The organism is Neobacillus sp. plas4 (assembly GCF_057221695.1).
Genome location: NZ_CM170152.1, coordinates 2,769,162 through 2,999,847, shown reverse-complemented (window position 1 = coordinate 2,999,847; position 230,686 = coordinate 2,769,162). Strand labels below are relative to the sequence as shown.

Sequence of the window (230,686 nt, the reverse complement as noted above, 5' to 3'; positions counted from 1 at the left end):
TACTGTAAAGGAGTTTGTCCGCCCACAGATTTGCGAAGAATATAGCAAATTCGATTCCAGTCAATGTAATAAAAAACATCTGTAATAAAGGAATCAGTACCGGAAATTTACGATATAACCAGCCCAGCCTTGGGTATTTGTAGGATAGGAATAAAAGAATTCCCAGTAAACTTATCACTGATAATGTCATACCTGCTCTAGGCGAGCCGAGCTGATAGATTTCCATAAGAACGGGAAATTCCATAATGGGCCCAAATAAGATTAAGATTAAAAGAAACGGATAGCAAAGGTAAAAGGCGATTGCCCCGATGATAGCAAATAGTTTACCCAATTTGTTCACCCACTTCCGGAATATCCTGCGGTAGTATCGTTACCAATTGTTCTACACCAGGATTATGAATTTGACTAACACGCAAGGCGTGATTTCGGATGGCTAACTCACACAAGTTTCTTGCCATTCTCCCATTACCCGCATTTTCAACTTGCTTATTTTTATAAAACGTTTTAAGTAAAGCTGCTTCTGAATCGGAAGAAACTTCAAAACCCTTACCTTTAAAAATAAGGCGACTTATTTGTAACAGTTCATTTGGCGTATAATCTGGGAAATCTATGATAGTAGGAAAGCGGGATCGTAAGCCTGCATTCGAGTCCAGGAACCTCTCCATATCCTCATCATATCCAGCTAAGATCACAACAATATTTTCACGATGATCATCCATAAATTTTACGATGGTATCGATTGCCTCTTGACCAAAATCATTGCCATTCCCTAATAGCGCATACGCTTCATCAATAAATAAAACTCCACCCAATGCCTTCTCAAGTACGCTTCTCGTTTTAAGAGCGGTTTGACCAACGTACCCTGCAACGAGACCTGAACGATCTGTTTCAACTAGTTTGTCCTGTTTAATAACCCCTAACTCCTTCAAGCGTTTGGCTAAAATCCGCGCAAGCATCGTTTTACCCGTACCAGGATTCCCTTTAAACACCATATGAAGAGTTTGTGAGCCAGCCTTTGGCAGCCCTAATTCTTCCCGTTTTTTTGCAATTTCAATTTGGGCGGATAATGACCTGACGAATTCCTTGATTTTCTCCAAACCAATCACTTGTTCTAATTCCTTCAATGCTGTTTCATTCTTTTCAACAGCTGTTAACTGAAAATCCTCCAAGGTTAAGCGATTCAGTTCTTCAACAGCTAAATCAGCCTGCTCGACAATTCGAATCGATTGATTTCGAATGGCTTTTTCTACTGTATTGCGAACAAGACGTCCATTACCGCTATCATTTTTACCTGGTATTTGCTTCTTTTCATAAAAACTTATAAGTGCCGTTGTTACATCCTCCGAAACAACAAAGCCCTTGGATTTTGCGATGATATCGGTCATTTGGGCTAATTGTTCAGCACTATAATCTGGAAACGTGATTTTTAACGGGAACCGTGAGGATAGTCCAGGGTTAGACTCCAGAAACTTCTCCATTTCCTTGGTATAGCCTGCAAGGATGACAACTAGGTTTTCACGGTGATTTTCGATAAGGCGAACCAAAGTATCAATCGCTTCTTTCCCAAATCCTCCACCTGCACCCCCTTCTTCCACAAGAGAATACGCTTCGTCAATAAATAAGACGCCTCCCAATGCACTTTCCACTACCTTTGTTGTTTTTACGGCCGTTTGTCCTACATACTCTGCAACAAGGTGGGAGCGATCTACCTCTACTAGGTGCCCTCGCTTACTAACACCCATTGATTTCAGCATGGACGTAAACAAACGGGCGATCGTCGTTTTCCCTGTTCCAGGATTTCCCGAGAAAATAATATTCAAGGTTTGATCATTCTTGGTTTCGATGCCCGCTTCCTTACGACGTTTATTGGCGAGTATTTGCTTTTCTAGTGAGCGAATAAAATTCTTTACGTTATCCAAGCCGATAATATTTTTTAAAGCATCGTCTAAGTCAAACTCTTCCTTGAGACCGATTCCAAAATCACGACTTATCAGTGTGTTTAATGCTGTTTGATTTTCCTTATTACGATTCTCACTGAAACGGACAGATTGCTTGCGGATACCTTCTTCCATTAGGTTACGAACGAGCCGGCCATTGCCGCTATCATTTCTACCAGGGATTTGTTTTTTTGCAAATAATTCGATCAACCCTTCATGTGCAGCAGGATCAATCACATAATCACGCTGCTTTGCTTGGATGAGTAAAATATCCAACATCTCTTTTGGCGTATAGTCAGGGAATTCCACAATAAACGGAAATCTTGAACGAAGGCCTGGATTTGATTTTAGAAAGGTTTCCATTTCATCGGTGTATCCAGCTAGAATAACAACCAATTGATCACGATGGTCTTCCATACCTTTCACTAATGTATCAATAGCCTCTAATCCAAAGCTGTCATGTTTGTTCCGTGCAAGGGTGTAGGCCTCATCTACAAACAAAACACCACCTAGAGCACTCTGAATCTTTTCTTCCGTTTTAGGTGCGGTCGAACCAACATATTCTCCAACAATGTCCTGCCTTGCCACTTCAACGAGCTGGCCTTGTGACAGGAGGCCCATTGCTTTTAATATTCTTGAAATCAACCTTGCAACAGATGTTTTTCCTGTTCCAGGATTTCCTGTATAGACCATATGTAAGGTCATAGGTGTTATTTTCCCACCAAGATTTTCTCGTTGTTTTTGTAATCGTACCGTTTGCAGCAGTTCGTGGACAAAGGTTTTAACGGAGTCCAAACCAACTAAACTATTTAGCTCTGCTAGTATATCTTCTAGCGTTTCTTCTTTAATGATCGAAATCGTTTTAAGTAAAATTCTCTCCTTACCTGTATCGGCAATAAATCGGTCATCCTCCATTTTCACAAGGATAACTTGACTGTTAAGAACTCGTCCTCTTGCACGAGCGTCTAAAAGGACAGATAAAAAGTGGTTTTCTACCAGCTCCTGGATGGCCTCTCCATATTTTTTGGTGGCTAGAATTCTTCGGGCCAGATCAGTAAAAACATTTGGATCAAACTGGATGGTTACCTGTGCTTGTGCCTGTAATTTTGCACCCGCTTGTTGAAGCTGTGTATGTAAAATGCTGCGTAGAGAATCCAATACTAATGGTTCTGTAAATGCAAAGGATTGAATTTCCCGTAACAATCCAGGAGGTACTCGTTTGGCAATAGACAAAGGAATTTGTTGACCTGCATCCTTTTCCTTTACTTCACCATCCATATAAAGAATCAAAAAATAATCGGAAGCACTGACAACGATTCCTTCTGGTGTTCGAAAATAACCGTCTTTAAACAGCTTTGTCACATAATGAAGAACATCTGAATGGGCTTTTTCAAATCCCGTGAAACACACAGTCCCGATTCCATAGCTAAATAATGCGGAACAATCCACAATAAAGTTGGTATGGATATCCCTTTCACCATATTGGCTTAAGTCAATCGTAGAATAACTTTTATATGGAGTAAGTTTCTTCTTATAAAGTTCATTGATTAAAATGTTCAGGCTAAGGCTTTTCCCAGTTCCGGCAGGTCCACTCAGTAAAATGGTATTTTGAACACTCCCTTTATTTCTCGCTAAGAATGCCTTCTTATAGGAAACCAGCAAATCATCTATGTATCTTGCTTGTCCGAGTACATGGGTATTGAGGATAGACTTCATTTCTTGGAAGAGCTTGTCAAGTTCTTCATTGGAGGTGTTCAAGGTAAGATTCTTAATCCCAAGTCTAGCATCCCGGGCTACTTCCTTCATTGCACCACCACTTTGAGGAATACTTGGATGATTGGTGCTTGGAATGGTTGAGCTAGGTGGAACAGATCCTCCCGCTACACTCGTTTGTGTACGCAACACATTTCTTTGTTTCTTCCCTCTAAACCCCTCTTTTTGGATAAAATCAATTAACTGAACCTCAGGTAACACAATCCTTAACCATTTTTGAAAGCTCATCTATTTCCACCCTTTTGATTTCATACTATATAATGGCTTATTTTTCCCAGTTTTTTAATTTGTACCCGAATGGGATATATCTTCTAATGTCCATCTACAATACTATGTGCAGATATCTTAGATTCAAATACTTAGACAAATTTTGTAGGTGATTTCAAACCTTTTATAAAGCGGCACCATAGTTCTTTTAAATCGTCGTCGGTGACAGGCACCAAATTTTTATATTCAGCTAATAAGAAATTTCAGAATATTTATTGTCTTTGGGTTTTATTTGTGATAAGGTTATAAACATTAAAAATGAAGTCTAGACTTCATTGGATTACCAATAAAAGGAGAGGCTTCTTTTGGTTGAGACATCTACCATCAAGGATAGGATTGAAATGCGTTTTCATGAACTATCAAAGGGACAGCAAAAAGTGGCAAACTTTGTGTTAAGTAATCCGACATTTATCGGGGTCCATTCTGCGGCTGAAGTTGGAGAGAAAGCTGGGACAAGTGAAACCACGGTGATTCGGTTCTGCTATGCACTCGGACTTGAAGGATACGCCCAGCTGCAAAAAGAAATTACCCTATTGGTTTTTAACCATACAACCAATAGTACGCTTGATACATATGTTTCATCAAAAAAAGAGCTTTTCAATGATCAGAGTCTCATTGAAAAAGCAATGGGCCAAGACAGCTCTAAAATAGTCAGAATTGCTAAACAAATTGAAAAACAAGTGTTTGATGAAGCGACGCGAAAATTACATGAAGCGAAAAATATCTATATTGTTGGTGCAGGTGCCTCACAGTTTGCAGCACAGTGGCTCCATTTTACGATGAATATTCTTCGACCGAATGTGAAGCTCATTCAAACTGAAACAGCAGAACTCATTCGTACGCTGCAAGAAATCGATGAACATTCCGTGGTCGTCGTGATTTCCCAGCACCGTTACTATAAAGAACCGATTCATATCGCTGCAGCACTTCATGGACGGGGTATACCCGTGCTGGCCATTACGGATTCGAGGCTGGCCCCTATACACAAGCATTGTACCTATGCCTTTATACTAGAACAACCGGAGCTGTCGACCATTGATCTTATGCCAGCACTGATTTCCTTTCTAAATTTATTAGTTACAGGAATGATGACATACGATCCACCATACTACAACACGCAACGGGTTAAGTACGATGATTTTCAAAATAGTTTTATAGCAGATCGATGGAGTTGAAAAAGATGACAGATCCACAATTAGCAGAAAGATTACAACCAATTTTCGAGCATTTGCATGAGAATCCCGAGGTCAGCTGGAAGGAGGTTGAAACAACATCTTATATCGCAAACCTCCTCAGGCAAGAAGGGTTTGAACCCCAAACATTTGAACAAATGACGGGGTTATATGTAGACATTGGGAAAGGTACTCCTAAAGTGGGCTTCCGAACGGATATAGATGCTTTATGGCAGGAAGTAGATGGACAGTTCCGCGCCAATCATTCATGTGGACATGACGGACATATGACAATGGCACTCGGCACCATCTTTTTACTAAAAGAACTGGCACCCACTTTGCCTGGAGCAGTCCGAATTATTTTCCAACCCGCAGAGGAAAAGGCGCAAGGTGCGAAGGTGCTTGTTGATGAAGGTGTGGTCGATTCCCTGCAATTTTTATTCGGTACGCATGTCCGCCCTCTTATTGAATTGCAGGACGGGACATACGCGCCGGCATTGCATCACGGGGCAGCGAAGCTTTTTACGGGAACAATTCATGGGTTGGAAGCTCACGGGGCCCGGCCTGAGCAAGGAGTGAACGCGATCGAAGTGGCGGCAGCATTAATCGACGGGCTCAAACGTCTTTGGATTAGCCCTTCACAGTCTGCCTCAATTAAAATGACACAGCTTCAAGCGGGCGGCACGTCAACCAATATTATTCCTGGTACTGCAACCTTTAGTATTGATGCACGTGCTCAAAACAATGAAACGATGGAAGCCTTAACGATTGGATTAGAAAAAGTAGTGGCGGCAGTGAGTACGATGTACGGCGCGTCGATTGATTACCGGGTGGATGCTCATATTGCAGCAGCTCAAGTAGATGACACAGCAAAATCGATTATGAAGCAAGCAATCATCGATGTGGCAGGGAAAGAAAATTGCGCTAAAGAAGTGGTCACACCTGGCGGCGAAGATTTCCACTTTTATGCTTATTCAAAACCACAGCTGCAAACAACGATGCTTGGACTTGGCTGCGGTGTCACACCAGGCCTTCATCATCCACAAATGACATTTAACACAAATCGCCTACCAACTGGTGCTCAAATTATTACAAGAGCATTGGTGCTAGCGCTACAACAAGTAGAAAGAAGCGAAAAGAAATGATTGAAATTCGAGAATTAAAAACAATTGCTGAAATGGAACAAGTTCAAGAGCTTGAATGGAAAGTTTGGGGAATTGAATCGATCCCGACACACCAAACGTTAACCGCTGTAAAAAACGGAGGTATTATGGTCGGTGCCTATGACGGCAAGCAATTAATCGGATTCAGCTACGGATTTGCGGGCTTCCGTGATGGCAAATCCTATTTATGTTCCCATATGCTTGGGATTGACGAAAACTATCGATCACAAGGTATTGGTGAACAATTGAAACGTACCCAGCGTGAAATTGCCATTGCAAAAGGCTATGACAGGATGCACTGGACGTACGACCCGCTTGAAACACGGAACGGATATTTAAACTTAACAAAACTGAATGGTATTTGTGATACCTATGTAGAAAATTGCTATGGTGAAATGCAGGACGGCTTCAATCAAGGATTGCCATCTGACCGCTTTGAACTGCACTGGCATTTAACCAGTCACTATGTGGTTGAAAACCATTTACCAACAATCGTAGGCGCTCTTGCCTTAAATACACTTACATTTAATGAAGAAAACTTACCTGTTTTTATAGCAGGCAAGGAGCAAGAACTTACGCAACCTGCTTATTCCATGGCAGTACCAAAGGATTTCCAATCCTTAAAAGCAGCAAGCCAAGAACTTGCAATGGAGTGGCGTTTGCAGTCACGTGCCCTATTCCAACGATTATTTAATGCAGGATACGCGGCGGTTCGTTTACTGCTATCAGAAACCTATAATGAATACATTTTTGTAAAAAAAGAAACGTTAGCACTTGGAGGACAACCACAATGAAAATTACCGACATTACCATTCGTCATTTACAAATGAAATTAAAAGCACCATTTACAACAAGCTTTGGTACATTTACCGATAAAGACTTTTTATTACTAGAAGCAAAAGATCAACACGGCACAATTGGCTGGGGTGAATCTGTAGCATTCCACTCCCCTTGGTATAACGAAGAAACATTAAAAACAAACTGGCATATGCTGGAGGATTTTTTAATCCCATTAATTTTAAACAAAGAAATTAACCATCCCGATGAAGTAAGTGAATTATTTGCCCCTATTCGGAAAAATAACATGGCAAAATCAACGATTGAAGGTGCCATTTGGGATATTTACGCACAGCAAACCAATCAATCCCTTGCTTCGGCACTTGGCGGGAAAAAGGACAAAATTGAAGTCGGCATCTCTATTGGTATTCAAAAATCCATTGAAGACTTAGTCTCATTAGTGGATGAGTATGTGAAGGAAGGTTACAAACGGATTAAAGTAAAAATAAAGCCAGGCTGGGACGTAGATGTAATGCGTACATTACGAGAAAACTTCCCGAACACAGCGATCATGGCTGACGCAAACTCCGCCTATCGCTTAGAGGATACGGAGCTTTTAAAACAGCTGGATGAATTTGATTTAACGATGATTGAACAACCATTAGCATCAGATGATATTATCGATCATTCCCATTTGCAAAAAGTGGTAAAAACCCCTATTTGCTTAGATGAAAGTATTCACTCTTTAGAGGACGCGCGTAAAGCGGTCGAGCTTGGAAGTACAAAAATTATTAATATTAAAATTGGCCGTGTCGGCGGATTAACAGAAGCGAAGAAAATCCATGATTACTGCGAAGCAAATGACATTCCAGTATGGTGCGGCGGCATGCTCGAATCAGGTATTGGCCGAGCTCACAATGTTGCATTAACAACATTATCAAACTTTATTTTGCCTGGAGACACAGCCAGCTCCAATCGATATTGGGAAAAAGATATTATCCTTCCTGAAGTTACAGCCGTAAACGGTTATATCGAAGTACCTAAAACAGCAGGGATTGGCTATGAGGTTGACCGTGAAGCAGTGGAATCATTTACAGTAGCAAAGAAAAATTACAAATAATAGAGGTGGCTTCGATGAAGAAAAGTTTACAAATCGGTGGAGCTTTCGTCGGTCTAATCGTTGGGGCCGGCTTTGCTTCAGGACAAGAAATTATGCAGTACTTTACAAGCTTTGGCATTTGGGGAACGATTGGCGGCGTGCTGGCTACCCTATTCTTCATGTTTTTAGGTTATACTCTTGCACAGCTAGGGGCTGACTTACAGACAGCATCACATAAAGGTGTTATTTATTATTTAGGTGGCAAATATATCGGATTTATTTTTGACGTACTGATAACATTCTTCTTATTTGGTGTTGCGGTGGTCATGTTCGCAGGCTCTGGTTCAACATTTGAGCAAATGTTCGGAATCGACCCAATGATTGGCAGCATCATAATGGTAGCAGCCACCATCCTTACATTATTATTAAATGTAAAAAATATTATCAATTTAATTGCCATGGTAACACCGTATTTAATGGCTATCATTTTTGTCATTTTAATTTATTCAATTTTCAACATGGACATCTCTTTTGCTGAAGCAGATGCCTTAGCCAAAGAACAAGCTTCAGGAGCATCCAACTGGTTTGTAGGTGCCCTACTCTATGTTTCTTATAATATCGCAGCGGGCTCAGCATTGTTGATTGTGATGGGTGGAACCATTAAAGACCTTAAAGTCGCAGGTATGGGTGGTATCCTTGGCGGTATCATGCTAGGTGCCTTAATAATCTTGATTCATATTGCTATGTTCGTGAAAATAGATGTTGTAAGTGGTGTCGCTATGCCTACACTCGAGCTCGCTAACCAGATTCACCCGGCAGTCGGCATACTGATGGCGATTGCCCTACTTGGTATGATGTACAACACAGCGGTTGGAATGTTCTATGCCTTTACCGTTCGGTTCATTAAACCAGAAAGTAAATCCTTTAAGCCAGCAGTCGTTGTTACCGGTTTAGTCGGTTTCGGTGCAAGTTTTGCAGGATTTACAACACTTGTGGGCAAAGTTTATTCCACCATGGGCTACTTAGGATTTGCTCTCATCATCGCGATTATCATCGCATGGGCTCGGAAAGGAAAAAAACAAAAAGCAGCTATTGCAGCTTAAACACTACAAATGCTTGGTTCTCTTTTACTGGAAACCAAGCATTTTTTCGTGAACCGATTCAAAAAAACCATGGGGACGGTTCTAATGGCTTTAAAAGTAATCATCAACTGTTAATGGGACTGGGACATTAACCCATAATCGAACCATGAGAACCGTCCCTGCGGCATACAAAACGGGTATTTGGGCTCTAAGGTTCTATTCGTCAGCTTCGGCTTCTTCTTCGCCAGGCAGGTTATATTGATTAGGCAGCGTATCCCAGAAGCTTGTGTCCGCCTCTTCAATGGAACCATCCGCAATCGCTCTTACTGTGGAATCCAAAGTAAGGATCGTTTGTTTGATCAGATAGCCATTACTCTTCTGTCCAAGTGCATAAGATTCGATGTAATGGTCGGACATGCCACGCATTTCAAACAGAAGCGTCGAAATGTCATAGCGGACAGCGGCGCCATTTCGTCCGATGTTTTCCCCGCTTCCGCCAACATATTTGCCAATATGTCCCCAGCCAGTGGATTGAAGAGTGTTATATACAATCGCACCCAATTTCTTGGATCCTTCAAGGACTTCTGAATCCACATTAGGGTTGGTCGGATAAAGGATGGATCCGGAAACCAGCTTGTCATCGACCGCACTGCGTGTGCCCTGGTGGTGAAGGTCGATCATATAGTCGATGTGGTACTTTTTGAATACATTTTCATGCAGGTATCTTACTTCAGGTTGCATGGCGCTTACCGCCTTGTCATGCTCGCGGTTTAAGTCGACATTGTTCGCATTATAGCGTGTCAAATGGCGGTCGCCACTGGCCAGGTAATTATCAAGCGAGAAGTTCACATCTCCCATTGCCCCATCGGCATTCAGCATCGGAATGACAAGAATGTTGACATTTTCCAGAACTCCCTTAGTCTTCCCTGTACCGAGATGCTTGATAAATTCAAGCGCGCCTTCGGTTGTCAGCTGCTCGTTCCCGTGCTGCTGGGTAAGGAAAAGGATGGTTGGATTCTCAGGGTTTGAGATATATTTCGCCATGTAAATATCGCGGCCTTTTACCGTTTGGCCAATTACTTCAAGATCCATAGCTTCCTGCTTAGCTTCCTGGACTTTAAGATAATCTACCATGCTGTTATATGTACGGAGAATCGATGTTTGAATGGCGCCATTTCCCGTATTTGGCCCGTTGCCCACCGCACCGGCCGGTAGAGCTACAGTAGTTACTCCTCCCAAAGCCAACAAACTTGACAAAGAGATTGTAAGCACCTTCTTTTTCATATTCATAAACATAACCCTCCTCTGTTTTTTGGTTCATCTATTATTTTAGTTAAGTTCCACCTATATTTTAATAGAGTAGTGTACCTATCATTTAGACAAATTTCGATATACGAAATAGGTTCTTCAGAACTAGTAAGACTCTGAAAAACAGCTGTTAAAGCTCTTTTGTATGTTCTTAATAAGAATCAAAACTATAGTTTTGTTCCATTATCGTAGGTTTCAAGAAGAATGAAATCAACCTCTCCTTGATTTGTATGTCCCTTAAACATGAAACCTGCTTCATTTTAAAAACCATGGGACGGTACTGATGGCTTTAAAAGTAATCATCAACTGTTAATGGGACTGGGACATTAACCCATAATCGAACCATGAGAACCGTCCCTGCGGTATACCTTAATTATCTTGATTCATATTGCCATGTTCGTGAAAATAGATGTTGTAAGTGGTGTCGCTATGCCTACACTTGAACTTGCTAACCAGATTCACCCGGCAGTCGGTGTGCTAATGGCAATTGCCCTACTTGGTATGATGTACAACACAGCAGTTGGAATGTTCTACGCCTTTACCGTTCGGTTCATTAAACCAGAAAGTAAATCATTTAAGCCAGCAGTCGTTGTTACCGGTTTAGTCGGTTTTGGTGCAAGTTTTGCAGGATTTACGACACTTGTCGGGAAGGTTTACTCCACCATGGGCTACTTAGGATTTGCTTTAATCATCGCGATCGTCATCGCATGGGCTCGGAAAGGAAAAAAACAAAAAGCAGCTATTGCAGCTTAAACACTACAAATGCTTGGTTCTCTTTTACTTGAAACCAAGCATTTTTTCGTGAACCGATTCAAACAGCGGTTGTGAAGGCAGCAATGGTTACTGACTGGGCTTAGGTATGATACCGGTTTAAATGCTATATTTGAAAAACTTCAGAGGTACTTTTATTTTCATTCATCTCGGTTATAATAAAAAAAATTAGACATGGTCGAAACATGTCCAATCAAGCAATAGTCGATCCCTCAAAGGGGTCGGCTATTTCGGGGAGATAATTCACCTGAGCCGCTAACTCAAGGGTGGATTATTTTTTTGGGTTAAATGACAGTATGGCTACGATTAAACTAGCAAATGCAATCGTAATCATGAAACTTTCAAAAACTGTCGGCATCACCACTTTCTGTTTGGAGGTGTGCCGACCACCCTTAGAAATACTCTTTAAAAAAACGGGCACATCCCAATATTTAATGAAATGTCCCCGTTTATTAGCTAGATTGTTTTGAACCACAATCCCTATTTCTTGATATTCATCAACGCCCGATAGGCATTAGCTTCCCCTGATCCAAATAAGGCATCTTGGCCAGGTTTTCCGTAGTCAATAGCAGTTTGTTTAATGATGGCTGATACTTGTGATGGCTTTAATTCAGGGTTTGCTGCTTTAATGACACCAGCAATCCCAGCAACTTGAGGAGCCGCCATCGATGTACCTGCGTTATAAGAATAATCCGACCCTAAGTAAGTTGGCCACGTACTAAGGATTAAGTTAGTAAAATCAGCCGTATCTGGATCAAAGGTTTCGGCATATTTTGCACCAAAGTCTCCTCCAGGTGCTGCTACATCAATCGCGCTATTCCCGTAATTAGAGAAAAAGGCAAGTTCCTGTTGAGACCATTTGTTCGAAGCAGATACATTGATCACACCAGGCAATTGTGCCGGTACAACTGTTGTCGGTCCTTGGAGTGAAATTCCGAATGGTTCATAAAGAGTGTTTAAGTAATCCGTAACTTCATTCTTATTATCCAAGTTTAAGCTTTCATTCCCACTTCCCCCTACTACGGTAACGTTGTTCTTTAAGGCGTATTGGATCGCGCGCTTCCACAATAACGTATCTGCCGTTGTTTTATAGGTTTCTCCTTCGATGATTGTTTTCGAAGTATGATAGAGTCTTAGAGACATATTAATGACGTCTACCTCATCATTTGCAGCTGCAATAATGCCATCAATGATAAAGGATGGCAGAGTGAGAGCTAGCTCGGAATAGAATACACGATAGGTACGGATCCCTAGGTCTGGTCCTACCCCTTTGACATTTCCATCTGCCGCAATGATTCCTGACACATGTGTTCCATGCCCATTTCGGTCCACGATGTCATTTGGGTCTCCGGTTTCCGTTTCATCCATTCCTGCAGGGACCAAATTCCGTCCACCAAGAAGATTCTTTTGCAAATCTGGATGAGTTGGGTCAATCCCTGTATCAATAACCCCTACCACCGCTTTATGTACAGTTTCTCCCTCGTCATTTTCATATCCGCCGGTTTCAATTTCATACGATTTCCCATTATTCGTTACTCTTTGCATGTCCCATTGCGCATCCCATAGACTTCCTTGGTTATGGATGTCAGCTGTTTGTGCTAGGTTCGCAATATTTGCCGGTTGGTTTAATGTAAGTGGCAATTCTTTACTGGCAACCTCAATGGATGGCACTTTCTTAAGATTTCGTAGAAATGCAGGGTCATCAGACTGGGCTTGGATTCCTCCCACTTCTGGGAGTACTTTCACCACTTGGCCTCCTGCTTTCCCTATTACTTCTTCATAATCCTTTGGCAGCTCGTTTTTAAATGCAATCACGTACAGATTTTCCCCTGCTGTTTTCGTTCCTTGAATTTCAGCAGCTAAGCTTGATGTCGCACTCCCTGCCACAAATCCGAAACCTAATGTCACAGAAAGCAAGGTTTTTACTAAAACTTTCTTCATGGTCATCCTCCTTTAATTATGGAAATTATCACCATTTTAATTTTAATATAAACTACATTTTTATACCATTTTTGTAAACCAACTTTACAAAAGTTTAATAATTCAATAGAGAGATACATTAATAGAAAATAGGAATTTAAGTTTTCTTTAGAGTGTCCGCTCATTCAACTTTTTCAGTCTATAACAAAAAGAGCTCAAACGAATGAGCTCCTTACCGTAAATTTTTGTAAACTCCAGAAACATGACTTTTTCCACGCTTAATCGTCGTTATAGGGACTGCTCATATATCTTTAATCTCATTATTTAAATCAGTTCATTGAGTTCATTTCTTTTAGCATGAGACTGGAATAAGTTTTACAAAATTGCATGACTGTTCCCACGATCACATCTGAAGCATACTCCATAAAGTTGATCATAAATTCCTTGTTATTCGGATGCAGGAAAGTTCCAATAAACTCAATTACCATGTCGTTAACTAGCTTACTATCACAATAAACCGATTCAGCATGGGTTACTTGCTCTTCTATAGTTGCCCCTTTGTAAACAAGGTCCTTAAATCGAGGCATATTTTGAACAAGGAAATTAGACTCTTTGACTAATTTAGGAACCTCTAACATGGCTTGATGAAAGTTTTCTTGGGTCATGAACTTTTCTTCCTCAATACACAGCCTTAATAAAGAAACCGCACGATTTGTGTTTTCAAATAGAAAGGTAACGTTTCTTAGGAGTGACTCTAGGTATACCTCCTGTGATCCTGCATTTTGTCTCATTTCATCTAATACTTGATTAAGTCTGTTAGAAAGCTCATCCTTTTTCCAATGGGGCTGTTTAATTACAACACTCAAAACCCCTGTGGTATATTTGTTTAACATTTCTTTTGACAAATTTCTTCTCTCCTAAAAAAATCAAAATGATGTAAAAACTTCACTTTCATCATACACCACTTTCTTTTCCTGTTACCATTTATTATTTCAAAATGCCCTATATTTTTCCTTTTACACTGAAGAATTACAATCCTAAATGAATACAGTACAATCCCCAATTGATTAAATAATATTTCAGTAGAAACCAAGCATTTTTATCGTGATTGTATTTGAGAGGAAAGTACTTTTATTTTCATTCATTTGGGTTATTTATTAAAATAAGTATTGAATAATATAAAAAAAGATTGGACATGTGGAAAAATGTCCAATCAAGCAATAGACGATCCCTCAAAGGGGTCGGCAATTTGGTGAGGATAATCCACCTGAGCCGTTAACTCAAGGGTGGATTATATTTTTTGGTTAAATGACATTAATATATAAAATCAATATCGTTAGACATGTTCAAATTTTAGTTGGCCTTGTCTACCGATTTTGTTTACCTAAATACTGTTTTTCCCCCTTTTGCCGGCCTCGTTTATTACTTAAGTTCCAATTCTGGCTCTAATTCAGCCTCAAAGATTCTTGGCCATGGCAGGTTAACATGTACACTTTCTAAAGATGAAATGGTTTTGAAGAAATCCTTATTTCCTCTTGAACCAATGTAAACTTCCTTACCATCAAAATATTGATACCACTTTTCTGTTTCTGCTGTTAGACTTTCTTTAACAAAATTGTTAATTAGGTCGTAATTCACACCTAAATCCCATTCACTTGCACCAATTTGCTGGATATATTTTCTGGCAGCTGGATGAACAACATTTTTATATCCTTGATCTTTTGCAAATCGATGGAGTAAAAATTCAAAGTGGTTTTCAGCAGCTTGCTCATATAAAAGCACACCGAAACCTGACTTTTGCTCTAAAAATGCAGTTCTTGCTGCAGCATGTCCCACTGTTATTCCTAAAGCATTTCCAGCAGTGTTCCACCCACTATAGGATAGGATTTTCGTTAAGTCGACTTTTGCGGCAAGCTCAGTCACGAATGCCTCATCCGCTTTATTGACGATTAAGACATCACCAATGGCTACTTGTTTTCCATTCGATATTAATTCATATGCTCGCATGACAAGTTGAGTAATATCATCTGACCTTTCTGTTGCACCTGCAGATGGAGTATTTAATAATAGGTGGATGTCAGCCTCTTCTTCATTGTCAACAACCCTTCCTCCGGCCGATACGATATGTTTTTGCACATTATAATGGAAGGTTGTATCTTCAAATGGAGCAATCCAATCTTTCCCATGAATACCTCCATATTCAATAAAAAAGGCTGGGGCCGTATGAAACAATTGATTTACAAAGCGGGATACTAAGACAACCCCCACTTCATCTGCTCCAGGGAAGACTGCTACTTGATCCTCTACATTGAGCTGATTGACCTTTTCAAGTAAAAGTTCCCTTTCGGCACGGTGAAGTCCATAAGGTGCCGCATCATCTTGTGCCAATATTAAATGGTCGATATATCCTTCATTAACCCAATCAATCATTAGGTTATTAACCGTGTGATTTCTTGCCCTAGCATTTTTGTAATCTTGTAATACAGTCTCAGGGATAATAGATTCTAATTGATCAAGTCTCGCTCTTCCCTCCATCCCTAAATTAACAACCTTGTCATATAAGATGGCCCATTCACTAATCTGTGAATAATATTTTAAATATTCATCACTGATTGCAGTGACAGCTAATCTTTGAATCGTATCAAAAACATATACAGGTTTTTCAGGGTACAATTGTTTCAATTGTTTTATCACCTGAATATCTTCAATTGCTTCTTCAATAGATTTGACACCCGTCCGGGATGCTACTAAGCCACCGTATGCAAGCATACTTGTTGAAATAACAAATCCATCAGCTTGATCACCATTCTCTAACAGCCATTTACCAATCTCCTCACCATTTCCTGGCTGAGTGAACAATCCTATCATTTCTTTCGGAGGTGTAATCACCTCTACACCTGCAGCTGCTCCAACCTCTGTAGGAAAATATACATTTGCTGGTCTGTCATCTAATGGAACTAGTAGAATTGTAGCTAAATCTTTCTTTTTTCCCTCTGCATTAACCATCCCTATAGTGCTGAATATAAGGAGCACAGTAAGACAAACGGTAAAGATTTTTCTCAATTGATTCATGATTTTCCTCCTTTAAAGTATCCTTAAATTACTACCCCGTTCTCTACCAAAATGGCCTGAAGTTTTTTGATATCCAAATCCTTTGGTGCAACATCATTGGTAATCGAAAGTGCTGCGGCGGTTCCAGCTGCCTGCCCAGTTGCCATTGCACTCGGAGTGAGCCGTGTTGTAGCCAATGCCTCATGGGTAGTAGATATACAGCGACCTGCGACTAATAGGTTATCAATAAGTTTAGGAATGAGACATCGATAAGGGATACCATAGCTTCCATCTCCCTCAATATCATTTGCTTGAACACCTTTACCAGTTGGGTCATGAATATCAATCGGGTAACCACTGAGAGCAATCGTATCATCGAATTTCTTTCCAGCGACCACATCCTCGATTGTAAGTACATATTGCCCATCAATCCGCCTTGTTTCACGTATCCCAATTTGAGAGCCCACCGCTGAGACTGAGGCCTTTTCGAAGCCCGGAATCTTCTGCTGTAAAAACTCAGCCATCATTAACACTTGCTTCCTGCCTTCTTTTTCAGCTTTTGATAAATCAAATACATCTGTTCCATCTAGGCCTTGAACACGGGTGCAATTAACGAGAACCTCATCTTCTTCAGGACCAGCAAAAAAGAGAACTTGATCCCGGTTGATGGGTACACTGGATTCGTTCCATTCTTTATAAAATCCCTGTACTCCTGTGAGGGGTATATCATCCAATTCAGCAATGAGGGTTTTTTTGTAGAAATTACTTGGATTCGTCTTCATCGCTTCTTTTACCTTTGAAAGGTCAACGCCCCTCATCCGAAATTTCATCGTCATCGGCTGAGTGTTATGATCGCCGTCCCTCCCTTTTAAACAAGGAGCTCCCGCTAAAAAAGCTATATCTGCATCACCAGTAGTATCAACAAATCGTTTTGCCGAAACTCGTATCGGCCCGGATTTCGTTGTTAGATTAATAGATGTAATCTGATTCCCCACCACCTCCACCTTATCTACAAAGCTATGAACAAGGACTTCGACGCCTGCTTCTTCTAGCATTTCTACTGCTAACAGCTTATATTTTTCTGGATGATAGGGGGTCAGCGTGTTGGTAAACCCTACGGTATCGCGTAAATGGCCCGGTGAACCCCCCTGGTCCATTAATCTTTCAACGATTTCCTGTGCAATCCCTTTTATAACTTGTTTTCCTGATTCTGTATGGAAGGTCATCCAAGGATAAACAAGTGCGATTGTGGACATCCCTCCTAAAAATCCATATCTTTCAATCAGAAGTGTTTTTGCTCCTGTTCTACCTGAAGCAATGGCTGCATTTATCCCGGCAGGACCGCCTCCTGCAACTACGACATCAAATTCTAGTTCTCTCTTCAAAATAGACACATCCTTTTTTATTTGTTACTTTCCACCCGTCATGGCTACACCTTCAATAAATTGCTTTTGTGCAAAGAAGAAGATGATTAATAATGGAACGGTTGCCATAACCGACGCACTCATCAGCAGCTCCCATTTCGTCCCTACCTCGTCAGTGAATAAGGCCAATGCGAGCGGCAGAGTCATAAGTTCCTTTGAATTAATGTAAATAAGCGGTTCATAAAATTCATTCCAGCTTGTTAAAAAGGTAAAGATTGTGAGTGTGGCAACGGCTGGTTTTGCTAACGGAAGCATGATATTCCAATAAATCCTGAAATACGAACAACCATCTAATTTCGCAGCCTCTTCCAGTTCTGTTGGTACTAATAAGAAAAATTGCCGCATAACGAAAACACCAAACACACCGGCCGGACCTAAAATCGGGATTGCGATTAACGGAACATGTGTATTGATTAAACCTAAATCTCTCATAAATAAGAAAAGAGGGATAGTGATAACCTCAACCGGGATCATCATAGTGCTTAACAAGCATAGAAATAGGATGGAACTACCCTTGAATTTTAGCTTCGCAAAGGCATAGCCTGCTAATGAACCAAGAAAAATGGTTCCAGCTGTTACTAAAATAGCAATATATAAGCTATTAAAATAGAAAAGGTGAAAAGGTGTTGATTCTAACACCTGTAGATAGTTTTCCCACTTAAACGGATTAGGGATGAATTGAAAAACAAAGATTTTCGTTGAATCCTTGAATGACGTATTTATCATCCATAAAAACGGGACAATCATCACGATAGAAATGAATGACAGCACACCGTAAAATAATACCTTCGTAAAAACTCCATTTTTCTTTTTATTCTTCATGGAAAACCCACCTTTTTCTAGCAGTCCATTGAACGACAGTAAAAACTAAGATAATCACAAATAAAACTAGTGCAATTGCTGAGGCATAGCCAAAGTCGAATAGTTTAAATGCATTTTCCCAAATATAGTAAACTAATACCTTCGTATGATTTCCTGGACCACCGTTGGTCATGACATAGATTTGACCAAACACCTTCATGGAACCAATAATGGTTAAGATTAAGGTTAAAAATACAGTAGGTGTAATCATTGGAAGGGTCACATGCCAAAATTGTCTAAGCTTATTTGCACCATCTAGATAGGAGGCTTCATAAAGATTCTTGTCTACCTGCTGAAGGGCCGCTAGGAACAGAACCATATTTAACCCAACATTTTTCAAAGCACTGACGACAATAACTGCCCCCATAGCTAAATCTGGATCATAAAGCCAGGCAGGTCCGTCAATCCCAATGGCAGCAAGTACTTGATTAATAAAGCCTTCCTCGGTTCCAAACATATATTTCCAAATAATCGACCAAACAACAATAGATGTCATAACTGGAATAAAGATCGCTGTTCGAAATAATCCAATACCAGGTAAATTTCTCTGAAGTAATAGGGCCAATAAAAGGGCAAGAACGATATTGATCGGCACTAATCCAGCTGCAAAAATAAGAGTATTTTTCAATACAACCCAAAAATCAGGATCATTTACTAATCGCTGATAGTTTTCTGTCCCAATAAAATTGGGATCACCGAGCAGCTGCCAATCTGTCAAACTCATATAAATCGAATAGATAAGTGGAAAAAGCATTACCACCAGAAAGCCCATCACCATGGGGCTGACAAATAAGTAGCCGTAAAAGGCTTCACTGCCAATAAATTTTTTTTGCTTTTTAGCACCCTTTAAGGGCGGACGTTTCGCTGCTTCAATCTTTGCTTCCACCTTCCAACCCCCTTTACAATAAATCGATTGCTTGTCGAAATGAAGTGATTTCCGATTGAATACTATCCTCGGTGTGTCCAATTACAATAGCACCAAGCATGACTGCTTTCACTCCTGCCTTCGCTAATAATGGAATATCAGATGGTACTAGCTTTCGTTGTGAAGGAACGAGAACAGGCACATCTACATGGTGGACAAGCGAGTTATAGGCAAGTACATCCTTTAAGGTCAGGGGCGTCCCGTATTGCTCTCCTGGAATGATTGATGCTTCTAATGCTGAAACACCTAGGTGTCCTACATTACCTATGGAATTAATATTATAGTCACTTGTAATCGCGAACGTTTTCTCAATCTTATTCAGACTGAGCATCCAGCTTGGGTGATGATGGGCATAGATGGAATAGAAATTGAAGCCAAGGCCAATTAATTTCTCCATTTCCCCTTGTTTTATATCTTCAAAAGACCCACCTGGGACGATGCCTAGTGGTCCAGAAAATTCATCTCTAATCTTGCGAAATATATCAAAATAGGATTCAACGTAGGTAAAATGATTACCGGATGCTCGGTGCTCTACATTCACATGTAACTTAATAGCGTCCACTCCTGCATGGATTGCCGCCTTTGCCAGTTCTACTCGGTTTTCTGGTAAACTCACGATTAATGTCATTTTGTTTTCTTTGAGCTTTTGTACAATTGATGTGGTCACAGTCTTTCACCCCTGTAAAAGGTATGCGGTTAAGCCTATTCAGGTTTAACCGCATCTTCTTGATTATTTTAATATAGGATTTATTTTCTCTTCCATGCCTTTTAAGATATCTTCAGGCTTTTTCAATTGACCAAATAATTCATCGAAACCAAATTGAATGGCCGTATCAATTTTTTGCCACTCTATATGCCCAGCTTGCAAACGGGCATTATCCATTTCATCAATCACTGCACGTTTAATACTTTCTGCCGGCGGGTTATTAGGCTGATTTACAAACGCCTCAGAGCTTAGTACAGATTCCCGTGGCGGTACGAAGAATGTTGAAGTAGCTGTAATTCCCTCTTGACTTGTAAAGAATTTAAGAAGTTCTTTTGCTTCTTCCGGATGTTTTGAATCCTTAAATAATCCATATCCTGCTTGACCAAGCATTGGATATCTGCCTTTAGAACCTTCTGGAAGTGGTGCAATATCCCACTTAAAATCCTTTACATTTCGAGCAGCTGACACATAACTATATACATCAAAAAACATCCCAATTTTTCCTGAGTCGAAGCTCACTTGCTCACCTGCTTTTGGATGCGAAGAATCCTTAAACATCATGCGATCAAGCATATTTAATGTTTCTACACCTTCTGGGCTGTTCCAAGTAAATTTACTTTGATCTTTATTTAATAAATCCCCGCCATTGCTCCAGGTATGTGAAAGTAAAGATATCCAAGTATTCCAATCACGGAAGAAGTTTGCACCATAGACACCCTCAGCTGAAATCGCCTTAGCTGATTTTTCAAACTGCTCCCAATTCCATGTTCCGGCTGCTACGTGTTCATTAGGAGTTTTTTCACCCGCTTTTTTAAATAGATCTTCGTTATAGAACATAACCATTGGCGGCGTGGAGAATGGAATTCCATATAATTTACTATCCTTCTCGAATAAATCTAGTGTTGATGGAAAAAAGTCATCCATGTTATAGTCTTTATCCTCTTTAAAGGATGAAACATCTTCTAAAAGTCCATTTTCCATAAATTGAGGTACCATCCGCTCCGCAACCCAACCAACATCAGGCAGTTCCCTGCCAGCTGCTAAAACCGTAATTTTTTGTTGATAATCTGGAAATGGTACACTTTCCATCGTCACCTTTATATTCGGGTGAGTTTCATTAAATTTTGCGATTAAATTGTTGTATACTTCCTGATGCGCTTCATTTCCCCACATCAAAAAGGTCAACTCTACTTCTTCATCTTTTGATTCCTTATCCTTTGGTTCCGTGCCAGCGTCATTGCTGCAAGCAGCTGTAAACGCTAACAAAATAAGTATTAAAAAAATTAGTCTAATCTTTTTCTTCATGTATAACCCTCCTTTGACTTTCATTTTAGGGCAGTTGCGTAGGTAAAAATATCCCTTCAAAAAGAGAAATAGTTCGTTATTCATAGATTCTTTCAAATGTTACGAATATTTTCGGTAGTGTATAGGAGTCATTCCGGTCTCCTGCTTAAAAACCATCATAAAGTGCTTGGGGCTTTTATATCCTGAAAGCTGTGCCACCTCGTATACCTTTAAATTCGTCCTTGTTAATAATTGCTTCGCCCGCTTTAATCGTTCCTCGGTAATATACTCCGTAAAAGTTTTGTTAAGCTCTGACTTAAATAATTGCCCCACATATTGAGGATTCAGATATACGTAATCTGCTATATGTTTTAAGGTAATTTCATTACTTAACTTGTCATCTATGTACTGAAGGATTTTCTGAAATTGTTTGGATGTATCTATTTTTTCTTCCGAATCAGCCTTAAATAATCTTGATATCGCCTCAGATAACTCAACGCGATTAATCGGTTTTAAGAGATAGTCAGTGACCCCGTATCGCATCGCAGTCCGTGCGTATTCAAAGTCACTATGACCGCTTAGGATAATGATGGGTACATCTTTGGAAACCTGTTTTACTTTTGATACAAAAGTAAGCCCATCCATTCCTCCCATGCGAATATCTGTAATAATTAAATGCGGTATTCTTTGGTGAAAAAGGGATACCCCTTCCTCACCGCTTTTTGCTTCGATAACCTGATATCCGCCAATGACCTGCTCTAGTAATACCTTAAGACCTTGTCTGATTATCGCTTCATCCTCAACCACTAATATTTCTTTCACGATCAGCTTCCTCCTTCGTTTGAATGGGTAATGTTAACGTAACAGAAAATCCATTTTGTTCTTGACTATCTATCTTAATTCCATATTGTTTTCCATATAATAGCTGAAGCCGCTCATGCGCATTTGATAAAGCAATCCCATTATGTTTATCGGAGGAGGTAGTATTGTGGTTTTTTATAAGATTCTTCAGCTTTGCTAATTGCTGTGCGGTAACACCTTTTCCGTTATCACAAATGGTAATATTAAGAAGCGGTCCTACTCTATGAGCATTGATAGAAATGGTTCCGCCTTGCTGAAAACCCCCATGGAGAATAGCATTCTCAACGAATGGCTGCAAGATAAGTTTTGGCAGGTATACATGAAGGACGGCTGGTTCAAAGTCCTCATGATACTGAAGATTTTCCCCCATCCTTACCCTTTGAATCGCCACATAGGAGCGAATAAAAGATAACTCAGCCTCTAATGTAACAATTTTTGATGAATTATCAATGGTATATCGAAGCAGCTTGCCGAGTGATGAAACCATATCAGAAACATCAAAATTCCCCTTTGTGATTGCCAGCATATTAATTGATTCTAAGGTGTTATAAAGAAAGTGCGGGTTCATTTGACTTTGCAGTGCTCTGACTTCAGCCTCTTTTTCTCGCAAACTAGTTTTGTAAACCTCCGAAACGAGACGATCAATTTCATTAATCATATGATTAAAGCCTTTACCAAGTTCTCCGATTTCGTCATTGGAAGTAATCGAAACTCGCTGTCCTAGATTCCCTTTTTCAACATTTTTCATCGCTCGCCTTAGTTTGTGAATCGATTCCACCAGCGGCTTCGAGAGCAAAAATCCTAATAAAAACGAGATTAGAATTCCCATGAAAACAACTAAAATCATCACTTTCCGTAAATGATTTACTTCACTAAATACACTCGAACGGGGAGTCAGCATGATGGTTTTGACTCCGGAATAGTTCGATTGATTATAGACCATCATATATTCCGTGCCATCAATGGGGATATTGGTATAATTGTTCACCTTGATATTTTCCAGGTCTTCCAGAAAGGACGATTCAATAATTTTATCTTCCTTATTTGGGTAAATGAATTGGTTATCCTTATCTAAGATAAAAATATGACTCTTCTCATTTGAATTACTCACAATCTCTTGGATTAATTCTTGCTTTAAATCGATTTTGATAATCCCTAGCGGTCCAAAGGAGGAGGGATCACGAATGAGCCTGGAAACAGAAAACACAGAGGTATCTTTATTTAAATAATAAAATGGTTTATGTAGTGGAAGTAATACCCAGTCCCCATCTGCCTCCTTAATCTCATTGATCCAATCATTTTCGGTTTCAAATACTTTCAGCATCACTGTATTCGAATCTAAATTACTAAAGATTGTTCCATCATTGGCCATAATATGTATTCCTTTAATTTCATTTCTCATATGTATCAAACTAGAAATATATCTCCACATTGGGACTCTTTCGGCTGCAGGAGGAAAAGTAGTCCCCTCTCCCTGTTCTTGATGAGATTTTAAAATATCTAATACCTCCTGGTCATACAAAGGTGACAATGACATAATTTGCATTTCTCGTAAATATCGATTTAAATTCTGATTAATTTGATCAGCCAATTGAATCTGGTATTCCTCTGTTCGATCCCGACTAGATTTAGAAAATTGATAGTACGTAATACTTCCGAGAATCGTAGCAGTAAGTAAAATAAGCAGGGAAAAAACAAGTATTAACTTGGCCCTGTAAGGGAGGGAAAATAAGTATTTTTTGATAATTTGATTGTTTCTCCTTCTATTCATCGACTTCTCCTATTTATGTAATAACTATAGCTTACTACTTTTTTTATCAGATTCTTTAATTAATTTTTTAAAAATTCTATTTGACATACCATAGTTATTTTTTCCAACATAGCTTTAGATACTTATTGGAAGATAAGCATGTCTGAAGGGCCAGGACCCTTAATAGTAAGATTTGAATAAATGAAAAAAGACCCAACATACATCCATATGTCCGGTCCAGTACTAGTCGATTCTGATCGTTCACCTATATCTTTTTAATTAGCATAACATTATTCTTCTATAATATAACAAATAACCAGACGCATAAATGATGCCTTTGGCGTCTCTGTATTATATCCATATTTAAAACCTTGGAATTATACAATTGGTATACGAGAATAATGCAAATAACGCAAAAAAAACTGGGTAGAATAAGGAATCTTCCTTTTCACCCAGTTTTATTTTATTGCAATTCCATTTTTAAGTCAGCTGCTTTTGTCCAGCCAATTACTTTTAAACCATGATAGATAGCCAGAGTAATGATAATTGGCAGGATGATCCCCACAGCGATGTAAATTGATAATACAATAGGACCCTGTTCAGCTAAAATATTGATCGGTGCGATTAATGAATTAAGACCAAGGCCTGCTAATTTATATGGAACTTGAAAATCAAAAATCAATGTTGCAATTGGAGCACATATGACCGCAGCGATAAACGGTGGAATGGCAAGCCGTGGATTTTTGATTAAGTTCGGAAATTGTACTTTAGGTGTAATTAAAGATTGTGCAATGTTCGCCCCCGCGTCATTTTGTCTAAATGACATGGCAGTGAATCCAGCAAATTGAACGGTACAACCAATTAAAGCTGCTGCACTTGACACAGGATCGAGCTGTAAGGCAATCGCAATGGCAGCAGAAGATGCTGGCGACATTAGAAAAATACTCCAAACAAGAGCGATGACCATAGGTCCAATAATAGGAGAACCAGCAACAGATGTAGCGATTTGTGCGCTTAGCCATTCTAGCAACGGAGTGGTAATCATGGATAAAAATACTCCCGAGATACCTCCTACAAAAATAGCCGCAAAAGGTATGGCCATCATATCAAGTTTCGTTTTTCCTGCAACACGCTTCCCTACCCACGTAGCAATAACGGCAGCCATAACTGCACTTAAAGGTTGTCCTGTTACTAATGTAGCACCATGTTCAGTCATCTGAACAGCGCTTGCTCCTACGGTAGAACTGGCCATTGCACTGAAAATGACTAGTGTATTACCTCCAAGCTGATACGCAATGCCTGCTCCAAGAGCTGGAGCTAACATGAGCTGTGCCGAAACTCCAATTATCGTAAAGCCATCCCAACCTGTAAATGTTCCTAGTGATTCCATAAGGAGACCAATTCCAAGTGTAACTAAAACGGCATTCGCAAGTCCTTGTGAAGCTTTATACATTCGGTCAATCAAATATTTCTTCGTTGCTTTTTTCATTGTGTAATCCTCCTGATGTGATAATTCCTAAATTTTCAATTAATTTATAGTAAAGAAACTTTCTTCAGCAAATGAGTTTTAGTCATCGTACGATTACTGGTTATTGTATTTGATTTGCTATGAATCTTTGTATCATTACTAGTTTATTGAATCTAGAATTTTCCTTCTCGATTAATTGTTATAATAGTATAATTATTTTCAGATAGTGTCAACAATTACATCTATTCTGAAATTTTAAAAACGCTTTCATTTAAGGAATCTAAAGAATAAGTAAAGTCATCCTTATTTAGGGAAGAACAGATGGTATATTATTTAATTATAATTTTTCTTTTTTATCATGGTAGGTAATTAATAGTCTGATTACAGCCATAAGAATGTACCACTTCTGCCTTGTTTTTCACCAGCGATTGTCACAAGGTTTACCACTTGTTTCCAATGCGTTTTCTAATGGAGTAAGTTCAAGAAAAATTAAACTACAACGTGAAGAATTTTTAGAGATAATAAAAGTCTAATTCCTCCACATTTTAAAAAAAGGCAAGATAAATATAAAATGAGAAGAGACCAGCAAATCTTTATTTGCTGGTCCTCCTCTCACACTTTTTCCCTAATAATTTCCAATTGTTAGAATTCATATTAAGAAATATATCCCCTTTATGAAAGTTTAAAAATGATATAGAATACACAAAACGCCGTTAGTAGGAAGACGGAAATTAAATAAATGACTATGCTCTTTCTAAATGTAGAAAGTGAAATGCCAGAAGCTTGCGCATAATGGGACGCTGTTAAGCCGGACAAAATGCCCATGATAACAAACCATGGCTCATAAAATAAAAGACTCCATAACGCCAAGCTTTGTTCATCAAGTGAAATCCAGCCAGTGAAATGAATTGTAATGACATCTACTAGAAAAAGGGCTTTTGTAATGATCCCGCTGATTCCATGTGCAATCAAGTAGGCAGTACAGGTAAGGGTAGGGATTAATATGATGAGACGGTGGACGTTTCTTCCTCCAATTAATGGCACCCATGTCGGTATGACTCTTCCCCACGGCTTGACAAGAATAATTAAGATGAATCCACAGGTTAAGATTAATACTCCGGCAATGTAGCTTCCCATGTAGATCAATTTAGGATCTTCAAACTGGCCAGGAAGGCCTAAAGTTCCACCTGCGGCTTGATAAAATCGGACGAAAATGGCATACATTACTGCCCAAAAGCAACCGAGGTAAGCTGGCCAGACCGCTTTCTTCGTCAATCGTTCAAATTCATTCAACCTTTCCGGTTGAGCCTCCACAATTTTTGTTTTTTCATTCATGTTTACAATTCCCCCTTATTTTAACCTTTTCCACAACAGGAACATTGACCACGCCGACGATAATAGTAGGAGATCACCGCCAGCCCAAGAGCCGCTCCCCATGGTCCCCAAAAAATCATTGGTCCCACAATCCCCCAGTCCTGACTGATTAAGAGATTGTCGACTGGCATAAGGTGAAGTGTTTCAGCGATGAAACTGAAAGTAAAGACAAGACCTGCTGCGGTTACAGCGATGGCAACAATAGAAGCAGGTATGACTGCAAGCATGATGGGTACTCTTTTGCCGCCAATGAACGGGACCCACTTCGGGAAGACTTCACCCCATTTTTGAATCATACCGAGTGTAAGGAGTCCCCCGCCGATACAAAGAGATCCAAAAACCCATTCCGTTATATGTGCCATCGGATTAGAATTCGAAAAATCTCTAAAGAGTTGCGGGTCTATTCCTAAAGGAATATCAAGTGCCCACGCGAAACGAACAATGGCGTAGGGAACGGGCGCTAGGGCCGCGATAACGGTTAATAAACGCCCCCACCGAACCAAGAAAAAGGGTTCTTCGTTTTTATTACGCCCGCAATATTCACATGCATGTCGAGTTTTTCTTTGGTAGACAATAACGGTCATCATCCATAGAAGCGCGCCAATAATACAAATGATTTGGTTCAATATTTGCCAGCTGAAGGCGAATTTAAATAAAAATACGTAAGCCATAGCAGCAATTAACTTGGTATCTGGAATAAAAAGGAGCAGAGTAACAGAGAACCCCCATGAATAGGCAATAACAAACCACCGAGAAAAAGACTCAGGTTTTGATTTTTGCATGACAAGACCTACTCCAATGCCAATGAGACATAGAGTAACAAAAACAATACAGCCCACTTTTGCTGGAAGGAAGGTAACCATAGCGGCTCCTATACCGTCATTTTTAAAAGGATATCCAGCTCCACCAAATAACCAATAAAGGTGTAATGCTCCATACAGCGCTGACCAAACAATCGAAGCGTATCCAATCCATGAGGGCCAACGGTTAAATTGTGTTTTAGTATCTTTATTCAGTAGAGGCGATGTGCTATTCAAAGTAATCATCCTTTCTTTTTTTATCAAATTAAAATCCCCACTTTCATCCTAATCAGCAAAGGTTAAAATGAAGGTGGGGTTTCGTTTAAATTTTGTTTAATTCGGGATTTTCTTTTTCTATTTATTATTTTTCGTACAGATATATTTGCACACCCTTTGTTGTAGTGACACGATGGAGAGGCCGATGCCGGCGCCCTTTTTGTCTGTTATTACTTCCAAGCCAGGGCCTCTGTCTTCAATCAGAATGGCTGCTTTCCCTTCATAATCCACGATTCGGACACCGACATACCGCCCGGAATTAGCGTGCCTTATCACGTTTTGTAATAGATTATCTACGATGCGCATGAACCAATGGGGATCGATATTCCAGATCAAAGTCTTTTCGGGCAGATAAACATCCACTTTAAAGCCCTCTTTCTCAAATACGGGATACCATCCTGCCATTGATTCACGAATGAACCGTATAATATCAGTTTCTTTTATTTGCAATGTGTATTTTCCGGCTGATAATAACGTGTAGGAAAGGAGATTTTCAAGAAGGTGACTTAAGAGATCTACCTTGTTTTCAATTAAATGAAGTGAATCTTTCCCTTTGGACGATAAAGATTCTTTTTGTAATGAAAAGGTATGCCCACGAATGGCTGTGAGAGGTGTTCGTAAATCATGGGATATACTGGCAATCAGCTGTTTGCGCAGTGTTTCTTCTTCTCGTTCGTGCTGCCTGCTTTTTATCAGTTCATCGATCATATGATTAAACGCTTTGCCCAATTCACTGATTTCGTCTTTTTTGTTGATAACGATCTTTTCGGGAATCCCGTTTTCCTTCGTTTCCGTCATGGCGGTTTGGAGATGAACGAGCCGTTTCCGTATCTTGAAGAAAAATAACCAAGAGACAAATAGAAAGAGGCCTAATACGAGAAAAGTATATACCGCCAGCAACTTGTCATCGATAATAGAAAGGGTCGGAAGTTTTGTAACGGAGGGCGGTATTTGGAAAACCATAAACCCGCTGCTCTGTTTTCCGCCAATAAAAGACACAAAGGTAATGGGAACTTCATCGCTTTGATTCATAAACTCAATACTGTTCTCTAAGGTCCATTGAGCCGGAATATTCTTTTGTTCGGAAAGTACCAGTTTGGTTTTGCCGGCCCCGTCCACCCAGAACATCGAAGCGAGCGGATATTGTTCCTTTACTGTTTGTAGATTCTGATTTACCTGCTCTGGAGTGGCTCCATCCAGCTTTGCCGCTTCATGATGCCACATTTTCTTTAATTTGTTCGTATCCATATACTGAGCTTTTTGTGGAAAATCCTTGTCCAGAAGATAGGAAGGTATGAAATAGGCAGGTAAAACAAACGGCCATATGATAAGTGCTACCATAATGATTAGTAAATATCTAGCCAACAGAGAATGTCGAAATTTCATTGCTTCACCCGATATCCGATTCCCCGGATGGTTTCAATAATTTGCGGGTGGCTCGGATTTTCCTCTATTTTTTCGCGTAAATGGCGAATATGGACCATTAACGTTTTATCTCCGGCTATATAGGGATTTTCCCATACCGCTTCGTAGATTTGTTCTTTTGTCAGAATTTGATTCGGATGACGAAGCAAATAAGTGAAAATTTGAAATTGCTTTGCCGTTAGGGCGATTTCATTATTCGTTCTTGTATCGACAATGCGGTTTTGATCTAAATAAATGCTAAGATGTGAAAGTTGAATGAGCGATGGTGACATCTTTCCAAACCGTCTTAACAGCACTTCCACACGTGCAGCCAATTCATCAGGATGAAATGGTTTCGTCACATAATCGTCGGCAAAATGAAGACCTTGCAATTTATCGTCAATAGAGGTTCTAGCAGAAAGCATAAGAATCGGTGTCACTGGATATTCTTTTTTTAAACGCTGGCCTATGGAGAATCCATCCAAACCAGGAAGCATAATGTCAAGGATTACTAGGTCGATCCCCTCCATACGATCGCGCACGCCATCCCCAGAAGTAAGCCAGATCACATGATAGCCCCGTCCAGTTAAATCTTCGCTGACCCAAGCGCCGATTTCCTTATCGTCTTCAATGTACAAAAGTTTATTTTTCATTTTCCCCCACCCAATGGATTTTTCAATTCATTTTGCTTTATTAGTGGATAATACGATTAAACAAATTGCTTCTTCATGACGCATTACGAGCTGTATTTTCTGGTTTAATGGATGATTTTCCACCTGGTTCTTTGTTTTCAGTAACATATGAAATGGTATGTTGTCTTGATTATTATGATTCAATAATAATCCATTCCACGCTTAAGTTGGATTTTCCTTCTTCGACTACTAATGCTACCTTTAATGATGTAAAAATGCTGTTTCGATTGCTACTAAATTAGAATGAAGGTCAGTCTTTTACCAGTATGGAAAAAATGCTACTCAAAGTTTGTATCCTGCGGTTAATCAAACTTTTCTACGAATCCAACGCATGACCTAATAAAATTAGTATAAAGAGAAATTTCGAGGAAACTTTCGAGAAATTATAACAGATGTATTTAAGTCTCGTTTTATTACTAAATAGATGATCTCTTAATGAGTCCTCTTTAGATTAGGGCCAAAACTCTCTTATATTAAATAAAAACGGCAACCTTATTTGAACTATAACCCGATTAATGGACACTAAATAAAAAATGCCCTTTAATCGGGTTATAGTTCAAATATATAAGCTCTTTTTTTTGCTTAATACCTTTTCCGAACACGTGTATCCTATTTTCTTCACGTTACCCATTTTTTAACATATATAACTTAATTACCCAAACGAATGTTATTCAACAATCTGGCCCTTTAATGAAAATAAGCGCTGTTCCTTTTTACAGAAAAGCGCCCGATTGTTGAAGATCATTTATGTTTCTTTATTGATTATAAGCACCCGTTAATAAGGAGGTTTTATTTTTTCAAGTTGCCCATTTAATTCGACTAACTTGTTTTTAATAAGAGGTTCGATTTCTTCAGGCAATTGATTTAATCTAAAAAATCTGGCTTCTATTCCTTTATTGCAATTAGGAGTAATTTCTCCTTCGTACTCGGTACATAAATAACCAATTGCCACAGGATGATATTCAGCGCCACTTTCCTCGACCCGATTTATTAATTCCTTGCCTGAATATACACCAAATAATTTCACCTTTATTATCTTTATGCCTATAACTTCTAAGACAATTCTTGTAATACACTCTTCAACTGACTCATTTAACTGTAAAGCTCCACCTGGAATAGTCCAAGTTCCTTCTACGTTTCGACTCAGTAAAATTTTTTCCTTTATTATTAATGATTGCCACGCTTGGTCGAACAAATATTAGTGGAGAATGCCCAATCATTTCTCTTATATCTTCACAACAACCCATCCTATCAATACTCCTCACAATGATAACGGTCTTAAAGTAAATACTGCCTCTTAATTGGAAAATAAGTATTAAAGGAGTAACCTACTCCTTTTTAGATGGCATTTGTCAGCCACCTTCTATGCAAGTTGCGGTGGAGCTTCCTACTACTTTATTTAATTCAGTTAATAATACTTGAAGAATCTTGTCGTTTACTAATACTTGTAATGTCTTTTCTGTAATTTGAACATTGTATTTTTGAAAAACCTCAAGTGTTTCTTCCCATACTTCGCTTATAGCCTTTGAAGTCATATTTGATTGGATTACCATAAAAACAAACCTCCCTCTATGGATATTTCTCCAACCTTATTCAATTAACCAGCCATTTAACTGATTTAAGCCCAAGAAAAATGGACTGCTGAAACAGTCCATCGTTGTTCAATTCTTGCGCCCTTTTGTGGAGGAAAATGTGTTATCTCTAATTTCATTTAGTCGAACTGAATGGAGATTATCCAATGCTTCTTTTTGGTTTTTTTACAATATTTTTTCTTAACTATTCCCATTATTATAGTGTTGAATGAGGAGTTCCTGAAAGGTCCGTGCAGCCAATGATAAGTATCTCTTTTCCGACCAAGATAGATAATAGATCCGTTGACTTTCAGATTCCTCTATGTGCAAATAATGAAATGGAATATCTTTTTCCAACAAGGATTCTAACCAAAAAGCAATTCCCAGATTTGATTTCAATAATTCCTTTATTGTATTTGCATCGTCTGCTTCACACACAACATTCATTGTAAATCCCGCTTTTTGGCATATTTCATCTGTTGCATCCCGAAAGGAATGTCCCTTTTTAAAGTGGATGAAATCTTCATTTGAAATTTCACTTAATTTAACGCTCTTCCGATTAGCAAGGAGATGTTTAAAGGGAACGGCAATCAACATTTCTTCAGTCTGAATTGGAATATTTGAAATTCCATTTTTGTTAATCGGTTTGCAAGAAATAGAAAAATCAATCACGCCGCTTTCTAGGAGCTGCTCTTTCTTTTCAATTGTTGTAGTCTGGGAAATAGTAAATTGAACGTCCGGATAGAAACTTCGAAAAGAATTGATGACATCAGAAAAATGAGGCAAAAAAGTGGTGTCGATAGAAACTGTTCCCCGATCCAGTCCTGCCATATCAGCTATTTCTCGTTTTCCTTCTTCTAATGCATTAAGTGCTATCTCAACTTTTTTCAAAAATACCCTTCCATACTCATTTAGATTAATTTGTCTCCCTGTACGGTTAAATAATGGTACTCCAATATCTTTTTCCAGCCTTGCGATGGTTTGGCTAAGAGCAGGTTGTTTGATATAGAGCTCGTTTGCAGCCTGTGTCAAATGTTTTAATTGAGCAACCTTTTGAAAATACTTTAGCTGAAGCAAATCCATTTCATTTTTACTCCTTTCATAAGCTTAACATTATCATTATATAAACAAATATATATTTTCCATTATATGTATTCAAAAATATACTGTTAATGTGGTGACAATCCTTATAAGGAGGTCTGAAACCATGAAGCTTTCAGTCCTGCAGGAAAATCGTGTCATTCGTTTGCTTTGTTTCATGGTCCCATTTGCGATAATAAACAGCTTTATGTTGAACGTGGCTTTACCTGATATTTCTGAACAGTTTACAATATCTCCTTCTATTGCCAGTTGGGTGGTCACTATTTCGGGAATCATTTCAGCAATGGGTGCCCTAGTATACGGAAAATTATCAGATCACTTTGGAATGAAGAGTCTTGCTGTTTTTGGGGTTCTTTTATTTTCCGCTGGATCCATCTTTTGTTTAATTGCTCCAGATTTCTCTCTGTTAATTGTTTGCCGTGTGATCCAGGGAATTGGTGTATCATCTATTCCCTCTTTTGCGATGATAGCCCCTGTTCGCTATGTTGATGAAGAACGCCGTGGAAAAGCACTTGGGATTCTAGCCTCTGTCATGGCATTTTCAGGAGTAATTGGCCCAATATTGGGCGGGATTTTTACTGGAATCTTGCATTGGCGTTTTTTATTTCTTTTTTCCACGTTCATTATTCTAACTCTTCCTTTTATTCTCAAATGGTTCCCGAATGATGTACAAAAAAAAGCTGGAAAAGTGAATCTACTAGGTGCAGGATTACTAACCGCCTTCATTATTTGTCTAATGGAAACTATTACCCTGCTGAATATTTGGCTTTTTATTGGATCTATATGTTTATTAATCTTATTCCTTATTCAGCAAAGGAAATCTATTAATCCTTTTATTCCAATACACCTCTTTCAAAATGCTGCCTATCGTTATGGAATCATAATGGGTGCAGTGAATAGCTCTGCCAATTTTGGTGTATTTCTGATCACTCCATTGCTTTTCAGTCAATTTTACGGATTAAATGGGTTTTGGATTGGATTACTATTGGCACCTTCAGCTATTACTTCAGGCTTGTTAGGATCATATGGCGGGGCATTGTCTGATCGAAAAGGAAGCAGATATGTAATAAGGCTATCTCTCCTCCTTCTAAGTATTGGTTTTCTTTTACTCTCAACTCTTTCGGGATATACGTATTGGGTCCTGTCTTTATGTCTTATTCTCACGGAAATTGGATATGTTTTTATGCAGCCATCTCTAACCAATTGGATATCCAGAAAACTATCTGTAGAGCAATCAGGCATTGGTCTAGGTGTATACAGTTTGTCAAACTTTATTTCCATTGCCGTATGTGGAGCCATTACTACCAAACTAATCGAGCTAAACTATTTCCCTCTCATAAACCCCGCTGCCTTCGATAGCAAAACAGCAATATACAGTAATATATACTTTGGATTTTTCATACTGGCAATGTTAAATTGGCTATTTGTCACATTTTATGTAAAAGACGAAAATGGCCGACTATTACAAAAAAATACCGAAAGGATATGATTCATTATGATGAAAGCCATTCGAGTTTACCAATACGGTGGACCGGAACAATTAAAACTCGAAAGAATTCCTATTCCGCAGCCCAGCTCTGATGATGTGTTAATTCGGGTTCATACCGTTGGGGTACTTCCGTATGATTGGAAATACCGTGAAGGTTACTTTAAGGATAGCCGGCCCGCAATCTTTCCTTATACCCCTGGGACAACCTTTGCAGGAACTGTGGAGAAAATTGGCCGCAATGTACATGATTATTACATCGGACAGGAAGTCTTTGGACGAAGCAAAAATGGAACTTACGCTGAGTTTACCATAGCATCAAGAGAAGAACTTTTACCTAAACCTTCAACAATCACATTTGAAGAGGCAGCAGCAATCCCTGGGAGTGCTATTTTAGCGTGGCTTACTTTATTTAGGGACGGAGAATTAAGGGAAGGTGAAAAAGTGCTGATTCATGGAGCAGCAGGAGGATTTGGTTCTATTGCAGTCCAATTGGCTAAATGGAAGGGAGCACATGTTATAGGAACCAGTTCAGGGAGAAATTTAGACTTCCTTTCCTTATTAGGAGTAGACACTGTCATTGATTATACTTCCACCTCTTTTGAGAATATAGTCCAAGATGTAGACCTGGTTGTCGATACGGTGGGTGGAGAAACGTTAGAAAGATCCTGGTCCGTTGTAAAAAAAGGAGGAAAACTTCTATCTTTAGTTGAACAGCCATCAGCTGATAAAATACGTATGTATGGACTAAAAACAGTAAAACCGTTTACTACGTATCCTCCTGAGGAAACGAAAATTATTTCTCAGACAATTACCCAAATGATTGCAGATCGAAAGTTAAGGATCGTCATTTCAAAACTTGTTTCATTAGAAACGGTGCATGAAGCACATAAAATATCTCAACAAGGTCATGGGCGCGGTCGCATTATTTTAAAAGTATATGATGGCGCTCAAGGTGATAATGATTAACAACCCATATTGCGAAATATGGGTACCTGTAAGTCCGTTATAGTTTGATTAGCCTTTTTACTTGTTTAATATTTTTTCATTAACAAAAATAAAAAATAGAATGTAGAAGAACAAGTGGCTTATCAGTCCCGATAATTTCTTGTTCTTCTTTCATTAATAGCTCCTATAACAAATTAATGACACAGTCTATCTTTGTATAATTCTTACGCCCTTTTATTTAATAAGAATTAGGGTAACCGTGAAATCGTTCGAATACCAATTATTTTAATTTAAGAGTAACTTGCTCTGTAGTTGATACTACCAATCAACTTCTCCATTTTTCCCTTCAATAAAACCATCTAACGTAACTGCTAAATCTACAATTACTCTTCTTCGCTTTACCGCTGTAGACATAGTTCTGCCTCCTTAAAGTTTCAGCTTTAAACCTTCATGTGTTGCTTTAAAACCTAACCGTTCATAAAATCTTAACGCATCTGGTCTTTTTTTATCAGTTGTTAGTTGTACTAAATGACAACTACGTTCTTCTGCACGTTGAATTGCCCATTTTATAAGTTCAGTACCCACGCCTTTACCTCTTACAGAAGCTGATGTTCTCACTCCTTCGATAGTAGCTCTCCATCCACCTTGATGTGTTATGAATGGTGTAAAAGTAATTTGTTGCACCCCAATTACTTTATTGCCGTCACATGCCACTACTAACTCGTTATTAGGGTCGGATGTAATAGCCTCGAATGCTTTTATGTAACTAATTGGAAGTGGATGCTCATAACGTTCACGCTTACTTCCTAAAACATCTTCAGCAAGCATTGCAACAATACTATCTAAATCTTTTTCAGTAGCTATTCTAAACCTTATTTCTGCCTCCAATAAACCCCCTCCTCTTTTTAGTAAACCTTAAGTTACATTCTATGCTAACAGCTTTATACCATAAGGGTAATTATAATTTTTTAATGACGTTTCATAAGATTTCATTTATATGAGGGAGGTTATATAACCATCTGCGAATCATTTAAACTGGAGACGAATCGTTTTTAAACGTTTCAACGTTTTTTGCTAATCCTGCTGCGGCATATGAAACAACTTCATTAAACAAATCATCTTTGGTTTTATTATGAGTGTACAAGAGTCTAGTACTGATTCCTACAGTGGATGCAATATCCTGAACACTAGTTGCAGCAACACCTTTTTTTGCAAATAGTTTTATTGAAGCAGAATGAATTTTGTTTTTAGTTGCCGTTCTCAGTGCTTCATATTGTTTTTTTATTCTAGGCAAGAAATCTCCCTCCTTTTCGCTCTATCATCTAGAGGAAAATCATCCTTATTTTTTCACATATTTCAAAGACAAAAAATTATTGATTCCAATTTTATTCGCTACCTTTTGCGAAAAAGCCTTCCGTTTATACTCCTCAAAACCCAATTTTTTATATAAATTCATTGCCGGAGTATTCGTATCAGCAACTTCTTCAATAACGTAATTGGTGTACGTTGTATTTTCGAAAATATGCTGGATGATTTGAGATGCTACGCCCTGTCCTCTGAATTCAGGAGCTGTTCCAACAAATTCAATCGAGCCTGTATTGGGAGGGGGATTTTCAAAAGGGGCTTCAAATTCCTTTTTTAAAAAGATCCCGGCCATGCTTCCCTTGAAGAAGCCTAAGTGCTTTCTCAGCTCTTTTTTATTTAATCTTACCGATGATGTTTTCCCGTCCGTACATGCCGTCACTCCTGCAACTTTATCAATTGCTATAGCTATATAAAATTGATCTAATAAAAACATGTGGGCAAAAGCCTTTGCAATGATGTTTTTATCTTTGGAAAAAAACACAAGCCATTGAGTGAAGCCTTCCGCAAAAATTTCAGACATTTGCGTCCTTACATCTAAATCAACTTCATCGGCTTTTACAATTAGAAACTTATTAACTCGAGATTTCATATAGCATTTTCCTTTCATTTTTATGAATGAATATATTTTCAATATAAATTCATACGACACATCGTCAAATTATATTCAACAATCTGGCCCTTTAATGGTATAAGGAATTATTCTTTGTTCCCCTCCGACGGCTTTCTGTATCATGAGCCCTCGACACATTATAATCTCAGAAACTTGAATAACAGTCATACTTCCCTCTTTATAGAGCTGCACTGCAAAATTCATTCCTGCGTGATTTCTATGATATTTCTTTAACCGGCGGCCACTTTAGGAGGTGATTTGTGCTTATTTTAAGAGCTATTTATCACATCTAACTTTTGTAGCTTTGGAGCACTGATCGATCAAATTAATACTAATCTTGATAAACAAACAAAAAAAAGAGTGTGTTTTAAAAAAAGATTGATCAAAACACACTCTTAATATATTAAATTGAATTATTCTACGATAAAAGTATACTCATAAAGTTGTTTTATTTAGAATGACCAGAGATTCCTTGCTATATAGCTTTGAGCGATTCTGAAGAGTTGGAAGACAATTCGGACATCTCTGCTCATGTAGCTGCTAACCATTGGACTGTTTTTTCTTCATTGTTGCGCCCAGTATGATCAAGGCGACATAGATTACGATGGCAATCGAATCTATAAACGTATTCGTAAGGGCAGAAACGTCAAACATAGCCGTTACACCAAGAATCACAATCAGTCGGACAATCAGGATTGCTACAATCATCCATAAGGCAAACCGGGTCTTCCATCGCTCACTTTGGAATGACATGAAAATAAATGCGATGCCGAAGACCAGATTTTCCGCCGTTATAATGTGCCAAACATACGTGAATACCATCCGGGAATCCGTGGATATCGCCCTAATGTCCAGCGTCGGCAATACAGCAGATTGCCCGTTCCATGCATGCGTGACGGCAAACAGTATCGCAAGAACTCCTGCAATCAGATAATAGAAATTCCTAATCTTGATGATGATCACAACCCTCCTCGAAAATTTCCAAGTCATCCTCTCGGATATCCTTGTAAAGCTCACGGGCGAATTCTGCCAATCGTTGGTCGCTTTCGTTATTAAAGTCCCTTAACGTGTCTGCTGCTATGTTGAGCAGTTGACAGACCTTTTCCAGATGGGTAATCTTTTTGCGCGTTTCTGCGTACTTAGCATCGAGGAACGTAGCAACCTCTTCGCAGTATGCGGAGTCGATATTTTCCATCTTGTGGAAACCAAATTTCCCTTTGATTTCGTCAAGAGAAAAGTCCGCATACCGCATGATCTGAATATTCATCAAGTCTATGAGGTCGTCTCTCGAATACTTGCGGTACCGATTGTGTTCCCGTGACGGCGAGACGATCCCAATCCGGTCATAATACCGAAGTGTATCCTTGGACATCCCCAGTATCTGCGCAACCTCTTGTATAGAATAAAGTTTTTCCATGAATTCAGAATATCATGTGAGTTGACACCAATGTCAAGTTGCTCTTTGACTTTTTTATCGATATGTGTACTCATAACGTGTGGATGATGTAAAAAAAGTGGTTTTATTCATTTCATGTTGAAATAAAGTTTATAGAAAGGCAGGGTTCCTGCCTTTCTATAAATTAATAATATTCTTATCTCTAGTCTTCCTATCTTTCTACCTTATCCAAATTTGGTATTTCTCTTACGACAATTCTGGCCCCTTCTGCCCTCATCACTCTTACTTTGGATCCTTTGCCAATAAAGCCACCTTCACTTACAGCATCCAGCCTTTCGTCTTCAATGATGATGGTACCAGATGGACGCAGCACTGTTGCCGCATACCCAACCAGTCCAATTAATTCTAAACGGCTTTTATTCGCGATATAACCGCTTTCTATATTGGTGGAATCGGTTAAAATGAGTTTTTTAAACAGTCGTATTTTTTTACCAAAAACCTTAATCACTAAAATAGTGATCAAGATGGAAACGACCATGGCGATAAGCAGGGATATTCCCATGTGAACTACATTATCTGCTGCCAAAAAGAAACTTGCAATAATTGCCACAAAACCGAGAATCCCTGCAATACCACCTGATATAAAAAACTCTAATAATATAAGACCGATCCCAATAATAAATAGAATAAGGGTTTCATATCCCGTAAGCCCCGCGACGAGATGTCCATAAAAAAACAGCAGCAATGCTGACACTCCGATAAACCCGGAAACACCGAAACCTGGTGAGAATAATTCCAATACGAGACCAAGGATGCCAATCGTTAGTAACATCGAATAAACAATTGGATTTGTGATAAAGCGGGCCATTTTTTCTGCCATGCTTACTTCAAGAGGTCGTACATCCGCTTCGGTATATCCAAGTAATTCAAGCAGTTCATCAAGATTGTTCACAATTCCTTCAGAGTATTTAACCTCTAAAGCCTGTTCCGAGGTTAATGTTAATAGTTTTCCTTTTTCGGCTCCGTACTCTGGTAAATCAACATTTTCATCAGCCATTGCCAGAGCATAAATTGGATCCCTGTCAGCATGCAAAGCCGCGTTTTTCATTTCGGCAAACCAATAGGATTCCGCTTTCTTTCCAGCTGTATTACCGTTCTGGTCAATGATAGCAGCCGCTCCCATCGTCCCTCCTTTCACCATATAGATTTCATCCATATTTAATGAAATATAGGCACCGGCGGATAACGCTCTGTTATTAATAAAAGCAACTGTCTTGATATCCGTGGAAGTAAGCAGCTTGCCAATTTCCACAGCAGCATCAACTGCTCCTCCAGGGGTATTAATCTCAAAAATAATAACGTCCGCATTTTCATTCTCAGCTGTTTCAACGGCTCTTTTCAAAAAGGCGTACAATCCCTTTTCAACTGTTTCTTCAATCGGTACAACATAGACTACTTCCCCTTTTGCTGAGCTGTCCACTGGGAGAAGCATAAGCATAAAGCCAATTATCAATAAAAAACAAGCAACTACTCGTATTCGATTCACTCTTTTCACTCCTTTCATATTAAGTAGTAACCATAGTATAAACGGTACTCCAAAAAACTACTTTTCAAACCATATAGGACAAGCCCTGCTACACCGAAGCAAATAGCAGGGCATTACCATTTATTGATATTCCTAGTTTAAATGATTAATCTATATATCCCATCAACAAACGTGCATAGGGAGAGTCGGATGGAAGGACGATAACCGTTTCATCATTAATTGTCTTTTTGTACGATTCTAAGGTACGGAACATGGAATAAAAGGTCGGATCTTTTGAGAACGCTTGATTATAGATTTTTGCCGCTTCAGCTTCACCATCAGCACGAATCGATTCTGCTTCAGCTTTAGCTTTTGCTAGCAATTCCTGCACTTCGCGATCTGTATCAGCCTCAATTCTATTCTTTTCTGCGTCACCCATTGACAAATATTCCTGTGCTTTAGATTCCCGTTCAGAAATCATTCTTGTGAAGACGGATTGTTCATTCTCTGCAGGAAGATCAGTACGCTTCATCCTTACGTCGGTAACCACAATCCCATAATTGTCTTTCCCAAGAAGATCATTCACCTTTTCAGTTATCCGATCATTTAAAGAACCACGTGAAGATTTTTCATCATTAATGATTTCGTCATAGTTTAACTGCCCCAGCTCTGAACGAACGACGGAGTAAATAAATTCCTCCATTCGTGATTCCGCCTTTTCAACGGTTCTAGCATTGGAGATCATCTTTTTAGGATCTTCAATTCTCCAAATTGCATAGTTATCGATGAGCATCCGTTTCTTATCCTTGGTGTTAATCTCAGCTTCGGTAACATCATACGTCATTTGATATTTTGGTAGAGTCGTGACACTTTGAATGAACGGAACTTTATAGGTTAGACCTGGGGTTTTCACAATCCTAACCACTTCACCAAACTGTCGAATCACTTTATATTGCCCTTCTTTCACAACAATGAGGTTTGTAAGGAAAACTACTAAGAGAACAAGTACGATTACTAAAAAGATGCCTATTTTTGTGTATTTTCGCCAGTTTCCTCCACGACTTTCAAAATTAACTACATTATCTTGACTCATTTTTTTCACTTCCTTCCCCATTTGTCTTTGTCTGTTGGTTTTCCAAAGGTCGGATTGGGAAATATTTTAATGTATTTCCATCATCGTTCATAATATAGATTTCAGCATTGGGAAGAACCTGTTCAAGCGTTTCCAAAATTAGCCGCTCACGAGTAATGTCTTGATTCGTACGATATTCTTCATACAGCTTATTGAATACGGCAACATCCCCTCTTGCCGTTTCAATCCTTGCTACATTATCACCTTGGGCTTTTGACATGAGAGCAGCCTGTTCCCCCTTGGCTTCATTGGTCCGTTTGTTTCGATATTTCCCTGCTTCATTAATTTTTGTATTCATCGTTTCACGGGCGTCTGTTACATTTGTAAATGCCTTTCTTACCTCGTCATTGGGCAGTTCCACATCCTGAAGTTTGACAGCGAGGATCGAAATCCCGATATCGTATTTCTCCACCAATGTGGATAACAAATCCCGTACCTCCGCCTCGATTTCAGCCTTCCCAGAGGTTAAAGCGTCATCAATTTTCGAACTGCCGATAATACTTCTTAAAGATGCAGAGGTAGCATTATACAATATTTCTTCAGGCTTCTCAGCATTAAACAAATATTTGGCTGGCTCGGTTATTTTCCATTGGACTACTAAGTCCGCTAAAACGATATTTTCATCACCAGTAATCATTTTCGTTTCATTTGGAAACTCTTTTATTTCCCCATCTTTCTCTTCATAACCGAATTGTAGACTAAAGGTTTCCTTTGATAGTGTTTCCACGGATTGAATTGGCCATGGCATCTTAAAATGTAACCCTGGTTCGGTTACCCCTTCTTCAACCTTTCCAAAGGTAATAATAACAGCTTGCTCGCTTTCATCAACGGTATACCAAGTGGTAAAACCAACAATCACAAGGATTGCTACTAAAAAAATAAGCCCAACAGTTTTATATATCTTCTTTAAATTATCCATTCGGTCTCCCCCTTCTTTCTATAAGCCTATAGTTCTATTACGGCTATATTACAAAAAAGTTTCAATATTTAAAAAATGAATTCCAGATGCCAGAGGGATGCCAGAGGTGCCAGAGGGACGGTTCTGACGGCTTTTATTAATTATTTTGGAATTATTTGCAAAAGGCTGAAACATGACGTTTTATTGAACAAAAAAATGCCAGACATCATCTGTTTTTTTGGATGATGTCTGGCACTTTTTTGATTTGAACTCCAAAGCCCTCCGTGTTTTTCTTTAGGTCGTGGAGGTTCTATATGCTGCGGACGTTCCTGAGGGCTTCCTCCGCAACGAAAATATGTATAACACCGAACACCCATCAAAGGGGTTTCTAGTTTTTGTTGATTAGGTTGTGACATAGGAGTAAGCTCAACGATTTGGAGCTGATCCACTTCTAGCATTTGTAATACTTTTTGAAAGTTTTCATTTATACTTCCTTTTCATATCTATCTAGATTTGTCGTGGGCATATCATGTTTAAAAGAGAAAGTTCTTTCATTTTATGCAAAAGATTTTAAGGATTTTATCATAACTTACTATAAAAACATTAATTTAGAAAAATAGATTGAATTCGTTTTTATTAACAATCGTGCGCGATTGTGGAAGATCATAAGCTTAATCCCTCGCTAAAAATACGGAGAGATTAGGCTTTTTTACATTTAGGGAATTCGAATTTTTTTCCTTTTTTAATTACAGAATATAGAGCTTGCTGCTGGACATACTATCACAACGAACTGTCGGATTTTTTATAAGGGAGTAATAGCGATGTCAGGATCTGTTGAAATCATCTTTCGAACCTTTACTGCTTTTATTTTATTATGGGTATTTGTCCAGTTGCTCGGTAAACAGACGATTTCCCAGAGGACCTATCATCTTTATATCGCTTCCATTACAATGGGAACAATTGCAGGAAATCTAGCATTCAATATCAAAGTTAAATTCCTGTATTTTATTATTTCAATTATGATTATGGGTACCGTCGTTTTTATACTGAATCTTGCTGCGGTTCGAAATCCGCGCTTCGGGAAATGGATTGCTGGAGAACCTGCTACCTTAATTCAAGAAGGACAAATTCTCGAAGAGACAATGAAGCAAATGGGGTACTCACTAGAATCTCTTAAACAAGCTTTGCGGGGCAAAGATATCTTCAATATAGAAGAAGTCGAGTGCGCTATTTTAGAAATAAACGGCTCCCTCTCTGTGTTAAAAAAAACCCAATACCAAAATACCACCAAACAAGATTTACCTATACTACCCTCAGCAGGAACCGTACCGATAGAACTTGTCTATGATGGGAAGATCTTATACGAAAACTTATCCAAACACACCTACACTGAAGAATGGTTAATGGCTGAACTAAAAAAAAGAAACCTTGCTGTTCTTGACATCTCGTATGCTGTCCTTGGGACAAAAGGAAATTTGTATATTGATTTATTCATGGATCAATTAAGTGAATAATTATTGGAATATCAACATTACATTTAATCTATAAAGGGTTTTAAAGAAAATGTTACCCATCGAAGAATAGATCTAATCGTTTTCCTTAGAAAAAAGTAAATGATGTTGTTTTTCAAAAATCAACATTATAAAACGTAAGTACAAGCCTACCTCTTATTTACAAAACTAGCGTTTTGTTGTCCCATGGATACTTAAATCACCTTTCAAAGCTTCTCCCCTAGATTGAAAACACGCCTGTGTTATAATGAATAAAACTTTTAGCTAACTAAAGGAGGATGGTCATGCTCACACAAGTTCAAAAAGGTGCGAGAGTGGGTATCACCAAAAACCAAGTAAATATAACAAAAATAATCGTTGAGGTTGGTTGGGAAACAACGGCACAACTTGACATTGATTCTTCCATTTTTATGATTGGTTCAGACGGCAAATGTCTATACGATGAATCGATTATTTTTTATGGCAATTCCAGCTCTGCCGATGGTTCTATTCATCATTCCGTTCTTACCCATCCCACAAAACATAGAGAACAGTTTCAAATTGAAATAAAAAAGGTATCCCCTATAACCGATAAACTTGTCTTAACTTTGACCATTTATGAGGGTGAAAAAAGTGGAGAAAATTTTTCCAAAATGGTTAATGCTTATGTAAAAATAATGGATGCGGATTCTCAACAGGAGATATTGCTGTATCACTTAGATCAATATCACATTGAAAACACGCTTGTCCTTGCCGAGATTTATAGGAAAAATGGAGAGTGGAAATTTTCCACTAATACTGGTGGTTTTGCTGGCGGGCTTGCTGCTCTTTGTCATCATTTCGGGCTTGAAATCGAGAATGGCTCAGAATCTGATGAGCAAATTGAGACCCCTAACCAGTCGTTACCTCCAGTTGAAGAAAGTATTATACATAAGAATCCTGAACCAACACCAGAAGCTGCGATTTCATTAGAAAAGGTCATCCTAAAAAAACCAGGTGATTTCATCTCGTTACGAAAGGCAAGTAAAATTGAAAATATTCATGTGAAATTAAATTGGACAAAGGGTGTCGATTTGGACCTTTATGCCTTTTATATCACAAAAAATGGAACATTTGGACACATCTTTTTTGGGAATAAAGGAAAATTAACCACCTCCCCCTATATCGCACTCGATAAGGATTCCGGAGTCGGGAATTCTGCGGGAAACAATGAAGAAAATATGACGATCAAAACGCTCGAAGATGTTGATAAAATCATTATTGCTACGAACATTTTTAGATTTTTGGGGTTTCTCAAAAAGGATGATAATTTTGCAAAATATGATGGCAGGGTGTTAATAAAAACAAACAACGGTGATGACATTGAAGTTCCACTCACCTCCACCATTGCTGGTCGATGGTGTATCATAACAAAAATTGATAATACCAATCCTACAGACCCGAAAGTAATTAATATCAATCATGTACAATCTTCCGAACCGACAGTGAATGACCTATAAGAAAATAAAAGTGTCAGGCACCTCCCTTATATTTGGATGGTGACTGACACTTTTTTATCTGGAACTCGGGCCATTTTATGCGTGTGGGATGTAAGCTTAAGGTTATACAGCCCAAAATGTTGGTTAGCGAACTCTTTGCATTTCACTGAATCAATGGTCTCTTTAGATTGAATTCTCTAGTAATATATCCAATGATTATTCCAAGAAAGACTAACATTATTGGGAACCAAGCAGGACCCACTACTATAGCCTTGTTACTGTTCCTACACCTCTTTTGAAATTTCTGTTCTATTAGGAGCAAGTGGTGGTTGTTCTAACCATTTATTTTGTACCATAAGGTTAAACCATTTCTTTGTTACCATAATATTTTTTAGTATAGTACCCTCATAAGCGGTCACGAGGTCAGTTCGCATGGAAGAAGCTAGACCTGCACCATGGTAATTTTGCGCAGCCTGAAACAGAAAACCAATATGATACAACATTAACTTATCAGAGAAAGGAGAGTCCGTTGAAGTTGTCACTTCTGTCTCCCAAGATTTTGGAACTGGCAAATTATCCGCTTGCATTATTTTTGTCAATGTTTTTATTTGTCCATCAGCCGTTTTCTCTGAATCCGTTAAAAACTTCCTTACTTCTTTTGTTTGTGCAACTTGACCGAATGCGATAGAAAGGGTTTTAGCCATAATGCTTTTTTTTAGGTTGAAAGATATACTAATGATTTCTGTCGCTGCTAATTTTCTTCCTTTACCAAAAAAACCATCAGTGAAATCTTGGCTGGATATAAACTCAGGGTTTTTAGCTGGATAAAATAAAGGGTCTCTCTGAAAGCTTCCTTTTTCAAGCAATAACTCAATTGTTTGGTGATACATCCTTTTCCCATCATTATCACAGGAGTCGTAAAAATACCGTAAGTCTTTTCTTACAGAAACGCCTAATGAAGTTGAGTGTCCTAGCAAACCATGTAATGTAATGATATGTAAATAATTTAGGCAAAATATATCGGTGAACAATCTTTGTTTCCCTTGAAAGAGATCAGATTCAGTAAATCCAATAGGAACGGGAAACCCTTCATTTTTTATAAAAGTAACGATTTGTTGTTTTTGCTTTTCGAATGTGTTGATAGCATCCTCAAAAATAGCTTTAATTTGCCCATCCTCAATAATAGAAACCATATATTTATTTATAATATCAACAGCTGTTCCATTTACATACTCTGCCCACAAACTTCCTATTTCCGAAGATGTGAGTTTTAACTGTTCCTGTTCCATCTTGTCACCCTTTCTACTCTGCTATACATTGGTTATTATTAACCAATTCAGCAAGAGATATGATTTTCTTATTGGGTTTAAAGAAAACCATAGGGTCAGTCAATAAAGGTATCGTTCTTTGTGTATAAAGGAAGTACCGTCTTAGATACCATATGCATTTTAGAAAGGAGACACATAAAAAGATTGAGTTGGGTTAAATACCGAACTCAATCCTTCGTAACTACATAAGTGTTTAATTGCTTTGATAAGTGCACGTTATCCTTTTTTATCTTATTATTATGAATAGAACTCCGCTGGAATTTCTCCAAATTGTCTTCGATGGTATAACATCGGATTACGTTCTTTATTCACTTGAATATTTTGAACTGCACGAATTAAAATTGTGTGATCACCAGCTTCGATTGTTTCATACATTTCACATTCTAATACTGCAAAAGCTCCCTCTATTATAGGTAAATCTAATTGGGAAAGTGACCATTGGCAGCTAGCAAAACGATCAACATTTTTACTAACAAAAATTTTACATAATTCTGTTTGGTTACCAGCCAAAATATGAACTGCAAATTTACCACTTGGTAAATGAAGTGATGAAAATTACTACTAAAAGCTATTAAAAAATTAACCATCAAAACGCTCGATAACCAGGAGATTATTGAGCGTTTTCTTTATAAATCGTATAAATCAAATGTGATTTAAAGTTTTTTACAATAAAATATTTTCAATACAAAATGACAGGTATGAACTATTTTGTTAGATTCATACCTGTTTTTTTAATCGGAAGGGAATTCTCCTTTAATTCCAGTACCATAAATACTTCATTAGGCACCTCAAATGGAGCTTTGATCCCCACAAACTGGCTTACTTAAAGTCAAACTTCGGATAATAGTCTTTACAATAAATGATTTAGTAAAATTTAATCACGTAATAACGCATTTCCTCTAGGTTACACACATTAAGCACCCACAAAGGGGTGCCTTTATTCTAAGGTTGAAAAGGTTCAATTTTTCTGGTTACTTTGTTATCTACACTAGCAAATTCCGTTCCGTATTTGCCTGATGATCCAGCTTGGTTGCGAGACGCTTCAGCTTGATTTGCTCGTATTTCAGCATCTGTTGAACGACTTTGCTTATTGTTATTCGCCATTGATAATCACCGCCAGATTACTAATGTAACCAACAATTGCAAGTTTATCTTATTTTTAAAAGCCGGAATAGGAAGGGCATAAGTATTCTTTGGCCCTAGTTAAAATAAACAATGTAATCATCCGGTAAAAATGTCTTAAGCGTTCGGCAATTGTTCTACTCGCTGGGCGTACAATGAAACGTCCCAAGTGGTTTGAGTACTTGGGACGTTTTCGTTTAATCATAACAGAACCTTAAACCAATGGGCATGCTATTCCGTACGATGGAATTAAGCTTAACCTTCTCCTTCAATTGCTTCAAAGGGTTCTAGTACTTGGTCGATTGTTACTATAATCTCCGTGAAAGAGTCGAAATCATCTTTTTGATTCCCTCAACCATTTTATTCTACAAAAACGCCCCAACCGTCAGAATAACCACCATGTGGTTTGCTTAAATTATTTAATTTATTCTGTATTTGAATTAATTCATTATAATTTAATAACATTCTTTTAGAGCAACAACATGCCCACTCTTCAGTTTCGTCGTCTTGCTCTAGGAAACAATTGAATCCTTCTTCTTTTAGCACTTGCGATAATTTTTCACCTGTTGCTTTATCAGGAACGGCAACAAAAAAGTCCACTGATTGTTGTTTTTTAAAATCTAATCCATCTTTATATAGACTATGTAAAGCATCTCCATCAGCATCATTGGGAAATTTCATTCGTTTTTCCTCCATATTCTATTACATTCATTTTTTTCATTATAATTCACTTATTTCTATTCGACTAACCATAAATTATTATTATTGAAAAAGATATAAAGCCACAATAAATCTAGGAACAATTCTTTGAATCTCTTTCAGACCCACCCCAAACAAACTCGAATTTAATATTTTTTTAAGGTGTACCATCTTTTTTATTGAAAACAACTCTAATTATTTTTTAAAAATAAGGGAAGGATAAATTTGTCATGATTTAAAAAGCAATCTTCACGTATAAATCATCACTATTTTTAGAAATAGCCTTGGAAGGTGGTCTTATACACTTGGGTAAAATAAAAGTTAAACTATGGACAAACCAATATGTAATTATTATTACATTGTCTTTAGTAATGTTCGCTTCTTTTTATATGATTACAGCAGGTTTCCCAATTTTCGTATCAACCATAAGTAATAATCCTGCAATTGCAGGAACCATGACCACAACCTTAATGTTAGCATCATTAATTACGCGCTTCTTTGCAAGTGTCATTATCCAAAAAGTTAATATGAAAATGCTTCTCATCATTTCCCTCGTTTATTTTTTGGGCACGATCGGTCTTACTTTTGTAAATGACTCCATCGGATTTTTAATAGTTATTAGAGCATTACAAGGTATTGGATTTAGTATGCTTACGATTTTAGTTTTTACGATATCAAGTAATATTGTTCCTAAATCTCGGTTAGGTGAGGGCATTGTTTTTTTCGCAATGTCTACAAGCGTTGGGACGACAATGGGGCCGCTAATTGCAATTTCTTATCTTGCACATTATTCATTCAAGTCCATGATGATGGTAACTCTCGGGCTTATGACTTTTTCATTAGTGTGCAGTTTTTTTACAAAAAATACGGTTAAAAAAGAAAAGGAAAGTCCACAGGCGACAAATAAAGAACCTTTCTATAAGTACATGTTCGAGAAGCGTGTCCTTCTTCCATGTATTTTGGTATCGTTTAATTATATGGCAATTGCAGGAACCGTCAATTTTATAGGGGCGTTTGGTAAAGAAATCAATGTTGGTGGAAGGATTTCGCAGTTTTTTATCGCACAAGGAATTGCAATGGTATTAGTTCGTGCCTTCTCTGGTAAAATCTTCGATAGATTCGGTCATAGAATCCTTATTATTCCAGGCGCCATTTCAGGGGCTACTGGTTTGATTCTTTTAGGCTTTTCTACTAGTATGATGATGGTTTTGGTTTCAGGGGCATTATTCGGAATCGCTTATGCCATAATTCATCCAATTATCCAAGCTTGGGCATTAACTCTTGTTCCACCTGAGAAAAAAGCTACAGCCAATTCTATGCTTCTTATTTTTATCGATTTTGGTTTGGCCATTGGATCAATAGGACTTGGCTTCTTAGCAAAAAGTGTTGGGTACGGCATGACTTTTAGCTATTCTGCAGCCTTTATGATTGTTATTTTGTTATTGTATCTAATTGGGAGCAAGAAATTGGGAACATAAGGACCAGGGGTAAGGACCAGGGAAGGACCAGGGGGACGGTTCTGATGGCTTTTTTTGCGTAGATAATAATAAAAATCCAAGATTTATCCATAATGCCTTAAGGTAATTTTTGAGCTTTATAGGAAATTTTGAAGTAGAATCATTTCTTCTTCTAATTTGTAATTTTGTTTTTAGGAACATCAAACAATTCTGCTAAATCATTAACTGTTACTAATTCTTCTCCTTCTAAATATTTTAATTCATCACGGCTGAAATCTTCTAATGGTTTTAGCTTTTATTCTTTTTTTAACTTAAATAACTTTTCTAATTCAGTTTCATACACTCTAAATCGCTCCTTTTGCTTTAATAAATTTGTTAAACAATTCATCCAAGGTTAGAATACTGAATTGGTATTACTTTTTTTAACGTTGTTACTACCTTCTCTTATCTATCTTCATTCTAATGGGTTTCCAATTGTTATAGGATTTGGCCGATTCACTTTCACAACCTTATTTATAAAAAATCTAGCTATTCTATGATGGTTTGGGTAATGCAACAAAATAAATCCGGACTTGGTTTTTATGATCCTATGGCCCGGAAAAGAATATATTCATATTCGATGGTGCCTGACACTTTCTTTAATGGATTCAGAGAATTGTGCAAGTTCATTTAAAATCCTCAGACTATCTTTTAGTTCTTGGCCACACCTTGGAGGATAATCGATTAAATTTCTCACCATTTAACAGTTATTTATTTAAATTTGTAAAAAAATACGTACTGCATTAACGGTTTAAATTAGTTGAACAAGGAAATAAATGTTTAACCTGAAAAAGTTAGGTTATTTATAAAGTATTGTAACTAAAATTTTGAGGAGGTTATTTATTTTATGTCACACGAACAATATCAATCAGTTATTGAGGCACTGCATGAATGTATGGTTGCATGTAATCACTGTTACGACGCCTGCCTAAAAGAAGATCATATAAATATGATGGCTGAATGTATTCGCTTAGACAGAGAATGTGCGGATATTTGTGCATATTTAGAACAGGCGATTGGCAGAGGAACGCCATTTATTTCTGAATTAACACAAGTGTGTGCAACAATTTGCGAAGCATGTGGAAGCGAGTGTAAAAAACATCAGCATGAACATTGTCAAAAGTGTGCAGAGGCTTGTTTAAAATGTGCAGAAGCTTGTAGAAAGTTAACTGTGTAATTCTATAGGTATCTGCACTACTACCGAAGAAAGGTTCTTTCCTTATATGGAAGGCACTTCAAAGCAACCATATTATCAAGGTATGAACTCAATTTTTCTACCTTTTCGGTTGAAGTGAATTGCTTTCTATAATGTTTTCTACTTCTTCATAACCCTCTAGAAAGGCAAGGTTATATCTAGCTGGAAGCGCGAAAACAAACTCATTGTTTTCTCCCAGTATTTTGGGACCTACAGGTGCAGCACCAATATGAAACTCCCCTTCTTCAAGGGATGACCATTGTTCACGAGTAAAAATCATAATGGGAATATCTTGTCTCGGTTTTTCCTCTGTCCATTGAGGATGTCTAAGTAAAAGGATTGGTCCATTATCAATTATTTCTTGGTTCGTAGAAATTCCATTCCAAGAATCAGATACAATTTGGTAATGCTCCCAGCTAATTGGCAATGTAAAAGTAAATCCATATTGTATATTTTCATAGAGTACAGTATCTGAAGTGTTCGTTTCGTTCTGATTATTAGGGTCTGGAGTAGTAACCCCTTTATTTTCATCGATCGAAGGCAGTTCTTCACTTTGTTGACCTGCGTGTTTTGAATCGGAGCTTGGCGGACCTTCATCTTTGATCGGAATAGTAAGAATGGCGAATAGCAAGAAGGCAGTAACGGTTGCCAAACCTACTGCAATCTTTTTCATGTTTAGACCTCTCCTTTTTTTGTTTTCATAGGACCTTGCAAATTGTAATAAATTTTTAAGAATTTTTTCTTGATTATCTTTTGTATACTTTTTTTCATAACCAGGTTCTGGTAATGAACGAATTTTTTTCTCCAAATCAAGAAATTTCTCATTCCCATTCTCTTTCATCATGATCATCCTCCTATCGTTTTTTGTAGTGTCTTTAACGCACGATGATAGGTAATTCGAACCTTATTTTCATTCCAATTTAGAATAGAAGCTGTTTCAGCTACACTGAATTCTTTAATTCCTTTAAGGATGATTACATCTCGATAATTTGCTTTTAGTGATTGGATGGCTTGATAAAGCAACCTATTATTTTCATTCAGTTCAAGAATATTTTCCGGTGTATCCTTATCCGTTTTCTCTTCCCAGAACGCAATCATTTGCTTCATCCTTTGACGTTTCCTTTTTCTAATTTCGTCAATCCCCACATTGCGGGCAATCGGAAAAAGCCAGGTTTTAGGGCTTGATTTATTCTGGAAAGTATCAAACCCTTTAATTGCTCGAATAAAAACTTCTTGCACCAGATCTTCTGCATCACTTGACCCGATAAAATAAACCAAGAAATGGTATATATCTTTGTTATACATGCAAAACCACTCTGAAATATCATCGCTACTCATTTGCTGGTCAACTCCATCCTGCCTCCGATTTCTTCCTCATAAATTAGTCGATATAGTACAATCGTTGTTTCAGTTTTCAAGGAAATAGTAAAAACTTTTTCTTGAATACAACTAAAACGAGCAACTTTTTAGCAAGGTTTTATGAAAATTAATGAAAAGATGTATTTTTATAGAAAAAGATAAAATGGGAAAACCCCATTCTTATATAAGAGTGGGGCCATATTAATCCTCTTTTATTCTGAAAATGCATTTGAATACTGAACGACACCTTGAACATGTTCAAGAGCATTCTCCGTTAATTCCAGTGCCATAAATACTTCATTAGACACATCAAATGGAGCTTTGATCCCCCACAAACTGGCTTGCTTAAAGCCAAATTTGGGATAATAGTCTTTATGCCCTAAAACAATCACCGAGTGAAAACCGATCTTTTTTGCTTTTTTTAAAGCTGCATTAATTAATTAATTGACTGCCAATGCCCTTTTTCTGATGTTCTGGTACAACGGAAACAGGGGCAAGAGCTAAGGTATCAACAGCGTTATTACCATTCACAATTTTAATTTTTGATATTAGGATATGCCCCACCAAATCCTTATCTTGATTCAGTGCCACCAATGAAAGTTCAGGAATAAATGCTTCAGATTTTCTAATCCGATTTACTAAAAGATGTTCGGTCTTATCGCTATTTTCTTCATTTTGAAATGCCCGTTTTACCAAACTTTCTGTCGTTTTATAGTCATCCGGTACTTCTTGTCTGATAAAGATTTCCATAACTAGTCCCCTTCCTAAAGTAAATATTATATCTAATGGGCGTGTTTCCTCATCATTTTGGAATATAGTAAGAGAGGTTGGAAATTAATCTTCAAACCTCTCCATTTTTTTTCATGAAACCCAGTAGAGTTGGAAACACCTGTTGTCCAATTGGAACCCGATAATCTTTGCTTAAAGAGATTACAACTGCATGGATATTTCAATTGCTGATGGTATCCATTGTTACTTAATATCTTTAACAAAAAGTTATTAATCCTTTTGGGATTAAAACTACCCATAAAGGAGATTAACCTTTAGACTCCATTTTAACTCTATAACAAAAAGAGCTCATACGAATGAGCTCTTACCTGTAATTTTTAGTTTAATTCTTGAAACTTGTCTTTTTCTACGCTTCCAACTTGTATTTGGCACACATGTGGTGCTGGTATGCTCACTCTACATGACAGCCCTATGGTTGGTATGTTCTTGAGAATTACTAACCGGCTTCCCTTCTGTGCCTTCAAATTGGCGGCCCCACCCTGTTATGATGGAGAACAATAAAACCAAGAACAGCATCATACAATAAATCATCCCGCTGCTGACTTGTGTTAATGATAACGGCGCTATAAAATCATACCCTTCCGACAATAAAGCACCGAGGAATACAAAAACACTTAAGAACGGGATGACTAGCACGATGGCATTCGCAAAACCATCAAGTAGATTGGCACGGCGGTATGGATGGAGACCCACACGTTTGCCAATCTCATTCTGAACTTTTCCAAATGTGGTCATCGATGCACTGGTGACACCCCCGAAAATCAAAGTCGTAAACGAAATGCCTAGCATCATAGCAAACTCAGCACCGCGAACTGTTTTGCCCATTTTGCTGTTAAGGATGCCATTTGTTACTTTTTCAAGCACACCCGCACCGTTAAGTACACCCATGATACCGTAAACCGAAATGACCAGCGTGACCGTTGCCATCATGCTGCTGATACCGCCCGTTAGGAAACCTGCAGGTGCACCATCTTTAACGGAAATGACATGGTCAAATGTTAAGAGGTTAAATGCTAGACCTGTAATGGTTCCTAAAATGATTCCTACAGTAATAGCTTTATAGATATTGCGTGTTTTAATAGCCACTATTAACATGACGGCTACTGGAACCAGCATGACCAATGTCGTTGGATTCATGTTCTTCTCGAGGATATCCGCAGCACCCGTTCCTGCCGTGCCGCCACCACCAAAGATCCAGAAAAGAACAAACGATATCACACCTGCGACCAAGGAATACTTTAGTCGGGTGGCAACACAGCCGCCGATGTCAGCAAAGCCTTGTTTTTTTGTATATTCTTGCGTACCCGCAGAGATGATGGTGGTATCGGATATCGGTGCCAAGTTATCGCCAAAAATAGAAGCACTAACGATAGCGCCTGCAAGAACACCAGGATCACATCCTAACAATACTCCTGCTGGATAGAAAATAGGGAAGCAGGTAAACATGGTTCCGATCGATGATCCTGTAGCAGTAGAAATGACACAAACGGCTAGGAAAGTAAACGCAGTGAATAATCCTCCATCCACGCCAAGCAAATCGGCAAGCCATACGAAACCTGCAGAAATGTTCGTCTCTTTTATCAATGTCGAGAACATCCCAATAACAAACAGCAGTATGGTAATAGGTACAGCTTCCTTTACACCTTCATAGACTGAATCCCAGAAACGATCGTAGTTTCCCTTTTTCACAAAAACGGACCCTACCATCAGTGCGACGAAAGCCCCCATGGCGAGTGCATACATTTCAAACGCTTTAAATACGATAAAATACAATATACAGAAAAACAGAAAAATAACGACTGGAATAAACGCAGTACCCCAGCCACCTCTAAATTCAAGTCTTTTATTCATACTAGAACTCTCCTCTTCTATACTAAACTTTCTATTCTAAGCTAAACATCCACTTCCATTTATTCTTCATTTAAATTCATCTTCATAATATTGCGATATTTCGAATCAACAGTACGCTCTAACTCAAACGGTTCACCGTCTACTATTGGATAACTGTCTAAAAATTGTTTTATTTCTTCGATATCGGTACGATCAAGTTCGAAAGCAAATATTTGCGTATTTGATTCAACATGCCTGCTATTTCTAACTCCAATAATAGATGCTCCGACACCTTCTTGATTTAATATATATTTTGTAGCAATCTGAGAAACCTTGACAGAATGCTTTTTAGCGATTCTTTGCAGCAATACCAACAATTCTTGATAGCCATCCCAGCCCAAAGTATCTTCAATCACCTGAAAATATTTAACATGAGAGCGCGTTTCGGGTTGGATCGAAGTTTGGCCAATCCATTTTTCCGCTAACAATCCGCCAGATAATGTTCCGTAGCAGAGCAAGGAAATTCCATTGCTTTTACAATAATCGATTAATTCTTTTTCTGGGCGTCGATCAAAAACCGAGTATTGATTTTGACAAGACACAATAGGGATACCGGCATCAACGATTTCGCGCAAATGCTTCGTATCAAAGTTTGTAACAGCAATATTACGGATTTTTCCTTTTTCTTTAAGTCTCAACAGATCTCCCGCTGTCTCGACAAATCCAGGCACACTGTAATCCCACCAATGAAACTGAACAAGATCCAATACATCTCTTTTTTGACGTTTGAGGCTTCTGTCAATAATCTTTTCTGTGTACGTGTAATCGACCTCACTAAGCAAATTGATATCCGGTACATATTTAGTATGAATTTGAATATCATGCGGTGAAAGGGTGCTCCCTTCCTTTAGTTCCGTTAAAAATTCACCGAGGAGTTCTTCCGTACCCGTATAAATATCTGCACAATCAAATGTCGTAAATCCTCTCTCGGCCAGCATATGGAAGGCCTTCTTGACATCTTGCATATCCAACTTTGCTTGTAAACTATGACCTTCCGATAACTGCCAACACCCGTTGATCACTCTGCTAATACTATAATCTTTTGCTAATTGTAATCGTTCTGCCATTATTATTTATCCCCTTTATGTAGTGGTTCTATTGTGCATTCAGCATGACTAAATTCTTGCGTTTCGATACGTGTGATGTTAAATCTTGCCCCACAGTTTGGATCGGGGCAGGCAATCAAACTATCAGACAACATCCAGTCATTGTCGTGTAATGGCCGCTGCTTTGCAGGCAGTAATGGCAAAATAGCACTTAAGGCATACATGGAAAACGAATTCGTTTCCGGGAAGATCAGGTTTTCCCCTACAACTAAGAAGTAGTCACCTTCCTTATGACTGCATACCATTGGTTTATCTGTCCCTACCACCTCTACCTTTAAGTTATAAAGCGTAAATTTATCATTCATAGCACCTTTTCCTTTCCACATTTGCTATTAATATTTAAGAGTGAATTTCGCTGTAGCGTTGTTAATTCATAGGCGGAGAATTTCCGGCTAATGTATATAATGGAAGCTTTTGAAGCAGATATAAGCGGAGAATTTCCGGTTAACTGCTCTAAATACGACTGATTCAAAGGATTTCGATTAAATAACCGGAAAACCTTCCCTTATTTTTGAAGAAATATGGATTTTTTTCGATTTAGTCGGAAATTTTCCGTCTATTTCCAAACACAGTGAAATCAACAATCAGTTATGAAAATGAAAAAAAACACCTGCCCTTAAATAAAAATTCAAGGACAAGTGTTAACCTGCGGTACCACCTTGTTTGATATGTATCAACATACCCACTCATTAGAGTGCTTACACACTCTTAGCCCTTTAACGCTGGCTTTGCGTCTAAGCTACTAAATCAACGATCTTTCACTTCGCCCTCTGAGGCCCATTTACTGTTACGTCATCTGTCCGGCTTACACCATCCCGGATTCGCTGAGAGATCGTTTAACAGTTTTACTCCCTCGTCTTTGGTTTAGAGAAATGATAACATCCTAGTTTTCTAGTGTCAAGAATAATTCTAATATTAAAATAACTTAACTAAATTCTTGCATACGTTAATCCGGATAATATCAATCTAACAAATCCGACCTCCTAGGAATGTTAAATTATTGGTGGATAATTCAAATCTTGATAAACAAACAAAAAGAAAGAGTGTGTTTTTAAAAAAGATTGGATCAAAACACCCTCTTACGATATTCAATTGAATGATTCTACGATAAAAGTATGATCATAAAGTTGTCTTATTAAGAATGACCAGAGATTGCTTGTTATCTAGCTTAAAAGGGTTCTGAAGAGTTGGAAGACAATTCGGGCATCTCTAGTAATATAGCTTCTAACCACTAGACTGTTTTTTCTTCATCGTTGCGCCCAGTATGATCAAGGCGACATAGATTACGATGGCAATCGAATCTATAAACGTATTCCTAAGGGCAGAAACGTCAAACATAGCCGTTACACCAAGAATCACTATCAGTCGGACAATCAGGATTGCAACAATCATCCATGAGGCCAACCGGGTCTTCCATCGCTCACTTTGGAATGACATGAAAATAAATGCGATGCCGAAGACCAGATTTTCGCCGTTATAATGTGCCAAACATACGTGAATACCATCCGGGTATCCTTGGATATCGCCCTAATGTCCAGCGTCGGCAATACAGCAGATTGCCCGTTCCATGCATGCGTGACGGCAAACAGTATCGCAAGAACTCCTGCAATCAGATAATAGAAATTCCTAATCTTGATGATGATCACAACCCTCCTCGAAAATTTCCAGTTCATCCTTTCTGATATCCATGTAAAGCTCACGGGCGAATTCTGCCAATCGTTGATCGCTTTCGTTATTAAAGTCCCTTAACGTGTCTGCTGCTATGTTGAGCAGCTGACAGACCTTTTCCAGATGGGTAATCTTCTTGCGCATTTCTGCATTCTTAGCATCGAGGAAAGCAGCAACCTCTTCGCAGTAAGCGGAGTCGATATTTTTCATCTTGTGGAAACCTAATTTCCCCTTGATTTCATCAAGAGAAAGATCCGCATACCGCATGATCTGAATATTCATCAAGGCTATGAGGTCGTCACTCGAATACTTGCGGTACCGATTGTGTTCCCGGGACGGCGAGACGATCCCGATCCGGTCATAATACCGAAGTGTATCCTTGGACAGCCCGAGTATCTGAGAAACCTCTTGTATCGAATAAAGTTTTTCCATGAATTCAGAATAGCATGTGAGTTGACTCCAATGTCAAGTCGCTTTTGACTTTTTAATCGACATGTGTGGTCATAACATGCGGATGATGTGAAAAAGCTACGCCTTTTCGTGTAGCAAAGGAAAACTGCAAATAGAATTGAACCATTTGAATAGTGTTGATAACTGTTTGGTGGATCCGAAAGAAGAATACTGGGAACTGATCGAGGATGAGAATGCGAGATGTGTTTAAGCTTAGTCCATTTTTTCATCTTTTTTTGTCCGAGTATTAGTACTTGAAAATTTGTTAATGATGATTCGGCTAGAAAAGTAAAAATGGTAACTAATGTTAATAATTTATCAATCAAATATGAAAGTATTGTATTAGTTAGATTTAAAGGGTGAACACCAATTTTTTACTTTTGCGTTTTTGTAATTGCTGCCCCTAGTATTGTATTAACCATCTATTAAAAAAGCATATGACTTCTATACCATGTGTTTAACTTGATAACGGATATTGCTTTGGGCTATCAGACCATAAGCAGACCATGAGTACGGTTAAGATGACTTGGAAAGTGATCATGAACCGTTTATGGGTCTTGACACTAATCCATAATCGAACCATGAGAACCGCCCTGCGGCATACTAAAAAAGCTCACATTACAGTACAAGGCTGAAATCATGTGAGCCTCTCGGAAGTCGACTGGGCTGGGTTATTATTCAAATAATCGTTACAATGAACCATAATGTAAAAAAGCGAAGACTCTTTGTTATCCAAATCTAGAAACCTGCTAAAAAACCTATGTTATTAACTTATCAAAAAATTCCAAATCATCAATATAGTATACATGAATGGTAATCATTTGGATGGTTGCTGGTTCCTAAAAATAGCACCTAAATATAATGAAGAATTTCTTGATCTAAAACATCAAATGTATCCGTTGGTTCAAAACGTTTAACCACTTTACCTGTGCGATCAATTAAGAATTTCGTAAAATTCCATCGAATATTGTCTCCACTGAAATTTTCTGGGAATCTTTCTAATAGACGTTTTGTTATATCAACTTCACGTTCATTATTTGGATTTAACTCTCGAATTTCCGTCTTTTCCTTCAAATATTGGAATAATGGGTGCGTGTGCTCACCATTCACTTCGATTAAATCAACGACAGGGAAGGTTACCCCATAGTTCACTTGACACTCTTTTTCTGTTGTTAAGCCGTCCTCCGGGTTTTGTCCCCCAAATTGATTTGTGGGTGCTGCAATGACAGTGAACCCTTGTTCTTCATATTTATCATATAGCTTTTGCAAATCTAAATACTGTTCCGTTAAACCGCATCGACTTGCCGTATTGGCGATTAATACAACTTGTCCTTTTAAATCTTCCAACGACAATACCTCACCGTTTGCCTTTTTCAACTCATATTGATAAACACTCATCTTTATTACCCTCCTAATATAATCAATGGTTTGGTCGACAAGATCTCTATTACAAAATGTCATTAGCTTTTTCCATCATTCGCTGATTCTCATGTTTTGTACCTAGTTAGTTTAAGAAATCTTTACCTTTATATCAGTTTAAATTTTACTAGCATCTGTTTAAATGTCAATATTTTTTAAAAATTCCGATTAACAGAACGATCGAATGATGTGCTGTAGATAAATTGGGCTTTTTTCGTTACTCCATGCCCCAGGTGGCTAAAGAACTTAATATAAAAGAATCAATACTTCTATTTGAGCCAGATGACAAATATGAGGCCCCGTCTTTTTTTCCAAAATTAATGTCATCAAGTCCGAAATGCTTGAACTTGTTCTCCATAAATTACAACTCTTTCACAGAGCCAAATATACTTTATTATATATAGATGTACTTATTCCCTATGAGAAATTGATGTGCTTGGGATTGAAGACAAACTGGCAATATTGCCAATATAAAGGACCAGGGGGACGGTTCTGATGGCCTTTTTTACGTAGAAAATAATTAAAATCCAAGATTTATCAATATTGCCTTAAAGAAATTTTTAATCGTTATAGGGAGTTTTCTTGAATACTGAATTGGTGTTACTCTTTTTACTGTTGTTACTACCTTCTCCTATCTAACTTCATTCTAATGGCTTTCCAATTGTTATAGATTTGGCCGATTCACTTTTACAACCTTATTTATAAAAAATCCAGCTATTCTATGATGGTATGGGTAAGGCAACAAAATAAATCCGGACTTGGTTTTTATGATCCTATGGCCCGGAAAAGAATATATTCATAGGATTAGTATGTTTGGAGGAACCAATGTAGAGGATGTTGCGTATGGATGGAAGGATATTTCGGTATTATGTATTGAGTATGAGTAAATAATATTTACTCATGCGGCTTTAGTAATGTTCTATTCTAATATCATACTTGTTAGATTAAAGTGACCCTTCCATTCCACGAAATTTTACTTCCAAATGCGGACCTCCTCATTCTATAAAACTTTATTGATTCTAAACGCAAAGTTTACAATGCTTTAATAATCAGTTGATATGATGGAGTTATCACCGAATGAGGGGGCAGCGAAAATGAATGTACGTGCAATATTTATTGATATGGATGGTACACTACTGAAAGCCTCAAACGAAATTTCCCGCAGAAATAAGGAAGCTATTCATAAGCTCATGAACCAGGGAGTCCAAGTGTTTCTTGCTACAGGAAGACACTATGAAGTAACGGCTCCCTATCATAAAGAAATTGGTTTACGAACTCCGATGATTTGTCTGAATGGTGCTTCTATCCACGATGGAGAATCAGGAAGAGCTTTGCATATGAAAACAGTCCGGTTGAACGAAGAACGGTTCCATGAGATGACAGCTGACCATCCTTGTAACGTTATGCTCCATACAGCAACTGGGCTTTATTGTAAGAAAACCGATGAGGAAATTGATTATTGGACAAAAATTGGTCAAAGACCGCCACGGTATATTGGCGATTTAAGACAGGCGAAATATCAGGATGTTTTAAAATATAGTGTTCGAACAGGAACTTCAAGCCCTGAATTATCTGCCTATTTTAAAAACGAAGCTGAAGTCATTGATTGGAATGACGGATTTGAGCTGCTTGCCCCAAATGTTTCGAAATGGTCTGCAATAAAGAGTTTGCTTCGCAAATTACGAATTAGTCCACTTGAAGTCGTAACGATTGGAGACGGCCCCAATGATATTGAAATGCTTCGCCAAGCCGGTACTGGAGTTGCTATGGGGAACGCTAGCGAAGAGATTAAAACCGTTGCTGATTTTGTTACCGGACACCATGAAAATGATGGATTAGCTGAGTTTATTGAGCGTTTTATTTATAAATCGTATAAATCAAATGTGATTTAATGTTTTTTTTAATATAAAATGACAGGTATGAACTATTTGGTTAGATTCATACCTGTTTTTTATTCGGAAGTGAAATCTGATTTTCCCTTATCAAACTCTTGTATAAAATTCCCTTTTATTCTGAAAATGCATTTGAATACTGAACGACACCTTGAACATGTTCAAGGGCATTCTCCGTTAATTCCAGTGCCATAAATACTTCATTAGGCACCTCAAATGGAGCTTTGATCCCCCACAAACTTGCTTGCTTAAAGCCAAACTTCGGATAATAGTCTTTATGTCCCAAAACAATTACTGAATGAAAACCAATCTCTTTTACTTTTTTTAAAGCAACATTAATTAATTCACTTCCAATGCCCTTTCTCTGATGCTCGGGTACAACGGAAACAGGGGCCAGCGCTAAAGAATCAAACGCGTTATCACCATCAATAATTTTTATTTTAGATAATAGAATATGTCCCATTATGTCTTTAGCTTGATTTAGTGCGACCAATGAAAGTTCAGGAATAAAGCTTTTAGATATTCTAAATCGATTTACTAAAAGATGTTCTTTCTTATCACTATATTCTTCATTTAAAAATGACTGTTTTACAACCTCTTCTGTCATTTGATAATCATTCGTTACTTCTTTTCTAATAAAGATGTCCATAAGAAGTCTCCTCATAAATTAAATTGGACACACATTGGATAATTGCTTGACTAACCTCGAAAAATTATTCTTTCAGTCCTAGAGAAATCGGCTGCCTCGAACAAGAGACAGCCGTTTTACCTTCATTTATTAACCTAGACAACAGAAATCAATTTCCGATAAATTTCTTTCCACGAATCATTTAAATTCAATGTCATTACCTGAAGTGTCAGCCGTTCATCCCAACGAAAGGTCTCATCGACTTCGACCCCATTATAAGGATAGATCAATATCCCTCTAAGTGCTATTTCTTTCGGCTGGTGCATCAGGTATGTAAACAACTGATACAAATTATGGCTATGAAAAGTGGACTTTCCATAGTGTTCTTGAAAAATATTTTTGTAAAACTTCGCATCAACAATTATTTTTCTCTGTACGCTTTTGTGAGTTAATGATACGTCCGTTTTCATAGATGGCAGGAAGATTTGGTTCCCTTCCAGCTGCCACTGCATAATTTCCGATGATACCCGATAATCCCCCTGCTCGATCCGATAAAAGTGAAACAGAAATTTTTCAAAGATTTGGTTGAGTGAAGTTTCATCAAGTTCAGCTGAAAATAAGCTCCAATTGCCGTGCTTATGTGATAATAATGTAAATTCATGCAGCAAACGAGCAATATGAATCATCCGTTTATAATGGACATTATGCCTAACGAAGTATATTTTTAAAAAAATTTCCTTTGAAAGAGTTGCCATGTCAACCTCCGGTAAGTAATCAAGATAACTGAAGCTGCGTTTTCTCGTTTCCTCTTTTACAAATCGGTTGACACTAATCGCTCTCAGGGTACTTTTCATGACTTGATTCAATAATATATTGGTGGAATAGTCGTCTTTTTCGCAGACAACTAGCGGCTGTCTGCCAACGATGTAAGGCATGGAATCATTCATCAACACCCGGCCGCCTAAATGACTGGTAGATTCCTTCAGCACTACATAATCCCTCACAAAACCGCGGCGATTTAAAGACACAACTTCCTGAAGAAATTGCTTTGCGATAAAATCATACGTAATCAAGTCCTCATCGACATCATTAAGACTCTTGACCAGCTCCGGCATTTCATTCATATAGCTAAGTAAACAAAACAAGTTACGAATCGGAACTTTAAATAAAGCTTCCATATTAGATTCCCTCTACAAGCGATTCTACCATTTCAGGACGGTCAAAGAAGTATTCCTCTAGCAATGGTTTGATTTCAAAAGTGACAATCCCTTCGTACCAAGCATTTTCATCCATATTCTCAGGCTTCATGGTGAAGAAGGAATGGCCAATTTCATAACCCCTTCCTAATTGAAAGTCGCTGCCAATTTCTTTATTCATCTTTTCAACCGCAAACAAAATTCGATTAATCATTTGTTCAGAAACACCTGAGGCTTGAAGGGTCGTTTGCCATTTCTCATTAAAGGCAGGTTCCAGAGTCACAAAAGCAAATCGCCGGCGGAGTGCTACTTCCAGCTGGGCCAATGAACGGTCAGCAGTATTCATCGTACCGATTAAATACACGTTACTTGGCACCGTAAATTGTTCTTTTGAATAACCCATCGTAACAAATTCATCCCGTTTATCCCGCTCAATCAGCATAAATAGCTCACCAAAAATTTTAGACAAGTTCCCGCGATTAATCTCATCAATAATAAAATAATAATCCTTTTCGGGATTTTGTAAGGCCCGCTCACAAAAATCATAGAAAATACCAAATTGCAGTGAAAAACCATGCTTATCCGGTCGGTAGCCCATCACAAAATCTTCATAAGCATAATTTTGATGGAATTGAACCATTTCCACTCTGCTTTTATCTTTAACACCCATCAGAGCATAAGACAATCGTTTGGATACAAACGTTTTCCCCACTCCTGGAGGCCCTTGTAAAATGAGATTTTTCTTGTACTTTAGTAGGTTTGCAATCGTATCATATTGTTTTCCGCTAAAAAATACTTCATTTAAAAAATCATCTTTCGTATAACTTTCCAATTGTTCCATGTTCCCTGCATACGTCGCAGCAATCGCGTCTTTTAGATTGGGTTTTAGACGCCAAATAAAATGTGCCGTCTCCTCATAATCCCCGTCAAATAATATGCACCAATACGTTGGGTTCCCATCCGTTCCAATTGGAGGAACCAGGTTAAGTCTTTCAAGGATTCGCTTAGCTAGATGAACAACGGGACCATTAAATGAGGAATAATGCTTGCCAAGTTCTGCGGCTAATTGAGTGGCGGATGCCTTACCACCTAGTTCATACATTTTATACAGATAGACGAAATCACTTTCTGTGAAAATTTCATGATCTTGCAGAAGCTCCATCCATGTCTCCGTACTAATATCTATATCCTGATGATAGGATCCCTTATCTTCATAGACTGTATTAGATGATTGAACTTTGTACTCATTCAGCACGTCTGTCATTTTTTGCTCAAAATAATCATAGGAAAATGACTCGAGATTGGAGGTGACCGTAATGTCCGATTGACCACTATTTGGATGTTGATCCCCATAATACAATCCATATTCAATTCGATTTTCGTTAATGGAAACATAGAATTGTGGCGCCGTTTGATGGCTCGTATACTCTTTTTCATAAACAGCAAGCCAGCATTCGGAATTGCCAAGATTTCGATTCCAATTAAAGCCGTTCAACACCTTATTCTCGACAAAATCCATTTCCTTAAACTCATCCATTTGTCGAATAGCAGCATGAATTTTCCGTTGCTCCTCCTGGACTTTTTGTTTCTTATCAGCATAATACAATTGGAAAAGAATCGTGAAATTATTCCATGCATGTAGAATATTCGTTTCATATCGTACCTTTACTTGATCTTTCATTTCTTCCAAATCAAAGACACTCACCGAACCGGTTTCAATCATTTTATCAACAACCATAAATTTTATCAGATTGATTTTCTCACTGTTCCGATACTGCTCCCGCAATGCATATAGCTGTTCGCGGTCAAGTTCTGCAATAGCTTTCAACATTAGTTCTGGTTCTTGCATATATTGGCTCAATTCAACAGCCATTCCACTTAAGTATTCAACGGCACTTTCAACCATAATTTGCTGGTATTGTGTGCTGCAGAAAAAGAAATCCTGGATATCAAGCATCGTTAAATCAGGATATGTTGGACTTAGATGGTTAAGGGCAATATCACACATATACAAATACGTTTCATAATTGGTGCCAACTGTACCTAGTTTCAACTCAATTCCAAATGATTTTTTTAAGTCCGTAAAAACCTCTTGCTTATAGAGTGGATATTTTTTGTAATCAAGTGCTGCTAATAAATAACCAAACAACGGTGCTCCCAAAGAAATTGATGAAAGGAAATCCTTCCCTCGTTGTCTAAACCCTTCAATCCTCTCCTCAACGGGGATAGCCGAATAAAATAACTGATTCAATAACTCCGCAACTTCCATAGGCCGTGACTCAGCATACTTCACCAAGTCTGCAGTATTACTCCAATGAACAAAACTGCCAGAAGAAGGATTCTCCTTTTGTATTTTCTTTACGATATCCACGACAGTATGATCATTGATTTCCTGCCCTCGCAAAGATTCATTTAATCGGGATAGAATATCTAGTTTATAAGCTTCCGCATATGTTTCGGTTTCTTTAAAGGCTAAATATCTTCTAAATGAAATGTCTATGTATGAATCCTTTAGCATGTGCTTTTGTAATATTTCGTAACTCATTCTCTCACCTCTAAATCAATTGTATAAATTTTCAATACCTTTAGCAAAAAATTATCGGGCATGAGTTCGATTCAAGACAGGATTTGTTACAATATTTGCATTTCCCTTAGTCGAAGTGGAAAGATCTATAAATTTGCCTGTTAAACATACCGATAAAAATGTTGTCACTGAAATGATCGATGACAGCTTTTCATTTAACCGTTATCCACTTATCCTTTCACGTCACGGATTGTTCAAATCTTTTTGAAGTGTTTGTGAACTGTTTAAGATGAGCTCCAAATTCAAAATATACGAATTTATAATAGCTATGTAAACAATTTGATTATATTGTTAATTTCTTTTGATATTTATTTAAAAATTCACACTAACTAAAAGAAACTGTTTGTTGTAGGAAAATTAGAAATCGTAAATCATTTACTGGAGGGAATATAAATGAGTATGTTTTGTTTTCAATGTCAAGAAACCGCAAAAGGAACAGGTTGTACTGTTGTTGGAGTATGTGGTAAAAAAGATGATTTAGCAAATATGCAAGATTTATTGATTTACACGATTAAGGGAGTAGCAATTGTGAATACAATAGCTCGTGAGATCGGAGTTAATCAAAAGAAAACAGATCAGTTTATCGTAAATGGTCTTTTTATGACGATTACAAATGCCAATTGGGATAAAACTGAATTTTTGAATACTGTAAGAGAAGGATTAAAGCTCCGCGAAGAAATTAAAGCGGCAATCCAAATTACGGGGTACACTTTAGACAACAAAAGCGATTTTGTCACTTGGTATGGTGAAACAAATTATCAGCTTGAAATGAAATCTGCTTCTCAAGAAGTTAGTATTTTAGCTACAAAAGATGAAGATATTCGTTCATTAAGAGAGTTAGTGACGTACGGCTTAAAAGGTATGGCTGCCTATTTAAAACATGCATCAAAACTTAGTTATGAAAATGATGAGCTAAATGCGTTTATGCAAAAAGTACTAGCAAAGATCACAGATGGTGCAGTTGGTATGGAACAATTAATTGAACTTTCAATGGAATGTGGAAAGTACGGCGTTCATGCCATGGAACTATTAGATACTGCAAATACATCAACATATGGTCATCCTGAAATGACGAAAGTAAACATCGGTGTTCGTAAAAATCCGGGCATTTTAATTAGTGGTCATGACCTGAAGGATATGGAAGAGTTATTAAAACAAACAGAAGGCACGGGAGTAGATGTGTATACACATAGTGAAATGCTTTCAGCCAATTATTATCCAGCATTCAAAAAATATGACCACTTTGTCGGTAACTACGGAAATGCATGGTGGGAACAAACACGTGAATTTGAGAGCTTTAACGGTCCGATTTTAATGACAACAAACTGTATCGTGCCGCCAAAGGAATCTTATAAAGGTAGAATGTATACAACTGGGGCAACTGCTGCCCCGGGTGTAACCTATATTCCTAAAAATGAAGATGGTACAAAAGATTTCTCCGTTATGATTGAGCATGCAAAGAAATGCCAGCCACCAGTAGAAATCGAAAAAGGGGAAATTATTGGAGGCTTTGCGCATAATCAAGTGGCTCAGGTAGCTGATCAAGTTGTAGAAGCTGTGAAAAACGGTGATATTAAACGATTCTTTGTGATGGCTGGATGTGATGGCCGCCATAAAAGCAGAACGTATTATAAAGAGTTTGCCGAAGAGCTTCCAAAAGATACGATCATTTTAACAGCCGGTTGTGCAAAATATCGATACAATAAGCTGGAATTAGGTGATATCAATGGAATTCCAAGAGTACTTGATGCCGGTCAATGTAACGATTCCTACTCTCTAGTAATGACGGCATTGAAGCTAAAAGAGGCATTTGGATTAGAAAGTGTCAATGAATTACCGATATCTTACAATATCGCATGGTATGAGCAAAAAGCAGTGATCGTTTTCTTATCTTTACTTTACTTAGGTGTGAAAAATATTCACGTTGGACCAACATTACCAGCATTCTTATCACCAAACATAACAAACTTCCTAATTGAAAATTTTGGTGTAGGCGGCATTTCAAACAAAAAAGACGACATAGACATGTTCATGAACAGCTCTATGGAAATTCAAGAAAGTGTATCATGACCAGAGGGACGGTTCTGACGGCTTTTTAGGTCGGAAATTCTTCGATAAAAACGCTCGATGATGTGGATTAAACTATTAAATGACTTATTAGAAAATAATGTGTCAGGTGTGCGGCTTTAACTATTTTAATGCTAGGTTTTCTATTACTAGAAACCAAGTATTTACTGTATCTCTTCCCTGACAATAAGATTACTTAATGCAGCAAGGGGTAATGGATGTGTGCTTGTGTTCAATATTAATCCTTGCAGCATGCTAATATCTATTGCATAGACCTGGCCATTCCTGAAACTTAATTCCTTTTGAAAAATGCTACAGCCAATGTGACTGCAGCATTTTTTCATTCAAAACCTTAACCCGTTGTTTTAACAATATCCACTACTTTACTTTGAGGAATCGTTGGATCATGTTGGACAACAAATGCTTTAGTAAATCGATCTAAATACGTGCTTTCATGTGACTTTGGAGTAAGAATTAGAAGCTTTCTTTTTAGTTCACTTTCATATAAATCAAACACTTTTACCTTCCGATGTTCATCTAGGGCACTATCGAATTCATCCAACACAATAAATCCAGGCGTGGTTTGGAGATTTTGTAGCAACGCGATGTTAGTATCAACAAGATAAATTTCACTCACTCTTCTTCTTCCTCCTGATCATACTTACGATTTGCTATATTTATTGCGTCTTCTACACCCTTGTAGCTAAAACATTTAACACTTCCAGCTAATTTTTTAGAAAGAGCAAGCTTTTCCTCGACAGTTAAACGTTTCTTAACTGGCTTCACCTTTTCAACCTCCTTCTGGCGGTCGAACTGTCCTTGTGTCAAAGTATGAACAGATGTCTCTCATACCTGTACCGCGAGAACATGGGTTTTAAACAACTCATCTAAATTTATTCTTTCTCGTTCAACTTCTAGCTTACCAGAATTAATTTGCTCAAGAGTTCTCGAAATATTAGAGTAGAATATTCCGTTAGGATAGATTTCATCCCCTTCAACTGTTTTAATATGGCCCTCCAAAAATATAAAAAGATAGACGCATGAAAAAACCCATGCGTCCATCACATTTCTCTGCAGAAGGTCATAATTTTTTTCGGATGATAAAGTTATTTAAAATGATCAAAGGACTTTCTCTCGAACAACATCACTCTTCAAAAGTTCCTTTACTTTCTGATCAATTCTCTCAATCTCAGCAGAAGAGTTCCTCCACCAATTTCGGCTCCAAATCCGTTCAATTGTCCAGCCCCTGCTTTCTAGGAATCGCTGACGATAAACATCTCTTTCCTTGGCGTTCGTTGTGCTATGGTACATGGCTCCATCACACTCTATTCCCAATATATAACGGGAAGAATCGTGCGGATGAATAATAGCCATATCGATACGGTATCCTGACATCCCTACTTGTGTCGTTACATCATATCCAAGGTTTCTAAGCTGATGATACACTTGCTCTTCAAATGGAGAGTCAAAATGCAGTTCTTTTACCTGAACATGAGTATTTACATTTTCATTTACTTCTTGAACTACAGCGTTAATCTGATCAACTTGAGAGTTTGAAACAGCTCTTACATACTTTAGATAGGCATTTAGTAATTTAGGGCCCATTTGAGAGGTGTTAGCAACATTCAATTCCTCTGGTTCAATACTTGAAACAACTGTAATGCCTTCTTTTGCCCGTGTGACAGCAACGTTTAAACGATTTTCTCCACCTTTTTGATTCAGCATCCCAAAACGATTATAAACTTTGCCTTCCTCATTTTTCGCATAGGCAATGGAAAAGAGAATAATGTCTCTTTCATCACCTTGGACATTTTCAATATTTTTAACAAATACCCGTTCATCCAAATCTCTTGTTAACATTTGATTATAAACAGCGCTGAAAACCTCATCCTCACTTACTTGCTTATCAATTTGATCTTGTATTTTCGATTGCTGCTTTGAGTTAAACGTAATGATTCCTACCGTTTTACCAGGTTGATTAATCAAGATATCTTTAAGAATGGAAACGACTTCAATTGCTTCCACTTCATTTGACTGGTTAATCCATCGCCCATTGACTTTTTTCCACTTGATGGCAGGTGGATTTTTAAATGGAACAACATTCGGTGCAATTTGGACATGACCATTATAGAAGGCATGATTAGAATAGTTGATCAACTCTTCATATTTAGAACGATAATGCCACTGAAGCAGTTTCTCGGTGAATCTACGCTTTGCTAAATTTAGCAGGCTAGTGGACTCATCTGTATCGTATTCTTCCTCATCATCATCTTCATTCACAAACGACGATTGAAACAGGTTATACGGCGGCAACTGCTTTTCATCACCAGCAATAATCACTTGTTTTGCCCGGTAGACTGCTGGAATACCACTTTCCACCGTACACTGGGACGCTTCATCAAAAATAACCAAATCAAATAAACCTTCCTGCAATGGAAAAATAGAAGAAACGATTTCCGGTGAAGCAAGCCATACTGGCAATATTTCGACAAGGCCATTGCCTGCAAATTGGTTTACTAATCTTCGAAGCGGCCAAACTTGTTTCTTTTTGCCGACTTGATGCTTTAGCTCTCTTATATTCCTCGAATGTTGGTTTTGAACAGCCTCTACCTTTTTTGTCAGGTTATGAATAAGGAACTGAGTACCGACCTTTCTTTTTTCTTCGATAAGCGCTGCAAAAGATTCTCTTATTCTTGAAAATTCATTGGTTGAAATTTTTTGTACTTGTGGGTTTCTCTTTTCCGCTTGATCAATCCAATGGATATAGGCCGAATTCTTCAATAAATCAACCCAATAATCTGATAGTGTTAATTCATTATTGGCTGTTTTCTGTTGCAAGAGCAAAATTACCTTTTTTTCTAAATCTGAACAGTTATTCCAAAATATATCCATTTGCTGCAGTTCTTCGAAATCGCGATGGATGTATTCAACCATTTTATCCAGTTCATTTAATGGAATGTCCCCTTCTGAAATTCTCGTTTTTAGGCTGTTAACTTTTGATTGATTTAGAAATTTTTCCAGCTTCTCTATTTCATCAGCCATTGATTTGGTCACTTTACCTAACTGCTGCATAATAACCAATGACTTTTTTATCTTAATCCACTCAGGCGAAGTTGTTCCTTTAAATTTTTCACCCTCAAGTAATTCTTCAATGATGTTCTTTCCGGAAACGGAGGTCCACCACCAAAGTCTTAAACCTTGTAACGTTCTTTTCGCCCCATCCTCGATATCCGGATAAATTTTGTCTAATTTCCCTTCTATCAGCCACGTGTATCCTGGCGTTATTTTTTCATGGTCGAGTGAATCTAGGTATTCAATGGCTGTTTTTGCTTTATCAATCACATCATTCAAAAGCTCAATCGCTTCAAGTTTTTCCTTCATATTAAAATTAGCAAATGTTTTTCGCTCTTTTAATGGAAAGTCTTCATCACCAAATCGTTCAAACCACTCCGCATAGGTATACACTTTTTCTGCTATATCTACTAATCGATCTTTATTTAATTCTGGAAGAACTGTATGTAAATCAAGGATTTGTGTTGTTTCTCCAACTGGCTTAGCTAAGCCGTATAAATCATATAATCTTAATCCAAAGTCCTGGTAACGATACAGTGCATCAGCGATACTGTTTAGTAACTCTTCTTGTGTGGACAATTTTTTAGAGGTAGATGATAATTGATTGATCGCATTTTCAAATGAAACTTGATTTTGTTCGAGAACTGCTCCCACTTTCGCATATAGCTTTTTTCGGTCATTCTTTTCATCATGTACTAAAGCAATATGGTTACTAAACCCCAATCCATCAAGACGCTGGTAGACAACGTCCAATGCAGCACGTTTTTGACAAACTACAAGTATTTTCTTGTTTTGTTGAAGCGCGTCAGTAATAAGGTTTACAATTACTTGAGATTTCCCTGTTCCAGGAGGTCCATGAACAACAAGTCCTTTTTTATAACGTGCTTCTTTGATGATTTCTTCTTGTGAACCATCCGTTTGCAAGAGGTTTAATAATTCGGTATTATCTATATTTGTTTCGCTGCCTGGCTGCAGTTGCTCTCCATCAGCCTCAAATTCAACATCTCGAGGCTCGATCAGTTCACCAGCTAACGATAAATCACTATCTTCGGAGAGAGTTATGAGTTCCTCATAATCTTTCACGAGTGACGATCCGCCTTGTGGGAAATTGCCAATCACCGCATTCTCCAACAGGGTTAAACCAGCAACCGTTGGTACTTCTTCTCTTTTATATTCTTTCAGTTTGGTTAACCCTTTTGGAGTGAACGAAACATTCATTTCATACTTCTTTAAAAAAGAAAGCCATTCTTCGTAGCTATACTTGGTTGATATTTCGGCAGCTTGTTCAAAGAATTCCTCATTAAACGATAGGTTGTTTAGCTTCTTAAATGCCAAAAATAACGTCCGATTGATTTGGGGACCGCTATCATCCAATTTGAGAACCCATTTTTGTGCGTTAACATTATTTTTTTCTAGCCTTATCGGGTACAAAAATAAAGGAGCCTGGAAAAACGTCCCATCTGACAATATTCCCGATAAAAATGGAAATCCCAAGTAAAAATCGTGAATCCCCGTTTCCTCTTCAATTCCCTTAATATTTCTATATAAATCAGTAAGTTTTCTTGAAAGATTCATTGAAGTCTCATTGCTAGCTGTAGGCTTCAATAAAATGACTTCATTCTTAGACTGATTAATAATTTGCTCTACTACAGAAGAACTTGCCTTTTCCTTTGACAGTTTGTTTAAGGTATCCAATTCCGTTAAATCAAAACTCCACTTGTTATAAAGCTTCAATAACCGTATTGAGCGATTACGTCGACTGATATCATTAAGTTTATCTCTCATATGTATTAATTTATCTTTCAATACCAGCCCTCTTTCCCATAAACCCTGTTCAAATACACTTTATAATACTATTCGTTACTTATACGTGTTTAATTCCAAGATAAAAAAGCAATGCAAATAACAATAATATATGTACATTGCTTCTTAATATACCGACATAAACCTTTTAATTAACTCTCTCAACACCTTGTTTTACTTGTTTTCTTTCTACATTGACTTTATCTAAATAATTGGTAAATTCAGATTCCCCAGAGTAAGAAAGGCATAAATATTCTTTTGCCCTAGTCATCCCTATGTATAGAAGTGAAACTTCCCTTTCCTTATTTTCCTCGAGTGGAAAAGGCATGGAGTCCACATTAACGATAAATACTGCTCGGAAATCTAGCCCTTTGCTGCTATCAATGGTACTGATTTTGATTTTACCGTCCTCTTTTTCATATGTACGTTTAGAAACATCATTTTCCGTTATCCAATAGAAAGGAAGCTTCAATTGATCCAAATAGCGTTTAATAATATCAATAATCGGATATTGATGTGTACGCTTTACTCTGTATAGAATTAAAACGTCTTCAAGAGGTACTTTCCTCTCTATATTTAACTTCTGTATAGACCGAGCAACAATTCTCATTTCCTCAAAGAAATTCGTTGCTTTAATAATTCCTGGTTCAGGGCCTTTTCGCTTGGTGCTCTGTGGGGCAATAATTTCCCCTTCTAGATCACGATTGCGAACTTTATTCTTAAACATGGAATGTTCACGATAAAATTCCCATGCAAACTTGACAATTTGCTGGGTATTTCGATAATTAATCGACAGGACCTTTGACCTTCCTTGGAAGCTTAAGCCGGTATCCTGCAGATAAGATCGCTTCCGCTGATAAATCGTCTGCGCACGGTCCTCTACCAATAAAAGAGACTGTGTATCTGCATTTATAAGCAAACTTACAAGCCGGAGCCAATCTGCCTCAAAGTCCTGCCCTTCATCAATCAAAACCGCATCATAGGTTGGAAGAATTGCTTCATTTCGTTCTAGTTTTTCTATGATATCTGGCAACTGCTGCTCCCTTATCCTTAAATCATTCTTTAACCAGGAGTGAAAATTTCTCACAATAATATTCTCATTTCGAACAGATTTAGCATTCGAATCAAAATCAAATAAATCCTCAGGTTCATTTAACATATGATGAATCATTTGCTGAATCGCATTCGAAAGGGATATATTGTAGCAAAGGATGAGAATCTTCCAATCAGGATTCTGCTTTGATAGCATCTTTGCCCGGCTGGCCAAAATGATTGTTTTCCCGCTCCCTGCTACTCCCCGTATTAACCTGTTCTTATCCCCAATCTGCTTCGCCAAATTCTCCTGATGAAGGTCCATGGTCTTAATATCATGCAGGGATAACAGTAGCTGATCTTGATAAGGAACAGGTGGTTTGAATTCCGCACTAATCCGAACCTCAGGAAATAAGTGATAACGAATCGCATTTATATCATCGAAGGAAAGTGGCTCTCTTAAGCGAAATGGTACCACAAACATATTCAGAATCTTTTCCATTAATACTTCTTCAGAAAATCCTTCTTTTTCCGGATCGATTTCATCCCTAGTTAAACAAAGATTCGGCTCAATTACCGAATATAAACCTTCCTTGATAAAATCCTTTGAATACATTCTAGTAAAAACAACCCCATGGCCATAAGGGAACTTTAATTGAAACTTATATTTACCATCTAATTGAATGAGATTTTTATCTTTTTTCAATGTATCGACAACATGAAACATATTGTCTCTTGCCTGCTTCATCGGACTCTTGATGATCGCTTGATCTCCAGATGTTGCAACTATATGCCATTCTTCATGGTTGATTTGGAAAAGTGTATTCTTGGTATAATCCTTTACTTCCAAAACTACAATGCCAAGATCTGGTCCAATGATCACAAAGTCAGGTCTTCTTCCTTGAATATCCGGTTCAAAATAAACTATGTAATCATCCGGTAAAAAGGTCTTTAGCGTTCGGAAAAACAGCCTCTCCCCTGTTGTGGCTGATGATCGAATTGTCTCAGGAATCGTTATAGCCATTACATCCGCTCCAAAAATTTCAATTTTCTCCATTATACTACAATTAGGTCCATTCACCCATAATATTACAAAAATCTTGTAATTTAATAGGATTCATTCCGCCTTCTTTGACAGTTTTCTACCAAAATTAACAATTAATCCGTCAAAGGTATTGTGTTTTGCTTTATAATATTTTATTAATAGTATTATAGGAAAATATGACCATGATAAGAATGTTAGTTTTCACGGAAAGTGGAGTGTATAAAGTGATTAAAGGGATAATGGAAAAGTTATTTAAAATGCCTCAAAATACCAGCAAACCACATAATCGAACGATCAGCCAGGAAGAAGTAGAAGCATTAGTGGATGCAAAACTAAAAGAACATGCTGCTGCATTAGAAAATACTCTATCAGAACAGGTAAACCAAAATAAAGGAATTAGCCAGGATGAGGATTACACTTTATCAGGAAAGCAAATTGAATATGCACTTTCGTTGATTGAGAAAGTAAAAGAGGAATTTGTATTGGCAATTGAACCTTCTAAATTAACGTTAAAAGACCTTAATAGATTAATTGCCTATAATCGGTACAAAAACAAGGGTACGCTTATTAATCTTGTGAAAAAGGGTGTTCTTAAAAAGAAATAAAAAAAACTCACTCCAAAAATAAAAGAGGGTGAGGATTTTTTGTCAGAAACCTAGGTTTGATCAATTTTTCTAGCGAAGGCGAATAATCCACCCTTGAGTTAGTAACTCAAGGATGGATTAATTCTTTGTTACCATCAAAGTATTTTGAATAGGTCTATTATCTCAAGATTGTTGCAAGATTAGCACGAATCATTCACAGTTCCATTATTAATAATCCATGCTCATTTAATTATATTTTTCAACAAAAAATCAACCTTTGTTATTAGATGTTCCTTAACTCGAATATCCATATCCATTTCATTCATGGTTTCTTTCAATCTGCTAAACCAGACCGCGGCCCTTTCTGGAGATATTTGAAATGGGTGTCTCTCTTTTACCTGTGGAACTTGGCTACTTTGATCTTGAGTTGATTCCTCGTTAACTAAACGGTTAATAAAAAATCTTTGTCGATTCTTAAGCAATTCGATATCCACGTTTCTTTCATTAAACATTGAAATATAGTAGGAATCTTTTAGCAATTTATCATAAAATCGATCTACTAGTTCATCCACTTTTTCCTGTTCCAATGTTATAGCCACATCCATTCCCTCTTTTTTTCGAAGTAGTTTCTACTGTTATTATAGTGAAAACATCATTTGAAAGTTGTGACTTATATCACAATTGAACGATTGGTAATTACAATATATTCCTAAAAAACATATACAACGAACAAGCAGATACAATTTTATTGAATTACGAGCTCGCAATTTTAATTGTTTATATATGACTTGTTAGGTATAATATATAGAATAGATGAATAAATTAAAAAAGACCGAACATGCAGCAACATGTCCAGTCCAGCAATAGACGGTTCCCATCAAGGGATCGGCTCATTTGAGGAAATAATCCATCACCTGGTTGCCAAACTCAAGGGTGGATTATTTTTTTTGGTTAAATGACAGTATTGCTACGACTAAACTTGCAAATGCAATCGTAATCATAAAAGTTTCAAAAACTGTCATTCAGCATCACCCCCTTTCTTTATGGGAGTGTGCCGACCACCCTTGAGAAATCCTATTCTATTGCCCTTTAAGTATATCATAAATGCATAACATAAGAACGTATATTCGCAAAAGTACAAATAAGTACTTTAAACAAACATCCACTAAATATTGATCCTAAAGAAATTGAGCAGAAAATTAATTTGTTTAGATTGCCATTTAATTAATGTTATTCAATCAATTAAAAAAGAATGATTAATAAAATGGACTGGCACTAAGCTTCCTGTTGAATATAAACATCACCTCCACTATAGAAAAAATTATGCAATGGAAAAGTGAAAAGTTTTCTTCTACAGATTGATTTCATACGCTTATATAAACATTAATCATAAAGGACAAGGAGAATTCAAATATGATAAGTAATACAGATTTGAAGCACTTGCGACGTTGTGTTGAATTAGCAAAAATTGCTCTGGAGCAAAGGAAGGAGTCTGGCAACTCCTACAAACCTTTCCAACAACTTCACCGTTCTCATTAACTAGCTCCAGTTGCTTTGTTCTTTTTGTTTCTCTAACTTTTAACATTCAACTCAACTCCATTTTATTATTTTTTTATACAACCTTTCTCCAAAAGAAAAAGGCTTTCGTCAAAGCCCTTAAAGAGAAAAGTTGAACAATAGTCAGAAGGGAGAAGCAAGCTCTTGTTCTCTTGGGAGAGGTTCTCTGAGGCGGTCAAGAGCTAAACTTCTGAGGTCTCCTCTAGGGAGACGATAAACTGATAAAAGGGAGGAGCTGGAAGGGAATCACAATTCCTCAAAATTAAACCAGACAGGAGTGAAACAGAAATGAAAGAAATTAGCAAGAGAAGAGGTGGCTCATGACTGAGCCTGATAAAATTTCATAACTCAATGGCTAAAAAAAAATCTCTTAAAAACCCTCTCATATATAAATATGCTTGAGGTGTGACTTCTCTTAAAAGCTCCCTCATATATAAATATGCTTGAGGTGTTTAAGCACTTTAAAAGTCCCTCTATAAATAATGTGCCAGAGGTGTCACATTTCTTAAATACCCTCTAAATATATAAATATGCTTGAGGTGTAAACTCACTAAAAACCGCCCTCATAAATAATGTGCTGAAAGTGTGACATTTCAAGAGCCGCCCTCTGGAGCAAAAATTTCAGTCCAATTTTTTAGTTTCTAAAACTGCCAGCCTCTGACTCAAAAAGACCCCCTCCCTCTCATAATTTTGAGGTCTTTCTCTTAAGGACAATGAGGAGTTTCAACTTTCCTCAGCACTCCAAATGTCGTGTATTGACCTTCCTCAGCACTCTAAATATCGCATATTAAAACAACCTTCACACTTACTCTCCCAAGGTCTCAAGCTACTTTGAGGGTTATTTGATTATCTTGTATCTTATGGCAATAAGTAGCTTCCTCAAGGTAATGAAAAAGAGCTGGCTTTATTGGTTCCAGCTCAAGGAGGCACTTTATTTTATTTTTGGTTTTGGCTATTAGGGGAGCAAATGAGTGGGCTTATTAGACAGCTCGATAAAGATATGAATTTAAACCAAGAGGTGTCTTATTAGTGAAAACAAGAGAATAATAATCAACAAAAATATGAGGTGTATGAATTAGTAATACTCTTTGGTCTTGAAGTCAGTGTAAATAACCGAGGAGGAAAAACTGGAGTAAATATTCTTGAGGAGCTTTTTTGCATTTTATCTGAGGAGCAGCCACCACCTCATTGGACTCTTACGGAAGTAAGAATCCCTCCAAAGTGGAAGGCTGGTGGAGTAGAAATTTTAATAAATAAAATCCTTATATAAGTCAGATTGAATTACCTTGTCTCGGTTTAATCCGTATTTATTAACCATTTCAGTCACCTTATCAACTACCTCTGGAGTGCTCCTTGGAGAGACATAAATTTTGTCAATTAGTTTATCAAGCTCACAAGAAACGAAAGTTCCCTTTGGATGAGCAAACTCATAAGACTTCTCTTCAAGCAGCTCCATTTTTTCTTCCCATAAATCATAAGAAACACCACGACTATCAAACAGTCTTTCCAAATAATCTTGGTCAATCCTACTTGCAACAATCATCAATCTGAGCTCGTTCTCGTGGGAAAATGACTTCCTTTTATAAAACAACGTGTCATAAATATTTTTGCTGGTCATTTCTTTATGAAAGTCAATGTACTGAATTTTACCAGTGAAAACTTTGTATTTTAAATCAGTAATTGAGTTTATAAGACTTCTATAATCCGATTTTATGGAAACCCCATCTTTCCCTCTCAAATATAAGTCCCACATTCCAGCCGACTCATGTTCGTTAATATGCCAACATGAAATCCCTGAAAAATCTTGAACTTGTCTCATTTCTTGTCTTGAAGGAAGATAAGGTAATTCCAAATATTTATCTAATTGTTGTATATCCCATTGTGAAAAACTTCCCTCAAGTCGGTCTTCAAAAACACTTGGTTTAGTAAAAAACATTGCTTTGCTTTTTAATAATGACTCAAGCTTATCTAAGTCCATGTACTTCCAAGCAGTGGGGTTTCCACTCACTTTATATTGGTCGCTATAATCGTAAACTGACTCAAATTGCATTGCATGACTGTAAACTTTCCCTTTTAATTTTAAATCCATGTAACCTTCCCCCCACTAATTCACAAAAATCTACAATTAAAGATTTTATCGATTTGCAGCTCATCTGTTTTTATCTTGCTGTCAAGGTACTGAAAAATTAAAAACTCAAGGAATCTCTTACTTTCATGAGTAAGCTCCATAGTAATTGGGTTGTTTTTCTTTTGGTCAGAAAAAACTTTTCCATGTCCAGCTCGGTTTCTGGCAAGAAGGAGTCTCTTTATCATTGTTGCTACCCTTGAGTACCTTTTCTTGCTTAAGTCCTGTTCATACCTTACCATATAGAAAGCCTTCAAATACTTTGTATCCCATGAGACTCCATTAATACAGTTATCAATAACCGACTTATAATGGTCATTGCCAAAGATTTTCATACGAAAGTTTACATCCATTATCGCTTCGATTCCCCTGTATGCAGTCGTCAATGAAGAACAAAGCTTTTCATAATGTAACATATTTAGAAATTTGTACTCGTCCGTTTCGTACCAATGCAAGTCCACACGTCCGTGACTGGCGATATATGAGCCCACGAGGTTTGTATAAAAAGTCTCCTGAGCTTGATAAAAGCACGCCAGAGCAGTCCTCAATCTTTTATCATTAAAAATAAGAGTGATTAGCTCCTCATGCTCTTTGAAAAATTCATTACCCATAACGATTCCGCTACCCAATCGGTCTTTTTCAAGTTCATTTCCAAAATGATTTAAATCAAAAATTTTATCAGGGGTTTCTTCACCATTACCCCCAAGCCTTAGAACAATTAGGTCTTCACTATAATAATGTTTTATCAGCCCTAATAAAAACTTTATTGATTCAAATACGCTTACTGCTGTCTTGTGGTTTTCTGCTTCAATTATTAAAGAACCGTAATCTCCAGTAATAACCCTATTAAGGAGTCTCCAAGTTCTTGTTTCAATGAGTATCTCTGTATCTTTTTCTGCTTCATCATACGGTCTTACAGAGTAACCAAAGTTACTCTTTTTCACTTTCCCAACCATTATTCCGACAATAACATACAACTCTTTAGCCAAATCAGTTCCCCTACTTTCCAAGGAGTCCATGAGCTTACTTTATCATGACTGCAAAGACACCTTCCTTTAACTTCCATTAGAATAAGCATTTACCCTTAAGCTCGTCAATACTTTAATTAAAAATATTACAAAAAAAAGGACTCCTTATGAGCCCAAAGAGTTTCCCTTATATGGTTATACTGTAAACTGTAATATTTGTTCTAATTATCAGCTTGCTCAATCCCTTCAGAATTATTTAAATACATTTTTGAGAGGACTAAAAACATTATGCTGACGCTTAATGTCCAAGTTAGTCATTTGAATATATTTTCGAGTCATACTCATATCAGAGTGACCAAGTATTTTTTGTAAACTGAAAGGGTCTCCTCCGTTCATGATATATAGTATTACTCCAGTATGACGCATAACATGAGGACGAACAGCTTTCTTAATTCCAGCTAACTCAGCCACCTCATGAAGTCTTGTCCTCCAAGTGTTTGAAATCATTTCTCTACCGTCATAAGTCAAGAAAAGAAGGTCTTCTCCAAAGTCCTCAGACTCATTCATGTACTCCTTAAGTAGTTTCATGGTCTTACTTGACAGCGGTACTTCTCTTGCCTTTCTCGTTTTCGTATTCATTGCCTCCAGCTTAACGACTCCAGCCTTAAAGTCAATATTGCTCCGTTTCATTGCGAGCAGCTCAGAAATACGAACCATTGAATCGAGAAGAACCATGACCATGACTTTATCTCTGAAACCAACATAAGTGGACTCATCAAAAGCATTTAACAAAGTCTTTATTTCCGCAACAGTTAAAGCCTCAATAGTGTCCTCCGCTGTTTTCATTGGTTTAAATTTCTCATGAATTGGAGTTTCAATGAGCTCCTCAAGATAGCACCAGCGGAGGAAAGCTCTCATTGTTCTTTTACGGATATTAACCGTTGTGGGCTGTAATCCCTTCTCATTTAACATGAAATCAACCCACTCAAGAAACACCTCAAGTGTCATTTCCTCGCTTGATAAGTCTCCTTCAAGATAATCAAGTAACCATTGAAAATGAATCTTGTACTCTTCAATAGTACGAGGAGCTAACCCCTCAGATTGTTTAAACCACATGAACCGCTCGAACATTTCTGACATAGTGAATGTCTCAGTTACCTTTCTTACTGGGCTAACTCTTCCATGATTTCTAACACCTTTACGCATACAAAAAACCTCCAAATATAGTTATTTGAAGGCTCTGAACACACACAGTTTCAACTTCTCAGTTTCACACAGACTCGTTTAAAATGAGCAAAGACTGTGGAGGTGAGAAATTATGTATTTGATTGAAAAGTCAAGGGTTGGCGGGACTGTGTGGGAATCGAACCCACCAAACCTTACACGAAGGTCTCAAGCAGTTTTGAAGTTAGAGGGAAGGCGTTATTTCTTGTTATTAGTAGTTTACATTAGTTATCTGGAATCCTTGACATTAAAGGGATTTCGGGCGATTTCATAAGATTTTGTATTTCCTAATTATCAGTAGTTATCTGTAGTTCGTGACCAAAATGTTACCAGTTAGTGACCAAAAAAAAAACAAGATAGTTATAATTCAAAAACACTGCCTTCCTCTTTTTATTATAGTTACCGACTCAAGTTACAAACCGTTCCTTTTTCAAAAAGGATTTGCAGTTTTTAATTATTTTTATCTTGTTTTTTTTTTGTTAACAACGTCCTACATTAGCTGATGAATACCAGTCGTGGGAGAAAAAAAAACTGCAAGTTTCCCACTACAATATGTCTTGTACATTTTTAATTTGGTTCCTTAGATAATTAGAGATATTTAAAGCTTCAACGTTTAATTTCCTAAGCCACTCCAAGTAAACACCAGTGTCTTCAACAGGCTTATCATTAAAAAATTGAGATAACCTAATTGCAGCCTCCCTTGGTAGACCCAATGCCATAAATTCTAATGCAGGAACAGAGCAAGCACCAAATTCCAAATAAGAAGTCAGATTTATTATTTTTTCAGCTTCTTCTTCTTTACCAATAAATTTTAAAAACTCTTTTAACACTTGTGTATATATTTGGATATATTTGACAAGTAGAAATCTAACTTTTCTATCTAAAAAATCAATTTGGTCCTTAACATAACTTGTTAATCTTTGTTCCTTATAGGCAAGGGATCCTTTTTGATAAAAAATAATACTAGAAAGTGGTTTCTCAGTTAACCATTGATAACTGGTAACTGCTAGTTTCTTAATATACTTTTCAGACCAAATTTCTTCATTCATAAAAAATTCATTTATATATTCCAGAATCTTTTTAAACCTGTTGTAGCCTTTGTCATAACAATAAATAGGCTTTAACGGAATAAAGTTTTTGTAATCTTCTTGGTTTTCAATCAAGAATTTCCAAAAGTCATTAATTCTATCCGGAACTATCCCTTGTATATTACGTAAGAGATCCACAGGAGGAAGAAAATCGTCAATTATTTCTTTTACTGTATTATCTATTTCAATGAATAAATGTTCATTTTCAGAATTTTTATATGGTGTGTCTGTCAAATACTTTCCTTCTAATCTGTTTTTAACCACCAAGGATACTAGTTGTTCATTGTAATCATCAATCCCTGAGGGTTTAGCCCGGTCACTTATAAATTCTTTAAATATATTTGCTTCTGTTTTTAAGCGTGTCTCCGATGAAGGTGTTATTGCGAATTGCCTTTCACTTGATAAAGGGTTTACTTTCCAAGTATTTGGGTTAATACATATGATGTTACCTGAAAAATCATTTCCCATTCGTCCGGCCCTACCTGCTAGGTTCCAAAAATTCAAACTATCCATAGGAGTATTTCTTCCCTTTTCAGGTTTTAACATGAAGATATTCTTCGCTGGCATGTTAAGTCCTTCTAGTAAAGTTGATGTGCAACATACAATCTTTATTGCTCCTTCTTTAAACAACTCCTCTATACCAGACCTAATTATTGGTGGTAGAGAGCCAAAATGGAACGCTAAACCTCTTCTAATAAATTCTGCTAGTTCGTAATTACTTGAAATATACTCTTCAATAAATTCTGCAAACTCCTCAAGTCTTTCATCATTAATAACTGGGAACTCCCCACTGTTATATAGTATTCTTGCAGTAGTAGCGGAGATTGCAGGTTCATTACAATAAATTATTGAAGTGTTTGAATTCCATAATCTAATTGCAACATTAGCAAGTATCCCAGCCATTGAACTTCCTTGCATATTAAATGGTATTTTTTTTATTAATATTTCTTCATTCTCAATATTTGAACTTATTGTTAGGCTCTTTTTTGCTTGTTTAACCGTAATAACATTTTGGCTCACAAGAGGAAATTGGTCTTTTTCTTTTACACCATTTTCGATATTAAATGTAGTCAAGAACTTTTCTGGATTACTAACTAATGGACTTGAAAAAAAGATTTTTACTTTAGGAAATAAATCCTTAACAAAGTTAATAGATCTTTCTAATAGGACCCCTCTTCCATCGCTCTCTATACTATGTGCTTCATCAACGATGACAAGTTCAATGTTTAATTTCTTTATTTCCGGTTTCGCACAAAGTTGAAATAGCCTTTCTTGTGTTAACACTAAAATTTTTGATTTATAAGTACTATTTAAAACGTTTTCTATCTCGGATGAACTACCTATGTATATATTTTTCATATTTAACTGTTTTAAATTATCTACAAAATCACTCATAACTTGTTTTATTAATGCCCTAGTGGGAACAATATATATAACTGTTGTGTTTATATCTTTCTTATATAAATAGTGAAGTACATATTTTAAAAGAACGAAAGATTTACCTGCTGAAGTAGGGGCAGATAAGCTTACACCATTGCCGTTTATTGCAATATCAACAAACCTTTTCTGAAAATTGGTTAGTACATATTTCTCATCTACTAATTCTTTTTCATTTAGGCTTTCATAAACATATTCTTCAAGTGCAGAAATTCCCCCTAGAAGATTTTTATATTCTTCTATTTCGATTACTTTTTCTAATAATTTAATCGCCGGAAAATTACCTAATTTTCTTAATGCTAGAAAAGAACTTAAACATATCCCTTTACTACTATTTAATTGGGGTAGGTAAATAGCTAATTCTAGTGCTAATACTTTATCACTATTATCCTCTGAAATAGCTAGAATATTTGCAGCTTCAGCTAATATCCTAAGTTCTTCCAAGGACATGAAGTTTTCATTTATAGAAAATAGCTCATCTTGTAGAATTGATTTCTTTAATTTTTTTATTAAGTCGGAGAGTAATTGTCTATCTATCCAACTTTTAACTTCTACTGAATTCATTTAGATTTACACCACCTTTGCCAATTCTTTTATAATAATTTCTTCGAACTCTTCAATTGAATTAAACGGTATTGTAAACCAATTAATTTTTATGTCTGCAATTTCAGCTTCTTCCTTTACTATTTCACAAATGAGTTCTTCATTCATTATGCATTCCTTAATAAATCTTTGTTTAAAAATTCCCTCTATAATCTCTTTAGGGTGTCCCTGCTTTTCTATCATTTTTAATATTTTAGAATCATATCCACTAAATACATTTAAAACTATGTTTACCTTTTCCCAATCTCTATCTAATGGGTTGATAAACATTTTCAAATGGTTTTTCAAAATATTATCATCCATATGCTCAGTAAAATATTGGTCAGCAATAAAAATATCATCTTTTACATTCTTTAAATCCTTAAGAATTACTAAAGAATTCTTAACTGCGGCCTCTAGATCTTTTACTAGACGCCCTTCACCTAAATGAATTTCAAGATTATTATCTTTACTTAAGCTAATGTGGGCTTCTATAAAAAAGTCATCACCAGTATTCTCGTCTACACTAATCCTCTTTATAGCCTTCGGAGCTCCAATAACACCCTCTACTATCATCCAAAGAATTAATGAACCTAATTTTTTATTTCTTTTTATTTCTTCTATGACCTTGTTCGTTTTTTTAAACGTTTGTAACATATTAATTGTCGAAGCACCATATTTACTACTGTAAATATCATACAATGTACAAGCGTAATCTATGATTGTTGTTGTCAAATAAGAGGACAATTCATTTATCATGGAATTCCCGTTAACATCATAGTTTACATGATAGGCATTTACCTTAACATTAACATCTTGGACATTGGAACTATATTCAACTTTTTTAAATAAATCATCACATTTCTTTTTTTGCATACTTAAACGATTATAAATTAGGTTATTTTTTGAACCAAATGTTGATTCAATATAAAATTCATCTCTGTTTAAAAACTCAAAACATTTACTAATACTAACCGCTTTGATAGGGCTCTTAATAACACTGTATTCTTCAGTTACGATAATAGCCTTTATTTTCCCGTCAATTATTAAAGGTGATCCAGATAAACCATCTAATCCATATTCCCATTCATCTTTAATATAAGGACTAGTTAAATGAATATCGTATGTTATATTTTCTTTATTTGCTATTTGGAAGATATCACCTTTAAGGTAAAAATTATTATTGTCTTCCCATTCCATTGGAAAGCCTGTGGTTTCCCATTTATCCGTTAGTTCTATACTTTGGTTTGACAGTTCTATAAACTCCGGCACATGTGAGCAATGCTCTTCTAGTTCTAATATAGCAATATCATATTTAATGCTAGAGTCTAGGATTCGTGCTTTAACCCTATTATTATTAAAATTAGTTTCACATAAAAACACTAAAGTAACTTCTTCACTAATTTGTTTATTTTCATCAAGGACGACGTGTCTAGCGGTAAAAGCATATTTACTATTAATTAGGAAGGCAGTTCCTTTTCTGTAGCAGTGTACCTTAGCAGTTATCATATTTAATACTGACATCATACATCACTCATCTCTACTTAAATTTAAAGCTTTTAATCATAACTCAATTGTTGTTACTTCATTTAAGATTGACATAGAAGAATCATTGGTAAATTTAATTTTATAGTTATAACGATTTTTTAAATCTTGATCTTCTATATGTTTAAATAAGTGAATTGGTTTAAAGTTAAAAATTAACTCTTTTTTTATGCTCGGATTAGAAGTTATTATTCTACTTAATGTTTCAATATCTGGGTGTGTAAAACCCCTTCCTTTACCGTTAGTAGAAATGATAAATTTATCAGTTTCAATTAAATCTAATAACTCTTGGCATGTATTATGTTTGCTACCATGGTGAGAAATTTTAACAGCGTCAAAATATAACTTAGTATCCCCAATTGTTTGTAGCAGCTTTTTTAGATTCTGTATTATAATGTCTGTATGAGAATCCCCTAAAAATAATATTTTCTTTCCTTTAAATTCTAATATGAAACAAATTGAACTTCCGTTTACTGTAGACGTATCCGGATCGTACTTTTTTTTAGCTAGTTCCTCAATATTAATTGATTCCCCGGATATTTCAGAAATAATTTTTTTCTTTTTCTTCTTAACTGTTATACCCGAATTATAAATCTCAAAAGCGTCATCCATTATATTGCTACTTTCAACTTTGTGACTAAAACCCATCTCTTTTAATTTCTCTTTCCACTCATGATCTAACTTTTTTAATTTTTCAATATCAGGTGATATTAAGGTTATCGTTACTTCTTCGTTTATGATTATTGATTTAAAAGGCTGAGCCTCTTCCAACACAACAGCTTTATTGAAGAAACTCTTATTCCAAACCTTTGAGTATCCATTCTTGAAAAGTAACCCGGCAAGAGTAGTGCCTCTCAAATAACTAATATCATTTGATTCATTCTTCCCTCTTTCTCTAACGTAGCCCTTACTTATTATGTTATTGAGTATCTGATTATCCTCATCTTTCTGACATTCATTATTACTTGTGTTCATTTTCTTATCAAACTGAAGATGACGGTAACTATTATGCCAAACTTCTCGAATCTCTATTAGATTAGGAGAATCATAATTTCCGTTTTCTTCAAAAAATTTAATACCTCCGAGAATATGGTCGTCGTCTATATGAGTAAACACGAGAAGTGATATTTTTTCCCCTTGCGCGTTTAACTTAATTAATTCCTTTTTAATAGTATTTTTATAAGTTGACATGAATCCCATATCTATTAGGATATTTGTATTTTGGGTTTTCTCTTCGCCACCGCAAGTAATTAAGAAGCTATCACCATAGGAGGCTGGGAACATTTTTATATTTATTAAACTCAAAGTAAACCACCCTTGTTTTATATAACTGGTTCTCCTACAAAATTCCAATCTATTGTAATAATATTCCTTTAATAGTTTATCATAAAAATAATAAGATCACTGATTAAACATAACGACTTTATCACTTTATAAATAAAAGAAACTCCTTTAGTTTCCATGTATGGAAATAGTTTCAAGAATTATTTTTACTTTGCTTAACTTTCCCTTACAAGAAAGAACGCTTTAATCTTACATTATCCCACAACCTCAAAATCCACTTGTGTAATATATTGTCCCCAAAAAACTTACTGCCAATTTTCCTCCGGCTAAAAAATCTTTCGTCCTAATAGAGTAGCTATTACTCTCTATTTTTTTTTTTATATTTCATTAATCTTACATTATCACATCTATATAATAAGCGACTAAAGAATTGCAATATTATCGCATATCCTTATCAGATAAATCATCTATCCTGAGAAAAAAAGAAACCCATATATCGTGTTGACATATGAGTTACTCTACCTATTTATTTAATGAATCCATAATTATTTCTTTTTCTTCCCGATTGATACCATATAAGTTAAATACCATTTCATCTAACTCTTTATCCAATCGATCAATATCATACTTAAGCTGAAAAGCTTCAAATTTTTGAGTTTCGAACAGGTCCTTTAGTTCGAATTTTTGGGTTTCTGTTAATTTTGTCTTTCCTTTTCCTAATTCCTGAATAAATTCTGCAAAGCTCAATTCATAAAAGGAAGACATTTTTGTTGAAATTTTTTTCAATTCATACATAGAAGAAATATATTGAACAAATTTTTCTAGTTTATTATGAAAAGCTTTGTTCTTTTTTAAGATTTCATCAACCTTGGTTACATACGGTGTTTGGTCTTTTGCTTTTAAGATGGGCAAGCGTTCAACATAAATAACTTTCACTTCTGCTAATGGTTTGCCAACCATATGAAAATTTTCATGGCGGAATACCCAATTTAACAATGAAGAGTTAATTAATGCAAGTAGATACTTCTCCGAAATCCCTTTTCTCTCAGGTTTAATTTGAATACAATGGATTGAATTAACCCCAATCATGTTTGTATCATCGTAAACTGCCATTAAACTATCATCAGTACGTCGAATAAACAACTTAGGTTTATAAAAGATTTCTTCACTCCTTGGTTCAGCTAACCATGGACCATATTTAATGTATTCACCACTCCATTTCAATAAATAACGATTTACTTCAGTACCCCTAATAAGAGGGGCCCAATCGTCACCTTGTTTTTCAAAGGAAGTAAATGGTTTGTTATCGACAATTTCTTTTGTTTGTTTTGGTGTACCTTTTCCTTTTTGATAAGGTTTAATTCCTGTTGTAACGTCAGCAAAATAATCAAGTGGCTTAGTTGCTTTAAAAATCTTTTCAACCAATTTCCACTCCATTTCATTTTCACGGAAATGAAAAATTTGAAATTTCCTTTTTACTAAATCCCTATTAGTAAATGCTAACCTTTTAGCTTGCGTTAAGAAGTCAAATTTCCTATTATATTTTTTTGGAACAAGGATAGCTTCAAAAGAGTATTGTTTAGCAGGTGAAGTGACTTTTAATATTGTTATGATTGGTTCAACAACTGCGTCTGGGAACACATGAAAGATTTCAACTAGTTCTTTAATTTCTGACCGTTCATATAAAAAGTTTCGTAAAATATCCCCATTTTCTTTGACCAAGTAGGTATTTGGAGTAATTAGACCAATATACGCCCCTTCATTAACCAATTTATAGATTAGTTCCATAAAAAGAGTATATGTATCAAAATTATATTGTTGAGTTTGGTAATGTTCGGTAATATATTCCTTCTGGATTTTATCTAGCTCTGCACCATAAGGCGGATTACCGATTATTACATCGAAACCACCATTTCCCATAATTGAAGGAAATGCTTTATTCCAATCAAATGCATACTTTCCCGCGATCTCAGGATCTGAAATCAATGAATTACCAACTAAGATATTTTCATCTAGTGAAGTTAAAGCGTCATTCTTATTTGCTGTTTTTATCCATAAGGATAGTTTAGTTAACTCAACAGATTCACTGTTTAAATCAACTCCAAACAAGTTATGTTTAAGAATATGCTTGTCTAAATCAAGCATGCTAATTTGACCTACAAGGGTTAATTCTGACAACATCTTGTTTACTCTTTGTCCTTCTCGATACAAATAATCAAAAGCCTGGTTTAAGAAAGCTCCTGATCCACAAGCAGGGTCTAATATTTTTACATTTCTTAGCGCGTCTTGATACATTTCCCAAAACTTTAAATGCGATTTTTTTATTTTTGATCTTGCTGCCTTTTCTTGACGTGTCATGTGCAACTTTAATTCAGGGAGTGGCGTTAGATTATCTTCACCTAATTCTTTTCTCTTATCTTCTAACCATCTTTCAATTGTTTGTTCGACCATATAACGAGTAACATATTCAGGAGTATAATAAATTCCGTCTTTCTTTCTCTTACCTTTTTTCTTAGGCACTTCTCCACGTATTTCAGCCTTTATTTCTTCAATATCATTAATGCTTTGCTCAAAGATATGTCCTAAGATATTAACGTTTAAATCACTACCAAAGTCATACGTTGAAATATCTTCAACAGCATTAAAAATCTCATCTTTTATTATAAGATTATCTAATACATCATCTTTTTTAAACAGGCCACCATTAAAACGGTTAATATTTAGAGGTGGATTACCTTGATCTATTGAATGGAACAATCCCTTTAATTGAACCCATATCTTTGTTTCTGATAAGTCAAACGAAGATTTTGCAATTTCAATTACCTTTCTAATGATCTTAGGTGGTAATAATTCGGTATCTTCACAGAAACATACAAAAATTAACCTATCCAGTAATTTTTGCGTCTTTTCAAATAATATTAATTCCTCAACAGTAGGGTTATTTTCTTTTAAATGCCCGAATAGTTTTAATCGTGTTTGTTTAAAGTCTTTATAAAAAAGATTAGTTATTTCCTCTTGTTCATTTTCGTTATCTTTATATAAGCGTTCGATTAGTGATTCTTCATCTCGTTTTATGAGATTTTCACTATTTAATAGGTAATAGAACCTTTTAAATTCCTCATCTTCGGTTAGTGATAATATATCAAAAATTTCACATTCGCTTTGGTCACTACTATGATAAAGCCTTATTTCTTTGAAATTTGAGACAATTACCCAATTGCATTTTTTTCCTGACTTTGAGGCATAAGAAAAAGCTTGTTCTACCGGAGTGACTTTTGAATCTCGACTTTGTTGTTTCTTATCTAAATTTGTTTTTGCGTCCTTTAATTCAATCACTACTCTAATATCATTTATGTCTTTAGTAAAGAAACCTAAAGCTCCGTCCGATTTAGAACCATCAACTTTTGACTTCTGTTCTTGATTAATATTCCATAACGAATTTCCATAGCGTTTTTTATATCCTAAGATGTCAGTAAAAAATGCTGTCAAAAAATCCCCTTGGACTGCCTCCTCTTTTGTCTTTTCAAGATTACTGTGTTCAAGACTATACTTCCAATTCTTAATTACTTGTAGCTTATTATCTAAATCAGGAATTTGATTAGAAGTAAAATGAGAAAGTTTCCTTTCTAATAATTTCCGATTAAAAATATGTTTTTGTTCTTTCATATCAGAGTTTCCTCACAATTTCACAAAATATAGTATCTAAGTTACTTCTATATCCTAATACCTATATCCTTTTTATTTTGAAATAATTTTAATAAATTTACACATTTATCTTGCTGCTCCTTATTAAGGAAACTAAAACTGTTTTATGGAGTGGAATATTAAACAATTAAAAGCGTCACATTATTGGTGGCGCTTTGTCTCTAAAAACATTAACTATTTTAGTAATTACTTTTTCGTGTCTAGTAGTTTCAGTAAATCTTTAACATTTTTATGAATAAACGTTATTTCTTCCTCTGTCCTGGATTGTAGCAAATTTATGTGTATTTCTAACAAATTCCCCTTTGATAATGAATCGTTGTCTTCTGTATCTATATGTTTAAAATCAAACAATACCATGGGATTAACCTCTAAGGCTTTGGCTAATCTTTCTAGGGTTTTTAAAGAAATATTTCGTTCCCCTCGCTCAACGCCGCCAATATATGTGTTTTGAAGTCCGACCCTTTCAGCTAACTCTTCCTGAGTGTAGCCTTTTTGTTTTCTATAAAACCGAACATTTTCACCAACTAATTTTAAAAAATCTGACAATGGTATCACCTCTCTATCAGATTAGAAAAGGCAAAGACCACGAAACAGACTATCAAATTATAAATTTTTAACGAAATAGTACTTATAAGTATTATTTTTGGTATAATTTCACCTATAGTGAGGTGGAAGTATGAAAAAACCTAGCAAGGAACAGTTGCTGCAAGATGTTTTATCAGACTTGACTTGGGTTGAAATAGCAAAAAAATATAATTATTCAGATAGCAAATTCCTAAGAAAGTTAGCTGTAAAATGGGATTTACCTAAGAGAAGAAAATTATTAAAACCAACAAAAGAACAATTAGAAAAAATGATACTTCAGGATAGATTGAATGCTTATGAGGTAGCAACTAAGTTGGGGTATGCAGAAAATGGATGGAGTTTAATCTACAAATATTGCAGAGAATATGGGATTCCGGTTGATAACAAACCATATGAGGATATTAGAAGGAATGATCTCTCATCTGTACAGAAATCAATAGTTTATGGAACACTGTTGGGTGATGGTTCGCTAAGAAATACATATAAAGATAGTTTTGCTTTAGTTATTGCTCACGGTAAAAAGCAGATTGAATATTTAGAATGGAAAAGAGAAAAATTACATAACCTCATTATCTTATCAAGTCCTAAGAAAGCTGAGCCGAGGTGGGAGTACAATCATGCTCCTGTTTATTCATATAATACAATCTCACATCCCTTCTTTTCAGATTTAAGGAAAAGTTTTTACCCCGAGGGCATTAAGACAGTAACAGCAGATTGGTTAGCTAAAGTGGACGCATTGGCTTTAGCTGTTTGGTATCTGGATGATGGCTCATTGAATAGACGATACGGTACGGTCACCATAAGTACCAATTGTTTTGATTATAATGAGCATATTATCATGCAGAGTTGGTTTAAAGAAAGATGGGATATTAATGTGATTATAGAGCCGCAGAAGAGCAAGCACTCTCAAAACGAACAATATAGATTAAGAATTAACAAAAGTCAGGCTGGACATTTTTTAGAAATAATAAAGTTCTATGTACCAAGTTGTATGAACTATAAGCTAGGTCAGGCTTAAATTACTCAAATAATATATACAAGAAAATTTCTTGCAATACATAAAAAAAATTCCAACACAAAACTGAATGAAATTACTAATCATACAAAACTAGCACAGAGGTAAAATAGAATTGTAAGAAATCATGTATACAAATCCGTTAAGTTAGATAAAAAATTGCCGAGCTGCTCTAATATGTAATATTGGAGTAATAAAATAAGCTTATCATAACTTTTCGATAAGCTTAATTCAGTCCTATTAAACATGTAAATTAATGTTTTGGAATTCTATTGAGAGTTTTTTATAAAATCGGTAAGTTCTTTAATGAATTTATATAAGTCAGATTCTGAATCTATCACTTCATAGTTATTTACTACATGCTCTGCAACAGTAACCTTCTTGAACTTTTGAGTTAGTTTCCTTGTGATATCCTCATATCTTTCCTTATTTACTTGGGGATCAAGACCATGTTTTCTAATTTGTTCTTCAGTTAAATAAAGAAGTGTGAACTTTGTATCAAAAGAATCGTTTTTTGTAAACGAAAAATCTTTAGGTAAATTTTTTGAATCAGGCAAACCCAAATCTATATTTACCTTTTTTTCATTTTCATCTTTATAGGATACGGACGCCCGCTTAAATGCTTCACTACACAAGGATTTTATAAAAATATCTTGGTTAATATAATTTTCTATCTCTCTACCACTAGTTATATGATATCCAACATACTTCTTTTTCTCTTTAGAAAGAGAATCAATATAGTCAGTAATTTGCTTTAATCTGTTTTTAAAACTCTCATGTTCTCCATCTCTATCTCGATCAGCTACCAAATATGCATATCGACTAGTTTGTATGAGATCTAAAAATTTTATATTAACCATTTCCATATCATCAACAAACACACTATAATGATCTAACAACGAACCACCGTACATAATATAGGAAAAATGTTTTCCTTCTAGAAGCTCAGGTGAAAGAATTGATATCCACCGATTTAGATATATTCTATCACTAGGTCCCTCTACCCAGATAACAACATTACTTTGTAAAATTTGAGACGCTTTTACTCCAATTGAATCTAAAGTAGAGAAAATATCTTCTTTTTTGAAACAACGATTGACTGTCGTCCTTCTATCCTCAGGGTCCAAAGTAATTCTTGTAATTGTACTTTCTTCATCCAGTTGGTCCATAAATGCACTAGAATGGGAAGTAATAAAATATCGATTATGTTGTAATAACTGATCAGTATTCAAAATATTAACTAAAGAGACTACTGCCTTATTATGTAGGTTTGTTTCTGGTTCCTCAATGAAAAAATTCGCGCCTGGTAATCCAAATTTATTTGTTAATTTAGTATTATAATAGAGATATGTAAGAATCTTAACAGCTTGTAGAACCCCTGTGCCTAGTTCTTTCAAAGGAAAGTCTATGGTTGAACCATTATGTTTAATTTTAAATGTAATAGTAAATTCACAGCCTTCTAGATCTACAACCACTTCCTCGTCTAATATGTCTTTAAGCCAAGTATTCATTTTAGAACAATAATCTTCTTTCATTTCTTTAAGGTTCGGCCAAATATCAAATAAATTAATCTCATCTCTCTCATTCCCAATAAAAAAAAGCGACTCCAAAAAGTATTTTTTATAGTCTTCATCAGGTGGTAAGTTATCAACTACAACTAATTCATCAAGTTTTCCTTGGCTAAACTGCACCGAAATGCTTCTATTACTTTCTAGTATGACAATGTCCCTTATTCCGTCAAAATACTCTTGTAACCGTAAGAATGTATCATTTTCTGTATTTATTTCTCCATCCTTAATCGCCCTAAAATATTTTATTATATTTGATTTTCCATTATTGTTAGGTCCAATAAATAAATTAATCCTTTTGTATATTAAGTCATCCTCATTTATTAAGAATCTTGAATTCAATTCTTCGGGTGTTGGTGGATTAAGCATACCAACAAGTGATCTATAATTTGTCATATTAAAACTTTTTACTCTATAATCGCGTAGCATAACGTGCTCCTCCTCATCAATAATGAAATTGCCCATTCAAGATGTCCTAATTTTAATTTCAAATGGAAAATTCCCCCACTAAATAATACAGCAATGATACTCTTTTAACAATAAATTGAGCGGGTAAATCCTTCTACCATCATTTTCAACAAAAAGTCTGTTTATCCATCCATCCACCTACCAAAACATTTAGTTAAATGTAGTAACTTACTTATATTAACTAACCATTTAATCACTACAGCCTGATAATCTGGAAAAATTTTATCAGCGACTTAAGAAAGGATTTTACTAATTAGACAGACTGACCGGGAGGCTAATAAAAAGTACCCGTTAAGGGGGCTACCCCCCGGGTACTATTTTGCGTGTTTAATAGATTCAATACATAATACATTGTGCTATATAAAAATACATTATTATCATTCGACTTTTAGAATTAAAAATTCCCGAGAAGGAAATGGGGAGAATGATAGTTATCTACCTCTGTTATATTGGACGTTCCAGGTGGGTTTTAGTTTCATAATCATAGCAGTTTCTAGCGCTATAACCGTTTCTACATCTTCTGCAGAATCCCCCACTATTAGCATTGATAGACGCACACGACCTGCATTTTCATTCATCTTCTTTCCAGAACCATGAGTCCGTGCGCTGTCACTTTTTCTTACATAGTCCCTCAGTCGTTTTCTAAATCCACCATTGTTGTACTCAATTGCTTTACCAACGTATGCTACTACTCCATTCAATTCAGCTTTATATAAGCCTATGTGTTTGTTATATTGGCGTAGATCTTCTAAAGTAAGTGAACTTAATATCCCCAAATTCACCCATCTACTATTCCATTGTGAAACAGTTTGCCCCTTAAAGGTGATCTCACCATTGGAATTAGACTTAACAGTATTAGACTCAGTGTTTCCTGTATATATTTTAACCTTCGCTCTCTCAATTTTAGCCTTTTCCTCCTGAACCTTCCTTGAAAATTCAGGGTCTTTCATCCTAGTTGAATTTGCTGCTTCTGCTATTTTTCTTTCATAATTTTTTAATTGTCCCATTCTATCTTTTTGGATAGAAGCTTGTTTCCTTGCTCCTTCTTGCTGCAAGGTTTCCATAACTTCTGGTGCTTTATCAATTGCAATTTCAATAATCTTGCCAACTTTATCCCAGAATCCCATTTGTATTTTCTCCTTTGTTTAAGTAGTTATATTTTACCATTTATATTAATTGAAATTAATATATTTTATAGATTTATTTATGTACTTTCCGATAATACAACATAATATAAATTATGTTGCAAAAACTATCATTCTAGTCTACTATTTATTTGTAAAACGCAACATAATTTACTAGAATTCAAGAAAATAAAATGCAACATAATTTACAGGAGGAATAAAATGATCAAAAAATTTGATAAGTATCTGCACAATCATGAATTGAGCGAGAATACGATAAGCAGCTATGCGCAGCATGTTAGAGGCTTTTTTAATTGGTTTGAGGAATCTAAGGGAACAGATTTCAAACAGTTACATAGAGAGAACGTAAAAGATTACATATCGTATCTGAGAACTATCAAGAAATCTAGCCCCAAAACGATTAACGCCAAAATTAGCGGTTTGATTAAGTTCAATGAATTTTTAATTGAAAATGGTACCCAAAAGGAAATGGTTGTTAGTAAGAGGGACAATCTGAAAATACAACAACAATACGCTTCACTTGCAAAAATTGATGTAAAGGATGTCGAGAAATTCAGGCAATTATTACTTGACCAAGGGAAAACCAAAAGGGATCACTGTATTATTACCCTCTTTGCCTATGCAGGACTGCGGATTAGTGAAGCACTCGACATTAAAATGACTGATTTTAACGCGGTATCTAGGGAGTTATTAGTTAGGGGTAAGGGTGATAAGGCTAGGACAGTTTTCATGTCAGATAAGGTCATTACAGCCCTTAGAGAGTGGTTAAAAGAACGGAAGGCACTTGACGGTGACTATTTATTTATTTCTAACCGTGGGTCCAAACTGAACCGTACTGTTATTAACAAGCTATTTACAACCTACTCGAAGCAATTGAGGAAGGATATTACCCCTCATGATCTAAGGCATTTCTTTTGTAGTCATGCGATATCTAAAGGAATGAGCGTTCACGAGGTGGCTAATCAAGCTGGTCACAGCAATATTCATACAACACTGCTTTACACCAACCCATCTAAAACAGAAATCATTAATAAAATGAATCAATTGTAAAATTAGGTACGATTTCGTACACAAAAATCTTCTGAATTTCAGACTGAGATTATGTTTTATAAAAATATCAGTAAATATATACATTCCTCGTATATAACTATATATATATAATAATAATATATAAAATAATAATTTTTTTTATAATTTTTTTTATAATATTTTATAGAGTTGTTTTATGTATATTTCCGTACCTATGATGGGAAATTCTAGTAAACAATCTTGTAACCAACCTTTTCCCTGGTAGGTATTGTTCTACCAATATTTATAAAACCTATACTCAGACATTACATTATTTTATAATAATATTGATTTTAAATTAAACAGCGAGGGAAGTTATGAAATAATGAAGAAAATTTTTTTAATAGTATTTGGCTTTAGTATATCGCTTTTAGTTGGCTGTTCAAGCATTCCAGGTGTTGATGAAACAAAGTTAGAGGATGTAGCTGCTGCCATTGAAAATGATGATTTATTATCTGAATACTTGTATACGGCACAACCCTATCAAGTAAATAGAGATGGAAATCGAGCTAATTATAAATTTATTGGCTCACTAAATAAATCCTTTGATGATCTAACCGAAAAAAAACAATATGAATATATGAGAAGAATGTTAACTATTTCAAATGAGAAAATTGAAAAGGTGAAAGAAGACTATCAAGGAGAGCTCTATTGTGGTGAAGATTATAGCTGCAATATAATGAACTTTGAATTTGACACCTCTGAACATGAGTACTCGATAGATTACAACTCTGTGAAAGATACTCTTTTAAAATTAAAAATAGATGGGGAAATAGCTTATGACCCAGCCATAGATGAAACAACTGAGCCAGAGGTTGCTTCTACCAAAGAATCGAATGAAGAGGTAAATGTTGAACCTTCTTCCGGAGTTGAAGAATCGGCGGATACTGTGGGGACATCGTACCCTTACTATGCTAGTATTGCAAATGCTACTGGAGTTGAGTGGGTTCAATTAACAAGTGAAGATAAAAATTCTATGATAGAAGAAGGAATTTATAATTTAGAAAGCCATGGTGGTGAAGCCTTAGAAGAAGCAGAGTGGTTTATTGATGCCCTAAATGCCTTTTATGGTAACGGTACAACACCTGAAGACCAAGCGGTTGCTTCTGAGAAGGTTTCAGATGTGTTTTGGATGTCAGGTTTAGGCGGTGGAGCTATTATCCCACCGGAGGAATAATACAATTATACTTTTAATCTGAGCCCTTTACCAAGAGGGCTCTTTTTTGAAGGCATTCAATAACAGATCATAAAGCGCTAACCAGTTATCCAACAGGTCTAGAGTGAAAGACCAAGCAGCAATCGAATTTTTTTTATAACTCTTGAAGAGACAATTACACTTTCTGTCGAAGTTCAGATTTAGGACTACATAAAACAAAAGCACGGCTACTAAGTTAAAACCTGTTAGATTGCCCATATGAAAGAACTTAGCGGTCTTAACCCCCAAATTTCACCTAATAGGCAGTCACAAAATGCTAGGGTACATCCTTGTCCTCCAGACAAACAGGACGACCTTAAACAAGCTTTTAAGCACTTTAATATGATTTAATTTACGGATCCCAAACACAATAAAAAAGTAAGAGCAGCAATACGTAGCCCTTACTTTTTTTCTTATTTAAGATTTGGATGAGGGTTCATAACCATTAGAATTTCAAGAGCAGTCATTTCAGGTAAATGTTTAACAAATTCCATTAATTTTAATCTAGAAGTAAATGTAAATGCACCAATTTCATGAGTAGGAACTTAGCAACCCCAATCTCCCCCATTAATAATCTGATATAGTCTCAGTAAATGCATGTTCTTGAGCTTACCAGATACAACTGCTACACCATGTCGATTGTCAATTGGGCTAATAATAATATTTTCAATTTTTCTTCTATTTAATACACCGTAGCTTAGCTCTTATTAATGCTTTCTAAGAATGAACTCAGCGATAACTATAACCATTACACTTGTTAAGAACTTAACCGCTACAAATACAAAAACATTGAAATAATCATGTATTACTTATATTCAATAAGCACTAACCATTTCTAATATATAGCTACATTACAATGTATTAAGTAGTGATAGAATACAGTAAAGTGGTTAACATTCATCAAACTTTTTAAATTACAAATATCCCAGTGCATATGGAAGATTTAAGAGACTTAAGGATTATAGTCATGCACTAGTACATTTCAACGAAAGAAATGAAAATTACGTGCTATCCGTTGTATCCATTCTGCTCATAAAGTCATTAGACGTTATTAAATAATCAATGGTTATGCAGGATTGGCTATTATTCATTCGTGTTATACCAAAAAAAATGATACTGAGGAATGCTCTATTAATAAAATAAGACCTATCTCGTCATGAGTTAGGTCTTTGCCATTTCATTTATTGTTCCATCTCTTTAATACATAAGTCATCATTTATTTTAATGATTATTATGACAAACAGTTTAAGAATCAAGTAGTAATCTATCTCGTATTGTTTCTCATCATTAGTATTTGTTCCATGTAAGTATTTATTTCGAATGTCATGACCATTGGTAAATTTTGATTTATTAAGATAATAATCAAGATAATCTTGTTCATTTCTTGAAAACAGGCTGTTTTCAAAATTAACAAGATTGCCAGTGCTTAAGTCCTCTAGCAATACTTGTATATCCTTAGGATAATACCAATAACTCATTACCTCACTATAATACAGTTCCTTAAGAACATAGATGACTCTCTGGTCTACAAACTGTATGTGTCCCGTGTTACTTTCACAGATTAAGTCATTATCAAATAACCATTGCATTCTTTTCAATTGATACTCTTGAAAATCACTTCTAGTTAACTTATTAGAAATTATCAGTTTGAAAAAATTCTTATATTTCTTATCTTTATTTGGTAAATAGAATATGCTACTCTGGTCAGAAAACAATAAGAATGAAGCTGTTTTATACCAGTCACTAGAAGAGTAAACATACTTCTTTTTATTAAACGACTTAATATCTTTAATTTTAAAACTTGAAGATGACATTTGAATTAAATCTTGGTCTATAATCCCGTCTTCAATCAGCGTATTATACTGTTTAAAAACTCTATCTATCTCTGGGAGAATAGTTCTACACTTTTCGAAAAATGATGCTTCACTCGAAGGCATTTTAACTATAAAATCTTTAATTTGAAATTCTTCTTTCACATAAACATCAAAAAACCATTCAATCATTTCTTCCAATCTTACACCAAGAATATTTAAAACATTAACATAACTATGTATCTCAGCATTTGACAACATTTCTTTGAAGTAAAAAGAGGATGATTGGTAATATAAGTGTTCCGCTTGTTGTCTAATTGCTGACTCTAGAGCAGAGCTTTCACTTTTTTTTGAATCGAATTCTAATCTCATATTTCCATCAACAAATCCAAATAGATAAATAAAATTATTCCAAAGTGTAGGGTAATCAATGTTTTCTTCTAGCCACTTTCGACTTACCTTGATGTCTGCAGTTCTACCATCCATAGTAACTAATATGGCTTCATCTTGGTCTTTCGGATAAGAAATCATTACTCCCGATTCAATACCTGTTTCGTGATTAAAGATATTTTCTGCCTCTTTTTCTGCTTTCCTCTTGGCATGCAACTTGATTTTATCAGGTATTCTTAACCCCTTGTTTGGTGGAAAATTAATGATTTTTCTCAATACATTTATATGAACTAGTGGTGAGTCTATATATTCATCAATCAAACTTAATATATCTGTTTCATTTAAAGATGGTGGCAAATATACATCATTCTCTTTTGAATATTTTGACAGAATTGTTTCTGCATTCCTAGAGTCAGATAATAACACGCCTTTAACAGCTTCATTAAAATACTCAGTCAGTCTCTTAAACTCGAGTACTGAATAAATGTGTACATTTTCCTTTTCAAGAAATCGTCTAAAATTATCTATTTCAATTCTTTTATATATCTTGTAATCTTCAAGAACTTCAAAGAAATCATCTGTGTAATCAAAGTCAATTTCATCATATAGATTGATAAAGACATCCTTGTAACAGCCTATAAAAATGCCGATTTTTTTCTTTATTTTCTTCTCATAAGTGTTCATATCAATACTTGTCTCTTGTACAATATGGTTACTAAACCTTTTAATGTTTATGTATTTTAAAACATTATGAAATTCTAATAAATCAGTGATACCCCATTCAGAATCAATTGCCTTGTTATTAACTTTTTCTATTATTTTTTCTAGTTCCCAACCACATGCCATATCATGCTCAGAATAGAATTTAATCCCTGAAATGTTTCTCACCTCTTACACAATAATTTCTTTCTTATTCCTATTATATACATTCTTCTTTTCGTTTTGGAACAGGTAAGATTGGGGCTAAGGTTGTATTAGCACCTTTTAACCCCTTAGAACCTCAACATGGCTTACTCGTATTAAGTAGTACGGATGATACTCTTACCTCTTGCACATTTACCTACTTCAAGCATATGGCGGTATTAAATATCACAAGGTTAACGAACTGACCACTAAAGCGTTTACTAACTTTGCAGCAATGCAATATTTCCTTTCCAAGTTTTCAAATTATGACTTAGATATGCATTAAGAAGTCTAAAACCCAATAGAAAAAGGCACTCTTTCTTGAGTGCCTGCATCTTATTTGAACAGAAATTCTTATTAAGGAATGGTTAAATAAAATGAAAGGATGATTGTGATTTCTACTACTCGTTGTTAACAATTAACGTCTTTTCCATATTGTTTTTAAGGATAGATGTATTAGAGTAAATTGCCGTTTCTTTTTACTACTAAATGACCCAACATAATAACATCCGCCCTTAAATTTAAAGGAAACTTTCCATCTTTTCTTTCCCCATCTCAACCTAGTTAGGTTGTAGGAAGGGATAATTAATCAACCAGTCAAGATAAACAAGATTTACTGAGCTTTTACTATCATTAAATAACTAGAGGACTCCCCTTTCTTATATGCAATGAAAAATTGACATGCTGTTACTTAATATTGTCAAGTTATTATAACTGGCTATTTCTCTGATTGTTTTGTTTCGATATTAACTATTTTTTCATGTCCATATTTTAAAAATTCTATAGCAGAAGTAGGTCTTAAAAATTGGTAGAACATGCGTTCAAAGAGACCATCAGACAGTAGCTGTTTGACATTCTTGTATTCAATTTCAACTGCTTGTCCATTATATTCAAATACCTTCGAATGTACCTTAGTCGTATTTAGCCTTGCCGTTTCTTTCTTTGTTAAAAGGTTAACCTTTACTTCGTTTTCTTCAAGCATTTTAAACCATTTATTAATATCCAGAGTCATATATACTACCTTTTCCCGATTTATTAATTTTGCTTTATCGTTTATACTAAACGGATGTAAAAATAATGGAAATGCCACTGGAGAATTAATAGAACTCCTTAAGTCAATTGATGGAAAATCTACACCTAAAGCTTTTTTATATAGCTCAAAGCTACGATGAATAGGTGTACGTGTAGTGTTATATACACCCATAATTAGACAGTTGTCAATTGTTCGTAATGAATAATTTTTCTTATCCACTTCTTCCAACAAAGCCCCGACAACATCATCAAAATGTGTCGTATAAAAAACTTCATTAACAATTTTAATGCTTTGTCCGGTTACTTTATCTGTTCCTATTCCATTATTTATAATGTTAATCTTATTTAAAGCAGTATCTTGTTGTTTTATATAACGTTCAAATTGTTTTTTAAACTTGTCATCTTTTTCTTGCAATTCATAGTACAATTTCCTGTCACATTGTATTTCTACAAAATCATCTATTATCCTTTGAATTTCATGATTAACTTTTCCTTCTTTTAACTCTATTATCTTTATTTTATCAAGTCCTTTTATTAGGAGGTCTCCCACTTGAATAAATGAAGTAATATCATTTATCAATGGAAAAGTAGTGTTATTTTCATTAAAAATAGATTCCACTACCTCTAAATCGTGTTTCAAGTTAGAGTTAAATATTTCAACTGGTGGAGTAAAATTATAAAGCCGTCTAATAGATGTTCTATCATAATCAAGTAACTGCCATGCAATTGTATCTGCAACTTTCCTTAGTACTTTCTCTTTGTACATAATAATTTCTAATTCATTTTTTAGTTTATCAACCACCTCTTTACTGCTCTTTTGTTTGTTTGATTCTTTAATTTTGTCTTTTATCTTAATCCGTTTTTTACCTAACAGTATTAAATTTTGTATTATTAAATTTTGTGCTTTAAAAAATCCCATATGTACCTTTGATATAAACTCTAATCTTTTTTCTTCTTGCTTTAATGATTTATACGAATCTAACTTAAAAGAAACGTTTTTAATTCCATATTCTAAAACATAATGAAGTAATGACTTTAATTCCTTAATAAAATTGTTATCAACCATATCTTTCATACCTCCACAAGGTTAGTCAGCTCTCTTGTTTCAGCGTGTTCTTTAATAGCGAACACCTTTAATTGTTTGAAACGGACAAGGCATCCTAACAAATCGTTACAATACAGGTTAATTATACCAATAGGAAGGTTTTAAAACCTCATATAATTTACATTTTGTGCTAAACTATTAATAAACAAATAACGCAACCCCAAGGGCTACGTTAGATTTATGACGATTCCTTATTTTTAAACCTCTTATAATACCAAAACTCTAAATATTGTTCTTTTGTGTTTTCTTTAAAATCATAGAGAGAATGGAATTCCACATGACAATTTGTACACAAGGTGACTCCATTATTAACTTCAGTTCTTTTTTCTTTACACCAACTGTAACCATCTAAATGGTGTGCCACAACATCTAAACCAATATATCCACAACAATCACATGTATAGTCATCTATCTCTTTTACCTCTTTTACCCATCTATAATATTCTGGGTATTTTCGCTCTTTTATCCTTTCTTCTTCATTTAATGTATAATGCCAATCTGGTATCATACACTCCCAACATTTACGTTTAGGATTTTTCCCTTCTCCTGCCCACATGAATCTTCTATAAGTGACAGTATCAACGTTTCCACAAGTACATTCAAACTTCATTGGCATTCCAGCATTCACGTACTCCTCTTCAAGAAGAATTAATCCTTCCTTTTTAAACAGATTTCTAACAAATTTAATTGTGAGCCTTTTCGAACCACCGCAATAGTCACAACCATGCTCAGCATTTTTAAATTTATTAAATGTAGTATAGCTTTCATGACTTTCTGGACAAAGGTATTTTAATCTTTGGTTTACATTAAGATATTTTTTAGATAATAATACAAAACCACGTTTCTCAAAGTATGATTTGACTTCTTCGTAATTCCATCTTTTTCGCCCTTGACACTCAGGACACCTCCTCCCATTGTTTTTAAAGTTATCCCAATTCATGTAAAAAGTGTGACTTTCTGTACATTTAAACTTAAGTTTTTTCTTAGCATTTATATACTTAGGTGAGATTAATTCGTAGCCAACACTGTGGGCATACGCTTTAACATCCTCAATTGTAACCTTCCTTTTACTACACTGTGCACATCTTCGACCTTTCTTAAAAGCATCCCAAATAATTGACAGAGGGTGACCTTTAGAACATAGAGCATTTAAATGCGTTTTAGCGTTGATGTATTCCGTGCTTAATAGCTTGTACCCTTTTGATTCGAAGACTCTTTTTACATAGTCAAAATCTAATCTATTCTTCATCTCTTACCACTTCCTTTTGAATGTATGATAAGAGCATTGACAAGAATGAAAATATTAATTCAAATTTATTAAAATTATTTATTATGCCCAAATTCATCCAAACAAATACTCAAATAAATATATTTTTTCATATAAATTTCACTTAAACAAAAAAACAGCCCCTGTTGGACTGTCTCGTAATATGTAGAAAAAAGTTATCAAGTGTCTTTATGAGAATTTCTTTTTAGTTTTGTAGGTAATATTGCTTTTTCATTTTCCAATATTATTTCCTCTAAAACACCGCAGAACTCATTTACCACGTTAATCAAATATTCTGCTTCCTCAAAGGAATCAATCTTATTGGGATTTTTTCCCTTATGTACGAATTTATTTCTAATTTTATTTGCTAATATAACCCTATCTATATATGGCTGTATGTTCCATCGATATACGTCAGTCTCTATAGCTTTCGAAAGGTTATCTATCATTAATTTAACTCCAAATTCGTTTAATTCATTATTTATTCTTTTAGAGTTTTTCATTCCAGTCTTAAGGTATGCCTTATAATAAAGATTATGGAGTATACCTTCTAACTGAATAATAGATACAACAATACCTAATAAGTAATTTCCTGAAAATATTTGTCTAACTGCATCTACACCAAAATTTTTAAGTATCCTTAATTCATTATTATTAAACATCTCCTTTTGTATTGCTGCATTAAATTCATTTCCAGCAGAATTTACAAAGTTCTTATCATATGCTGTTAGTTGATAAAAAGCACTTATGTCAATCTCTGATAATACTTCATTTTCTTGGAGATGATATACTTTAAAGTGATGGATATCTCTTATACTTAACTTACTGACCTGTTTATGACTTGTGACGGAAGCATAAATATCAATAAAGTAATTATATGTAGAACAAACTTCTTCCAAAAACGTAAAACAAGTATCATAAAAATTTACTTGGGATGATTTATCAATATCAAAATATTTATCAATTAGAATTTCAACCTTACAATAGGAATTTTTCCCAAATCTATCTCCGAGTTGAGAAAAGGCAGAAAACTCATTTAGATTTTCCCCATTGATATCATTTATTCCATACCATTCGAATAAGCGTACTCCACTGTTATTAACCCTTTCTACAACTCTTAACATATAAATTTTTTCTTCACCTGGTTTTTTGAATTGATATTTTATTTCTGGGTTCAAGAAAAGAGTATATGGTAACACAAAAATTATGCCAGTCTTTATATTATCTATGTTTTTATTAGAGATATTATCTTTTATTACAGTTATTTTTGGATATATCTCATGAGTTCTAATTTTTTTCATGTCTTTCCCTTCTCTTTAGTCTTATTAAAGTGCGGGTAAACAGTTACTGACTAAGGAAGTAAAAGAAGCAAATTAAGGTTAAACTCTAAAATTGTGACTTTTTTTCTTCCTATTTTGCTTCCTGCATATTGGACACCCTAAATTCCGCTTAGTTCGATTGTGAATATATGACTCCCATTCATGCCCCTCTTTACATTTCCACCATACTTTTCTTGGTGAACCTTTGGAAACCGTTAAGGGTGACAGACCTTCGTTTTTCTCGTAGTTCCATTCTTCAAGCATATGTGGATGACTAGATATAAAGCTAGTAATTTGTAGAGTTTTGATGACAAATAGGACAATTGTTCGGAGATTCTTTTTTTGTGCGATTGTAAACGCTAGCTTCCCACTCATGCCCTTTGTTACAAATCCACCACACCTTAAGTTTAGACCCTCTTGAAATCGAATAAGGTGACAAATCCCGATTCTTTTCATCATTCCATTCGTTTACTATTTCAGGGTAACAATAACCAAGACTGTTTTTCTTATTGCTGATTTCAATTGAACTTTGGATGGCTGTCCTGTCCATAAAACTATCCACTTTTAAATCCACGGCATGAAATTCATTCAACATATGAAGTTTCTCTATCAAAAGCGAAATGCAATTGTCCAAATTACGATAATACTCTTCTGAATAATGGTTGGTAAAGGAATGAAAAAGTACATCTGAATCGTGTCTTTGAATATCAGTATTCTTTCCAAAAACTTCTTTAACCCTGATTAGGTTATAGCCTTTTTTTGCTAAGTCCAGACTTTTTTTCCTATCCTTCTCCTTCCTATCTTCTGTATTGTGATAGTATTGACCGTCATACTCAATTGCAATTTTAAGAGAAGGAATGACTATATCCAATTCTCTCTTCCCGTCGAACTTGTACCTACTTAAGGTATCGGGAAAATACTGTTTAAAATAAAAGTAGATACTTTGTTCAGCAAATGATGTTTGCCTACCTGACTGACAAATTGGACAACTATTAGCTTTCACTTTGTACAGTACCCTTTGTTGGTGTTCATGTCCCCTTTCACATGTCCACCAAACGACTTGCTTTGAGCCACTAGAGACTACATCTGGACTTAGCGAACAATTCTTCTCCCTATTCCACATTTGAGCAATATGAGGGTGAGTAATGGAGATAGAGTTCTCTATACTTACTTTGAAATTACTACAGTAGGGACAACCGTTCCCACTGCTGCGACCGTTCGGAGTTGCTTCCCACTCGTGTCCTTTCTCGCATTGCCACCATACCTTTTTATTGGAACTATAAGTAATATCGTATGGCGTAAGAGGATAGTTTTTCTTATCATTCCATTGAACCGCTAAACTAGGGTTGGTCACTATTAAACAATTGCCATGCCAAACCCTATGATTACTACAATAGGGACAACCATTACCTACTCTAGTTCTACTTACAATTGAAGCTTCCCACTCATGTCCCTTTTCACAATTCCACCACACTATTTGGTTTGACCCGCTCGTAACATCATTAGCCGATAGAGGATGGTTTCTTTCATTATTCCATGAACGTGCCACAACAGGATAGTTAGTAGCTAATGAGTTCTCTTCTGAAACGAATTTGTTTGCACAGTATGGACAACCACAACCACTTGTCCGACTGTATACTGTCGCTTCCCATTCATGTCCCTTCTCACATTTCCACCAAACTTTTTTGTTTGACTTGGATGTTATTTCTGAGGGGATTATCCCTTTGTTTTTGTTGTAGTTCCATGACCCTGCTATCTCAGGATTATTGGACTTTAAAGAGTTATCTTCATTAACTTTATGGTTACTACAATAAGGACAATTCCTGCCGTTTGCTCGACTATAGATTACTGCTTCCCATTCATGTCCTTTCTCACACTTCCACCAAACTTTCTTATTAGACCCACACGTTATGTCATAAGGCGTAAGCGAACCATTTTTGTCTTTGTTCCATTGCTTAGCCAATGCTGGATTAACAATTGCAAGATTATTTTCTACCATTCTCTTACTACATCCCTACATTTAAAATAATATTTCTAAAATCTAAATTACCATAAATAATCAGCATTAGATATATTTTCCATACTTGTTTTTAATGGAAGTTATTATGGGGGTGGTAGGGACTTAGACGGGAGTTACTGATTGTTGAGTTCCAACGGAATCCCCCCCACCTCCTTCTATTATTCCTTTATCCTTTCAGCTAAAGATGCAGCCCTAAACTATTATATCGTCCAAGTTTATCAATGAATCAATTAAAAAAGAAAAAGGGAGATAAATATCCCCCTTCCCTCAAGCAAACATTGAAAATTCATGGTTAGATTCTGAATCAGCCACCGAAACATCATCCAAGAAATCACTTATGTCATATGAAGCCTTCTTTTTTTGCTGCTTCTGCCTGTTAACACCCCTATTCTCTCGCTCCTGCTGTTCAGCAAATTCAGCCATTTTCTCCATATTTCTTTCCTTCTGCAACTTTTCTTCTATCTTTTCTCTACTTATTTTTTGCTGTGCCTTACTTAATAATGATTCCATGTTTTTCTTACCGTTCTCATTTTTGGAAATTCCAGTTATTCTTTTTTCAGCATGTTCTTTTAGAACTTTACAACTAGTGGTTAGAAACACATACATATCATCCTCGTTAATGTAGGAATCCATAACAAACCATTGATGTTTCCGCTTCTCTGTAGTTTTTTCACTAAGAATATCAGAATGTAATCCTTCATTAATAACTTTCATTATATCAATAGTTTTTTCTTCCTTTTCCTCTTTTACATCATATCGGTTTGTTTCTTGTCTAGGTTGTCCATCTAAAGTTGTGTAATATTGTCCAATATGTTTAACTATCAATCCATCTTTTACACACCCATCAATTATTTTGACTGCTGTAGCATGTGCTACATCTAACACGGACGCCCATTCCATATAGGAGATAGCATATTTAATTTCCTCTTTACTGTAAGTAAACGAACGCCATTTTACATAAATTAATACTTTAAATTGGTCGATGTTCTTAGTTCTCTTAAGCATATCATCAGTTACCTCTACAAAGCCTTTATACTTCCATGAACCACTCGTAATTTCATGAGTATATACTGGGGCGGTCATTTCTGGAAGCATTACAGTTAAGTGTGTAGTGTTCCTAAAAGTTGAGTCACTAAAGGTCATTTTTATATAACCCTTCTCATGTAAACCTAATAATGCTTGTTTGATTTTTTGCTTCCCTCTTGATGGATGGCTTCTATCAAACTCTAACTCTGAGTTTAGTAATTCAATATTAACAATGCTTATTCTAGGGTTTCTAGCGGTGACATGTAAGCCTAATTGATAGAACACCACCAATTCCTCATTGGTTGCAAAACATTCGGTATCAAATGCAAACATGCGATTGGGTATGGCAACAAAATAATCTTTTTCTTTATCCTTTTTCATAGCCTTATCAGCCCTCTTTCTGAATGTATTTATCACCTTCCATTTATGTTTTAGTTTGTATTCTTTTTAGTTTCTTTCTTTGTTTTATACTGTATAGAATGTGTATGATTTAAGACAAAATCTTCATGTTATTCATAAAAAATTGTACGAATGTATACAAACTTTTATATTAGGATGTATAAATTTATACAAAAAATGAGTTTGTTTTTTCATTTTGATTCTCATAATATTGTAGCAGCGTAATTAGCCCATACAAAAAAGCTAACAACATCAAAACCAACATGAGTAAATCATCTATACAACTTCTTAAAATGGACATACATATCCCATCTATAAAAAGCCATTAAGATAATATTCTTTCATGTTAACGTTTTGAGCCGTTAGCTTTAATTTCAGCTAATGTTTGTCGGGCTTATGTTAAATTTACATTTTTTATTTTACTATGTTGATAAGTGCTTGTCGAATTTTTTTAGACCTGTTGAAAGAAATTAATTTTTAATAAAATTGGTAGTTATATATAACTGCTGATAAAACCTTCATTAAATTTACTAATAAAGTCTGTGCAATTTCTTAATAAAATCTCAGTTTCATTGAGAATTGAATATTCTCGCTCGTAACCAAGATATACACTGGGACAATTGAAGTCCTATTGGGATAAATCAAATAGGTAAAGATGGTCGTGGAGTTCAATCTTCATTAATAATTCGATTTTTGATTAATTGACTACAAGGCTATTACCATAATTTATGATATAATAGATTTGTTCGCAAAGTGGCGTAAAGGATAGGTGACGCCACCTACATACCTCCTTTACAGAAAGGATGTATATGTCCCCGTGGAACTTGAATTACACACTCGTAAATTTAGATTTCGTGTTGTTCTTCCAATGGAAGCCATAGAAGTTGTGATTTGGGCTCTGGCTATGTTAACTGCATAGTGTAATTGCTTCTATGACACTGCGAACCGAGTCACTCTGTCCCAAAGCAGAAGAAGATGACTCAACCATCTCCTAATAAGAGATGGCTTTTTTATTTTTTGGGTTTTGTTAATGAATGCTATTGATTTTGTTGTTAAACTAAAGGAGCAGTTTACTGGAAAAACAAATTAATATAGAGAGGTGTCAATATCAGTGGAAATAGAAATACTAGGTCACCGAATGAGGATAAATGTAAGAGAGGAAAACGGTACAAAAAGCATAGAAGTACTGCCTTGGTTTGAGAGTCATCAAGAATTTCTTACTACTACCAGAGTAATAGATGAAGATAGCTTGAAAATTCTATGGAGCAAACGCTACTTTGGAATTTCTTCTAGAACACAAATGTTTATGGTACTTTACAATACTTTTGTCGACCTATTAGGGAACAAATCTACTTTTGATGATGAGTTAACACTACAAACACTTTATTGTGATATGGTATTACGTTTAGGTACAATTTTAGAGGATTTTGCAGGAATGTGCAGTGCCTGCCGAGAATTTAGCCTACACGGCACGAGTATAGCAGAATACTTTCTCGCATACACTGACCCAATGTCATTTTATAATAGTGTGGGAGTAAGAGCACACAGACAGATTAAACAAATTTTTAGGATTGCTGAGTCGAAAGGGAACTTGAATCGAATTATTAATGATTTGACTGAAGAAGAACGTGAGGTTTTGTGGAAGGGATTAGGTGTAACCGTTGAAATCATACAAGAATACATGACTGATATTAGCAAAGCCATTCGTCGAGAAGTTGCTTCTAATGTTACCTATTATGATATATATAATAAGTTAAAGCATGGTTTCGCTCCCATTTTTCCATCGGTAATCCCTTTGTCATACGAAATAAGTAATGTGCCTATAGAAGTGGAAAACGAAGATATAATTAAACATTATATGATACAGGGCATAAATATTATGCACGATAAGACCATAGGGCAACGTTCACAAGCAGAAGCAGATAAATATAATACCTTAAAACTGGCAACTCCAACAATAACCTTTGACTCAGTGACACTTGAAGGTGCAAATAATATGAAGGATGCCGTAGAGAAAATCGATTACCTATATAAATATCTTATTAATGTTTACCTTTCCTTTTCACAGGGAAGAAAAAATATCAGTTTAAAATTCAGAGAAGGTATGTTAACAGAGGAAGAGATATCTCAAATTAATTCTATTATAGAGGATGAATCGAGATACATAAGCTCCCAACCATCTTAACACGGATAGCAATAATAGAAAAAGACCATAAAATTTAAAGCTTGAGGATAGAATCTCCTCAAGCTTTTTTCTTTGTTGTCAAAAATTCGAAAATGTTGAGATGATGATGTATTAACCTCCTTCACCATAAGTGCTTGCCATAGCATACTGTAAACACCCTCTCTCCCTAGACTAAGAAAAACCGTAAGTCATATCTAACTGTTTTCCCCCTAATATTTCATAAATAATGCTCATTATTTTATACTATTTTGACTGACGATTTTTTAGCCAAATTCTTAAAGATGCTCCAAAATTGTTTAAGAATAACAACAAAACTTCCTAATGCTATTCCAAATGTAAATGAAGAATACCATTTATCACTAAAGTAAAAAGAAATTGTTAATGCTACACCCATAAAAATAAGTGCAACAATGTCAAAGGTTGTAAAAACTGGAGCTTTATATTTTTCAATTTGTTTTACACCCACAATTCTACTATTGATTGTTATTCCCTTTTCACTTTTGGTCGATAATATTTTTAAAGTAAATTCATCTCCTTTATTTAACAGGAGCGGTTTAACGCTTAGTAGACTAGAATAGGACATTTCTTTATCCAACTTTACTGTCAAATTATTGGGTAGTTTTTCTTTTAGTTCTGCTTGGAGCAGTTCACCCTCTAAATGAACATTTATATCATCTGAAAAGTCTTCTTCTCTTATAGGAATATTGCCACTGTTAACTATTTTTAAAAGGACTAAGTAAATATCACTGGTAATCTCTTTTTCATCAATATAAATTTTTAGTTTGTCTCTAAACTCTTGATTTTCTGTTAATAAAGTAGAAGATGATACCTCATAACTTAATTCCTTTTTATTTCGTGAAATTAAGTAAATTACAATAGGTACATTATGGTTGCTAATAATGTAATAAATCCGATAATATTTCCCATATCTCAAATAGACCCTCACTATCAATTTTTTAAACACTTAATATATTTTATCAAAATTATTAAAAGAATAGGTAATATTTCCAAATTAATACTCCAACATGAACTTATTATTATATATCTAGGAGGGAAACCCCCTGTTTATAAAAAATATAGTACAATAAACCTGTAAACAATCCCTATTAAAAAAACCGTTAGTCACAGCAAACGGCTTTAATCATACTTATACTTAACAGAAAAAAGAATGCAAAGGTTTTCACCTTATATTGGTTCTCTCAACGTCCTTTTAAATTCTCTAGCTATCCTATCCACGAGTTCAATATATTCATCCTTAAAATGTACATTAAAGTTAATAAACTCTAGCTCATCTCTTCCAATGGTTTGTATGTTTCCCTCTATTTGCCTACTTCTGTAATTAATAAGTTCAACTTTTCCTAGTTTGTAATTTTCAAATGTTGCAATTATTTCTATTAATGATACGTAGTGTTCTTCGTTTATTAATAGAATGTTTTGCTCTATTTTCTTCCTTGTCTCTTTTAATTGCTTAATAAATTTTTTTAAGTTCGTATTACTGGCATGTTCCCATAGGTCTTCTGCATGACTTTTTAAGTCATATAAACTAATCCACAGTTCATTATAAAGCTTAAATTGATATTCGGAATACCTAGCTACTGTTTGCAATCCTGTCTTATGAACCTCTAACTCCTTTTGATACTCCTTCTTTAACTCTTCTAGTTTCAACGTGTGCTTTGCTTGTAAATCTACTAGAATTGCTTGGTTTTGTTTTTTTATGTCTTCTAGTAAGACCCTATTTTTTTGTTGATAAATTTCTGACAAAAGATTTGTGATTGTTCTAGGAGCAATTTTGTATAGTGCAATAGAGCCTATTGCTCCTCCAATAGCCGATAAGATTGGTATTGTTATTAATTCTTGTAACATATAACATACTCCTTTTTGTTAGTGGGTTCTAAATTTGATTGCAAGTTTATGATGAAAATAACTCACTTTTTCTTTCAATTTATTAACATCTCTTTCTAAATCTAAAATGTGCATTCTATCATGGCAATTTGGGCAAAGTGCTACAGTGTTAAATATACTATCTTCCCCGCCCTTGGATAGCCATTTTATATGATGGGTGTGTAAATGAGGTTCACCTTTTTTGTTTTTAAATGGTGCTGGTTGTTCGCATAACTGGCACACACCTTTCGCCCATCTTTTAGCATATTCAGATACAAAAGGATTCCGCTCATAGTTATTTGTAGTAACCGTCCGACTAACGGCTTTTTTACTTGCATGCTTTGCCCTAGCTTCAAGTTCTTCATTGGAAAGCTTGTTTGCAAGTTTCTCACGTTCTTTTTCTTTTGCTTCAATAAGCTTTTTCGGAAGCTTAATCGGTTTCTTACCATCAGCCAACTTTAGTGGGAAAACCCAAACCTTCCTTAATTTTTTATCCTCATCGAACTGTTCTTCTTGATATGGTTCGCCCGCTAGAACCACTTGTCCCATAAAGATGTATTCATTTGGTCTAAGAACTTCAAATAGGTAAACATCCACACCATTTGTGTTTGATTCAGCTAGGGTCTTGTTTTGATGAAATGAAAGGCTTTGGTCACCTTTTTTCCCCATTCCAGTATAGTGGAATATACTACCTTCCCACCTGTCTTCATATAATTTTGTATGGTCAGATACGAGAACAAGCGTATTTGTTTCAAGTGACCTTCTCATTCCCATATAAATTGTACTTTTAAAAAGTTCACCAACTTGGTGATTAGTTAATACTTGACCAACTTTTAGATTATGATTAAAACTCAATTAATTTCACCTCTTTATTAAAATAACCTAGTTAATTTTACCATTTTCCTAAGAATTTTATATATAATTCCTACTTATACTTTCGCTCGTAGATTCAATGAATGAGTGTCAGGAAAGAAGTATTAGCAGGGGGTTATCAATAATTCATTAAATTATCCCTGTAAACCATCCCCCCACCACTGATTACGTTATTTTTGAACTTGAATAGGATTATGCCTGTTATTAATATAGCTCTATTTTCTATGCAGCCATTATCTGTGTCCAATTAGAAAATAACCGTTCCACTCTTAGGAACGGTTAAATATTTAATATCATTTTCCGAATATACTATTTATTGGAGAGAAACTGTTATGTTGCCTTCTAACATCAGTATCAGTCATTTGAATATACTTTCTTACCATAGACATATCAGTGTGCCCTAAGATTTTTTGTAATGAAAAAGGGTCGCCCCCATTCATAACATAAAATAAAGCACCAGTATGTCTGAAGGTGTGGGGGGATACTCTTTTATTAATAATACCAGCCTTCTTACCATAATCATGTAGGTTTAATCTTACAGTTGCTGGATTAATTTGGTGTCCATCATAAGTTAAAAATAAATATTCATCATTAAAATCTTCTGTTTCCTTCATGTATGCTTTTAATAGCTTATTCGTTTTAGTTGAAATTGGGACGGTTCTAGCTTTTCTTGTTTTTGTATCCCCTGCTTCTAACTGAATAAATCCACCTTTTAAATCTACATTACATCTTCTAATTGCAACTAATTCAGATATTCTGACTAAGGTATCCAATAGAACAAAGATAATGACTTTATCACGGAAGCCAGTATACAATTCATCGTCAATAACAGATAGTAACCTTTTTATGTCTGCTGGGGTAAATGATTCTAACGTATCTTTAGGTGCTTTAACTGGCTTAAAATTCTCATGTATTGGTGTATCAATAAATCCTTCTGTATAGCAAAAACGAATAAATGCACGCATTGTTCTAATTCTAATATTGGCTGTCATTGGACGTAATTCTTTATCATGAAGCATATAACCAATGTATCCACGAAAATCTTCTATTGTGATACTTCCATTGGTCATATCTTCACCAAGAAAATCTTTCAGATATTCAAAGTGGATATAATATTCTGAAATGGTTCTAGGTGCAAGTGCTTCTGTCTTCTTAAATGTCATGAACTTATCAAACATCTCGTCTAAGGTTAGTTCATTTAAAACCTTCTTTGTATTCTTTCCATTACCTTGACCCCGCTTGTATTTTCTAACAATTTTCTTCATAAAAAATAGCCTCCTACAAATATTTATAGGCGACTAAGAGCAAATGTTATGTACAGTCTCACTAAACAGTCTTCAACAGTCTAGTAAGAAAACACCATTTAGACCGTGTAGGTTACAATTTATTAAAACCGTTAAAAAGTCAGTATTGGCGGGACTGCGTGGGAATCGAACCCACCAGACCTGGCACGCAGGTCTCAAGCAGTTTTGAAGACTGTGGAGGACACTATTACACCATTCAGTCTACAATTAAATTAACGTAAGTTTTAATAGATTTTGTGTCATTGTATTACTTAATATATACAAACAACTAATTTCACTTTAAAATTAACTTCAAAGATTCTAAGGAGGTGTCTATATAACGGAAATTATATATGAAGTAATCAAAATTAAACAAACTGTACGCCAAATTCAAGAGGAACTAAAAGAAAGAATTTTTGCTCCTTTTCAAATCAACGAGGTCGCTAATTTTTTTATTGGAGATGATGATAGAGAAGTTTTTCTGGTTATTTGTTTAAATGCTGTTAATAATATAGTAGCTGTCCATCGCTGCCATATTGGTTCACTAAATGCAACTATTATGTCCCCTAGAGATGTGTTTAAAGCCGCAATTTTAAATAATGCAAATGCAATAATTGTTGCTCACAATCACCCCTCTACACATCTTTATCCTTCAGAGAAGGACTTTTGTGTTACAAATGCATTATTGAAGGCTGGTAAAATTTTAGAAATACCTTTATTAGACCACATTATTATTAATTCATATGGTGACTATTTAAGCTTCAAAAAAGAAGGTTTTTTATTAAAAAATCGTGTGATTCGAAAACCCCTTGGACACACAACTGTTGTTAATCCAGTTTTTGATAACACTCACATATAGTTTTTGTAAAACTCAATCCAGGTGTCAAAATATTTATAAAATCAGAACAAAATATAGTAGGTGGACATCTAATTATTTTCAATAAAGATATACCCACCCATAGGGTGAATTACGTTTTAAGGCAAACACTAAAATTCTAAGTGGGGATTAGTTTATCGTTGGCCTGGCACCCTAGTCTGTACCACTCATCCCTTAAGCAAGGATGAAGGCTCTTTTCATCCATCAAAAACAAAGAGGTATTTTTGATCCAGTTCATATAATCGTCAAAAGCCTCTTCAAGCCCATATTTTGGCGTGTATCCTCCGTCTTGCTGCAGAAGTTCAATCACTAATCTACTTGCAACTTTCTGAGCGAAGTAGTCGATATTGGCCTCTTCCGGATTATCAACTAAACGATTGCAAAACTATGAAACTCCTTTTGAAGCAGTTTACACCAATCTTCCACACTCCACGACTGACCTGGGCAATATTATGTAAATCAAAGTGTAAATCATTATTTTGCATAAGGTGCACAATGGCATTGGCAACATCACGATTGTAGACCCAGTCTCGCATTCCAGGCCATGGCATTGTCACATCTTGTTTCAATAAAGCAAGCCTTGTTGCCTGAAACGGGCCCGAAAGTGTGTGCCGAATACCTGTATAACGCTCCAACGGTCCAAAAACTTGACCGATTTGTACAACCAATGCAGGTAAACCAAATACTTCTTTATATATAAGAACCGTTCTCTCCACAGCATACTTCGTAATTTCATACAAGGACCTTGGCGTAGGAATGGAGTCTGATTCAAACAGTCTGTTATCTGTGAAAGCAGTGTCACCATATACGGATACGGAACTTAATTAAACAAATTCCTCAATTCCGTGTCTTCGTGCCGCTTCCATTACCTCAACTGTACCCATATAATTAACATTCGCAACATCCTTACTCGATTGTTGTTCTCTTTTAAAATCAGGTGTCATCACTGCGGCGTGAATGATCGTCTTAATATTGTATTTTTCGATAACGGAATCTAAATATGTTCCCGATCTAGTACATTTCCTTTTACATAATTTTGCGGTGCCTGTCACAACCGGTTTTATATCAAAATAGAAAGTATTAAAGATTATTACGTCGGAACGACTGAGGAAAGGAAAGAAAAGTACTGCCAGTCTTTACTTTCTTGTTAGAGTAAGAATGTTAACAAAGATTAATTAGATTAAAAGGGTTTCATTATCATGGCGAAGTCAAATTTTAAAATAAAAAGCACCTAGATTTTGGATAAGCGCTGGAAAAATAAATACCTTCCACAAGTGGGGATCGCATAGCTAAATTTGAAAAATACAAGAGTTTCCCTCGACAATAAATTTTCTAATAGGTAAAAGTCCGTTTGTTAAAAGCATTTGCCGCGCATCCAATCAAACGATTAGTTGGTATGTTCACTTGTTTAGTTTTATTTTATTATGTATTTTGCTCGGATTACCCCTTAACTTTGCTTGTCTGCCATCAAACGAAAGAGAGGGAGAATAACGCCTTCCATTATTCTCTCGACCTAAAACCCTTTATTATCCTCTGAAATTTCCATACTCTTACGCAAGTTATTTATAATTAAATCCACACATCTTTCTCTATTTGTATTTGTTCAATTTCCTCTAAATCTAATCTACTTATCCAAAATTGGAATTATAATCGTAATTTCATTTGTCCTATTTTGTTTAGTGAACTCCTGTTTAATTATCTTTCTAAATCGATACTTTCGTTTATTTTTATATTTAAATCTTCTGATGGCAAGCCTAAGCCCATAGCAAAGATGGTATAGAGTGACGGAGCTTTTATGTTTTTTCAATCTCACTTAAATAGCCACGATCTAGGTTGATTTCATTCGCCAGTTTTTTTTAAGTCAAACATTTTTCTTTACGTAAGGTTTTAATCACTTTTCCTAATGTAAATGGTCTATTCTTTCAAGGAAATTCTTATTATTAAGACCATAACATAACTAGGAGTGTTATATCTTCGTGGGCTATAGACGATAAGCGAGCACATTTAATAAATAAATTTTGAGGGTTCACAAATTTGGGGATTTTGTAGTTATCTTGATCTGAGTGATCGGTGTCAGAACACTTTTATTTAATAAGTTGCAATCTATTATTTGTTCGTGAACTTTCTCCTTGTATATCAGAATGCTGCATTCACTCTATCAAAAACTGGATTTTTTCCATTTCCATAATAAATTCTGAAGCCTTTATACCAATCTCGGAAGCAAGGGCTAGAATGGTATATAGACTAGGCAGTTTAAAATTTCTTTTAAGAATAATAAAATAGGAACGGTTTAATCCGCTATGATTAGTGAGCTTTTCTTGGGATAAACTCAGTTCCTTTGCAGTCATTTTAAAGCCTGTCCAAAATCTAGGTGCGAATTATAATCCACCAGGAACTACTCCTTCGAATAGTAGATATCGAATAAATTGTTTTTATTTTTTGTTTTCTTCCTCTAGAATATCAAAATTATACTTGCCTGATTTCTCCTTAAGAAGCTGATGTTTATTGGGCGGTTCTAGATAAAAAAGGAGGGGACCAGCTTGAATCCCTCTTTCCGTTGTAAGGCGTTTTAATTGATTTGCTGTCTGTAGTTTATTGTTAAAGGCAGTTAATTTTGCATCGACAATGATAAAATGGCCGTTGCTTAATGCTACCTCAGTCTTGTTGCCGATTGCTTTTGTGCTGATAATATGTTCAGGATTAAACCAGATGCAGTCTTGCTTTTGTGGTGATTTGATTGGAAAAAGGCAAACACTTTGATAGGGATTCACAATGATTGGACATATAACCTTTTTATTAAGAATGAATTTTGCTCCTGCCATTGCTCCCCGTAAATCAAAACCTAAGTATTTTAATGTATCGTCTAATAAATTTAGTGGCGCCCTGTCCACCAATAATGTTGATTTTTCTACCATAATTCTGGAACATAGTTTACCATTTTGGTCATATTCACCCATCACAAGTATTACTTTATTATTAATAAAGAAATTATTAATTTTAATCTTTCTCCACTCCTTTTGAATATAGGTTTGAAAAAGGTATCCTTACTACCATTTTGAGAGGCGATGATGCGGTTACCTTACAAATCTATTATAAGATAAATAGGACCTTTTTCCGATGACTATAGTAACATCATTCGTCATAATTCGGGTGAATTTTGACGAAAAAACGACAGTTTTTTCGCATCAGTTCCTTTCGTATTCTAAAATGACCATAATCCTTTATTCATTTTGCTGAAGCCAATCCCAGTCGGGGTCTTTGCCATCTATAAAAGCATGGGATATATGAGTTTTAATCCCCAGAGCCGATATTTTTTCTAGATTGATTTTCATGAATTTGTTGTTTAAGATTCCATAAAAGTAGGCGAACCTGTTTTTTACAAGATTGGTCATTTTTATTTTTCGAATCAGTTGTCTAAAGGCTTGGATTGAGATGTCTAGTATTTCCTCTGTTTCATTTGTACACTCAAAGCGAAATGCAGCAATTTGTACCATATACCAAAATTCTTCAATGGTTTTTGCTCGGAGTAAAAACACTTTACTAACTCGATAAATGGCTGTGGAACTCTGCTGCTTACATAAGAGTAATCTAATATTGACGGTTCTTCGTAACGTTTATTTATCTTTTGATTATTTGTTTTAATAAGATTACTAGTTTCATTTTGGTGGTTCATTTTTTCCTCTTTGGGTAGTTCATTTAATGGAAAACGATTAAACTGATATAAATTACTAGACTGCGAACCATTTTTCCTTTCTGTTTCAAAGACTGTGATGATCCCAAATCCCCTTGCTTTAAAAATCATTCGTTTAAAGGTAGATCTTGATATACCGTTATCATGGTATTGGTCGTGAATTGATTTTAAGAGTGTCCCAATTTTTGCATTGCAAACTCCGGGGATTTTGGCTGCAAACCTCACGAGCCTTTTTAATCCGACCAGTTCCCCTTTCGTAAAATCATGCTTGTGTTCTAATAACCACATTTCCAAATGATGATTAAATTCCTGAAGAGAACTGAATTGCGAGAACTGCTTAAATTCACTAGTATTACCAGATTTTAAACTCACGATTAATAACGCCCTTTCATTTCATAGACTTGTTTAAGTTTTCCTTCGTGAGGGCTTTAAGTGAAAGCTCACGACCGGCACCTCTACAATAACGAGATTAGCTGAAAAAATCGAACTGCCTTATTCTATTTTTGAGTAGATTTTTAGAGCGAAATGACAAAAAACGTCTTCAAAAGAGATTTTTGCAAGCGATTTTTGCATTTTGGCGCCTGTAACTCCTCGAATTTTGTCGGAGATTGATAGGTTTGTAGATAGTTATACAGCGATAGAATGGCGTTGTAGTTGAATATTGTTGTGGTGGTCGGGTTGGCACCTTCTTTTTATTTGTTAGGAAAGGAGGTGATAGTCCTGGAAATGTTTCTTACGTTTTTTATGGAAGTTCAGAGGGGGATTCTCCTTGAAGTAGGCACTAATTTTTTCGGAAGACTGTTCTACTAAACGAGAAAACCACCCTGCGCTGTAGTAAGCAAAGGGTGGTTCGCCATAAATATTACAGACAACTTTCATCCAGAGGGTAGAATTGGCATTGAGAAGTGTTCCAGCACTTCTCTTGTACTGCGCAAAAAATTAATTTGTTGTATTTTCGTCGTGCTTATTCGTCATCAGCTCGCTAATCATAAGAAAAGACGCATATCCTTAGCAAACGCGCCTGATTGTTGAATATCTTGTGGATCTTTCTTGTTCTAAAGGACCTGTTAGTGAAAGGTAATAATATTTTCGTCATTCAAATACAGATGATATGACCATTACCTTCAGTTGTTCCTGTACAGACACCCATTCGAAAATTGTTATAAATCGTCCAACGTGAAAAATGTTCTTTCGTTCTTTTATTTTTTCCTCAAAGTTCTAGGTGCTTACTCACCTACCATACCGTCGTTATCATTATCACGCATATAAGGGTATAACCAGTGATCACTTGTTATTGGCATACTAAAACCTGCATCTTTTGCTTCTTTAATCGTCACCTGTCCATTTCCGTTTGTATCCACACTAGAAATATCACCGTTTGTGTTTGAACTTGTTGATTCAGAAGGTTTACTGTCTGTTAAACCAAGTGACTTGTTTACTTCATCAGGGTTTGTATTATCAAATTTTTCAACAATCACGTTGCCCTTTAACGTATAGGTATACTGGTAACGCGAAGGAATTTGGGTTTGTGTATTCGGATAAGTGATTATTGCTTCAAAATTAGTTGCTCCACTAGCTTTGTGGATATTATCTTCCATATAAGCTTGGTCACCGTGTCGGTTGAGTGTACTGTCTTGTGGGGTAATATTATATGCATTTGATACCCCGCCTAGAGAATCAGCGATGACATGCCCTTCATCTAAAACGTCACTTTCGACACCGGGAACCTTTGCCTCATCAGAGTAATATCTGCCAGATGATGTTACAGGCTCGTTATCATCATCTTGTATGATTATTTCTTTTGCAACAACACGTATTAATTGTCCATGTTCGTTTGTAAAAGCCCAGTATTCTCGGTCACCGTAACCAATATCAACAACGACGTTAGGTTCACGTAATCCTGACAAATCACCACCATCAACTTCGATAAGTTTGTATCCTGAAAACAGTTCATTATTTGGTTGGGATGGTGTTTCCTCCGTAACCGGAACACTCGGCGTTTCCTCTACTACTGGTTCATCAACGGTTACTTCTTGTGAATCTGTTTCTATATCTGTATTGGATGCATCTTCTACGTTGGTACAACCTACCATAAAGATAATCATTAAAAGTAAGATAAAATAGTTCATTTTCTTTTTCATTTTAGGACTCTCCTATAATAGTTTCATACTGGTCATTCTAAAAACGATGACTTTCAACTTATTCCCCCCATAACTTATCTTATTTTATAATCTTACCATAAAAGACTTATATCCTATTGAATTATCCTGCTTCATTAGTGAAACAAGAAAAGCCGCCAAGAATGGCAGCTGGATCTTTGCGGACTTAATACTAAATAAAATAAAAGGATCAGAATCTTTTTTTAGCCTTTCAAATGAACGTAAGAGAAGGCTCTACACCTATAGTTTATTATCAGAACTTAAATTTCCATACAATTTACATTTCATTAATGGCTACTTTTTGATAATCATCATTGTTGAAAAAAGGTTTATCCATTATATTACCTGGCATCCTATTATAACCTTTTAGAAATGAATCATAAGCCCTTATCACATTATCCTCTAATTCGTTTAAAGATGAAAAATAAGGTATTCTTTAAAGGGATTAAACTAATACTGAATGTGTCTCCTAAACTATAATCATTATAAATTTCTGGATTTCCTGTTGGTTCTTGAAGAAAGCCTCCTCAAATGAGGAGACTGTTATGGATAGGTTGTATTTTTTCATATTTTTTATTTTTTCCATTCCTTATTTATTATGTCTCTGTTTCTAATTACCTTTTCACTTGTTTTATCCCTTAATGCCACTTGTGACATTCGTACGCTTTGCTTTACAAAACCTAATAATTCTGCTGTGTTAAACGCTAGAGGGTTTCCCTGGTGTAAAATTATTTTGACTATGTTCCCGCTAGTTGCTACAGAATGAGCAATAAAGAGCAATTTTTGCAAGCGAATATGGTCGTGAATTTCCGAAAGATTTTCCATATACAATGGAGAGGCTGATTTTTCTTTTCCTACTGTACAACTAACATATATTCGCGTACATAACTCAATCATACCAGGTACAATGCCCATGGTGAGAAAATGCCTCAAATCATATCCTTCCAAATACATCCACCTGGCCAAGTCAGCGACTGAACGCCCCTTTTCCCCAAAACTTCCAAACTGCAAAAGTTGTGTAAATCCCCAACCAGGGACGGGGATTCCCATCTTTGTACAGACGTCAGAAATAATGTGACCTAACCATAGAAGTGGTGCAAATACTTTATCTTTTACCGGAATATCTTGAAACTTCGGAAGAGGTATACTATGTAATGATCCTTTTGAGTCTATAAGGGTTATATTTCCATTAAAAATATCAATCATTCCAAATATCAGTCCAAAAAACGGATCATGTCCCAGACTCATTAATCTATGTGTTTTAGGGTAAAATCCACTTACATCACCTTCATAGGTTTCAAAAGCTTTGGTTGTGCTCGCATCATAGCTAACTTTACATACCTTTTCTAATTTAGATAATAATCCGTTAAGCTCTCCATCCCCGTTAACTCCTAATGTCTTTAGCCAGCTAGTTATTGTACTGCCTTCTTGGTTGAATTTATTTAAATAATTTATATCTTTTGGTATTTTTACAATGAGTAGGTCAACAAGTGCTGTGACAAAACCAATAGTAAGTGCAACAGTATAATCCAATTTTGTTAATGGTGGGAGTAAGTTAACATTACTATTGATTTCTTTTAAAACTGATTTCTCAATTTCTTTAGAGTACTGATTAAAAAACTCTTGATTTAAAGGAAGCTCTATTTTTCCCTTCGACTTATTAACGGTTTCGGTGCCGATAGAAATACCTAATTCCAATAACTCATTTTCTAAACGCTTCAACTCTTCATTATTTTCATTACTTTGTATTCTACTTGAATGAATATCCTCATTTAGCTTAGTAATACTAGCTTGGATACCTGTTAATTCTTCATCTAAATCAAATATTCTTTTTTTCATCAGAGTTCGTCTCCTTAGAATTTTCACGAAGAGCCTTCTCAGAATTCTTTAATGAACTTCTTAAATATTCTATTGCTTTGGAAAGGTTTTGAATCCGTTTCTTATTTTCTTTGTCGTCAAATTTAAGATCAGCTAATTCTGCTTCTAATTTCTTAAATACCTCTTGTTGACCTTTAATCATTTCTTATGCAAAGCGTATATCTTTTTGTGCGATTAATATGATTTCTTTCATAATCACTTCTAGCTTTGCTCCTTCACGTAAAGCAAGGTCAGCTGAATTCCCCAACATTACACCAACTGTCATACCACTTAGGGCTCCAAATATACTTCCGCCCCCGACAATTACACTTATTCCTCCAGCCATACCAAAACCACCCGCTGCAATCGCACCACCACCTAATGCCGCTAATCCTGCATTTACGGCAGCAGCACCAGCCAAACCAGCTGGAGCAACAAGGCCTGCAACAAAAGGTGTAGCTAATCCTGCTGTGATTGCAATTAAAACAGCCCCAAATCCCGCTCCAACAAACATTTTGGTATAAAAATTAGATAATGACCTTATAGAGCGTTTAAATGACTTTTTATAGTTATCAATAAATTCTTCATCTATTTTTAATAGCGAAGACATCTTCTTCAAATTTTCATTAAAATTCTTCTCATTGATTGTTATTCTCTCATAAAATTTCGGTGTAAACCCTTCCATTTGGTAGTAAGGTGAAAATAAAGAAAGTTCTAATAGAATTAGGTATAGGGGTGTTTTGACATTCCCACAATTACTCGTTACAATTTTGGATTTTTCCATAATTGCAATTTCATCTCTTAAAAGAACAGTTTTCTTACCAGTAAGAGATAATGTATCTTCAATTCCCCGTTCCCATATCAATAACCAATCTTCTTTTTTCTTTTTATATGACTTGTTTTTTTCAGTTTGAATATCTGCTTTAACAAGAAATCTTTGCATACTAAATAATAATAATAATAATGCTTGTTCATGATCAAGTCCAAATTGTTCTAAAAGATTCATTTTCTTCAGTCCAATCATTTTGAATGTCCAAATTCTTGCACAGTATGGTTGTACTACGCAGCAAATAGAACTATTGTTTTCTCACCTTACTTATTCAACAAATGCGCCCGATTGCTGAATAGTGAAAAAAGCGATAGAGATACAAAAATGTCCCTTGAATTTTTTACTAAAGCATGCGTTAGTTGCATAAGTAAGAGGTTTGAAAAAATAGCCTGTATATATTTGAACGATGAATAACTTACCTATTTTCTTGTGTTTGTTTGCACCGTTTACAGAAAATCAGGAAAAATGCAATCGAAAACGTAACTAAGTTTATAAATTCATCAAAAAATACGTTAGAAACATTGATATATCAACAATTTAATAGATTTCATTTTATTTAATTAAGGTATATTTTTCCAATTATTTTAAATTATTCTATATTAGTTCTTACGATGAATACAATGTTTCTTAACTATCGCAATTGAAAAAAGAACTTCGAATAAGAAAAACATAGGGAGATTTTAGTCTTCCTATGTTTTCATTCATATTATTTATCTGTTTGTTTTTGCTTCTTTTTCAAATACTCCGCACGCATTTTTTCAAGTTGCTGCTTTTTATCAAATTTGGCAGGCGTCTGTTTTTCATGAAACTTCGTCACAGCTACCTGACCTTTGTAATCCAATTGATATTTTCCCACTATGTTCACCTACTTTTTTTGTCTTTAAAGAGAATCTATTCAACAAAACATATTTAAGTTCGCATTATCACCCCTTTCATCTATTAACTTAAACAAAAGGGGACATTTTCTTGCACATTAAGAAGCACCCTAACTAGGTGCTTCTTAACCTGCATACAATAACTTATTATTTTAAATAATAGTGAATTCCATTTCTTTCAATGTACTTTGTTCCTTCAAAAACGAAAGAATCTCTGCCGTTGCTTGATTCCCAATCTACCTGAAAAGCTAATGGCTCTCCATACCATTAATTTGATTAATGATATAATAAATCTGTTCTCCATTTGGACCCACTGTTTGTCCGGGATTTTGTCCTTGCATAGGAAATTCCGGTTCATCTTTTTTGCAAACGGTAAACTCTTTTCAAAACGGCGCGACTTTTTTATAAACAGTTCAATTTAATTTCAAAGCTACAATAATCCGTTAAACGAACACATTTCAAAAATTCATTTAGTGCTGAAGGTAAACTACCTTAAATATCCAACACTATTAACTGAACAAAGCGTTTTTGATAAGGCATGATGCTTTATTTCCGCCAAAAATTCGTATATTCTGCCTTATCCATGATATTAAATTCAATAATATTTTCTAGTAATTCGTAATTTATCTGCTCATTCCACGGAATACGAAATAAGCCCTTGGTAGAGCTGTAACCAGCTTTTGCAATGTCAACGGCAAAATGCGAAATGCCTGCTACCTCTGGCGAAACACTCAAATGTAGCTTGGCTGTAGAAAAGCCTATGATAAATGTGCCGTGGTCGGAAAACATTGGCGTATTCCATTTGAATATCGGTTCCAGATTCGGGAATTTATTTGCAACCCACACCAAAATCTCCTCTGTTCTGTCGCGGTGGTTAGGGTTGTCGATTCCTGCTAAATATTTTTCAAAAACCTCCATGTTGATTCCTCCTAGAATAAAATGTTCTCGTTTAATTCGAATTCATTCTTAACTAATACCCAAAAAAGGAATCCTTTTTGATATTCTTTTTTAAAATATTATTATTTTGTAAATAATCGGAGGTGGCATTTACCATTTCTTTCGGTCCAGCAATTAAGTATTTACCATCGTTCTTATATAAGGTGGTAAACTTATTTATCTCCCGATATAAGTCATCCCTTGAATCAAGGTAAGTTACACTTATTGAATAATTGTTAGCAATTTCATCAATTTCATCTTTAAATAGATATGACTTTTTGCTATTCATATAGAGAAGTTTTATTTGTTTTTCGACTCCAGTCCACTCTGCCTCTACTTGTTTTAATATTGAACGAAATGGTGTTATTCCAATTCCGCCTGCTATTAAAAGTGAAGGATTGTTATCTTTTAAATAAAAACTACCTACTGGCCCACTCATTTTAACCTTCATACCCTGTTTTAATTCCAACATCGCCATCTTAAAATCGCTTGGGTTATCACCAATACGCATTGTTAGTCTAACAACATTCTCAGTGGGAGTCGAGGCCACAGTAAATGGTTTTGTAGGATTTTTTATTTTCTTATGAGTTATGCTAAACAAACCATGTTGCCCTGCTTTCCAAGTTAAATCTTTCTCTTTTTTAAATAGGAAGGTATAAACACCTTTTGACTCTTTGTAACTTTCCAAAAATAGTAAATCTCTCTTTTTAAATATGGATAATGTATCTTGAAAAAAACTCATTTCCTATCTCCTTTATTAAAGCTATCCTACTGACTTGGATTTTCCTTTTCTTTCAGTCACACTTATTTAACCAACAAAGGATTTAAAATTTCAAAAGTACAAAACAGATCACTTATTGCCAACGGAGACCATTAGTTATCTGTTTTATGATGTCTATTTTAAACCATCCTAATAGTAAGTAGGAGGATTTCCATCCCGCCTTTTATCTCTTTATTTTCTAACAACAGGGATCCACATTTCACCATATACTAAGCCGTCTTGCTGTCCCATCACAACTGCTGCATTTGGACCACCAACATAGGATACATCCGTTACTTCCATCAGGACTTCACCAAAGGCAATACCAGTAAGCTTGTTACTCAACTCTTCATCTGTATTCGCTTCCCCTTTAACAACAATGTATTCCCCTTTGGGAAATTGGATAAGTCTAGTTGCCTCTGGTAAGGATTCCTCCGTCATAACACCAGCATAATGCATCATCTTATTATTCACGGCTTCGTTTACAACAAAAATGTAGTCATTTGTTGCGACAGTTTTTAGTTTATCAAGCCTTCCATCTTGATTGACAGCTTGCCAAAAGTCTGCCTTTTCATTATTAATACCAGCATAGTCAATGTAATCACTCTTAAGCTCTGTTCCAAAACCTAAAACAGTAAAGCTGTCCTTTTCTTCTAAAGTATAATTTGCCATTTCAAAATTCCTCCTTTTAAATTAAACAAAAGATTTGTTTTCTTACTCGCTGGGTTTATAGTAGCATTAAACTATGTCAAAAAATGATACTGTTTAGGAGGACCCAATGAAAAAAGTTGAATGGATTAATACCATCATGCGGTATATCAACAATCGCTCCTATTTTACAATTCTAAAATAATGCGGGAATTTAACATCTCTCGTTCAAATGCTATTAGGGATATCAGAGAAATTAAGCGATGGGGATGCCACTTGAAGCTGAAGTTGGAAGGGATGGAGGTTATTCCGTCATGAACAACTCTGTCCTGCCTTCTATTCACTCTACCGATAATGAGGTCGTCAATTAAATATGTATCAATCCGGTTAATATAATCTTTAAATCTGGACTCACAGAGATGCCAAGATAAACGGGAATTCAAACTACTTGTTTTACCCTTCTTATTAATTCCTACATACAAAACAGTATCATTTTTATCGTATAATACATATAATCCTTTTTCACCTGGGGGGATCTGAACTGGACCATAGAACTCAAGATGGTTTTTATCGTTTTTGGTCACTGCTTTTATATTCCAAATAGCATACGTCATAAAAAGTTTAGGAAATTTGAAATCTAATTTAATTAAAAATTCTCCTTGTATTTCAGAAGAAGAAAATTTTTCTATACCTGTTTTTGCTTTAACCACTAACTATACACCTCATTAAGAAATTAATATATTTGAAGTCAGCAAATACATAATAGTTTTCAACATAATTATATACTCTTTAAACTAACCACCGTAATTTTAAGAACATAATTTCACAACCCTCTTAAAAATTTAGCATATGGAAAAAGTATTTGATTCAGTGAGTTGCTGTCTATTTGACGTATACTGTGCAACAATCGGGCCAGATTGTTGAGTAATTTCTTTAAAGTAAATCTAAGATGCTGCTCTCGTTTTCGCTCATGAGTAATCTTTGCATACCTGAGTGTTGTATCAGGTGAACTATGACCTAAGAGCTCCTGAATCGCAACCAATTCATCACCATTATTTAAGGTTAAAGTAGCAAAAGTGTGTCTTAAAACATGTGGACTTACTTTGTCTTGTAAACCTGCTTTTTGAGCGATTACACCTATTTCTCTTTGTATTCCTCGTTTAGATAATCTTCTATAAGGTTTTCTCTCTGTAATCATCAGGGCTTCACAATTATCATTTCTTCCTTTTAAATATTTATCTAAATGATACATTGCTCTAAGTGAAAGATAGACTTCCCTTTGTTTATTACCTATAACTAATGTGCTCGTATTCTGTAAATTGATATCGGCTTTATTTAACCCATGAATTTCAGACAATCTACAACCAGTTGCATACAATATTTCTAGAAAAGCACGCTGCCTGACTGTATCGCAGGATTCTCTTAACATTTCTAGTTCTTCGATTGATAATGATTTTGGAAGTCGGTATTCATCTTTTGGAGCCTTTAATTTGGTAGTTGGATCACGCTTAATGTATTCTTCTGAAGCTAACCAACTAAAAAAACTCTTTAAAACAGATAATTTCTTACTAATTGTGCTCATTTTTAAGGTTCCATCTTGACTTAAATACATTCTAACATCTGCTATAGCTATGTCCTCAGCCTTCTTTTTTACGATATCAGCAAACATACTTAATTCCATGAGGTAGTTGTCTAGAGTAATAGAACTTAAACCTTCTAGTTTTTTTGCCGAGATAAACAATTGTATTTTATCCTCAAGGTCAGGATGTACCTCACCTAACTCAACTCTTTGAAAATAATACTCTGATAGAACAGTAGATAATTTATTCTTTGTACTTTCCACTTCAATATTAGGATACAAATCTTTTAAAGCAGCCACTAAATCTGATAATATTAGCTCACCTAGATTCATAATAATCAACTCTCCTTAGTTCTTATTAGTAACTAAGGATTACCTATACAAACAGCAAAAATACCAACTGAGCCGCTTTTTTTGCCTCTAATTTTATCCTTTGAATATGAAAGAGACGATTACTTTTGAGGTTATCGTCTCTTAATGGTTGTGCATAGCTAGTATATTTGTACTGCGCAGCAAATGACTTGGTATTTTTATTTATTTTTCTTAAACATAAGAACCCGTTAGTGCAATAAAAAAATCTATTTTAACGCCTTATCTTTCAGTTTTGTAGCCATTAAGGATTTCTTTTATAATATTAAATGATTCATCTGCGATATTTTTGTTAGATTGTTTATTATAATTGTAGGTTATTAAAGCCTTCCATAAAGCCCAACCCCTTGCTCTATTCCAAGTTTCTTCATCAAAATTCAATGCATTCTTAAATGTCTTTCTGCTACTATCATCAAAAAAAGTCCACGCCATTGCAGCATCACAAGAAGGGTCTCCTACACCTAATATTCCAAAATCAATAACCGCACACAATTTACCATTTTTAATTAATATATTTCCTGGTGCTATGTCACCGTGGACCCAAACTGGTTCACCAGCCCATTTTGAAGCTAATGCCAATTCCCAAATCTCATTCAATAAGTGTTTATTAAAGGTATTTATATTATTAATGGCTTCTCTACACTCATTATCGTATACAACAATATCCCCGCCTCTATAAAAATTATGTTCCCCAGCTAAGGGACCTCCACTGGCATCAATTGATTGTAATTCAACTAAAAATTTACCCAAACCATTTGCAAATTGATTAATATCATCTATATTTTCTAAAGTTAATGTCTCTCCATCCAACCATTTGTTAACAGACCAAGGATATGGGTAATTCTCACTTGGTTCTCCTTTAGCTAATGGTTCAGATATTGGTGTAGAAAGATGCCTAGCTAGGAGTGGCAACCATTTTTGTTCTTTTTCAACTTGGGGTACATAGGCTTTATCACTTGGCAACCTAATGCTCATACTTTTACCTAAGTGAAAAGTTCTATTATCATTACCCCCTATTTTAACAGGCTTGATTTCCAAATTAGACCACTTTGGAAATTGTCTATTTATTAACTTTGAAACTAAATCTACGTCGATTTTTAGCATTTAATATTCTCCCTATAATTTTATTTATTCATCACCCAAAACCCAGTTACAGTTACAGCTACAAATTTATTTGATAAACGCATCCTCATCAACCCCTTTAATTTGATTAAGTTGTTACCATGAATGTTTGAAATTCCTTCTTAAACTAACCTGCCCCGTTAGAGCTCAATAAGAAAAGCCGCCCAAAATGGCAGCTCCGATCTTTAACTCTTGCACCGTTATTTGAATAACTAAATTTCGTTTAACTATTAAACCGAATACTGATAGAATTTTTTATCGACCTGTAATACTGGAAAATTCTCAGGCAATTCTTTAAGACCTATACTTTTAAATCCATTTTTTTCGTAAAATCTATGGGCGGCTAAAAATTGCGGTGTGGTTCCAAGATACACTGCTTTTATTGAGTTTTCTTTCACCCATTTAATTGCATTGTTTAATAAAAGGCTTGCAGTTTTAAATTTTGCTCCTCGGAATTCTTTATCTACAAACATCTTTCTTAATGCAACTTGATTATTTCCTATATCAAAAAGACTGATTGTACCAACTACTTTATCGTTATATACAGCTACCCAAAAGTTGCCATTACCAGTCTGGTAAAAATCTTCTATGGTAAACAAATCGGGTTGGTCCTTCTTGGTAATCGGAATGTTATATTCTTGTTGCTGAATATGAAGAATTAAATCTACGACTTGAGCTTGATACTCATTAGAATATTGTTTCACAATGGGATTGTTATTCATAAATTCACACCGCCTATAAAATGATTCTACTTTTATTAATTTTACAACAAAATACCTTTTTAGGAACCCTCGTTCTTCAACTACCTGCTCCGTTAGTGCAACTAGAGTAAAAGATACCTTTTAACAAATCCTACAAATAAGAGTGCCATTTCAGCCACTATTAACGAAATTAGTTCAGAAATCTTTATAAACCTATGATAATTAGGAGATTTTGTGTTTATGTGATACAATTTATTTACCATTTGATTTACTGTTCACATGTTCCCCACTCATTCATGAGTGGGGTTCCTTGTTTTTATGTTAAAATAAATAAAAAAACAGACTCTAAAATAGAGCCTGTCTATATCCACAACATTGTTATTAAGCTTTACGAACGTTAGTAGCTTGGGGTCCACGTTGACCTTGCTCTACTTCAAACGTAACTGCTTGACCTTCGTCTAAAGATTTGAAACCTTCACTTTGGATTGCTGAGAAGTGAACAAATACATCGTCTCCAGCTTCGCGTTCAATAAATCCAAAACCTTTTTCTGCGTTAAACCATTTTACTTTACCTTGTTCCATGTGTGTTTCCTCCTGCTGTGTGCTTTTGCACACAATATGTTACTATCCTTGCTCCCAGTGATCATTAAGACGAAAGATTTTAATAATACTATCCTTTACACCGAACAAAAATAATTCTTCCTTAGAATACCATTTTTTGAATGTGTTTGCAAGATTACCATCCATTATGTGAATTTATGTCACTTTCAAAAAAACTTATTTTCCGAATAATAGTTTTTAATTCTCTTAGGAAACTCGCAAGCAGCGGAACAAGAATAAGAGCTGCCTCAGCAATCCCCTTTCTTCAACTCTTGCACCCGATAGTTCAATAAGGGAAGGGCGACAACTATTACTTTAGCTGTCGCCCTTTTTATCAGCAATTACATGTTCGACTTTAACTTTTAATTTCATCTGCAATCGTGGGTTCTACAAGATCTTTTCTTCGATAAACATTTAAAATGAGTCCTAAAACAGCAGCGTAAAAGAGTATCGCACTGCCTCCATAACTAATAAAAGGCAGAGAAACCCCCATTATTGGCACGACTCCAAAGCTCATCAAGATGTTCCAGGTAGTAGGAACCGCAAACAATGTAGCACCACCTATTACGATCAATCTCCCATAGAGGTCCTTTGTTTTAAACGCATTTTTTGAGATCCTTGAAATAAATATCAGTAGGATCAAACATAGAACAAATCCGAAAGCCCAACCAAGAGAATAGACGAGGAAGGGAAAAGCAAAATCTGTATGTGCTTCTGGTAACAATTGAAAATTCAACTCGTTGGAAAGTCCGTTACCGAACCATCCCGCTTCTGACAGGACATTCCTAACCGCCTTATACATATATCCTGCTCCATTTGAATCGGCAGTAGGGTTTATAAAAGCAGATAATCTAGTTAACAAATAACTTTGACGTAAGGTCATGTAGAACATAATAATGAAAATAATACCAGCCAATAGATTTGTTAGGGTCAGATTTACAGCTAATTTCTTATGGATTCGAGCGAAAGCAAACATCCCAAGTATGCAGAAGAAGTAAATAATACTAACCATAAAGTCTGGCACCATCATGTAGAGCGAGATGGGAATCCAAAATAAAACAAAAAGTATACCTTGTTTTTTCCAACTACGAAACTCATTTATTTTGTTAAAAATACCAGCCCAAGCAAGAAAAAAGAAAAATAAGCTCATCATGGTTCCATCGACCGTCAGGCCTGGGAGGGAAACCCACTTCTTCGCTCCGTTGGTCATAATTCCAAAAAGATAAAGATATATATGGATCAATAGGCCTATCGCATAAAAGTATATCCATCCGTTCTTTAATTTTTGGTAATCAAAGAAAAGGAATCCAATGATTACAAGAATAGCCAGGGTGTACCAAATAGCCTGTCTCCCCATAAAATAGGTACCTGATAGGGAAAATTCAGGAATCCCATCAACTAACGGGAGAAAACTAATACAAGCAAAAAGAACAAATAAAACAATTAGAACCCAATCCATTTTCGGCTTATGTAGGGGATTTAATCTCTCCCCAATGGTAAATGGATTTCCCATTTCTTGAATCGCCTTTTCCTCTGCATCCTCTTTAGAAAACCCTCTCTTTTTGTAAGATTGACTTAACTCTTGCAGATGATGAATAAGCTCTTTTTTTATCATGTTGTGGGCTTCCTTAGATTTCACTTTGGACGTTACTTTACTTAAAAATTCTTCAAATTTGGGAGAACTCATAAGGACGCCTCCTCTAGTAAGTGTTTAAGGGATAACTCTTGTTTTGATTTATCTTGTTTATAGGTAGCTAAGTATTTTTTCCCTTTGGAATTTAAGGAGTAATATTTCTTTTTGTTTATCCATTTTGAAGTAAGAATTTCTTTATTTTCTAGTAGATGTAGAAGTGAATAAAGCTGCCCTTCATTTTTTTGGAAAGTACGTTCATTTTTTTGAAAAAGTTGGGTAGAAATATTGTAGCCATCCTTTGATTCATGCTGAACCGATTCTAATATAGCTATGATGGTTTCTATCTTCCAAGAATTAAATTGTGTTTGAGATTGTCTCGTACGAATGGATTCTTTCACCGCATTTTTTCTTTCATTGGAAAAAGAAAAATCCTTGAAAATTGATTTTTTCATTGAACTCTTCAGGTTAGTAAATGGATCATTCATCTCCTAAACCTCCTCGATCATCTTGTCTTTTAATAATTCTTTCGCACGCTTTAATCTAGTTTTTATTGTATTTATATTTACTGTCGTAATCTTACTTATTTCGGCTAAAGATAGTTCTTCATAATAATGTAAAAATACTACTTCTCTGTACTTTAGAGGTAAATTCATGACAGCATTTGTTAAGATGTTTTCTTCACTATTCGCGATAATCTCTTCTTCAACCTGTTTTGATTTCGAAGGTATATAATCCAAAATTTTATCGCTAAGCGTTATTTTGCGATAATGCCAGCTTCTTAAGTAGTCCTTACAATGATTACTAGCAATACGATATACCCATGTTTTTAGTGTTGCCTGCTGATTAAACTGATTTAACTTTTCATAACATTTTAAAAAAATCTCCTGCGTTAAATCTTCTGCTGTCGTTCGATTTTTAACATATGTATATACGAGATGCAGGATATCATCGCTATATTCTTGCATTAATTGATCAATTATTTCCTCTCTCTCAAGCAACATACTTTCATCTGTCACCGCCAGTTGTTTTAGTCCATTCATCTTGTTATCACCCTCTCACATATAATAGACGTAGCTAACCTTCATCTGGTTTGAAAAAATATTGGATTTTTATGACCTTCTATAATCTAAGGTATAAATGGAAAAAGGAACAACCTCTTATCGGATTGTTCCAGAATGTTGTATGTAGGTTAGATGGCTTATAATACTACTTATTCGATTAATAATACCTTACTCCTCAGAAGGAACTGCAAATACAACAGCTCCTAAATTCAGAATTACTTATCGGCGTAAATCTGCGTTTACCTGACGCTACCCCTTTTTTAACTATCCTGCCCCGTTAATTGAAGAAGAAAATAAAATCTTTATTTTATAAATAAAAAAGAGAGCCTTAGCTCTCCAACAATCGGTTAACTTTCTGAATCTCCCCTTCAAATAACCTCATGTCCAACTCGTAATCATCATGACCATCAAATGAATCCAACATATCTTTTTCTTGATGTAATGTTATCAAATACTGCTCCAATGAAAACCCACCACTTTGGATTGTATTTTCAAACACAACTTTAAATCTGCTCATTTATTTCACCTCGACAGATAGTATTTCCAATACAATAAATGAAATTCGTATTTTATTACCAAATATAAAAAGGACCATTTAAGTCCTTATGGCTTCTTCAACTAAAGCGCCCTATAATGGAATAACAGTGGAGCTTATTAGCTGGTTAGTTGAATAAGAAAATTAAATCTCTTTTGAGGAGTCAATAACGATAAGGCACCCCCATATGGTCACGCAACGTGATACCTTCGTAATCATCATGAAACAGTTCATGGTAAAAGAGGGAAAACATAATCGACGAAATCAGCAATACTATCAAAGCTTACGTCTGGTTGAAAACACTTGCTGAGGGTCTCGGTTTCCAAAGGCCCGAAAAACTATGTAAAAACGTATTGAATGGCATATGATTGCTAGATTTAAAATCTGTAATAAAGTATTTACATTTTAATCTTCTCTTCTATTTTCATCAATAATTCTTCTCTATTAGGGGAAACAATTATAGAATCATTTAGTGCTACAACGTATTGTGAATGACATAAAAAGCATAGCCTCATACAATAGACTGGAATCATATCAATATCTTGCTGCTCTCGATTAATCCTTTTTAAAATATTCGATTGTTGTTCATTTGTTTTATTTTTATGACAAAACAATATTCTATCAGTCATATGTAACTCCTTTTGGAATAGATACTAATAGAGTGAATAGATAAACCCCTCTATTCACTCTTAATTTAAACAATTAAGCTACTGGATCTTGTAGTTTTTGTGAAACTTCTAATGTATTTACAATATATTCTCCGTCTTTCATAATCACATTTAATTTATCGTGTTGTTGTAGGATTGAAATATCTTCAAGCGGATTTCCATCTACAACTAAAATATCAGCGAGTTTGCCAACCTCGATGGTTCCGATCTTGTCTTCCATTTCCATTATTTGTCCACCATATTTCGTTGCAGAGACAATGGCATCCATTGGTGTCATTCCGACTAATTTAACAAAATGCTCTAAATCACGGGCATATCCCCCATGCGGGCACCATTTGAACCCATAATCTCCACCTGGAAGAATCCTTACCCCTGCTTCGTACATACGTCTCATGTTACCAAGAGCAATTTCTAATCCTTCCTTATAACCAGTTGCATCAATGGCTTCTTGACCAAAGTATTTTGCTCCATCCTCAAGAGTAGAAACTAACCAGTTTAAGGCAGGAACCACAAAGTGTTTGTCTTTATTTTCAACTAGCATTTCAAATACTTCATCATTGATAAAGTCAGCATGCCCGATAATATCCACCCCTGCTTCAATACAATGTTTAACAGAGTCTGATGAACGAGCATGTGTATACACTCTCTTACCGCGAGCATGCGCTTCTTCTACAGCTGCACGCACCTCCTTATAGGTATAAAGAGTCATTTCTCCACGAGCATGAGCAGATAAGCTTTCCCCACTTACATTTAGTTTTACTAAATCTGCGCCTTCTTTAAATAAACTTCTAACTGTTTTACGAACAGCGTCTTCGCCGTCACTTAAAATTGCTAATCCATGAACACGTACATGATTAGGGTGTAAATCTACAAAACTACCAGATGCAGAAACTTCAGCTCCATTAGCAAGCAGTCTCGGTCCAACCAACTTCCCTTGGTTAATGGCATCCCGGATAGCGATATCGACACGTCCTCTAGCAGCAGCACTTACACTTGATGTAAATCCACTTCTAACTAGAATCTCTGCATTTTTAATGGCATCCACCATCGTTTCTTCAATTGGTTTGAAATCGATGTCTTGAATATAAAGGGAATCATTCCATGTTAAGTGAGTATGAGCTTCTGTCATCCCTGGCATAATGGTTTTACCATTTAAATCAATGATATCAATTTCACCTGAACTGTACTTTGCTGGAACATCTACTTTATGTCCAATTTGAGTAATTTTATTTCCTTCAATTAATACATCGATTCCTTTTAAAGCCTGCTTGCCAGTGCCATCAATTAAAAATCCATTTTTAAATAATTTAGCTTTCATTTCATTGTCCTCCTAAAAGATTATTTTTTAAAAGTAAATACAATAAATGTAAGCGATTGCATCTAGTTGTTTTATAGCAAGGTAGAAATAAGACTTTCTACCTGATTCCCCTACTTTCTTATGCCTTAACAGAGCTAGGTCGATTGAGTGTTTTTAAAAACTTTAAAAATGTTTGAATCAATTCATTTGGCTTTTCAACCGTTGTCCAATGTCCGGCATTTGAAATCACTTCTAATTGAGCGTTCGGAAAAGCCCGGTAAAGTTTCTCAGCTACTGGTAGCGCTGTTACATTATCTTCATCCCCTACGATCAATAAGGTTGGAGCCTCTACTTTTTGATGGTCAATGGCTTTACCATTCGCCAGCGCTCGGCAAGATGCGGCATAGGCTTCGGCATTGTTGCGAAGCAGCAAATCTCGAATGAGCCCCACAAGAGCTGGTTTATTTGCTTTTGTAAATGAAGAAGTACCACCTGCGATAATCATGTCTGCGACGGCATCCATTCCTTCTTCCTCTACGATTCCAGCGCGTTTAAACGTATTCTGTTTACCTGTCTCTGGTAACTCCCATAGAGGACCTACAAGTGTTTGACTCTCTACCCTAGCTGAATATTTAGAAGTGAAGTGCTGAACAATTAAGGTTCCCATTGACCATCCAATTAGGTGAGCGCTTCTAATATTTTGACTATCTAATAATGCCTTTAAATCCTCCACCCAGGTCTCTATGGAATATTCACAATCTGCAACATCTGACCGGCCAGATCCTCGTAAATCATAAGTCAAAGTTTTATAGTAACGTGAAACTACTGATACTTGGCTATGCCAGACATTTAGTGAGCCTCCAAGACCATGCACAAAAACGACGGTTTCTTCCCCATTTCCATTAACTTCAAGGTTCATTGTTATTCCATTTACTTGTTTAAGCATTATTACCTCCTAAAATTGGTTTGTATTTTCTAAAGAATGGTTATACCAATCTAAAAAAGACAATAACCCAATTTTCAGAATATTGCAAGTCTATATTTCAAAAAAATTATTTTTATTTTTAAATCTTTGGTTTTCTTATAAATAAAACTGCTAAAGTGCTGATAAATCAACGCTTTATTTCATTAGTGTGTTTTCCTTTAGATTAAATTTAAAATCTATTTAAAAGATAAAAAATTCAGAAAATAGGTATTGACGAATGGTTATATATGTTTAATAATAAAATTGGTATTACCAATAAGATTAACTTCAACAAAATTGGTATTACCAAAACAACTAAAACTAGTTACATATTTTATGTGAAATCTGAAAGGGGAATGAAAGTATGTATTTATGTAGTTTTCTTCATAACGGAATTGAAAAGTATGGTGCATTAACTTTTGATAAACAAAATGTTATTGAACTAAGAGAAGCCGAGCAAACTCTATTTCCTTCGCAAGAACTGCCTAATAGTTTAAATAAGGCAATCTCAAATCCCTCTTTACAGGGAAGACTTCAAGAGGTTTTTCAAAAAGCAAGCAATGCTGAATCAGCTACTATTTCTTTAAAAGAAATTGAATTATTGGCACCTATTGCGAATCCAAATCGAAATATTTTCTGTATTGGTGTGAATTATCGTGAGCACGCCTATGAGTTTATCGGAACAAAAGATGATTCAATAGCAATTCCAAAGAATCCTATTGTTTTCTCTAAGTTACCAACAACTGTCACTAGTCCAAATGCAGGTGTTTTATCCCATAGCCAAGTAACAAATGAACTGGACTATGAAGGTGAACTAGCCATTGTTATTGGAAAAGAAGGAACGCTTATTTCAAAAGAGGATGCCTACGATTATGTATATGGTTATACCATTATCAATGATGTCACAGCACGTGACCTCCAAAGAAAACATCAGCAATGGCTTTTAGGAAAAGGACTTGATTCACATGGACCAATGGGGCCATACCTTGTGACAAGTGATGATATTCCAAATCCAGAAAATCTAAATATCGAAACAAGAGTCAACGGAGAAGTTCGTCAAAAGTCAAATACCGAACTTTTAATCTTTGATATCCCTACTATTATCGAAACAATTTCAAAAGGGATTACACTAAAGCCTGGTGATATTATTGCGACAGGAACACCTAAAGGAGTAGGAATGGGATTTGAACCACCTAAGTTCTTAAAGGACGGGGACGTAGTAGAGGTTGAAATTCAACATATCGGTGTTTTGAAAAATACGATTGTACCAAGTCGTGTAAAGATTGGTTCACTTTAATCACTGAGGAGTGAGGGGAATGTTCGATTCAACTTTAATGGTCAAAGTTGTAAACAAGGACTATACAGACAATCAAAAAAAGGCAATAAGTGTTGGATTTTGCCCAGAATGCTTGCCAGCTCTGACTGATTATAGAATATTAGAGTCATTTTATAGTGACAATCATGACATGCAATTGATAAGAGTAAAGTGCTCAAATATCGCTCATTGCGAATGGGAAGAAACTCTTCCTGCAAGAAGGACAGACAATGGTTTAGAAAACTTTTTTGAATCTTAAAAACTAACTAGATACGTGTGATAAAGGCAGCATTCTATTATAGAATGCTGTTTTCTATTTATGAAAGAAATCATCTACAAAATCATAATGGTTCTTATATCACTAATATTTTGTCTATGGAAAGACTTTCATTAATATAGTAAAATTAAATTGGTTGTACCAATTTAGGAGGATCTTATATGCCTACTTCTACTTTTATGGATATTATTCAATATATTAAAAATAATATTTCCACTGGTAAATATCCTATAAACGGAAAAATACCACCTGAAAGAATACTTGCTGAAGAATTGCAGGTAAGCCGATCCACATTAAGAGAGGCTTTAAAGGCCCTTGAAAGTATTGGAATCATTGAAAGAAAAGTAGGTCAAGGGACATTTGCGAAAAAAGCAAATTTTAATGAATACTTAAGTTTCTCTAAGCTGTCCAGTCCCTCGGAAGTATTTACTGCAAGACTTGCGATTGAACCTTATTTAACCGAGTTGGCAACACGTAATGCGACACATGAGGATTTATTATTTTTAGAAGATTGTTTGGAAAAGATGGAAGTTAATCTTAAAAAAATAACAGAGTTTGAACAATTAAATACAAAATTTCATTATCGAATCGCCACTTCCGCAAGAAGCTCTTTACTATTAAGTTTTATAGACATTATCGAAAACATTCATACAGAAGAGCTTTGGGGGACACTACGAACTCATAGCTTAAAGCCAGACAAAATGGAAATCTATCATAGGCAACATATCGACATATTTGAAGCGCTGAAAAAAAGAGATAGTGAAAAGGCAAAAGAAGCAACAATTGTACACCTTAAAACTGTTAGAGGTTATATGTTGGATCTGTAAAATATTTATACAGGAGGATTTAAGTGGAACACTCAAACACACAAAAAAAAACTTTTGTAGAAATTTTGAATGAAATCAAACAGAAGATTAACAATCGTACTTTCCCAGTAGGAAGCAAACTTCCATCAGAGAGAACACTAGCTGAAGAGTTTCAAACAAGTAGAGTAACAGTGAGAGAGGCGTTACGTGCTCTTGAAATTATCGGTGTAATTGAAAGTAGAATTGGTCAGGGAACATTTGTAAAAACAATGAATTTTTCCGAAGAGGATAAATTGCTAGAAATCTCCCAACAAACAAGCCCATTAGAAATATTTGAAGCAAGATTTGCGATTGAGCCGTTCTTAGCTGAGTTAGCAACTCACAATGCGACCCCTGATGATTTTCTTGTGATCGAACAATGTTTACAAAGAACAAAAGAAGCTATAGGGGATTTTGAAGAATTTGAAAGGTTAGATGAAGAATTCCATCATTTGATTGCTAAATCCTCTAAAACATCCTTATTATTAAGCTTTTTTGATTTAATCAATAAAGTAAGAAAGGAGACATTGTGGCGTACGTTTAAAGCTAGAAGCCTAAATAAAGAAAGAACGTTAATATACTACCAACAGCATGTATCGATTTATGAAGCGATCAAAGAAAGGGATTCTAATAAAGCTAGAGAATCTACCCTCCTTCATCTCAAAACTGTACGCCTCAATATGATAGGTGAATAAAAAAACCCTTGTTCTATTTCTTGCCTTCACTATGGCCTTTATCTTGGCTTAGCCTGATTAGAATATTTTGATAAGTAATTTAATAAAAGAGACTATGTAACAAAAGACGATTAAACCCGAAGTTAATCGCCTTTTGTTACATATTAATCTTCTACTTTTTCCTCGGCCTCATTCCACATACGATCCAGACAAGTCGGGAACTACGAAGCCCTGAAACCCGCATTCTTACGTTGTATCTTGTCACACATGGAAATAAAAGTCGGGAACTGGGATAATTCGTTTTTTGCTATATATCAACTTTAAAGGAAAAAGACCACATAATAGTGGTCCTTTGTTCTTTAATTAAACTGCCCCTTTAGGTCAATTAGAAAAAAAGGCTTTACTCCTTCTTGAAGTAAAGCACTCGTTAGTTCAATAAGGGGTACCGTCAGGAAAATGCGGATTTACAACGATAAGGAAATTCCAAATTAAAAAGCTCACCTTCTCTGCAAGTCAAAATAGAGAAATTGAGCTTTTCAGTTACTTCATTTATTTATTGAATTCATTAACTGGAAGAAATATTCAGGTTTGTGAGTTTTATTTAGGTTATACCATGAATGTAATGTATCTTGTGAAAATACATCTATTTTTTTCAGTACTTCCATCGCAAATTCCAGAGGGGCTACTCCTGATGCTGTAACCAAATTCTCATCAGAAACCGCAAGTCCCATCTCATAGAATTTTTCTCCTTTATAATTAGGACAAACCATTTTAATATACTCTAAGTTATTACTTGTATGCTTTCTAGAATCTAGGTATCCCATATTCGCAAGGGCCTCAGTTGCACCACAAATTGCAGCAACAATAGTGCCGAGCTGTAAAGCTTCGCCAATTTTTTTCAAGATAGGTTGATGAATATCTTCTCTCCAAGTAGTCCCTCCGGGTAATACTAAAAGATCTTTACTTTCAAGAGTACACTCATCAAGCGAAATATCTGGTTTTATGGTCAGCCCCCCCATCGTATTAATCATTTTTTTATTAGCACCCACTGTAACTACTTTTAAAGGTGTTAAATCTTTTTTGAAATATCTTCCTGTGTTTAGTTCTGCAATTAAATATCCATATTCCCAGTCTGACATTGTATTAAATACATATAGATAAACGTTTTTTGTTTGCATCCAATAACACTCCATTCATAATTGATATATCCTATTATAATAAAACTTCACTGACAGCTACCGTCAGTGAAGTTATCATATTTGATGAAATTTTATTAATTCAGACAGGACTTCAACAAGTCTTTTCTTTAGACTTTTTGGCTCAATAACTTGAATAGATTTACCATATGGTAAAATTAAATAAGGTACATATGTATGTAGTATATTTTTTTCAAGAAGAAATACTGCTTGATTTAAAGTCCGTTCTTTTAAATAATGTTCTAAAAACCAATGTTGGCATATATCTTCCAATGTCCTTGTATCCCCATTAATAACTAGAGAGGTAATTTCCTCCTTATCCTCTATAGTTGGAAGGAGGTTTTCCATAAAAAAGTCGCGTGCTGAAAAATTTTCTGGTCGGTTAAACTTTTTTTCGGTTAACATTAGACTTTCAATTCGATCTACTCTAAAACTACGGATCTCATTCCTAAGATGACAAAACCCAATAATATACCATTTATTATTCCAATAGATAATTCTGTACGGATCGACCAATCTATACTTTAATTGTTTTTCGACACCTTTGTGGTAAAGAATTTCTACTGAGTACCCTTCAACTACGGACAGCTCCAACTCCTTCAAAAAATCTGCCGTAGAGAGGGAACTTAATCGATTTATTACTTCAAGACTATTAAAATGCTGGTTTATCTTTGTTTCCTGCTCTTGATTTGAATATCTGCTTAGTTTTGAAATAGCTCTATTTAGTGCTTCACCCCCATAATATCCTGCTTCTTCTGCAAAAACAGCAGCATGATGAAGTGAAGTTTGCTCCTCAAAATCAAAAAAAAGTGGAGCTTCAATAAAATAATTCAATAAAGTGTATCCACCATTATGTCCTGTGTCTGAAATTATAGGTACACCACTTGTTGAAAGTGTATCAATATAACGATACACAGTCCTTATATTCATCTCCAACTTTTCTGAAATTTGTTTTGCAGTAATTTTTTCACCTGAATTAAGCATCCATAAAATTGCTAATATATTGTCAAATTTAGGCATATAAGTAAGTCCACCTTTATATGGGATTTAATGTATATTATATATTTCTGATTTTTAGTATAACCCATCAATTGTTCCCTTCGGATAGCTTTCTATATAATGAAGCCCTAGACACATTTGTAATTTCGCATATTTGATTTACTGTCATATTTCCTTCTTTATATAGCTTTACAGCATAATTCATTCCAGCGTGGTTTTTGTGATACTTTTTTAAACGCCCTTTAAACTTCCCTTCTTTCTGGCAAGAGCTATTTTCTTCGGGAAACAAGGAGAACTTAGGGAACGAACCATACAGCATCAGCTTCAAAGGGCAAGCGCTTTAAATATAATTATCAATGCCATCAGTATCTGGAATACTTTACATCTAACAAAAGCAGTATATCAAAAACGAACGGGGAATTTTAATGAACATTTATTGCACCATATGTCACCTTTAGGCTTGGAACATATTAATTTACTAGGAGAATACCATTTTAATTCGGAGAAAGTGGTATCAATAGATTCTTTAAGACCGCTAAAACTTTCTTAACGTTGTTAAAAAGGGGGGAATCGTCTTGAAAATGTGCTTAGCGTTGTAAATCCGCATTTTCCTGACGGTATCCCAATAAGAATTCCTCAAAGTTTCAACGCTATTGTTACTCCTTTTATTGCGGAGTTTTTTTCGACACTATGAAAGGTTGAGTCCTTAAAACTTCTTTTCCATTTTCTGAGACAACAACTCGTACTTCTTTACCTTTTATTATTCTTAACGGGTTCTTCATTGAAACATATAGTTCTCCTTGTTCATTAGGCTTAAATAAAGTTTCCTCAACCATAGTTCCGAATCGTATCTCTACATTTTCTTTGGGTCCAAAAACAACTCCTTCGTTATTATCTCCTCCAATTGAAATTTCATAGTTTGCAGTTGACTTCAATCCTTTTGCTAATACAATTACATCAATAATTCCATCATCAATCGTACTGTCATCGATTATTGCCTCAAAAGCAATAGTTACTCTACCGACTCCATCTTCAAAAGGTATATCCTCTGCCATATAAGCTCCGACTTCTGTAACACTTGCTTCATTTGAGCAACCAGTTAATAACAGTCCAAAACCTAATAATATAATTATGATAGAACGCAATTATATCCCCCCTCATATTGCAGTTTCATATATTCATTCAACATGATTTCGGATTACTCCTTCTTGAACTAAAGCACCCGTTAGTACATAATTTCACAATCTGAGAGCCAAATTAATTTCTTATTACGTATTTTTCATTTATTTTTCATTTACTTTGATACCACAATAATAAAACGTTATGTTTCGAAAATTATATTAAGAGTATTATTAATATTAAATGCATTCTCTAATTTTCAATAAATCTGTTTTAAATGGAGGTGTAAATATGAAAAAAAGCGAGTCTGATCTTCCTAAAGAGTGGATCGAGTTAGTAAAAGAAGCAATGAAATCTGATATAACTAAAGAAGATTTTAAGATTTTTTTAGAAAAAGAAAAAGAGAAAAGGAAAAACCATAAATTTTAGCAGAGTTTATATTTAACTTTCCTAGTTGCTTTGTCAATCGGTATATAATTATGGGAGTTTATTTTTTGAATAGAAAATAAGCCTTTACATACAAGATTTATAATAAATCTTATATGTAAAGGCTTGTTATTTAACTCAGCTTATTGCATTATAGCACCTTTAGTTGATCAAGCATATGTTTCATTTTATTTCTAGAATATAGTTGAAAACGTTCGACACCTGGGTACTTTTCACCCAAACTTACAATATTGAAACCATAATTTTTGTAAAAATTAACAGTATCTTTATCGAGAAATTCTATTCCCCATCTTCAAAGTCATAACCATACAATTCTCGAACTGGCGATTAGTTATATAAATCATATCCAATATTAAAACTAAATTTAAAGCACCCTAAGTTTTAAAAAACTTAGAGTGCTTTAATAACATTTCAATATGCTGGTATGTGATTATTGAACGAATTATAGATTTATTGAGCTATCTGGGCATTACGAATATCTGGCATCATCTGTTTTGTGATATGTAATATCAATTTTTTTAAATCAGTACAGTGTATGCTTGGGTTTACGAATCCAAGTTCACTACTGAAACGATGCGGTAAATAACCGCCACCGCACACACTGAAAACTGAGCATTGTTGACAAATTTCTGAGTAATTCTGTTCTAAACCCATTTTAAAAATTGGAGTAGCTCTTAAATCTTCGATATTATTTTGCAATACATTTAGGTTAAGGTAGGTAAAACCGTCACCACAGCTGCGCAAGACATCAAGAGGCTCAAGACTTCCATCTGATTCCACGACTATCTCATCTATAGGGTCTCCCCCAATCGAATCAACTAAGCTACTTCCTCCTAGTAGCATCCTCATAATCGATTCAAATGTACGAATCTTTATGCATGGATCACCATTAGTGTACCATTCATCAAAGATTTCGATTAAATAGTCAGCGTAAGGTGTACTATTTTTTTCACGTAATGGGATTGTGTCGTGATTGTAATCTTGTAACAGAAAATCCATTGTCTTTATACCAATTTCTCGAAAATGACGGTAGATTGCTATTCCTCGTACGTCGGGGTTAATAACACAAAGAACACCCCAATGTACCTGGTCCTGTTCTTTCAACAAATCAATAGCTCTTTTGACAGAGCTATAAGACCCACGTCCTCCATGATCTACCCGATGGTAATCATGAATTTCTGGTGGACCATCTATGCTGATGCCTACATTGAAACCATGTCGATTAAAGAATTCTAGCCAATCTAAATCGAGTAAAACTCCATTGGTTTGCACGGTAAAATCGATTTGTAGATTCTCTGGGCGATTACTTTTAATATAATCCAACAGCCATGCAAAATATGACTTACCCGCTAACAGTGGTTCACCGCCATGGAATGATAATACAACATGTTTTATTCCGTTTCGTTTTGTATATCCAAAAATTCGGTCCACTGCAGCTTGCGCCACAGTTTTTTCCATTACACGAGGTCGCAAAAGGTGTCGTGTATCAGAACCGTTAAAGACATAACAATAGGAACAGTTGAGATTACAAGCACCTGTCAGCTTAAAAATCACAAACATTAAAAAACTCCTTTGGAGACTATGTGTGTTAATAATTCAAATTCTCTCATGTATTCTGTTAAATTTGATACTTACTGAGCAAGGATTTAGTCCACTTATTGCAGTGAACTTTTTGAGTGTGGACTTTTTGAGTGTTCAGCTTTAGCGTATCCGTTCATCATTATTCTCTGTTCCTCGTCCTCACTGTCATTACTTCTTCTTAACTTTTGTTGCTCTGCTACAATTTCACGTGTGATATCATTTTTTACATGTTCTATATCAATTTTTTCTAAGTCATCTCCTGTTATTTCTTCAGAAATCCTATAATCGTTATCCATTTTATACACTCCTAAATTAAATTTTAAAAAATTAATATTTATTTATGAGACAACAATAATAATCTCCCTTATGCTTGATTATTATTCATTTTAAATATTAATAAATGAAAATAACCAAAATCTAACCGGCTTTCCGGCACGAGAGGTTTTCATCATGGGTAAAGACACTATTCCTAAAAAAGATCATCAGCGTGATGATCTTTTTTGTTCCACTAACGCACCCGTTTGTTTGAGTACATTTTTTCACAATCTATCCTTTTTCAGCATGTATTTTGGGAATTAAAAAATGGGTTGATGGAAGTATGTTTTTTGTATATAAAATAAGGCTTTATATACAAGTTATGTATAAAACCCTGTATATCAAGCCTAAAAATATATTCTATCAAAATGCCCTATTCTTGAATAAACAAAATTATCTTTTGTTCCCATACACCTTTATCTCGATACTCCATACCAAAATACAGTCCAAGCTTTTTCAAATCGTTTTAGAAAGTCATCATAAATAAAGCTTTCCGTAAATAATCCATCTAACAAGAAAAAGAAGGCGGATTGAAACGTTTGTTCAGATATATCTCTTAATTGTCCTGCTTCCATTCCTTCTGTATAGTATTTGTTTACAATATCGCCTATTTGATAATCGCCACGTTCTACAATTGCTTTAGCTTCTTCTTTTAACTCTACAGGTGGAAATAATAAAAAGCGTACATACATCATGCCTTCTTGTTTATTCAGGATAAAATTACAGCTATTTTTAAATAATAAATAAAGCCTTGTTTCTAAATCCTCATTTCTATGTTGCTCATATATGTCACGCATTCTCATAAGCAAATCGTCCATAACCATTTCTGCTACGTATAGGTACAGTTCATTTTTACTTTTGAAGTGATTGTATATTGATGGTTTTTGGATCCCTACTTCTTTTGCAATTTGTGATAACGTTGTCCCTTCATATCCATGCTGAGCAAAGGAACGCTTAGCCGCTTCAATAATTAGGTCTTTCGTATTCAATTTCTTCATCCTTTCAAAAAAAAATAGTTGAAAATAAACAAAATCAACGTTACACTAACTACCGTTAGTTAATTATAAAACAAAGAAGGGGCGTGAACAAATATGTGGATTTTAGTCATCATTGCAGCCATCTTTGAAGTTGGTTGGGCAACAGGATTAAAACATGCCAACTCGCCTTTAGAATGGACTCTTACTGTTATAGGAGTTGTTGTTAGTTTTGTACTGCTTGTCCGAGCTGCTACAACTTTACCTACAAGTACAGTATACGCCGTTTTTGTAGCATTGGGTACAGTTGGAACTGTGTTAGTAGATATCTTGATCTTTCATTCACCTTTTAATTGGAGTATGCTCTTCTTTCTTGTCTTACTACTTGTCGGAGTGCTCGGGTTAAAACTTGTCACCGGTAAGCAGAGTGTAGAAAGGAGACAAGAAGGATGAATTGGATATTTTTAATTATCGCAGGTATTCTTGAAATTGTTGGTGTTACTGGTATGCAAATTATGGGGAAAGGACAGAAACTAAAAGGATTTTTGATTATATTGATTGGTTTTATTTTTAGTTTTACCTTTCTTAGTCTTGCGATGAAGACCGTTCCTTTAGGTGTCGCTTATGCAGTTTGGACAGGGATTGGAACTGTAGGTAGTGCGATCGTAGGAATGTTGTACTATGGAGAATCCAAAGATAAATTGCGTATTTTCTTTATTGCATTGGTGGTAGTGGCAGTAATCGGTCTAAGATTAGCATCTTAATTAAAAATGCGTTTTAATATGTAAATATTTGAGAGCTTTTAATAATAATAACTTATATTCAGCCTTCTAATGAATGAGTTAGATGGAAAAAGCCTAATTATCATATCAATATGATAATTAGGCTTTTTCTTATTAAACTAACCTGCCACGTTATTTAATAAGAAAAACGGGTTCACCTCAGCAATCCCATCTTGAAGTAAAGCACCCGTTAGTTCAATAAGCTTATTTTATAAAATCGTTTATTAATTGCTCTGTTGTCAGTATTGTGGCAAATTCATCGTGCAATGTAGCTAGAGATATATTATGTATAGTTGCTGCATCATAATATGTATCATTGTGGTCCTTCATACCGAAGGCTGCTGTTGCATCTGAAATCAGGTATGTAGCGAAACCTAAATTACCACTCATTCTTGTAGTTGTTGATACACAATGAGGTGTAGTCAAACCAGTTAAAACAACTGTTGTTATTCCATTTACTTTTAAAAACTCTTCTAAATTTGTACCAATAAAGCTACTATTTACTTTCTTCGTTATAATTACTTCTTTATCAATAGGTTCAACTATTTCTTTTATAGCAAACCCCTCATTCTTTGGATAAAATACAGAACTAGGATTATCGGAAGTGTGTTGTATATGTATTACTGACCATCCTTTTTCTCTCCATAGTTGTAGTATCTTACTAATGTTTTCTTCTGCATTTAGGTTATTTCGCTCTCCCCATTTTTCATCATCGAAAGCCTTTTGTACATCAACTATAATTAAAGCTTTTTTCTTTTCCACCATATGATTTCCCCCTAAGTTGAATTTTCTATTTATTACTACAATTTAAACTCAGAAATTACTTTTGTACAATTGCTATTGCTGTTCAACTATCCAGCACCTTTAGCACAAGAAGCGACTGCCCCTATTGGACAATTACACCCGATAGCTTAATAAAAAGTAAATGTTGGCACCTATCTAATTTCATAAAATAACCATTCAGATAGTTCTCCACCCATTTTATTATAAAGGGATTGGGCTACAAAATTATCTTTTGCTGTTTCCCAAGTCATAGATATAAAATCATTTTTCCGTATGTAATCTAAACTGGTTTGAAATAGCTTTTCTCCTATTTTTTTTCCTCTTACATCTGGAACCACAAATAAATCATTTAAAATTGCCTGTCTTTTTACCTTTAGGGTACTAAAAGTAAAATACAAAGTGGCAAATCCAATTAATTCACCATCTTCTTCAGCCACAAACTGGAGTCCACTTGAAGGATTTTCAAGTAAATAATTTATCAATCCCTTTAACTTGTTTTCTTCAGGTTCAGGTTGATTATAAAAATCCACAATGTATTGTTCCATTAAATCTTTTAGTTTTGGAATATCCGTTTCTCGAGATTTTCTGATTTCAATATTATTCATATCGTTTCTCCTTTTTTGAATTATGGTAAAATTATATAAATGAATTGACCAGTATAAAAGTGACAGTTTGATAAAAGTTATAGGGGTCAGTTAAGGAGATGAAGTTAATGGATTTAACTCTAAAATTAGATGGACAATCAAAAGAGCCCTTGTATATGCAACTTTACCAATACATAAAGGAAGAAATTCATAAAGGGATTTTAGATGCTGGAACTCGTTTACCATCAATCCGTCAACTTTCATCGTATTTAAATGTAAGTAAAAACACGATAGAAGTAGCTTATCAACAATTAATTGCTGAAGGATATGTAGAAAGTAGAGCAAGAAGTGGCTTATATGTGGTGGAAAATGACACGGATATAATTCCAATCAAAAAAGCAAAGCGAGAATTATTTGATGAAGTTTTAAATGAGAGCAAAGAAACATTTGAATATGATTTCCGACAGGGAAGAATTGATTTAGATCATTTTCCTTATACAACTTGGAGAAAACTTTCGAACCAGGTGTTATTTCCTGAGAATAAAAGTAATTTTTTGTACGGAGACCCTCAAGGTGAGCTAGAACTTAGGAGAGAAATAGCACAATATCTTTATCAATCCAGAGGTGTAAATTGTTCACTAAGCCAGATCCTTGTTGGATCTGGGATCCAGCAATTGCTAACGACTCTTTGCCAAATAATTGGTGTAAATAATCAATCCATTGCAATTGAAGAGCCTTCATATGATGGTGCGAGGATGGTTTTTAAAAACTTAGGTTTTAACTTACGCCCCATCTTGTTGGATGAAACAGGGATTAATATGGAGCACTTAAAAAGTAGTGATGCAAATGTGGTATACGTTACGCCTTCTCATCAATTTCCTTGTGGAATGATAATGCCTTATTCGAAAAGAATGGAATTAATACAGTGGGCAGAGCATCGTAACGGATTCATAATTGAAGATGATTATGACGGAGAGTTTAGATACATTGGAAAGCCAATTCCTTCTCTACAAGGATTAGCCCCAAATGGAAGGGTTATTTATTTAGGTACTTTTTCTAAAGCTTTAATACCAGCCTTACGAATGAGTTATATGGTTTTACCAAAATATTTGTTGTCAGTTTTCAAACGAAACTTTGCCTCCTATGAGCAAACTGTATCAAAAATTCATCAAATAACTATGCAGTTGTTTATTGAAGAAGGACATTGGGATAGACATATACGGAAAATGAGAAAAATTTATCAAAAAAAACATTCAACGCTTATTTCAAGCATTATAGATATAATGGATGACAAAGTTAATATAGTTGGCAGTCATTCAGGGTTGCATATTTTATTACAAGTAAACAACAAAATGACTGAGAAAGAGCTTGTACAAACTGCACTAAGAAATAAAGTAAAGGTATATCCAACATCGAAATATTTTAATGATTTACGGCATATTAATAATCCTCTGATCCAACTAGGATTTGGTGGATTAACAGAACATCAAATAACTGAAGGAATTATTCTTTTGAATAAAGCTTGGTTTAAATAATTATAAACAACAGTTTTACTTTTATTAAAATAATAAAAAGGTGCGATACCATTATTCAAGTATCGCACCCGTTAGCTTAATAAGGATGCTCTTTAAACCATCACAATCAACTTTGTGATAGATGTATATTCCTCTTATACAACTTCTTGATTTTCCTTTTCTTGAATACATTCATTAACCAATACCAATAAAAGTTTATCTCTATCAATAGTTTTACTAATAAAGTCTATTACTTTCATTAAGCCCACAAAAAAAATTAAAAATAAAATATAACTAATAATAAACTTCCAAACACTCCAATTTGTAAAATTCAAAGTAGTAATAAGAGATGAGGTAATGACAGCAATTAATATTGTTTGCATTGAACCTAAGAGCGATGTTAGTCGAGGACTAGATGTCTCAAGTTCAAGAAAAGTTCTAAATCCTTTCAGGTCACTTTGCTCAGGCAAATCCCGTAACATTTTTTCTTTAATACGATTGCAATTTTCTACAAAATTATTATGATCAAAATTTTTAATACTTGAAAATTCTTCATAAAACATTATTGGTGCTTGAGGATTACCCATCCATTGGTAAAAGTTATATTTTTCTGCCGTATGTTTATCATACCAACTAAAAAACTTATTAAAAGAAAAATTAATAATGAATATTAAAAGATTAACTATTAGAAAAAAAGTAACATAGATCAAAATCAATTCCTTAATATTTTCAGCTTTTAAGTACAAATCTAGCACATAAAATACCATATAAAATAATAAAAGAATATTTAAGATTAGATATTGGTATCTTTTTTTTATCAAAATCTTCCCCCTCTTCCCTCTTAATGCAAAAACTTTTCTTAATGGAAGTTATCTTCGTATCTCTTATAAGGCAACTAAAAAGCATGAATAAATTAGTTTTTATTAGAAACACCCTTTCATAAGATAATTCTATTTTCTTCAACTAACCTAACGCTTTACTTTAATACGTTCACAAGAAAAAAGGGTTCCAATTTTATATAAATTTTCTATTTTGCTTATTGAACTGCCCGTTAGCTTAAGTACAATCTTTCACAAATTCAGCAAAAAAAAGAATATCTTTGCTGCGCAGTATAAGTCTACTACGTAATACACGAGTTAATCTGGACCGGTTGCAGAAGACTGATCTTATTGAAATTTAATCAATTTTTTATAACATGATGATTCTCAGAACTATGGTTTTATATCTTTTTTCATCAGATAGATTGCAGGGGTAAACAGTCTGTCATTCTGGTACATTCTTTGTCATTCGGTGGTGAAAACTATGTCAGAGGTGGTCCATTCCAATGGCGGTAATCATATAATGCAGCCTGTATAAAAAGAAGGAAATCACGCAACCTAGTGGGTTCAGTTATTGGGGAGAAAAATCAAATTAACGACTTAATTAGTACCTTGATCAGACATTATTAACCGTAAAAAAGCATATAAAAGAGCAACTGAATTCGCTCAGTTGCTCATTTTTCAATACACTGTTTTATTCTTTAACCGCTAAAACAACATCAGCGTAAAATTCACCATCTAATACCACTTCATAACGCCACAAGCCGCTTTTTGGTACTGCAAAGGTAGCAGTGAATCGCTCTAAAGTGGAATAGCCTGTTGACGGCTCTTTAATTGTTTCTGGGGGCAATCCTATAATTTTTTCTCCTGTTTCTTTATGGTAAGCATAAATAGCTAACTCTTTCCCTTTAAAAGTCTCAAAAGGTGCCGTGAAATCAAATAGGTATCCATAGGGTTTTCTTGCTGAAAGAGATGGATCTGGTGCCACCATCAATAACACTTTCCCATCTTTTACATATATATCTCTAATTTCTTTCATTTCCTTATTTCTTGAGCTCCAAAAATCTTTCGTACGAATTAACATTCCTTCTATTTTGTGCTCTTCAGTTAAATTCGCTTGCCCAGTTACGATCCCAGCTTCTGTTTTTTCACTGCCTTCTTTTTCGAACTGTAATTCTACTGAGAAATTATAAACACTATCTTTTGCATCGACTTCTTCATATTCTATGTTCTTTATCTTAAAATTGTAATAATCACTATTCGGTTGAATCATTACCAGCGACCCGTAGCTATTAACGAAATCTCTGTAGGACGTTTCATTTGCAAAATAAGCTTTAAATATCTTTTCTTCATATTGATTTAACGCTTCAAACTTTTCTTCACTTTCATTATCCAATATTCGTTTCAATTCATCACTTGGACCTGTAAGGCTATTCTGTAATACAGCTTCAATGGTCTTTAAATTCTCATCTTGAGTTATCGTTTCCTTTTTTTCGGTACATCCAACTAATATTAATAGAAGTAAAGTAAATAAAGCGGTTGCGAAAAATTTGATCATGCTTCCCTTCAAATTGCATCCCCCCTTTTATAAATATATCATAATTTTTCCAATTACTTCCTAAAGAAATAGTTCACTTGTTTATTATGTAGATGTCTAAATGAATAAGTCGTAGGCACTAAAACGTGTCGCCAAATTTCATGACCCTCTAGATTGATTTTTATTTTCAGTTGATTCCGGTCGATTTCAAGAACATCTTTCACAACCTCATGATCTTCCTGACCATAAATAAGGCCGAGGAATTTGAGCATTTTATCAATGGGATAAAATGCTGGATCATTTCCAGACATTTGGATAAATCTACCGGTTATCATGCTATCAATACTGACAAAATTAAAGTGCCACGCCATGAAGCTATTAGGGAACTGTTCATGTCCTACTGGAGGATACAGCTCACTAAATCTCTTGTTCTTCTTGATTATCCATTTGGTCTTTATCAACTTTCATAATTAGACCACTCTATTCGTGCCAGTTTACTCAAATTGTATCACAAAATAGGATGCGATTATTCTGTGCTTAAACACTACCAAGTAAAATAATAAATGGGTTTATTAAATTAGTGATCTTTGTTGTAATCTGGATCCGAGTGATCGCTTGCTATATCATTTTAGTTTATAAGATGAAATCTCTTTTAGTGGGTTTTCATTTTTTTCTTCTAAAATATCAAAATTATACTTGCCTGATTTCTTCTTAAGAAGCTGATGCCTTTTTGGCGGATCCAGATATAAGAGGAGGGTACTAGCTTGAATCCCTCTTTCCTGCGTGAGCCGTTTTAATTGATTGGCTTTTTGTAGTTTATTATTAAAAGAAGTTAATTTTGCATCGACAAGTATGAAATGATCGTTGCTTAACTCTAATTCGGTCTTGTTGCCATTTGCTTTGGTGTTGACAATATGGTCGGGATTAAACCAGATGCAGTCTTGTTTTTGTGGAGATTTGTTGGGAAAAAGGCAAACGCTTTGATAGGGATTTACAATGATTGGACACATAACCGTCTTATTAAGAATATTTTTTGCTCCGGCTATTGCTCCCCGTATATCAAAGCCTATGTATTTTAATGTATCGTCTAATAAATGTAGTGGCGGTCTGTCCACCAGTAAAGTCGTTTTTTCTACTATGATCCTGGAACACAGCTTTCCATTTTGATCATTTTCACCCATCACAAGTATCACTTTCTTATCAATAAAGAAATTTTTAATTATAATCGTACTCCACTCCTTAATTAAAGCGATGAATGCGGTTACCCCATAAATCTATTAAACGCTAATTTGGACTTTTTTACTGCAACTTTAGCAAACAGGATTCGTCATAATTCAGGTGCATAATGACAAAGATGCGACATTTTTCTGCGATTTGGTTCCTTTCATGTCCTCCGAGGGCAATAAAATCCTAATTCGTTTGGCTGCAACCAATCCCAGTCTGGACCTATGCCATCTATAAAAGCATGGGATATATGCGTTGTAGTCCCCATTGCAGATACTTTTTTCAAATAGAATGTCATGAATTTGTTGTTTAAGATTCCATAAAAGTAGGCGATTGAATTTTTTACGAAATTGGTCCTTTTTATTTTTCGAATTAGTTGTCTAAAGGCCTGGATGGAGATGTCAAGTATATCTTCTGTGTCATTTGTACACTCAAAGCGAAAAGCAGTAATTTGCACCATATGCCAATATTCTTCAATGGTTTTTGCATCAGTGAAAAAGCATTTTACCAATTGGACAAAAGGTTGTGGTACTCGGCTACTTACATAGCAATAATCTAATGTTGACGGTTCTTCGTAACGTTTATTTATCTTTTGGTTATTTGTTTTTAAAAGATTACTAGTTTTATATTGGTGGTTCATTTTTTCCTCTTTGGGTAGTTCATTCGATGGAAAACGATTAAACTGATATAAATTGCTAGACTGCGAACCGTTTTTCCTTTCTGTTTCAAAGACTGTAATGATCCCGAATTCCTTTGCTTTCAAAATCATTCGTTTAAAGGTAGATCTTGATATGCCGTTATCATCGTATTGTGCGTGAATGGATTTTAAGATGGTTCCAATTTTGGCATTGCATACGCCGGGAACTTTGGCGGCAAATCGCACGAGCCTTTTTAATCCGACCAGCTCCCCTTTCGTAAAATCATGCTTGTGTTCTACTAACCACATTTCCATATGTCGATTAAATTCCTGAAGGGAACTAAATTGCGAAAACTGTTTAAATTCTTCCGTATTACCCGATTTTATACTCACGATAAATAACGCCCTCTCATCACCAAGTTTTAAGCTTTCCTTCGTGAGAACTTTATGTGAAGGCTCACGACCAGCACTTCTACAGTAACGAGATTGGCTGAGTAAATCGAACTTCCCTTTTCTACTTTTGAGGACATTTTTAGGGCGAAACGTCAAAAAACGCCTTTAAAAATATTTTTTGAAGGCGTTTTTTGCATTTTGGATGGATTTTCAATTGAAATTGTTTAAATCCAGGGATAATTATTTTCATAAAAAATAGACACCATGTTAACTTCATGTGGTGTCTATTAGAAAAAGTGTAAGTCACTAGTCAAAATTTGTAACATTTGTCTAGTGACTAGCACATAATTTTTTGGCGAATACACTTTCTTACGAACCCCAAAGGATCATTTATCTCCAAACTTTATGTCAAATAATTTCTACAACTTATCGTTCAATAAAAAGTCTTCATACGTAGCTTAGACAGTTTTCAAGACTACTTGCAAATGTTTTCCTAGTATCCTCAAGTATCTTCAATACTGTTTTTCTATCCAGTTAATTTGCTTCTCATTCCCTCATGGGTTTGACCTGGCGCATAACGAAGTGCGACCTTTACGGTACAATAATCAGGTACTTGAGGAACACGCCATTCTATATACTCTTTTCCTAATCCGCCTTTAATTACCCCAATGTTGTAGCGGTTTAGCCCTTCATATTCTGGTTTCGTTGCACCTAAGAATTTGAGGGTTTTTAGTTTCTCTATTACTTTAATCGCCTTTTCAATTGCATTAACACCCTCATCTTTTTTTGAAAGGTGTCGACTTTCTCCTTCTACATGGATAGCAATTTCAAATGCACCCGCATGAAGGGTTACGACGGATATATCTGAAGGCTCCCCATTAATAAACCAGTCAGCACGTAACCCTCTTTCCAGTAAATGAACCGTACCGACTCCACCTTGTAACTCTCCGATAACTAAACTGATGATGATATCACCTTTAGGCGTCATATTACCATCAATCAACCTTTTAACAGCTGAAATAAACGCTGCATTTGAGGCCTTCATACCGGCTGCTGATTTTGTTCCTGTTCGGGTATTTTACTTGGGTATTTTTCATTATTCATGCTATCATTCCTCCTATCAATCTATGATGATGCATGTAATACCCTTTGACAAACTAATTAAACTACTACCGATAGCTGATTTCTCTTCAACAGGCTCCAGTAGTTTTAAAATCCTTTGTGCTGAATATTTGGACTATCTTCATTTAGAATTTTCATTTGTCTAATATGTGCACGGGTTTTTTCATCACCTAAGTAATAAAGCATCGTATAGATTAATAGTATTCGCTGGTCATATTCCCTATTTTGAGGCTGATGATGATATTCAAGATATGGAATGTGTGATCGCACATAACTTTCCCAATCTGTTTCATCATTTCGATCAAAAAGTCGTTCAAGGACATTCACTTGAGAATCTGTCGCTTCAATTTTAAAATCCCACTCTCCCTCGTAAGGCCCTCTGAAAATTTCATTCGATTGAATATTGATATAGTAACTTTGTTTTTGCTCATCCATTCGATCATCTCCTATCTTGTTGGATATTTACCACAACTTTCAATGTATTAAACATTTTCATACATTCAAGTATTCACTCAATGGTAAACAGATTGCGTTTAAAAGATTTTTTTTACTTTCTTTAACGAATAATGGAAGTAATTTAATTTTGCAGGCTTTTTTAACGAAAGCCCCGTAAATTGAACAGTGACGATCGAAAATGATTCATTCCTTACCTAATTTACTCTATAATCATTACTAGGAATGGAGGAGTTGCATGGAACAACAAAACATTTTGACGAAATTAAAAAACTACGCAAGAAAACTAAAACAAAATTTATTCGTACTTTATTTATCCTACAAAGATCCTAGAGTTCCTTGGTATGCTAAATTGGTCGCAATTTGTGTGGTTGCGTATGCTTTTAGTCCTATCGATTTAATACCTGACTTCATCCCTGTATTAGGTTTTCTCGATGACCTAATTATTGTCCCGCTGGGCATTTTACTTGCTTTGAAATTAGTACCGTCTTACATTATTGAAGAAAAAAAAGAAAAGGCTGAAGAAATGATGAAAAATGGTAAACCAAAAAACTGGTTTGTTGCCATATTATTCATTCTGATTTGGCTTTTACTTGCGTTTTGGATTGGCAAATTTTTTTGGATTACATTTAGTTAAAAAAGGAAGGAAATGCTTGGACAAACATACCATTAGAATGCAAAAAAAGGTGCCAGGCACCACCCAATTTTGAAAGGTCCCTGGCACTAATCTTTGGTTTTATTACAAACACCCATTAAATCCCCAGTTCGTCACGAAGTTCAACCTGCTCCAAATATTGATTTTTTCCTTTTTTCTATTCTTTCCTCCTCCCTATACTGTTCAAGGTATTTATAGGAAGGGTTCATGATATAATCCACTCTAGCATATCCCTCTTTTAGAAGTGTTCCTTGAACCGATTTCCCTTCCACATAAACATAGGCTAAAAATGGAAGCACCAAATTACGAAGATGAAATCGCAATAAATGTTTCAGAAATTACTCATTGGGAAGTAAAAAACGTTGAGTGACAACGGGAAAAAATCCAATTGTTAAGATTCAACTAGGTAAAGCTCCTGATTACGGCGTAACTGAGTTTAATATAGAAGATAAAGAAATGACTAAAGACGAAATAAATTATTGGTATGGTACAGACTTCGTTACAAATTATTCAGACGTTATATCCACTCCAGATGGGGAGTTATATATTACGTTTTTTAAGCAATAAATATCAATAAGTAGCCTTCGGGTTGCTTTTTTTTTGGCATATTTGTTTCGGCAGATTTGGCAACCTGGTAAAGCTCACCCCACTTTTCTAGCGAAAACTCGAAATTACTTTTCTTCTATAACATCACCCTCTTTCTTATGTCTTTATCCCGATTACCCATATTCTTTGTTTCTATGAAAAAATCCTTTTTATCTCGTTGAATTTATCGTTTCTATCTGGAAATAAAAGGGTGTAATTGGTGCGATAGTAATAGGTTATTTACTCTACATAAGTAAAAGAAATATCCTATAACCTTTCATAAAAAGATATTTGGAGGAGTACGTTCATGCTTAGTTTCGTAGAGGCAATAAATATTTTTCAGTCTTATCCCCTTCTTGAAGAGAGAATTTCTTGACATTGGGGTCAGTCCCCCGTTGAATTAAAGCAGTAATTCAGCGGGGGACTGACCCCGAAGTGCATGGAATTGTGACCAACAAAATAAAAGAACTCTTACTCAATCAATTATTTGCTAATGAATGTAAGCCGATACCCTATGTGCTCGGAACAGGCGAAGTCAATTCCGCTACTTACTGACAAAATAATCCCTGGTTTTAAACTAGTCATAATAATCTTATTTTCTGCGACCTTTGTATTCTAAAATAGATTTGAAGCTGAATTTATTTCTTTTTATTACTTATTTTTATGTTAGATACTTGTCCATTCCATATTTCTCCTACCAGCATATTTTAATGTATGTTTGTGAAAAATTCTCTTCATCTAATGATTATTATTTAAGACTTAATATTTATCCAAAAGGGAGTGTAAAGAATGGCAGATGAAATTCATGATGTAAACGCAACCGGAGGTGATGGTCATCAAGACAATTCAGAAACTGAAGCCCTTACCGCAGATAAAACTCATGATTTAAAGAAGACATCCGAAGGTGATGATCATCAAGACAATTCAGAAACTGAAACCCTTACGGCAGATAAAACTCATGATTTAAAGACAGCCGGAGGTGATGGTCATCAAGACAATTCAGAAACTGAAGCCCTTACCGCAGATAAAACTCATGATTTAAAGACAGCCGAAGGTGATGATCATCAAGACAATTCAGAAACTGAAGCCCTTACCGCAGATAAAACTCATGATTTAAAGACAGCCGAAGGTGATGATCATCAAGACAGGTCAGAACTTGAGGCCCTTACGATTCGTATTAAGGAGTTAGTGGCTAACATGTTAAAACAAGAAACATATTTAAAAGGTGAATTGGCAACAAAAAAAGAATATCTAGCTTCATTGACTGTAAGTATTGATAACAGTAATAATGAAATTCCAGAACTTCAAAGACAACTAGCCGAAATGAGAGAAACCAATGAAAAATATCAATCATTGATTGGGACATTAAGGAATCTAGCAGTTGAGCAAGAAATGCAGCTAAAAGAACTAAAAAAAGTAATTGGCACCAAAGAAGAAGTAATTACGTCATTTTCTATAAGCCTTGAAAACAGCAAAACAGAGAAGAAATCTAATGAAGAAAATTCAGTGCTGAAAGCAGAGCAGAAAGCTCTAATGAAAATGCTTAAACAAATGCAGAAAGCAGAGCGGAAAAGCGCTAAAGAAAATGCTCAAACGTTTGCAAAAAAAGAACCAAAAAGCAAATAAAAAGAAATCATCGGAAAAACTAAGGGTAGATAGTTCATATACTAAAAGAATTTGATATTTGAAGATTTATAGGGGCTACTAAAGCCCTATTAATTTTAGTTACGATCTAACCTCACACAGCGTGGCTTGTTTTAATGATCAAAAGTGATTAATAAACTACTTCCAAAACATACGTACCAGCAAACACATAGTCTGTGAAATAATACAAAAAAAACTCCTACCTCACCTAACAAGGGAAAATAGGAGTTTTTGCCGTCTTTTCTATAACCTGAAAAAAAATAATTTATGGTTTAGTAAACAACCTGAATACCGGTATGCCAGTTATAATTATGTTTCATGTTTAGCCCGATGAGCAGCACGGTCATTTGTTCAATCGTACGTGCTTTTTGCAGTCCGCCTGCATCGAGAGCCTGAAACGGCAGCGTGGATATCAGTTCCGTCACTTGGGCTTTTGCTTGTTCGTCTTCACCGATGACCAATACTGTCGTTTTTTGCCCATCATTAAAATACGGTTCGTAGAATACGCCTGCAAACGTGTTTTTGAACTCACCGACGACACGGGATTCCGGCAAAAGGTCTGCAACGGATTCGGCCGCGGAAGTATCAGGCTTTGTTGTCAGGCCATCGTACGTTGCATTTAACGGATTGGAAATATCGACGATGATTTTTCCTCTTAATGCTGTCCGCAATTCGCAAATGGTTGGATTGTTTTCTTGATAAGGGATGGCGAGGAACACGAGGTTCGCGCACTCTGCGGCTTCTGCATTTCTTACGCCTGTAATACGAGATAAACCAATTTGGGATGCTACTTCCTTCGCGGTTTCGAGATTACGGGAGCCAAGAAATACTTGATATCCTGTTTTTGCAAAACTTAGGGCAATCCCTTTACCCATATTATGAGTACCAATAACAGCGATTGTTCTGACACTCACCCATCCATTAATGGAGGGGGTTCCACCTTTAAACAACTTAGGCTCTTCCAACTTCTAGAATGATTCTAAAAGAGGACTTCACTTTGGTCTAAAAGGCTTCTATAGCCGAAATCGTTCTAATGCAAATAATCGAAACAAAACTATCTACATGGGCTCGGATTCCCTTGCCACTCACAACTTATTGACTGTTCCGGGGTATGTCTGCACCGAGAGATTTAACCTATTAATCTCATAGGTATTTAAAAGCCAAACGTTGAGATAAATTTTCTTTCAGACTTCCTATTTTTCAAATTTGAGATGCATTTATCTAAGACATTTGATAGTTGAGACCAATCTTTTTCAGCCTTTTGAATATCTACTTGATTTGATTTTGTTACATATCTAGCTAAAAATGCACTGTATAAATCACGTTGTGTATGGACCCCGCATGCACAAACATGCCAGCGGTCCTTTAGTCTTTTTTTCTTAATTGTCCCACAATGACAGGTCTGAGATAACTTTGTGGAGTAAGTGGGAAACTCTCGAAATCTACCGCCTTGTGATTCTACTTTTCGTTTTAACATGTTTAAAAACATACTGGGTGCTTTTCTCGCAATACTTTTGCCGTACATTTTCTGAAATGCTTTATAGGAGAGTTTTTCTGTTTGAATGGAAGAGGCTAGTTGAAGGATTTGGTTGGTATCTCGACCATGAAGCTGTTTTCTAACTTCTTTAATTTTTCGTTCTAATTCTCTGTGTTTTGAACGCATTTTGATGTATCTCTTGGAGTTAATCCACTTCTTTTTACCTTTTTTCACAACACCATTGCATTGATAGTTATTTGGGTTATTTGATCGTCGCTGTCGGTCCATTTTACGATTGATTCGTCTTTTTTCCTTATCGATTGAAACAACTTCTTCACAAAATTCCTTTAATTCGGCTTTCGATTCCCCAACCATCGCAATCGTAGAGGGACCAATATCAAGCCCAATATTTTCGTTTCCTAATTCATATTTGTGATGAGGGTAACCTTCCAGAATTAATTGAACATAAAACCGATTTTTCCCCTTTACTTCCTTTTTAATAAGCCGACAATACTTTATTCGATTGTTAAGTGCGTGCTGCATCCATTGATCTTTGGGGTCGATTAGGCATTTTAACGTAAGTGTTTTCCCAATAAAAACATAACCATTGGAATAGGTTAGAAATGTTTTGTTGTTTTTTCCTTCTAAGGACACAAACTCACTTTTTCGTTTAAACCATACCCTTTTCGCTTTCTTAAAGGCAAATTTTTGCACAGCCCTAAAAGCCCTAGTAGAGATTTTTTGACAAATGTGCGTACCTAAATGTTCAGCTATAAACTTGGAGTCATTTTTTGTTTTTGTTCCAAATGATTGAATAGAATAATCCGTAAACCCAAAAGTCTCATTGAGTTTTTTGAAATTAACTCTGCGTTTTTCAACCTCTTCTTCGATCGTTTTAGATAAACGAATTGTTTCTTTGTATAGATCTGTTTGTTGAATCGCCTTAAGCCTCTTTATACATTCTCCTAGACAAGCATTGTAAAGCTGCCTTACACAATCAGACAACATCAAAATATACTTTTCTTCTTTGGCATTGGTCCTTAATCGAATCGTAGCGCTAAAAGAGAGACTTCTATCTTTTGAGGCTGCCATGTCTTACACTCCTTTTTAATTTTCTATGTACTGTTTTTACAACATCAAGCGTAGTACCACCAACAGTGGAAACAAAATAGCTATTTGTCCATAAAGATGGAATTCTACTTTTTAACCATGGAAATTCGCTTCGAAGGTACCGAGAACTTCTTCCCTTCATCATTCTAATTAGTTTGTTGATTCCGAATTGTGGGTCGCATTCAACGAGGAGATGCACATGATCTGGCATAATCTCCATTTCGATAATCTCAGATTTAGTATCTTCGGCAACTTCTAATAGAATAGATTTAAGTCTTTCATCTACTCCATCTACCAATACACTTCTTCTATATTTAGGGCACCAAACCACATGATACTTACATGAATATACAACATTTAGATTGCTCTTATACTGAATTAGACTTTTCATATTCTTATTATATCAAATAATTTAATTGAACGCTAACTTTAAGAGAACATTAGTTCCTTAAATGAATATAAAACAACCTTACCCCATGCATGAATGCAGGGGCTTGCGGTTGTTTGTTTTGGTTATTTTTATGCAGCTGTTGTTCCTTCTAATTAACCCAAGTATTTATGGTATAGCGACCTTGCTTCAGTAATATCCTTTGTTCCATGCACTAAAACCCTTCCGTCTTTAAAAATGACTAATCGGTGAGTATCCACTGTATACGATAATAGGTAAGGATTTCGCTGTACCGTTCCCCCTTGATTTATGAAAAGTTTTTCTAAAGCTTCTAAATTACGTACAATAGGAACGGAAGGTCGTATCTGGACAGAATCTCTTCCACAAAGTACAGCTGACTTTGTTTGATTTTCAAAGGATAAAAATGGATAAGAGCGTTTTACTCCACAAGTAGGGCAATCCTCATTTTTCAGTTTATCTACATTTATGGAAGTATAATGGTTTTTCCATAAATCAAAAGAAACCAGTTTGTTTCTTAATGAATCCCAATCACCGACCAAAATTTTTAATGCTTCACTTATTTGATGAGAAACAACCATGTTAACCGCAGGATTAATAATTCCTGCTGTATCACACGTTAATCCTCCTAGCGGAACTGTTTCTAGTATACAAGATAGGCAAGGCGTTTTTTCTGGAATAATAGTGTAGGATATTCCGTAGCTTCCAACGCAAGCACCGTAGATCCATGGGACTCCAACCTTTTGTGAAACATCGTTAATGATCATTCTTGTTTCGAAATTATCAGTGGCATCAATAATCAGATTCACTTTTTCGCCCCAAGTTTCAAGCTCTACGACAGAGGCATCCGCAATGATTGCCTCAATGTCCAAAGTTGAGTTAATGTCAGTTAAACGACTTTTAGCAGCGATTACTTTGGGAATTCGATTATGGGCATCATCCTCTGTATATAATTGCTGCCGCTGTAAATTAGACCATTCTACATAATCACGATCCACAATCGTTAGTTTACCAATCCCAGCACGGACGAGTGCTTCGGCACTTGCTGTTCCAAGTGCCCCGGCTCCTATTATAAGTACATGCTTATTGAAAATTCGTTGCTGTCCCTCTTTACCAATAGGTGAAAATAGTTCTTGTCGTGAGTACCGATTATTCACCCGATACTCATTCCTTCCTTTGGACTGCTTGCTGCCGCATATCTCTTTTTCTCGATTCGACCGGCCTCATAACCTAATCGTCCAGCTTCAATCGCTAATTTCATTGCTTTTGCCATTTTTACCGGATCCTTTGCTGCCGATACAGCCGTATTTAATAATACAGCATCGGCTCCTAATTCCATAGCCAATGCGGCATCAGCTGGTGAGCCAATACCAGCATCCACGATAACGGGAACAACCGCTTGTTCGATAATAAAGCTAAGGTTGACAGGATTGATGATACCTTGACCAGAACCTATTGGCGAGGCACCTGGCATGATAGCATGACAGCCTGCTTCTTGAAGTTTCCTAGCTAAAACTACATCGTCAGAGGTATAGGGGAGGACAATAAAGCCTTCCTTCACCAATTCTTCCGTTGCCTCTAGGGTTTCAATCGGGTCAGGAAGTAAGGTTTTATCACAGCCGATCACTTCCACTTTAATCATATCGCATAGGCCTGAAGCTTTCGCTAGTTTTGCGATGCGGACAGCCTCTGCTGCTGTTTTCGCTCCTGCAGTATTTGGCAGCAGACTATATTTATTGGTATCTAGCTGTTCTAAAAAATTCGGCTGGCTTGCTTCAAAAATATTCATTCGTCTAACTGCAAACGTAAGAATTTCTGCTTCGGAAACTTCCACTGCTTCCTTTTGGATTTCAAAGCTTGGATACTTTCCTGTTCCAAGCAACAAACGAGATTGAAAGGATAATGAACCTATTTTTAACATATCAACCGCCTCCTACAAAATGGACTATTTCGATTCGATCTTTATCTGATAATCTAGTACTTTGGTGTTCAACCTTGTTTACGATTTCACCGTTTACTTCCACAACAACGACCTTATTATGGATTTCATAATGTTCCAGAACATCGGAAATACATACTACATGTTCTGGTAATTGGATTAACTCCCCATTTAATATTACCCTCATGTTTTTACCTCCTACCGTACTTTTTCTTTGTATCTTTCTAATTGAAAAGCTGAGAGTAGATCATCATTTAGCAAATTGCCTGCTACTAAATCAGCTACTAGTTTCCCTGTAATAGGGCTTAATAAAATCCCATTTCTAAAATGCCCAGCAGCAACAAATAACCCCTGCCATCTTGGATGCTCACCAATATAAGGAAGTCCATCTCCTGTCTGTGGCCGAATTCCAGACCATACTCGCTCCCATGCCGCATCCTTAATCTCCGGAACCAGTTGAGTGGCTCTTTCTATTAAACTTGCGATACCCTTAGGTGTAACACTGTTATCATATGTATTTTCAATCATGGTCGCACCGATATAAATTTCCCCATTACGTTTTGGTACGAGATAACATCGTTTATCCGAAAAAATCGTTGTGTTGATAATCGGCTCTTCTGTTCTAACGGAAAAGCATTCGCCTTTTACTGGATACACACGAATATCAATTCCAGCTTCACGCATTAATTTTGCAGACCAAGCTCCAGTGGCGACGACAACTTGATCACAATTTACAATGCCATTAGTGGTAATAACGCCTTTTACCTGACTATTTTCAAATTTAAATGAAAGGACCTCAGTATTTTGACGTATTTCCGCTCCAAAATTGACTGCCGCTTTTGCAAAAGCTTGTGTTAACTTTGCTGGCTGCACATGACCATCATTCGGGAGATACATCCCACCAGCTAAACTCGGTGACAGTGATGGCTCCATTTCTCTTACTTCCTTTGTATCCAGCCATTTTATTTCTGGATCCCAATTCCTTTGAAAGGTGACCTGTTTTTTTACTTCTAATGCGATTTCTTCTGATTCTGCAATTTTTAACATTCCTTTATTCACATACTCGATATCGACTCCGCTGTATTCAAATAACTCACTAGAGAGATCAGAAAACATCTTCTGACTTTTTAAAGCCATCTGGAATAAGGGACCGTCTTGTTCCAGCTCCGCTTGTGCCGCCAGCATTCCTGCAGCTGCACTTGAAGCTTGGCACCCCAATTGATTTTTCTCAATAATGATTACTTTTCTTCCTATCTTTGATAGCTGATAGGCAATCGAGGCTCCGTTAATTCCTCCTCCGATTATGGCAACATCAAAAGAATTTTCCATTTTATTCACCTCCATTATTTAATGCCTTACGATAAGCCTTTACTGCCAATAATGGGTCACGCGCTTCTAAAACACCTGACATGACAGCAATCCCATTTGCCCCTTCCTTTAGAACTTGCTCCGTATTATCAGGTGTTATCCCTCCAATGGCAATAACATCAATATCTAAATTTGATAGCTTTTTTACTTCCTCAAGACCGTTTGGGATCTTATCTGGTTTTGATTGAGAATGGAAAACATGTCCGTATAGAACGTAATCTGCACCCTTCTCTTTTGCTTTTAGACCTTCATGATAGGAATGGATAGAACTCCCTATCCTAAGCTGAGGAAAGTTTTCTTTTACACTTGCTGCATCTAAACTATGAAAGGCTAATTGAACGCCTCTGGCCCCTGTTACGAATGCAACATCTACCCGGTCATTAATCATGATCTTTGACAGTGATATGTTATTTTCTGTTAAAAGTTCTACTGTTTCAAATAGTTCCCTAGCAGTTTTTTGTTTTTCTCGTATATGAATTGCAGTTATATATGGATGAATATCACTTACAATTTCCCCTAACTGTTCGATTGCCATTTTACCATTGGATATAATATGTAACTCTTTCTCTTTAATACTCGTTAAAATACAAGTCCCCTCCTATTTGAAGATGCTACTTTTCAATGAAATCAAGTAAACAACAAAAAACCACTTCCTAAAGTAAGAAAGTGGTCGAAAAATTTGAAATAAAGCATTTGCTCTCCAAATATCGAATTTCCCACTTCCCTACGCTGGTATAACCCAGATCAGGTTCATAGAGTCCCGAAGTAGACACTTCAATCTCAGCCTTTTAAAAAGGCACCTCTAGCGGATTTGATTCATTTATTCATTTGAATTAATTACCTTACATGGTTAATGTTAGCACGTTGATTAGAAATGTCAAACTATTTCTTTCCACGAAACAATAGCTGCAAAATCTAGTGATTTTACAAAACAAAAAACACTCACAATCATTGATTCAACATTTGTGAGTGTTTGTAAGAAGACGATGGAAGACACTACCTTAAATTAAGACCTTGTGTCATTCCCCCATCAACTTCTAAAACTGTCCCAGTTATATAACTTGATGCATCAGAAGCAAAAAACAATACAGTATTTGCAATTTCCTCTTGTTTCCCAATTCTACCTAATGGAACTTTTTTAAGCATCCTCTCTTTTATTTTAGGATCCATGGAATGTAATAATGGAGTGTCAATTGTTCCAGGAGCGACGCAATTAACTGTAATATAAGGTGCAAGTTCTAATGAAGCAGTCTTAGTTAAACTTACTACACCAGCTTTGGAGGCTGAATAATTTGCTTGACCAAAATTACCTTTATAAGCTATGGATGAAAGGTTTACAACTTTGCCATATTTATTTTCTATCATATATGGGGCTACAGTTTGTAAAACAAAAAATAACCCCTTTAAATTTACGTTCATTACCGTATCCCAATCTTCCTCGGACATATTTACAAGTCTAACATCTCTAAAAATCCCAGCATTATTAATGTTATAATTGCTACTTTATTTTTTAATTCCAAAGTATATACCCCTCTCGATTTACTTTTGTGCTAGAATAATTTTACAACATATTAACGGAATTCCGTTAATCATACGAATTATCAGGAAACTCAAACCATTTCCATTCATTACTTTGTTAGCTTATATACTATACAATAATTACATAGACCGCAGTCACAAACTGACGTCTCTAACACATCACATCATTATTCAATTATCCACACAAAGGAAGCCTGCTGATGGAAAAGCGCCGTCCTGCTCCCACTGCGGGTAGTTTGGTTCATCTTCATGAATTTCTAGTCCATTCATAATTGAACAGGGCGGAGTATGGTAAACCCACCCTGTTCTAACTATACTGACATCTACTCTTCAAACTTTATTCTATCGATGCACGGTCAAATGTAGCTGGGTTAGAAATTGGTGATATTTCTCCGTCTTTAGCCTGAGGAATCGTCTTACTAGTCAATCCAAAGTAGTTGCCCTTACTAAACTTCATGCTTGAATGAATGGAGTCTTCCCAGTTATCAAAATGGTAGAATGACTGAAGAAAATTATCCCAAGTTAAATCATCACCATTCCTCTTAATCTCTTCGACTAATAGTTCAGCTGCACCCCAGCCTGTCATAGATGAACCAACTAGAGGATCATTCGGATAATCCTGACTTTATCGTTCAACAAAAGCCTGCAGTTGTGGTTGTCTGTTCTTTATTTCATCTTTTAGCATTATTTGCTTCGTTGATATATTTATTCTCTATCTTTGTTTCAATCTGTTCTAGCAGCTTTCTATCTTTTTCTATTTCTTTTATATTTTCTAATGTTAACTGATAAAGGCTCTGTTTTCTCATAGATCTGGACATTAAATTTTTCCTGCTCCTTTTTTTATCTTAAGCTATCAATTTATACTCTATTAAGACAGTTCAATTTGTTAAGAGTTCCACAGCCAAAAATGGCTCTTCTTCGTCATTTTATCTGAAATTCGCAATTTCAGACCTTACATGGAAATGAACAACTTTATTAATTTTGTACTTTGACTTTATCCCAGTTATAAATAGAGTGGATTTAGTCATAAATTCTTTTTTGATTACAGCTCTTTAGAAAAAATTTTACATTTAGAGTTGATAATATTTCATAATATTGCAATAATTCTGCAAATTAAAATTGAGCTATTTGTAGCTAGGATTTAACTGAAGTTGATTCAGGTATATTTATTTTGGGTTCGGTATTTATAGCTGAATCACTATATTTTTCTTGTACAAATATATATGCAAGAGCTACAATTATACCCGGAATGGCAAATATTAAAAAGTTTACTTGAAATGGTAAACTCATGGATATCAAGATTCCACCAACGGCCGGGCCTGCTATACCTCCAATCCTTCCGATTCCCAATGTCCACCCAATACCAGTGGAACGCATGGTGGGAGGATAAAATTGTGAGATATAACCGTATGTGGTTAATTGAGTACCTGTCGTAGTAGCTCCTGCAAGGGCAATTAGTAGATAAAGGATGTAAATATTTCCACCTAAGCCCAATAAAATAAGGGACAATGCTCCCACAATAGCGAAAATAATTACTACTTTTCTACCACTCCATCGATCAGATATCCATCCTCCAACAATAGTGCCTATGATAGCTCCAAAGTTTAATACCAATAAAAACATTAAACTGGAGTTAAGTGCATACCCTGCTTCAGTCATTAATTTAGGAAGCCATGTATTTAGTCCGTAAATCATTAATAAGCACATTGCAGAAGCAATCCAAAACATAATTGTACTTAAAGATCTCCTATCGGAAAATAGTTTCATCATTGGTATTTCTGATTTCTTTGGAACTTTTATTTCATACTGGTCTTCTTCTTTAGAATTAAATTCCGGATTAACTTTTTTCAAAATGTAACTAATTTTATCCTTTTGATTTTTTGCTAAATAAAAGCTTGGCGAATCCGGAAGATATTTATATAAAAATGGAATTGAAAGGACAGGAAGTGCACCCACTAAAAACATCACTTTCCAGCCAAATTCAGGAATCAAAACAATGGCTATCCCTGCTGATATTACTCCTCCTAAACAATAACCGCTTGTCATGATAGATATGAATGTACTACGGACCTTTTTTGGAGAATATTCTGTTGTGAGAGCAATGAGAACCGGAACTACTCCACCCATCCCAATTCCGGCAATAAAACGGTAAATGCCAAACATAGTGGGATTATTTACAAAACACACTAAACCTGTAAATATAGAAAATAATGCTGTAGAAAATATGATAACATTTTTCCAGCCAAACTTATCTGCTACTGGACTAACAAATAACATTCCAAACATAAGACCGAACATTGTGTAACTCCCAATTACTCCTGCTTGAAGCGCTGTAATAGACCATTCCTCCATCAGTATAGGAACTACTGATCCGTATACTACAATATCATAACCATCAAATATTATTAAAAAAGAACACCAAAATAACACACCCAAATGAAAGCGATTAACTTTACTTTCATCAATTATTTTACCAACATCTATTGTACGCATTTACATGTCCCCCTTTATACTCAATTATTACTTTGGCTTATACCTAAAATGAAAATGCTTTTAACTCCCCGATACTTTGATAGAATCTTTGATGTATACCTATTTTCGCCTAAAAAATTGAAAACGCATTCATTATTTTCTGCAATCATGGCACTCAAACTTTTTTCCATCCAGCTTCGGCTATTACCGTTTTGCAAACAGACTCATCGTACCTCTTGATACTCCTAAAAGACTCTCGGAATTAGTTTTTCCTGAAAGCTCTAGTCCTTTGGCTAGTCCCTTTTATTTTTTCACCTTCCTTCTCGTGGGTTAAAGACGGTTGTAATCCAACTCTCCGATAATCTCCTTTGCACCACTGATAAGATCCTCAATTATGTCATATACACTTCTAATATTTTCTATTAAGCCCACTCCTTGACCACAACTTAATAACTCACTGTTTCTGGAAGATATTAAAAACTTGATTTCATTTCGGTCTGCACCATTATTTATTAATCTATCTATCTCATAATACAAATTATTCTTTAATAATCTAATTCCTAAAACTCCCTTTGCAGCAATGGCAGTATCCGCAGCTCCTGAGTTAAGCAACATTTCTTTATATAAACTACTTGCTTTTTGAGCTTCCTTACTTGTTAAAAAAACAGTTCCAAGACTGACTCCTGAAGCTCCAAGAATAAAAGAGGATAAATAACCTCGTGCATCTCCGATCCCACCCGCTGCTATCACAGGTATATTTACTGAATCGACCACTTGTGGGATAAGAGCTATCGTCCCAATTTCATATGGTGAGGCTGCTCCGCCTGATTCAAACCCTTCTGCAATTACCGCATCAACACCTACATCCTCTGCTTTTTTAGCTTGTTTAGGGCTAGGTACAACATGTATTACTATGCATCCTGCTGCCTTCAAACGTTCTGTATATAATTGACAATCTCCTGCTGCAGTAATGATTACTTTTACCCTTTCTTTAATCACCGTCTCTACTAGTTCTTCAGTGTGATCAAAAATAAGGGGGATATTTACTGCAAAAGGTTTATCCGTTAATTCTCGAATTCTTTTTATTTGTTCTGATAAAGACTTGCTCGTCTCCATAGCACCCGCTATTGTTCCAAGTCCACCAGCATTAGATACTGCTGCTGCCAATACCGCATCAGAAATTCCAGCCATACCGGCCAAAAGTATAGGATGCTTAATCCCCAAAAGTGTGCCTATATTTTTTGTTCTCATACCCACCATCCTATTCATTAAAGTAATTATCTTAAAATATTATTAATCTAATTACTTAGTACTTTAGTGCTGTGTTCTGGGGATAATGGTCTGTTAACAAGATCATCCTTCAATAGTTTCCCAGTAAAATTGTAAGGAATAGCTTCAATAAATTCTACCCAACTTGGTCGTTTGAAATTTGCTATTCGTCCTGTACACCAATCGTAAACATCTTTTGGTGTTAATGTGTTACCTGGCTTTAAGACTACAAATGCTTTAACAGCCTCTCCCCAGTTCGAATCTGGTACTCCTACAACTGCAGCCTCCTGAATTGCAGGATGTTCCCTAAGACAAGACTCAACCTCTTTAGGATAAACATTCAATCCACCTGGTTTTATCAGATATTTCTTTCTGTCAACCATATACAGATAGCCGTCTTCATCTTCCCTACAAATATCCCCGGTATGATGCCAACCATTTTTAAATGTTTCTTCTGTAGCAGCGTTATTATTCCAGTACCCTTGCATGATTGATGGTCCTCTAAGAACGAGTTCACCTTTTTCACCTAAATTCACTTCATTGTCATCTTCATCTACGAGCTTCCATTCAAAATTTGCAACTGGCTTTCCACAGGAAGTTGGACGTTCAAGTTGTTCTTCTAGGCCAATTGAAGAAATAACATCACCAGCTTCGGACTGAGCATAGATCCCAAGAAAGTCGCATTTTAGGATATCCGTTATTCCTCGAATAACTTCCATAGAATCTAGTGCTGCAGGAGCAACTATGAATTTTAATGAAGAGATCTCAAATGGCGATTGTTTTTGAAAATTAATTATTTCCGATGTTAATGGTGGAGCTATTAGTGTACTGGTACAATGATGACGTTTTATATTTTCTACTATTAAAGGTATCTCTGTCTTCTTCAAAAGAACATTAGTAGCTCCCATTTGAAAATATGCAAAGAAAAACCCAAGGTCCCCTACATGATAAAATGGCAACGCATTCAACCAACAGTCACTAGCTTCTATACCACATCTCATTGTTATATTATAATTACTTGCTAAAAATGCTCCATGACTTATCATACATCCTTTTGGCTTTCCTGTTGTTCCACTCGTGTAACAAATCATCAAGGTATCTTTTGAATTTATATCATATTGATTTACTGGTTCATCCTTAGTTGAGACTGATATTAATGAATGATAATCTACCAAATTTAACTCTGGATTATTTTCAGTTGTTATGATTATATTCTCCATTAAGTTCCTCGCTTTTGGCTCAAGCAATGTTAGCGTATCACTGTCAGCAAAAACAACTTTTGCTCCAGAATCAGATAAAATAAAGGTGACATCTTGAGGGAGTATTCGTAAATTAATTGGAACTACAATCGCACCTAACTTAGCAGCAGCAAAGTAAACTTCAGCCAGTTCAAATGAATTTGGAAGTAATGTCGCAATTCTTGTACCTTTCGCTATACCTATACTTTTTAGGGCGTTAGCAAGTTGATTAACACGATGATTAAATTCCTTAAATGTTAAAAAACGATCATCCATAATCAAAGCTTTACTGTTTGCATAAAGTTTTGCATTCCGAAGTGGTAAACTGCCAATATTAAAATTATGAACCAACATTAACAACTCCTTTTTAATTTACTCGACTTTCGCACATAGAAAGACCCATGATCCCTTGATATAACTTGTTAAAGAATCAAACCATTAATAACTTTCTATCTATAACTAATGCAAATTCCATGCCAAGTGTTGAATGCTAAATAATAAAGCGATTTTCATCAAAGTGTAAATTATTGTTAACGGAAGGGTTGTAAATAGTAAAATTATTAACAATTTTCCGCTAACTCTTTCGATTCTTTTTTTATGGCTCTGTACCCGTATCTGAAAAACAATATAATCGTAGTGAATATTACCTCAAAAAGGTTCCTCTAGCAAATGCGTTGATCAATTGGATCAAGTACAAGCCAAAAAAACAGGCGTCGCTTTTGAGGAAGTGCGCGAGCAAATAGAAAGCTCCATTCCTATGCCACTGGAAAGAGAGACGGGTTACCTATCACCCATCCCTCTTTCTCTACTAACAGATCGAAACTTTTCATTAATACCCTTTGAATTCAGGCTCTCTCTTATCTGAAAAAGCACCTAAGCCTTCCCGGAAATCATGTGATTGTGTATGATTTTTTAGAGCCAACAGTTCTTGTCTTAGCGCAATGTCTAGTGATTGATCTAAGCCATCGGTCACTAGTCGCTTGATTTCTTTTAAGACAAGTGGACTTTTTGCTGATATTTTCACTGCTATTTTCTGTACAGCTTCTTCAAGTTCTTCAGCAGGCACGACATCATGTACAAATCCATAATCTTTCCATACCTCAGCAGGCAGCATGTCTCCAGTAAGTAATAGATATTTGGCGCGATTAATCCCTATTTCTCTAGGTAATCTGACAGCACCGCCTCCTCCAGGAAGAACACCAAAGTTGGCATGACCGTCTCCTATTTTTACCTTATCAGAAGCTACAACGACATCTGCTGTCATCGCAATTTCTAAGCCCCCAGCAACTGTGACACCGTTTAGTGCTACGATAAGCGGTTTGGATAATTGATTTAATTTATTAAATAGTTCTTCCGCGCAGTCTAATAAGCTTTTTTGTCCATTCGGGCCTTTATCTAAATCTTCTAGGAGTTCTTTTAAATCAGCACCAGCACAGAATGCTTTACCTTTTCCAGATAATACAACTACCCGAATTTCATCATTTTGTTCAATCTCTTTTAGCACTTCAAGTAACTCTGTTATTAGTTTTTTTGATAAAGAGTTCAGCTCTTTTGGTCGATTTAAATAAATCCAAGCAGATTGCTGCATTTTTTCATAGATAATTTCTTCATATTTCATTTTGTATATCCCCTTTTTATTATTGTTATTTAACTAATAATGCAGACATTTCAGCTTTTAAAACTTGAATTCCATCATTTTTGTACGTAGTAAGTAATATTGTCACTTCTCTAGACTTCCTTTTAGATGAATTAGACAATTGATGGATCATATGACTTTCTAAGCTGGTATTTTAGTAGTTTCCCAGATGTGTTTCTCGGCAGACTATCTACAAATATTACTTTTTTTGGCGCTTTATAGCTTGCTAAGTTTTCTTTAACAAATGCGATTAATGCTTCTTCCGTTAGAAGGGAATCAGCAGCTGTGGCCACAATTGCAGTCACCACCTCGCCCCATTTAGCATCTGGCGTTCCGATAACTGCCGCTTCGAGTACTTCAGGATGTGCAGATAATGTATTTTCCACTTCGATTGAATAAACATTTTCCCCACCACTAATAATCATATCTTTATTGCGATCGACTAATTGAATATAGCCATCTCCATCTCTTACAGCCAAATCCCCTGAGTACACATACCCATCTATAATTGTATTAGCTGTTGCTTCTGGATTCTTATAATATTCCTTCAGTTGAGAAGGTGCCTTCATAATAATTTCGCCGACTTCCCCTACTTCAACTGATTTCCCTTCTGGATTAACAATATCGAATAATGTAAACATCGTGGTACCTTTTCCTGACTTTCCAATACCAGCGTGTTCTTTATGATCTTCTGGATAAAGCATTAATGCTGCTGGACCCGTTTCCGTTTGACCACATAAACTATAAAATTTATTGGTTCCAAAAAAGTCAATAGCCCTACTTACATCGCTCCCTGACATAGGAGCTGCACCGTAAATCATCTTTTCAATAGATGTAAAATCGAAATCATCTTCTTTAGGTACTTGAAGAAAAGCTTTATACATTGTAGGTACACCCAATACTGCCGTAATATTATACTTAGCGATATCCTTTAGTATTAACTTCGGATTAAACTCTCTATAAATAACACCAAACCCTCCAACATAGAATTGAGGGAGTAGGCATACAGCCAGCTGTGCAGCATGGAAAAATGGAGCGAAATGCAGCCATCTCTCCTTTGGGTGATACCCTAGAGACGCAATGTATTGTATAACTACAGATCTTACGGCTTTATGATCAAATAGTGCTCCCTTTGGGTTACCAGTTGTACCTGAGGTATACAACATATGACAATGATCTGTCCCTAAAATCTTCGTGCCAGGATTTTGCGTGTTTGTGGAAAGTATGTCTTGATAAGATTTGAATGCTTTATTCGTCGTTTCAGGTACAGAAATTAAGTTTTTAACCGCTTTATTCTGGTCGACAGCCTTCAAGATTTCTTTTTCAAATTCTGCCTCTATAATCACATGTTTCGAATCTGAATTGTCAATAATGTACGAAAGCTCATTTGCTAACAGCCTAAAATTAATTGGTACAATAACTGCACCGATCTTTGCAAGCGCAAAATAGGTGATAGCAAAGTAATCGGAGTTTTTCATCAGCATTGCTGCATGGTCACCTTTCTTAACCCCATGTTCCAGTAATCCATTCGCTAACCTGTTAACGCTCTCATTAAATTGGAGATAATTGTATTGTCGATTTTCGTAAAGCATAGCTTCATGTAATGGCTGCTTTTCCGCATTAATTTCTAACGCTTCTACAATATTCATAGTTTTACTCTCCATCGTATTTAGATTATTTTTTAAACAGCGGGGAAAACCCCGCTTCCACTTCTTAGCTGAGATAGCGGCTCCGACCCATGTCCCATTATACAGTTTGATACATCGTTACCACACAAGCGCCACCAATTCCTAAGTTATGCTGCAGGGCAACCTTTGCGCCCTCAACCTGTCGATTACCTGCTTCTCCGCGGAGATGCCAAACGAGCTCCGTACATTGCGCCAGTCCTGTTGCTCCGAGCGGGTGTCCTTTAGACATCAGGCCTCCGGAAGGATTGACGACAAATTTACCACCATAAGTATTATCCCGATCATTGATGAACTTCTCTGCTTCACCTTCCGCGCACAACCCTAAAGCCTCATAACTAATAACTTCATTCGGTGTAAAGCAGTCATGCAATTCCACTACATCGACATCTTCTGGACCAATGCCTGCTTTTTCGTAGACTTCTTTCGCTGCTTTTTCTGCCATTTTTTGGCCAACTAGATGCATGGCATTTTCCTTCGTGTCGGGTTGGTCCGTTGTCATCGATTGTGCAGTTATTTTCACAGCGTTTTGTATGTTATGTTTTTTTGCAAAGTCATAACTACAAACTATTACCGCCGATGCACCACAGGTTGGTGGACATGCCATTAATCTTCTCAATCCTGAATACACATCTGGCGATTGCATGACTTCATCCAGTGTAATTTCATTTGTAAACAAGGAGTAAGGATTGTTGACTGCATGCTGTCTCGATTTAACGGCAACTTTTCCAAATATATCTGGATTTGCTCCATATTTTTTTAGGTACTCTAATCTTGCTGCACCAAATACCTTTAAAGCAAATGGGGCATCTGGCAATTCAGGATTTAATACGTCAAATTGATCGTTAACCCATTGAAAAGGTGACGTTCGATCAAACCAATGCTCACCTAATGCCCCTGGTTTCATTTCTTCAAATCCAAATGCCAGCACGCATTCAGCAGCACCAGATTCTACTGCTTGACGCGCTAAATAGAGCGCTGTTGAACCTGAAGAACAATTATTATTCACATTGATAATTGGAATTCCAGTCATTCCAACCCGATATAATGCGGTTTGACCACATGTACTATCTCCATATACATAACTCGCATAAGCCTGGTCGACATCCGAATAACTGATGCCCGCATCTTTTAACGCGTCGGTAATTGCCTTCGATGCCATAATTTCATACGGCTCATTTCTCCCCGGCTTTTCAAACTTGACCATACTCACACCAATAACGTTTGCATTACTTTTCATTTCATTACCTCCCATTATTCTAAACATATTGTCAAACCTTTTATAAGAAATAGGCTATAAAATGCCTTGATAGTGGCTTTTTAAGCAAGAAAATTGCCACACCCTGAATTCTATTGCGTGGCCTTCCCACTAATTTATTGGAAAGAACCTAAACACCTATTGAATTTTCATAGAACTTACGAAACTACCATTCTAAAGCTTTATCTTGGGGACATCCGAATGCCACCATCAAGACGGATAACTTCCCCATTTAAATATTCATGTTCCATCATAAATGTTGCAAGATCTGCGAATTCACTCGGTTTTCCTAAGCGCTTTGGAAATTCAACACTTTCAGATAGTTTCGCTATTACTTTTTCCGGTAAAGTTTCAGCCAATGGTGTCATAAATAAACCAGGTGCAATCGTATTTACTCGGATCCCAAACTCTGATAAATCTCGTGACACTGGCAGCGTCATTCCTGTAACACCAGCCTTACTTGCCCCGTATCCTGCTTGCCCCATCTGACCATCAAATGCTGCAACAGAAGCTGTGTTAATAATGACTCCCCTTTCACCAGAATCTGTAACTGGTTTATTATCTTTCATTACATTTGCAGCTAAGCGCAAGACATTAAATGTACCAACTAGATTAATATCGATAATTTGTTTGTATTTTTCTAATGGCAATATGCCTTTTTTACCAATTGTTTTACCTGGCGTCCCCACACCAGCACAATTTACACAAATATGAATCGTGCCAAAGGATTCGACAGCTAAATCAATTCCCTTTTGCACAGATTCCTCGTCCGTCACGTTCACTTTTTGATAACGAACACTCTCACCTAATTTCTCGACAACGCTTTGAGCTTTTTCATCATTTAAATCAAAAATGACAACCTTTGCTCCTTTTTCTACTAGCATTTCAACAGTTGCAAGTCCCAATCCCGATGCTCCACCTGTAACTACCGCTACTTTCTCTCGTAAATCCATGTTTCCCATCCCCTTTAAGAATTTTATTAACCAAAGAGTCCTTTTTTGGTCAGTTCTGCTATTTGTTCATCATTCCATCCTGCGTTCTTTAAGACTTGATTCGTATGTGTTCCAGTTTGCACACCAGCAAAACGATAAGAAGCAGACTGATTAGAAAACTTAATAGGAAAAGCAATTTGATCCTGTGTACCACCATCCAATTTTGCTACTGGAACAATCATCTCGCGTGCTTTTATTTGCGGGTGATTGACAGTTTCAGAGAACTTCAAAACGGGTTCCACGCAACCATCAAAATCATCCCCAAGTAATGCAAGCCATTCGTCAAACGTTTTTTCTTTAAACACAGCCTTTACCTTTTCCTTGAATTGCAGTTGATCCTCTGTTTTTGTACTGCCACTGAGCGATAAGAGCGCTGGCTCACCAAGTAAAGTACACAGCTCTTTTTGAAATTTCGGCTCCACACCACCAACAGAAAAGTATCGTCCGTCTTTTGTCTCGTAATAATCGTAAAAAGTACCACCATTAAGTAATAATGATTCTGCCTCTGGATCCTCACCACCTGCCAAATATCCTGAGCCATATAAAGCATTGTAAGCATAGATATTATCCATCATGCTTACATCAATATGTTGACCTTCTCCTGTTTGGGTACGGTGATAAACTGCTGCTAAAATACCAATCACGACGGGCATCGATCCGCCGCCAATATCAGCTACTGGAATCCCCGCCGGAACAGGCGCCTGATTTTTCCGGGATGAATAACTCGCAGCGCCTGATAAGGCTAAGTAATTAATATCATGCCCAGCTTTATTTCGAAGTGGTCCTGTTTGTCCATAGCCTGTAAGTGAACAATAAATAATGCTCGGATTTACTTCTTTCAAAGTTTCATAGCCAATTCCTAACCGATCCATGACACCTGGTCGGAACTGTTCAATAATAATGTCGTACTCTTCAATGAGTTTAAAGATGATTTCCCTTGCTTCATCTTGTTTCAAATCAAGTGCGACGGATTTTTTCGAGCGGTTGAGCTGTGCATACACTGCCGAAACTTCACCTATCATCGGTGGAATATACTTTGACAAATCTTCCCGATTTGGCGATTCCACCTTAACAACATCTGCCCCCATATCCGCTAACATCATTGATCCAAACGGCCCCGGCAGCAGCGTCGTAAAATCCAATACTTTCAATCCATTTAAAACACCCATGTTATTTCCTCCCGCCATCAACTAGCTAAATATATCCTTACTGATTATTTCTTTCATAATTTCCGATGTGCCACCATAAATTCGCTGTGCCCTTGCATCCGTATATGCCCTTGAAATTGGATATTCCCTCATATAGCCATATCCACCAAAGAGCTGTAAGCAACCATCCACAACTCTTCCCTGTGCTTCCGAACTTGAAAGCTTTGCAATACTTGCATCCGCAGTAGAAAGCTCGTTGGATTTCAATAATCGGAGACATTGATCGACAAATGCACGATTTACCTTTGCTTCTGTTACCATTTCAGCTACTTTATGACGAATCACTTGAAGTTGATTTAGAGGTTTTCCAAAAGCTTCTCTTTCCCCGAGATATTTTATTGTAATTTCAAGTGCACCCTCCATAGCCCCACATGCTATAACTGCCAATGCCATCCGCTCCCTGGGTAGTTCTTTCATTAAAACTACAAAACCAGCATTTAGTTCACCTAATATTTGACTTGATGAAACGTTTACATTTTCAAGGAATAACTCAGATGTTTCTTTAGCGTAAAGACCTATTTTCTTTAATTTCTTCCCCTTGATTACACCCTGTTCTTTTGCATCCACTATGAATAGGCTCGTTCCCCTGGAAGCTTTCACTTCCGGATTTGTCCTGGCAACGACAATCACAAAATCAAAACTTTGACCATTTGAGACGAACGTTTTTGCACCATTAATGATATATTCGTCTGTATTTTCCTTTTTAACTGCTGAAGTTTGAATACCCTGCAAATCACTACCAGCACCGGGTTCGGTCATTGCAATGGCACTTACTAATTCCCCTGTTGCCATCTTAGGTAAATAATAATTCTTCTGTTCTTCCGTGCCTGAATTTAGAATGTAATGTGGAATAATAATAGAATGGACGGATAAATTTCCGACTATTGAGCTATAGCCAAGCCTGCTTAACTCATCAATAATTGTTACTGAATAGGATAGGGGGCCACCTAATCCACCATATTTCTCTGGAATATCCACACAAAGGAAGCCCGCTGCCCCTAGTTTCTTCCATAATTCTTTTGGAAAAGCGCCGTCCTGTTCCCACTGCTTGTAGTATGGTTCAATTTCTTTTCTAGCAAAAGCTTCAACTGACTTTTTTAATAACAAGATTTCTTCATCAATATCTTTTAATTGAATCATCTTAATACCTCCATTTATTTTTCACTCACCCTTTTATAATGCAAAAACCATGCCAACTATTTTCGGCTGATTAACAAGGGATTGTATACAGTGTGTTGTTAAGACTTGTTAACAGTTGAGTGTAAATTGATAAGTTTAATTAACAGAAAAAAATTTACTTCTATCAATAATTCAATATAATGAATTTAAGTTTTTGTAAGTCGATTATTGGCTGCTGGTAAAAGTGTGATGAACATTCATCGTAAAACAGGGTTATCAAGAAATACAATTTATACTATTAAACAGGAAAAGGAAAAAATGTACGGAAATGCTAAGAAAGATAAGTCGTCATAAAGGATTGAGATGGGAACCGAGACAGAGCTTATTTGGAATTCAACAGGAATATCAAAACGATTTATTAGTCACTTACAAAGCTTGTTGGAAGAATGACCAAATTAAAGAAATTCTTTTATTTGGCTCAAGAGCAAGAGGAGATTACCAGCGGTCTTCTGATATTGATTTAGCTGTTTTTACAGAAATAATTTCTCGCACCGATCAAAACTTAATCGAACAGGAATTCATGATATGTCCACTCCATTAAAGATTGATGTTATTTTCATGAATCGTCTAACGAAAGAGAAACTGATTTCCAATATTAAAAAAGAAGGTTTTGTATTCGTGTGAATCGTTGGTGAAAGATCAAATTGCATTTTTGATTCAATGATTTTACCTTGTGCTGCCCGCAGCTGCACTTGAAGCTTGGCACCCCAATTGATTCTTCTCAATAATGATTACTTTTCTTCCTATCTTTGATAGCTGATAGGCAATCGAGGCTCCGTTAATTCCTCCTCCGATTATGGCAACATCAAATGAATTTTCCAATTTATTCACCTCCCTTATTTAATGCCTTGCGATAAGCCATTACTGCCAATAATGGGTCACGCGCTTCTAAAACACCTGAGATGACAGCAATCCCATTTGCCCCTTCCTTTAGAACCTCCGTATTATCAGGTGTTATCCCTCCAATGGCAATAACATCAATATCTAAATTTGATAGCTTTTTTACTTCCTCAAGACCGTTTGGGATCTTATCTGGTTTTGATTGAGAATGGAAAACATGTCCGTATAGAACGTAATCTGCACCCTTCTCTTTTGCTTTTAGACCTTCATGATAGGAATGGATAGAACTCCCTATCCTAAGCTGAGGAAAGTTTTCTTTTACACTTGCTGCTTCTAAACTATGAAAGGCTAATTGAACGCCTCTGGCCCCTGTTACGAATGCAACATCTACCCGGTCATTAATCATGATCTTTGACAATGGTATGTTTTTTTTTGTTAAAAGTTCGACTGTTTGAAATAGCTCCCTAGCAGTTTTTTGTTTTTCTCGTATATGAATTGCAGTTATATATGGATGAATATCACTTACAATTTCCCCTAACTGTTCGATTGCCATTTTACCATTGGATATAATATGTAATTCTTTGCCTTTAACACTAGTTAAAATACATGTCCCCTCCTATTTGAAGATGCTACTTTTCAATGAAATCAAGTAAACAACAAAAAACCACTTCCTATAGTAAGAAAGTGGTCGAAAAATTTGAAATAAAGCATTTGCTCTCCAAATATCGAATTTCCCACTTCCCTACGCTGGTATAACCCAGATCAGGTTCATAGAGTCCCGAAGTATCACTTCAATCTCAGCCTTTTAAAAAGGCACCTCTAGCGGATTTGATTCATTTATTCATTTGAATTAATTACCTTACATGGTTAATATTAGCACGTTGATTAGAAATGTCAATTTTCTGATTTTTTTATTGGTGGGAATATAATCACAAACGAATGAAGGCAAAATTTAAATGTTGCATAAGAATATTTGTCTAACTTTATTGGGTCAGATCATTCGCTCAGTTGCTTTTTTTTCATTAGGCTGTGTTCTCAAAGATTGTTGTTTTTATGATGTTTGGATTTTTTGATATAGTTATATGTAAATATATTGATTTAAAAGGAACCTTTTATAATATCAAGCGTAGATAATGTAAAGAAATTTAGGTAAGGGGGGTGGAATCATTGGGAGCTTTGCTTGAACTTTTAGGTTCAATAGGTACATTTCTATTTACCTTAACAAAGGATGTAACGGAGGAAGAAATAGAAAAGAATATAAATTTCCTAAAAGAATATCAATGGTTTCAAAAATATCTTGATAATGATAAATTTAAAAACTTAATTATGAATGATAAAGATGTTCGTTTTGCAATTGGAAAACTTAATAGTGAAAAAATGAAAAAGAATACCTATTACAAAAAACAGCAAATAAAGATTCAAAAAGTATTACTCAAAAAGTCAAATTAATTTAACGATACACCGACCTCAAACTGCGAGGTCTTTCTTTATGCACTTCTTAACATTTCAACCGTTGTATAATTAGATTTACCGTTCCGTTTAACCGGAGTGCTACCACAATGAACACAACCCAAACCAGAAGCAAAAAATCTGGCTTCACGAATGCTTTTGAGTAGTTTAGTAATTTTATCTGGTTCATCTGGAAACAAGTCTTGTTTAATCGCACTAAAACAATGCCATCTGCTCTGATTTGGTTAATTCACAGAAATCTTCATATAAGTCTTTCCACATTAAAAATATGGAATTTCACTGTTATTCTTTAACCACTAAAACAACATCAGCATAAAATTCACAATCTAATACCACTTCATAACGCCATAAGCCGCTTTTTGGAACTGCAAAGGTAGCAGTGAAGCGTTCTAAAGTGGAATAGCCTGTTGACGGCTCTATAATTGTTTCTGGGAACAACCCTGTAATTTTTTCTCCGGTTTCTTTATGGTAAGCATAAATAGCTAGTTCTTTCCCTTTAAAAGTCTCAAAAGGTGACGTGAAAATAAATAGGTATCCATAAGGTTTTCCTGCTATCTGCTTTAATTGCTGCAAGGATTGAACCGAAAGCGAAGGAATATTTCATCACCTCCCATGCGTCTCTAGAACCAGGTGGAAAAATAGCGAGTGAACTGCTAGGAATCGAACCAATGTTACACATGGATATGTGCTTAGGAGAAGGTTCCGGCGCTGCTTTGGCTTTCCCTATTATAGAAGCAGCCTGCTCTATGATGAAAAATATGCCTACCTTTGAGGACGTAGGAATGGAAATATAGTAGGAAATAGAAGTAACTGGGACAGTGAACCTGTCCTCCATCCCTTCAAGTTATAGTTATATTTATTTATACATACCACAATGTTCTACGTAAACGTCAATTAGCCCCGAAATACACCACCCATGTAGTATTTGGAGGCTACTTGACGTTTACTTTTATAATAGAAAGGGATAATTGCTTTTTGTTATCTTATTTTGCTGCCTCTACGTCATAATTACTCTCAGAGAATCCCATTATTGCACTCATCCCTGCTCATCCAACGTGTCTTTCCACCTGTTTGATCAGATCGATAAATAGTGAGTATGTAATGCTGGTAAACTACTGATTGGTACAGGGAAATTGTTTCATGAAGTCGATAACAAGATTACAGATGAAGATTTTATTTCCTTCCTACAAGAATATGCTAAAACCATAAATTCCCTGGACGAGGGTTGCTGATTGATCCAGTCCTTGGAGATTTACCTATTACTGATTTTAACCCATATATCCGTGGAGTGATCCGCTGGATGAACGAACTTGGTATTTATACGTTTGGCAGCTGCGACCGACATGGTAGAGAAGAGGCTAGAATTTTTCTAACGAAGTTTCCGAATGGAAAACAGCTGGAACTCTTGAAGGCAGCTGTACCTCCAAGTCTCCGTTTAAGAATTGATGGAAAAAGCAGTCACAGTTACTCGATTTTGCAGAAAATCTTTATAAAGTCTGGAAAAAACCAAGTTTTCTAACGGATCTTCAGGCAAATCACTTTAAAGGTCTGCTGATAGAGTGCTTGACTATACTGGGTGTCAGCACTGATGAAAGTAGATTTCGTTCCAGGGTGCGAAATAAATTGTCCTCTCTTCTTGATCACACCTTTATCGATCGGAAAGGCAATCTTCTCAGTTTTGTGGAACTTGGAGATTGTCCGACTATTCTTCTTTCTGCTCATTTGGATACAGTTAACGAAATCGTGGAAGGAAGAGAAATTATAGAAGAAAGTTCCATTCTTAGAAATTCAGAAGGGATTCTTGGAGCCGATGACCGTGCAGGAGTTGCAGCTATTCTCGAAATCCTAAGTAGAGTGAAAAAGACCAATTTTAGAGGAATCCTGAAAGTGGCTTTTACCGTTGAAGAGGAAATTGGCTGCCAAGGGTCTCGGGAAATCGACCAGGATTTTATTGAGAATGTGGATGCTGCCATTGTGATTGACCGCCGTGGAAATAGGGATAATGTTACCTCGGGGAGCAAATATGTACACTTTTGTCCAGAAGAGTATGGCAGATTATTTGAGAAGGCAGGCAAATTGGCTGGAATGGATGATTGGAAAATCACTCCCGGAGGTATTAGTGACGCGATGGTATTTGCTGAGTTCGGCATCCCTTCTGTCAATCTATCTGCCGGCTACCAAAATGAACACAAGAAAACGGAAACAGTAGATTACAAGTCGACGTTTGAAACGGTATTGCTAGTAGAATCGGTGTTACATCACCAATTAATCAAACAAAAGATACTTAAATAAAATTCAAACTGTATAAAAAGAAGCAGACAGCCTGCTTCTTTTTATATGACTTAAAGTGCGAGACACCGAACATAATATTCGTCTCAAACCCCTTTTGTTAGAGTGTCATCGATAGACACAATCATTTTATCCTTTTTAAATAAGTCTAAGGCACCTTTTACTACTTTCCGAACCTTAACCTTAATTTCTTCTGCTATTGAGGTATCATTTATTTCAACCACTTCTATTTATGTCTCTTCTTCAGTTGCTGTATTTTCAGCGTCAGTAATGACTGTATATTCTACTTGTTCATCCTTTACAGAAGCTGTCGTCTTTACACTTTCCATACCTGCTTGATTACGGTCTAGCAGAAGTAAATAAAGATACATACCCACACAAATGAAACCAGTAATAATAAATATTGCTGTCTTTATTCTCTGCAAAATCCCATCACACTTATTATTATCATTTATTAACAAAACATCTTAGTGGTATAGTTTATACATTTTAACATGGAGTGCACCATTTCGATAGACAGAAAATTATAGAAAGGAATATTTTTGTCCAATGTTCCTCAATCCTCACCTGCTGTTAAATCGTGTACAAATCTATTAGGACAAACAATTTGTTGTTGTTTTTCTTTTTTATTTTCTTTTTCTTTTTGCCAACCTATCGTATAACGTTGCGTAACCGTATCGTCAAGCTCTTCACATTCAAGCTTTACAAATGTATCATTTGTTTTTGCCTATGTATTTCCTCATGAAAATCCTCTTCTTTTTTACAAAAGGATTCATAAAGGATCCGAATCTCCTGTTTAGGTATAGCAATAGAAGTATTGTATGTATTACTCATACCCCTACAAAAAAAACACTCACAAACATTGATTTATCAACATTGGCGAGTGTTTTTCGTTATTAGTTGATTTATCATACTATCTATTACTTTGTCACGATTTCAGAGATTTTATTTTTTACTCTATTGATAGCAGCTAGATAAGCTTCAGCACTCGCTTCAAGGATATCGACACTCATCCCGCGACCTTGTGCGATTGTATCTCCGCTTTTGATTTGAACAAACACCTCGCCTTGTGCATCTTTCCCCTTTGTAACAGATAATATTTTATAGTCTAATAATTCAATTTCCTGACCGACGATTTGATCAATCGCATTAAAAATGGCATCAACTGATCCATTACCTGAAGCTGTTCCTTTTTGCAAATGATCTCTGTCATCAATTAGAAGAACCGATGCCAGCGGCTGACTTGAAGTATCATATGAAATAGAAATATTTTTGAGTTTAAAATATTCAATTCCATTTTTTGTCTGATTATCTACCAAGGCAATAATGTCATCATCTAAGATTTCTTTTTTACGATCTGCCAGTTCTTTGAATTTCTTAAAAACCACCCTCAATTCATCTTCACTAATATCATATCCTAGGGAGACTAATCTTTGTTTTAAAGCGTTACGGCCAGAAAGCTTTCCGAGAACTAGATCAACTTCATCTAATCCTATCGTTTCAGGTTTCATGATTTCATACGTACTCTTATCTTTAATCACGCCATCTTGGTGAACCCCGGATGCATGCGCAAATGCATTCGCTCCGATAACCGCTTTGTTCGCTGGGACTGGCATTCCCGTTAATCTGCTTACCAATTTACTTGTTTTAGTAATTTCTTTCAAAACCATTGAAGTTTTCTTCTGAAAATGATCGTAACGAGTTTCCAATGCTAGGGCAACTTCCTCCAAGGCTACATTACCTGCACGTTCACCAATGCCGTTAATACACCCCTCCACTTGAGTGACTCCGGCTTCAATTGCTGCAAGTGAATTAATTGTTGCCATTCCGAGATCATCGTGACAGTGGCAGCTTAATATCACGTTTTCAATTCCTTTCACTCGTTCACGTATTGTCCTAAAACGCTCAGCATATTCCCACGGAGTTATGTAGCCGACCGTATCTGGGAAGTTTAGAACGGTTGCACCTGCTTTTATTACTTCTTCAGCAATTTCACAGAGGAAATCAAGATCTGACCGTGTGGAATCTTCACAAGAAAACTCGATATGACTAAAATATTTTCTAGCATAGCGAACAGCTTCGACAGACTGTTCCAATACTTGATTTTTTGTCATCCTCAACTTCTTTTCCATATGAATGGGAGACGTCGCGATAAAAATATGAACACCTACATTATCAAGCCCGCTTAGTGCCTCCACAGCAGCATCAATATCTTCTTTATTTGTTCGTGCAAGGCTGACAACAATGGGTTTTTGAACCGCTTGAGCAACAGCGTGGACCGCTTGCAAATCACCGGGAGATGCTGCAGCAAAACCTGCCTCAATTACATCAATTCCAACCTTTTCTAGTTGCTTGGCAATTTCAACTTTCTCTGAAAGATTTAAACTAACCCCTGGAGTTTGTTCACCATCCCTCAATGTGGTATCAAACATATAAATTTTTTTCCCCATTTTTAAGTCCCCTTTTCAATTGAATTTAGAAAATAATTATAAAAAAACAAAAAAACCTTTACTAAAGAGGGGTGAAATTCATTCACGGTACCACCCTCTTTCGCCATAATTTCAATTTATGGCCTCATTAAGTAAAAGTTTTACTATGCAGTATAACGGCTGCAACCGTACTTCCTAGTTCATTTCAGAAGTCGACTCCAAGGTGAGTAACTTCAGCTGTCAACACCCATTCTCAGCAATCATGGGTTCTCTGTGCTTGACAAGAAGAAGTGTTTCCTTTTCATAGTCATTTTTTAACTATTATGAATAATTAAAATTATATGATAATTAATGTTGCACTTCAATACTTTTCCATAAATACATATAGTTATTTTATATCTTTTTTCCTTAATATGATTTCGGCATTCCTAAAACGTGTTCACCGATATAATTGAGCACCATCTGCTGGGATACAGGAGCAATTTTCAATAGCCTTGCTTCACGCCAATATCTTTCCACATGAAATTCTTTGGCATATCCGAATCCGCCGAAAGTTTGTAAAGCTCTGTCGCAAGCCTCGAATACTGCTTCTGCCGCAACATATTTAGCGGTATTTGCCTCGGCACCACTAGACAGCCCGTTATCATAGTTCGTAGCAGCCCGCTGCCACAGTAAGTCTGCTGCTTCTAACATTGCATAGCTTTCAGCAAGCGGGTGTTGAATCGATTGATTCTTGCCGATTGGACGGTTGAATACAACTCGCTCATTTGCATAGTTCACTGCCTTTTTTAAAGCAATTCTTCCTAAACCACAAAATTCCGCTGCAAGCAAAATTCTCTCTGGGTTCAGTCCATCGAGCAAATGATAAAACCCTCTTCCTACTTCACCAACAACATCACTGGCATCTACAGGCAGGTCCTCTATGAATAACTCATTGGAATCAACTGCATGCCTGCCCAGCTTTTCAATTTCACGAATAGTGGAGTATCTTTCATCAAGATCTGCCAAAAACAGTGTCATTCCTTCCGTTCTCTTTTTACAATCTTTTAATGGAGTTGTCCTCGCAAGTAATAACACCTTACTGGATTCCTTCGCTTTTGAATTCCAAACTTTTTGTCCGTTAATAATGTAACGGTCACCATCTTTACGTGCAAAAGTAGTTATGCTTGTTGTATCTGAGCCTGCATCCGGTTCAGTAACGCCAAAAGATACATGCAGATTTCCTTTTGCTGCCTCTGGCAGGTACTTTTGCTTCATTTGTTCCGAACCATGTTTAACAACGGGATTTAAACCGAACATGGAAAGGTGCAAGGTGGTGCCGCCGTTCATTCCTGCACCCGACTCAGCAACGCCGTTTAATACGATAGCTGCTTCCATTATTCCCAATCCGGAACCGCCGTATTTTTCCGGAATGGAAATACCAAGCCACCCGCCATCTGCAAAGGCATTATAAAATTCCCATGGGAATCTGTGTTCCGAGTCACATTTCGACCAATAATTATCATCAAACCTAGTGCAGATTCTGCTAACTTCCTTTTTTAAAGCGATTTGTTGCTCTGTCCATTTGAAATCCATTTCATCCCATCCTTTTAATAGATTTTGAGTTTACCATCATAAAGCTATTCCTTGAAGACCGTTGAATTTTTCCGAATATCTTACTTATTAATAGTTGCACTTTGCAATATTTTTTCGGCAATTAACTCTCCCATTATTTCCGTACTAACTAATTTTTCTTTCGTTCTGACAATTTCATAAGTACCCCAGCCTTCTTGAAGGGTTTCTACTATTGCTTGTTCTATTAGCTTAGCTTCTTTTGTAAGGCCAAAGGAATATTCTAACATTAATGCTGCAGCACGAATGGTTCCAATCGGATTTGCTTTGTTTTGGCCGGCAATCCGAGGGGCAGAACCATGTATTGGCTCAAATATTCCCTTTGAACGATTGCCGACACTGGCAGATGCTAACATTCCAATAGAACCTACAGAACCACCAGCAACATCACTTAAAATACCACCCATCATTCCTTCCGTAATAATAACATCAAATAACCATGGCTTCTTAATTAAGGAAAAAGCACAATTATCAACATAAAGATGTTCCACTTCCACATCTGAATACTCTTTTGAAATCTTAGTCACCACTTCACGCCATAGCCTAGAATTTTCTAATACGTTTGCCTAATCAACTGACGTAAGCTTTTTTTTCCTATTTCTAGCCAATTGGAATCCCAGACGGGCAATCCGTTCTACTTCATCCTAAGCAAAAAGCATCGTATCAAAGGCTATCGCAGCTCCATACCTTAGCTCTCTGCCTTTTGGCTTACCATAAAAAATGCCAGCCGACATATCACGAATAAGAACCAAATCTATCCCCTGTCCAAGGTTCTCTTCCTTAAGGCATGATAAGTCTGACAAAGTATGACTCAAATGGGCGGTACAAATATTAGCGAATGCCCCAACCACTTCTGAACGCAATGTTAGCAAACTCTGTTCGGCTCTTTGAATATTGGGCAGGTGATCCCATTTAGGCCCCCCACTGCCCCCAATAATACAGCATCTGCGGATTGGCACCCTCTAATTGTCTCTTTGGGAATAGGATTCCCGCATAAATCAATCGCATGACCTCCAACCGGTAAACTTTCAATCTCAAAATGAAGATTGATAGATTTAGATTCCAATGCTTTTATCACTGTGACTGCTTGACGGGTGACTTCTGGCCAAACCCCATCACCTGACAGTACAGCAATACGAAAAGATTTCATCTAATGTTCTCCCAACTGATATTTTCCTTTATTTAACCATCCTGCTCCATCAACCACATAACATGCACCTGAAACATAACTTGCATAATCACTAACAAGATATGAAGCTAAATTTGCAACTTCTTGCAAATGTCCAAATCGATTAGCAGGTATGTTTTGTAAAATTAATTCAGCATCTTTTGGAGTAGGCCATAACTGTGTTACCGCACCAGTATCTGCAATTGGCCCAGGAGCAATTAAGTTTGTACGAATGTTATAAGGTGCCCATTCCACTGCCAAAGATTTCGTCAATGCTAATACACCTGCTTTCGCTGCAGCCGAATGAGCAGTTAATGGGCCTCCTGTCCAAGCATTGACGGACCCAATATTCAATATAGCCCCTCCAGTCCGTTGTTCAGCCATTTGTTTACCTACAGATTGGCTGCAGTAAAACGTACCGTTTAAAACGATATTGATTACAGAATTCCAAGCGTTGACAGACATGTCCATGCTTTTTACCCGAAAATTACCCGCTGCATTATTGACTAAAATATTAATCTCGCCAAATCTTTCCACAGTGGTACGAACCATATTAGTTACTTGATCTGGTTCACGCACATCAGTTTGAATAGATAAAACCTCAGTTCCAATCTTAGAAATTTCTTCCTCTGCTCTTTTTAAGTTTTCTTTGTTTCTGCTGGCAATCACAATGTTTGCTCCAAGTCTGGCAAATTCCTCTGCCATGGCTTTCCCAAGCCCTGTTGCACCACCAGTAATAATCGCGACTTTGCCTTCAAGAGAACCTTCCCTAAGCATTGATTGTTTGTACATTTCATTTGAGGTCTGCATTTTTTTCTCCCCTATATCTCTTTTTCATTCAGTTCTACATCTAAGTTAATAAAATACATTCAAATTTCACATCGGAGTTATGAGTGAAAATCTAGAGTCTATTAATCAGATTGTTAGACTTCTTCATTTCTAAAATAATAAAGTTGTAAAATATTATTATATTACTTTAGGGTAAATGATATCTAAAGAATCAAAGGTGATGCCACTTTGGGATAATTGCCCTTCAATAATGGTTCGTGTGACAGGTTCCGGAAGCAGGCATTCAACACAAGTTTGATCCGATACTACAATTTCCAGCCTAATTTTATCGCCATCTGCCTCAATCTTTAAATCTGCACCATCTGCATTTAAAGTTTCCCTAATCGGCTTTAATGCCTCAAGTAATTGATCCATACGAACCCTCCCATTTCAATAACCCTTTATATTTCCTCAATCTTTTCAATAATTGAAAAACTGATTCCGAAACTTGGCAGCCAAGTGGAATGTTTCCCTTCTCCGCCAGTTACAAGGATATGAATGTGTTCTGGTGAAACTGCGATTGGCAGACCATCATTGTTTTCATAACTAAATCCGTAATTCTCTTTATGAAAGCCAATATGATGTACAAATTGATCGTAAGACATCTTTTGAGCAGGGATTCTCGCTTTTTCAAAAATCTCCTGTTTAATCTTTTCTTTGTCCCATCCATCTCTTTCCAATAGCGATGCGTGCTCAGGTCCCAAGGCCAAAAAAATGTCTCCATTTAAATACAAATTATTTATACCTGAACGGGTAATCGCACCGATTATGCCAATCATCAAATCAGGACCGCTTCTACTGCCATGGTCATTAATATTGGCCGGTGCTTCAGCTGCATATACCGTAACAGTAGAATCACTAGATAGAAAACCTCTATCAACATGATAAGGCTGCCAAGGACTGGCCTTTTCATTTTCCGCGAAACAAAATGTAAATTTAGCAGGTGTACCTTGTGTCGCTTTATCCAATATACCAGGCAGGACTCCACCAACATTTTGATAAACGAATCGCAATGCTCTTCCAAGGGTGGATGATGCCATACTACTAGGTCCAAATACGTTTCCTTTACATGAAAACCCCAATCGTTCAGCAATTGGTCCGCTAACGATGATAGCAGTTGCACACGGGTGCGTGGTAGCAAGGACCCCGAGCAGGTTAAATTCCGGTTTCAAGGAAGCCTTGATTGCTGATACTAGAATTAGGAAAAATTCTGGTTTACAGCCTGCCATCACTGCGTTGACAGCAGCTTTCAAATAGGTAATCGGAAGGTTATTCGTTGGCATGAATCCGATGACACTATCCTTATTAGATAAATAGCTTCCCAGCATTTCATCTACCCGTATTGGTGTAGGTGGTATTATAGGAAGTCCATCTGTCCATCCTTTTTCATAAAAATACTGATTTATTTTGAACGGGTCAGAGTCTAACTCAAGTAACGCGGTACAGTTCTCCGTCTCTTGAGTTGTATCTTTGGTATCAATATTTGACTCTGAGTTAAAGAAAGTTGCGGATGGATTCAGAACTTTTTTTAATTGCTCCATTGCTTTATCCGCTCGATCACGGACTTCATTTTCTTTTATTCCGCCTATTGGATGCTTCACTACTAACAAATGAAGATCTGTTTTCCAGCTCTTCATTAAGGCATTTGCCAAGTTAACAAAGGAATTCGTTGCTAATACAACGCTTTGAACACCACTTTTTCTCAATTCAATTGCATCGTGGACACTCCACGAAGTACAAGACCCTCAATCGGCAGAACCTGTGATTAGAATATCTGCATAATCTTTAATTTCATCTAGCATTTCTGGCGGTGCTGGTTTTGCGGCATTCTTTTTATCAAAAAACCTTACTTCAAATGGTTCATGGACCACCTGCTTTGAGTATTCGTTGAAAATGTGCTGGTCAATGAAGGTAAATAACTCCTGTACGTTCGGTTTCCCATTGCTTAGATAGGCAATTTTAATTTTCTCCAGGTGCTTAACTTCCTTCATTGATGATTCTTCACCTAAATTTTTTGCTTGCTGCCCCAGTGCATTAGGAGTAATTACTTGAATCATGAATTCCCACCTCAAATTTTTTAAAATTTTTCAATCATTACCTATCAAATTATTTCATGTATTTCGTTCCAACTATTTATAATTTTCTGAAAAAAAATCATACGATGGCGACAGGACATACCGGTGAACCTGTTCCCCCAGTAATACGCAGCGGAAGACAAACAAATAGAAATTCATAAATCTTGTCTTTAGCGAGATCTTCCAAATTCATTAATTCAATTATATGGATCCCGTTTTCAACAAGAGGTAAGCAATGTACTGGCAGTGTATGTTCTGGCTGAACTTCATAGGCTACTGTATCCCCTCCGGCCAGACCCATATCTTGTTCGATCAGCCACCTTGCTCCTTCTACATTCACACCAGGCGTCCCCTCCGCAACCGAGACATATTTTCTTGGCGAATGAAAGAAGTTCGCCCACCCTGTCCGTATCAAAACAGCATCACCTTTTTGAATGGTAATACCTTGTTTTTTTATGGTTCCTTCCAAATCTTCAGGGCCAATTCCATAAGCAGCTTCTAATTGCGGAACACCTTTATAGGAAGCTACATCCAGCAAAACCCCTCGCCTAAATACCGGTGTGGCTATATCAATACTATGCGCTTTTATACCTCTGGTTTTATCTTGATGATCGTCTGCTAGTAAATCACCGTGGATAAATCCATTACATGATACATGCCCAATTGCATCCATGTGTGTGCCTGTATGAGTGCCTGTTGCAATAAAATCATTTGCAGCAGTAGTTCCTTCTCCATATGGTAAATCATTATGCATACTGCCAAGAGAGTATAAAAAGGGAGGAAGATTTGGATGATGAGGGGTACCGGGTCCAAGCGGCTGCCCTACTTCATACACTCTTCCTTCCCTTACGACCTCCGACATAATTTTTGGCAAATTCGCAATAATATGACTCATCCTTTTCATACCTTTCAATATAAAATAAGCGAATGTAAAAGATTAAATATTCTACCTATTTAACAAATCTTCAGGCACCTCTACTTCAAATCTTAATAGATTCCCGCCAAAACATTTACCTAAATTATCCAATCTTAGCGTAGATGCTGCATTTCCTCCCAATGCTTCTTTACATAAAAATTTCAATGCCAATACATTGGGAACTTCATAGCGGTACACTTCCCCTTCTACAATTCCAGAAAAATGCTGTTTTACTTTTTCTGCCGTAATCTGTTCCAAAAATAGTTTATATAATTCGAGATTAGGTGCGAATAATGTGATATCAGATGAACTGCCTTTATCTCCAGATCTTGCCTGAGCCACATCTCTCAATGGTACTTTTGTCATTTATTCTACCTCCACTACATTTATTCTCACATCAGATTCAATTTCAGTTCTTGGGATGTAGGTAGCCCACAGTCCCAAAAGCTGCTTTGTTGCGGAAAGACCACTAACCATCCCTACAAACGGGGGACCGTTGACTGTAAGCGGCGGGAATAACGGTGCTAGTTTGGAAGCTTCACTTTTACTTTCCGTTTTGATTGTTACTCTTAAAAATATTTCATTAATCAAATCCTCATTAGGAGGCTCCACCGCTAATGTTCGGTGTAGTGCATTGTAGCCCAAATATTCGGTATTGATTTCTAAGGCTTCAATACCCAGATCTTTAATTTGTGACCGAATAATTTCATTTGCAGCCCTCGCCTTCGTTAAAGCTTGAGGCCAGGAATATCCAATCATCCCCTGTCCCATGAAACCGTCTTCATATCCCATAAGCGCTTTTAAGGTTTCAGGCGCAGGACGGCCCTTTGCACCTTGAACTTTAACGCGGTCTGTTCCAACCTGCTCAAGAGTTACCGTGGTAAAATCTGCAACTACATCAGGGGTGATGTAGTTTGAAGGATCGTGAATTTCATAAAGGAATTGTTCCTTTACGGTATCAACACTGACCCTGCCACCTGCATCCTCAGCTTTCGTTAGAATAAATGAACCATCTTCTGAAACCTCAGCAATTGGATAGCCAATTTTATGCAGATCCTTTACATTCCACCAATCACCGCTGAAATTTCCACCTGTCACTTGGCCGGAACATTCCATTAAGTGTCCCAATACAATACCAGATGCTAGTTTATCCCAATCATCTTTTTCCCAGCCAAACTCATAAATCACAGGAGCTAAAAATTGAGCGGTATCAGTTGTTCTCCCTGTGATGACAATATCTGCACCTTCTTTTAATGCCTGAACGATCCCTTGTGCACCAAGGTATACATTGGCAAAGAGCAGCTTCTCGCGTATAGTTTCAATCGATTCGCCAGTATCACTATTGTTCATAATAATTCCTTTGTCTAATAATTCATCTAGACGCGGGTAAATATCATCACCAGTAACTACACCGACTTTTAAACCTGAAATGCCCAATTCACTTGCAATACGAATTACTTCATCCTTTGCACCTTCAGGATTTATGCCTCCAGTATTGGTGATCAGTTTAATGCCTTTTTTCTTAACGTAAGGTAATAGTTGTTTCATAGTTCTGGTTACATCTTTTGTGTATCCCTTACTTGGATCCTTTTGTTTATCTTTCTGTAAAATTGCTAATGTCAATTCTGCAAGCGTATCAAAGCAAATATACCGAACATCAGTATCCCTTGCCAATTTCAACATAGGTTGTAAAGAATCACCATAAAAACCCTGTCCTGCACCTATTTTCACAACTTTACTCAAATCAACATCTCCCGTCACTATTAATCTTTAAAAATATCATTTTTCCAGAAACTTGAATCGAGTTTATTCCTATTTTTATCATTCCATATTATTAGAGCCTTAACTTCTCAAGTGTTTGTCTTGCTTCTACTACAATATCCTCGACAATTTGCCTCGCACTCTTGACTTCTTTAATCAGTCCTGATACCTGACCAGCCGGACCAACACCGTTCTCAACATCTCCATCTATCCTGGCACGTTTAGATGCCTCCCTACCCACTTTTAACATTTGTAATGGGTACGGGTGGATTTCATCTTCATGTTTTTCCCAATATTTTGTGAAATTATTTTTTATCATTCTTACAGGCTTCCCACTATGTGCCTTGGAAAGCACAGTGCCTTCTTCATCAATTTCAACGATTTTATTTTTATAATTATCGTGAGAGTATGCTTCCTTACTTGCGACAAAACGAGTACCCATCCAAATGCCACTTGCTCCCAATGCCAGGGAAGCAACTAATCCTTTACCGTCTGCAATTCCTCCAGCAGCAATGACCGGAATTTTCACGGAATTTACAACCTGTGGGACAAGCACCATCGTTCCAATTCTCCCGGTATGGCCGCCCGCTTCATGTCCCTGGGCAATTACGGCATCCACACCGTCCTCTTCCAATCTTTTTGCCTGTTTTGCGTTTCCAACAACCGACATTACCTTTATCCCGAGATGGTGAGCCTCCTTAACTACCCCCAAAGGATTCCCCAAACCAGAAATCAAGACAGGAACTCGTTCGTTTAAAGTTACTTCAATTTGCTTTTCTACTTCATCCGAATACCGGACAACATCTGCATTTTTACCATCTGTCGAGATTTTTCCAAATAATATATCTACACCGAAAGGTTTATCTGTCAGCGATTTTGCAATGCGAATCTCTTCTCGTAATTCATCTATTGTAAGATGACCAGTTCCAATGACACCTAATCCCCCAGCATTTGATACGGCAGCAGCCAGTTTTCCTCTGGCAAGATACCCCATTCCTGCCTGCATAATTGGATATTCAATTCCTAACATTTTACATATCTTAGTGTTTAATAAATTAGTCATTTTACCCCTCCCATAGACCTATAAAATATTAAGTTATTTGAAAATAATAAATTTAAATATTAAAAATTTTTAAGTTTACATCAAATTGGATACAGTCCACACTTGATTATGTTTGCTATTTTGAATTAAGTAGGGTTAGATCATTGGGTTCATTTGTAAAACTTAATAAAATGCCTGCCAGTACAGCCAATCCTGAGAGTCCTATCCAGATAAAACGATAACTTCCCAATGCATCTGCCATCAAACCAATTATAGGTGGAAAAAATAGAATACCAATATACATAAACATCATACCGAAGCCCATAGCTGTTCCTATATGTGCACTATCAATAGATTCAGCGAGGTAGGTCATATAAATACCAGCATAGCCTAGGGCAGTAAAACCAAAAATGCTCACAAGTAATAGAAGAAAGAATACAGATAGATCAGGATTGATTAATTCAAAACTTGCAGTTGTCACTGTAGATAAACAACAAATTATTAAAAAAACCCCTTTTCTTTTTCCTTTAAACACAAAATCACTAATCAGACCCCAACTCACTTTTCCTACTGATCCAGCTAATTGTGCTGTAAAAACCACTATTACTGTAATGGCAAAAGGTATTGCACTATCATTTGTCAGGTATAACACGAAATGAGCAGCAAATGTAAATTGAATTCCCGCCAATATCATGGATGCCAAACTACCAAATAAAACATTTCTATTTTTTAATAATTCTACTAAAAGGTTCTGTTTTATTAACTCTTCTTTTTGTGACTCTTTTTTTGGTACATCATGATAAAAGAGAAAAAAGCACAAACCTGCTAATAACATCATGAAGGAAATCCAAAAATAACTATATTGCCAGTTTCCGGTTTGGGCAATGATATAAGAAATAAAAACGGCAGATATACCTGCACCCAATGTAACCCCGGTTTGTTTAATGGCAATAGCCGTTCCACGGTTTTTCGGTTCAAACCATTGTACTAATGCGTGTGTGCCTGTCGGATTTAATACCCCATAACCTAACCCAGCTGCAAACATAACTACTAAAGATAACGAAAAGCTTCCGGTAAATGGAAATATTGTCATAGTTACCGAAATGACAATCACGGAAATAATGGTAATTATTTTTACATTAAATTTATCAGTAATCCAACCTGCAGGGATGGATACCAGAAATGCCCCAAAGTATACTGCTGAAGTTAATGCACCAATCTGAGTTCTTGTAAAGTGCCAATCGTTCTCTATGAAGGGGGTAACTACGGAAACAGTATACGTCGCCATCGACGCTATCGTCTGAACAATGAGTAAAAGTGACAAAGCTGTCCAATGTGAAGATCTGATTATACCCCTTTCCAAACTACCACCTTCTGCAATGTTATTAAATTAGTTTATTATGCTAAAATCAACATCATTCTATCAATAATATTCCTGTGTATATTCAATCACCGGTAACATTGGCAACTCTCCACTATTGTAGTTAAGTAACGCCGTTAATGATTGAATGGTTGGCATAACCATTTTGAGCATACCTTTTTCATGCTGTTCTATAGCCTCTTGCGGTTTAAACCAACATCCAGATTCTATCTCCGTTGTTATCAGATTAGGTTCCTGGTTAACAGGAAGATCAGCTAAAAAAAATCTAGTGTTAAACCGATAAGGTCTTTGTAGTGAAGTAATTCGATGACCAAAGTAATGTAACCCACCAATGTAAATCAGAAAGTCATGATTACGGATAAATTTACCAAACTCTAATTCTCCATTAATGATTGCCTTTCTAGCTTCATCCCAAGCAGCATCCGGCTGCACAGGAACACCCTTCCGATCCAAACATAACAAAACACCAGTCTCTTCAAAAAGCTCTCGTGCTGCTGCAACATAATAAGCTAGATCCACTTGTGGTTTGACTTGACCAAAATGACAATCCTCTTGTTTAAGAGTTGAATCACTTTTCATCAATTTCCCACCAGGATAGACATAGTGTCCTGGATAGGACTTCATTGACTCAGGTCTTTTGGTCATATAAACATGTAATCCATTTTGGGTACGATTAATCAATATAACTGTCGCTGAATGTTTCGGTTTAACTGGTAAATTCATCGGTTTTATGTCCTCCAGCTGCTTAATTTTTAAGAAACGATAATGCAGGAGTTCTATTAGATGCCCTCTAGAAAAAATAATCCTGAGGGCATTAAAGTGATTGTCTACTTTGAAAGAGCACCTATTAATGCATCTAATACCTTTTGACCGGCTAACCCTTTCGCTTCCATTTTCTTTACCCATTCATCTTGAACAGGTTTTACCTTTTTACCCCATTCTTTAAGGTCTGCTTCATCAACCGAATAAACTTCTAAACCTAATTTTTGGAATTCTTCTTCCAATTGCTTAATTTGATTGTCAAGATGTTTTGACACATGTTCAACTGTTTCATCACCAGCCTGTTTCATTGCTACTTTTACATTATCAGGTAATCCCTGGTATACTTCTTCGTTAATTGTATAAACCACTGCAAAACTCCCTAAATTGGAATTGTTTGTTGCATATTTTGCGAGTTTCTCTAATTGATAAGCTTTCCAACTGGTAAAAGGTACGATTCCACCTTCAACAGTCCCTCGTTCCATTGCTGTAAAAAGGTCAGGGGCAGGTATAGACACGGGTACGCCACCCAATGTCGCAATGGTCAATTCTTGTGTACCGCCTGATGCACGTAATTTGACACCCTTAAAATCGCCCGCACTTTCAACTTTTTTATTCGTGGTAAAAACCTGACCTGGAGGAAGTGTTGTCACCCAGACGGGTCTTACTCCATTTTTAAGAAACTCCTCGTCTAAAAGGGCTGTTTGTGCTAATTCCCAATATGCCGCACCCCCTTGTGAAGATGAACTGATCAAACCTGGTAGTCCCGCCACGTCACCTAATGGTAATTTATCAGAAATATAAGCCGGTGCTGTATAGGCAATGTCAGCGATTTTATTTTTAACCAGGTCAAGCATGCTGGCAGCTTTGCCCAATTGCTCGGCTGGAAAATATTCAAATTGCACTTGCCCATTCGTTAATTCTTCTACGCGGTCCATCCAATATACTGCTCCTTCAACAGAAAGATCATTATTAGTAGGAAATGAATCTGCCACTTTCAGTGTAATCGTTTCTTTACTCGAATCCTCTTTCTTTCCTTCGGATTGCCCTGACTTACCATTTTCATTTTGGGTAGTAGAAGAACTTGAACAGGCCGCAAGAAAAAATACCAAAAATACTGGAAACAAAACGAATGTCAATGTTCTCTTAATGATCATCTAATATCCTCCTGGCTATATTTGAATATGTTCTTTGCAGCTCCGGATTTATACAACATCCTTTTTCATCATTTCATTTAACGTCCCTGCCAATTTGGTTTTCTTTTTTCAGAAAAAGCCCTTGGCCCTTCTATCGCATCCTGGCTATCATATACTTGCTCGTAAATTCGAAAAGCATTTTTAAGTCCCAAGGTTTTCCCTAAATCTAGAGCTTCCTTTAAGGATTGCTTAGCAGCCAGCACCGAAAGAGGTGCATTATCCCGAATGGTTTCAGCCAATTCCATAGCAGACGTCAGTACTTGACTTTGCTCCACTAATCTATTCAAGAATCCCAATTGGTACATTCTATCAGCACTAATTGGCTCAGCTGTCATTGTCAGTTCGAGATTTATATTAAGCGGAAGCATCCATAGCAATGGTACAGCCCATGGAGAGCCACGCCCCACCTTCGCTTCTCGAATTGAAAATTGCGCATTATAACTGGCAATTCTAAGATCTGCATTCTGTGCCAACAAAAATCCACCTGCTGCCGCGATTCCATTTATCGCAGCGATAATCGGCTTTTTTACTTCCGTCATTCTCTGCATCATAGGGTCTTTAACCATTTGCAGTAAATCTTTACCTTGTTTGCTTAGTTCCGTTTGTTCTTTTAAGTCCATCCCTGCACTAAATGCCCTTTCACCTGCAGCAGTCAGAACAATAACACGCACTTCGTTATCCTCATCAACTGTACTCCATATTTGATCCAATTTTTCATAAACTTCAACAGAAATTGCATTCATACGCTCAGGACGATTGATTGTGATTAAACCAATTTTATCCTTCACTTCATATAAAACTGATGAATCTTTTGAAAACATTTCCGCACCGCCTTCTTATTGATTAATCATGTTCGCCTAATATCTCTGCTCTTTTTTCAAATGAAGACTTATAAGGTTCTTCCCATTCGGTAAGTTGGATAAGGACCCCGAAACAGCTTTTTGGGTGGATAAACAAATCAGATTTAATTCCTTCATGAACTTCCGGGCCAATTAATTTCATCCCTTTTTCACGAAGCTTATGCTCGATATCTAGAAGGTTTTCAACTGAAAAAGCAATATGGTGGATTCCCTCTCCCTTTCTGCTCAGAAATTTATTGATATCGCTTTTTTCCTGTATTGAACTTTCCAATCCGACAAAAACTTGTTTAATCGTGAGATATGAAGCCTGTGCACCGTGTTTAGCCAGCGTTACTTCCTTAAGAAAGTTGCCTCCAAATATATCTGTAAACTTTTCAAGAGCGTTTTGATTGTCATGCACCGCCATTGTTATATGATCGAGTTTCCAGTTTTCAATCATTTCATCACTGCCATTTCTCTTTTTCACTGTTCCATTTCTCTTTTAGTTCCTCACGAAATTGGGGAGCTGCAATGGAAATCAATGCTTCAGCGCGTTCTTCTAGGGATTTTCCATGTAAATTGGCAATTCCATTTTCGGTGATGATATATTGCACATCCGTACGGGGAGTGGTAACGATATTCCCTGCTCCCAACGTTGGGACAATGCGAGAAATCTTTCCATTGGCTGCTGTGGATAAAAACGCAATAATTGATTTTCCACCACGGGATAATTTTGTACCGCGAATAAAATTACCTTGTCCTCCTGTACCTCCAAATTGAATCCCATTCATCGTTTCTGCATTCATCTGACCATACAGGTCAATCTCAATGGCTGAATTAATGGAAATTAAATGATCGATATCTTTCAACACTTCCAATGAATGAGTATAATTTATCGGCCTAAAGTCGATTAGCGGGTTATTATTGACAAATTCATATAAGCGTTTTGTTCCAACAGCAATACCCGTAACAATTTTCCCTCTGTCAATACTTTTTCTATTACCATTAACCACTCCACCTTCCACCAAATCCACTACCGCGTCAGATATCATACCCGAATGGATTCCCAAATCTCTCTTATCCTTTAATGCATACAAGACTGCATCCGGAACTGATCCGATACCAAATTGCAGGGTACTGCCATCTGTAATTAATGACGCAGCATAATCCCCAATTTTCTTCATATCGGTGCTCAGTTCTCCAGCAGGCATTTCCGGCAGTGGATAATCCACGTTTACAATATAGTCAAACGAGCTTATGTGAATAGGAGGCTCCCCTGAAGTTCTTGGCATTTGGGGGTTCACTTCAGCGACGATTGTTTTTGTTTTCTGCAATATAGCCGGAACATAATCCGCGGAAATGCCTAAGCTGCAGTATCCCCATGGGTCTGGTGATGAAACTTGGATTACGGCAAGATCCAAGTTGACTGTTCTTTCTAAGTAGTTATAAATTTCATTGAGATGAAGTGGAATAAATCGTACCTTTCCTTTTAAAAAGGAATCTTTCATATCCTTTGACATAAAAAAGCAGGTCATCGCTGCATTTTCATGCAGTCCAGCCAGATCAGTCCTATTTAAACCAGGAAACACGGTGGCAATGTAATTAACCCCATCACTTGCATCAGGATGCTCTTTGAGTGCTTGAAGGACATCCCTTGGTTCTGATCCATTCCCCTGGACAAATACGTTCATACTGGGATGTAATAACGATGGAACTTCCTTTGCTTGTATCTCTTTAGGCAATTACACTTCCTCCTTATCTTTCATTTGAAACGGGTGTATTTTCATTTGATACAGGTGTAATTACTTTCGCATCTTCCAGATTCCGGATTTTATCATCTGATAGATTTAAAAGTTCCTTTAACACTTCCTTCGAATGTTGACCATGAAGCGGAGGTGGCATAATTTCTTCATCATCGATACCTGGTAGCTTCCAAGGTATACCTGGCAATAGAATCTCACCAATTTCCGGATGTTCTACCATGCGCAGCATGTTTCGATGGGCAACCTGTGGATGGGTGAACAATCGATCAGTCGGATTGATAGCCCCGACCGGAATCCCTTTTTCACTGAGCTTTTGTACCCAATAATTCGCTTCCCGTGCAGAGGTGATTTCTTCAATAAGGGGTACCAGCACATCGCGATTTTCGACCCTGCTTCCACTTGTCTTAAACCTTGGATCATCCAGCCACTCCGGTCTTTCGACCACTTCACAAAAATGATTCCATGACCGGTCATTTAGTACAGCAATATTTATCTCAATATCCTTCGCCGGAAAGCTTTGATAAGGTACCATTAATGGGTGGGCAGTCCCCATAGGCTTGCCAACTTGTTCGCTTAATGCATAATTTGCAAGATAATATCCCATCAAGGAAATTTGGGCATCCATCATCGCAATATCTAAATATGCTCCTTTTCCAGTTTGCTGTTTTGTCATAATCGCTGCCATAATCGTATGCGATGCAACCATTGCACCGAAAACATCCGCTTGCGGAACTCCAGGTTTTAGCGACCGGCCGCCCCTTTCCCCGGTTACACTCATTGCGCCTCCTTCACCTTGGATAATCAGGTCATATGCTGCAATATCCTTGTAGGGTCCAGATTGACCAAATCCCGAAACTGAACAAAAAATAATCTCTGGATTCCTTTTGCAAACTTCCTCATAATCAATCCCTAACTTTTTCACAATCCCGGGACGGAAATTCTCTAAAACGACGTCAGACTTTTCCACCATATCTAAAAATAACTTTTTCCCAACTTCATTTTTCAAATCTAATATGATGCTTTTTTTATTTCGATTAACGGCAAGCAGATGCGGGCTATGTCCATTCGTCCCTTTCGTTACCCACCCTCTGACATGGTCCCCTATCAACGGAGGCTCTATTTTTATAACCTCTGCACCAATATCAGCTAACATCATTGAAGCAAATGGCCCTGCCCAGGCTTGTGACAAATCTAATATTCTAATCCCTTTTAATGGTTTATGCATCTTGCACCTCCATAAATTGAATAAATAAAAAGTTAAATTGCGGGGGACTTTATTTAGTGTAAAATGGTTTCCTTAAAATAAATCCAAAGATTTTAATTGGGAAATCTTATTTTCTGAATATCCAAGTACAGATCCAAGAATTTCTTCAGTGTGTTCACCAAGTTTCGGTGGAGGATATTTTATTTGGGCAGGAGTTTCCGACAATTTAGCTGGATAAGGAACTTGATAGATTTCTTTTTCTAATGCAGGAACAAATAAATTCTCAACCATCCCACGTGCCTGTAACTGAGGGTCCTGGAATGCCTCTCCCGCATTATTCACCTTGCTGGCCGGAACCTTATTCTCTTTTAAAATATCCAGCCATGTCTCTTGGTCTTTTTGCAATAATGCATCCGTTACTATCTTGTGCAAAGTATATTTGTTTTCTCTCCGGAGTTCATTTGTCTCATATCGTTTGTCTATAAGCAGATCTTCACGTCCGATACTTTTGCATAATCCAATCCAAAAGTGTTCTTCCAATACGCCAAGGGCGATTTTTTTTCCATCCTTCGTTTCAAACATGTCATTTGTTGCTATTATGTGGTGCATTTTTTCAGGAGGGGTAATTTCCTGATCAATCATATAATCACCAAACCGTGTACTTGCCCAAGAAAAGACGGTGTCAGTCATTGAAACATCTATGTACTGCCCTTTCTTTGTATGAGCTCTTGCTAGTAAGGCAGATAAGATACTCACTGTCGCAAACATAGCCGATGATAAATCCGCAACAGGCAAACCACTACGCATCGGATCTACCCCAAGCTGCCCTGGTATACTCATAGCTCCTGCAACAGCGAGATAGTTTAAATCATGTCCGGGTTCTAACCGATAAGGCCCATCCTGGCCATATCCAGAAATAGAACAATAAACAATTTGCGGATTTACATTTTTGATTGTTTCATAATCTACGCCCAATCGTTCTACAACACCAGGGCGGAACCCTTCAATCACAACATCGCAAACCTTTGCCAACTCCAGAATAATGTCCCGGCCTTCTTCTTTCTTCATATCTAGTGAAATACTTTTTTTATTCCTATTAACTGAATAATAGATTCCCCTTAGCATTTCACGCGTATAATCCCCACGACCTTTTTCTTCGACTTTTATTATTTCTGCACCCAAGTCTCCAAGTAAAAGTGTACAATAGGGTCCGGGTAATAACCTGGTTAAGTCAAGAATTCGGACTCCTTTCAATGCTCCCTCATTTATTTTATGATCCACCGATTCACCCCCATATTCAATATTTAAAGTATTAACAAAAAAATATCTAAAAGGTTATTCTGTTTATACTAAATTACCATTTATAAATGAACGTCCTTAAAACTCATCTTCTTATGATTCCTTAAATTTAATCGGTAAAAAGCTGTTGATGAGATTAACATGCATACAGCTAAAAATATCCACGGAATCACAAATCCATCAAATAGCTCTGTAAGTGCACCAAAAACAGGAATGGCAATGGTTGCAGCTAAATAGCCAATCGATAATGTCAACCCACTAGTCAATCCTACTAATCCGGCATCCATTATTTCTGAAACATAGACCAAAAAAATACTGTTCCAGCCTGCACCAGTGAAACCGATAAAAAATATCACAATTCCAATTATCACAAAATTCTTAACTGCAATAAATGCAAAAATAATTAGGAAAACTCCCGTTAATAAGGCGATGATAGCCAACAACAATTCTCTTTTTTGCAAGAACAGCCAATCTCCCAGCATTCCAAAGATGATTCTTCCGAGAATCGAACCAAACTGGAGAAATGCCAACAAGTATCCTGCTTGCATTAATGGAATCTCAAAGCGTTCATTCACATCGACTACTAAATAAGCTGCCGGTACAAACTGGGCTAAAAAAAAGAAAGGGATGACATAACATACAGTCCGAACAGAGTCATTTCGCAGAATATACAATAGATTTTTTACACTGGATGAGTCTAATCTTTGGCCCTTATTTTCATTTAGGGAATTCTTATAGAATAAAGCAGTAAGACTCATTACTATAGTTAGTATCCCTAATAGTAAATAACCCATCTTCCAGCCGTGCTTCATTGCAATATAAGGTAACCACAATGCGGCAATAAATGCTGACAAACTAATAGCAGTTTGTTTTATTCCCATTACTGTTCCTCTTATTCTTGGTGGGAATAAGAAGATAATCGCTTTACTCATTGCCGGTGATAAACTTGAGAAAAAAAGGCCTGAAATGAATAAAAACAATAAAATGAGAAAGTAATTTTCCATCCAATATAGACTAATACTGGATAATCCCAAGAAAAGCCCACCATAGAACAAAATCTTCTTCGCTCCCAATAAATCAACCATATAACCGGAAGGTAACGAACTGAGACCGTTACCCAAATTAACAGCCGCTGCTAAATAACCTATTTCTACAATATTTAACTTTAATTCATTTTTAATAAATGGAAGAAGAGGAGTAATTCCTACATTAACCATAGATGAAGCCATTTGGATAAAAATGATAGACCCAAATATCCAAAAAGAATATGAATTTATTCTTTGCATACTAATGCCTTCTTTTGATTATTATTTGAATTATCTAATATTTCTATCCAGCACTCTACCATCCTCCAAATGAAAGTCCGCCATTTACACTTATTGTTTGGCCAGTCACCTGTGCAGACAAATCAGATGCTAAAAATAAAGCGACTCTTGCGACTTCCTCGGCACTCGGTGCATCACCCCAAGGAAATCTTTTCAGTGCTTTACTGAACAAATCTTTTTCAAACCCCGGATTTTTGAACATCATATCATAGCCCGGAGTATCTGAAGTGAGCGTTAATGCCAAGCAATTCACACGAATATGCCAACGAGAGAATTCACGTGCAAGGCCTTTAGTCAATAGCATAAGTGCAGCACCAATTCCGCCATGTATGGATTCTCCTGGAGTAGGATGACGCGCTGCATCGGTACCAATAATGATGATTTTTCCATTATTTCTTTCCTGCATAATCGGAAGTACTGCATGAATCGGATTAAGTCTTGTTAAGTAGCGGGTATTAACAATGGTTGTAAAATCTTCAGGTTTTAATTTATGAAAAAGGGTCGGAGGTATTGATAAACCTCCGCTTGGAACCAAAATATCTATCGTACCAAATTGCTGGATTGCTTGTTGTACCACCTTCTCGGTTTGATCATAATTAGAACAATCCCCTTCAATAAAAACGACCTTATCGGTAAAATCTTTAATTATATTTACAGCTTCTTTCCCTTTTTCATTATTTCTTCCGTTTAAAATAACGGTGGCCCCTGACTTGGCAAACAATTCGCCAATGCGAAATCCGATGCCGCTCGTGCCGCCAATTATCAAGGCTACTTGACCATCGATTCTGTGCAAACTCAAAGTATTAATGTCATTCATAAGCCCACCATCGACCTTTCTACATGGTTTTCACTAGACCAAAGTTTACATCATCAGCCCTGGCAGCCAAGTAGATAGGAATGGGAGCATAATAAGGATTAGTAAGATTACTAAATCACAAAGTACAAACGGCATTACACCTTTGAAACCAACGGCTGTTGGAACACCCGCTGATCCGGAAGCCACAAAGACATTCATTCCAACCGGAGGAGTAACTAATCCAATCTCTGCAGTTTTTGTAACGATGATTCCAAACCATATCGGATCATATCCTAAGGAAATCATTAGCGGGAAAGTAAACGGCAATGTAAGGATTAGGATAGCGATTTGGTCGAGAAACATTCCTAATATTAAATACAAGATGATAACACTGAGAAGGACAACCCAACTTGGAATATTCGATTCGTTAATAACAGAGATAAGATTTTGAGTAACCTGTGTCGATGTAAGGTAATAGCCGAAAAACATCGCCCCGATTACGATTAGTAGAATCATTGAAGTTGATTTTAGTGTCCTATTAAGTGCTTCCATTGTGCTTTTCCAAGACAAACGACGCATTGTTAAAGCAATTAAAAACGCTGCCAATGCACCGAATGCACCTGCTTCAGTAGCGGTTACAACACCACTGTAAATCGTTACAATTACAACCATTACCAATAGAAGCATAGGCCAGATGCCTTTTAGGGATTCCACTTTTTCTTTCATCGTAGGGATAATTTCATTTCTTGGTGCTACATCTGGATGTCTTTTAACCCAAACCAATATTGTAATGATATATCCAAGTGCGGTTAGTGCACCTGGGATTATTCCTGCGATAAGCAAGGAACCTATCCCAGTCTCAGTTAAAATTCCATATAGAATAAGGACAATACTTGGAGGAATCATTATCGCCAATGTACCCGCAATACTGACCGTGCCCATTGCAAAATGAGTCTTATATCCGTAACGTTTCATTTCCGGAACGGCAGATGAAGCCAATGTTGCAGCAGAAGCTGTTGAGGATCCACAAACTGCCGCAAGTCCTGTTCCTGCAAAAACAGTCGCTATCCCCAATCCTCCCGGTAAATTTCCAAGCCATTTATTGCCGGCCCGGAACAAATCCTTGGTGATACCGCTCGCAGTCATAAATTCCGCCATCAATATGAACATTGGGATTGTAGTCAACAAAAAGTTTGCAACACTTTCATATGGTGTTGTCTGTGCAACCCCCATAAACATTTGAAGTCCACCGACCATAACCAGGCCAATTGTCCCCGATAGCAACATAGCAAAGGCAATCGGCATGCCAAATGCGAGTAAAAATAGTAGAAGAGAAATCGGTATGGCAACTGTCATTATTTATCTCACTCCTTTTTGTTTAATTTGAAATTGAATTTTCGACTGAACCCTTTTTAAAACTTTCTTGATTTTCCTGATTGATTTTCAAAGCAAGCCGGAATGCAGCTTCTTCATCTGCATAAATATCGGTATCTAATTCATTCGATTTTTGGTCTTCTATTTTGATGTTAAAAGCAATTTTTATGGTTTCAATAATCAGCCGAATTACAAATAAGAAGGAGCCAATAGGTACCCAAATAACCGAAAGCCATGTCGGCCATGCAATCAATCCTGTAGTGGTATAATTGTTAACCAATGCTTCTTCGGTTGACAAAAAGCCCTGATAGCCAATCACGAACATTAACACTGCCGCGATAAGAAGGAATATAATATTCATAACCTTATTGAATGATTGTGGCAGCCGATCCACCAGAATATCCACTTTGATATGGCCATTTACTCTCATAACATAGCTAAAACTCAGAAACACTGCCACAACCATTAAATAATTTTCTGCAAAATCGTATGCTCCGATTATTGGACTATTAAATATATAACGACATATTGCATCAGCTGATGTCACCAACATCATCACAAAGACTGCCAACTTTGAAACAAAAAGCAACGACGATTCAAAATGTTCAAAAAGTTTAATGGCTTTTTTCACTTAATCACTTCCTAATTTGATATTGTTAGTATTAAGAGGAACATACCATTGACCATAATTGTTCTGGACCAGTTTCGACGATAAGTTTACCTAATTGATGAGCCCATTCGTTTTCGCTGCCAAACTCATCACGCCATGACCAAAGTCTTCGGGTGCAAAAATGCAATGGATATTCGTCAGTAAACCCGATTGCCCCATGAACCTGATGGGCAATAGGTACTGCAATTCTAATAGCATTACCTACTCTTATTTTGGCAACCATCAATTCTTTTTCTGCATTCTCTTTGTCAAATGAATGAACGGCAAAATCTGTGGCGATGCTTGCTGCGGTAACTTCACCGGCTAAAATAGCTAATTGTTGTTGTATAGCTTGAAATTTCCCAATGGGTTTTCCAAATTGGATTCTTTCTTTGGAATAGTTAACAGATAGCTCTAAAATTCGTTCTAAAGCACCTATTGATTGAACTAAACGTGTCAGTGCTCCAAGGTTTTGAATCGTTTCTAGTGAAAATGCCACAGACTTAACATATTGATCTCCAACAATAACATCATCGAAAATAACTTCATTACGCGGCTCATTTGCTAAATTCATACCGGAATGAATGGTGCATAACTTCGAATCTACCAAAGCAATTAGCATCTGTTCATCTGTATTAGCCATGACCACTATACCTTTTACATTTTCTGCCCATGGCACATATGATGCTTTCCCTTTTAAAACCCAACCTTCCGTAGTCTTTTCGGCTGTTATTTTATCGATGTTTCTAACAGGGGCTATGGATAATGAATCTTGTGAAACTTGTAATCCGGACAATGAAAGCAGTCTGTTAGCCATTAGTGTTTCTGCAAGTGGAATTGGGGCTGAATATTTACCAGTAATTCTCAGCGCACCCATCGCATCTTCTAAATTAGCACCAATCCCGCCAGATTCTTCAGGTATACTAATCGAAGTCATTCCGACTTCAACCAATGTATCCCACAAATCACCTGCCCATATACCTTGCTCCGCTGCGAAAATAACCTCTTTTGTAGATAAATCTTCCATGATTTTTGTTACTGTTTCTAAAATGATTTCCTTTATATCAGTTGTCATCGTACTCCTAACCCCCTTGCGATAATACCTCTTAATATTTCAGTTGTCCCCCCGCGAAGTGTAAATCCTGGTGAATGCAATAGCGCTTGGGCCAGTAACACTTCAAAACGTGATAGTGAGCTAATTGAAGGTGAGGAAGAAACAAGCAAACGGGCGGTTTCAGCAATTTTGCTTTCAAATTGTGTTCCTAAATCTTTTACTAGAGAAGCTGCTATATCCGGTGTAACCCCTTTTTTCAGAAGTCCGGCCACCCCTAGTGACATTCGTCTTAATGTCGATACTTGCGCGAACAATTCTGAAATTTCCACTTTTGCTCTTTCAGAAGCTTCCTTGCCAAGAACTCTTACTAACTCGACAAATAGAGGAAATGTGCTTAGGAATCTTTCGGGACCGCTTCGCTCATATGCGAGTTCTGCCATACTTTGTTTCCATCCATTCCCAATTTCACCAAGTACCATTTCATCAGGAACGAAAACATCTTCCAGTATCACTTCATTAAAGTGATGTTCGCCAGTAATCAAACGAATGGGGCGGATCGTTACCCCTGGGTCAGACAAATTAATTACTAACTGACTCAATCCTTGGTGTCGTTCCCCAGTATCAGGCGCAGTACGTAGTAATGTAACCATGTAATGTGAACGATGTGCACCACTGGTCCAGACCTTACTACCAGTAACGTTCCATCCATTTGGAACTTTTTTTGCAGTAGTACGAACCGAGGCTAGATCTGATCCGGTATCCGGTTCACTTAAGCCAATAGCAAAATAAATTTCGCCAGCGGCCAATTTTGGCAGGAACTTTTGCCTTTGCAATTCAGTACCATACCTCAATAAAAGGGGTCCGGTCTGTCGATCCCCAATCCAGTGTGCTGCAACAGGTGCACCCGCAGCCAGCAATTCCTCGGTAACAACAAATCTTTCTAATGCTGAACGGCCATGGCCACCGTACTCCTCTGGCCATGTCATACCCAGCCAGCCTCGTTCACCTAATTTCCGGCTAAACTTAGGTGAAAATCCACCGAGCCAGCTATCACAGTGTGGAATAAACGTTCCTTGGCGTATTTCTTCGTTTATAAAACTGCGTACCTCATCCCGCAAATCTTCTGTACTCTCCGGAAGCTCAATTACCGGTAATTGTAAATCTTTAATCAAAAAGGCCACCTCCGTATAATAGAATAAATTTTTAGATTTATTGTGCAAGATTGTGTGATTAAGAGTTTCCTATCATACATTTAATAAATTAATTTAACCCTCTAACATTGTAACCTTCTAATTTTCAGGCGGCCTTTTATGCATCAACGCAATTCGCTGGCATCGCATGACAACTTCTCCACGCTGATTTGTCGCCCGATGCTCTAAAACGACAATTCCTTGTGTTGGTCTTGATTTCGACTCCCTTTTACTCTTCACCTCGGTTACAGTATGTATGGTGTCTCCGCCAAATACCGGCCGTGGGAATTCAATATTTTGAAAACCGAGATTTCCCACCGTTGTGCCAAGTGTAGTATCCTCGACGGACAGACCAACTGCCAATCCTAATGTAAACAAACTGTTAACCAGGGGCTTGCCGAACTCCGTTTTGGATGCAAATTCCGAATCTAGGTGAAGTGGTTGAGGATTCATTGTTAATGTAGAAAATAAAATGTTATCGTATTCATGGACGGTTCTGGCAGATTGATGTTCAAAAATTTGACCTACTTCCAGTTCTTCATAAAATTTTCCTCCCAAAATATCCCTCCTTAAACTTCCATACCATTTTTTAAATTCTCTGCACGTTTCAGTAGTTTCATTGCACGAGCATAATGCGGTTCGTCTACCATCGAGCCGTTAAAAGAAAATGTATTTTTGCCATTTATTCTTGCAGTTTTAAAAGCTTCTACTATTTCTCTCGCTTCTTCTATTTCCAGGTCATTTATTCCAAAATGATCATGAATAGGTTTGATCTGGTCCGGATGGATGGCAGTTTTCCCAATGTATCCCATTTCCGCTCCATCCTTTGCTTCTTTGGAAAGTCCGGCCAAGTCCTTAAAATTCGCATATACCGAATCGATAGGATCGATATTAAATGCCACCGCTGTCAACAAGACATAGGAACGAACAATATGAAACAGAGGGAGTAGTCCTCCGTTTTCATCTCGTACCTTTTTTCCACCAAGGGCGGTGATTAGGTCTTCATTCCCCCAGGTAAAACCAGTAATTCTTTTTGAAGCAGCCGCAATTTCACGAAGATATAACATGGAAGTAGGAGTTTCTCCTATGATAATTAAAAGTCCTGTAGAACCAATGGGAAAACCATATTTTTTTTCATTTTGTTCTAAAATAATATCAATTTTCTCAATTTCTTCGGGAATGCTCACTTTCGGGATGATATACGTATGTGGCTTTCCTGATATCGTTTCCTTAATATCTTGTTCTAATAAACCTGACGATAAAGGATTGACTCGCACAAGACGTTCCTTAATTCCAAAATCGTATGTTTGTAGTAAATTGTTCACTAGTTTCCTAGCTTCAGACTTCTTATGAACTGCAACTGAATCCTCTAAATCCAAAATAAGTCCATCAGCTGCCGTTTTGATAGCATGTTGAAATTTCCGCTCACTATCCCCTGGAACAAAGAGTAAAGAGCGACGTATTCCCCTATATGGGTTCAAAAATCATTCCTCCTTTTTAAAAGAATCCAAATCAATCAGATTCTGAGTTGAGCGAAAATCAAGTAAGTTATTTGGATCCTTTAAAAACAATTTAGTTTGTTTCTACACGATGCAAATCTTTACTGTTCTTTTTGAAATTCCTCATTATATTTAATAAACTTTTCTAATATCTCTGTCCCAGCTAAGCCTTTCTTGTCAAGATCTTTGGCCCACTTGTCATTAAATGGAGCTAATTCCTCGTTCCATTTAGTTAATTCCGCTTCAGGCAATTCATAAAATTCAATACCTTGTTCCTTATACTGTTCTATTAATTTCTCTTCATACTCAATAACCGCTTTTCCATACATTTCTGGCAGTTCTGTACTTGCCTTTGTGATTGCATCCTGAACATCTTTCGGCCAGCTATTCCATTTTTTCTCATTAACCACATAGGTAATTCCAAAGTTGGAGAGCAATGCATTTGTAGTAGAATACTTAGCTACTTTATCTGTCTGGTACCCTGGCCAGCTAAAAAATGAAAGTAGTGATCCATCAATGGTGCCGCGATCCCATGCAGTAAATATTTCTGTTCCTGAAATTGAGATTGGTGTTGCACCCCAAGCCTGCATCATTTCTTCCTGAATTCCACCTGAAGTACGAATTTTCAACCCTTTAAAGTCCTCAATCGTTTTCACCGGGTGCTTCGAGTTTGTGATTTGATAAGCGTTGACTGTTAGGCCAAATAATGGTAAAACCCCTTGCTTTTTGAATTCAAGGTCAGCTAAATCTTCAAGGACAAGCTTATTGTAGGCTTTTGAACCGCTTATTGCATCCTGGGCAAGTCCAGGATTTCCGGCAACTCCGCTTAATGGCATCTTATCAGAAACATAAAGCGGCCCTACATAAGCAATATCTGCAACACCTGTTTTTGCTACATCAAGCAAGCTTGCTGCTTTACCAAGCTGTTCTGCAGGATAATATTCCACCTTAACTTTTCCATTACTTAATTCTTCAATTCTATCAATCCAAGGAAGTATTCCAACTTTTGGAATTAAGTGGGAATTTGGAAACGAGTCAGCAACTTTTATGACAATTTGTTCACCTTTAGATGAATCCGAGCCTCCATTATTATTAGATGTCTGTTGGTTATTGCCACAACCAATTAATCCCATAATCAGCAAAATCCCCAAAATTAACAAGAGTGACTTTTGTTTCCACTTTTTCATCGTTTGGAATCCCCCCAAATAAATATTGGTAATTATCATTTCAAAAAACATGTAGCATAGTCATTAATCTATCACTTCTCATGAATCCATTAGTTTCCAGTAAATACAGCTTTTCTTTTTTCTATCATTGCAGCTAATGCTTCCCTGTGGTCGTCAGTATCACGAACGATAGAGAAGTGTGATGAAATAAGATCTAATGCAGTCCTCAGTTCAAGTTTTGCAGATTGATATGCAGCACGTTTTATCATGCGAATGGCGATTGTTGGAGAGTTGACTATTCTCTGGGCAAATTCCATTGTCTTTACCATTAATTCGTTAGAATCATATACCTGGTTAACAATGCCCAACTCTTTTGCTTCATTTGCTGAAATAAAATCCCCAGTCCACATTAACTCTAGTGCTTTTGCCATCCCTACCATTTTAGGCAAGTAATACGCTCCTCCATCTCCCGGAACAAGCCCGACACGTATATACCCTTCAGAAAAACGTGCATTTTCTGAAGCAAAGCGAATGTCGCACATTAGTGCCATGTCCATCCCTGCACCGACCGCTGAACCATTAACAGCGGCTATCAAAGGTTTATCCAGCTGATCTACCGTAAGTGCGATTTTATGGATATGTTCCCACAATAAGTTCTTTCTGCTAATAGATTTGGAAGCATCCATTGCATCTAACGCAGCAAGGTCCACCCCAGAACAAAAAGCTCGATCACCAGCTGCCGTTAAAACAACAGCATGAACAGAATTATCTCTCTTATATTCATCTAAAGCCTCAGCCCACTGGTAGATCATATCCATTGTAAATGCGTTCATAACACTCGGGCGATTTAATGTGATGGTTGCAATTTTTCCTCTTTTTTCAAATAAAATATCTGACATGATTGTCCTCCTATTAACAAATAAATTTATTATTCTCGATTTACGGCCTAGCCTTTGTAGCTCTTTGAGACAATCCCTCCTTTAAATTGGCATTTATCCCATCACAAAAGCATGGTAATTCTTTTGGCGGATCCTTACTGTCAATAAAGTAAAAATTCCTATTTTAGTGAACAGAAAATTCAGTCTTCTTTAGCGGCATTTTTGTAATAAATTCAGATACTACTAAATTCATACGTGATTTCGTGTTGGTTCAACTGAATGAATACTTATTTTATTTAATTTTCTATGAGGTCGAGGTTTGAGAGATATGATAAATGCACTTATGTGGACGCGTTAATGTGGGACTAATTAATTTATCACTATTGCATAGAAGTAGTTTTGGAAGTTAGTGGTAAAATCTTAATTTTTTTCGGTAATTGTTAGATTATTTTCATCTGCTGTTATTCCCTTTGTTATTAATTCTTCAATTTCGTCATGGTTATATCCCAGTTCTGAGAGAATTTGAATACTATGTTCACCCAGCCGCGGGGCAAAATACCTGTTTTTTACTTTTGATTTTGAAAAAGTTACTGGAAAATCCACATCAATAATGGATCCTTCAGTTGGATGTTCTACTTTCTTAAAAAATTCAATCGCCTTCAAGTGGGGGTCCTCTAATAAATCCTCAGGTCTATTTAAAGGCAGCGACGGAATATCAGCTTGCTCAAAAATCATTTGCCATTCCGCGGTTGTTTTTGTAGCAATGATACCTTCAAGCATTTGATAAATTTCATTGATATGTTCCGTTCTTACTTTGATATTCTTAAAACGTTCATCATCAAAGAGTTCAGTATGGCCAGTGAATTTAAAGAATGAACTCCATTGTTTATCATTATAAATCACTACACAAATGTAACCATCACTTGTTCGATAGGGTTTCCGGTACTTTGATGTTGCTCTTGGATACATTGAAGTTCCAATTGGCGGGTTAAAAGCCAGCCCATAAATATGCTCGACTAGTGAATAGGCAACCATCGTTTCAAACATAGGAACCTCAATATTTTGCCCTTCCCCAGATTTTTCACGATGATAAAGCGCTGCCAAAATCGCATTTGCTGCTACAATACCAGTTGTCTTATCCGCTAAAACAGATGCCATATATTGTGGAGTTCCCGTCATATCACCCTGTGCGGCAGCTAGTCCCGAAGCTCCCTGAATAATATCGTCATATGCTGGTTTTTCACCATAAGGTCCATCTTTGCGGAATCCATATGTACTACAATAAATGATTCTATCGTTTACCTTTGTTATCTCTTCATATGAAAGTCCAAGTTTTTCTATTGCTTGGGGACGCATGGAGTGTATAAAGACATCCGCATTTTTTGCCAATTGTAAAACCACTTCTTTACCTTCTTCAGTTTTAAGATCAAGGACTATGCTTTTTTTATTACGTGCTATTTGAAGAAAAAAGCTTGCCATTCCGTGGTTTCTTGCCGGACCTAAGTACCTGGTACTATCTCCCTTCTTGGATTCTACCTTAATCACCTCCGCACCTAAATCACCTAATGTAAAGGTACAATATGGACCCATCAGTACTGATGTTAAATCCAAAACCTTAATTCCTTTTAAAGGACCACTCAAAAGAATTCATCTCCTAGCTAATGAAATTTAGAATACGGATAAAACGCTTACATTAACTCATAAAAAAAATGCACTCATACCGTTAAACGGTATTTGAAATCGTTTAACGGTATAACTACATTTTATATTAATAGATTATTTTGAAAATTTCAAGTATTTTTGAACTTTTTTTGAACTTTTTAGAAATTGTAGTAAAACAGAACTACAAAAGCGAGTAAAACATAACATTAAGGCTCAGTTTATAGCCAATTTCCTAGCTAAAAACTGAGCCTATTGCATACATTTTATTAGTTCCCACCTAGTTTTACAGATATCAGTCTTGCATAATCTTTAACTAATTTTACATATTCAACTGTATTGTCTTCTTTCACTCTGAGTATAGGCATCGTAATGGAGAGACTGGCAATTATTTCATTTAATCGATTTGTGATAGGAGCACAGATACTGTATGCACCCAATACTCGTTCTCCCTCGCTTATAGAATACCCTTGCTCACGTATCTTTTGTAAATCTGCCTCGATTATACTTCTTTCCACAAGCGTATTTTCTGTAATTTTTTCTATTTCCATTTCATCTAACAATTGATTTCTTTTTTGTTCTGGTAAAAATGCTAACAGTACCTTTGCGGATGCACCAGCATAAAGTGGAGAATACTGACCAATATGAGTTAGGGTTAACAATTCATGCTTACCCTGAACCTGACCAATACATTTACGCTTATTCTCATGGATAATATTTAATGTGACCGACTCTCCTGTCTCATTTGACAACTTTTCCATGAATGGTTTCGCAGATGACAATAGATGTGAATTACCTTCAACTAGTTGACCCAGTATATAAAGTTCTAGACCTAATTTATATGATTTTTGCTTTTCATTTCGCTCTAAAAATCCTTCTGAATCTAGTGTTTTTAATATTCTTTGCAAGCTAGACTTTGATATCCCCAATTTGTTATGCAAATCAGCAAGAGTTAATTCTTTGTTATCAATTGTAAAGGCTTTTAATACTTGGATTGCCCGAGTTATTGTTTGCATAGAATCCTCTGTTTTTTTTAATTCTTCTGTTTTCATTCTGACCTCCTGATTAGCCATTTTGTCTCAATAAGTTCTATTCGACATAAATGCTAAAAACCCTTTTAAGATGTTAATTGGGACTTTGACCGACTAATTTCCAGTGAACTTAGGAGAACGTTTTTCTCTAAATGCATTTATTCCTTCTTTATGGTCATTTGTTGTTTTAAGAATACTTTGTGCATAGCTTTCTAACTCTAACACATCTTGAAGGTCTAAATTAGTAGATTGGTTGATTATTGACTTTGTATGAAAAAATGCTTGAATTGGTCCATTGGCTAAATCTGCAGCTATCTCTTGTGCTTTTTGATAGGCATTGCCTGAGGTCAAATTCGTAACAAAGCCCAGTTTTTCCCCTTGTTCTGCCGTAATGGCTGCACCAGACCATATCAATTGTTTGGCCTTCCAGGAACCAACAATCCGAGGAAGAAAATAATGAGCTCCCAAATCTGGAACCAACCCGATTTTTTTAAATGCTAGTAAAAACTTTGCCCCTTCTTCAGCTACAACGAGATCTGATGCTAAAGCAATGCTAAATCCAGCGCCGGCTGCATACCCATGTACCGCTGCAATAATTGGCTTTTTCATTCTTTGCATTAGGGTAATAATTTTAAGTACGATTTCCATTTTAATTTTATTTTCTAATGGAGTTGCTGGCTTTTCCATTTGTCGAATATCTCCACCTGCACAGAATGTTCTTCCCTTTCCAGCAATAATTACAACACGAATGTTTTCATCCTCTTCTACATCTAATAATGAATTAATGAATTCTTTTCTCATTTCTGGGCTTAATGCATTTAAACTTTCTGGTTCATTCAAAAAAATAGTTGCTATTACTCCGTTTTTCTCTAACAAAATATTGTTAACCAAAATTTATCACCCTTAATCTATCACAAATTTTTTAAAAATAATTTCCTTTATAATTTTTTAAATGGTTTTATTCATATTTGCCTTTATTCAAACACCCTGCCCCGTTTGCCACAACAATAGCTTGCATAGTCATTTTAGTTCTGATTTGGCACTCAATCTAGCAAATTCATTTCCCTAGTTTTAGTATATCCAGTAGCACTTACCAGTTATAATAGTCACCTTTCCTTAAGGTTCCTTCAGGTAGCATAGTTCGATTTTGTTGTAACAATAACTCATTTATGGATATACGACACCTCCTATAAAAAATTAATTAAAAATATGAAAACAACACAAATTTTATCCCTGCATAGTGCAGTCTAAATATTAACGATTATCATAATATTCAGTCAATTAAATATTAATTAAAACAATATAATTTGTCAAAGTCATCATTTGCTTTTTCCATTCATCTTACCATGAATACTGTTTTCTACATCGGAGGTGTCTACATAGCCTTGTTCAATCAATCGCTCGAGGAGCTTTATCCCTGATACCCCAAAAACATCGGTAATCACAGAGCTTAGTTTAACATTCGAACACTCCAACACTTTTTGTATTCGTTTTTTCTCTGAAGTTAAATGTCCAATCCACTTCTTACGAAGTCTCGTTAAGTCCCTTAAATTACGGATATCAACCGGTGGAACAAAGCTCTTTTCGTTTAGACCAAAAGTAATAACTTAGCTATCCACTCTCATCTGAAACATCCGTTTTTCTGCCTGGAACATTTTTAATTCTTTGTGCGTTAGCGAGTGTAATATCAAAAATGTCTTCTAAGATATTAAAAACAGGCTTCCAGTATACCCCTGTACTTTCCATTGCAATATGAGTAACTCCAAACCCTTCTAGCCACTTTAATAACTTGTAAAGATCCTTTGTTAGAATAGGAAGAGTGGCAATTTCTTGAAAATAATCCTCTTCTCGTTTTCCAGTAATCACACAATCCACAATTGTTTCTTGATGCACATCTTAATCCAGACTCCTTTTTTAAGGATTGTCGAGAAATGGGTTCCCCCGTGATTAAAGCAGTAGTTAATCGGGGGAATGACCCATTTATCTAGAAATTCGGGATCAGCCCCTCGATAACTACTATTAGCTCACCTTCATTATATAGTTAAATGCTCGGATTTCATCTAAAGAGTCCGTTAACTTGGCCTTTTTTTACTCAGAGTGATAGGTAATTTGTTCAATCAAATCACAAAAAATATGAATATCGATAACCTTTAATTACACGCTTAAGTCTATCATTAATCTTTTCTTGGCTTAAGCTTCTTTCCATTTGATTTTCTGCCCATTCTTTCATGTCCTCATGGTCTGAATGGTTTACATCAGCCATAATTCGCAGATATTCCTCATAGCCGCCTTCTCCTCCTACATCTTCAGGAGGTCTCTTTCCAATTCCTTCAACAAATGTTGCACGAAACTCATTTGATTTTATGACGTTTTCCAATGTTAACGTATGTGCCCAGGAATCTCCAAAATCGTATTCATATAGTACTTCACCATAGGTTGGAAAAATTTCTTCAAGGGCAACAAATCGCTCCTGACGAATCTCAAATGCATCAACATCCAAATATTCCATCGTTTCAGGGTCGTCATCCATCAATATTATAAGGTCCTTACTTTCCGCTCTTTCCACAACAAATTCATGTAAATGAGAGTTGTGCCAATCAAAAACGGCTTGAATAATATTATGTAAATGTCTAAAGGAATAAGTGGAAGGCACTAAAACCCTTCGCCAAATTTCATGCCTCTCTAGATTGATTTTTATATTCAGTTGATACAGGTCGATTTCAAGAACATCTTCCACAGCTTCATGATCTTCCTGACCAAAAATATGGCTTAGGCATTTGAGCATTTTTTCAATCGGATAAAACCCTGGATCATTTCCAGACAATTGAATAAAGTTGCCTGTTATCATGCTAATATATCGTGGAATTCTTGTCTTTTCATCTAAATATTCTTGCATGAACTTAATTTCACGCACCGCATTATTCATCTTTGCTACCAAGCTTTTACTTGCAGTTTTCGAAAATGTAATGTCACCCGCTTTTTCCATATATGCTTCTATGACTTCTTTACGGACACCTTCCATTCGTAAAGCCGTAATGATTGCCTCCCGAATTAATTCATTTATTTTGGAAAGATCCTTTTTACTTGGTCTATAGATACCAATCGAATACCTTGTTTCATTATTCATCAAAACAATCGCTTTTTTTTCTATCAATACTGACAAAATTAGCATGCCATGAAGCTATTAGGGAACTGCTCATGCCCTTCAGGAGAATGCAGCTCACTATTCTCTTTATTCCAAGCTGATCTAGCAAGGATTTCGTACATTGGATTAACATTTATTTCACCCTCTTATTTTCACAGAAATTACTGTGGATAAATATACTCGTGCCAGTTTACTCAAATTGAATCACAAAATAGAAATCCGATTATTCGGTGTTTAAACACTACCAGTAAAATAATAAATGGGTTCATTAAATTAGTGATCTTTGTTGTAATCTGGATCCGAGTGATCGCTTGCTATATCATTTTAGTTTATAAGATGAAATCTCTTTTAGTGGGTTTTCATTTTTTTTCTTCTAAAATATCAAAATTATACTTGCCTGATTTCTTCTTAAGAAGCTGATGCCTTTTTGGCGGATCCAGATATAAGAGGAGGGGACTAGCTCACTGCCGGCACTTCTAAAGTAACGAGATTGGCTGAGTAAATCGAACTTCCCATTTCTACTTTTGAGGACATTTTTAGGGCGAAACGTCAAAAACGCCTTTAAAAAAGATTTTTGAAGGCGTTCTTTGCATTTTGGATGGATTTTCAACTGAATTTGTTTAAATTGCTCCTATTGAATCTTGAAATGCATCAAAATCCAATATTCCATCGTCTCGGGGTGGTATCCATTAGAGAAAGCGCCTGTCACTTGTCGAAAAATGTAACATTCGAGAAGAGACCGGCGCCATATTTTATAGAAATACTTAAAATGTTTGTTTTGACAAATCTAGTATGTTTTTGATTGATCTCAATTGTCAAATGAAAAGTGGCAGTCACCATCCAATTTTATGGATAGTGACTGCCACTTTTCCCCCTTTACTTAAGATTATAGTGGTTATTCTAGTGTATTCTAAATTCTTACACCCAGTGTTGAAGAACTTAGTTTTACTTTTTGCTCCAAAAATATGAATTTTGTTATTTTGGGTACCCGCTTTAGAATCTATAATTCTATTTCCATCTCCAATAAAGCATAACTTAAGCTTTTCCCATGAGTATCCGCGCTTAATGAAGTCGTTACTCCTCCCAGTAAAGCCTGATGACATACGAATTGTAGTGCAGCTATATTTGGAACCTCATAACGAATTACATTTCCTTCAACAATTTCCTTTAAATGCTCTTTCACTTTTTCGGCGGTAACTTTTTCACACAGTACTTGATAATCTTGTTCATTGTAAGGTATTAGCGATAGCATTAATGTATTTCCTTTGTCCCCCGCACGGCTGTGAGCTACTTCATACAATTTTTTCTTCATTCTTTCCACTCTCCCTAATAACAACAGACGTATTTATTTTGTCACGTGAGATTAAAGTAGACACAATGCCAATTACCTCATTTGTATACTTACGGGCTCCTCCTCCCCCTGCAGGTCCATTCGTATAGAGTGCTTCCACTTCTTCCCCGATTTTTGCCGCATTCTCTATCGTTTGAGCTTTCCCAGCTACTCTTAGTCTTATCTCATAAGGAACTTCATTTTGACTAAACGATGTTCGATGAACCGAGGTACTTCCTATGTAATCAATTCGAAGATCAGAAAAATCATCCTTTAGTCTTTCATACATAACCTCACCGGCCAGTTTTGCTCTGCCCAACGCATTCATTCCAGCATAAGAAATTTCACCCTCGCCGATGTATCCGGCATGGTAACCTACACTAACCTTTAGAGTGTCAGGTTTCTCTTTACCAGTACAACCAGAAACTTCAATGGTATCAGGTCCTATCTCTCTCAAACGGACCGTTGTAAAATCTGCAATTACATCCGGTGTTATATATTCATTCGGATTTGTTACTTCATAAAGAAGTTGCTCTTTAGCAGTCGCTAACGAGATGATTCCCCCCGTTCCCTGTACTTTACTGATGGTCGCAGTTCCATCACAATCAACATTGGCATATGGAAAACCTAAATAAGCAAAGTGTGGAACGTCTTTTTTACCAGGGTCTGCAAAATATCCTCCACAAATTTGACTGCCACATTCTAACAAGTGACCCACTACTGTCCCTTGTGCAATCCGATTTGCATCATCCGAAGACCAACCATAATGGTGTATCATCGGTGCGACAAATAAAGAAGGGTCGGCAACTCGTCCCGTGATGATGACATCTGCACCTGATTCTAAAGCAGGCAATATCGCCTTAACACCTAGGTAAGCGTTTGCCGAAATGAGCGGTCCAAAAGAAGATAATGGTTTATCGACTTCTAGTGCGTTTTCCTCGAGATTAATAGAGTGGAAGACATCATCTCCTGTGACTGCCGCCACTTTGACTGAAACTCCGAGTTTTCTTGCCAATTCTACAATCTTTTCTGCTGCCCCAATAGGATTGGCTGCCCCCATATTTGTTATAAGACGAACTTTATTTTTACTGATGACAGGCAAAAGGAGCTCCATTCTCTTTTCTAATAAGGGATCATACCCCAACGAAGGATTTTGAAGTTTCCGTTTTTGTGCCAAAGCAATGGTTCGTTCAGCTAGACATTCCAATACTAGATAATCTAGCTGTCCGTGTTCTGCTAAAACAACTGCCGGTTCCAATCGATCTCCTGAAAATCCTGCTCCAGAACCGATTCTTATCATATTTATCACCTCAGATAGATATAGCTCCTGTTACTAGAGCAATTATTGTCATTACGATGGTTGTTGCAAAAGCCCACTTAAATATAAAACGTTGATGCTCTCCTAAATTCACGCCTGATAATCCAACAAGAATAAAAGTGGACGCAGTTAGAGGGCTTAATGGAAATCCTGTTGTCATTTGGCCAAGTATCGCTGCCCGTCCAATTTCAATAGGGTCAATTCCAAAACTAATTGCCGCTTCACTAATGACTGGAAGAACACCAAAATAATAAGCATCTGGAGTAAATACAAGACTGAGAGGCATACTCGTAATCGCTACAATTAACGGTAAAAACCCTGCAATTTGTTCAGGTATAACGGAAACCATCGACGATGCCATTGCATCAATCATTTTCGTTCCTGTAAAGATACCGGTGAAAATACCTGCAGCAAAAATCATTGTTGAAACCATTACAACACTACTTGCATGGCTAGACAGTCGTTCCTGCTGTTCTTCAAACTTTGGGTAATTTACTAGTAATGCAATAACAAATGCAACAATAAATAGGACAGGCATCGGTAGCCATGCCATTACCAAAGCAACAAGTAATAAAATGGTTAACATTAAATTGAACCAAAATAGTTGTGGTTTCCTGCCTTCAATTGCAGCCGCATGTTCAGACATAAAATCATCATAATTGCCCTTTGTATCACTAACTCCCAGCCTCGCACGCTCTTTTTTTCCAAGCCAATATGCTGAAAACAAAACCCATACTATTCCGCCGATCATGGCAGGTAGGACAGGATTGAATAAGTTTGCAGAATCTGTATTTAGCATTGACATTGCTCGTGCCGTAGGACCACCCCATGGTGCAATATTCATAACACCTGCCCCTAACGCGACGACACCAGATAATATAAGGGGATTCATATTTAGCCTCTTATAAAGGGGAAGAAATGCTGAAATCGTTATCATAAATGTAGATGCACCATCGCCATCCAAGGCAACAAGCATGGTAACAATGGCTGTACCTATGACAATCTTCAGTGGATCTCCTTTAACAATCCGAATCATTCGAGAAATAATTGGATCAAAAAGTCCTGCATCCATCATTAGTCCAAAATACAAAACAGCAAACGCTACCATAATTCCCGTAGGTGCAACTTTTTGAATTCCTTCCAGCATCATAGGCCCAAGCTCGGCACCAAATCCACTAATCAGACCAAAAACAATCGGTACAAGTACAAGAGCTATAATGACAGACATCCGCTTCGTCATGATTAAGAAAAGAAATGTCCCAATCGTTAGAAAGCCTACTAAAGCTAACATCAAATTCCCCCAATTTCCTTTTGATTTCTGACCTATCCCATTGTCCAAATCTCCTGCTCAAAAATAAACCTTCCACTCATACCCCCTTTTCAAAAACAATTAAGCTACTTATCTTTAATACATGCAATTAGCGTGCCAAAAATGTAATCTTATCTTTTAATGTGACATCATCTATTCAAAATCCCCTTATTTTTACGGGTTTTACTTAATAGGTAAAAAAAAATATAAAGAGAGAGCGCTTTTAAATCAGACGCTCTCTTACCTTGATATCTTATCGAAATTTCTAAATTTTTAGAAAAAAATATTAATAACTAATTTAACTTGTTATCCACTTTTATAGTACTATTCATGTTTTCTAATATTTTAGAATTAGAATGAATAAAATTCTAAAACCTTAGAAATCTATCTTATAACGATTGAGTTTGTTGTATAAGGTAGCGAGTGAAATCCCTAACGACTTTGCTGCCTTTTTCTTTTCTTCCATGTCGCTACCAAACCTCTTTAATGTTTCGATAATAAAATTTCTTTCTGTTTCCTCCATTGCTTCTTTTAATGATTTTATAGTCGAACTATCCTTTGATTCATACATGTTGAATTGCTCTTTTGTAATACGTTCAGGCAGATGTTCAATTCTTATCTCCGTTCCCTCTGCCATACAGGAGGCATAATCAATAACATTTTTTAATTCGCGTACATTCCCCGGCCATTCATACTGTTCCAAGAAATTCATGGTTTCTCTGCTAATGGTATACTCATTTGGGGAGTTTTCGATTGAAAAGTTCACTTGGGATGAACGAAGCATCGAATAGATAAGGTCAGAAATATCTTCCTTACGCTCCCGTAAAGGTGGTATTTGGAGAGTGATAACATTTAGTCTGTAGAATAAGTCTTCTCTGAAGTGAGTCTTTTTGACCAACTGTTGCAAGTCACGATGGGTTGCAGCAATAATCCTTACATCTATGCTCCTTTCATTTGTTTCTCCCACTCTACGAATTTTTCTTTCTTGCAATACCCTCAACAGTTTTGCCTGTAGATCATAGGACATATCACCTATTTCATCGAGAAAAATAGTTCCGTTATTCGCCATCTCAAATAGACCGATTTTACCGCCCTTTTTAGCATTGGTGAAGGCCCCGTCCCCATAGCCAAATAGCTCGCTTTCTAAAAGAGCCGATGGTATCGCAGCACAATTAACAGGGATAAAAGGTTGATTTTTCCTGCTGCTTTCATTATGAATAGCTTGAGCAAATAACTCCTTTCCAGTACCACTTTCACCTGTAATGAGGATAGGCAAAATCGCATTCGCTACCCTTTCTGCCACATAAACTGCTTCTTTTAGACCACCATTTCTTCCAATAATTTGGTTAAGTGTGTACTTAGCTTGATAAATAGAATCTATTTTATTTTTTAGCTGATTTAATTTTTCTCCTTTTTGCTTTAACTCTAGGGAAAGTTTATGAACTTCAGTCAGACTTTTGCAGACAGATACTGCCCCAATGACTTTATCGTTTATAATAATTGGCGCCATATCAACAATATATTCCCGTTTATCAGTTTTTCGATAAACTCCCACCCTGTACTTTCTATCTATTAATATCTCAGGTAGCTGAGCACCTGGTCTATATTCTCTCAACTTTTTTCCAATAATATCAGGGGTCACACCTGTAATTTGTGTATACTCAGGATTGATAAGTCTTACAAAACCCTCATGATCGATGACTAGAACTCCATCATTAATAGAATGGACAATGGCCTTCCACCAGTCTATCTGTTTTTCCAAAGGAAATTCTGTATATTGACTCTTAATTCTTTCAAGCATAAGTTTCACTTCCATTCTCCATCTATTTGCCAATACATCTCTTTAAACAAAATAAAGTGCCAGGCACCACCCAGTTTTTCCTAGATGTAATTGTGAGCTCTTTATCGCTCCCTTAAAGCTTGTACCTTAACTCATCCATCAATTTAAGAAGTAGTTATTTTAATAAATTCCTCTAAATGAGAAAAAATGATAAAACTCACACATACGAAACAAATCTAAATAAATCCACTATTTTAGAACAGCTCCTCTATGTATTCTCAAAATACTCCTTTTTATTCATTCTCCACCATAATGATTTTTTCCTTTTCCAAAAAGTTATGAAAATGACAGCCGCTAAAATCATCTTCGTTGTGACTGACTGTAACACCAAAAAAAAGACTAGTTAAGGTTTTAATCCAAATTTATGATGTAGTTCTTTCATGTGCTTTTGGTAGTAGCTATCATTTACAAAAACTATTACTTCTTCGAAGAATCTCGGAAACTACTGGTTGGAAAGGCGGCGAATTCGCGATGTCGTATGACTATGATGGGAAACCAAAGAAGCATTGCTAGGGATTCTAAATAGAGTGCTTAAATATACCCGATATAAGTGCCAGTACATCTAAGGTACCGTCTTAAAAGATTTGTTGGTCAACGGCTGTTCCGAACTGGCGGTGGATGGCCTTTGTGATTATGTGCAGCCCACTTTCTTTAAGCCGTAATGGTAAAGGATTTGTAAAAATTTATACTATATACCTGATCATTGCAATTTCATCACAGCAAGTATTCTTGGGGCAATTATTACAATCAATCCATACTTTTTCAGGCAAGGTAGCCTTTGAAACAATCTCAAAATTACATTTTTTAAAGAACTCCGTTTCGTATGTTAAAGATATTAATCTTTTAATTTCAAGTCGTGAGGCTTCATTAATTATGTGATTAACTAATTTACGACCTATGCCTTTACCAAATTGATTTGGAGCTACCACTAATGAACGTACCTCTGCTAGGTCATGACCTAAAATATGCAATCCGGCAACACCAAGTATTTTATTATCCTCTTTCATTACATACATACATTGTAAATGTTGATATAGTGATAAATATGAGCGAGGCAAAACTACTCCTTGTTCAGCGTAGCTTTGGATTAAGTCGTAAATACCATTAACATCACTGGCAACTGCATGATAAATATCCATATTTTTTCCCCTTCAAATTTTTAAAATTATAATAAAAATACAACAATATGAATTTTCATGCAACACTTTTTTTATCACTGTAAATGAGAAGTCTGGTTTTCAAATATTTAACCACCTCGATTATGAAGAATTACATATTCTAAACCGCCGATTTTAGAAGGCTATAATCTATTAAGCTGTGCATTTATTTTTATTGGATCCTTATAGATAAATAGCCGCGCTTAGCTGTATTGTATTGCAATTTAATATACCGCTTTTTAGAATGTGACTACATAGTCCGCCTTCTCCTCCTACATCTTCAGGAGGTCTCTCTCCGATTCCTTCAACTGGCAGTCTGTCCACCAGTAAAGTCGTTTTTTCTAAGGCGTTTTTTTTTTGAATGGATTTTCAATTGAATTTGTTTAAATTGCTCATGACGAATTTCAAATGCAACTTAAAATTGATACCTTAATAATAAAATTAAAAAAGGTAGAAGCTCTCAATAATATGAGCTTTCTACCTTTTAGTTACTTTTTCAGTGGTCCCCAAAATTAAGGACATCCTTTTTAGTTAAGCTTTTGCTGTTTCTAATATGTTCATTACATTTTTAACCGATTGGGCGGACTGGTTGAGTGCCGCTTTTTCATCATCGGTTAATGGTATTTCGATGATACTTTCGATTCCGTTTCCACCTAGTATTGTAGGGACGCCTAGGTAAATATCGTTGTATCCATATTCCCCTTCAAGATAGGCAATGGATGGAAGAATCCGTTTTTTATCCTTCAAAATTGCTTCTGCCATTTGGACCATGGAAGCTGCTGGAGCATAATAGGCGCTGCCTTGTCCAAGCAGGTTCACGATTTCACCACCGCCTTTACGTGTTCGCTCCACAATCGCTTCAATTCTATCTGGTGGAAGAATTTTTTCTAGCGGGATTCCGCCGGCATAGGAATAACGTACTAATGGGACCATATCATCGCCATGGCCACCCAGGACAAAACCGGAAATATCTTCAACAGAAACATTTAATTCCTGCGCAACAAAAGTATTAAAGCGTGCTGTATCTAATACACCGGATTGACCAATGACGCGGTTTTTCGGAA

The 230,686-nt window shown here is 36.2% G+C and carries 201 protein-coding genes, 1 tRNA gene, 17 pseudogenes, 2 riboswitches and 1 other annotated feature (2 of these 222 only partly in view); of the genes and pseudogenes, 37 read left to right on the top strand and 182 right to left on the bottom strand.

The window, feature by feature from the left end; all coding sequences use genetic code 11:
• Both AC2TFD_RS14895 and AC2TFD_RS14890 read right to left on the bottom strand, forming a co-directional pair.
• On the bottom strand, positions 1-331 hold the 5' portion of the coding sequence (locus tag AC2TFD_RS14895; RefSeq protein ID WP_484676199.1) for a hypothetical protein. It extends 107 nt beyond the left edge of the window; the window shows 331 of its 438 coding nt (coding positions 1-331); the start codon lies at positions 329-331; its stop codon lies beyond the left edge, outside the window.
• Complete coding sequence (locus AC2TFD_RS14890) at positions 324-3,938, bottom strand: AAA family ATPase (protein WP_484676198.1); 3,615 nt, start codon at positions 3,936-3,938, stop codon at positions 324-326. Before AC2TFD_RS14890 ends, AC2TFD_RS14895 begins: the two co-directional genes overlap by 8 nt.
• A 344-nt stretch (positions 3,939-4,282) precedes the next feature.
• Between AC2TFD_RS14890 and AC2TFD_RS14885 the strand changes: the two genes are divergently transcribed.
• The 5 genes from AC2TFD_RS14885 to AC2TFD_RS14865 are packed head-to-tail and all read left to right on the top strand — an operon-like array spanning position 4,283 to position 9,291.
• Positions 4,283-5,152, top strand: coding sequence for a MurR/RpiR family transcriptional regulator (locus AC2TFD_RS14885; protein WP_484676197.1), 870 nt, complete (start codon positions 4,283-4,285; stop codon positions 5,150-5,152).
• Between the two features lie 5 nt (positions 5,153-5,157).
• Complete coding sequence (locus AC2TFD_RS14880; RefSeq protein ID WP_484676196.1) at positions 5,158-6,294, top strand: M20 peptidase aminoacylase family protein; 1,137 nt, start codon at positions 5,158-5,160, stop codon at positions 6,292-6,294.
• The gene (locus AC2TFD_RS14875; RefSeq protein ID WP_484676195.1) at positions 6,291-7,106 is read left to right on the top strand and encodes a GNAT family N-acetyltransferase; all 816 of its coding nucleotides are present in this window, start codon (positions 6,291-6,293) and stop codon (positions 7,104-7,106) included. Before AC2TFD_RS14880 ends, AC2TFD_RS14875 begins: the two co-directional genes overlap by 4 nt.
• Complete coding sequence (gene menC / locus AC2TFD_RS14870) at positions 7,103-8,209, top strand: o-succinylbenzoate synthase (protein ID WP_484676194.1); 1,107 nt, start codon at positions 7,103-7,105, stop codon at positions 8,207-8,209. Before AC2TFD_RS14875 ends, menC begins: the two co-directional genes overlap by 4 nt.
• Positions 8,210-8,223: 14 nt before the next feature.
• Positions 8,224-9,291, top strand: coding sequence for a YkvI family membrane protein (locus tag AC2TFD_RS14865; protein ID WP_484676193.1), 1,068 nt, complete (start codon positions 8,224-8,226; stop codon positions 9,289-9,291).
• Positions 9,292-9,486: 195 nt separating this feature from the next.
• Here AC2TFD_RS14865 and AC2TFD_RS14860 read toward each other — a convergent pair whose 3' ends face one another.
• Positions 9,487-10,554, bottom strand: coding sequence for a M14 family zinc carboxypeptidase (locus AC2TFD_RS14860; RefSeq protein ID WP_484676323.1), 1,068 nt, complete (start codon positions 10,552-10,554; stop codon positions 9,487-9,489).
• A 453-nt stretch (positions 10,555-11,007) separates the two neighbouring features.
• On the opposite strand from AC2TFD_RS14860, the gene AC2TFD_RS14855 reads away from it, so the two are divergent.
• Positions 11,008-11,331 carry a hypothetical protein gene (locus AC2TFD_RS14855; RefSeq protein WP_484676192.1) on the top strand — a complete coding sequence of 108 codons (324 nt, stop codon included), beginning with the start codon at positions 11,008-11,010 and terminating at the stop codon, positions 11,329-11,331.
• 498 nt (positions 11,332-11,829) lie between these two features.
• Here AC2TFD_RS14855 and AC2TFD_RS14850 read toward each other — a convergent pair whose 3' ends face one another.
• The 18 genes from AC2TFD_RS14850 to AC2TFD_RS14765 form a co-directional block, all read right to left on the bottom strand.
• Complete coding sequence (locus AC2TFD_RS14850) at positions 11,830-13,290, bottom strand: S8 family serine peptidase (protein WP_484676191.1); 1,461 nt, start codon at positions 13,288-13,290, stop codon at positions 11,830-11,832.
• Between the two features lie 308 nt (positions 13,291-13,598).
• Positions 13,599-14,174 carry a nucleotide exchange factor GrpE gene (locus AC2TFD_RS14845; protein WP_484676190.1) on the bottom strand — a complete coding sequence of 192 codons (576 nt, stop codon included), beginning with the start codon at positions 14,172-14,174 and terminating at the stop codon, positions 13,599-13,601.
• 517 nt (positions 14,175-14,691) lie between these two features.
• On the bottom strand, positions 14,692-16,341 hold the full coding sequence (locus AC2TFD_RS14840; protein WP_484676189.1) for a DUF4127 family protein: 1,650 nt from the start codon (positions 16,339-16,341) through the stop codon (positions 14,692-14,694).
• Positions 16,342-16,364: 23 nt separating this feature from the next.
• Positions 16,365-17,705, bottom strand: coding sequence for an FAD-dependent oxidoreductase (locus tag AC2TFD_RS14835; RefSeq protein ID WP_484676188.1), 1,341 nt, complete (start codon positions 17,703-17,705; stop codon positions 16,365-16,367).
• Between the two features lie 24 nt (positions 17,706-17,729).
• Complete coding sequence (locus AC2TFD_RS14830; protein ID WP_484676187.1) at positions 17,730-18,566, bottom strand: carbohydrate ABC transporter permease; 837 nt, start codon at positions 18,564-18,566, stop codon at positions 17,730-17,732.
• Complete coding sequence (locus tag AC2TFD_RS14825) at positions 18,556-19,383, bottom strand: carbohydrate ABC transporter permease (protein ID WP_484676322.1); 828 nt, start codon at positions 19,381-19,383, stop codon at positions 18,556-18,558. Before AC2TFD_RS14825 ends, AC2TFD_RS14830 begins: the two co-directional genes overlap by 11 nt.
• A gap of 121 nt (positions 19,384-19,504) precedes the next feature.
• Positions 19,505-20,197 (bottom strand): hypothetical protein, encoded by a 693-nt coding sequence (locus AC2TFD_RS14820; protein ID WP_484676186.1) that lies wholly within the window; start codon positions 20,195-20,197, stop codon positions 19,505-19,507.
• Positions 20,198-20,260: 63 nt separating this feature from the next.
• Complete coding sequence (locus AC2TFD_RS14815; RefSeq protein ID WP_484676185.1) at positions 20,261-21,541, bottom strand: ABC transporter substrate-binding protein; 1,281 nt, start codon at positions 21,539-21,541, stop codon at positions 20,261-20,263.
• A 99-nt stretch (positions 21,542-21,640) separates the two neighbouring features.
• Positions 21,641-22,342, bottom strand: coding sequence for a response regulator transcription factor (locus AC2TFD_RS14810; RefSeq protein WP_484676184.1), 702 nt, complete (start codon positions 22,340-22,342; stop codon positions 21,641-21,643).
• Complete coding sequence (locus AC2TFD_RS14805; RefSeq protein WP_484676183.1) at positions 22,320-24,152, bottom strand: sensor histidine kinase; 1,833 nt, start codon at positions 24,150-24,152, stop codon at positions 22,320-22,322. Before AC2TFD_RS14805 ends, AC2TFD_RS14810 begins: the two co-directional genes overlap by 23 nt.
• 442 nt (positions 24,153-24,594) lie before the next feature.
• Positions 24,595-25,620 carry a PTS sugar transporter subunit IIC gene (locus tag AC2TFD_RS14800; RefSeq protein ID WP_484676182.1) on the bottom strand — a complete coding sequence of 342 codons (1,026 nt, stop codon included), beginning with the start codon at positions 25,618-25,620 and terminating at the stop codon, positions 24,595-24,597.
• A gap of 651 nt (positions 25,621-26,271) precedes the next feature.
• Entirely contained in the window at positions 26,272-26,934 is a 663-nt protein-coding gene (locus AC2TFD_RS14795) for a DUF3995 domain-containing protein (RefSeq protein WP_484676181.1), read from the bottom strand.
• A gap of 20 nt (positions 26,935-26,954) precedes the next feature.
• A complete protein-coding gene (locus AC2TFD_RS14790) occupies positions 26,955-28,037 on the bottom strand; it encodes a hypothetical protein (protein WP_484676180.1) in 1,083 nt (360 codons plus the stop codon).
• A gap of 90 nt (positions 28,038-28,127) precedes the next feature.
• Positions 28,128-29,435: a HAMP domain-containing sensor histidine kinase gene (locus tag AC2TFD_RS14785; protein WP_484676179.1), complete on the bottom strand. Its 1,308-nt coding sequence runs from the start codon at positions 29,433-29,435 to the stop codon at positions 28,128-28,130.
• Positions 29,432-30,106, bottom strand: a complete 675-nt coding sequence (locus AC2TFD_RS14780; protein WP_484676178.1) for a response regulator transcription factor — start codon at positions 30,104-30,106, stop codon at positions 29,432-29,434. The genes AC2TFD_RS14785 and AC2TFD_RS14780 overlap by 4 nt, the downstream gene beginning before the upstream one ends.
• A gap of 814 nt (positions 30,107-30,920) precedes the next feature.
• Positions 30,921-31,340, bottom strand: a complete 420-nt coding sequence (locus AC2TFD_RS14775) for an NUDIX domain-containing protein (protein WP_484676177.1) — start codon at positions 31,338-31,340, stop codon at positions 30,921-30,923.
• Between the two features lie 157 nt (positions 31,341-31,497).
• The gene (locus AC2TFD_RS14770; protein ID WP_484676176.1) at positions 31,498-31,698 is read right to left on the bottom strand and encodes a hypothetical protein; all 201 of its coding nucleotides are present in this window, start codon (positions 31,696-31,698) and stop codon (positions 31,498-31,500) included.
• A 219-nt stretch (positions 31,699-31,917) separates the two neighbouring features.
• Complete coding sequence (locus AC2TFD_RS14765; protein ID WP_484676175.1) at positions 31,918-32,799, bottom strand: LysR family transcriptional regulator; 882 nt, start codon at positions 32,797-32,799, stop codon at positions 31,918-31,920.
• A gap of 124 nt (positions 32,800-32,923) precedes the next feature.
• Here AC2TFD_RS14765 and AC2TFD_RS14760 point away from each other — a divergent pair, with 124 nt between their 5' ends.
• Both AC2TFD_RS14760 and AC2TFD_RS14755 read left to right on the top strand, forming a co-directional pair.
• Positions 32,924-34,306 (top strand): MFS transporter, encoded by a 1,383-nt coding sequence (locus AC2TFD_RS14760; protein ID WP_484676174.1) that lies wholly within the window; start codon positions 32,924-32,926, stop codon positions 34,304-34,306.
• A 6-nt stretch (positions 34,307-34,312) separates the two neighbouring features.
• Positions 34,313-35,272, top strand: a complete 960-nt coding sequence (locus AC2TFD_RS14755) for an NADP-dependent oxidoreductase (protein ID WP_484676173.1) — start codon at positions 34,313-34,315, stop codon at positions 35,270-35,272.
• A gap of 300 nt (positions 35,273-35,572) precedes the next feature.
• Here the strand turns inward: AC2TFD_RS14755 and AC2TFD_RS14750 are convergent.
• From AC2TFD_RS14750 to hflK, 10 genes and pseudogenes are all read right to left on the bottom strand, one after another.
• A pseudogene (locus AC2TFD_RS14750) lies at positions 35,573-35,665 on the bottom strand (dihydrofolate reductase family protein); the annotation flags it as partial.
• Positions 35,666-35,677: 12 nt separating this feature from the next.
• A complete protein-coding gene (locus AC2TFD_RS14745) occupies positions 35,678-36,139 on the bottom strand; it encodes a GNAT family N-acetyltransferase (RefSeq protein WP_484676172.1) in 462 nt (153 codons plus the stop codon).
• 142 nt (positions 36,140-36,281) lie between these two features.
• Positions 36,282-36,545, bottom strand: coding sequence for a TetR/AcrR family transcriptional regulator (locus AC2TFD_RS14740; protein ID WP_484676171.1), 264 nt, complete (start codon positions 36,543-36,545; stop codon positions 36,282-36,284).
• A gap of 45 nt (positions 36,546-36,590) precedes the next feature.
• The gene (locus AC2TFD_RS14735; protein ID WP_484676170.1) at positions 36,591-37,205 is read right to left on the bottom strand and encodes a GNAT family N-acetyltransferase; all 615 of its coding nucleotides are present in this window, start codon (positions 37,203-37,205) and stop codon (positions 36,591-36,593) included.
• A 107-nt stretch (positions 37,206-37,312) separates the two neighbouring features.
• Positions 37,313-37,463 (bottom strand): annotated as a pseudogene (locus tag AC2TFD_RS14730) (helix-turn-helix domain-containing protein); the annotation flags it as partial.
• Between the two features lie 303 nt (positions 37,464-37,766).
• On the bottom strand, positions 37,767-38,189 hold the full coding sequence (locus AC2TFD_RS14725) for a hypothetical protein (protein ID WP_484676169.1): 423 nt from the start codon (positions 38,187-38,189) through the stop codon (positions 37,767-37,769).
• The gene (locus AC2TFD_RS14720) at positions 38,170-38,643 is read right to left on the bottom strand and encodes a MerR family transcriptional regulator (protein ID WP_484676168.1); all 474 of its coding nucleotides are present in this window, start codon (positions 38,641-38,643) and stop codon (positions 38,170-38,172) included. Before AC2TFD_RS14720 ends, AC2TFD_RS14725 begins: the two co-directional genes overlap by 20 nt.
• Positions 38,644-38,833: 190 nt before the next feature.
• A complete protein-coding gene (locus tag AC2TFD_RS14715) occupies positions 38,834-40,168 on the bottom strand; it encodes an NfeD family protein (protein ID WP_484676167.1) in 1,335 nt (444 codons plus the stop codon).
• Positions 40,169-40,313: 145 nt separating this feature from the next.
• Positions 40,314-41,240 carry a protease modulator HflC gene (gene hflC, locus AC2TFD_RS14710; RefSeq protein WP_484676166.1) on the bottom strand — a complete coding sequence of 309 codons (927 nt, stop codon included), beginning with the start codon at positions 41,238-41,240 and terminating at the stop codon, positions 40,314-40,316.
• Positions 41,227-42,198, bottom strand: a complete 972-nt coding sequence (gene hflK / locus AC2TFD_RS14705; RefSeq protein ID WP_484676165.1) for an FtsH protease activity modulator HflK — start codon at positions 42,196-42,198, stop codon at positions 41,227-41,229. The genes hflC and hflK overlap by 14 nt, the downstream gene beginning before the upstream one ends.
• 800 nt (positions 42,199-42,998) lie before the next feature.
• Here hflK and AC2TFD_RS14700 point away from each other — a divergent pair.
• Complete coding sequence (locus AC2TFD_RS14700; protein WP_484676164.1) at positions 42,999-43,691, top strand: DUF421 domain-containing protein; 693 nt, start codon at positions 42,999-43,001, stop codon at positions 43,689-43,691.
• Between the two features lie 281 nt (positions 43,692-43,972).
• Positions 43,973-45,166, top strand: a complete 1,194-nt coding sequence (locus AC2TFD_RS14695) for a TerD family protein (protein ID WP_484676163.1) — start codon at positions 43,973-43,975, stop codon at positions 45,164-45,166.
• A gap of 263 nt (positions 45,167-45,429) precedes the next feature.
• On the opposite strand, the gene AC2TFD_RS14690 is transcribed toward AC2TFD_RS14695, so the two are convergent.
• The 5 genes and pseudogenes from AC2TFD_RS14690 to AC2TFD_RS14670 all read right to left on the bottom strand — a co-directional run bounded on the left by AC2TFD_RS14690 (position 45,430) and on the right by AC2TFD_RS14670 (position 48,276).
• Positions 45,430-46,434, bottom strand: a complete 1,005-nt coding sequence (locus AC2TFD_RS14690; RefSeq protein WP_484676162.1) for a DUF3231 family protein — start codon at positions 46,432-46,434, stop codon at positions 45,430-45,432.
• A 276-nt stretch (positions 46,435-46,710) separates the two neighbouring features.
• Positions 46,711-46,998: pseudogene (locus tag AC2TFD_RS14685) on the bottom strand (flavin reductase family protein); the annotation flags it as partial.
• Positions 46,999-47,176: 178 nt separating this feature from the next.
• A pseudogene (locus AC2TFD_RS14680) lies at positions 47,177-47,322 on the bottom strand (GNAT family N-acetyltransferase); the annotation flags it as partial.
• Positions 47,323-47,415: 93 nt separating this feature from the next.
• Positions 47,416-47,577, bottom strand: coding sequence for a hypothetical protein (locus AC2TFD_RS14675; RefSeq protein ID WP_484676161.1), 162 nt, complete (start codon positions 47,575-47,577; stop codon positions 47,416-47,418).
• 378 nt (positions 47,578-47,955) lie between these two features.
• The gene (locus tag AC2TFD_RS14670; protein ID WP_484676160.1) at positions 47,956-48,276 is read right to left on the bottom strand and encodes a ribonuclease E inhibitor RraB; all 321 of its coding nucleotides are present in this window, start codon (positions 48,274-48,276) and stop codon (positions 47,956-47,958) included.
• Between the two features lie 323 nt (positions 48,277-48,599).
• Between AC2TFD_RS14670 and AC2TFD_RS14665 the strand changes: the two genes are divergently transcribed.
• Positions 48,600-49,772 (top strand): MFS transporter, encoded by a 1,173-nt coding sequence (locus AC2TFD_RS14665; RefSeq protein ID WP_484676159.1) that lies wholly within the window; start codon positions 48,600-48,602, stop codon positions 49,770-49,772.
• An 865-nt stretch (positions 49,773-50,637) separates the two neighbouring features.
• Positions 50,638-50,967 carry a four-helix bundle copper-binding protein gene (locus AC2TFD_RS14660; RefSeq protein ID WP_484676158.1) on the top strand — a complete coding sequence of 110 codons (330 nt, stop codon included), beginning with the start codon at positions 50,638-50,640 and terminating at the stop codon, positions 50,965-50,967.
• A 97-nt stretch (positions 50,968-51,064) separates the two neighbouring features.
• On the opposite strand, the gene AC2TFD_RS14655 is transcribed toward AC2TFD_RS14660, so the two are convergent.
• The 9 genes and pseudogenes from AC2TFD_RS14655 to AC2TFD_RS14615 form a co-directional block, all read right to left on the bottom strand.
• The gene (locus tag AC2TFD_RS14655) at positions 51,065-51,829 is read right to left on the bottom strand and encodes a hypothetical protein (protein WP_484676157.1); all 765 of its coding nucleotides are present in this window, start codon (positions 51,827-51,829) and stop codon (positions 51,065-51,067) included.
• Between the two features lie 2 nt (positions 51,830-51,831).
• Positions 51,832-52,323, bottom strand: a complete 492-nt coding sequence (locus tag AC2TFD_RS14650) for an RNA polymerase sigma factor (RefSeq protein ID WP_484676156.1) — start codon at positions 52,321-52,323, stop codon at positions 51,832-51,834.
• Between the two features lie 233 nt (positions 52,324-52,556).
• A pseudogene (locus AC2TFD_RS14645) lies at positions 52,557-53,094 on the bottom strand (GNAT family N-acetyltransferase).
• 435 nt (positions 53,095-53,529) lie between these two features.
• Positions 53,530-54,984, bottom strand: a complete 1,455-nt coding sequence (locus AC2TFD_RS14640; protein WP_484676155.1) for a Na+/H+ antiporter NhaC family protein — start codon at positions 54,982-54,984, stop codon at positions 53,530-53,532.
• A gap of 59 nt (positions 54,985-55,043) precedes the next feature.
• Entirely contained in the window at positions 55,044-56,090 is a 1,047-nt protein-coding gene (locus AC2TFD_RS14635; RefSeq protein WP_484676154.1) for an aldo/keto reductase, read from the bottom strand.
• A 2-nt stretch (positions 56,091-56,092) separates the two neighbouring features.
• The gene (locus tag AC2TFD_RS14630; RefSeq protein WP_484676153.1) at positions 56,093-56,434 is read right to left on the bottom strand and encodes a TIGR04076 family protein; all 342 of its coding nucleotides are present in this window, start codon (positions 56,432-56,434) and stop codon (positions 56,093-56,095) included.
• Between the two features lie 919 nt (positions 56,435-57,353).
• Positions 57,354-57,775 (bottom strand): annotated as a pseudogene (locus AC2TFD_RS14625) (hypothetical protein).
• Positions 57,756-58,229 (bottom strand): MerR family transcriptional regulator, encoded by a 474-nt coding sequence (locus AC2TFD_RS14620; RefSeq protein ID WP_484676152.1) that lies wholly within the window; start codon positions 58,227-58,229, stop codon positions 57,756-57,758. The pseudogene AC2TFD_RS14625 and the gene AC2TFD_RS14620 overlap by 20 nt, the downstream one beginning before the upstream one ends.
• Positions 58,230-59,099: 870 nt before the next feature.
• Positions 59,100-59,645 carry a glutathione peroxidase gene (locus AC2TFD_RS14615; RefSeq protein ID WP_484676151.1) on the bottom strand — a complete coding sequence of 182 codons (546 nt, stop codon included), beginning with the start codon at positions 59,643-59,645 and terminating at the stop codon, positions 59,100-59,102.
• A gap of 1,115 nt (positions 59,646-60,760) precedes the next feature.
• Here AC2TFD_RS14615 and AC2TFD_RS14610 point away from each other — a divergent pair.
• Entirely contained in the window at positions 60,761-61,558 is a 798-nt protein-coding gene (locus AC2TFD_RS14610; protein WP_484676150.1) for an HAD family hydrolase, read from the top strand.
• Between the two features lie 115 nt (positions 61,559-61,673).
• Here AC2TFD_RS14610 and AC2TFD_RS14605 read toward each other — a convergent pair whose 3' ends face one another.
• The 3 genes from AC2TFD_RS14605 to AC2TFD_RS14595 all read right to left on the bottom strand — a co-directional run bounded on the left by AC2TFD_RS14605 (position 61,674) and on the right by AC2TFD_RS14595 (position 65,927).
• Positions 61,674-62,207, bottom strand: a complete 534-nt coding sequence (locus tag AC2TFD_RS14605) for a GNAT family N-acetyltransferase (protein WP_484676149.1) — start codon at positions 62,205-62,207, stop codon at positions 61,674-61,676.
• 134 nt (positions 62,208-62,341) lie between these two features.
• Complete coding sequence (locus AC2TFD_RS14600; RefSeq protein WP_484676148.1) at positions 62,342-63,364, bottom strand: 5-methylcytosine restriction system specificity protein McrC; 1,023 nt, start codon at positions 63,362-63,364, stop codon at positions 62,342-62,344.
• A 1-nt stretch (position 63,365) separates the two neighbouring features.
• Positions 63,366-65,927, bottom strand: coding sequence for an AAA family ATPase (locus AC2TFD_RS14595; RefSeq protein WP_484676147.1), 2,562 nt, complete (start codon positions 65,925-65,927; stop codon positions 63,366-63,368).
• 438 nt (positions 65,928-66,365) lie between these two features.
• On the opposite strand from AC2TFD_RS14595, the gene hcp reads away from it, so the two are divergent.
• Positions 66,366-68,036: a hydroxylamine reductase gene (gene hcp / locus AC2TFD_RS14590; protein ID WP_484676321.1), complete on the top strand. Its 1,671-nt coding sequence runs from the start codon at positions 66,366-66,368 to the stop codon at positions 68,034-68,036.
• A 349-nt stretch (positions 68,037-68,385) separates the two neighbouring features.
• Here hcp and AC2TFD_RS14585 read toward each other — a convergent pair whose 3' ends face one another.
• The 4 genes from AC2TFD_RS14585 to AC2TFD_RS14570 all read right to left on the bottom strand — a co-directional run bounded on the left by AC2TFD_RS14585 (position 68,386) and on the right by AC2TFD_RS14570 (position 74,964).
• A complete protein-coding gene (locus tag AC2TFD_RS14585) occupies positions 68,386-68,670 on the bottom strand; it encodes a hypothetical protein (RefSeq protein ID WP_484676146.1) in 285 nt (94 codons plus the stop codon).
• The gene (locus AC2TFD_RS14580) at positions 68,667-68,819 is read right to left on the bottom strand and encodes a hypothetical protein (protein ID WP_484676145.1); all 153 of its coding nucleotides are present in this window, start codon (positions 68,817-68,819) and stop codon (positions 68,667-68,669) included. Before AC2TFD_RS14580 ends, AC2TFD_RS14585 begins: the two co-directional genes overlap by 4 nt.
• A 333-nt stretch (positions 68,820-69,152) precedes the next feature.
• A complete protein-coding gene (locus tag AC2TFD_RS14575) occupies positions 69,153-72,911 on the bottom strand; it encodes an AAA domain-containing protein (protein WP_484676144.1) in 3,759 nt (1,252 codons plus the stop codon).
• 145 nt (positions 72,912-73,056) lie between these two features.
• On the bottom strand, positions 73,057-74,964 hold the full coding sequence (locus AC2TFD_RS14570) for a 3'-5' exonuclease (protein WP_484676143.1): 1,908 nt from the start codon (positions 74,962-74,964) through the stop codon (positions 73,057-73,059).
• 245 nt (positions 74,965-75,209) lie between these two features.
• Between AC2TFD_RS14570 and AC2TFD_RS14565 the strand changes: the two genes are divergently transcribed.
• On the top strand, positions 75,210-75,590 hold the full coding sequence (locus tag AC2TFD_RS14565) for an ABC transporter ATP-binding protein (RefSeq protein WP_484676142.1): 381 nt from the start codon (positions 75,210-75,212) through the stop codon (positions 75,588-75,590).
• A 221-nt stretch (positions 75,591-75,811) separates the two neighbouring features.
• On the opposite strand, the gene AC2TFD_RS14560 is transcribed toward AC2TFD_RS14565, so the two are convergent.
• The 10 genes from AC2TFD_RS14560 to AC2TFD_RS14515 all read right to left on the bottom strand — a co-directional run bounded on the left by AC2TFD_RS14560 (position 75,812) and on the right by AC2TFD_RS14515 (position 91,630).
• Complete coding sequence (locus tag AC2TFD_RS14560) at positions 75,812-76,168, bottom strand: globin domain-containing protein (protein WP_484676141.1); 357 nt, start codon at positions 76,166-76,168, stop codon at positions 75,812-75,814.
• A gap of 339 nt (positions 76,169-76,507) precedes the next feature.
• Positions 76,508-76,591, bottom strand: a complete 84-nt coding sequence (locus AC2TFD_RS14555) for a putative holin-like toxin (protein WP_222860759.1) — start codon at positions 76,589-76,591, stop codon at positions 76,508-76,510.
• A 1,781-nt stretch (positions 76,592-78,372) separates the two neighbouring features.
• On the bottom strand, positions 78,373-79,215 hold the full coding sequence (locus tag AC2TFD_RS14550) for a DUF2971 domain-containing protein (protein ID WP_484676140.1): 843 nt from the start codon (positions 79,213-79,215) through the stop codon (positions 78,373-78,375).
• Positions 79,216-79,235: 20 nt separating this feature from the next.
• A complete protein-coding gene (locus tag AC2TFD_RS14545; RefSeq protein WP_484676139.1) occupies positions 79,236-80,270 on the bottom strand; it encodes a hypothetical protein in 1,035 nt (344 codons plus the stop codon).
• Positions 80,271-80,471: 201 nt separating this feature from the next.
• Positions 80,472-81,425, bottom strand: a complete 954-nt coding sequence (locus AC2TFD_RS14540; RefSeq protein WP_484676138.1) for a tyrosine-type recombinase/integrase — start codon at positions 81,423-81,425, stop codon at positions 80,472-80,474.
• Between the two features lie 563 nt (positions 81,426-81,988).
• Positions 81,989-84,532, bottom strand: a complete 2,544-nt coding sequence (locus AC2TFD_RS14535) for a DEAD/DEAH box helicase (RefSeq protein ID WP_484676137.1) — start codon at positions 84,530-84,532, stop codon at positions 81,989-81,991.
• A 6-nt stretch (positions 84,533-84,538) separates the two neighbouring features.
• Positions 84,539-86,074, bottom strand: coding sequence for a trypsin-like serine protease (locus tag AC2TFD_RS14530; RefSeq protein ID WP_484676136.1), 1,536 nt, complete (start codon positions 86,072-86,074; stop codon positions 84,539-84,541).
• Positions 86,075-86,113: 39 nt separating this feature from the next.
• Entirely contained in the window at positions 86,114-87,400 is a 1,287-nt protein-coding gene (locus tag AC2TFD_RS14525; protein WP_484676135.1) for an MBL fold metallo-hydrolase, read from the bottom strand.
• Positions 87,401-87,901: 501 nt separating this feature from the next.
• Complete coding sequence (locus AC2TFD_RS14520; protein ID WP_484676134.1) at positions 87,902-91,045, bottom strand: Eco57I restriction-modification methylase domain-containing protein; 3,144 nt, start codon at positions 91,043-91,045, stop codon at positions 87,902-87,904.
• 225 nt (positions 91,046-91,270) lie between these two features.
• On the bottom strand, positions 91,271-91,630 hold the full coding sequence (locus AC2TFD_RS14515; protein WP_484676133.1) for a helix-turn-helix domain-containing protein: 360 nt from the start codon (positions 91,628-91,630) through the stop codon (positions 91,271-91,273).
• A 130-nt stretch (positions 91,631-91,760) separates the two neighbouring features.
• Between AC2TFD_RS14515 and AC2TFD_RS14510 the strand changes: the two genes are divergently transcribed.
• Positions 91,761-92,687: a hypothetical protein gene (locus tag AC2TFD_RS14510; RefSeq protein WP_484676132.1), complete on the top strand. Its 927-nt coding sequence runs from the start codon at positions 91,761-91,763 to the stop codon at positions 92,685-92,687.
• 266 nt (positions 92,688-92,953) lie between these two features.
• On the opposite strand, the gene AC2TFD_RS14505 is transcribed toward AC2TFD_RS14510, so the two are convergent.
• Together AC2TFD_RS14505 and AC2TFD_RS14500 are read right to left on the bottom strand one after the other, a co-directional pair.
• Positions 92,954-94,681, bottom strand: coding sequence for an ATP-dependent nuclease (locus AC2TFD_RS14505; RefSeq protein WP_484676131.1), 1,728 nt, complete (start codon positions 94,679-94,681; stop codon positions 92,954-92,956).
• Between the two features lie 470 nt (positions 94,682-95,151).
• The gene (locus tag AC2TFD_RS14500; protein WP_484676130.1) at positions 95,152-95,847 is read right to left on the bottom strand and encodes a hypothetical protein; all 696 of its coding nucleotides are present in this window, start codon (positions 95,845-95,847) and stop codon (positions 95,152-95,154) included.
• A gap of 219 nt (positions 95,848-96,066) precedes the next feature.
• Between AC2TFD_RS14500 and AC2TFD_RS14495 the strand changes: the two genes are divergently transcribed.
• Together AC2TFD_RS14495 and AC2TFD_RS14490 are read left to right on the top strand one after the other, a co-directional pair.
• On the top strand, positions 96,067-96,915 hold the full coding sequence (locus AC2TFD_RS14495) for a tyrosine-type recombinase/integrase (protein ID WP_484676129.1): 849 nt from the start codon (positions 96,067-96,069) through the stop codon (positions 96,913-96,915).
• A gap of 343 nt (positions 96,916-97,258) precedes the next feature.
• Entirely contained in the window at positions 97,259-98,110 is an 852-nt protein-coding gene (locus AC2TFD_RS14490) for a hypothetical protein (protein WP_484676128.1), read from the top strand.
• A gap of 1,199 nt (positions 98,111-99,309) precedes the next feature.
• On the opposite strand, the gene AC2TFD_RS14485 is transcribed toward AC2TFD_RS14490, so the two are convergent.
• From AC2TFD_RS14485 to AC2TFD_RS14455, 7 genes are all read right to left on the bottom strand, one after another.
• The gene (locus AC2TFD_RS14485) at positions 99,310-101,217 is read right to left on the bottom strand and encodes a hypothetical protein (protein ID WP_484676127.1); all 1,908 of its coding nucleotides are present in this window, start codon (positions 101,215-101,217) and stop codon (positions 99,310-99,312) included.
• Positions 101,218-101,950: 733 nt separating this feature from the next.
• Positions 101,951-103,339 carry a hypothetical protein gene (locus AC2TFD_RS14480; RefSeq protein ID WP_484676126.1) on the bottom strand — a complete coding sequence of 463 codons (1,389 nt, stop codon included), beginning with the start codon at positions 103,337-103,339 and terminating at the stop codon, positions 101,951-101,953.
• A 208-nt stretch (positions 103,340-103,547) separates the two neighbouring features.
• Positions 103,548-104,618 (bottom strand): HNH endonuclease signature motif containing protein, encoded by a 1,071-nt coding sequence (locus AC2TFD_RS14475; RefSeq protein ID WP_484676125.1) that lies wholly within the window; start codon positions 104,616-104,618, stop codon positions 103,548-103,550.
• A gap of 197 nt (positions 104,619-104,815) precedes the next feature.
• Positions 104,816-105,937: a hypothetical protein gene (locus AC2TFD_RS14470; RefSeq protein ID WP_484676124.1), complete on the bottom strand. Its 1,122-nt coding sequence runs from the start codon at positions 105,935-105,937 to the stop codon at positions 104,816-104,818.
• A 78-nt stretch (positions 105,938-106,015) separates the two neighbouring features.
• On the bottom strand, positions 106,016-106,219 hold the full coding sequence (locus AC2TFD_RS14465) for a zinc-ribbon domain-containing protein (RefSeq protein ID WP_484676123.1): 204 nt from the start codon (positions 106,217-106,219) through the stop codon (positions 106,016-106,018).
• A gap of 22 nt (positions 106,220-106,241) precedes the next feature.
• Complete coding sequence (locus AC2TFD_RS14460) at positions 106,242-107,954, bottom strand: zinc-ribbon domain-containing protein (RefSeq protein ID WP_484676122.1); 1,713 nt, start codon at positions 107,952-107,954, stop codon at positions 106,242-106,244.
• 288 nt (positions 107,955-108,242) lie between these two features.
• Positions 108,243-109,382: a hypothetical protein gene (locus AC2TFD_RS14455; RefSeq protein ID WP_484676121.1), complete on the bottom strand. Its 1,140-nt coding sequence runs from the start codon at positions 109,380-109,382 to the stop codon at positions 108,243-108,245.
• A 1,129-nt stretch (positions 109,383-110,511) separates the two neighbouring features.
• Between AC2TFD_RS14455 and AC2TFD_RS14450 the strand changes: the two genes are divergently transcribed.
• The gene (locus tag AC2TFD_RS14450; protein ID WP_484676120.1) at positions 110,512-111,585 is read left to right on the top strand and encodes a hypothetical protein; all 1,074 of its coding nucleotides are present in this window, start codon (positions 110,512-110,514) and stop codon (positions 111,583-111,585) included.
• Positions 111,586-111,823: 238 nt separating this feature from the next.
• Here the strand turns inward: AC2TFD_RS14450 and AC2TFD_RS14445 are convergent, their stop codons facing one another.
• From AC2TFD_RS14445 to AC2TFD_RS14425, 5 genes are all read right to left on the bottom strand, one after another.
• Positions 111,824-112,519: a hypothetical protein gene (locus tag AC2TFD_RS14445; protein WP_484676119.1), complete on the bottom strand. Its 696-nt coding sequence runs from the start codon at positions 112,517-112,519 to the stop codon at positions 111,824-111,826.
• 251 nt (positions 112,520-112,770) lie between these two features.
• A complete protein-coding gene (locus tag AC2TFD_RS14440) occupies positions 112,771-113,448 on the bottom strand; it encodes a hypothetical protein (protein ID WP_484676118.1) in 678 nt (225 codons plus the stop codon).
• An 18-nt stretch (positions 113,449-113,466) separates the two neighbouring features.
• Positions 113,467-114,321: an HNH endonuclease gene (locus tag AC2TFD_RS14435; RefSeq protein ID WP_484676117.1), complete on the bottom strand. Its 855-nt coding sequence runs from the start codon at positions 114,319-114,321 to the stop codon at positions 113,467-113,469.
• A 311-nt stretch (positions 114,322-114,632) separates the two neighbouring features.
• Positions 114,633-115,604, bottom strand: a complete 972-nt coding sequence (locus AC2TFD_RS14430) for a tyrosine-type recombinase/integrase (protein WP_484676116.1) — start codon at positions 115,602-115,604, stop codon at positions 114,633-114,635.
• 146 nt (positions 115,605-115,750) lie between these two features.
• Positions 115,751-115,837 (bottom strand) — tRNA-Sec (locus AC2TFD_RS14425).
• Between the two features lie 122 nt (positions 115,838-115,959).
• Here AC2TFD_RS14425 and AC2TFD_RS14420 point away from each other — a divergent pair.
• The gene (locus AC2TFD_RS14420; RefSeq protein ID WP_484676320.1) at positions 115,960-116,481 is read left to right on the top strand and encodes a JAB domain-containing protein; all 522 of its coding nucleotides are present in this window, start codon (positions 115,960-115,962) and stop codon (positions 116,479-116,481) included.
• Between the two features lie 383 nt (positions 116,482-116,864).
• Here AC2TFD_RS14420 and AC2TFD_RS14415 read toward each other — a convergent pair.
• The 12 genes and pseudogenes from AC2TFD_RS14415 to AC2TFD_RS14360 all read right to left on the bottom strand — a co-directional run.
• Positions 116,865-117,311, bottom strand: a pseudogene (locus AC2TFD_RS14415) (NAD-dependent epimerase/dehydratase family protein); the annotation flags it as partial.
• A 12-nt stretch (positions 117,312-117,323) separates the two neighbouring features.
• On the bottom strand, positions 117,324-117,551 hold the full coding sequence (locus tag AC2TFD_RS14410) for an NAD-dependent epimerase/dehydratase family protein (RefSeq protein ID WP_484676115.1): 228 nt from the start codon (positions 117,549-117,551) through the stop codon (positions 117,324-117,326).
• A gap of 1,380 nt (positions 117,552-118,931) precedes the next feature.
• Complete coding sequence (locus AC2TFD_RS14405) at positions 118,932-119,480, bottom strand: competence protein ComK (RefSeq protein ID WP_484676319.1); 549 nt, start codon at positions 119,478-119,480, stop codon at positions 118,932-118,934.
• Positions 119,481-119,935: 455 nt separating this feature from the next.
• A complete protein-coding gene (locus AC2TFD_RS14400) occupies positions 119,936-120,562 on the bottom strand; it encodes a hypothetical protein (RefSeq protein ID WP_484676114.1) in 627 nt (208 codons plus the stop codon).
• 854 nt (positions 120,563-121,416) lie between these two features.
• A complete protein-coding gene (locus AC2TFD_RS14395) occupies positions 121,417-122,331 on the bottom strand; it encodes a DNA/RNA non-specific endonuclease (protein WP_484676113.1) in 915 nt (304 codons plus the stop codon).
• Between the two features lie 591 nt (positions 122,332-122,922).
• Positions 122,923-124,188 (bottom strand): hypothetical protein, encoded by a 1,266-nt coding sequence (locus tag AC2TFD_RS14390; RefSeq protein ID WP_484676112.1) that lies wholly within the window; start codon positions 124,186-124,188, stop codon positions 122,923-122,925.
• The gene (locus tag AC2TFD_RS14385) at positions 124,169-124,369 is read right to left on the bottom strand and encodes a hypothetical protein (protein ID WP_484676111.1); all 201 of its coding nucleotides are present in this window, start codon (positions 124,367-124,369) and stop codon (positions 124,169-124,171) included. The genes AC2TFD_RS14390 and AC2TFD_RS14385 overlap by 20 nt, the downstream gene beginning before the upstream one ends.
• A gap of 3 nt (positions 124,370-124,372) precedes the next feature.
• On the bottom strand, positions 124,373-125,212 hold the full coding sequence (locus AC2TFD_RS14380) for a hypothetical protein (RefSeq protein ID WP_484676110.1): 840 nt from the start codon (positions 125,210-125,212) through the stop codon (positions 124,373-124,375).
• Positions 125,213-125,741: 529 nt separating this feature from the next.
• Complete coding sequence (locus tag AC2TFD_RS14375) at positions 125,742-125,891, bottom strand: hypothetical protein (RefSeq protein ID WP_095251033.1); 150 nt, start codon at positions 125,889-125,891, stop codon at positions 125,742-125,744.
• 565 nt (positions 125,892-126,456) lie between these two features.
• Positions 126,457-126,828, bottom strand: a complete 372-nt coding sequence (locus AC2TFD_RS14370; protein ID WP_484676109.1) for an iron chaperone — start codon at positions 126,826-126,828, stop codon at positions 126,457-126,459.
• A 52-nt stretch (positions 126,829-126,880) separates the two neighbouring features.
• On the bottom strand, positions 126,881-127,588 hold the full coding sequence (locus AC2TFD_RS14365) for an FAD-dependent oxidoreductase (RefSeq protein ID WP_484676108.1): 708 nt from the start codon (positions 127,586-127,588) through the stop codon (positions 126,881-126,883).
• A gap of 210 nt (positions 127,589-127,798) precedes the next feature.
• The gene (locus tag AC2TFD_RS14360) at positions 127,799-128,278 is read right to left on the bottom strand and encodes a GyrI-like domain-containing protein (protein ID WP_484676107.1); all 480 of its coding nucleotides are present in this window, start codon (positions 128,276-128,278) and stop codon (positions 127,799-127,801) included.
• Positions 128,279-128,384: 106 nt separating this feature from the next.
• Between AC2TFD_RS14360 and AC2TFD_RS14355 the strand changes: the two are divergent.
• Positions 128,385-128,616: pseudogene (locus AC2TFD_RS14355) on the top strand (helix-turn-helix transcriptional regulator); the annotation flags it as partial.
• 461 nt (positions 128,617-129,077) lie between these two features.
• On the opposite strand, the gene AC2TFD_RS14350 reads toward AC2TFD_RS14355, so the two are convergent.
• The 11 genes from AC2TFD_RS14350 to AC2TFD_RS14300 form a co-directional block, all read right to left on the bottom strand.
• Positions 129,078-130,166, bottom strand: a complete 1,089-nt coding sequence (locus tag AC2TFD_RS14350) for a tyrosine-type recombinase/integrase (protein WP_484676106.1) — start codon at positions 130,164-130,166, stop codon at positions 129,078-129,080.
• A 258-nt stretch (positions 130,167-130,424) separates the two neighbouring features.
• Complete coding sequence (locus AC2TFD_RS14345) at positions 130,425-131,306, bottom strand: aminoglycoside phosphotransferase family protein (RefSeq protein ID WP_484676105.1); 882 nt, start codon at positions 131,304-131,306, stop codon at positions 130,425-130,427.
• A gap of 248 nt (positions 131,307-131,554) precedes the next feature.
• Positions 131,555-132,046, bottom strand: a complete 492-nt coding sequence (locus tag AC2TFD_RS14340) for a GNAT family N-acetyltransferase (RefSeq protein ID WP_484676104.1) — start codon at positions 132,044-132,046, stop codon at positions 131,555-131,557.
• 360 nt (positions 132,047-132,406) lie between these two features.
• On the bottom strand, positions 132,407-132,607 hold the full coding sequence (locus AC2TFD_RS14335) for a cold-shock protein (protein ID WP_007083691.1): 201 nt from the start codon (positions 132,605-132,607) through the stop codon (positions 132,407-132,409).
• Between the two features lie 373 nt (positions 132,608-132,980).
• Positions 132,981-134,312 (bottom strand): FtsW/RodA/SpoVE family cell cycle protein, encoded by a 1,332-nt coding sequence (locus tag AC2TFD_RS14330; RefSeq protein WP_484676103.1) that lies wholly within the window; start codon positions 134,310-134,312, stop codon positions 132,981-132,983.
• Positions 134,309-134,743, bottom strand: a complete 435-nt coding sequence (locus tag AC2TFD_RS14325; protein ID WP_484676102.1) for a PadR family transcriptional regulator — start codon at positions 134,741-134,743, stop codon at positions 134,309-134,311. The genes AC2TFD_RS14330 and AC2TFD_RS14325 overlap by 4 nt, the downstream gene beginning before the upstream one ends.
• 3 nt (positions 134,744-134,746) lie before the next feature.
• A complete protein-coding gene (locus AC2TFD_RS14320; RefSeq protein ID WP_095252061.1) occupies positions 134,747-135,298 on the bottom strand; it encodes a sigma-70 family RNA polymerase sigma factor in 552 nt (183 codons plus the stop codon).
• A gap of 349 nt (positions 135,299-135,647) precedes the next feature.
• Entirely contained in the window at positions 135,648-135,836 is a 189-nt protein-coding gene (locus tag AC2TFD_RS14315; protein WP_088087141.1) for a hypothetical protein, read from the bottom strand.
• Positions 135,837-136,252: 416 nt separating this feature from the next.
• Entirely contained in the window at positions 136,253-136,483 is a 231-nt protein-coding gene (locus AC2TFD_RS14310; RefSeq protein ID WP_484676101.1) for a DUF1450 domain-containing protein, read from the bottom strand.
• Positions 136,484-136,556: 73 nt separating this feature from the next.
• Positions 136,557-137,840 carry a metal-dependent hydrolase family protein gene (locus AC2TFD_RS14305; RefSeq protein ID WP_484676100.1) on the bottom strand — a complete coding sequence of 428 codons (1,284 nt, stop codon included), beginning with the start codon at positions 137,838-137,840 and terminating at the stop codon, positions 136,557-136,559.
• A gap of 118 nt (positions 137,841-137,958) precedes the next feature.
• Positions 137,959-138,765 (bottom strand): alpha/beta fold hydrolase, encoded by an 807-nt coding sequence (locus AC2TFD_RS14300; RefSeq protein ID WP_484676099.1) that lies wholly within the window; start codon positions 138,763-138,765, stop codon positions 137,959-137,961.
• A gap of 382 nt (positions 138,766-139,147) precedes the next feature.
• On the opposite strand from AC2TFD_RS14300, the gene AC2TFD_RS14295 reads away from it, so the two are divergent.
• The 4 genes from AC2TFD_RS14295 to AC2TFD_RS14280 all read left to right on the top strand — a co-directional run bounded on the left by AC2TFD_RS14295 (position 139,148) and on the right by AC2TFD_RS14280 (position 141,915).
• On the top strand, positions 139,148-140,080 hold the full coding sequence (locus tag AC2TFD_RS14295; protein WP_484676098.1) for a fumarylacetoacetate hydrolase family protein: 933 nt from the start codon (positions 139,148-139,150) through the stop codon (positions 140,078-140,080).
• 19 nt (positions 140,081-140,099) lie between these two features.
• Complete coding sequence (locus AC2TFD_RS14290) at positions 140,100-140,357, top strand: hypothetical protein (RefSeq protein ID WP_484676097.1); 258 nt, start codon at positions 140,100-140,102, stop codon at positions 140,355-140,357.
• A gap of 179 nt (positions 140,358-140,536) precedes the next feature.
• Positions 140,537-141,202: a FadR/GntR family transcriptional regulator gene (locus AC2TFD_RS14285; RefSeq protein ID WP_484676096.1), complete on the top strand. Its 666-nt coding sequence runs from the start codon at positions 140,537-140,539 to the stop codon at positions 141,200-141,202.
• A 23-nt stretch (positions 141,203-141,225) separates the two neighbouring features.
• On the top strand, positions 141,226-141,915 hold the full coding sequence (locus tag AC2TFD_RS14280) for a FadR/GntR family transcriptional regulator (RefSeq protein ID WP_484676095.1): 690 nt from the start codon (positions 141,226-141,228) through the stop codon (positions 141,913-141,915).
• 524 nt (positions 141,916-142,439) lie between these two features.
• On the opposite strand, the gene AC2TFD_RS14275 is transcribed toward AC2TFD_RS14280, so the two are convergent.
• The 3 genes and pseudogenes from AC2TFD_RS14275 to AC2TFD_RS14265 all read right to left on the bottom strand — a co-directional run.
• Positions 142,440-143,072 (bottom strand): type 1 glutamine amidotransferase family protein, encoded by a 633-nt coding sequence (locus AC2TFD_RS14275; RefSeq protein ID WP_484676094.1) that lies wholly within the window; start codon positions 143,070-143,072, stop codon positions 142,440-142,442.
• A 75-nt stretch (positions 143,073-143,147) separates the two neighbouring features.
• On the bottom strand, positions 143,148-144,110 hold the full coding sequence (locus AC2TFD_RS14270; RefSeq protein WP_484676093.1) for a helix-turn-helix transcriptional regulator: 963 nt from the start codon (positions 144,108-144,110) through the stop codon (positions 143,148-143,150).
• Positions 144,111-144,177: 67 nt separating this feature from the next.
• Positions 144,178-144,351: pseudogene (locus tag AC2TFD_RS14265) on the bottom strand (helix-turn-helix domain-containing protein); the annotation flags it as partial.
• Between AC2TFD_RS14265 and AC2TFD_RS14260 the strand changes: the two are divergent.
• Positions 144,349-144,639 (top strand): annotated as a pseudogene (locus AC2TFD_RS14260) (Tn3 family transposase); the annotation flags it as partial. The pseudogenes AC2TFD_RS14265 and AC2TFD_RS14260 overlap by 3 nt on opposite strands.
• Positions 144,640-144,754: 115 nt before the next feature.
• On the opposite strand, the gene AC2TFD_RS14255 reads toward AC2TFD_RS14260, so the two are convergent.
• Positions 144,755-145,234: a hypothetical protein gene (locus AC2TFD_RS14255; RefSeq protein ID WP_484676092.1), complete on the bottom strand. Its 480-nt coding sequence runs from the start codon at positions 145,232-145,234 to the stop codon at positions 144,755-144,757.
• A 265-nt stretch (positions 145,235-145,499) separates the two neighbouring features.
• Between AC2TFD_RS14255 and AC2TFD_RS14250 the strand changes: the two genes are divergently transcribed.
• Positions 145,500-145,637 carry an anti-repressor SinI family protein gene (locus AC2TFD_RS14250; RefSeq protein WP_484676091.1) on the top strand — a complete coding sequence of 46 codons (138 nt, stop codon included), beginning with the start codon at positions 145,500-145,502 and terminating at the stop codon, positions 145,635-145,637.
• A gap of 468 nt (positions 145,638-146,105) precedes the next feature.
• Here the strand turns inward: AC2TFD_RS14250 and AC2TFD_RS14245 are convergent, their stop codons facing one another.
• The 3 genes from AC2TFD_RS14245 to AC2TFD_RS14235 form a co-directional block, all read right to left on the bottom strand.
• Positions 146,106-147,215: a radical SAM protein gene (locus AC2TFD_RS14245; RefSeq protein WP_484676090.1), complete on the bottom strand. Its 1,110-nt coding sequence runs from the start codon at positions 147,213-147,215 to the stop codon at positions 146,106-146,108.
• 95 nt (positions 147,216-147,310) lie between these two features.
• On the bottom strand, positions 147,311-147,532 hold the full coding sequence (locus AC2TFD_RS14240) for a hypothetical protein (RefSeq protein WP_484676089.1): 222 nt from the start codon (positions 147,530-147,532) through the stop codon (positions 147,311-147,313).
• A gap of 435 nt (positions 147,533-147,967) precedes the next feature.
• Positions 147,968-148,540 carry a TetR/AcrR family transcriptional regulator gene (locus AC2TFD_RS14235; protein ID WP_484676088.1) on the bottom strand — a complete coding sequence of 191 codons (573 nt, stop codon included), beginning with the start codon at positions 148,538-148,540 and terminating at the stop codon, positions 147,968-147,970.
• Positions 148,541-148,642: 102 nt separating this feature from the next.
• Between AC2TFD_RS14235 and AC2TFD_RS14230 the strand changes: the two genes are divergently transcribed.
• Together AC2TFD_RS14230 and AC2TFD_RS14225 are read left to right on the top strand one after the other, a co-directional pair.
• On the top strand, positions 148,643-148,978 hold the full coding sequence (locus AC2TFD_RS14230) for a DMT family transporter (RefSeq protein WP_484676087.1): 336 nt from the start codon (positions 148,643-148,645) through the stop codon (positions 148,976-148,978).
• Complete coding sequence (locus AC2TFD_RS14225; protein ID WP_484676086.1) at positions 148,975-149,289, top strand: DMT family transporter; 315 nt, start codon at positions 148,975-148,977, stop codon at positions 149,287-149,289. Before AC2TFD_RS14230 ends, AC2TFD_RS14225 begins: the two co-directional genes overlap by 4 nt.
• A 222-nt stretch (positions 149,290-149,511) precedes the next feature.
• On the opposite strand, the gene AC2TFD_RS14220 is transcribed toward AC2TFD_RS14225, so the two are convergent.
• Both AC2TFD_RS14220 and AC2TFD_RS14215 read right to left on the bottom strand, forming a co-directional pair.
• Complete coding sequence (locus AC2TFD_RS14220) at positions 149,512-150,069, bottom strand: cysteine hydrolase family protein (protein ID WP_484676318.1); 558 nt, start codon at positions 150,067-150,069, stop codon at positions 149,512-149,514.
• A gap of 173 nt (positions 150,070-150,242) precedes the next feature.
• The gene (locus AC2TFD_RS14215; RefSeq protein ID WP_484676085.1) at positions 150,243-150,695 is read right to left on the bottom strand and encodes a GNAT family N-acetyltransferase; all 453 of its coding nucleotides are present in this window, start codon (positions 150,693-150,695) and stop codon (positions 150,243-150,245) included.
• Between the two features lie 107 nt (positions 150,696-150,802).
• Here AC2TFD_RS14215 and pdxR point away from each other — a divergent pair, with 107 nt between their 5' ends.
• On the top strand, positions 150,803-152,209 hold the full coding sequence (gene pdxR, locus AC2TFD_RS14210) for a MocR-like pyridoxine biosynthesis transcription factor PdxR (RefSeq protein WP_484676084.1): 1,407 nt from the start codon (positions 150,803-150,805) through the stop codon (positions 152,207-152,209).
• Positions 152,210-152,343: 134 nt separating this feature from the next.
• Here the strand turns inward: pdxR and AC2TFD_RS14205 are convergent, their stop codons facing one another.
• The 7 genes from AC2TFD_RS14205 to AC2TFD_RS14175 all read right to left on the bottom strand — a co-directional run bounded on the left by AC2TFD_RS14205 (position 152,344) and on the right by AC2TFD_RS14175 (position 158,354).
• Positions 152,344-153,009 (bottom strand): hypothetical protein, encoded by a 666-nt coding sequence (locus AC2TFD_RS14205; protein ID WP_484676083.1) that lies wholly within the window; start codon positions 153,007-153,009, stop codon positions 152,344-152,346.
• A gap of 691 nt (positions 153,010-153,700) precedes the next feature.
• Positions 153,701-154,576 (bottom strand): hypothetical protein, encoded by an 876-nt coding sequence (locus AC2TFD_RS14200; protein WP_484676082.1) that lies wholly within the window; start codon positions 154,574-154,576, stop codon positions 153,701-153,703.
• 41 nt (positions 154,577-154,617) lie between these two features.
• Positions 154,618-154,854, bottom strand: coding sequence for a hypothetical protein (locus tag AC2TFD_RS14195; protein WP_484676081.1), 237 nt, complete (start codon positions 154,852-154,854; stop codon positions 154,618-154,620).
• A 312-nt stretch (positions 154,855-155,166) separates the two neighbouring features.
• Complete coding sequence (locus AC2TFD_RS14190) at positions 155,167-155,748, bottom strand: competence protein ComK (protein ID WP_484676317.1); 582 nt, start codon at positions 155,746-155,748, stop codon at positions 155,167-155,169.
• A 179-nt stretch (positions 155,749-155,927) separates the two neighbouring features.
• Complete coding sequence (locus AC2TFD_RS14185; protein WP_484676080.1) at positions 155,928-156,797, bottom strand: hypothetical protein; 870 nt, start codon at positions 156,795-156,797, stop codon at positions 155,928-155,930.
• A gap of 526 nt (positions 156,798-157,323) precedes the next feature.
• Positions 157,324-157,842, bottom strand: a complete 519-nt coding sequence (locus tag AC2TFD_RS14180) for a peptidase dimerization domain-containing protein (protein ID WP_484676079.1) — start codon at positions 157,840-157,842, stop codon at positions 157,324-157,326.
• A gap of 164 nt (positions 157,843-158,006) precedes the next feature.
• Positions 158,007-158,354 carry a hydrolase gene (locus AC2TFD_RS14175; RefSeq protein ID WP_484676078.1) on the bottom strand — a complete coding sequence of 116 codons (348 nt, stop codon included), beginning with the start codon at positions 158,352-158,354 and terminating at the stop codon, positions 158,007-158,009.
• 256 nt (positions 158,355-158,610) lie between these two features.
• Here AC2TFD_RS14175 and AC2TFD_RS14170 point away from each other — a divergent pair, with 256 nt between their 5' ends.
• Positions 158,611-159,009: a YkvA family protein gene (locus AC2TFD_RS14170; RefSeq protein WP_484676077.1), complete on the top strand. Its 399-nt coding sequence runs from the start codon at positions 158,611-158,613 to the stop codon at positions 159,007-159,009.
• Between the two features lie 140 nt (positions 159,010-159,149).
• On the opposite strand, the gene AC2TFD_RS14165 is transcribed toward AC2TFD_RS14170, so the two are convergent.
• Complete coding sequence (locus AC2TFD_RS14165) at positions 159,150-159,299, bottom strand: hypothetical protein (RefSeq protein ID WP_484676316.1); 150 nt, start codon at positions 159,297-159,299, stop codon at positions 159,150-159,152.
• 1,102 nt (positions 159,300-160,401) lie between these two features.
• Here AC2TFD_RS14165 and AC2TFD_RS14160 point away from each other — a divergent pair.
• The gene (locus AC2TFD_RS14160; RefSeq protein ID WP_484676076.1) at positions 160,402-161,238 is read left to right on the top strand and encodes a hypothetical protein; all 837 of its coding nucleotides are present in this window, start codon (positions 160,402-160,404) and stop codon (positions 161,236-161,238) included.
• A 290-nt stretch (positions 161,239-161,528) separates the two neighbouring features.
• On the opposite strand, the gene AC2TFD_RS14155 is transcribed toward AC2TFD_RS14160, so the two are convergent.
• The 20 genes and pseudogenes from AC2TFD_RS14155 to AC2TFD_RS14060 all read right to left on the bottom strand — a co-directional run bounded on the left by AC2TFD_RS14155 (position 161,529) and on the right by AC2TFD_RS14060 (position 181,993).
• Positions 161,529-162,170 carry an NADPH-dependent F420 reductase gene (locus AC2TFD_RS14155; RefSeq protein ID WP_484676075.1) on the bottom strand — a complete coding sequence of 214 codons (642 nt, stop codon included), beginning with the start codon at positions 162,168-162,170 and terminating at the stop codon, positions 161,529-161,531.
• Positions 162,171-162,409: 239 nt separating this feature from the next.
• A complete protein-coding gene (locus tag AC2TFD_RS14150; RefSeq protein WP_484676074.1) occupies positions 162,410-163,825 on the bottom strand; it encodes an RNA-guided endonuclease TnpB family protein in 1,416 nt (471 codons plus the stop codon).
• Between the two features lie 15 nt (positions 163,826-163,840).
• Positions 163,841-164,234, bottom strand: a pseudogene (gene tnpA / locus AC2TFD_RS14145) (IS200/IS605 family transposase).
• 152 nt (positions 164,235-164,386) lie between these two features.
• A complete protein-coding gene (locus tag AC2TFD_RS14140) occupies positions 164,387-165,406 on the bottom strand; it encodes a thiazole biosynthesis adenylyltransferase ThiF (RefSeq protein WP_484676073.1) in 1,020 nt (339 codons plus the stop codon).
• Positions 165,403-166,170, bottom strand: coding sequence for a thiazole synthase (locus tag AC2TFD_RS14135; RefSeq protein WP_484676072.1), 768 nt, complete (start codon positions 166,168-166,170; stop codon positions 165,403-165,405). The genes AC2TFD_RS14140 and AC2TFD_RS14135 overlap by 4 nt, the downstream gene beginning before the upstream one ends.
• Position 166,171: 1 nt before the next feature.
• The gene (gene thiS / locus AC2TFD_RS14130; RefSeq protein ID WP_484676071.1) at positions 166,172-166,375 is read right to left on the bottom strand and encodes a sulfur carrier protein ThiS; all 204 of its coding nucleotides are present in this window, start codon (positions 166,373-166,375) and stop codon (positions 166,172-166,174) included.
• An 11-nt stretch (positions 166,376-166,386) separates the two neighbouring features.
• Positions 166,387-167,517, bottom strand: coding sequence for a glycine oxidase ThiO (gene thiO, locus AC2TFD_RS14125; RefSeq protein ID WP_484676070.1), 1,131 nt, complete (start codon positions 167,515-167,517; stop codon positions 166,387-166,389).
• Between the two features lies 1 nt (position 167,518).
• Complete coding sequence (locus AC2TFD_RS14120; RefSeq protein ID WP_484676069.1) at positions 167,519-168,091, bottom strand: thiamine phosphate synthase; 573 nt, start codon at positions 168,089-168,091, stop codon at positions 167,519-167,521.
• A gap of 169 nt (positions 168,092-168,260) precedes the next feature.
• Positions 168,261-168,370: riboswitch (TPP riboswitch) on the bottom strand.
• Positions 168,371-168,552: 182 nt separating this feature from the next.
• The gene (locus AC2TFD_RS14115) at positions 168,553-169,044 is read right to left on the bottom strand and encodes an SDR family oxidoreductase (RefSeq protein WP_484676315.1); all 492 of its coding nucleotides are present in this window, start codon (positions 169,042-169,044) and stop codon (positions 168,553-168,555) included.
• A gap of 388 nt (positions 169,045-169,432) precedes the next feature.
• Positions 169,433-169,681: a hypothetical protein gene (locus AC2TFD_RS14110; RefSeq protein WP_484676068.1), complete on the bottom strand. Its 249-nt coding sequence runs from the start codon at positions 169,679-169,681 to the stop codon at positions 169,433-169,435.
• Between the two features lie 85 nt (positions 169,682-169,766).
• The gene (locus AC2TFD_RS14105; RefSeq protein WP_484676067.1) at positions 169,767-169,913 is read right to left on the bottom strand and encodes an FbpB family small basic protein; all 147 of its coding nucleotides are present in this window, start codon (positions 169,911-169,913) and stop codon (positions 169,767-169,769) included.
• Positions 169,914-170,229: 316 nt separating this feature from the next.
• Entirely contained in the window at positions 170,230-171,588 is a 1,359-nt protein-coding gene (locus tag AC2TFD_RS14100) for an MFS transporter (RefSeq protein ID WP_484676066.1), read from the bottom strand.
• A gap of 309 nt (positions 171,589-171,897) precedes the next feature.
• Positions 171,898-172,818 (bottom strand): NAD(P)H-dependent flavin oxidoreductase, encoded by a 921-nt coding sequence (locus AC2TFD_RS14095; protein ID WP_484676065.1) that lies wholly within the window; start codon positions 172,816-172,818, stop codon positions 171,898-171,900.
• Between the two features lie 47 nt (positions 172,819-172,865).
• Positions 172,866-174,428, bottom strand: a complete 1,563-nt coding sequence (locus AC2TFD_RS14090; protein WP_484676064.1) for a class I adenylate-forming enzyme family protein — start codon at positions 174,426-174,428, stop codon at positions 172,866-172,868.
• Between the two features lie 475 nt (positions 174,429-174,903).
• The gene (locus AC2TFD_RS14085; protein WP_484676063.1) at positions 174,904-175,692 is read right to left on the bottom strand and encodes an enoyl-CoA hydratase/isomerase family protein; all 789 of its coding nucleotides are present in this window, start codon (positions 175,690-175,692) and stop codon (positions 174,904-174,906) included.
• Between the two features lie 131 nt (positions 175,693-175,823).
• Entirely contained in the window at positions 175,824-177,374 is a 1,551-nt protein-coding gene (locus tag AC2TFD_RS14080) for a class I adenylate-forming enzyme family protein (protein ID WP_484676062.1), read from the bottom strand.
• Between the two features lie 82 nt (positions 177,375-177,456).
• The gene (locus AC2TFD_RS14075) at positions 177,457-178,635 is read right to left on the bottom strand and encodes a lipid-transfer protein (protein ID WP_484676061.1); all 1,179 of its coding nucleotides are present in this window, start codon (positions 178,633-178,635) and stop codon (positions 177,457-177,459) included.
• Between the two features lie 200 nt (positions 178,636-178,835).
• A complete protein-coding gene (locus AC2TFD_RS14070) occupies positions 178,836-179,606 on the bottom strand; it encodes a 3-hydroxyacyl-CoA dehydrogenase (RefSeq protein WP_484676060.1) in 771 nt (256 codons plus the stop codon).
• Between the two features lie 26 nt (positions 179,607-179,632).
• Positions 179,633-180,814 carry a CaiB/BaiF CoA transferase family protein gene (locus AC2TFD_RS14065; protein WP_484676059.1) on the bottom strand — a complete coding sequence of 394 codons (1,182 nt, stop codon included), beginning with the start codon at positions 180,812-180,814 and terminating at the stop codon, positions 179,633-179,635.
• A gap of 21 nt (positions 180,815-180,835) precedes the next feature.
• A complete protein-coding gene (locus AC2TFD_RS14060) occupies positions 180,836-181,993 on the bottom strand; it encodes an acyl-CoA dehydrogenase family protein (RefSeq protein WP_484676058.1) in 1,158 nt (385 codons plus the stop codon).
• 307 nt (positions 181,994-182,300) lie between these two features.
• Between AC2TFD_RS14060 and AC2TFD_RS14055 the strand changes: the two genes are divergently transcribed.
• Positions 182,301-182,573 carry a nucleotidyltransferase domain-containing protein gene (locus AC2TFD_RS14055; RefSeq protein WP_484676057.1) on the top strand — a complete coding sequence of 91 codons (273 nt, stop codon included), beginning with the start codon at positions 182,301-182,303 and terminating at the stop codon, positions 182,571-182,573.
• A gap of 125 nt (positions 182,574-182,698) precedes the next feature.
• On the opposite strand, the gene AC2TFD_RS14050 is transcribed toward AC2TFD_RS14055, so the two are convergent.
• Together AC2TFD_RS14050 and AC2TFD_RS14045 are read right to left on the bottom strand one after the other, a co-directional pair.
• Positions 182,699-182,854, bottom strand: a complete 156-nt coding sequence (locus AC2TFD_RS14050) for an FAD-dependent oxidoreductase (protein WP_484676056.1) — start codon at positions 182,852-182,854, stop codon at positions 182,699-182,701.
• A gap of 1 nt (position 182,855) precedes the next feature.
• Complete coding sequence (locus AC2TFD_RS14045; RefSeq protein WP_484676055.1) at positions 182,856-183,425, bottom strand: thiamine phosphate synthase; 570 nt, start codon at positions 183,423-183,425, stop codon at positions 182,856-182,858.
• 169 nt (positions 183,426-183,594) lie between these two features.
• A riboswitch (TPP riboswitch) is annotated at positions 183,595-183,703 on the bottom strand.
• A 336-nt stretch (positions 183,704-184,039) separates the two neighbouring features.
• On the opposite strand from AC2TFD_RS14045, the gene AC2TFD_RS14040 reads away from it, so the two are divergent.
• A complete protein-coding gene (locus tag AC2TFD_RS14040) occupies positions 184,040-184,321 on the top strand; it encodes a hypothetical protein (RefSeq protein WP_484676054.1) in 282 nt (93 codons plus the stop codon).
• Positions 184,322-184,398: 77 nt separating this feature from the next.
• Here the strand turns inward: AC2TFD_RS14040 and AC2TFD_RS14035 are convergent.
• Positions 184,399-184,603 (bottom strand): annotated as a pseudogene (locus AC2TFD_RS14035) (IS1595 family transposase); the annotation flags it as partial.
• A gap of 21 nt (positions 184,604-184,624) precedes the next feature.
• A complete protein-coding gene (locus tag AC2TFD_RS14030; RefSeq protein ID WP_484676053.1) occupies positions 184,625-184,915 on the bottom strand; it encodes a hypothetical protein in 291 nt (96 codons plus the stop codon).
• On the opposite strand from AC2TFD_RS14030, the pseudogene AC2TFD_RS14025 reads away from it, so the two are divergent.
• The 3 genes and pseudogenes from AC2TFD_RS14025 to AC2TFD_RS14015 form a co-directional block, all read left to right on the top strand.
• Positions 184,894-185,136 (top strand): annotated as a pseudogene (locus tag AC2TFD_RS14025) (nicotinate-nucleotide--dimethylbenzimidazole phosphoribosyltransferase); the annotation flags it as partial. The gene AC2TFD_RS14030 and the pseudogene AC2TFD_RS14025 overlap by 22 nt on opposite strands.
• 431 nt (positions 185,137-185,567) lie before the next feature.
• The gene (locus AC2TFD_RS14020; protein ID WP_484676052.1) at positions 185,568-185,861 is read left to right on the top strand and encodes a hypothetical protein; all 294 of its coding nucleotides are present in this window, start codon (positions 185,568-185,570) and stop codon (positions 185,859-185,861) included.
• A 104-nt stretch (positions 185,862-185,965) separates the two neighbouring features.
• The gene (locus AC2TFD_RS14015) at positions 185,966-186,634 is read left to right on the top strand and encodes a M20/M25/M40 family metallo-hydrolase (RefSeq protein ID WP_484676051.1); all 669 of its coding nucleotides are present in this window, start codon (positions 185,966-185,968) and stop codon (positions 186,632-186,634) included.
• A 227-nt stretch (positions 186,635-186,861) separates the two neighbouring features.
• Here AC2TFD_RS14015 and AC2TFD_RS14010 read toward each other — a convergent pair whose 3' ends face one another.
• From AC2TFD_RS14010 to mdh, 42 genes and pseudogenes are all read right to left on the bottom strand, one after another.
• Positions 186,862-187,056 (bottom strand): hypothetical protein, encoded by a 195-nt coding sequence (locus tag AC2TFD_RS14010; RefSeq protein WP_484676050.1) that lies wholly within the window; start codon positions 187,054-187,056, stop codon positions 186,862-186,864.
• Positions 187,057-187,551: 495 nt separating this feature from the next.
• Positions 187,552-189,081, bottom strand: a complete 1,530-nt coding sequence (locus AC2TFD_RS14005) for a 2-isopropylmalate synthase (RefSeq protein WP_484676049.1) — start codon at positions 189,079-189,081, stop codon at positions 187,552-187,554.
• Positions 189,082-189,145: 64 nt separating this feature from the next.
• Positions 189,146-189,374: a binding site (T-box leader), on the bottom strand.
• 94 nt (positions 189,375-189,468) lie between these two features.
• Positions 189,469-190,635: an acyl-CoA dehydrogenase family protein gene (locus AC2TFD_RS14000; RefSeq protein ID WP_484676048.1), complete on the bottom strand. Its 1,167-nt coding sequence runs from the start codon at positions 190,633-190,635 to the stop codon at positions 189,469-189,471.
• 80 nt (positions 190,636-190,715) lie between these two features.
• Positions 190,716-191,821: pseudogene (gene leuB / locus AC2TFD_RS13995) on the bottom strand (3-isopropylmalate dehydrogenase).
• Positions 191,822-192,616, bottom strand: coding sequence for an SDR family oxidoreductase (locus tag AC2TFD_RS13990; protein ID WP_484676314.1), 795 nt, complete (start codon positions 192,614-192,616; stop codon positions 191,822-191,824).
• 189 nt (positions 192,617-192,805) lie between these two features.
• Positions 192,806-193,042: a hypothetical protein gene (locus AC2TFD_RS13985; RefSeq protein WP_484676047.1), complete on the bottom strand. Its 237-nt coding sequence runs from the start codon at positions 193,040-193,042 to the stop codon at positions 192,806-192,808.
• Positions 193,043-193,068: 26 nt separating this feature from the next.
• Positions 193,069-194,109, bottom strand: a pseudogene (locus AC2TFD_RS13980) (UGSC family (seleno)protein); the annotation flags it as partial.
• Between the two features lie 135 nt (positions 194,110-194,244).
• Positions 194,245-194,658: pseudogene (locus AC2TFD_RS13975) on the bottom strand (UGSC family (seleno)protein); the annotation flags it as partial.
• A 163-nt stretch (positions 194,659-194,821) separates the two neighbouring features.
• Positions 194,822-195,637 carry a cyclase family protein gene (locus tag AC2TFD_RS13970; protein ID WP_484676046.1) on the bottom strand — a complete coding sequence of 272 codons (816 nt, stop codon included), beginning with the start codon at positions 195,635-195,637 and terminating at the stop codon, positions 194,822-194,824.
• A 51-nt stretch (positions 195,638-195,688) separates the two neighbouring features.
• Entirely contained in the window at positions 195,689-196,024 is a 336-nt protein-coding gene (locus AC2TFD_RS13965; RefSeq protein ID WP_484676045.1) for an AtuA-related protein, read from the bottom strand.
• The gene (locus AC2TFD_RS13960) at positions 196,025-197,401 is read right to left on the bottom strand and encodes an acyclic terpene utilization AtuA family protein (protein ID WP_484676044.1); all 1,377 of its coding nucleotides are present in this window, start codon (positions 197,399-197,401) and stop codon (positions 196,025-196,027) included. It lies immediately after the preceding gene.
• Positions 197,402-197,492: 91 nt separating this feature from the next.
• Positions 197,493-198,482 carry an NAD(P)H-dependent flavin oxidoreductase gene (locus tag AC2TFD_RS13955; RefSeq protein ID WP_484676043.1) on the bottom strand — a complete coding sequence of 330 codons (990 nt, stop codon included), beginning with the start codon at positions 198,480-198,482 and terminating at the stop codon, positions 197,493-197,495.
• 115 nt (positions 198,483-198,597) lie between these two features.
• The gene (locus AC2TFD_RS13950; RefSeq protein ID WP_484676042.1) at positions 198,598-199,824 is read right to left on the bottom strand and encodes an MFS transporter; all 1,227 of its coding nucleotides are present in this window, start codon (positions 199,822-199,824) and stop codon (positions 198,598-198,600) included.
• A 60-nt stretch (positions 199,825-199,884) separates the two neighbouring features.
• Positions 199,885-200,565: an NUDIX hydrolase gene (locus tag AC2TFD_RS13945; RefSeq protein ID WP_484676041.1), complete on the bottom strand. Its 681-nt coding sequence runs from the start codon at positions 200,563-200,565 to the stop codon at positions 199,885-199,887.
• Between the two features lie 104 nt (positions 200,566-200,669).
• The gene (locus AC2TFD_RS13940) at positions 200,670-201,758 is read right to left on the bottom strand and encodes a TRAP transporter substrate-binding protein (RefSeq protein WP_484676040.1); all 1,089 of its coding nucleotides are present in this window, start codon (positions 201,756-201,758) and stop codon (positions 200,670-200,672) included.
• A 77-nt stretch (positions 201,759-201,835) separates the two neighbouring features.
• Positions 201,836-202,618, bottom strand: coding sequence for an enoyl-CoA hydratase/isomerase family protein (locus tag AC2TFD_RS13935; protein WP_484676039.1), 783 nt, complete (start codon positions 202,616-202,618; stop codon positions 201,836-201,838).
• 22 nt (positions 202,619-202,640) lie between these two features.
• On the bottom strand, positions 202,641-203,123 hold the full coding sequence (locus AC2TFD_RS13930; RefSeq protein WP_484676038.1) for a VOC family protein: 483 nt from the start codon (positions 203,121-203,123) through the stop codon (positions 202,641-202,643).
• Complete coding sequence (locus AC2TFD_RS13925) at positions 203,101-204,378, bottom strand: acetyl-CoA hydrolase/transferase family protein (protein ID WP_484676037.1); 1,278 nt, start codon at positions 204,376-204,378, stop codon at positions 203,101-203,103. The genes AC2TFD_RS13930 and AC2TFD_RS13925 overlap by 23 nt, the downstream gene beginning before the upstream one ends.
• Before the next feature lie 13 nt (positions 204,379-204,391).
• Entirely contained in the window at positions 204,392-205,624 is a 1,233-nt protein-coding gene (locus AC2TFD_RS13920; RefSeq protein ID WP_484676036.1) for a CaiB/BaiF CoA transferase family protein, read from the bottom strand.
• Positions 205,625-205,696: 72 nt separating this feature from the next.
• Positions 205,697-206,884, bottom strand: a complete 1,188-nt coding sequence (locus AC2TFD_RS13915; RefSeq protein ID WP_484676035.1) for a CaiB/BaiF CoA transferase family protein — start codon at positions 206,882-206,884, stop codon at positions 205,697-205,699.
• Between the two features lie 80 nt (positions 206,885-206,964).
• Positions 206,965-208,188: an MFS transporter gene (locus AC2TFD_RS13910; RefSeq protein ID WP_484676034.1), complete on the bottom strand. Its 1,224-nt coding sequence runs from the start codon at positions 208,186-208,188 to the stop codon at positions 206,965-206,967.
• Between the two features lie 55 nt (positions 208,189-208,243).
• On the bottom strand, positions 208,244-209,044 hold the full coding sequence (locus AC2TFD_RS13905) for an SDR family NAD(P)-dependent oxidoreductase (RefSeq protein ID WP_484676033.1): 801 nt from the start codon (positions 209,042-209,044) through the stop codon (positions 208,244-208,246).
• Positions 209,045-209,089: 45 nt separating this feature from the next.
• The gene (locus tag AC2TFD_RS13900) at positions 209,090-210,379 is read right to left on the bottom strand and encodes a TRAP transporter large permease (protein WP_484676032.1); all 1,290 of its coding nucleotides are present in this window, start codon (positions 210,377-210,379) and stop codon (positions 209,090-209,092) included.
• A gap of 22 nt (positions 210,380-210,401) precedes the next feature.
• Positions 210,402-211,028 carry a TRAP transporter small permease gene (locus tag AC2TFD_RS13895; RefSeq protein WP_484676031.1) on the bottom strand — a complete coding sequence of 209 codons (627 nt, stop codon included), beginning with the start codon at positions 211,026-211,028 and terminating at the stop codon, positions 210,402-210,404.
• A 31-nt stretch (positions 211,029-211,059) separates the two neighbouring features.
• Positions 211,060-212,121, bottom strand: a complete 1,062-nt coding sequence (locus AC2TFD_RS13890) for an acyl-CoA dehydrogenase family protein (protein WP_484676030.1) — start codon at positions 212,119-212,121, stop codon at positions 211,060-211,062.
• Positions 212,118-213,281, bottom strand: a complete 1,164-nt coding sequence (locus tag AC2TFD_RS13885; RefSeq protein WP_484676029.1) for an acyl-CoA dehydrogenase family protein — start codon at positions 213,279-213,281, stop codon at positions 212,118-212,120. The genes AC2TFD_RS13890 and AC2TFD_RS13885 overlap by 4 nt, the downstream gene beginning before the upstream one ends.
• A 108-nt stretch (positions 213,282-213,389) precedes the next feature.
• The gene (locus AC2TFD_RS13880) at positions 213,390-213,848 is read right to left on the bottom strand and encodes a MaoC family dehydratase (protein ID WP_484676028.1); all 459 of its coding nucleotides are present in this window, start codon (positions 213,846-213,848) and stop codon (positions 213,390-213,392) included.
• 11 nt (positions 213,849-213,859) lie between these two features.
• Complete coding sequence (locus tag AC2TFD_RS13875; protein WP_484676027.1) at positions 213,860-214,771, bottom strand: HpcH/HpaI aldolase/citrate lyase family protein; 912 nt, start codon at positions 214,769-214,771, stop codon at positions 213,860-213,862.
• A gap of 119 nt (positions 214,772-214,890) precedes the next feature.
• A complete protein-coding gene (locus AC2TFD_RS13870) occupies positions 214,891-215,976 on the bottom strand; it encodes a TRAP transporter substrate-binding protein (RefSeq protein WP_484676026.1) in 1,086 nt (361 codons plus the stop codon).
• A gap of 89 nt (positions 215,977-216,065) precedes the next feature.
• Positions 216,066-216,854 carry an enoyl-CoA hydratase/isomerase family protein gene (locus AC2TFD_RS13865; RefSeq protein ID WP_484676025.1) on the bottom strand — a complete coding sequence of 263 codons (789 nt, stop codon included), beginning with the start codon at positions 216,852-216,854 and terminating at the stop codon, positions 216,066-216,068.
• Positions 216,855-217,253: 399 nt separating this feature from the next.
• Positions 217,254-218,474 carry a CaiB/BaiF CoA transferase family protein gene (locus tag AC2TFD_RS13860; protein WP_484676024.1) on the bottom strand — a complete coding sequence of 407 codons (1,221 nt, stop codon included), beginning with the start codon at positions 218,472-218,474 and terminating at the stop codon, positions 217,254-217,256.
• 287 nt (positions 218,475-218,761) lie between these two features.
• Positions 218,762-219,544 (bottom strand): IclR family transcriptional regulator, encoded by a 783-nt coding sequence (locus AC2TFD_RS13855; RefSeq protein ID WP_484676023.1) that lies wholly within the window; start codon positions 219,542-219,544, stop codon positions 218,762-218,764.
• 93 nt (positions 219,545-219,637) lie between these two features.
• Complete coding sequence (locus tag AC2TFD_RS13850; protein ID WP_484676022.1) at positions 219,638-220,414, bottom strand: enoyl-CoA hydratase/isomerase family protein; 777 nt, start codon at positions 220,412-220,414, stop codon at positions 219,638-219,640.
• 431 nt (positions 220,415-220,845) lie between these two features.
• Positions 220,846-221,416: pseudogene (locus tag AC2TFD_RS13845) on the bottom strand (IS110 family transposase); the annotation flags it as partial.
• 229 nt (positions 221,417-221,645) lie between these two features.
• The gene (locus AC2TFD_RS13840; RefSeq protein ID WP_484676021.1) at positions 221,646-222,686 is read right to left on the bottom strand and encodes a plasmid pRiA4b ORF-3 family protein; all 1,041 of its coding nucleotides are present in this window, start codon (positions 222,684-222,686) and stop codon (positions 221,646-221,648) included.
• Positions 222,643-222,801 carry a DUF6933 domain-containing protein gene (locus AC2TFD_RS13835; protein ID WP_484676020.1) on the bottom strand — a complete coding sequence of 53 codons (159 nt, stop codon included), beginning with the start codon at positions 222,799-222,801 and terminating at the stop codon, positions 222,643-222,645. The genes AC2TFD_RS13840 and AC2TFD_RS13835 overlap by 44 nt, the downstream gene beginning before the upstream one ends.
• An 867-nt stretch (positions 222,802-223,668) precedes the next feature.
• Positions 223,669-223,980: an AtuA-related protein gene (locus AC2TFD_RS13830; protein ID WP_484676019.1), complete on the bottom strand. Its 312-nt coding sequence runs from the start codon at positions 223,978-223,980 to the stop codon at positions 223,669-223,671.
• Entirely contained in the window at positions 223,961-225,298 is a 1,338-nt protein-coding gene (locus tag AC2TFD_RS13825; RefSeq protein ID WP_484676018.1) for an acyclic terpene utilization AtuA family protein, read from the bottom strand. The genes AC2TFD_RS13830 and AC2TFD_RS13825 overlap by 20 nt, the downstream gene beginning before the upstream one ends.
• A gap of 10 nt (positions 225,299-225,308) precedes the next feature.
• Positions 225,309-226,607 carry a CitMHS family transporter gene (locus AC2TFD_RS13820; RefSeq protein WP_484676017.1) on the bottom strand — a complete coding sequence of 433 codons (1,299 nt, stop codon included), beginning with the start codon at positions 226,605-226,607 and terminating at the stop codon, positions 225,309-225,311.
• Between the two features lie 394 nt (positions 226,608-227,001).
• Positions 227,002-228,426, bottom strand: coding sequence for a sigma-54 interaction domain-containing protein (locus tag AC2TFD_RS13815; RefSeq protein WP_484676313.1), 1,425 nt, complete (start codon positions 228,424-228,426; stop codon positions 227,002-227,004).
• A gap of 722 nt (positions 228,427-229,148) precedes the next feature.
• The gene (locus AC2TFD_RS13810; RefSeq protein WP_484676016.1) at positions 229,149-229,604 is read right to left on the bottom strand and encodes an N-acetyltransferase; all 456 of its coding nucleotides are present in this window, start codon (positions 229,602-229,604) and stop codon (positions 229,149-229,151) included.
• Between the two features lie 549 nt (positions 229,605-230,153).
• On the bottom strand, positions 230,154-230,686 hold the 3' portion of the coding sequence (gene mdh / locus AC2TFD_RS13805; protein ID WP_484676015.1) for a malate dehydrogenase. It continues 418 nt past the right edge of the window; 533 of the gene's 951 nt are visible here — the last part of the coding sequence; its start codon lies off the right edge, out of view — the gene reads right to left on this strand; its stop codon occupies positions 230,154-230,156.

Coding starts and splice junctions, on each gene's coding strand:
- AC2TFD_RS14160 (WP_484676076.1), top strand. CDS start 160,402: ATGGCAGATGAAATTCATGATGTAAACGCAACCGGAGGTGATGGTCAT.
- AC2TFD_RS13910 (WP_484676034.1), bottom strand. CDS start 208,188: ATGCAAAGAATAAATTCATATTCTTTTTGGATATTTGGGTCTATCATT.
- AC2TFD_RS14850 (WP_484676191.1), bottom strand. CDS start 13,290: ATGAAGAAAGTTTTAGTAAAAACCTTGCTTTCTGTGACATTAGGTTTC.
- AC2TFD_RS14545 (WP_484676139.1), bottom strand. CDS start 80,270: ATGGACTCCTTGGAAAGTAGGGGAACTGATTTGGCTAAAGAGTTGTAT.
- AC2TFD_RS14230 (WP_484676087.1), top strand. CDS start 148,643: ATGTGGATTTTAGTCATCATTGCAGCCATCTTTGAAGTTGGTTGGGCA.
- AC2TFD_RS14360 (WP_484676107.1), bottom strand. CDS start 128,278: ATGGCAAATTATACTTTAGAAGAAAAGGACAGCTTTACTGTTTTAGGT.
- AC2TFD_RS14300 (WP_484676099.1), bottom strand. CDS start 138,765: ATGCTTAAACAAGTAAATGGAATAACAATGAACCTTGAAGTTAATGGA.
- AC2TFD_RS14340 (WP_484676104.1), bottom strand. CDS start 132,046: ATGAATAACAATCCCATTGTGAAACAATATTCTAATGAGTATCAAGCT.
- AC2TFD_RS13825 (WP_484676018.1), bottom strand. CDS start 225,298: ATGATAAGAATCGGTTCTGGAGCAGGATTTTCAGGAGATCGATTGGAA.
- AC2TFD_RS14765 (WP_484676175.1), bottom strand. CDS start 32,799: ATGGATTTGCTTCAGCTAAAGTATTTTCAAAAGGTTGCTCAATTAAAA.
- AC2TFD_RS14365 (WP_484676108.1), bottom strand. CDS start 127,588: ATGAGTTTTTTTCAAGATACATTATCCATATTTAAAAAGAGAGATTTA.
- AC2TFD_RS14535 (WP_484676137.1), bottom strand. CDS start 84,532: ATGAATTCAGTAGAAGTTAAAAGTTGGATAGATAGACAATTACTCTCC.
- AC2TFD_RS14275 (WP_484676094.1), bottom strand. CDS start 143,072: ATGCAAACAAAAAACGTTTATCTATATGTATTTAATACAATGTCAGAC.
- AC2TFD_RS14875 (WP_484676195.1), top strand. CDS start 6,291: ATGATTGAAATTCGAGAATTAAAAACAATTGCTGAAATGGAACAAGTT.
- AC2TFD_RS14600 (WP_484676148.1), bottom strand. CDS start 63,364: ATGGAAGCTTTATTTAAAGTTCCGATTCGTAACTTGTTTTGTTTACTT.
- AC2TFD_RS14315 (WP_088087141.1), bottom strand. CDS start 135,836: ATGAGCAGATTTAAAGTTGTGTTTGAAAATACAATCCAAAGTGGTGGG.
- AC2TFD_RS14785 (WP_484676179.1), bottom strand. CDS start 29,435: ATGAAATTTCGACATTCTCTGTTGGCTAGATATTTACTAATCATTATG.
- AC2TFD_RS13955 (WP_484676043.1), bottom strand. CDS start 198,482: ATGACTAATTTATTAAACACTAAGATATGTAAAATGTTAGGAATTGAA.
- AC2TFD_RS14800 (WP_484676182.1), bottom strand. CDS start 25,620: ATGAAAAAAGCAACGAAGAAATATTTGATTGACCGAATGTATAAAGCT.
- AC2TFD_RS14455 (WP_484676121.1), bottom strand. CDS start 109,382: ATGAAAAAGGATAAAGAAAAAGATTATTTTGTTGCCATACCCAATCGC.
- AC2TFD_RS14815 (WP_484676185.1), bottom strand. CDS start 21,541: ATGAAGAAAAAGATTAGACTAATTTTTTTAATACTTATTTTGTTAGCG.
- AC2TFD_RS14440 (WP_484676118.1), bottom strand. CDS start 113,448: ATGTTACAAGAATTAATAACAATACCAATCTTATCGGCTATTGGAGGA.
- AC2TFD_RS14325 (WP_484676102.1), bottom strand. CDS start 134,743: ATGAATGATCCATTTACTAACCTGAAGAGTTCAATGAAAAAATCAATT.
- AC2TFD_RS14830 (WP_484676187.1), bottom strand. CDS start 18,566: ATGAAGAATAAAAAGAAAAATGGAGTTTTTACGAAGGTATTATTTTAC.
- AC2TFD_RS14005 (WP_484676049.1), bottom strand. CDS start 189,081: ATGGGGAAAAAAATTTATATGTTTGATACCACATTGAGGGATGGTGAA.
- AC2TFD_RS14690 (WP_484676162.1), bottom strand. CDS start 46,434: ATGGAACAGGAACAGTTAAAACTCACATCTTCGGAAATAGGAAGTTTG.
- AC2TFD_RS14385 (WP_484676111.1), bottom strand. CDS start 124,369: ATGATTAAAGGTCAACAAGAGGTATTTAAGAAATTAGAAGCAGAATTA.
- AC2TFD_RS14215 (WP_484676085.1), bottom strand. CDS start 150,695: ATGAATAATATTGAAATCAGAAAATCTCGAGAAACGGATATTCCAAAA.
- hcp (WP_484676321.1), top strand. CDS start 66,366: ATGTTTTGTTTTCAATGTCAAGAAACCGCAAAAGGAACAGGTTGTACT.
- AC2TFD_RS14490 (WP_484676128.1), top strand. CDS start 97,259: ATGAAGAAAATTTTTTTAATAGTATTTGGCTTTAGTATATCGCTTTTA.
- AC2TFD_RS14615 (WP_484676151.1), bottom strand. CDS start 59,645: ATGAGTGTTTATCAATATGAGTTGAAAAAGGCAAACGGTGAGGTATTG.
- AC2TFD_RS13815 (WP_484676313.1), bottom strand. CDS start 228,426: ATGCTTGAAAGAATTAAGAGTCAATATACAGAATTTCCTTTGGAAAAA.
- pdxR (WP_484676084.1), top strand. CDS start 150,803: ATGGATTTAACTCTAAAATTAGATGGACAATCAAAAGAGCCCTTGTAT.
- AC2TFD_RS14635 (WP_484676154.1), bottom strand. CDS start 56,090: ATGGCAGAACGATTACAATTAGCAAAAGATTATAGTATTAGCAGAGTG.
- AC2TFD_RS14675 (WP_484676161.1), bottom strand. CDS start 47,577: ATGGCGAATAACAATAAGCAAAGTCGTTCAACAGATGCTGAAATACGA.
- AC2TFD_RS13890 (WP_484676030.1), bottom strand. CDS start 212,121: ATGACAACTGATATAAAGGAAATCATTTTAGAAACAGTAACAAAAATC.
- AC2TFD_RS14370 (WP_484676109.1), bottom strand. CDS start 126,828: ATGGAGGTTTTTGAAAAATATTTAGCAGGAATCGACAACCCTAACCAC.
- AC2TFD_RS14855 (WP_484676192.1), top strand. CDS start 11,008: ATGCCTACACTTGAACTTGCTAACCAGATTCACCCGGCAGTCGGTGTG.
- hflK (WP_484676165.1), bottom strand. CDS start 42,198: ATGGATAATTTAAAGAAGATATATAAAACTGTTGGGCTTATTTTTTTA.
- AC2TFD_RS14805 (WP_484676183.1), bottom strand. CDS start 24,152: ATGAATAGAAGGAGAAACAATCAAATTATCAAAAAATACTTATTTTCC.
- AC2TFD_RS13830 (WP_484676019.1), bottom strand. CDS start 223,980: ATGAAGAAAAAATTGTATGAAGTAGCTCACAGCCGTGCGGGGGACAAA.
- AC2TFD_RS14345 (WP_484676105.1), bottom strand. CDS start 131,306: ATGCTAAAAATCGACGTAGATTTAGTTTCAAAGTTAATAAATAGACAA.
- AC2TFD_RS14500 (WP_484676130.1), bottom strand. CDS start 95,847: ATGGGATTCTGGGATAAAGTTGGCAAGATTATTGAAATTGCAATTGAT.
- AC2TFD_RS13940 (WP_484676040.1), bottom strand. CDS start 201,758: ATGATCATTAAGAGAACATTGACATTCGTTTTGTTTCCAGTATTTTTG.
- AC2TFD_RS14610 (WP_484676150.1), top strand. CDS start 60,761: ATGAATGTACGTGCAATATTTATTGATATGGATGGTACACTACTGAAA.
- AC2TFD_RS14350 (WP_484676106.1), bottom strand. CDS start 130,166: ATGAATCTAGGTGAGCTAATATTATCAGATTTAGTGGCTGCTTTAAAA.
- AC2TFD_RS14245 (WP_484676090.1), bottom strand. CDS start 147,215: ATGTTTGTGATTTTTAAGCTGACAGGTGCTTGTAATCTCAACTGTTCC.
- AC2TFD_RS14330 (WP_484676103.1), bottom strand. CDS start 134,312: ATGAGTTCTCCCAAATTTGAAGAATTTTTAAGTAAAGTAACGTCCAAA.
- AC2TFD_RS14170 (WP_484676077.1), top strand. CDS start 158,611: ATGGAACAACAAAACATTTTGACGAAATTAAAAAACTACGCAAGAAAA.
- AC2TFD_RS14510 (WP_484676132.1), top strand. CDS start 91,761: ATGAAAAAACCTAGCAAGGAACAGTTGCTGCAAGATGTTTTATCAGAC.
- AC2TFD_RS14090 (WP_484676064.1), bottom strand. CDS start 174,428: ATGTTGGTTCATAATTTTAATATTGGCAGTTTACCACTTCGGAATGCA.
- AC2TFD_RS14505 (WP_484676131.1), bottom strand. CDS start 94,681: ATGCTACGCGATTATAGAGTAAAAAGTTTTAATATGACAAATTATAGA.
- AC2TFD_RS13900 (WP_484676032.1), bottom strand. CDS start 210,379: ATGACAGTTGCCATACCGATTTCTCTTCTACTATTTTTACTCGCATTT.
- AC2TFD_RS14240 (WP_484676089.1), bottom strand. CDS start 147,532: ATGGATAACGATTATAGGATTTCTGAAGAAATAACAGGAGATGACTTA.
- AC2TFD_RS13965 (WP_484676045.1), bottom strand. CDS start 196,024: ATGACAAAAGTACCATTGAGAGATGTGGCTCAGGCAAGATCTGGAGAT.
- AC2TFD_RS14475 (WP_484676125.1), bottom strand. CDS start 104,618: ATGAAGAATAGATTAGATTTTGACTATGTAAAAAGAGTCTTCGAATCA.
- AC2TFD_RS14720 (WP_484676168.1), bottom strand. CDS start 38,643: ATGGAAAAACTTTATTCTATACAAGAGGTTGCGCAGATACTGGGGATG.
- thiS (WP_484676071.1), bottom strand. CDS start 166,375: ATGAGGGTAATATTAAATGGGGAGTTAATCCAATTACCAGAACATGTA.
- AC2TFD_RS14080 (WP_484676062.1), bottom strand. CDS start 177,374: ATGGAGAGTAAAACTATGAATATTGTAGAAGCGTTAGAAATTAATGCG.
- AC2TFD_RS14880 (WP_484676196.1), top strand. CDS start 5,158: ATGACAGATCCACAATTAGCAGAAAGATTACAACCAATTTTCGAGCAT.
- AC2TFD_RS14630 (WP_484676153.1), bottom strand. CDS start 56,434: ATGAATGATAAATTTACGCTTTATAACTTAAAGGTAGAGGTGGTAGGG.
- AC2TFD_RS14550 (WP_484676140.1), bottom strand. CDS start 79,215: ATGGATTTAAAATTAAAAGGGAAAGTTTACAGTCATGCAATGCAATTT.
- AC2TFD_RS14570 (WP_484676143.1), bottom strand. CDS start 74,964: ATGGCTATAACGATTCCTGAGACAATTCGATCATCAGCCACAACAGGG.
- AC2TFD_RS14655 (WP_484676157.1), bottom strand. CDS start 51,829: ATGATGAAAGAGAATGGGAATGAGAAATTTCTTGATTTGGAGAAAAAA.
- AC2TFD_RS14530 (WP_484676136.1), bottom strand. CDS start 86,074: ATGTCAGTATTAAATATGATAACTGCTAAGGTACACTGCTACAGAAAA.
- AC2TFD_RS14305 (WP_484676100.1), bottom strand. CDS start 137,840: ATGAAAGCTAAATTATTTAAAAATGGATTTTTAATTGATGGCACTGGC.
- AC2TFD_RS13870 (WP_484676026.1), bottom strand. CDS start 215,976: ATGAAAAAGTGGAAACAAAAGTCACTCTTGTTAATTTTGGGGATTTTG.
- AC2TFD_RS14555 (WP_222860759.1), bottom strand. CDS start 76,591: ATGACAGTTTTTGAAACTTTTATGATTACGATTGCATTTGCAAGTTTA.
- menC (WP_484676194.1), top strand. CDS start 7,103: ATGAAAATTACCGACATTACCATTCGTCATTTACAAATGAAATTAAAA.
- AC2TFD_RS14180 (WP_484676079.1), bottom strand. CDS start 157,842: ATGAAGGCCTCAAATGCAGCGTTTATTTCAGCTGTTAAAAGGTTGATT.
- AC2TFD_RS14150 (WP_484676074.1), bottom strand. CDS start 163,825: ATGGCAGCCTCAAAAGATAGAAGTCTCTCTTTTAGCGCTACGATTCGA.
- AC2TFD_RS14865 (WP_484676193.1), top strand. CDS start 8,224: ATGAAGAAAAGTTTACAAATCGGTGGAGCTTTCGTCGGTCTAATCGTT.
- AC2TFD_RS14470 (WP_484676124.1), bottom strand. CDS start 105,937: ATGAAAAAAATTAGAACTCATGAGATATATCCAAAAATAACTGTAATA.
- AC2TFD_RS14060 (WP_484676058.1), bottom strand. CDS start 181,993: ATGATTCAATTAAAAGATATTGATGAAGAAATCTTGTTATTAAAAAAG.
- AC2TFD_RS14605 (WP_484676149.1), bottom strand. CDS start 62,207: ATGGACATCTTTATTAGAAAAGAAGTAACGAATGATTATCAAATGACA.
- AC2TFD_RS14120 (WP_484676069.1), bottom strand. CDS start 168,091: ATGGCAATCGAACAGTTAGGGGAAATTGTAAGTGATATTCATCCATAT.
- AC2TFD_RS14480 (WP_484676126.1), bottom strand. CDS start 103,339: ATGAAAGATATGGTTGATAACAATTTTATTAAGGAATTAAAGTCATTA.
- AC2TFD_RS14755 (WP_484676173.1), top strand. CDS start 34,313: ATGATGAAAGCCATTCGAGTTTACCAATACGGTGGACCGGAACAATTA.
- AC2TFD_RS14460 (WP_484676122.1), bottom strand. CDS start 107,954: ATGGTAGAAAATAATCTTGCAATTGTTAATCCAGCATTGGCTAAGCAA.
- AC2TFD_RS14735 (WP_484676170.1), bottom strand. CDS start 37,205: ATGAAATCTCGAGTTAATAAGTTTCTAATTGTAAAAGCCGATGAAGTT.
- AC2TFD_RS14335 (WP_007083691.1), bottom strand. CDS start 132,607: ATGGAACAAGGTAAAGTAAAATGGTTTAACGCAGAAAAAGGTTTTGGA.
- AC2TFD_RS14825 (WP_484676322.1), bottom strand. CDS start 19,383: ATGGTGATGGGCTTTCTGGTGGTAATGCTTTTTCCACTTATCTATTCG.
- AC2TFD_RS14055 (WP_484676057.1), top strand. CDS start 182,301: ATGCTAAGAAAGATAAGTCGTCATAAAGGATTGAGATGGGAACCGAGA.
- AC2TFD_RS14430 (WP_484676116.1), bottom strand. CDS start 115,604: ATGAAGAAAATTGTTAGAAAATACAAGCGGGGTCAAGGTAATGGAAAG.
- AC2TFD_RS14695 (WP_484676163.1), top strand. CDS start 43,973: ATGCTCACACAAGTTCAAAAAGGTGCGAGAGTGGGTATCACCAAAAAC.
- AC2TFD_RS14760 (WP_484676174.1), top strand. CDS start 32,924: ATGAAGCTTTCAGTCCTGCAGGAAAATCGTGTCATTCGTTTGCTTTGT.
- AC2TFD_RS13865 (WP_484676025.1), bottom strand. CDS start 216,854: ATGTCAGATATTTTATTTGAAAAAAGAGGAAAAATTGCAACCATCACA.
- AC2TFD_RS14135 (WP_484676072.1), bottom strand. CDS start 166,170: ATGTTAAAAATAGGTTCATTATCCTTTCAATCTCGTTTGTTGCTTGGA.
- AC2TFD_RS14520 (WP_484676134.1), bottom strand. CDS start 91,045: ATGAAAGAACAAAAACATATTTTTAATCGGAAATTATTAGAAAGGAAA.
- AC2TFD_RS13835 (WP_484676020.1), bottom strand. CDS start 222,801: ATGTTAATCCAATGTACGAAATCCTTGCTAGATCAGCTTGGAATAAAG.
- AC2TFD_RS14390 (WP_484676112.1), bottom strand. CDS start 124,188: ATGAAAAAAAGAATATTTGATTTAGATGAAGAATTAACAGGTATCCAA.
- AC2TFD_RS14780 (WP_484676178.1), bottom strand. CDS start 30,106: ATGAAAAATAAACTTTTGTACATTGAAGACGATAAGGAAATCGGCGCT.
- AC2TFD_RS14890 (WP_484676198.1), bottom strand. CDS start 3,938: ATGAGCTTTCAAAAATGGTTAAGGATTGTGTTACCTGAGGTTCAGTTA.
- AC2TFD_RS14840 (WP_484676189.1), bottom strand. CDS start 16,341: ATGAATCAATTGAGAAAAATCTTTACCGTTTGTCTTACTGTGCTCCTT.
- AC2TFD_RS14465 (WP_484676123.1), bottom strand. CDS start 106,219: ATGCTTGAAGAATGGAACTACGAGAAAAACGAAGGTCTGTCACCCTTA.
- AC2TFD_RS14770 (WP_484676176.1), bottom strand. CDS start 31,698: ATGGTAATCCAATCAAATATGACTTCAAAGGCTATAAGCGAAGTATGG.
- AC2TFD_RS14395 (WP_484676113.1), bottom strand. CDS start 122,331: ATGAAAAAGAAAATGAACTATTTTATCTTACTTTTAATGATTATCTTT.
- AC2TFD_RS14045 (WP_484676055.1), bottom strand. CDS start 183,425: ATGGCAATCGAACAGTTAGGGGAAATTGTAAGTGATATTCATCCATAT.
- AC2TFD_RS14295 (WP_484676098.1), top strand. CDS start 139,148: ATGTATTTATGTAGTTTTCTTCATAACGGAATTGAAAAGTATGGTGCA.
- AC2TFD_RS14640 (WP_484676155.1), bottom strand. CDS start 54,984: ATGAATAAAAGACTTGAATTTAGAGGTGGCTGGGGTACTGCGTTTATT.
- AC2TFD_RS13935 (WP_484676039.1), bottom strand. CDS start 202,618: ATGTTTTCAAAAGATTCATCAGTTTTATATGAAGTGAAGGATAAAATT.
- AC2TFD_RS14175 (WP_484676078.1), bottom strand. CDS start 158,354: ATGGATGAGCAAAAACAAAGTTACTATATCAATATTCAATCGAATGAA.
- AC2TFD_RS13810 (WP_484676016.1), bottom strand. CDS start 229,604: ATGGATATTTATCATGCAGTTGCCAGTGATGTTAATGGTATTTACGAC.
- AC2TFD_RS14380 (WP_484676110.1), bottom strand. CDS start 125,212: ATGAATCTTTTAGAACAATTTGGACTTGATCATGAACAAGCATTATTA.
- AC2TFD_RS14595 (WP_484676147.1), bottom strand. CDS start 65,927: ATGAGTTACGAAATATTACAAAAGCACATGCTAAAGGATTCATACATA.
- AC2TFD_RS14065 (WP_484676059.1), bottom strand. CDS start 180,814: ATGGGTGTTTTAAATGGATTGAAAGTATTGGATTTTACGACGCTGCTG.
- AC2TFD_RS13920 (WP_484676036.1), bottom strand. CDS start 205,624: ATGCATAAACCATTAAAAGGGATTAGAATATTAGATTTGTCACAAGCC.
- AC2TFD_RS14495 (WP_484676129.1), top strand. CDS start 96,067: ATGATCAAAAAATTTGATAAGTATCTGCACAATCATGAATTGAGCGAG.
- AC2TFD_RS14320 (WP_095252061.1), bottom strand. CDS start 135,298: ATGAATGGACTAAAACAACTGGCGGTGACAGATGAAAGTATGTTGCTT.
- AC2TFD_RS14540 (WP_484676138.1), bottom strand. CDS start 81,425: ATGCGTAAAGGTGTTAGAAATCATGGAAGAGTTAGCCCAGTAAGAAAG.
- AC2TFD_RS13985 (WP_484676047.1), bottom strand. CDS start 193,042: ATGGATCAATTACTTGAGGCATTAAAGCCGATTAGGGAAACTTTAAAT.
- AC2TFD_RS14620 (WP_484676152.1), bottom strand. CDS start 58,229: ATGGAAAAACTTTATTCGATACAAGAGGTTTCTCAGATACTCGGGCTG.
- AC2TFD_RS14110 (WP_484676068.1), bottom strand. CDS start 169,681: ATGACAGGCTGGGGTGCAGCTGAACTATTAGTCGAAGAGATTAAGAGG.
- AC2TFD_RS14225 (WP_484676086.1), top strand. CDS start 148,975: ATGAATTGGATATTTTTAATTATCGCAGGTATTCTTGAAATTGTTGGT.
- AC2TFD_RS14270 (WP_484676093.1), bottom strand. CDS start 144,110: ATGCCTAAATTTGACAATATATTAGCAATTTTATGGATGCTTAATTCA.
- AC2TFD_RS14700 (WP_484676164.1), top strand. CDS start 42,999: ATGTCAGGATCTGTTGAAATCATCTTTCGAACCTTTACTGCTTTTATT.
- AC2TFD_RS14650 (WP_484676156.1), bottom strand. CDS start 52,323: ATGAGTAGCGATGATATTTCAGAGTGGTTTTGCATGTATAACAAAGAT.
- AC2TFD_RS13820 (WP_484676017.1), bottom strand. CDS start 226,607: ATGTTAGCTTTAGTAGGCTTTCTAACGATTGGGACATTTCTTTTCTTA.
- AC2TFD_RS14195 (WP_484676081.1), bottom strand. CDS start 154,854: ATGTCTGGAAATGATCCAGCATTTTATCCCATTGATAAAATGCTCAAA.
- AC2TFD_RS14000 (WP_484676048.1), bottom strand. CDS start 190,635: ATGGATTTCAAATGGACAGAGCAACAAATCGCTTTAAAAAAGGAAGTT.
- AC2TFD_RS14250 (WP_484676091.1), top strand. CDS start 145,500: ATGAAAAAAAGCGAGTCTGATCTTCCTAAAGAGTGGATCGAGTTAGTA.
- AC2TFD_RS14095 (WP_484676065.1), bottom strand. CDS start 172,818: ATGAGAACAAAAAATATAGGCACACTTTTGGGGATTAAGCATCCTATA.
- AC2TFD_RS14100 (WP_484676066.1), bottom strand. CDS start 171,588: ATGCGTACAATAGATGTTGGTAAAATAATTGATGAAAGTAAAGTTAAT.
- AC2TFD_RS14660 (WP_484676158.1), top strand. CDS start 50,638: ATGTCACACGAACAATATCAATCAGTTATTGAGGCACTGCATGAATGT.
- AC2TFD_RS14290 (WP_484676097.1), top strand. CDS start 140,100: ATGTTCGATTCAACTTTAATGGTCAAAGTTGTAAACAAGGACTATACA.
- AC2TFD_RS13905 (WP_484676033.1), bottom strand. CDS start 209,044: ATGAATGACATTAATACTTTGAGTTTGCACAGAATCGATGGTCAAGTA.
- thiO (WP_484676070.1), bottom strand. CDS start 167,517: ATGGAAAATTCTTTTGATGTTGCCATAATCGGAGGAGGAATTAACGGA.
- AC2TFD_RS14285 (WP_484676096.1), top strand. CDS start 140,537: ATGCCTACTTCTACTTTTATGGATATTATTCAATATATTAAAAATAAT.
- AC2TFD_RS13855 (WP_484676023.1), bottom strand. CDS start 219,544: ATGAAAACAGAAGAATTAAAAAAAACAGAGGATTCTATGCAAACAATA.
- hflC (WP_484676166.1), bottom strand. CDS start 41,240: ATGAGTCAAGATAATGTAGTTAATTTTGAAAGTCGTGGAGGAAACTGG.
- AC2TFD_RS14070 (WP_484676060.1), bottom strand. CDS start 179,606: ATGGATTTACGAGAGAAAGTAGCGGTAGTTACAGGTGGAGCATCGGGA.
- AC2TFD_RS14105 (WP_484676067.1), bottom strand. CDS start 169,913: ATGTCCAGATCTATGAGAAAACAGAGCCTTTATCAGTTAACATTAGAA.
- AC2TFD_RS14310 (WP_484676101.1), bottom strand. CDS start 136,483: ATGACTGATAGAATATTGTTTTGTCATAAAAATAAAACAAATGAACAA.
- AC2TFD_RS14075 (WP_484676061.1), bottom strand. CDS start 178,635: ATGAAAAGTAATGCAAACGTTATTGGTGTGAGTATGGTCAAGTTTGAA.
- AC2TFD_RS14860 (WP_484676323.1), bottom strand. CDS start 10,554: ATGAAAAAGAAGGTGCTTACAATCTCTTTGTCAAGTTTGTTGGCTTTG.
- AC2TFD_RS14795 (WP_484676181.1), bottom strand. CDS start 26,934: ATGAATGAAAAAACAAAAATTGTGGAGGCTCAACCGGAAAGGTTGAAT.
- AC2TFD_RS13970 (WP_484676046.1), bottom strand. CDS start 195,637: ATGAGTCATATTATTGCGAATTTGCCAAAAATTATGTCGGAGGTCGTA.
- AC2TFD_RS13945 (WP_484676041.1), bottom strand. CDS start 200,565: ATGAATTTACCAGTTAAACCGAAACATTCAGCGACAGTTATATTGATT.
- AC2TFD_RS13990 (WP_484676314.1), bottom strand. CDS start 192,616: ATGCTTAGGGAAGGTTCTCTTGAAGGCAAAGTCGCGATTATTACTGGT.
- AC2TFD_RS14670 (WP_484676160.1), bottom strand. CDS start 48,276: ATGAAATTTCCCAATGATGCTGATGGAGATGCTTTACATAGTCTATAT.
- AC2TFD_RS14085 (WP_484676063.1), bottom strand. CDS start 175,692: ATGAAATATGAAGAAATTATCTATGAAAAAATGCAGCAATCTGCTTGG.